200 protein-coding genes (2 of these 200 cut by a window edge) are annotated in these 227,147 nt (G+C 67.4%); 100 read left to right on the top strand and 100 right to left on the bottom strand.

The genetic code is table 11. The features are described 5' to 3' along the window. The 3 genes from KUV62_RS15435 to KUV62_RS15425 all read right to left on the bottom strand — a co-directional run. Positions 1-2,839 carry the start of a beta strand repeat-containing protein gene (locus KUV62_RS15435; protein WP_222604611.1) on the bottom strand. Its footprint begins 27,338 nt before the window's first position, so 2,839 of the gene's 30,177 nt are visible here — the first part of the coding sequence; the start codon lies at positions 2,837-2,839; the stop codon falls past the left edge of the window. Positions 2,840-3,007: 168 nt separating this feature from the next. Further along, entirely contained in the window at positions 3,008-3,580 is a 573-nt protein-coding gene (locus tag KUV62_RS15430) for an AAA family ATPase (RefSeq protein WP_222604610.1), read from the bottom strand. Then, on the bottom strand, positions 3,577-4,572 hold the full coding sequence (locus tag KUV62_RS15425) for a methyltransferase (RefSeq protein ID WP_222604609.1): 996 nt from the start codon (positions 4,570-4,572) through the stop codon (positions 3,577-3,579). Before KUV62_RS15425 ends, KUV62_RS15430 begins: the two co-directional genes overlap by 4 nt. Before the next feature lie 81 nt (positions 4,573-4,653). Here KUV62_RS15425 and KUV62_RS15420 point away from each other — a divergent pair, with 81 nt between their 5' ends. Beyond that, positions 4,654-5,466 carry an efflux RND transporter periplasmic adaptor subunit gene (locus KUV62_RS15420; protein WP_261395688.1) on the top strand — a complete coding sequence of 271 codons (813 nt, stop codon included), beginning with the start codon at positions 4,654-4,656 and terminating at the stop codon, positions 5,464-5,466. Positions 5,467-5,774: 308 nt separating this feature from the next. Here KUV62_RS15420 and KUV62_RS15415 read toward each other — a convergent pair whose 3' ends face one another. From KUV62_RS15415 to KUV62_RS15380, 8 genes are all read right to left on the bottom strand, one after another. Next, positions 5,775-6,548 carry a cyclase family protein gene (locus KUV62_RS15415; RefSeq protein WP_222604608.1) on the bottom strand — a complete coding sequence of 258 codons (774 nt, stop codon included), beginning with the start codon at positions 6,546-6,548 and terminating at the stop codon, positions 5,775-5,777. After that, a complete protein-coding gene (locus KUV62_RS15410; RefSeq protein WP_222604607.1) occupies positions 6,545-7,516 on the bottom strand; it encodes a fumarylacetoacetate hydrolase family protein in 972 nt (323 codons plus the stop codon). Before KUV62_RS15410 ends, KUV62_RS15415 begins: the two co-directional genes overlap by 4 nt. Position 7,517: 1 nt before the next feature. Continuing rightward, positions 7,518-8,699: an alpha/beta hydrolase family protein gene (locus tag KUV62_RS15405; RefSeq protein WP_222604606.1), complete on the bottom strand. Its 1,182-nt coding sequence runs from the start codon at positions 8,697-8,699 to the stop codon at positions 7,518-7,520. 132 nt (positions 8,700-8,831) lie between these two features. Further along, entirely contained in the window at positions 8,832-9,779 is a 948-nt protein-coding gene (locus KUV62_RS15400) for an MBL fold metallo-hydrolase (protein ID WP_222604605.1), read from the bottom strand. 57 nt (positions 9,780-9,836) lie between these two features. Continuing rightward, positions 9,837-11,000 (bottom strand): MFS transporter, encoded by a 1,164-nt coding sequence (locus KUV62_RS15395; protein ID WP_222604604.1) that lies wholly within the window; start codon positions 10,998-11,000, stop codon positions 9,837-9,839. A gap of 71 nt (positions 11,001-11,071) precedes the next feature. Then, positions 11,072-12,202 carry an FAD-dependent oxidoreductase gene (locus KUV62_RS15390; RefSeq protein ID WP_222604603.1) on the bottom strand — a complete coding sequence of 377 codons (1,131 nt, stop codon included), beginning with the start codon at positions 12,200-12,202 and terminating at the stop codon, positions 11,072-11,074. A 2-nt stretch (positions 12,203-12,204) separates the two neighbouring features. Beyond that, positions 12,205-12,582 (bottom strand): Rieske (2Fe-2S) protein, encoded by a 378-nt coding sequence (locus KUV62_RS15385; protein ID WP_222604602.1) that lies wholly within the window; start codon positions 12,580-12,582, stop codon positions 12,205-12,207. Continuing rightward, positions 12,579-13,529, bottom strand: a complete 951-nt coding sequence (locus KUV62_RS15380) for a VOC family protein (protein WP_222604601.1) — start codon at positions 13,527-13,529, stop codon at positions 12,579-12,581. Before KUV62_RS15380 ends, KUV62_RS15385 begins: the two co-directional genes overlap by 4 nt. A 146-nt stretch (positions 13,530-13,675) precedes the next feature. On the opposite strand from KUV62_RS15380, the gene KUV62_RS15375 reads away from it, so the two are divergent. From KUV62_RS15375 to KUV62_RS15315, 13 genes are all read left to right on the top strand, one after another. Continuing rightward, the gene (locus tag KUV62_RS15375; protein WP_222604600.1) at positions 13,676-14,593 is read left to right on the top strand and encodes a LysR family transcriptional regulator; all 918 of its coding nucleotides are present in this window, start codon (positions 13,676-13,678) and stop codon (positions 14,591-14,593) included. A gap of 538 nt (positions 14,594-15,131) precedes the next feature. After that, positions 15,132-16,163, top strand: a complete 1,032-nt coding sequence (locus KUV62_RS15370) for an autotransporter domain-containing protein (protein ID WP_222604599.1) — start codon at positions 15,132-15,134, stop codon at positions 16,161-16,163. A 147-nt stretch (positions 16,164-16,310) separates the two neighbouring features. After that, the gene (locus KUV62_RS15365; RefSeq protein ID WP_222604598.1) at positions 16,311-17,537 is read left to right on the top strand and encodes an FAD-dependent oxidoreductase; all 1,227 of its coding nucleotides are present in this window, start codon (positions 16,311-16,313) and stop codon (positions 17,535-17,537) included. Positions 17,538-18,141: 604 nt separating this feature from the next. Beyond that, positions 18,142-19,245: a phosphotransferase gene (locus KUV62_RS15360; RefSeq protein WP_222604597.1), complete on the top strand. Its 1,104-nt coding sequence runs from the start codon at positions 18,142-18,144 to the stop codon at positions 19,243-19,245. Continuing rightward, a complete protein-coding gene (locus KUV62_RS15355; protein ID WP_222604596.1) occupies positions 19,238-20,551 on the top strand; it encodes an aspartate aminotransferase family protein in 1,314 nt (437 codons plus the stop codon). Before KUV62_RS15360 ends, KUV62_RS15355 begins: the two co-directional genes overlap by 8 nt. A gap of 10 nt (positions 20,552-20,561) precedes the next feature. Next, a complete protein-coding gene (locus KUV62_RS15350) occupies positions 20,562-21,269 on the top strand; it encodes a GntR family transcriptional regulator (protein ID WP_222604595.1) in 708 nt (235 codons plus the stop codon). A 264-nt stretch (positions 21,270-21,533) separates the two neighbouring features. Further along, positions 21,534-22,586, top strand: coding sequence for a TMAO reductase system periplasmic protein TorT (torT, locus tag KUV62_RS15345; protein ID WP_222604594.1), 1,053 nt, complete (start codon positions 21,534-21,536; stop codon positions 22,584-22,586). Between the two features lie 73 nt (positions 22,587-22,659). Next, entirely contained in the window at positions 22,660-24,141 is a 1,482-nt protein-coding gene (locus KUV62_RS15340) for a sugar ABC transporter ATP-binding protein (RefSeq protein ID WP_222604593.1), read from the top strand. Positions 24,142-24,145: 4 nt separating this feature from the next. After that, entirely contained in the window at positions 24,146-25,156 is a 1,011-nt protein-coding gene (locus KUV62_RS15335; RefSeq protein ID WP_222604592.1) for an ABC transporter permease, read from the top strand. After that, positions 25,153-26,112 (top strand): ABC transporter permease, encoded by a 960-nt coding sequence (locus tag KUV62_RS15330; RefSeq protein WP_222604591.1) that lies wholly within the window; start codon positions 25,153-25,155, stop codon positions 26,110-26,112. The genes KUV62_RS15335 and KUV62_RS15330 overlap by 4 nt, the downstream gene beginning before the upstream one ends. Positions 26,113-26,137: 25 nt before the next feature. Further along, a complete protein-coding gene (locus KUV62_RS15325) occupies positions 26,138-28,243 on the top strand; it encodes a hydantoinase/oxoprolinase family protein (protein WP_222604590.1) in 2,106 nt (701 codons plus the stop codon). 15 nt (positions 28,244-28,258) lie between these two features. Beyond that, positions 28,259-30,049 carry a hydantoinase B/oxoprolinase family protein gene (locus tag KUV62_RS15320; protein WP_222604589.1) on the top strand — a complete coding sequence of 597 codons (1,791 nt, stop codon included), beginning with the start codon at positions 28,259-28,261 and terminating at the stop codon, positions 30,047-30,049. A gap of 17 nt (positions 30,050-30,066) precedes the next feature. Next, the gene (locus KUV62_RS15315; RefSeq protein WP_222604588.1) at positions 30,067-31,002 is read left to right on the top strand and encodes an aminotransferase class IV; all 936 of its coding nucleotides are present in this window, start codon (positions 30,067-30,069) and stop codon (positions 31,000-31,002) included. A gap of 537 nt (positions 31,003-31,539) precedes the next feature. Here KUV62_RS15315 and KUV62_RS15310 read toward each other — a convergent pair. The 6 genes from KUV62_RS15310 to KUV62_RS15285 all read right to left on the bottom strand — a co-directional run bounded on the left by KUV62_RS15310 (position 31,540) and on the right by KUV62_RS15285 (position 37,725). Next, the gene (locus tag KUV62_RS15310) at positions 31,540-32,316 is read right to left on the bottom strand and encodes an SDR family NAD(P)-dependent oxidoreductase (protein ID WP_222604587.1); all 777 of its coding nucleotides are present in this window, start codon (positions 32,314-32,316) and stop codon (positions 31,540-31,542) included. After that, the gene (locus KUV62_RS15305) at positions 32,313-33,269 is read right to left on the bottom strand and encodes an NAD-dependent epimerase/dehydratase family protein (RefSeq protein ID WP_222604586.1); all 957 of its coding nucleotides are present in this window, start codon (positions 33,267-33,269) and stop codon (positions 32,313-32,315) included. Before KUV62_RS15305 ends, KUV62_RS15310 begins: the two co-directional genes overlap by 4 nt. Beyond that, complete coding sequence (locus tag KUV62_RS15300) at positions 33,266-34,708, bottom strand: amidohydrolase family protein (RefSeq protein WP_222604585.1); 1,443 nt, start codon at positions 34,706-34,708, stop codon at positions 33,266-33,268. The genes KUV62_RS15305 and KUV62_RS15300 overlap by 4 nt, the downstream gene beginning before the upstream one ends. Before the next feature lie 2 nt (positions 34,709-34,710). Next, complete coding sequence (locus tag KUV62_RS15295; protein ID WP_222604584.1) at positions 34,711-36,012, bottom strand: TRAP transporter large permease; 1,302 nt, start codon at positions 36,010-36,012, stop codon at positions 34,711-34,713. After that, complete coding sequence (locus KUV62_RS15290; protein WP_261395685.1) at positions 36,009-36,599, bottom strand: TRAP transporter small permease subunit; 591 nt, start codon at positions 36,597-36,599, stop codon at positions 36,009-36,011. Before KUV62_RS15290 ends, KUV62_RS15295 begins: the two co-directional genes overlap by 4 nt. A gap of 82 nt (positions 36,600-36,681) precedes the next feature. Next, positions 36,682-37,725 (bottom strand): TRAP transporter substrate-binding protein, encoded by a 1,044-nt coding sequence (locus KUV62_RS15285; RefSeq protein ID WP_222604583.1) that lies wholly within the window; start codon positions 37,723-37,725, stop codon positions 36,682-36,684. Between the two features lie 304 nt (positions 37,726-38,029). Here KUV62_RS15285 and KUV62_RS15280 point away from each other — a divergent pair, with 304 nt between their 5' ends. Next, positions 38,030-38,770 (top strand): aspartate/glutamate racemase family protein, encoded by a 741-nt coding sequence (locus KUV62_RS15280; RefSeq protein ID WP_222604582.1) that lies wholly within the window; start codon positions 38,030-38,032, stop codon positions 38,768-38,770. Between the two features lie 25 nt (positions 38,771-38,795). Beyond that, positions 38,796-39,485, top strand: a complete 690-nt coding sequence (locus KUV62_RS15275; protein WP_222604581.1) for a GntR family transcriptional regulator — start codon at positions 38,796-38,798, stop codon at positions 39,483-39,485. Between the two features lie 194 nt (positions 39,486-39,679). On the opposite strand, the gene KUV62_RS15270 is transcribed toward KUV62_RS15275, so the two are convergent. After that, entirely contained in the window at positions 39,680-40,486 is an 807-nt protein-coding gene (locus tag KUV62_RS15270) for an SDR family NAD(P)-dependent oxidoreductase (protein ID WP_261395684.1), read from the bottom strand. After that, positions 40,483-42,180 (bottom strand): FAD-dependent oxidoreductase, encoded by a 1,698-nt coding sequence (locus KUV62_RS15265; RefSeq protein WP_222604580.1) that lies wholly within the window; start codon positions 42,178-42,180, stop codon positions 40,483-40,485. Before KUV62_RS15265 ends, KUV62_RS15270 begins: the two co-directional genes overlap by 4 nt. Before the next feature lie 177 nt (positions 42,181-42,357). Between KUV62_RS15265 and KUV62_RS15260 the strand changes: the two genes are divergently transcribed. Both KUV62_RS15260 and KUV62_RS15255 read left to right on the top strand, forming a co-directional pair. After that, positions 42,358-43,269 (top strand): helix-turn-helix domain-containing protein, encoded by a 912-nt coding sequence (locus KUV62_RS15260; RefSeq protein ID WP_222604579.1) that lies wholly within the window; start codon positions 42,358-42,360, stop codon positions 43,267-43,269. 95 nt (positions 43,270-43,364) lie between these two features. Beyond that, entirely contained in the window at positions 43,365-43,943 is a 579-nt protein-coding gene (locus KUV62_RS15255; RefSeq protein ID WP_222604578.1) for an NIPSNAP family protein, read from the top strand. A 225-nt stretch (positions 43,944-44,168) separates the two neighbouring features. On the opposite strand, the gene KUV62_RS15250 is transcribed toward KUV62_RS15255, so the two are convergent. The 6 genes from KUV62_RS15250 to KUV62_RS15225 form a co-directional block, all read right to left on the bottom strand. Next, entirely contained in the window at positions 44,169-45,467 is a 1,299-nt protein-coding gene (locus KUV62_RS15250) for a TRAP transporter large permease (RefSeq protein ID WP_222604577.1), read from the bottom strand. A 10-nt stretch (positions 45,468-45,477) separates the two neighbouring features. Continuing rightward, a complete protein-coding gene (locus KUV62_RS15245; RefSeq protein WP_222604576.1) occupies positions 45,478-46,038 on the bottom strand; it encodes a TRAP transporter small permease in 561 nt (186 codons plus the stop codon). A 58-nt stretch (positions 46,039-46,096) separates the two neighbouring features. Further along, entirely contained in the window at positions 46,097-47,170 is a 1,074-nt protein-coding gene (gene dctP / locus KUV62_RS15240; protein ID WP_222604575.1) for a TRAP transporter substrate-binding protein DctP, read from the bottom strand. 828 nt (positions 47,171-47,998) lie between these two features. Continuing rightward, the gene (locus KUV62_RS15235) at positions 47,999-48,952 is read right to left on the bottom strand and encodes an aldo/keto reductase (protein ID WP_222604574.1); all 954 of its coding nucleotides are present in this window, start codon (positions 48,950-48,952) and stop codon (positions 47,999-48,001) included. Positions 48,953-48,979: 27 nt separating this feature from the next. Further along, positions 48,980-49,681 (bottom strand): SDR family oxidoreductase, encoded by a 702-nt coding sequence (locus KUV62_RS15230; protein ID WP_222604573.1) that lies wholly within the window; start codon positions 49,679-49,681, stop codon positions 48,980-48,982. A gap of 1 nt (position 49,682) precedes the next feature. Next, positions 49,683-50,204 carry a VOC family protein gene (locus KUV62_RS15225; protein WP_222604572.1) on the bottom strand — a complete coding sequence of 174 codons (522 nt, stop codon included), beginning with the start codon at positions 50,202-50,204 and terminating at the stop codon, positions 49,683-49,685. A gap of 164 nt (positions 50,205-50,368) precedes the next feature. On the opposite strand from KUV62_RS15225, the gene KUV62_RS15220 reads away from it, so the two are divergent. Next, on the top strand, positions 50,369-51,262 hold the full coding sequence (locus KUV62_RS15220; protein ID WP_222604571.1) for a LysR family transcriptional regulator: 894 nt from the start codon (positions 50,369-50,371) through the stop codon (positions 51,260-51,262). A gap of 12 nt (positions 51,263-51,274) precedes the next feature. On the opposite strand, the gene KUV62_RS15215 is transcribed toward KUV62_RS15220, so the two are convergent. Further along, positions 51,275-52,300, bottom strand: coding sequence for a LacI family DNA-binding transcriptional regulator (locus tag KUV62_RS15215; protein ID WP_222604570.1), 1,026 nt, complete (start codon positions 52,298-52,300; stop codon positions 51,275-51,277). A gap of 404 nt (positions 52,301-52,704) precedes the next feature. Here KUV62_RS15215 and KUV62_RS15210 point away from each other — a divergent pair, with 404 nt between their 5' ends. The 18 genes from KUV62_RS15210 (at position 52,705) to KUV62_RS15125 (ending at position 71,582) form a co-directional block, all read left to right on the top strand. Beyond that, positions 52,705-53,673: a substrate-binding domain-containing protein gene (locus KUV62_RS15210; RefSeq protein WP_222604569.1), complete on the top strand. Its 969-nt coding sequence runs from the start codon at positions 52,705-52,707 to the stop codon at positions 53,671-53,673. 111 nt (positions 53,674-53,784) lie between these two features. After that, positions 53,785-54,840 carry an ABC transporter permease gene (locus KUV62_RS15205; RefSeq protein ID WP_261395683.1) on the top strand — a complete coding sequence of 352 codons (1,056 nt, stop codon included), beginning with the start codon at positions 53,785-53,787 and terminating at the stop codon, positions 54,838-54,840. 3 nt (positions 54,841-54,843) lie between these two features. Beyond that, positions 54,844-55,662 (top strand): ATP-binding cassette domain-containing protein, encoded by an 819-nt coding sequence (locus tag KUV62_RS15200; protein ID WP_222604568.1) that lies wholly within the window; start codon positions 54,844-54,846, stop codon positions 55,660-55,662. Between the two features lie 122 nt (positions 55,663-55,784). Further along, entirely contained in the window at positions 55,785-56,819 is a 1,035-nt protein-coding gene (locus KUV62_RS15195; protein ID WP_222604567.1) for a Gfo/Idh/MocA family protein, read from the top strand. A gap of 56 nt (positions 56,820-56,875) precedes the next feature. Further along, complete coding sequence (locus tag KUV62_RS15190) at positions 56,876-57,781, top strand: sugar phosphate isomerase/epimerase family protein (protein WP_222604566.1); 906 nt, start codon at positions 56,876-56,878, stop codon at positions 57,779-57,781. Then, positions 57,778-58,800 carry a Gfo/Idh/MocA family oxidoreductase gene (locus tag KUV62_RS15185; RefSeq protein WP_222604565.1) on the top strand — a complete coding sequence of 341 codons (1,023 nt, stop codon included), beginning with the start codon at positions 57,778-57,780 and terminating at the stop codon, positions 58,798-58,800. Before KUV62_RS15190 ends, KUV62_RS15185 begins: the two co-directional genes overlap by 4 nt. A 14-nt stretch (positions 58,801-58,814) precedes the next feature. Then, positions 58,815-59,756 carry a sugar phosphate isomerase/epimerase family protein gene (locus KUV62_RS15180; RefSeq protein ID WP_222604564.1) on the top strand — a complete coding sequence of 314 codons (942 nt, stop codon included), beginning with the start codon at positions 58,815-58,817 and terminating at the stop codon, positions 59,754-59,756. 22 nt (positions 59,757-59,778) lie between these two features. Next, on the top strand, positions 59,779-60,063 hold the full coding sequence (locus KUV62_RS15175; RefSeq protein ID WP_222604563.1) for a putative quinol monooxygenase: 285 nt from the start codon (positions 59,779-59,781) through the stop codon (positions 60,061-60,063). A gap of 52 nt (positions 60,064-60,115) precedes the next feature. Continuing rightward, the gene (gene iolC / locus KUV62_RS15170) at positions 60,116-62,029 is read left to right on the top strand and encodes a bifunctional 5-dehydro-2-deoxygluconokinase/5-dehydro-2-deoxyphosphogluconate aldolase (protein WP_222604562.1); all 1,914 of its coding nucleotides are present in this window, start codon (positions 60,116-60,118) and stop codon (positions 62,027-62,029) included. A gap of 102 nt (positions 62,030-62,131) precedes the next feature. Next, a complete protein-coding gene (iolD, locus tag KUV62_RS15165) occupies positions 62,132-63,985 on the top strand; it encodes a 3D-(3,5/4)-trihydroxycyclohexane-1,2-dione acylhydrolase (decyclizing) (protein WP_222604561.1) in 1,854 nt (617 codons plus the stop codon). 29 nt (positions 63,986-64,014) lie between these two features. Continuing rightward, positions 64,015-64,809 carry a 5-deoxy-glucuronate isomerase gene (iolB, locus tag KUV62_RS15160; protein WP_222604560.1) on the top strand — a complete coding sequence of 265 codons (795 nt, stop codon included), beginning with the start codon at positions 64,015-64,017 and terminating at the stop codon, positions 64,807-64,809. A 181-nt stretch (positions 64,810-64,990) separates the two neighbouring features. After that, positions 64,991-66,001, top strand: a complete 1,011-nt coding sequence (locus KUV62_RS15155) for an IS30 family transposase (protein WP_222604559.1) — start codon at positions 64,991-64,993, stop codon at positions 65,999-66,001. 263 nt (positions 66,002-66,264) lie between these two features. Continuing rightward, positions 66,265-67,254, top strand: a complete 990-nt coding sequence (locus tag KUV62_RS15150; protein WP_222604558.1) for a DctP family TRAP transporter solute-binding subunit — start codon at positions 66,265-66,267, stop codon at positions 67,252-67,254. Positions 67,255-67,283: 29 nt separating this feature from the next. Then, complete coding sequence (locus tag KUV62_RS15145; RefSeq protein WP_222604557.1) at positions 67,284-67,610, top strand: cupin domain-containing protein; 327 nt, start codon at positions 67,284-67,286, stop codon at positions 67,608-67,610. 4 nt (positions 67,611-67,614) lie between these two features. Further along, positions 67,615-68,088 (top strand): TRAP transporter small permease, encoded by a 474-nt coding sequence (locus tag KUV62_RS15140; protein WP_222604556.1) that lies wholly within the window; start codon positions 67,615-67,617, stop codon positions 68,086-68,088. Then, on the top strand, positions 68,085-69,368 hold the full coding sequence (locus tag KUV62_RS15135; RefSeq protein WP_222604555.1) for a TRAP transporter large permease: 1,284 nt from the start codon (positions 68,085-68,087) through the stop codon (positions 69,366-69,368). Before KUV62_RS15140 ends, KUV62_RS15135 begins: the two co-directional genes overlap by 4 nt. Before the next feature lie 25 nt (positions 69,369-69,393). Next, on the top strand, positions 69,394-70,638 hold the full coding sequence (locus KUV62_RS15130) for a Zn-dependent hydrolase (RefSeq protein ID WP_222604554.1): 1,245 nt from the start codon (positions 69,394-69,396) through the stop codon (positions 70,636-70,638). Beyond that, positions 70,635-71,582 (top strand): ornithine cyclodeaminase family protein, encoded by a 948-nt coding sequence (locus KUV62_RS15125; RefSeq protein WP_222604553.1) that lies wholly within the window; start codon positions 70,635-70,637, stop codon positions 71,580-71,582. Before KUV62_RS15130 ends, KUV62_RS15125 begins: the two co-directional genes overlap by 4 nt. Here the strand turns inward: KUV62_RS15125 and KUV62_RS15120 are convergent. After that, positions 71,564-72,496, bottom strand: a complete 933-nt coding sequence (locus tag KUV62_RS15120) for a LysR family transcriptional regulator (RefSeq protein WP_222604552.1) — start codon at positions 72,494-72,496, stop codon at positions 71,564-71,566. The two genes, KUV62_RS15125 and KUV62_RS15120, sit on opposite strands and share 19 nt — an antisense overlap. A 167-nt stretch (positions 72,497-72,663) precedes the next feature. Here KUV62_RS15120 and KUV62_RS15115 point away from each other — a divergent pair, with 167 nt between their 5' ends. The 7 genes from KUV62_RS15115 (at position 72,664) to KUV62_RS15085 (ending at position 79,159) form a co-directional block, all read left to right on the top strand. Further along, positions 72,664-73,008: a RidA family protein gene (locus KUV62_RS15115; protein WP_222604551.1), complete on the top strand. Its 345-nt coding sequence runs from the start codon at positions 72,664-72,666 to the stop codon at positions 73,006-73,008. 106 nt (positions 73,009-73,114) lie between these two features. Then, positions 73,115-73,729 (top strand): RraA family protein, encoded by a 615-nt coding sequence (locus tag KUV62_RS15110; protein WP_222604550.1) that lies wholly within the window; start codon positions 73,115-73,117, stop codon positions 73,727-73,729. Positions 73,730-73,781: 52 nt separating this feature from the next. Next, the gene (locus KUV62_RS15105) at positions 73,782-75,311 is read left to right on the top strand and encodes an ABC transporter substrate-binding protein (RefSeq protein WP_222604549.1); all 1,530 of its coding nucleotides are present in this window, start codon (positions 73,782-73,784) and stop codon (positions 75,309-75,311) included. 74 nt (positions 75,312-75,385) lie between these two features. After that, positions 75,386-76,306, top strand: a complete 921-nt coding sequence (locus KUV62_RS15100; protein ID WP_222604548.1) for an ABC transporter permease — start codon at positions 75,386-75,388, stop codon at positions 76,304-76,306. Continuing rightward, positions 76,306-77,178: an ABC transporter permease gene (locus KUV62_RS15095; RefSeq protein WP_222604547.1), complete on the top strand. Its 873-nt coding sequence runs from the start codon at positions 76,306-76,308 to the stop codon at positions 77,176-77,178. Before KUV62_RS15100 ends, KUV62_RS15095 begins: the two co-directional genes overlap by 1 nt. A gap of 5 nt (positions 77,179-77,183) precedes the next feature. After that, entirely contained in the window at positions 77,184-78,158 is a 975-nt protein-coding gene (locus tag KUV62_RS15090) for an ABC transporter ATP-binding protein (RefSeq protein WP_222604546.1), read from the top strand. Then, positions 78,155-79,159, top strand: coding sequence for an ABC transporter ATP-binding protein (locus KUV62_RS15085; protein WP_261395681.1), 1,005 nt, complete (start codon positions 78,155-78,157; stop codon positions 79,157-79,159). The genes KUV62_RS15090 and KUV62_RS15085 overlap by 4 nt, the downstream gene beginning before the upstream one ends. 263 nt (positions 79,160-79,422) lie before the next feature. Here the strand turns inward: KUV62_RS15085 and KUV62_RS15080 are convergent, their stop codons facing one another. Then, positions 79,423-79,938: a ferric reductase-like transmembrane domain-containing protein gene (locus tag KUV62_RS15080; RefSeq protein ID WP_261395705.1), complete on the bottom strand. Its 516-nt coding sequence runs from the start codon at positions 79,936-79,938 to the stop codon at positions 79,423-79,425. 116 nt (positions 79,939-80,054) lie between these two features. Then, positions 80,055-80,543 (bottom strand): twin-arginine translocation pathway signal, encoded by a 489-nt coding sequence (locus tag KUV62_RS15075; protein WP_222604544.1) that lies wholly within the window; start codon positions 80,541-80,543, stop codon positions 80,055-80,057. A gap of 527 nt (positions 80,544-81,070) precedes the next feature. Between KUV62_RS15075 and yghX the strand changes: the two genes are divergently transcribed. Together yghX and KUV62_RS15065 are read left to right on the top strand one after the other, a co-directional pair. Further along, entirely contained in the window at positions 81,071-81,964 is an 894-nt protein-coding gene (gene yghX / locus KUV62_RS15070; RefSeq protein WP_222604543.1) for a YghX family hydrolase, read from the top strand. Positions 81,965-81,984: 20 nt separating this feature from the next. Next, positions 81,985-82,479, top strand: a complete 495-nt coding sequence (locus tag KUV62_RS15065; protein ID WP_222604542.1) for a cytochrome b — start codon at positions 81,985-81,987, stop codon at positions 82,477-82,479. 96 nt (positions 82,480-82,575) lie between these two features. On the opposite strand, the gene KUV62_RS15060 is transcribed toward KUV62_RS15065, so the two are convergent. Beyond that, complete coding sequence (locus tag KUV62_RS15060) at positions 82,576-84,027, bottom strand: aldehyde dehydrogenase family protein (protein WP_222604541.1); 1,452 nt, start codon at positions 84,025-84,027, stop codon at positions 82,576-82,578. Positions 84,028-84,556: 529 nt separating this feature from the next. Between KUV62_RS15060 and KUV62_RS15055 the strand changes: the two genes are divergently transcribed. Further along, positions 84,557-86,338 carry an SLC13 family permease gene (locus tag KUV62_RS15055; protein ID WP_222604540.1) on the top strand — a complete coding sequence of 594 codons (1,782 nt, stop codon included), beginning with the start codon at positions 84,557-84,559 and terminating at the stop codon, positions 86,336-86,338. Positions 86,339-86,548: 210 nt separating this feature from the next. Here KUV62_RS15055 and KUV62_RS15050 read toward each other — a convergent pair whose 3' ends face one another. Both KUV62_RS15050 and KUV62_RS15045 read right to left on the bottom strand, forming a co-directional pair. Next, positions 86,549-87,604, bottom strand: coding sequence for an AI-2E family transporter (locus KUV62_RS15050; RefSeq protein ID WP_222604539.1), 1,056 nt, complete (start codon positions 87,602-87,604; stop codon positions 86,549-86,551). Positions 87,605-87,720: 116 nt separating this feature from the next. Beyond that, complete coding sequence (locus KUV62_RS15045) at positions 87,721-89,262, bottom strand: hypothetical protein (protein ID WP_222604538.1); 1,542 nt, start codon at positions 89,260-89,262, stop codon at positions 87,721-87,723. Positions 89,263-89,814: 552 nt separating this feature from the next. On the opposite strand from KUV62_RS15045, the gene KUV62_RS15040 reads away from it, so the two are divergent. Further along, positions 89,815-91,290: an amidase gene (locus KUV62_RS15040; RefSeq protein ID WP_222604537.1), complete on the top strand. Its 1,476-nt coding sequence runs from the start codon at positions 89,815-89,817 to the stop codon at positions 91,288-91,290. Positions 91,291-91,387: 97 nt separating this feature from the next. Here KUV62_RS15040 and KUV62_RS15035 read toward each other — a convergent pair whose 3' ends face one another. The 18 genes from KUV62_RS15035 to KUV62_RS14950 all read right to left on the bottom strand — a co-directional run bounded on the left by KUV62_RS15035 (position 91,388) and on the right by KUV62_RS14950 (position 113,369). After that, complete coding sequence (locus KUV62_RS15035; RefSeq protein WP_222604536.1) at positions 91,388-92,074, bottom strand: GntR family transcriptional regulator; 687 nt, start codon at positions 92,072-92,074, stop codon at positions 91,388-91,390. Positions 92,075-92,120: 46 nt separating this feature from the next. Continuing rightward, positions 92,121-93,533, bottom strand: a complete 1,413-nt coding sequence (locus KUV62_RS15030; protein WP_222604535.1) for an amidase family protein — start codon at positions 93,531-93,533, stop codon at positions 92,121-92,123. Positions 93,534-93,536: 3 nt separating this feature from the next. Beyond that, complete coding sequence (locus KUV62_RS15025; RefSeq protein ID WP_222604534.1) at positions 93,537-95,168, bottom strand: gamma-glutamyltransferase family protein; 1,632 nt, start codon at positions 95,166-95,168, stop codon at positions 93,537-93,539. Positions 95,169-95,262: 94 nt separating this feature from the next. Then, complete coding sequence (locus tag KUV62_RS15020) at positions 95,263-96,786, bottom strand: M81 family metallopeptidase (RefSeq protein WP_222604533.1); 1,524 nt, start codon at positions 96,784-96,786, stop codon at positions 95,263-95,265. Between the two features lie 31 nt (positions 96,787-96,817). Further along, entirely contained in the window at positions 96,818-98,470 is a 1,653-nt protein-coding gene (locus tag KUV62_RS15015) for a dipeptide ABC transporter ATP-binding protein (protein ID WP_222604532.1), read from the bottom strand. A gap of 17 nt (positions 98,471-98,487) precedes the next feature. Then, the gene (locus KUV62_RS15010) at positions 98,488-99,405 is read right to left on the bottom strand and encodes an ABC transporter permease (protein WP_261395680.1); all 918 of its coding nucleotides are present in this window, start codon (positions 99,403-99,405) and stop codon (positions 98,488-98,490) included. A gap of 91 nt (positions 99,406-99,496) precedes the next feature. Continuing rightward, complete coding sequence (locus KUV62_RS15005) at positions 99,497-100,438, bottom strand: ABC transporter permease (protein ID WP_222604531.1); 942 nt, start codon at positions 100,436-100,438, stop codon at positions 99,497-99,499. A gap of 7 nt (positions 100,439-100,445) precedes the next feature. Continuing rightward, a complete protein-coding gene (locus tag KUV62_RS15000) occupies positions 100,446-102,035 on the bottom strand; it encodes an ABC transporter substrate-binding protein (protein ID WP_222604530.1) in 1,590 nt (529 codons plus the stop codon). 312 nt (positions 102,036-102,347) lie between these two features. Beyond that, positions 102,348-103,631: an ArgE/DapE family deacylase gene (locus KUV62_RS14995; RefSeq protein ID WP_222604529.1), complete on the bottom strand. Its 1,284-nt coding sequence runs from the start codon at positions 103,629-103,631 to the stop codon at positions 102,348-102,350. Between the two features lie 71 nt (positions 103,632-103,702). Continuing rightward, the gene (locus tag KUV62_RS14990) at positions 103,703-105,055 is read right to left on the bottom strand and encodes an aspartate aminotransferase family protein (protein ID WP_261395679.1); all 1,353 of its coding nucleotides are present in this window, start codon (positions 105,053-105,055) and stop codon (positions 103,703-103,705) included. A gap of 33 nt (positions 105,056-105,088) precedes the next feature. Next, on the bottom strand, positions 105,089-106,153 hold the full coding sequence (locus tag KUV62_RS14985; RefSeq protein ID WP_222604528.1) for a phosphotransferase: 1,065 nt from the start codon (positions 106,151-106,153) through the stop codon (positions 105,089-105,091). Positions 106,154-106,198: 45 nt separating this feature from the next. Beyond that, positions 106,199-107,332: a M20/M25/M40 family metallo-hydrolase gene (locus KUV62_RS14980; protein WP_222604527.1), complete on the bottom strand. Its 1,134-nt coding sequence runs from the start codon at positions 107,330-107,332 to the stop codon at positions 106,199-106,201. A gap of 480 nt (positions 107,333-107,812) precedes the next feature. Beyond that, on the bottom strand, positions 107,813-109,111 hold the full coding sequence (locus KUV62_RS14975) for a TRAP transporter large permease (RefSeq protein ID WP_222604526.1): 1,299 nt from the start codon (positions 109,109-109,111) through the stop codon (positions 107,813-107,815). Next, a complete protein-coding gene (locus KUV62_RS14970) occupies positions 109,108-109,605 on the bottom strand; it encodes a TRAP transporter small permease (protein WP_222604525.1) in 498 nt (165 codons plus the stop codon). The genes KUV62_RS14975 and KUV62_RS14970 overlap by 4 nt, the downstream gene beginning before the upstream one ends. Continuing rightward, the gene (locus KUV62_RS14965) at positions 109,605-110,585 is read right to left on the bottom strand and encodes a TRAP transporter substrate-binding protein (protein WP_222604524.1); all 981 of its coding nucleotides are present in this window, start codon (positions 110,583-110,585) and stop codon (positions 109,605-109,607) included. The genes KUV62_RS14970 and KUV62_RS14965 overlap by 1 nt, the downstream gene beginning before the upstream one ends. A gap of 72 nt (positions 110,586-110,657) precedes the next feature. Further along, complete coding sequence (locus tag KUV62_RS14960; RefSeq protein ID WP_222604523.1) at positions 110,658-111,836, bottom strand: NAD(P)/FAD-dependent oxidoreductase; 1,179 nt, start codon at positions 111,834-111,836, stop codon at positions 110,658-110,660. Next, positions 111,833-112,156, bottom strand: a complete 324-nt coding sequence (locus tag KUV62_RS14955; protein WP_222604522.1) for a 2Fe-2S iron-sulfur cluster-binding protein — start codon at positions 112,154-112,156, stop codon at positions 111,833-111,835. Before KUV62_RS14955 ends, KUV62_RS14960 begins: the two co-directional genes overlap by 4 nt. Before the next feature lie 37 nt (positions 112,157-112,193). Then, on the bottom strand, positions 112,194-113,369 hold the full coding sequence (locus KUV62_RS14950) for a cytochrome P450 (protein ID WP_222604521.1): 1,176 nt from the start codon (positions 113,367-113,369) through the stop codon (positions 112,194-112,196). 136 nt (positions 113,370-113,505) lie between these two features. On the opposite strand from KUV62_RS14950, the gene KUV62_RS14945 reads away from it, so the two are divergent. After that, positions 113,506-114,408: a LysR family transcriptional regulator gene (locus KUV62_RS14945; RefSeq protein WP_222604520.1), complete on the top strand. Its 903-nt coding sequence runs from the start codon at positions 113,506-113,508 to the stop codon at positions 114,406-114,408. Positions 114,409-114,599: 191 nt separating this feature from the next. Next, the gene (locus KUV62_RS14940; RefSeq protein WP_222604519.1) at positions 114,600-115,724 is read left to right on the top strand and encodes a glycosyltransferase; all 1,125 of its coding nucleotides are present in this window, start codon (positions 114,600-114,602) and stop codon (positions 115,722-115,724) included. Positions 115,725-115,731: 7 nt separating this feature from the next. Here the strand turns inward: KUV62_RS14940 and KUV62_RS14935 are convergent, their stop codons facing one another. Both KUV62_RS14935 and KUV62_RS14930 read right to left on the bottom strand, forming a co-directional pair. After that, entirely contained in the window at positions 115,732-115,998 is a 267-nt protein-coding gene (locus KUV62_RS14935; protein WP_222604518.1) for a hypothetical protein, read from the bottom strand. A gap of 184 nt (positions 115,999-116,182) precedes the next feature. After that, positions 116,183-117,862 carry a glycoside hydrolase family protein gene (locus KUV62_RS14930; protein ID WP_222604517.1) on the bottom strand — a complete coding sequence of 560 codons (1,680 nt, stop codon included), beginning with the start codon at positions 117,860-117,862 and terminating at the stop codon, positions 116,183-116,185. A gap of 232 nt (positions 117,863-118,094) precedes the next feature. Here KUV62_RS14930 and KUV62_RS14925 point away from each other — a divergent pair, with 232 nt between their 5' ends. The 5 genes from KUV62_RS14925 (at position 118,095) to KUV62_RS14905 (ending at position 123,472) form a co-directional block, all read left to right on the top strand. Continuing rightward, positions 118,095-119,012: a glycosyltransferase family 2 protein gene (locus KUV62_RS14925; RefSeq protein ID WP_222604516.1), complete on the top strand. Its 918-nt coding sequence runs from the start codon at positions 118,095-118,097 to the stop codon at positions 119,010-119,012. A 25-nt stretch (positions 119,013-119,037) separates the two neighbouring features. Next, positions 119,038-119,973 (top strand): sulfotransferase family protein, encoded by a 936-nt coding sequence (locus tag KUV62_RS14920; protein WP_222604515.1) that lies wholly within the window; start codon positions 119,038-119,040, stop codon positions 119,971-119,973. A gap of 212 nt (positions 119,974-120,185) precedes the next feature. Then, complete coding sequence (locus KUV62_RS14915) at positions 120,186-120,446, top strand: hypothetical protein (protein WP_222604514.1); 261 nt, start codon at positions 120,186-120,188, stop codon at positions 120,444-120,446. Continuing rightward, positions 120,446-122,362 (top strand): sialate O-acetylesterase, encoded by a 1,917-nt coding sequence (locus KUV62_RS14910; protein ID WP_222604513.1) that lies wholly within the window; start codon positions 120,446-120,448, stop codon positions 122,360-122,362. The genes KUV62_RS14915 and KUV62_RS14910 overlap by 1 nt, the downstream gene beginning before the upstream one ends. A 462-nt stretch (positions 122,363-122,824) precedes the next feature. Next, entirely contained in the window at positions 122,825-123,472 is a 648-nt protein-coding gene (locus tag KUV62_RS14905; protein ID WP_222604512.1) for a calcium-binding protein, read from the top strand. A 206-nt stretch (positions 123,473-123,678) separates the two neighbouring features. Here KUV62_RS14905 and KUV62_RS14900 read toward each other — a convergent pair whose 3' ends face one another. The 5 genes from KUV62_RS14900 to KUV62_RS14880 all read right to left on the bottom strand — a co-directional run bounded on the left by KUV62_RS14900 (position 123,679) and on the right by KUV62_RS14880 (position 136,675). Next, positions 123,679-130,599 (bottom strand): cadherin domain-containing protein, encoded by a 6,921-nt coding sequence (locus tag KUV62_RS14900; protein ID WP_222604511.1) that lies wholly within the window; start codon positions 130,597-130,599, stop codon positions 123,679-123,681. A 782-nt stretch (positions 130,600-131,381) separates the two neighbouring features. After that, a complete protein-coding gene (locus KUV62_RS14895; protein WP_222604510.1) occupies positions 131,382-132,917 on the bottom strand; it encodes a vWA domain-containing protein in 1,536 nt (511 codons plus the stop codon). Positions 132,918-133,312: 395 nt separating this feature from the next. Then, entirely contained in the window at positions 133,313-134,389 is a 1,077-nt protein-coding gene (locus tag KUV62_RS14890) for a glycosyltransferase family 4 protein (RefSeq protein WP_222604509.1), read from the bottom strand. Positions 134,390-134,391: 2 nt separating this feature from the next. Continuing rightward, positions 134,392-135,246: a hypothetical protein gene (locus KUV62_RS14885; RefSeq protein WP_222604508.1), complete on the bottom strand. Its 855-nt coding sequence runs from the start codon at positions 135,244-135,246 to the stop codon at positions 134,392-134,394. A gap of 25 nt (positions 135,247-135,271) precedes the next feature. Further along, the gene (locus tag KUV62_RS14880; protein ID WP_261395678.1) at positions 135,272-136,675 is read right to left on the bottom strand and encodes an oligosaccharide flippase family protein; all 1,404 of its coding nucleotides are present in this window, start codon (positions 136,673-136,675) and stop codon (positions 135,272-135,274) included. A gap of 202 nt (positions 136,676-136,877) precedes the next feature. Between KUV62_RS14880 and KUV62_RS14875 the strand changes: the two genes are divergently transcribed. Genes KUV62_RS14875 through KUV62_RS14865 form a run of 3 tightly spaced genes read left to right on the top strand, consistent with a single transcriptional unit; the run spans position 136,878 to position 140,184 of the window. Then, on the top strand, positions 136,878-138,320 hold the full coding sequence (locus tag KUV62_RS14875; protein WP_222604506.1) for a hypothetical protein: 1,443 nt from the start codon (positions 136,878-136,880) through the stop codon (positions 138,318-138,320). Next, positions 138,308-139,399, top strand: a complete 1,092-nt coding sequence (locus KUV62_RS14870; RefSeq protein ID WP_222604505.1) for an acyltransferase family protein — start codon at positions 138,308-138,310, stop codon at positions 139,397-139,399. Before KUV62_RS14875 ends, KUV62_RS14870 begins: the two co-directional genes overlap by 13 nt. Next, positions 139,396-140,184: a sulfotransferase family protein gene (locus tag KUV62_RS14865; protein ID WP_222604504.1), complete on the top strand. Its 789-nt coding sequence runs from the start codon at positions 139,396-139,398 to the stop codon at positions 140,182-140,184. Before KUV62_RS14870 ends, KUV62_RS14865 begins: the two co-directional genes overlap by 4 nt. A 163-nt stretch (positions 140,185-140,347) precedes the next feature. Here KUV62_RS14865 and KUV62_RS14860 read toward each other — a convergent pair whose 3' ends face one another. The 3 genes from KUV62_RS14860 to glgX all read right to left on the bottom strand — a co-directional run bounded on the left by KUV62_RS14860 (position 140,348) and on the right by glgX (position 147,615). Then, entirely contained in the window at positions 140,348-143,182 is a 2,835-nt protein-coding gene (locus tag KUV62_RS14860) for a S8 family serine peptidase (RefSeq protein ID WP_222604503.1), read from the bottom strand. Positions 143,183-143,700: 518 nt separating this feature from the next. After that, positions 143,701-145,365: a BCCT family transporter gene (locus KUV62_RS14855; RefSeq protein WP_222604502.1), complete on the bottom strand. Its 1,665-nt coding sequence runs from the start codon at positions 145,363-145,365 to the stop codon at positions 143,701-143,703. 165 nt (positions 145,366-145,530) lie between these two features. Beyond that, on the bottom strand, positions 145,531-147,615 hold the full coding sequence (glgX, locus tag KUV62_RS14850; RefSeq protein ID WP_222604501.1) for a glycogen debranching protein GlgX: 2,085 nt from the start codon (positions 147,613-147,615) through the stop codon (positions 145,531-145,533). 381 nt (positions 147,616-147,996) lie between these two features. Here glgX and KUV62_RS14845 point away from each other — a divergent pair, with 381 nt between their 5' ends. Further along, positions 147,997-148,689, top strand: a complete 693-nt coding sequence (locus tag KUV62_RS14845) for a hypothetical protein (RefSeq protein WP_261395677.1) — start codon at positions 147,997-147,999, stop codon at positions 148,687-148,689. A gap of 120 nt (positions 148,690-148,809) precedes the next feature. Here KUV62_RS14845 and KUV62_RS14840 read toward each other — a convergent pair whose 3' ends face one another. Next, positions 148,810-149,013, bottom strand: a complete 204-nt coding sequence (locus KUV62_RS14840) for a hypothetical protein (RefSeq protein ID WP_007802616.1) — start codon at positions 149,011-149,013, stop codon at positions 148,810-148,812. Positions 149,014-149,190: 177 nt separating this feature from the next. Between KUV62_RS14840 and KUV62_RS14835 the strand changes: the two genes are divergently transcribed. From KUV62_RS14835 to KUV62_RS14825, 3 genes are all read left to right on the top strand, one after another. Further along, positions 149,191-150,774, top strand: a complete 1,584-nt coding sequence (locus tag KUV62_RS14835; protein WP_222604500.1) for a sensor histidine kinase — start codon at positions 149,191-149,193, stop codon at positions 150,772-150,774. Between the two features lie 9 nt (positions 150,775-150,783). Continuing rightward, positions 150,784-151,464, top strand: a complete 681-nt coding sequence (locus KUV62_RS14830) for a response regulator transcription factor (RefSeq protein WP_222604499.1) — start codon at positions 150,784-150,786, stop codon at positions 151,462-151,464. A gap of 75 nt (positions 151,465-151,539) precedes the next feature. Continuing rightward, positions 151,540-152,013 (top strand): acyl-CoA thioesterase, encoded by a 474-nt coding sequence (locus tag KUV62_RS14825; protein ID WP_222604498.1) that lies wholly within the window; start codon positions 151,540-151,542, stop codon positions 152,011-152,013. A 443-nt stretch (positions 152,014-152,456) separates the two neighbouring features. Here the strand turns inward: KUV62_RS14825 and KUV62_RS14820 are convergent, their stop codons facing one another. Continuing rightward, positions 152,457-153,461 (bottom strand): quinoprotein relay system zinc metallohydrolase 2, encoded by a 1,005-nt coding sequence (locus KUV62_RS14820; protein ID WP_222604497.1) that lies wholly within the window; start codon positions 153,459-153,461, stop codon positions 152,457-152,459. Positions 153,462-153,585: 124 nt separating this feature from the next. On the opposite strand from KUV62_RS14820, the gene KUV62_RS14815 reads away from it, so the two are divergent. Next, complete coding sequence (locus tag KUV62_RS14815; protein ID WP_222604496.1) at positions 153,586-154,398, top strand: quinoprotein dehydrogenase-associated SoxYZ-like carrier; 813 nt, start codon at positions 153,586-153,588, stop codon at positions 154,396-154,398. Here KUV62_RS14815 and KUV62_RS14810 read toward each other — a convergent pair. The 19 genes from KUV62_RS14810 to KUV62_RS14720 all read right to left on the bottom strand — a co-directional run bounded on the left by KUV62_RS14810 (position 154,395) and on the right by KUV62_RS14720 (position 172,788). Next, on the bottom strand, positions 154,395-154,910 hold the full coding sequence (locus tag KUV62_RS14810; protein ID WP_222604495.1) for an RES family NAD+ phosphorylase: 516 nt from the start codon (positions 154,908-154,910) through the stop codon (positions 154,395-154,397). The genes KUV62_RS14815 and KUV62_RS14810 overlap by 4 nt on opposite strands. 13 nt (positions 154,911-154,923) lie before the next feature. After that, entirely contained in the window at positions 154,924-155,274 is a 351-nt protein-coding gene (locus tag KUV62_RS14805) for an antitoxin Xre/MbcA/ParS toxin-binding domain-containing protein (RefSeq protein ID WP_222604494.1), read from the bottom strand. Positions 155,275-155,339: 65 nt separating this feature from the next. Next, entirely contained in the window at positions 155,340-155,699 is a 360-nt protein-coding gene (locus KUV62_RS14800) for a hypothetical protein (RefSeq protein ID WP_222604493.1), read from the bottom strand. Continuing rightward, complete coding sequence (locus tag KUV62_RS14795) at positions 155,696-156,364, bottom strand: hypothetical protein (protein ID WP_222604492.1); 669 nt, start codon at positions 156,362-156,364, stop codon at positions 155,696-155,698. The genes KUV62_RS14800 and KUV62_RS14795 overlap by 4 nt, the downstream gene beginning before the upstream one ends. A 174-nt stretch (positions 156,365-156,538) precedes the next feature. Continuing rightward, positions 156,539-158,776 carry a PAS-domain containing protein gene (locus KUV62_RS14790; protein ID WP_222604491.1) on the bottom strand — a complete coding sequence of 746 codons (2,238 nt, stop codon included), beginning with the start codon at positions 158,774-158,776 and terminating at the stop codon, positions 156,539-156,541. After that, positions 158,773-159,930 carry an FIST N-terminal domain-containing protein gene (locus KUV62_RS14785; RefSeq protein ID WP_222604490.1) on the bottom strand — a complete coding sequence of 386 codons (1,158 nt, stop codon included), beginning with the start codon at positions 159,928-159,930 and terminating at the stop codon, positions 158,773-158,775. The genes KUV62_RS14790 and KUV62_RS14785 overlap by 4 nt, the downstream gene beginning before the upstream one ends. Before the next feature lie 3 nt (positions 159,931-159,933). Continuing rightward, positions 159,934-160,659 carry a response regulator gene (locus tag KUV62_RS14780; RefSeq protein WP_222604489.1) on the bottom strand — a complete coding sequence of 242 codons (726 nt, stop codon included), beginning with the start codon at positions 160,657-160,659 and terminating at the stop codon, positions 159,934-159,936. Positions 160,660-160,776: 117 nt separating this feature from the next. Further along, positions 160,777-161,403, bottom strand: a complete 627-nt coding sequence (gfa, locus tag KUV62_RS14775) for an S-(hydroxymethyl)glutathione synthase (RefSeq protein ID WP_222604488.1) — start codon at positions 161,401-161,403, stop codon at positions 160,777-160,779. 247 nt (positions 161,404-161,650) lie between these two features. After that, positions 161,651-162,316: a hypothetical protein gene (locus tag KUV62_RS14770; RefSeq protein ID WP_222604487.1), complete on the bottom strand. Its 666-nt coding sequence runs from the start codon at positions 162,314-162,316 to the stop codon at positions 161,651-161,653. Between the two features lie 505 nt (positions 162,317-162,821). After that, a complete protein-coding gene (repC, locus tag KUV62_RS14765; RefSeq protein ID WP_222604486.1) occupies positions 162,822-163,973 on the bottom strand; it encodes a plasmid replication protein RepC in 1,152 nt (383 codons plus the stop codon). Between the two features lie 181 nt (positions 163,974-164,154). Further along, entirely contained in the window at positions 164,155-165,135 is a 981-nt protein-coding gene (gene repB, locus KUV62_RS14760) for a plasmid partitioning protein RepB (RefSeq protein WP_222604485.1), read from the bottom strand. Continuing rightward, positions 165,135-166,310, bottom strand: a complete 1,176-nt coding sequence (repA, locus tag KUV62_RS14755) for a plasmid partitioning protein RepA (protein WP_222604484.1) — start codon at positions 166,308-166,310, stop codon at positions 165,135-165,137. The genes repB and repA overlap by 1 nt, the downstream gene beginning before the upstream one ends. 388 nt (positions 166,311-166,698) lie before the next feature. Next, a complete protein-coding gene (gene pqqE / locus KUV62_RS14750; RefSeq protein ID WP_222604483.1) occupies positions 166,699-167,808 on the bottom strand; it encodes a pyrroloquinoline quinone biosynthesis protein PqqE in 1,110 nt (369 codons plus the stop codon). A gap of 244 nt (positions 167,809-168,052) precedes the next feature. Continuing rightward, positions 168,053-168,325 (bottom strand): pyrroloquinoline quinone biosynthesis peptide chaperone PqqD, encoded by a 273-nt coding sequence (gene pqqD / locus KUV62_RS14745; protein ID WP_222604482.1) that lies wholly within the window; start codon positions 168,323-168,325, stop codon positions 168,053-168,055. Then, positions 168,325-169,074: a pyrroloquinoline-quinone synthase PqqC gene (gene pqqC / locus KUV62_RS14740; RefSeq protein WP_222604481.1), complete on the bottom strand. Its 750-nt coding sequence runs from the start codon at positions 169,072-169,074 to the stop codon at positions 168,325-168,327. The genes pqqD and pqqC overlap by 1 nt, the downstream gene beginning before the upstream one ends. Then, positions 169,071-169,967, bottom strand: coding sequence for a pyrroloquinoline quinone biosynthesis protein PqqB (gene pqqB / locus KUV62_RS14735; protein ID WP_222604480.1), 897 nt, complete (start codon positions 169,965-169,967; stop codon positions 169,071-169,073). The genes pqqC and pqqB overlap by 4 nt, the downstream gene beginning before the upstream one ends. 23 nt (positions 169,968-169,990) lie before the next feature. Continuing rightward, entirely contained in the window at positions 169,991-170,083 is a 93-nt protein-coding gene (gene pqqA, locus KUV62_RS14730; protein ID WP_007802657.1) for a pyrroloquinoline quinone precursor peptide PqqA, read from the bottom strand. Between the two features lie 396 nt (positions 170,084-170,479). Next, the gene (locus KUV62_RS14725; RefSeq protein WP_222604479.1) at positions 170,480-171,790 is read right to left on the bottom strand and encodes an aspartate aminotransferase family protein; all 1,311 of its coding nucleotides are present in this window, start codon (positions 171,788-171,790) and stop codon (positions 170,480-170,482) included. Further along, a complete protein-coding gene (locus tag KUV62_RS14720; RefSeq protein ID WP_222604478.1) occupies positions 171,787-172,788 on the bottom strand; it encodes a phosphotransferase enzyme family protein in 1,002 nt (333 codons plus the stop codon). The genes KUV62_RS14725 and KUV62_RS14720 overlap by 4 nt, the downstream gene beginning before the upstream one ends. A gap of 190 nt (positions 172,789-172,978) precedes the next feature. On the opposite strand from KUV62_RS14720, the gene fabG reads away from it, so the two are divergent. Further along, positions 172,979-173,758 (top strand): 3-oxoacyl-ACP reductase FabG, encoded by a 780-nt coding sequence (gene fabG, locus KUV62_RS14715; RefSeq protein ID WP_222604477.1) that lies wholly within the window; start codon positions 172,979-172,981, stop codon positions 173,756-173,758. Beyond that, positions 173,758-174,426 (top strand): cysteine hydrolase family protein, encoded by a 669-nt coding sequence (locus KUV62_RS14710; protein ID WP_222604476.1) that lies wholly within the window; start codon positions 173,758-173,760, stop codon positions 174,424-174,426. Before fabG ends, KUV62_RS14710 begins: the two co-directional genes overlap by 1 nt. A 72-nt stretch (positions 174,427-174,498) precedes the next feature. Here the strand turns inward: KUV62_RS14710 and KUV62_RS14705 are convergent, their stop codons facing one another. Then, complete coding sequence (locus KUV62_RS14705) at positions 174,499-175,104, bottom strand: hypothetical protein (RefSeq protein WP_222604475.1); 606 nt, start codon at positions 175,102-175,104, stop codon at positions 174,499-174,501. A 158-nt stretch (positions 175,105-175,262) separates the two neighbouring features. Here KUV62_RS14705 and KUV62_RS14700 point away from each other — a divergent pair, with 158 nt between their 5' ends. The 7 genes from KUV62_RS14700 to KUV62_RS14670 all read left to right on the top strand — a co-directional run bounded on the left by KUV62_RS14700 (position 175,263) and on the right by KUV62_RS14670 (position 181,565). Further along, complete coding sequence (locus KUV62_RS14700) at positions 175,263-176,390, top strand: S-(hydroxymethyl)glutathione dehydrogenase/class III alcohol dehydrogenase (protein ID WP_222604474.1); 1,128 nt, start codon at positions 175,263-175,265, stop codon at positions 176,388-176,390. Further along, complete coding sequence (fghA, locus tag KUV62_RS14695; protein WP_222604473.1) at positions 176,390-177,214, top strand: S-formylglutathione hydrolase; 825 nt, start codon at positions 176,390-176,392, stop codon at positions 177,212-177,214. Before KUV62_RS14700 ends, fghA begins: the two co-directional genes overlap by 1 nt. 28 nt (positions 177,215-177,242) lie before the next feature. Then, the gene (locus KUV62_RS14690) at positions 177,243-177,626 is read left to right on the top strand and encodes a c-type cytochrome (RefSeq protein WP_222604472.1); all 384 of its coding nucleotides are present in this window, start codon (positions 177,243-177,245) and stop codon (positions 177,624-177,626) included. Between the two features lie 156 nt (positions 177,627-177,782). Next, positions 177,783-179,585, top strand: coding sequence for a methanol/ethanol family PQQ-dependent dehydrogenase (locus KUV62_RS14685; RefSeq protein ID WP_222604471.1), 1,803 nt, complete (start codon positions 177,783-177,785; stop codon positions 179,583-179,585). Between the two features lie 78 nt (positions 179,586-179,663). Next, on the top strand, positions 179,664-180,197 hold the full coding sequence (locus tag KUV62_RS14680) for a c-type cytochrome, methanol metabolism-related (protein ID WP_222604470.1): 534 nt from the start codon (positions 179,664-179,666) through the stop codon (positions 180,195-180,197). After that, complete coding sequence (locus KUV62_RS14675; protein WP_222604469.1) at positions 180,178-181,029, top strand: substrate-binding domain-containing protein; 852 nt, start codon at positions 180,178-180,180, stop codon at positions 181,027-181,029. Before KUV62_RS14680 ends, KUV62_RS14675 begins: the two co-directional genes overlap by 20 nt. Further along, entirely contained in the window at positions 181,026-181,565 is a 540-nt protein-coding gene (locus tag KUV62_RS14670; protein ID WP_222604468.1) for a PQQ-dependent catabolism-associated CXXCW motif protein, read from the top strand. The genes KUV62_RS14675 and KUV62_RS14670 overlap by 4 nt, the downstream gene beginning before the upstream one ends. A gap of 257 nt (positions 181,566-181,822) precedes the next feature. Here KUV62_RS14670 and KUV62_RS14665 read toward each other — a convergent pair whose 3' ends face one another. The 4 genes from KUV62_RS14665 to KUV62_RS14650 are packed head-to-tail and all read right to left on the bottom strand — an operon-like array spanning position 181,823 to position 184,593. Beyond that, positions 181,823-182,632, bottom strand: coding sequence for a quinoprotein dehydrogenase-associated SoxYZ-like carrier (locus tag KUV62_RS14665; RefSeq protein WP_222604467.1), 810 nt, complete (start codon positions 182,630-182,632; stop codon positions 181,823-181,825). Continuing rightward, positions 182,629-183,570 (bottom strand): YncE family protein, encoded by a 942-nt coding sequence (locus KUV62_RS14660; RefSeq protein ID WP_222604466.1) that lies wholly within the window; start codon positions 183,568-183,570, stop codon positions 182,629-182,631. Before KUV62_RS14660 ends, KUV62_RS14665 begins: the two co-directional genes overlap by 4 nt. Beyond that, a complete protein-coding gene (locus KUV62_RS14655; RefSeq protein WP_222604465.1) occupies positions 183,554-184,105 on the bottom strand; it encodes an SRPBCC family protein in 552 nt (183 codons plus the stop codon). Before KUV62_RS14655 ends, KUV62_RS14660 begins: the two co-directional genes overlap by 17 nt. Beyond that, on the bottom strand, positions 184,102-184,593 hold the full coding sequence (locus KUV62_RS14650) for a DUF3280 domain-containing protein (RefSeq protein ID WP_222604464.1): 492 nt from the start codon (positions 184,591-184,593) through the stop codon (positions 184,102-184,104). Before KUV62_RS14650 ends, KUV62_RS14655 begins: the two co-directional genes overlap by 4 nt. Before the next feature lie 164 nt (positions 184,594-184,757). Here KUV62_RS14650 and KUV62_RS14645 point away from each other — a divergent pair, with 164 nt between their 5' ends. The 6 genes from KUV62_RS14645 (at position 184,758) to KUV62_RS14620 (ending at position 189,434) form a co-directional block, all read left to right on the top strand. Continuing rightward, positions 184,758-185,945: an ABC transporter substrate-binding protein gene (locus KUV62_RS14645; RefSeq protein ID WP_222604463.1), complete on the top strand. Its 1,188-nt coding sequence runs from the start codon at positions 184,758-184,760 to the stop codon at positions 185,943-185,945. Between the two features lie 8 nt (positions 185,946-185,953). Then, positions 185,954-186,925 (top strand): YVTN family beta-propeller repeat protein, encoded by a 972-nt coding sequence (locus tag KUV62_RS14640; RefSeq protein ID WP_222604462.1) that lies wholly within the window; start codon positions 185,954-185,956, stop codon positions 186,923-186,925. Positions 186,926-187,017: 92 nt separating this feature from the next. After that, positions 187,018-187,287 carry a PepSY domain-containing protein gene (locus KUV62_RS14635; protein WP_222604461.1) on the top strand — a complete coding sequence of 90 codons (270 nt, stop codon included), beginning with the start codon at positions 187,018-187,020 and terminating at the stop codon, positions 187,285-187,287. Positions 187,288-187,357: 70 nt separating this feature from the next. Beyond that, on the top strand, positions 187,358-188,323 hold the full coding sequence (locus KUV62_RS14630; protein WP_222604460.1) for an ABC transporter substrate-binding protein: 966 nt from the start codon (positions 187,358-187,360) through the stop codon (positions 188,321-188,323). 32 nt (positions 188,324-188,355) lie between these two features. Then, positions 188,356-188,991, top strand: coding sequence for an ABC transporter ATP-binding protein (locus KUV62_RS14625; RefSeq protein ID WP_222604459.1), 636 nt, complete (start codon positions 188,356-188,358; stop codon positions 188,989-188,991). Between the two features lie 14 nt (positions 188,992-189,005). Further along, positions 189,006-189,434 carry a hypothetical protein gene (locus tag KUV62_RS14620; protein WP_222604458.1) on the top strand — a complete coding sequence of 143 codons (429 nt, stop codon included), beginning with the start codon at positions 189,006-189,008 and terminating at the stop codon, positions 189,432-189,434. A gap of 42 nt (positions 189,435-189,476) precedes the next feature. Here KUV62_RS14620 and KUV62_RS14615 read toward each other — a convergent pair whose 3' ends face one another. After that, positions 189,477-190,028 (bottom strand): cytochrome b, encoded by a 552-nt coding sequence (locus tag KUV62_RS14615; RefSeq protein ID WP_222604457.1) that lies wholly within the window; start codon positions 190,026-190,028, stop codon positions 189,477-189,479. A gap of 105 nt (positions 190,029-190,133) precedes the next feature. Here KUV62_RS14615 and KUV62_RS14610 point away from each other — a divergent pair, with 105 nt between their 5' ends. Genes KUV62_RS14610 through KUV62_RS14580 form a run of 7 tightly spaced genes read left to right on the top strand, consistent with a single transcriptional unit; the run spans position 190,134 to position 197,833 of the window. Next, complete coding sequence (locus KUV62_RS14610) at positions 190,134-190,859, top strand: CDP-alcohol phosphatidyltransferase family protein (protein WP_222604456.1); 726 nt, start codon at positions 190,134-190,136, stop codon at positions 190,857-190,859. Next, entirely contained in the window at positions 190,814-192,475 is a 1,662-nt protein-coding gene (locus KUV62_RS14605) for a sulfatase-like hydrolase/transferase (protein ID WP_261395672.1), read from the top strand. The genes KUV62_RS14610 and KUV62_RS14605 overlap by 46 nt, the downstream gene beginning before the upstream one ends. Then, positions 192,472-193,395 (top strand): YbhN family protein, encoded by a 924-nt coding sequence (locus KUV62_RS14600; RefSeq protein ID WP_222604455.1) that lies wholly within the window; start codon positions 192,472-192,474, stop codon positions 193,393-193,395. Before KUV62_RS14605 ends, KUV62_RS14600 begins: the two co-directional genes overlap by 4 nt. 34 nt (positions 193,396-193,429) lie before the next feature. Then, positions 193,430-194,419, top strand: a complete 990-nt coding sequence (locus KUV62_RS14595; RefSeq protein WP_222604454.1) for an ABC transporter substrate-binding protein — start codon at positions 193,430-193,432, stop codon at positions 194,417-194,419. Positions 194,420-194,430: 11 nt separating this feature from the next. Then, complete coding sequence (locus KUV62_RS14590; protein WP_222604453.1) at positions 194,431-195,228, top strand: ABC transporter ATP-binding protein; 798 nt, start codon at positions 194,431-194,433, stop codon at positions 195,226-195,228. After that, positions 195,225-196,799, top strand: a complete 1,575-nt coding sequence (locus KUV62_RS14585) for an ABC transporter permease (RefSeq protein ID WP_222604452.1) — start codon at positions 195,225-195,227, stop codon at positions 196,797-196,799. Before KUV62_RS14590 ends, KUV62_RS14585 begins: the two co-directional genes overlap by 4 nt. Next, complete coding sequence (locus KUV62_RS14580; RefSeq protein WP_222604451.1) at positions 196,796-197,833, top strand: glycosyltransferase family 4 protein; 1,038 nt, start codon at positions 196,796-196,798, stop codon at positions 197,831-197,833. The genes KUV62_RS14585 and KUV62_RS14580 overlap by 4 nt, the downstream gene beginning before the upstream one ends. Positions 197,834-197,837: 4 nt before the next feature. On the opposite strand, the gene KUV62_RS14575 is transcribed toward KUV62_RS14580, so the two are convergent. Continuing rightward, positions 197,838-198,203, bottom strand: coding sequence for a YbaN family protein (locus tag KUV62_RS14575; protein ID WP_222604450.1), 366 nt, complete (start codon positions 198,201-198,203; stop codon positions 197,838-197,840). A gap of 264 nt (positions 198,204-198,467) precedes the next feature. On the opposite strand from KUV62_RS14575, the gene KUV62_RS14570 reads away from it, so the two are divergent. The 6 genes from KUV62_RS14570 to KUV62_RS14545 all read left to right on the top strand — a co-directional run bounded on the left by KUV62_RS14570 (position 198,468) and on the right by KUV62_RS14545 (position 204,353). Next, entirely contained in the window at positions 198,468-199,559 is a 1,092-nt protein-coding gene (locus KUV62_RS14570; RefSeq protein WP_222604649.1) for a carboxynorspermidine decarboxylase, read from the top strand. Between the two features lie 51 nt (positions 199,560-199,610). Further along, a complete protein-coding gene (locus KUV62_RS14565; protein ID WP_222604449.1) occupies positions 199,611-200,864 on the top strand; it encodes a saccharopine dehydrogenase family protein in 1,254 nt (417 codons plus the stop codon). 196 nt (positions 200,865-201,060) lie between these two features. Next, the gene (locus KUV62_RS14560) at positions 201,061-201,783 is read left to right on the top strand and encodes an ABC transporter permease (protein ID WP_222604448.1); all 723 of its coding nucleotides are present in this window, start codon (positions 201,061-201,063) and stop codon (positions 201,781-201,783) included. Next, positions 201,776-202,552, top strand: a complete 777-nt coding sequence (locus KUV62_RS14555) for an ATP-binding cassette domain-containing protein (protein ID WP_410000861.1) — start codon at positions 201,776-201,778, stop codon at positions 202,550-202,552. Before KUV62_RS14560 ends, KUV62_RS14555 begins: the two co-directional genes overlap by 8 nt. A gap of 54 nt (positions 202,553-202,606) precedes the next feature. Next, positions 202,607-203,428, top strand: a complete 822-nt coding sequence (locus KUV62_RS14550) for a substrate-binding domain-containing protein (protein WP_222604447.1) — start codon at positions 202,607-202,609, stop codon at positions 203,426-203,428. Between the two features lie 46 nt (positions 203,429-203,474). After that, positions 203,475-204,353 (top strand): helix-turn-helix transcriptional regulator, encoded by an 879-nt coding sequence (locus KUV62_RS14545; protein ID WP_222604446.1) that lies wholly within the window; start codon positions 203,475-203,477, stop codon positions 204,351-204,353. Between the two features lie 4 nt (positions 204,354-204,357). Here KUV62_RS14545 and KUV62_RS14540 read toward each other — a convergent pair whose 3' ends face one another. The 10 genes from KUV62_RS14540 to KUV62_RS14500 form a co-directional block, all read right to left on the bottom strand. Continuing rightward, positions 204,358-205,725, bottom strand: coding sequence for a sigma-54-dependent transcriptional regulator (locus tag KUV62_RS14540; protein WP_222604445.1), 1,368 nt, complete (start codon positions 205,723-205,725; stop codon positions 204,358-204,360). 11 nt (positions 205,726-205,736) lie between these two features. Then, entirely contained in the window at positions 205,737-205,862 is a 126-nt protein-coding gene (locus KUV62_RS22705) for a hypothetical protein (protein WP_261395671.1), read from the bottom strand. Between the two features lie 5 nt (positions 205,863-205,867). Beyond that, the gene (locus KUV62_RS14535) at positions 205,868-207,181 is read right to left on the bottom strand and encodes a c-type cytochrome (protein ID WP_222604444.1); all 1,314 of its coding nucleotides are present in this window, start codon (positions 207,179-207,181) and stop codon (positions 205,868-205,870) included. Positions 207,182-207,186: 5 nt separating this feature from the next. Next, positions 207,187-208,395, bottom strand: a complete 1,209-nt coding sequence (locus KUV62_RS14530) for a formate dehydrogenase subunit gamma (protein WP_222604443.1) — start codon at positions 208,393-208,395, stop codon at positions 207,187-207,189. A 110-nt stretch (positions 208,396-208,505) separates the two neighbouring features. Continuing rightward, positions 208,506-209,099: a formate dehydrogenase FDH3 subunit beta gene (fdh3B, locus tag KUV62_RS14525; protein ID WP_007802716.1), complete on the bottom strand. Its 594-nt coding sequence runs from the start codon at positions 209,097-209,099 to the stop codon at positions 208,506-208,508. Positions 209,100-209,111: 12 nt separating this feature from the next. Beyond that, positions 209,112-212,090 (bottom strand): formate dehydrogenase subunit alpha, encoded by a 2,979-nt coding sequence (locus tag KUV62_RS14520; RefSeq protein WP_222604442.1) that lies wholly within the window; start codon positions 212,088-212,090, stop codon positions 209,112-209,114. 122 nt (positions 212,091-212,212) lie between these two features. After that, a complete protein-coding gene (locus KUV62_RS14515) occupies positions 212,213-212,407 on the bottom strand; it encodes a twin-arginine translocation pathway signal protein (protein ID WP_222604441.1) in 195 nt (64 codons plus the stop codon). 50 nt (positions 212,408-212,457) lie between these two features. Beyond that, positions 212,458-213,087 (bottom strand): molecular chaperone, encoded by a 630-nt coding sequence (locus KUV62_RS14510; protein WP_222604440.1) that lies wholly within the window; start codon positions 213,085-213,087, stop codon positions 212,458-212,460. A 17-nt stretch (positions 213,088-213,104) separates the two neighbouring features. Continuing rightward, the gene (locus KUV62_RS14505) at positions 213,105-213,752 is read right to left on the bottom strand and encodes a DUF3306 domain-containing protein (RefSeq protein ID WP_222604439.1); all 648 of its coding nucleotides are present in this window, start codon (positions 213,750-213,752) and stop codon (positions 213,105-213,107) included. Continuing rightward, entirely contained in the window at positions 213,749-214,282 is a 534-nt protein-coding gene (locus tag KUV62_RS14500; protein WP_222604647.1) for a DUF3305 domain-containing protein, read from the bottom strand. Before KUV62_RS14500 ends, KUV62_RS14505 begins: the two co-directional genes overlap by 4 nt. Before the next feature lie 374 nt (positions 214,283-214,656). On the opposite strand from KUV62_RS14500, the gene KUV62_RS14495 reads away from it, so the two are divergent. The 8 genes from KUV62_RS14495 (at position 214,657) to KUV62_RS14460 (ending at position 224,818) form a co-directional block, all read left to right on the top strand. Next, positions 214,657-216,603, top strand: coding sequence for a 4Fe-4S binding protein (locus KUV62_RS14495; protein WP_222604438.1), 1,947 nt, complete (start codon positions 214,657-214,659; stop codon positions 216,601-216,603). 23 nt (positions 216,604-216,626) lie between these two features. Further along, positions 216,627-216,818, top strand: coding sequence for a DUF6494 family protein (locus KUV62_RS14490; RefSeq protein WP_222604437.1), 192 nt, complete (start codon positions 216,627-216,629; stop codon positions 216,816-216,818). A gap of 3 nt (positions 216,819-216,821) precedes the next feature. Next, the gene (locus KUV62_RS14485) at positions 216,822-217,886 is read left to right on the top strand and encodes an Mrp/NBP35 family ATP-binding protein (protein ID WP_222604436.1); all 1,065 of its coding nucleotides are present in this window, start codon (positions 216,822-216,824) and stop codon (positions 217,884-217,886) included. Continuing rightward, entirely contained in the window at positions 217,883-218,593 is a 711-nt protein-coding gene (locus KUV62_RS14480) for a biotin/lipoate--protein ligase family protein (protein ID WP_222604435.1), read from the top strand. The genes KUV62_RS14485 and KUV62_RS14480 overlap by 4 nt, the downstream gene beginning before the upstream one ends. Beyond that, entirely contained in the window at positions 218,590-219,084 is a 495-nt protein-coding gene (locus KUV62_RS14475; protein ID WP_222604434.1) for a DUF6505 family protein, read from the top strand. Before KUV62_RS14480 ends, KUV62_RS14475 begins: the two co-directional genes overlap by 4 nt. Before the next feature lie 64 nt (positions 219,085-219,148). Next, positions 219,149-221,095, top strand: a complete 1,947-nt coding sequence (locus KUV62_RS14470; RefSeq protein WP_222604433.1) for a cache domain-containing protein — start codon at positions 219,149-219,151, stop codon at positions 221,093-221,095. Between the two features lie 156 nt (positions 221,096-221,251). Continuing rightward, positions 221,252-223,456: an NADP-dependent isocitrate dehydrogenase gene (locus KUV62_RS14465; RefSeq protein ID WP_222604432.1), complete on the top strand. Its 2,205-nt coding sequence runs from the start codon at positions 221,252-221,254 to the stop codon at positions 223,454-223,456. A 171-nt stretch (positions 223,457-223,627) separates the two neighbouring features. Further along, complete coding sequence (locus KUV62_RS14460) at positions 223,628-224,818, top strand: glycosyltransferase family 87 protein (protein WP_222604431.1); 1,191 nt, start codon at positions 223,628-223,630, stop codon at positions 224,816-224,818. 193 nt (positions 224,819-225,011) lie between these two features. Here KUV62_RS14460 and KUV62_RS14455 read toward each other — a convergent pair whose 3' ends face one another. Continuing rightward, positions 225,012-225,614, bottom strand: a complete 603-nt coding sequence (locus tag KUV62_RS14455; RefSeq protein ID WP_222604430.1) for an outer membrane protein — start codon at positions 225,612-225,614, stop codon at positions 225,012-225,014. A 329-nt stretch (positions 225,615-225,943) separates the two neighbouring features. On the opposite strand from KUV62_RS14455, the gene KUV62_RS14450 reads away from it, so the two are divergent. After that, positions 225,944-227,056, top strand: a complete 1,113-nt coding sequence (locus KUV62_RS14450; RefSeq protein ID WP_222604429.1) for an NAD(P)/FAD-dependent oxidoreductase — start codon at positions 225,944-225,946, stop codon at positions 227,054-227,056. Between the two features lie 3 nt (positions 227,057-227,059). On the opposite strand, the gene KUV62_RS14445 is transcribed toward KUV62_RS14450, so the two are convergent. Then, positions 227,060-227,147, bottom strand: the end of a protein-coding gene (locus KUV62_RS14445) for a YihY/virulence factor BrkB family protein (protein WP_222604428.1). Its footprint extends 854 nt past the window's final position; the window shows 88 of its 942 coding nt (coding positions 855-942); the start codon falls outside the window, past its right edge; its stop codon occupies positions 227,060-227,062.

Genomic DNA, 227,147 nt, shown 5'->3' with positions numbered 1-227,147 from the left:
GTGTGCCGCCGGCGGTGATCGCGCCATCGGCGGGCGCGTCGACGATCTCGGCCACCGCATCGGAGGCAATCTTGTTGTTGGCGAGGATCATCGCGAAGCCCATGCCCTTGGCATCGTAGAGCGGGTTCGCGGTGGCGCTGTCGGAGGCCTGCGAGGTGGCCGAGTTGGTCACCGTGGCGTCGATCAGGCTTTCGTTGCGGGCGCTGACGCTGAGCGCGCCGGTCGCCGCCACGTCCGAGGCCGAGATGTAGGCGTGGGCGTTCGAGGGATCCTCGTTGCCGAGATACTGGTTGATGCCGATCAGCGTGTCGATGCCGAGCGCGAAGGCATCGAGCACGTCGATGTCGAAACCGATCAGGTTGAACGAGATGCTGACGCCGACCGCCGAGTTGTTGCCGCTGGTGACCTTGGTCGCGGCCTCGGAGAAGGTATCGAGAATGGCGGCGTTGGTGGCGCCCACGGCGATGGTGTCGCCGGAGACGTCGGCGCCGTTGCGGATCGCCGCGATGGTCTCGCCGCGCATCTCGTTGAAGGCCAGCGTGCCGCCGAAGGCGACGGTCTTGGTGCTGGCCACGAGGCTCGCCTTGGTGGGCGTATTGCGGGTGTCGCGCACGCTCAGCGCCTCGGCATGCGAAACCAGCGTCTGGGCGTTCTCGGCCTCGACGGTGACATTGCCGGTGGCCGTGACCGAGGCGCCGTCGATGGCGGCCTCCACGGTCTTGTCCATCTCCGAGATCGCCGCGGCGACCTTGATGTCGGCATTCGACTGCTCGCCGAGATCGATGGCGGTCAGCTCGTCGAGATAGGCGTCGAAATCCGACGACATCGAGGTCAGGCTGGTGCTGTCGAGAGCCGACACGTCGAGCGCGCCGCTGAGGGTGACCGTGCCGCCCTCGACCAGCGCTTGGGTGCTGCCGCCGATGGTGTTGACCGAGATCTTCGCGGCGACCTCGTAGCTCGACTCGTTGAGCGCGGCGACGGTCAGGCTCGTACCGTCGAAATCGCCGGTGAGCTTCGCCAGCACCGTGTCGGTGCCGTAGAGATAGGTGGCGCCGATCAGCGAGGCCTGCACCTTGTTCTCGAAGGTGCCCGCGTTCTTGGCCTCGATGGTGAAGGCGCCGCCCGAGGTGATCGTGCCGTCGACGATGGCCTGGGTGTCGCGGCTCACCGTCATGATGCCGATCGAGACCTCGAAATCATCCAGCATGGAATTGAGGATGCCGGTGGCGTCGGCGCCCTCGGTGCCCTCCTCGTCGGGCGTCACGTCGAGGATCAGCGAGGAATCGTCACTGGCCCGCACGAGGCCCGAGACGGACTCCCCCTGCAGAAGCGCGCTGCCGACCGTCACCTGGGCGCCCGACTGCACGGTTGCATGGGTCGTGACATCGGCGATCACCGCATTGGCGAAGGAGCCCAGCACCGACTGGCTGCCGTCGATCTCGACATCGAGCAGGGTCGAGGCCTCGAGGCTGAAGGCGGCGGCGGTGATCTCGGAGCTGCCGGCCACGTTGGCGGTGGCGCTGACCGTGGGCATCTGCAGCGGGTTGCCCTCGCTGAAGTTGAAATCCGAGAAATCGCCGGTGGCGTCGAGCACGCGCTCGGCATGGGCCGAAAGCGCGACGGTGCCGGCGGAATGGATGTTGCCCTGCACGTCGAGCGAGGACGAGACCGAGCCGATGCCGGACAGTTCGAGCAGGGTCAGCCCGAAGCCGGAGGCCGAGTTCGACGCCTCGAGCGTGACGTTGCCGATCGGGTTCAGCGCGGTGCCGAGCGAGACGCCGCTGGCAAGGGTGATGGACTCGGTCTGGACGGTGAAATCCATGCCCACGGTCGCGGCGCTGTCCCAGCCGTCGATGCTGAGCGAGACATCGGGGTTGAGCAGGCCGAACTCGCTGACGATCGAAAGGCTGTCGGTCGGGGCGTCGAAGGACAGGCTCTCCATGCCGGGGCCGTCGATGATGAAATCGAACGCACCGGGATCTAGATCGAGTGAGGCGCTTTGCTGCCCCGGCAGAAGCGTCTGCATGTCGATGGTGATCGTGCTGGCGGTGTTGGTCAGGTAGACCGGCTCGAGCCCGGAAAAGCGCAGCTCGGTGCCGTCAATCAGGAAGCTGCCGCTGTTGGGATCTTCCGGCAGGTAGGTGACGCTCTCGCGCTGCCCGTCGATCACCAGCGTATCGAAGCCGCCATCGCCGCCATCGATGCCGCCGGCAAGCGCGCCGTTCACATCGAGGGTGAAGGTGTCGTTGTTGTTGGCAGCGCCGGCCAGGGTCTCGACATTGCTGAAGCTGAGGTTGACGAAGCCGTCGGTCGCGACCCCGGCATCGGGCTGACCAATGGTCCACTCGACGTCATTGGCCGTCTCGAAGGCAAGGCTGTCGAGCCCCCCACCGCCGTCGAAGCTGAACGCGAGTGGCGTCTGGTCGCCGAAGCTGAGCCCGTCGAGGGTAATGACATCGCTGCCCGCGCCGCCGATGATCGAGATGCCCGAAATCTCGGACAGATCGCCGAAGCTCAGGACGGTGCCTCCGCTTCGATCAAGGATCTGCACACGCTGAACCTCGGTGGCGGTATCGCCGTCGGTCTCGATCTCCTCGTGCAGTTGCACCAGCAGGTCGGTGTCGCGGTTGTCCTGATAATAGGCGCTCAGATCGAGCGCGAGAACGTCGCCATTCAGCAGGACCCTCTGCTCCAGCGGGTCGAGCATGAGCTGGCGCGCCGCCCGTTCGAGGGCCGCGAAGCGCCGTTTGTCTTTCCGTTTCAGCCGGCTCTTGATGCGACGGGTGTAGGGAATCCGCGGTAGCTGGCCGGGGCGTTGCTGGGCGAACGGGAAAGACATATCGGTATTCCAGAACTTAATTCCAATTTGCCCAATTCTCGCCACCCTGTCCCGAGGCGCTGCATGTCTTCCGACGTATGCGGATTAGGCAACGCTACTATGCGCATCCAAGGGTTGTGCGGCAATATTTTTCCTATCGAAATTAGGGCAAGTCTGCTGACGTGAATCTCACTCTGCGAGAATTCCGACTGTGGACAGTTTTTCGACAATGAGCGTAAGTGCGTGTTCGGGCTGAACTGTTCCGACGATCTCGCAATCGCAGCATGGGCGGAGCCGCTGGCGCTGTATCACGCAGGCCAGATGGACGAAATCGCGGTAGGCGGAAAGATACCCATTCTGCCACTCAAGGAATTTTGATTCTTGACCGCTCGGAACCGAATCGTTCAGCTGCATCAGCTTCCGCGCGAGCGCCAGATCCAGGGGCAGTTCGATCCAGATTGAAACGGACGGTCGCTGCGCGAGCGCCGGATCGAGCGGGCCCAGCGGGGTGTCGACGACAACCCTCGCACCACCGGCCAGCGCTCGGTCGATGGCGCGCCCGAGGCCCGGTGCCTTCATCTCCTCGTAGGGCGCGCCGCGGGCGATCCAGTCGCGCATCGCCACGGGGCCGTTGCGGGTGAAAGTCTCGAAATCGTCGTAGGACAGAAATGTCGCACCGATCCGGTTCGCAAGCGCCCTTGCGAGGGTCGTCTTGCCGCTGCCCGGCGGGCCGGAGAGGGTGATCAGGGTAGGGCGCCTCACGCAGATTTCTCCGCCGCGATGACGTGGAAGGTCATGTCGAGCTGCGCGTCGACCGGGGGCAGGGGGCGCAGCCCGGCGGCGACCATCCAGTCACGGTAGACCGCCGGCGCGCGGTAAAACGGTCCGAACACCAGGTTGGCCGCCGCCGAGAGCCCGCCCGGCACCGGCTCATCGGCCAGCGCGCCGCGTTCGCAGACGATGACACGACCGCCGGGCGGCAGGTGCGCGGCGGCCTGTCGCAGCAGGGCGCGGGCGTCGTCTGGCGCCCAGTCGTGCAGCACGGACTTGAACAACACCGCATCGGCGGCGGGCCATGCGGTCTCGCGGGCATCGCCGGGCAGGAAGCTCAGGCGCGGCTCGGGCCGGTGCTTCATCCGCGCGCGGCCGAGATGGCAGACCGCCGGGAGATCGAGCACCGTGGCGCTCAGCGCCCGGTGCCGCGCGAGCAGCGCCTCGGCCATGACGCCGGTGTTGCCGCCGATCTCGAGCAGCCGCGCGCAGCCGTCGAGCGGGATCAGCGGCGCCAGCACCGGCGCCTCGCGGCGCGACAGCGCGGTGACATAGGCGACCCACGGCGCGGTGTCCTCGATCTGGGCAGCCCCGGTGCCGCGTGCGCGGTCGTAGCGGAAGAAGCCGAAGGTCTCGGCACGGGACTGGAACGCCCGCACCCCCGACGACAAGGCAGGACCGTGGCGCAGTATGTCGCAGGCGGCCAGCGCGGTGAACTCGACCAGCGCGGCCAGATCGTCCTGCGCCCTCAGCAGCTCGGTCATCGCCGCGCTGGCGCACCAGCCGTCATCGCCGGCCAACAGGGCGCCGCGCTCGGAAAGGATCTGCACCGCCCAGGCCTCCTCCGGGTGCGGGCCGGGCGCAGGCAGACGGTCGAACAGGCGATGATGCAGCGCCGCGCGCAGGGCCGAGAGCGCCGGCAGCTCGCCAAGCAGGGTCGCCTCGAGTTGCCGGGCACCGGCTTGCAGGTCGCGGTTGTTCATCCATCTCTCCGGTTTCGCCGGAGCTTGCGCCAGCCGCAGGCCCCATGCAACATGGCGCCGCGTCTTATCGGAGGAATTGAGATGCCCGCCTGCCCCCGTATCTCGGCGCTTCTTCTTGGCCTGATGCTGGCATCGCCGGCGCTCGCAGAGCCGCATGATTGCCTGATCGAGCCGCAGGCGGTGATTTCGCTGACCTCGACCGAGCAGGGGCGCATCGACGAGGTGCTGGTGCGGCGCGGCGACAGGGTGCGCGCGGGCCAGCCCCTGATCCGGCTCGAGGACACCATCCAGAGCCTGCAGCTCGAGATGGCCAGCGCCAAGGCCGGCACCGACGTGGAGCTGCGCGCCGCGGCGGCGCGGGTCGCATTCCGGCGCGAGTCACTGGAGCGCTCCGAGCGGCTGTTTGCCAAGGAGACCGTGACCGAGGCCTCGGTCGAGGACAAGCGCATCGAGCTGACCCTCAGCGAGATGGCGCTCGAGGAGGCGCTGCTGGCGCGCGACATGGCGCAGATCGAGCGTCGCATGGCCAGCGCCCTGCTCGACCGGCGCACGATCACGAGCCCGGTCGACGGCATCGTGCTTTCGGTCGAGGCGGCGGCGGGCGAATTTGCCTCGGACACCGAGGAAATGCTGGTGTTGGCCGAGATGGACCCGCTGCTGGTCGAGGTCTTCGTGCCGCTCGACTATTTCGACCGCATCGCGGTTGGCGACAGCTACCAGGTCGCGCAGGTGGCGCCGCTCGACGGCCTCTTCGAGGCCACGGTGCGGACCGTGGATCGCGTCTTCGACGCCGCCTCGGGAACATTCGGCGTGCAGCTCGAGATGGCCAATCCGGGCACCGACATCCCGGCCGGCACCCGCTGCACCGTCGATTTCGATCAGGCCTCGAACTGAGCCCGGCGCCCGGCGCGGACACGGCAAAATGCCGGGCGCGCTCGAGTGCCGCACGGAAGGGCGCGGGGCTTTGGGGCGGCTTCGTCAAAGGTGGATTGGTCGTCTCTTGGATCTTTGCGGATCCGTCGCCCGGGGACCGACGCCGGTCGAACTGCGCGTAGCGCAGGCTTTGGTGGCTTTCGGCAGGGCATCGGTGGGGGCGCTGCCCCCGTCCGCGCCGGGGGCGCGGACTCCCCCGGGATATTTTTGGCCAGAAGAAGCCTGGGGGTGGCACCTGGTTCCGCAAGGAGGGGCGGGGCGGCCGCAGGTCAGCCGGGAAGCAGGGCCACGGGGCGACACCAGCCTGCCGAGCCGCGGGCGACCTTGACCGGGAAGCAGATGACCTCGAAGCCGGTGTCCGGCAACTGGTCAAGGTTGGCGAGCTTCTCCATGTGGCAATAGACCGTCTCGGCCCCGGCCTTGTGGCCCTCCCAGAAGAGATCCCACCGCCCCGTCGCCCTGGCCTTCTCGGCCACTGCCTTCAGCGGTGCATCCCAACTCCAGGCATCGGTGCCGCAGACTTTCATGCCGCGCTCGGCAAGCCAGAGCGTGGCCTCGCGGCCGATGCCGCAGCCCGCGGCGACGTAGCCGGGCTGGCCGTAGAGCGCGCCGGCGCGGGTATTCACAAGCACGATGTCGCCCGGTTTCAGGTCGTGGCCGATGCGGGCGAACTCCGCTTCCATCTCGCCGGCGGTGACAACGTGGCCGTCGGGCACGTCGCGGAAATCGAGCTTCACGCCGGGCCCCATGCACCACTCGAGCGGCACCTCGTCGATGGTGATGGCACGCTCGCCCCGGTTCATCGTCGGGTGGTAGTGCCAGGGCGCGTCGAGATGCGTTCCGTTGTGGGTGGTCAGCGTCAGACGCTCGACCGCGGCCCCGGCGCCGTCGAGCTGATGCGCGACGGGGATGCCGAACATCTGCGCGTATTCCAGGGCGCCGGCCGAATGCGCCATGTACTCGATCCGGGGCCCCATGCCCGGCGGGTCGGCGGGCAGCGCGTCGGTCAGCGTGACCGAAAGGTCGATGATCCTGCGGCTCATGTCCGTCCTCCCTTGATGACCATCTGGTCGATGGTGCCGAACAGCGGTGCCCGGTCGCGGCTGCGGCACTCAATGGTGACGCGATCGCCGAAGCGCATGAAGGGCGTGCGCGGCGCCCCCTCGTCGAGCAGCTCGATGGCCCGGCGCTCGGCAAGGCAGGAGGAGCCGACCTCGCGGTAGTCGTCGTTGGAGACGGTGCCCGAGCCGAGCACCGTTCCGGCCACAAGGTCGCGCGACTGCGCGGCGTGGGCGAGCAGTTCGTCGAAGCCGTAGCTCATCGGATAGCCCTCGGCATGGCCGAAGGGGGCGCCGTTGAGCGCGACCGTCAGCGGCAGGTCGACGCGGGCGTCGCGCCAGGCATCGCCCAGCTCGCCGGGCGTCAGCGCGACGGGCGCAACGGAGCAGGCGGGCTTTGCCTGGATCCAGCCGAAGCCGGTCTTCATCTCGATGGGCGCGAGGCGGCGCAGCGACCAGTCGTTGATCTGCACCACCAGCCGGATCCGCGCGGCGGCCTCGGCGGGCGTGCTGCCCATCGGGACGCTGTCGCAGATCACGCCGAACTCGCCCTCGAAGTCGATGCCGTCCTCCTCCGAGGGCAGCGGGATGTCGTCGGTGCCGCCATAGAAGCGGTCGGACATGCCCTGGTACATCAGCGGGCGGCCCCTGGGATTGGGATCGAGGCCGAAGACCTTCTGCATCAGATCGCCGTGGCTGTCATAGGCCGAGCCGTCGAGCCATTGCCAGGCACGGGGCAGGGGCGCGCGCGCCGCGGCGGCATCGAAGGGCGCGCCGCCGCCGGCGTTGAGCGCCGCGTATTGCGCCTCGAGCGCCGGCGCGTGGGCGTCCCAGTCGTCCATCAGGGCCAGCAGCGTCTGCACTCCTTCGGCGGGAATGCAGCGCGTGTTGTCACGGCTGACGAGGTGCAGCCGCCCGTCCGGGCTGCCGTCGGGCAGGGTAGCGAAGCGCATGTCAGCCCTCCGCGCCCGTCGGTGCCGAAAGCCGGCCGCACAGGGTCTGGGCGAACCAGTCGGCGATATAGTTGCGGCCGTAGGTCATGTTGTCGGCACCGACATGTTCGACCCCGCCTTCGCGGTCGGTGAAGATCTTCAGCTCGCGGCGCGGGGCGTTCACCAGCTGGTCATAGCTCTGATGGGCGTAGTCGAGCGCGATCTGCCGGTCGTTGGCGCCGTGGGTGACGAGGAAGGGCACTTTGATCTTCTGCATCTGCCCGTCGAGGCAGAAGCCCGCCGCCTTGGCGAGGAAGCTGTCCATGTCATCGGCGCCGAACACCCACATCACGTGGTTCCAGTAGTGTGGCACCGGGTTCTCGCCCTCGCGCTTGAGGCGCTTCTGCTGCACCTCGGCCCAGTTGTGGTTGGCGCCCCAGACCGCGCCCGAGGCATAGCGCGGTTCGTTGGCGCAGACCCGCGGCGCGTAGTAGCCGCCGAGCGAGATGCCGGTGATGCCGATGCGATCCGCGTCCACGTCCTCGCGTGCAGCCAGCCACTCGTAGATCGGTGTGCCCCATGTTTCACTGTCGTAATGCGCGGGCAGATCCTGCAGGCGCAGGCTCTCGCCGGTGCCGGGCTGGTCGACGCAGAGCGTGGCGATGCCGCGCTTGGCCAGTTCGTGCGGCAGGAACGACCAGTAGAGCAGCTCCTTGCAGCTATCGAGCCCGTTCAGGTAGACCACCGCCGGTGCCGGCCCCTCGACGCCCTGCGCCGGGGTGTAGAGCACCGGGATCACCTTGTCGCCATAGGGCACTTCGAAGCGCTGCACGGCCTCGCCGGACTCCCGCGTGCCCGTCAGGAAGTTTTCCAGCCCCTTCCTGTAGGTGACCATGCGCTCGGGGTCGCCCTGGCCCTGCATGCGTTCGGCAAGGATGTAGTAGAGCGCCGCACGCTTGCGCTTGTCCCCGGCCGAGAAGAGCTTGCCGTCGGATTCCTCTTCGGCGGCGATTGCGGTCAGCTTGTCCGCGACGCGCACCCATTCGACCATGAAATCCTTGGTGCCCGCGTCCTCGCCATTCTTCGCCTTCTCGAGCAGCGGCTGGCACATGTCCATGATCTCGCCGATCTGCCCGCCCGAGGCGAGCGCGATGGAGACCGTGAGGTTCCAGACATAATTGGGGAAATAGTCGAACATCGCCATTGGGAGGCTCCTTGGATCGTCGGAGGGGGCGGGCGCTTCGCCCTTCGGACCGAGAGGTAGACGCGGCCCGCACATTCGGAAAATGGAAAGGTGTGATCCCGGGCATTCACGCGATGAATGCCCGGGTGCGGCTCAGAAGTCCTGCAGGTCCTCGGCGATTGCGATCTCGCCATCGAAGCCGGCGCGGATCAGTTCGGCCCAGCTCTCGGTCTGCTCCGGGGTGATGCGGGCCCCGGCCACCAGGTGCGTGGCGACGACCTTGGACACCCCTGCCGCCGCGGCCATGCGGCCGATCTGCTCGGGGCTGACATGGTGCTCAGACAGGTGCCACTCGATCTCTTCGATCAGATGCTCGGGCGCGGTGCGGCGCACGTTCTCCATCACCGACGGCAGGTCGATCAGTTCGGTGACCAGAAGGTCGGCATCCTTGGCCAGCGCGATCACCGCGTCTGACCAGCCGGTGTCGCCGGTGTAGACGATCGAGCGGTCCGGCGTGTCGAAGCGGAAGGAGAGCGACTCGTACTTGGCCTCGAGGTCGGAGCCGTGGGCGAAGCTGTAGTGCGAGTTCTTCGCCGCGGTCACCGTCACGTCGCCGAGCATGAAGCTGGCGCCGTCACGGATCTCCTGCACCTGCACCAGCTGTTCGGGCGTCATGATCTGGGCATCCTCCATGCCGTAGGCGGCTTCCATGGCCGGGCCCATGCCCGCGACGATGCCGTCGATTAGCGCCGCGGTCCCCGGCGGGCCGTAGATCATCACCGGCTTGTCCGGGTTCGTTTGGAAGCGCTGTCCGAGCACCGCCAGCAGCCCGCCGGCATGGTCGAAATGCAGGTGGCTGAGCAGCACGTCGTCGACAGCCCCCATGCGCACACGTTTCGCGGCCAGACGGATCGACAGGCCATCGCCGGCATCGACGACGATGTTGCGGCCATTGACCTGCAGAAGGTTGGCGGGTTGCGAACGGTCGGGGCGGGCGATCGGGCCACCGCCGCTGCCGAGCACGGTGAAGGTCGTCTCGGCGGCCGCGGGGAGCGTGGCCAGCGCGGCAAGGGCCAGCGCCATTGCGGTTCGTTTGATCATGTTGGGGTCTCCTCCTCGGTCTCGGGTCCGCCGGTCTGGCGGACCCCTTGGTCTTGGTCAGCCCTGCGCGCGGGTGCCGCGGGCAAAGCAGGTGACGGAGAGCGCGGCAACGATCACCGCGGTCACGCCAAGCGCGCCGATCCCGAAGCTTTCCATCAGGATGCCGCCGATGATCGGGCCGAGCGCCGAGCCGGTCATCAGCATCGCCGGGGTCGCGGCCACAGCGCGGCCGCTGCGGTCCATGCGCGCCAGCAGGCCGAAGGCGAAGGTGTGGGTGAAGATCTGCACCGCGACGAAAATCGCCGCGACCGGCGCCCAGACGGCCAGGACCGTGACGAAGGTCAGCACGAGCGCGAGGCTGGCCTGCACCACCGGCCCGGCCAGCACCACGCTGCGCGCCGAAAGGCGGTTTTCCAGCAGCGCGGCGAGCGGCGCGGGGCCGATGAAGTTGACGATGCCGAGCGCGATCAGCGTGCCGACGATGGCCTGCGGCGTGAAGTTACGCGCATTGCCGATAACCTCGACGAAGGAAAACACCATCGCCTGGTTGAAAGTCATCAGGCTGACGCCGGCCACCACCGCGAGCACGCCCGCAGCGAAAGGGGCACGGCTCGGCACGCCCTCGGCCTGCCCGGCCACCGTGGGGAAGGCCAGCAACATCGCCAGCGCCGCCACCGCCATGATCGCGCCGAAGCTGTAGAACAGCACCTGTCCGCCGTGCAGCGCCAGCAGTTGCGGCACCGCGCCCATGTAGATCACCCCGAACAGGCCAAGCCCCGCGCCCGCGAAGGCAAACAGCCGGTGCGGGTTGGCCGCGCGCCCCATGCTGCCATGCACCAGGCTCAGCGCCATGCCGGTCGCGATGCCGCCCAGCAGGTGCAGCGCCGCCAGCGGCGCGAAGCCGCTTTGTCCGGCGGCCAGCACGAAAGCCAGCGCCGAAAGCCCGTAGCCCGCCACCGCCAGCGCCTTGCGCGGCAGGCGGTTGAAGTTGCGCGCGGTCAGCACGCTGGCGATCACCGCGCCGATCAGGAACAGCGTCACCAGCGCCCCGGCCCCGCGCGGGCCGAAGCCGAAGCGCGCGATCAGCGCACCGACCCAGACCGGCAGGGCGACGAGGTCGATCAGCCCCGCGCAATGGCCGACGATCAGCGCCGCGGCCCCCATCTTGCGCAGCTCGCTTGGCGCCGGGACCGCCCCGGCGTGAACTTGTGTTTCCGACATGTGTCGTCCTCCCTGATAAGCCGGCCTCCCGCCGGCCTTCCTCCCCTGAACTCGTCCCGATCGCAGCCCGGTCAGACCGGCGCGCCGAGGGCCATCATCGACCGCCCCATGATCGCGTTGTGTTCCTGCTGGTCGCCGCCGGTGACTTCGATCTCCGACAGCCGCGCGGAATTGTTGACGACCATGCTGCAGCGCTCCCAGCGGCGCGCTTCATGCGCGGCGAAGGCTTCGGCCACGGTATCTGCGCGCAGCAGTTCCTCGGCGATCACCAGCCCGTCCTCCATCCCGATGCAGGCGCCGGCACCGAGATGCGGCGTGGTCGCATGCACCGCGTCGCCGATCAGCATCACCCGGCCAGCGTGCCACGGCTGCGGCAGGAGCATCTTCTCGAGCGGGCGGTAGATCAGCTTGCTGTCGGCGCTCAGCCCCTCCTGGACGCCGGTCAGGATCGGCGACGGAAACCGGTCGAGCAGCGCGGTCATCTGCCGCAGAAGATCGGATGCCTCGACCCAGTCATTGGTCGGGCGGTCCTCGGTGACGAACATGTACGAACGGCCGTGGGAGACCGGGTTGATGCCGACCTTGAGCCCCTCGCCGAGCCACATGTTGAGGGTTTCGATGCCCTCAGGCGTGGCCATCTCGGCCCGCCACACCGCCTGCCCGACATATTCGGGACACGGCGCATCGGGCATCAGCATGGCCCGGGTCCTGGAATAGAGCCCGTCGGCGCCGATCACGGCGTCATAGCGCGCCCCGCTGCCGTCAGTGAAGGTGACATCCACGCCTGCCTCGTCCTGCGCGAGGGTCTCGAAGCTGCAGCCGAGCCTCACCGAGACACCGGCGGCGCGGGTGGCCTCTGCGAGGATCGCCGCCAGCGCCGGGCGCATGATCGCGGCATTGCCGGGCAGGCCGGTGCCGGGCATCGGCGGAGTCGGGATGGTGACGATCACCTCATCGTTGTGCGGCATGCGCACCACCAGGCCGTCCGTCGCCGCGCCGGTGGCCTTGAACGCGTCGAGGATCCCGAGCTCGGCAAAGACCCGCAGCGTCGCGCCGTGCAGGCTGATGCCCGCGCCGTAGCTGCGCCAGCCGGCGTCGATCTCGACGAGGTCGGTCTCGATGCCGCCCCGTGCCAGCATGATCGCCGCGGACATGCCGGAAAAGCCGCCGCCGATCACCAGTACCTTCTTTGCCTCTCCCATAATCAGCCCTCCCGTGCTGCGCGTCCGGCGACCTGCGCCGGGACGCTGATAGACCCGTCCGGTGCCTCGCTCAGGGGCACGCGGGTCAGTTTCCGTCCCAGGCAGGGGCCGGACACGCAGGCCCCCGTCTCGATGTCAAATAGGGCCCCATGGGCGTGACAGGCCAGATGCGTGCCGTCGCCGTTGAGGTAGGCATCCCTGCGCCAGGCCATTGGCGTGCCGCCGCGGTAATGCGGGCAGGAATCAATGTAGCCATGCAGTCTCCCTTCGCGCTTCACCACGATGACGTTGCGCGCGGCGCCGGGCCGGGGCAGGAAGCCACGGGCCGCGCCCTCGGGAACGTCGTCACGGTGGCAAAGCCTCAGTTGCCCGGCGCTCATGGCGTGCCGGAGCCGCCCTCGGGCCCGCCGCCCGGCGCCCATTTCTCGCGCCACTGCAGCAAGAACATCTGGCTCGCCTCGGGGCCGTTCGGCGCCTCGCGCGCCACCCATGTGTCGTCGTGCTTGTCCATGTCGGCGTCGTATTCGAAATGGCAGCCGAGCGGGCTGTTGAAGTACCAGAACCAGTTCGAGCCGAACTTGTGCCGGCCCGGCCCCCAGAAGCTCTGGTAGCCTTTCCGCACGAAGCGATCTCCCGCCACCATCAGCTCGGTCGGCCCGCCCATGTGGAAGGCAAGATGCTCGCAGCCCTGCATGTAGGCAGGGGTGCGGATGAAGAAATGCGTGTGGTGGTCATCGTTTGCCGCCGGGCGCAGGAACGGGCCGGCGCCGGACAGCACGTCGGTGATGACAAAGCCCAGTCGGTCGCAGAAGAAGCTGACCATCTTGTCGATATCGGGCACGAAGAGCACCACGTGGCTCAGCGTGCGGGGCAGGGCGGCCATGTCGTCGGTGACGCCAAGCTCGTTCGCCGCGCGCTGCGCCGGGGCGCCGGGGGCGTTGATCTTCTCGGCGGGCATCGACAGCTCCCGGCGGATGGTCACCTGGAAGCGCAGCTCGAAGCCGAGGTCGTCCCTGAACTCCAGCCCGCCATCCGACAGGCGGGTGACGCGGCGATCCTTCGACATCTCCGCCTCGATCGCATCGAGCGTGGCCGCATCCTCTACACCGTAGACCTGCTGGCGCAGCATATTCTTGGTTTGCAACGGCACGGGCAGCCTGGGATCGTCGCGGTGGCGGATGATCACGCCGGTGCCGTCTAGCGTCTCATAGAGCCAGCCGGTCTCGTCCAGTTGCACAGGTGTCAGGCCGAAATCCTCGAGATAGGTTTTCGATCCCTCCAGATCGTCCACCCCGAACACCAGGTAATCGGGTCCGATGATGCGCATGGTCAGCCTCCTCCGTCTGCCTGCACCCGCCTCGGGTTGGGTGCGAATCCTGCTTGCCAATCGTGTAGCTTTGGCAGAGGTATTTAGAAAATTGCTTTGATGAATGTCTGACATTGATCAGCTGAATTGCTGGGAGGAGGGACCGTATGCGTTTCAACAAGCTCGACATGAACCTGCTGGCAGCGCTGGATATTTTGCTGAAGACCCGCAGCGTCACCCGTGCGGCGGAGGAGATGTTCATCACCCAATCGGCCATGTCCAACGCGCTGGGGCGGCTTCGGACGTTCTTCGATGATCCGCTGCTGGTGCAGGTCGGGCGCGGGATGGAGCTGTCCCCGCTGGCGCAGAGCCTGCAGGAGCCGGTGCGCGAGATCATGGTGCGCGTCGAAAGCGCCACGCGCATCCGCCCGCACTTCGATCCGGCCGAGGACAGCGCGACCTTCAACGTGGTGATTTCGGATTACTCGCTGACCGTGCTGGGGCCGGGGCTGTCGCGCCGGCTGGCCGCCGAAGCACCGAATGTGCGGCTCAACCTGCGCCCGCAGCACGCGCAGCCGAGCCTGCTGCTGGACCGGGGCGAGGCCGATCTTCTAGTCGTGCCGGACTATCTTGGCGGCAGCAGTCAAGAGCACGAAATCCTCTTCGAGGACGAGCTGGTTGTGCTGGTCGCGGCAGAGGGGCCGCACGCGCAGGCCGAGATGACCGTGGAGCGCTTCGCCGAGGCGCCGCACGTGCTGATGGAGCCTTTCACCGGGCAGGACAGCTTCTCCGCGGTGTCGATGCGACAGGCCGGGGTGACGCCCGCCAAGGTGCTCTCGACCTATGTCTTCTCGTCGATCCCCGCGCTGATCCGCGGCACCGACCGGGTGGCGCTGATCCAGCGCAGGCTTGCGGAGCCCGAGGTGGCGCGGGGCGGGCTGGTGATCAAGCCCGCCCCCTTCGACTTCCCGTTGCTGCAGCAGAGCATCCGCTGGCAGTCGCACCGCAACCGCGACCCCGCGCTGGCCTGGATGCGGCAGCTGATCCACGACTCCGTGCCGCCGCGTCCGGGCGGCCCGGAGTGACGCCCCCCTCCCCGACCCATCATGGCGACAAATGCCGACCCATTTATCGCGTGAATAGGTATATGAGATAGAATCAATTTTTCTTTCCCCAGTGCCGACGCATAGGGTCTGTCCTCAAGCGCGACGAAGCGTTGTCGGGGGAGGCAACGCGCGCTGATGGAGGACAGAATGCGACACTCAGGCTCCCCGCGTTAGCGGGGACGATGAGCGGCTGAGCCCGCGCTGAGGCGCCGGCCCGGGCCGCGACACGCACATCATCATGTCGATCGACAACCGCGGCCCGGGCGCGCGGGCAGGCCTCCTGCGGCCTGCACATGTCCGGCCACGGCACCAATACCGCCTGACGCACGCTGCAGCAGGCGCCGGCACGTGGCTGCCCATTGCAGGGCAGGGCGCGGCCGTCCGGGCCGGAGAGGCCAGACAACCAGGGAGGAGCCCAATGCTCAAACTCAAAGCGACCCTCGCTCTGGGCACAGCCATTCTGTGCCTTTCGACACCTGCTATCGCGCAGCAGCAGCCCGCGGCGGGGGCGCAGAACATGCCGCCCATGTCAATCCGGGCGCTCGCCAACATGGGCCGCTCGGGCTTGCTCGGCACGATGGCCTCGAACGAGCGCTACGGCACGGTGCAGTCGCGCGTGGCGCTCGGCCGCGCAATGTCGGCGCTGACCGAGGTGCCGGGCAACCCGGAGGACGGCTACGGCGACGGCATCACCGACGTACTGGCGCCGCTCAGCGCCATCGTGCAGCTGAACAAGGGACCGAGCGAGAGCGCGCATTATCTGCGCTTCTCGTCCAGCAACCGCTGGTCCAACGGCTGGCCGACCCGCAACGGCGTGGCCGAGCTCGAATCCGATAGCCAGGCGCATGGCTTCGGCCTGCAGTATCTCTTTGCCCCGAGCACCGACCTGATGGTGGGCATCGGCGTCGAGATCGACCGCAACGAGGTCGACATCCGCCACGCCGATGGCGAAGCCGAGATCCGCCAGATCGCCCTGCGTGGCGACGTGCTGAAGAAGCTCAACGACAATTGGGGCGTGGCGCTGCGCGCCGGCTGGTTCGAGGAGACCTCGGAGACCGAGATCCCGCTGCCCTTCGGCATGCTCGAGGTCGAGCAGGACGCGTCCCGGCTCTACCTCCAGGCCGACGCGGTGGGCACCTTCACCAAGGCCGACATCCCGGCGCTGCCCGAGGGCTGGATGCTGCGTCCGACCATCGGCACCGCCTGGCAGAAGACCTGGTTCGAGGAAACCACCAATTCCTTCGGCGAGGTCGAGAAGGGGCCGCGCGGCGAGAGCTCGGACGAATACGGGTCGATCTATGCCAATGCCGCGCTGTCCTTCGGCGGTCTCGGCAAGGTGCATCCCTATATCGGGCTCGGGCTCGACCACGAATACGTCAATTCCTACGCCGATTACGTCGACGAGAGCACCTACCTGAACAGCTTCGTCGGCGCGATGGTCAAGCTGTCGCAAAGCGCGCTGCTCAACGTCAATTACGGCCGCTACGACGGCTTCAACGGCAATCGTCAGAAGGAGGCCTTCGTGGTCGCCTTCGGGGTGACCTTCTGAGGCGCGTGGCGCGGCGGCCGGCAGGGTGCCGCTGCGCCACGCATGGAAACTTGCCCGGGTTTCGGCGACCATTCGTCGGGGGCGGGCGTCCGGGCTGTGACCTGCACAAATATGCAAGGCGCAGCCTGTTGCTCTGGGGAGAGAGACATGACTGAGATGGCGTGGCGGCCCGGCCGCCGGGTGGCGATCGCCGGGGCGGGGCCCGGCGGAATTTCCGCGGCGCTCGAGATGCTGCGGCAGGGCTATGACGTGCGGGTTTTCGAAAAGGCCCCCGAGCCGAAACCGCTCGGGGGCGCGGTGCTGCTGTCCTCGCCCGTGCTGGCCGTGCTGCGGCATTACGGCGTCGACGTGGGGCCGAGCTTCGGCTCCAAGACCCTGGTCGAATTCCGCAACAACAAGGGCAAGGTCCGTGCCCGGCTGCCGTTCAACGAGAAGGTCGAGAGCGCGCTGGGGATCGACGGCTGGCACTATGGCGTGCTGCGCGCGACCGCCTTTCGCAAGATGCTCGAATTGCTGCCCGACGGGGTGATCGTGCCGGACCGGGCGGTCAGCGGCTACGAGGATACGAGTGCGGGCATCCGGGTCGTGTTTGAAAACGCGGCGCCGGTGGAGGCCGACCTGCTGATCGGCGCCGACGGCATCCGCTCGAAGGTCTCGGCGCAGGCCTTCGGCGATCCCGGCCTGTTTCACGTCGGGCTGCGGGTCTGGCTGGCCTGGTGCGAGGATTGGGGCGGGCTCGACCGATCGACCGGCGCGATCACCCATGCCCGCGATGTCCAAGCGAGCTATTTCCCGATGCTGCACGAGGGCAAGCCCGGCTGGGAGTGGTGGATCGTCGAGAAGTCCGGCGAGACGGCCGAGGCGCCCGAAGATGTCGAGGCGCACCTGCGCAAGCGCCTGTCGCATTTCGCGGCACCGCTGCCCGCCTTCGCCGAGCGCACGGATTTCTCCACGCAGGTGTTCCGCTGGGAGATCTACAATCGCCCCTCGTTGACCTCCTGGACGACGGGGCGCGTGGCCTGCGTCGGCGATGCCGTGCACCCGGTCTCGCCCTATGCCGCCTATGGCATGGGCATGGCGATCGAGGACGGCTATTTCCTCGGTCGCGCGCTCGGGGGCTGCGATCTGTCGGACCGGGCCGCTGTCAGCAAGGCGTTCGCCCGCTACGAGCGCGAGCGGGTGTCCTACGTCAACCACCACGTGGAATTCGCCCGCAAGCTCGGCCAGCAGTTTCACCATGCCGCCGCGCCAGTCGGCATTCTGCGCGACATGGTCTTCGACAACACCAGGGTGCTCGAGAAGCTCATCACCAAGGATTATCTCGCCGATGCCGAGGTGATGTCGCTGAACCTCAAGGAACTGCACGTCACCTGATCCTGGAGACCCCTGCGCAGGACCGTTCCGGCGCCTTGCAGAAAGGCGCCGGAGCAATGCCTGCTCCTGCCAACTGGTTCTCCGTCCGCTCGCACGGACGCGGTCGCTGGCTCCGCCTTTGGGGTCTGCTCCGGCGGGCGGGCGACGGAGGACCGTCGCCATCATGGCCGGGCGTGAACGCCCGTTCGGCAGAATTGCGGTACAGACCGCTCGCAGGCCTATGGTGTTGCCGGGCGCAAAACCACCCACTCGATCAATGCGGCGACAGGGCGCGTGCCCCGTGAGATTCGTGACCTGCATCGCCGAGCCCCCCCCTCGACCAGAGACCCCGATGACCGCCCAGACCCTGCCCGCTTGCGGCGCCGCGATCACGCCAGCGCCTTCGATGCCAACTCGACGCCTCATGTCCTGACCCGGCTGCAAACCGCAGGCTGCCGCTGCGACCCATCGCCGAGCGCAGGACGGACCGCATCCGTCCCACGGAAAAGCGCCGTCACGACCAGCGCCGTCCATCGCCAGATTTGTGCGACGGTCGCAGACGCGATCACGCTTGCGGGCGCTTATTTTATAAAATATAAGAGAACTGCCCAAACCGGTGAAGATCATGACCTCCAGCGCTCTCCACGCCTACTGGCCCGACTTCAAGGATCCCCTGCTGGCCACCGCCGCGGGCGGCTTTCTTGCGCCGCGCCCCGCCTTTGCCGATGACCGGCTCGCACGGATCCTGTTTGACGGCTGGGAGCTGAAAGGCACGTTGACTGACCTTGGCGGCGAGCGGGACTGCAACACACGCGTCGAGCTTGCCGGCGGCCGCCGTCTCGTCCTGAAGATCTTCAGCCCCGACGACGAAGCCCAGGTCCGGGCGTTTCAGCATCAGGTGATGTTGCATCTCGAGCGCAGCGACATCGGGCTTACCCCGAAGATCTACCCGACCCGCGACGGCGCCCTCGAGGCGGTGGTCACGGACGCCGAGGGCGGCACTTTCCACGCGGTGCTGATCGACCTGATGCCGGGCCGGGCGCCGCAGCCGGACGGGAGTGCCGCGCAACAGCGCATGATCGGGCGCGGCATCGCCGAGCTGCACCATGCGCTCCGCGGGCTCGACTGTCCGGCGGCAAACCGGGTGTTGCTGTGGGACCAGATGAATGCGCCACGCCTGCGGGAAGCGGCGGAGATGGTCGAGAATGCCGCCTTGCGCGCCCGCATCCTCGGCGGCATGGACCATCTCGAACACCGGATGCCGGCCCTCGGCGCCCTGCCGGCGCAGCTGATCCACAACGACCTGAGCCAGAGCAACATGCTGGTGGCGGAAGACAACCCTCTGACACTGAGCGGAATTTTCGATTTCGGCGACATGGTGATCGCACCGCGCATCAACGACATCTCGATCGCCGCCAGCTACTTCACCCTCCCGGACCGCCCGCTCGCGCCGCAGCTCGCCAACCTCGTGGCCGGCTACGAAGAGGTCATCGCGCTTGGCGATGACGAACTCGCGGCGCTGCCCGACGCCATGCTCGCGCGGATGCTCCTGCGGCTGATCATTCCGCTCTGGCGCAGCGCGCTGTTCCCCGCCAACCGCGCCTATCTGCTGCGCCATTTCGATGCCGGGCGCGCGCTGGCCGAGCGGCTTCTCCCCCCGGAGGGAAGCCCGGGCCGGGCCCCCTTTGCCTTCGACAGATCCCACCTGGACACGCCTTGCCATGACTGAGCCCGCTTTCGAGACCACCCTGATGGCGCGCCGCAGCCGCACCCTCGGCCCCGCCTACCGGCATTTCTACGACGCCCCGCTGCACCCGGTGCGCGGGCAGGGGGTCCGGCTCTACGATGCCGAGGGGCGGGCCTATCTCGATGCCTACAACAACGTGCCCTCGGTCGGGCATTGCCACCCGCGCGTGGTCGAGGCGCTGGCCGCGCAGGCGGCCGAGCTCAACACCCACACGCGCTACATCCATCCCAGGATCGTCGAGTATGGCGAGCGCCTGACGGCACTGTTCGATCCGGCCCTGTCGCAGGTGATGTTCACCTGCACCGGCAGCGAGGCCAACGATCTGGCGCTGCGGGTGGTGCGCGCGGTGACCGGTGGCACCGGCATCATCGTGACCTCGAACGCCTATCATGGCGTCACCGCCGATCTGGCCGAGCTCTCGCCCTCGCTGGGCACGGCGAACCCGCTGGGTGCGCATGTGCGCACCGTGGCGCCGCCTTCGGCGGCCGACGCCGGTGCGGGCTTCACCGCCGAAGTACGGGCCGCCATCGCCTCGCTGCAGGCGGCAGGGCTGCGTCCGGCGGCGCTGCTGTTCGACACGGTGTTTGCCAGCGACGGGGTCTATCTCGATCCGCCGGGCTGCATCGCGGGCGCGGTCGACGCGATCCGCGAGGCCGGTGGCCTGTTCATCGCCGATGAGGTGCAGGCGGGGCTGGCCCGGGTCGGCTCGCATATGTGGGCCTATGAACGCCACGGAGTGACGCCCGACATCGTCACGCTGGGCAAGCCGCTGGGCGCGGGACACCCGCTTGCCGCGATGGTGATCCGGCCCGACTTGCTGGCAGAGTTTGGCGCGAAAACCCGCTATTTCAATACATTCGGCGGCAACCCGGTGTCGGCGGCGGTGGGGCTCGCGGTGCTCGACGTGATCCGAGACGAGGGCCTGCAGGACAATGCCGCAAGCGTGGGCCGGTCTCTGCAGCAGGGTCTTGCAACGCTGGCGGAACGTCATCCCGAGGTGGTCGCGGAGGTGCGCGGCACCGGGCTCTACGCGGCGCTCGAACTGCGCGGCGCCCCCGAGACCGCCGGGCAGGGCATCAGCTGGCTGCTCAACGACATGCGCCGGCGCGGCGTGCTTCTGGGCAGCTGCGGCTCACACGGGCAGGCGCTGAAGATCCGCCCGCCACTGCCCTTCGGCGAGGGCGATCTCGCGGAATTGCTCACTGCGCTCGATGAGGGCTTGTCGCAGGACGGGCTTTGCCACATTCTCGGCGCTCGATCCGGGAGGGGCGCTCCGCAGCGAGCGTGAGAGGAGATTCATGCCAGACACTGCCAAGCCGAGCATGTCGCGCACCGGCAACCTGAAGCCCATCGCGTCGGGGAGCCTCTCGGCACGCGCTTACGAAGCGATGCGGCGGGGGCTGATCGAAGGTGAATTTTCACCTGGACAACGGCTGATCCTGCAAGACCTGGCAGATCATTTCGGCACCTCGATCACGCCAGCGCGAGAAGCCGCGATGCGGCTTGCCAGCGAAGGCGGGCTCGAGCTGCGTTCGGGCCGCTTCCTCTTCGTGCCGGAGATGGATCGCGAGCGCTATCTCGAGGTCCGTGCCATGCGGATCGAGCTCGAGGGGCTCGCGGCCCGGATCGCCGCCACGCGCTGTACGCCCGAGGATCTCGAGCCGCTGCGCGAGATCCAGCGCGCCTACGCTGCCTCCGAGGCGCCCGAGCAGGCGGAGCAGGCCGCGCGGCTGAACCGTCAGTTCCATGCCGGGGTCTATCAGCTGTCGGGGATGCCGCTGCTGATCAGCCATATCGAGCAGCTCTGGGTCGCGATGGGGCCGATGCTGACGGTGTTCTACGAGCCGGGCAGCCGGCGCTATTTCGGCGCCGAGGTGCATGACTCGATCCTGGCGGCACTGGCCGCCGGCGACGGCGCCGCGGCGGAGCTGCAGATCCAGTCCGACATCGTCAACGGCACCGCGAGCTTCCTCGCCTATTTCGACCGGCAAGACGCGCAGGGCTGACCGCCACCGGGGGCCTGCTCGCTGCGGACCTGTCCGCAACGACGGCACCGGTGCGCCCGCATAATCCCGAAAGTCCGCAAGGCTCTCCGAAAAGTTGCTTACGCGTTGAGCACCATCATGAATTTCGTGAGCCTCCTCGGCCCGGCCGCTTGACGTCATAATTTATAAATTACACGATATGAATCATCGGCGCCTCGGATACCGACCCGCCGCAACGAGACACGCAGCCGGCGTACCGGCGTTCCAACAGAGGAAGACACTGACATGACTGCCCTGAAGCTGACCTCCGCAGCGCTGGCTCTTGTCGTTGGCGGCACCGCCGCGCAAGCGCAGGACTGGTGGCCGTTCGAGATCAACGCCGCCAAGAACGGCAATCTTGAGACCGTCGAGACCATCGCTTACCAACCGCTCGAAAAGGCCTCGAAACCGTGGAACCTCTGCGTCGTGGTTCCACACATGCAAGACAGCTACTGGGTCGCGATCGATCACGGCCTGGTGGACGCCGCCAAGCGCCAGGGCGTCAAGATGACGGTCTACCAGGCGGGCGGCTATGCCAACCTGCCGCGCCAGGTGGCGCAATATGATGACTGCATGGCTTCGGGGGCGGATGCGATCCTGATCGGAGCCATTTCCGAGGCCGGCATGGCGGCCAAGATCACCGAGGGCATGGACAAGGGCATCGTCAATATCGCCCTCGCCAACCCGGTGCTGGAGACCCCGATCACCGCGCGCATCACGCCGGACTACTACCAGAAGGGCTACCAGGGTGCGCTCTATGCCGGCGAGACGCTGGGCGAGGGGGCAAGCGCCATCGCCTTCCCCGGGCCGCAGGGCAGCGGCTGGGCCGAGACCTACCTGCAGGGCTTCGTCGACGGCGCCGCCGAGGCGGGCATCAGCGTGGCGGGCGAGTATTTCGGCGAGGCCAGCGTGCCGGCACAGCTTCGTCTCGTCGAGGACGCGCTGATGAGCAACCCCGACGTAACCATGCTCTGGGGCGGTGCGCCCGCTGCCGAGGCCGCCGTCGGCGCGCTTGCCGATGCCGGCATGGACGGCGACGTGTCGATCTTTGCCAGCTACGAGAACCAGACCATGCTGAGCATGATCGAGGACGGCAAGGTGCAGCTGGTGGCCACCGAGTACCCGGTGATGATCGGCGAGATCTCGGTCGATCTGGCGATCCGCGCGCTTGAGGGCGAGCCCTACGAGCAGGTGCTGCTGGTGGCGCCGGGCCTCGTGACCGCCGACAACATCGCCGAGTACGACACGACGCAGATCTTTGCCCCCGAAGGCACGCAGCCGGTGTTCTCGGTCGAGTGACGCCGCCGCGCCCGCCCCATCGGGGCGGGCGCCTGATCCCCAGAGCCCCGCGATCGGGGCGAACAGGATATTCATGCTCAACGTATCGGGACTGACCAAGCGCTTCGGCGGCTTCACGGCGCTGGAGGCGGTGGACTTCACCCTCCTGCCGGGCGAGGTGCACGCGCTGCTGGGCGAAAACGGCGCCGGAAAATCGACGCTGATCAACGCGATCTGCGGCACCTTCCCACCGTCCGAGGGCAATGTGCAGCTCGACGGGCGGTCGCTGCTGGACCTCTCGCCGCTGCGGGTGCGCGAGGTCGGCGTGGCGCCGGTCTTCCAGGAATTCTCCCTCGCACCCGCGCTCAGCGTGCTCGACAATCTCTTCCTCGGGCGCGAGGCGACGCGCGGGCCGTTCCTGCGCCGCGGCGAGATGCGCCGCGAGGCCGAGGCGCTGCTGAGCCGGATCGGGTTTTCCCTGCCGCTCGACGAAAAGGTGTCGCGCCTGTCGCGCGCCCAGAAGCAGATGGTCGAGATCGCAAAGGCGCTGCGGCTGTCGCCCAAGATCCTCATCCTGGACGAGCCGACCGCCTCGCTCACCGATGGCGAGGCGGAGAAACTCTTCGAGGCGGTGGCACGGCTCAAGGCGCAGGGCGTCGGGATCCTCTACGTGTCGCACCGAATGGCCGAGATCCGGCGGCTCTCGGACCGTGTCACCGTTCTGCGCGGAGGGCGGCTGATTGCCACCGTGCACACCGCCGACGTGACCGATGCCGAACTGATCGAGATGATGGTCGGCCGCCCCGTCGACGAGCTGTTTCCCGAGATCCACAACAGTCCCGGCGCACCGGCGCTGCGGGTCAGCGATCTCAGTACAGCGACAGGCAGCATCCGCGCCGCCTCGATCGAGGCGCGCAAGGGCGAGGTGATCGGTCTGGCGGGGCTGGTCGGCTGCGGCCGCTCCGAGCTTTGCCGGGCGATCTTCGGACTTGAAGACATCTCCTCCGGGGAGGTCGTGCTGGGCGAGACCCCGGTGGCCAAGCCGCGCCCGGACCGGATGATCGCGGCCGGGATCTGCTATTTCCCCGGCGACCGCGCCGCGGAGGGCCTGGCGCTGAACCGCCCGGCCCGCGAGAACGTGTCGATGGCCGGCTTGCGGCTCCGCAAGCTGAGCCGGGGCGGCCTGCTGCGCGCGGGCGCCGAGCCCGAGGTGGTTGCCGGCCCGCTCGACAAGCTCGGGCTGCGCCCGATGATGCCTGAACGCCGGGCCGGGGCCTTCTCGGGCGGCAACCAGCAGAAGGTTATGCTGGCGCGCGGGCTGGTCGACGATTTCGACGTCTACCTCTTCGACGAGCCCACTGTGGGCATCGATGTTGGCGCCAAGACCGATGTCTATCGCTTCATCAAGCAGCTGGCCGAGAGCGGCGCCTGCGTCATCGTCTCGACCTCCGAGCTTCCGGAGCTGCTGCACCTGTCAGACCGCATCTACGTCATGGCCGGCGGTGCGGTGGTGCAGGAGATCGCCCGGGACGAGGCCTCGGAAACCGCCATCCTATCGCATTATTTCGGGGAGTGAGCGCATGAGCGTGACGACCGACAATCCCGCCCCTGCCGGCCCGTCCCGGCTCGAGGGGTTTCTCGTCAACGGCGGCGTGGTGCTGGTTCTGCTGGTGCTGGTCGTCGCGGTATCGGCGGCGGTGGAGCCGCGTTTCCTCAACAAGCTGAACCTGATGAACATGGGGCGCAACTTCGCCTTCCTCGCGATCCCGGCGCTGGCGCAGATGCTGGTGATGACCACCGGCGGGTTCGACCTGAGCCTCGGCGCGGTCGTGGCGAGCGGCTCGGTGGTCTCGGCGCTGGTGATGCGCAGCATGGGGGCCGACCTGCCGGAGGCGGGGGTCGCGCCGGTGCTTGCCGCACTGGCGGCGGCGCTGGCGCTCGGGCTCGCGATCGGAGCCTTCAACGGCTGGCTGGTCGCGCGCTTTAACATCTCGGCATTCATGGTGACGCTGGCCACCGCCTCCGCGATCGTCGGCGTGGTGCTGTTCCAGACCCAGGGCATCCCGATCTACGGCGTCTCAGAGGGCTTCATCGACCTGATCGGCCGCGGCCGCATCGGCCCGGTGCCCTATGTCGCGCTGATCGCGCTGGCGCTGGTCGCCCTTGGCATCGTGATGCAGCGCGGCACCCGCTTCGGGCGGCATATCTACGCGGTGGGCTCCGACGCGCGCGCCGCGCTGCTCTCGGGTGTGCCGAGGGCGAAGGTGCTGATCGCGACCTATGCTCTGGCCGGAGCGCTGGCGGGGGTTACCGGGTTCCTGATGACCGCCCGGCTTGGATCGGGGCAGGGCACCATCGCCGAAACCCTGGCCATGCAGACCATCGCCGCGGCGGTGATCGGAGGCGTTTCTCTGCGCGGCGGCGTCGCGCGGGCAGAGCTGGTGGCGCTGGCGGCACTGTTCCTGACGGTGATGGCCAACGCGATGAACCTGATGCGCATCGACAGCAAGTTCCAGACACTGGTGCTGGGCCTCGTCCTGCTCGGGGCGCTGGCTCTCGAACGGCTCGTGCTGCGGGAGAAGACAGAATGACCGACGTGATGACACGCCGTTCCGCCCCGGCGCTGGCCGACCGGCTCAAACCCTTCAGCCTGCCTCTCGGCATCGTTGCACTGCTGCTCGTCTTCGCGCTGATCGAGCCGCGGGTGATCTCGGGCGCCAACCTGCGCAACATCGCGCTCCAGACGAGCTTCCTCGCGATCTTCGCCGCCGCGCAATGCGTCGTGCTGCTGACCCGCGGCTTCGACCTGTCGCTGGGCGTCACGGTCTCGCTGGTCAGCGTCGGGGCCGGCATGGCGATGACCTCGGCCGGCGTCGCCGCTGGGCTCGCGGCAGGCTGCGGCATCGCGCTGGCGGTGGGGTTGTTCAACGGCCTGTTGATCGGCGCCATCGGGATCAACGCCTTCGTCGCAACGCTCGGCACCTCCTACGTCGTCATGGCGCTGGCCTCGACCCTGAGCGGCGGCTTCCCGGTTGCCCCGCTGCCGCCCGCGTTCAACGCGATCTTCGCGCAAGGCAGCCTGTTCGGCATCCGCGCGGCGATCTGGGTCGCGCTGATCGTTCTGTTGGCGATCGGCCTGATGCTGCGCTTCACCACGCTTGGCCGGAGGCTCTACCTCGTCGGCGCCAGCGCCCGTGCCGCCACCGCGGCCGGCATCCGCCCCGCCGCGGTGCTGATCGCGGCCTATGCGATCTGCGGACTTCTCGCCGGCATCGGCGCGCTGCTGCTGACCGCCCGGACCGGCTCGGGAGAGCCCAATCTCGGCGGCAACCTGACGCTGGAATCCATCGCGGCGGCGGTTGTCGGAGGCGCCAAGCTCACCGGCGGCGAAGGCGGCATCAGCTCGGCGCTGCTCGGGGCGCTGTTCATCACCGTGCTGTCGAACGGCATGAACCTCGTGCAGGTCGACGGCTACATCCAGCAGGTTTTCCTGGGCGCGATCATCGTGCTCAGCCTCATCCTCGGGCGGGACGGCGCGCGCCGCTGACCGCCCTTCACGAAAGGCATTTCCCATGAGCTACCAGGTCTGCATCGACATCGGCGGCACCTTCACAGACTGCCTCGTCTCCGATCCCGACGGCGGCATCTCGATCTTCAAGTCGCCGACCACGCCGGGCGAATTCGAGAAGGGCTTCATCAACGTGCTGCATGTCGCCGCCGAAGGGCTGGGGCGCAGCCCCGGGCAGTTCTTCTCGGAGATCGAGATGATCGTTCACGGCTCGACCGTCTCGACCAACGCGCTGGTCGAGCGCAAGACCGTCAAGGTCGGGCTGCTGCTGAACGAGGGGCATCGCGATATCCTCGTGCTGCGCGAGGGGCCCCGCAAGGGCGCCTTCCAGTGGAAGATCGATTACCCTGAGCCCTATGTACCGATCCACCTGACCCACACGGTTCCCGGGCGCATCGATGCGCGCGGCCGCGAGCTGACGCCGCTCGACGAGACCGCCGTGCGCGCCGCCGCGGCAAAGCTCGCGGAGAGCAAGGTCGAGGCGGTCGCGGTCGGGCTGCTTTGGTCGGTGGTCAATCCGGTCCACGAGCTGCGGGTGCGCGAGATCCTCGCCGAGGAGATGCCCGGCGTGCCGGTCACCCTCAGCCACGAGATCAACCCCATGCCACGCGAGTACAAGCGCGTCATCGCCGCCGCCATCGACGCCTCGATCAGCCCGATCGTGCGGCGCTACATCGAGGATCTGAAGACCGCGCTGGACGCGCAGGGCTATGGCGGCGAGCTGTTGCTGGCCAATTGCGTCGGGGGCATGATGCCGCTGCCCGAGATGCTGCGCAAACCGATCTACTCGGTGATGTCCGGACCGACGCTGGCGCCGATGGCGGCGCTGGCGCTCTCCGACGCGCCCGACATCATCGTGGGCGACATGGGCGGCACCACCTTCGACGTCTCGGCGCTGCGCGATCACCAGATCATCGTGACGCCGGACAGCATGATCCACGATGACAATCTCGGCATTCCCAAGGTCGATGTGCGCTCGGTCGGGGCTGGGGGCGGCTCGATCGCCTCGGTGGATGCGGGCGGCCTGCTGCATGTGGGGCCGCACTCGGCCGGCGCGCGCCCCGGTCCGGCCTGCTATGGCCATGGTGGCACGGAGCCGACGGTCACCGACGCCAACGTCATCCTCGGCATCGTCGATCCCGACTACTTCCTCGGCGGCAAGATGCAGCTCGACCGCGCCGCGGCCGAGCGCGCCGTCGGAAAGATCGCCACCGCGCTCGGCGTGTCGCTGCAGGAGGCGGCCTATTCGATCTACACCACATCGAACCACAACATGGTCGCCGCCATCGAGGAGATCACCGTGCGCGAGGGCATCAACCCCCGCGACAGCTATTTCGTTTGCGGCGGCGGCGCGACGGCGATCCACATCGCCGAGATGGTCGATATCCTCGGGCTCACCCGCTACATGATCCCGCGCTTCATGGCGGGGCTCTCGGCCTTCGGCGGGCTGATCTCCGACATCCGCCGCGAGGAGGCGGCGGTGGCGCTGACCTCGGATGCGGCGTTCGACTTCGATGCGGTCAACACGACGCTCGACGCCCTGAAAGCGCAGGGCAGCGCCTTCCTCGAAGACGCCGGCGTCCCCGAGGAGGCCCGCGGCTTCGAGATCGCCTTCATGGGCCGCTACGAGTACCAGAGTTTCGAGATCGAAGTGCCGCTCACCATCGACGGCCCGCTGACGCCCGAGCACCTGCCCGAGATGGTCGAGGCCTTCCACCGGATGCACGAGCGCATCTACTCGATCCGCACCGACGGCGACACGGTGGAGTTCACCTCGTGGAAGCTGCGCGCCATCGGGCACCGCCCCGGGCAGGATATGTGGTCGCGCTTCTCGCTGCCGGCGCAGCAGGGCGAGACTCGGGCAAAGGGCCATCGCGGGGTCTATTCCGAGCAGACCAGGCAGATCGAGCAGCTGCCGGTCTACGATCTGTCGGATCTCGGCGCGGGGGCGGCGCTGCCCGGACCCTGCCTTGTCGAGGCCCCGACCTTCACCGCCTATCTCAAGGCCGGGCATGACGGCGTGCTCGATGCGCAGGGCAATCTCTGCGTCACCGTCGATGCCACGCGTGCCGGCGCCATCGCCGTCACCACCGCCCAGATCCCGGCCTGACCCAGGAGAGTTGCCATGAACATGCCCCTGACCTCCGCCCCCGAGGGCGACCGCCGCATCGACCCCTTCATGATCTCGGTGCTGAAGAGCCGCTTCGAGGCGATCGTGCGCGAGATGACCCTCGTGGTCATGCGCGCCTCGCGCTCGGCCGTCATCAAGAACGCCCGCGATTTCTCCTGCGCGATCCTGACCTATGACCACGAGCTGGTGACGGTCGAGGACGCGTTGCCGATCCACGTCATGTCGATGGACATGGCGACGCGGCCCCTCACCGAGCTGTTCGACGACATCTCCGAGGGCGACATCTTCGTCAACAACTGCCCCTATACCGGCGGCACGCATCACGCCGACCTGATCATGGCAATGCCGGTCTTCGTGGAGGGCGTTCCGCTGTTCTGGGTCGTCGCGCTGTCGCACCATGCCGATACCGGTGCACCGGCACCGTCGACCTACCTGCCTTTCGCCAAGAACATCTTCGAGGAGGGCATGCATTTCCCCTGCGTGAGGATCGCCGAGAACTACGAGGAGAAGGCCGACATCCTGCGCATCGGATCGATGCGCAACCGGGTGCCGGACCTCTGGCTCGGCGACGTGCGGGCGCAGATCGGCGCCTGCCGCACCGGCGAGCGCCGCATCCGCGAGCTCTGCGGACGCTACGGGCGCGAGACCGTGCTCGATTTCATCAAGGACTGGTTCGATTACGGCGCACGCGCCGCCAAGGCCGCGATCCAGAAGCTGCCGGCCGGCGACTACACCTACAGCCTGGCCCATGACCCGGTGCCCGGCGTCGCCGATGACGGGATCCCGATCAACGTCACCGTTCGGGTCGATCCCGAGGAAGGCGAGATCGTGGTCGACGTGCGCGACAACATCGACTGCGTCCCCGGCGGTCTGAACCTGTCGGAGAACACCTGCACCGGCTCGTGCCGGATCGGCGTGTTCAACAACCTCGACGAGAGCGTGCCGCACAACGAGGGCGCAAAGTCCCGCGTGCGGGTCGAGATGCGCGAGGGCTCTGCCATCGGCAAACCGAAATACCCGGTCGGCACCTCGGTCGCGACCACCAATGTCAACGACCGCCTGATGATCGCCGGTAACGCGGTGTTCTCGGAGATGGGCGCCCCCTACGGCCACGCCGAAAGCGCATTCCACCTGCCCGCCGGCGTCGGCGTGATCTCTGGCGACGACCCGTTCAAGCAGGGCAAGAGCTACATCAACCAGGTTTTCGTGGGCTACGGCGGCGGCGGCGCCAACAGTGGCCATGACGGCTGGCTGACCTATTGCGGACCGGCCAATGCCGGGTTGATCCAGCTCGACTCCGTCGAGGTCGACGAGAGCATGTACCCGATCCTCATCGAGCGTCGCGGCGTCAAGACCGACAGCCAGGGCTTCGGCGAATACGAGGGCGCGCCGGGCATGGACGGCGTGTTCTATCCGCTCGACCACACGATGACCGTGGCCTACGCCGCCGATGGCAAGGTCAACCCGCCCAAGGGCGTGCTCGGCGGCCAGCCGGGCGGGGCCTCGGACACAGTGCGGATCGAGCCGGACGGGGCCCGCGTCACGCTGGCGGAATTCTCGGAGGAGAATTTTGCCGCTGGGCAAAAATGCGAGTTCACGTCCTGCGGTGGCGGCGGTTACGGTGCTCCCGAAGCGCGCGATCCGGCGCGGGTGGCGGCCAGCGTCAATCGCGGCTGGCTCAGCCTCTCGCTGGCGCGCGAGGTCTACAAGGTCGCCCTGCGCGAGGCCGGCGAGCCCGGGCTCTACGAGGTCGATGCAGACGGCACCGCCGCGTTGCGTGCATGAGTATGGAGGCTGCGGCAATGGCCCATCTCGACCTGACCGCCGCCCCGCCCCGCGACGGGGCGGAGTGGCCGCAGGGCGCCGCCTACATGGACGGCGCCTTCATGCCGGCCTCCGAGGCGCGCCTGCCGGCGAGCGACTGGGGCTACCGGCGCTCGGACGTGACCTATGACGTGGTCGGGGTCTGGGACGGCTGCTTCTTCCGGCTCGACGATCACATTGCCCGGTTCCGGGCGTCGATGGACCGCCTGCGCCTGCGCCCGCGGGAAAGCAACGCCGAGATCCGGGAGATCCTGATCGAATGCGTACGGCGTTCGGGCCTGCGCTCGGCCTATGTGGCGATGGACTGCCTGCGCGGCACGCCGCCGCCGGGCGCGCCCCGGCTGCCGTCCTCGGCCCGTCCCTGGCTGCTGTGCCAGGCGCTGCCCTGGACCTGGGTCGCCAGCCCCGAGCAGCAGCGGCGCGGCGTGACACTGATGATCCCCGAGGTCCGCCGCATCCCGATGTCGAGCTTCGACGCGCGGGTGAAGAACTTCCACTGGGGCGACCTGACCGAGGGGCTGTTCGAGGCCGAGGCGGAGGGGGCCGATTTCCCGATCCTGCTCGACGGCGACGGCCATGTGACGGAAGGGCCGGGTTTCAACGTGTTCAGCGTCTCGGGCGGCGTGGTCTCGAGCCCGCGAAGCGGCGCGCTCGAGGGCATCACCCGGCGCTCGGTGTTCGAGCTCTGCGAGGAGATCGGCGTGCCTTTCCAACAGCGCGACATCTCCGAGGCCGAGTTCGTGGCTGCTGACGAGATTTTCTGCGCCACCACCGCGGGCGGCATCTGGGGTGCTCGCCGGATCGGGGAGAGGGTTCTGGGCAACGACGCACCGGGGCCGCTCACCGAGCAGTTGCGCACGCGCTATTGGCGCAGGCGGGCAGACGGCTGGCACGCGACGCCGGTCACCGTGTGACCGTGCCGCTCCACGCTGCGCTTGGACACATGATCACCCGGTGCAGAGGCAGTGACTGCTTGCTCGCGCCTGCTTGAGATTCTGGGCGTTCTCTGTTTTCAAACAGTCGGCTCTGGAGCGTCGCCGCTCCAGAGGTCAGAAGCCGTGGCCCCGGCTGGACGGGGTAAGACGCGGAGTCTGGATGACGGCGCTTGAAGGCGCGTCGCATTCCCCTGTGATCACGATCCGCGCGCAATGGCCCCTGCATTGAACGTAGCCACAAAGGCTCAGTAGCCGGGGCCCATGTCGGCGGCGGCCTCGCTGCAAACTCTCCACCTACACAGTCTCGAAACTGCCCCGACCGGTCGAGATCGCCCGTGCGCCGAAGGCAACCTGATCCGAGATCACATGCCGTGCGCGCCACTTTTGGAGCGCGCCAAAGATCGCCCGGTCCTGCCTGCGCCGCTGGTGAGACGCGCTCGGCGGCGGCGGTGACCATGTGGCCGCCCCGGGGTGACGAACTCGCAGCCGGGAATCTTCGGCGCCCGTTTGCGTGGATCAGGCGGCCATCCAGCCGCCATCGACGAAGAGATTGTGCCCGGTGAGATAGGTCGCCTCGTCGCTGGCGAGGAAAAGCGCCGCGCGGGCGACGTCGTCTGGGGTGCCGAGGCGGGGCCAGGGGGTGCGCTGGTTGGAATAGTCGAGCCAGCGCGGCTCCACGGCGCGGCCGCCCTTGCCGGTTAGGATCTTGCCCGGCGCGACGGCATTCGAGACGATCTGGTGCGGCCCGTAATCGGCGGCGATCTGACGGGTCATGTAGGCGATGCCCGCCTTGCTGACACCGTAGGCGAAATCCTCGGGCGCCGAGACGTGGCCGTGCTGGGAGGAAATGTGGATCAGGCGGCCGCGCACTTCGTTGCGGATCTCCTGCGTCATCATCTGGCGAACGGCAGCCCGGGCGCAGAGGTAGGCCCCCTTGAGGCTCACGTCCATCACGCGGTCCCAGTCGGCTTCCTCGGTTTCGACCAGCGGCTTGCCGGCGCGCAGCACGGCGTTGTTCACGAGAATGTCGAGGCGACCGCTATGGGCTGCCGCCTGTTCCACCAGCGCCTCGACGTCACTGGCACGCGAGACATCGGTCTTGACGAAGGCGGCGGAGCCACCGTCCTCTGCCACGAGCTCGCAGACCGGACGGCCGCCTTCAACCGCCTCTTCGGTGATGTCGGCGACGAAGACATGCGCCCCTTCGGCCGCGTATTTCCGGACGATGGCACGCCCGATGCCCGAGGATCCCCCGGTTACGATGGCGACACGGCCGGCAAGGCGTTGGGTCATGAGAGGCTCTCCTTCGAGGGATGCGCGATGTGGGCGAGCCAGTCGGCGGCGGCATCGGGCAGGGGGGTGTGCGAGGCAGGCACCAGCGAGCGCAGGCGGTCGATGCAGAGCGCCGGGCGGTCGGTGGCATAGCCGTAGCGGATCGTCGGGGCTGCGGCGTCGATCTGCCATGTCAAAGGCAGATGCGCGGCCAGCGCGGCGCACCATTCAGGCAGGTCGCTCACCTGGCCGGACCCGATATGCACGGTCTCGGGCAGGGGCGCGTCGTGGGTCAGCAGTGCGGCGATGGCGGCGGCGGCATCGCGGGAATAGCACCAGTCGGCCGGCACAGCGCGGGGCAGCACGACCGGGCGGCTCTCCAGCGCGGCCAGCAGGATCTGGTGGTGCGGGCTGGTGACCTTGCGGCTGTCGGAGGCATGCTCGTAAAGGCCGAAGATCGGGCCCAGGCGAAGGACTGTGAACGCGATGTCAGTAGGCGGGGCGAGGCGCCGCAGGCCCAGCTCGGCAGCGCGCTTTCCGATGCCGTAAAGGCTTTGCGGGGCAGGGTGGGTGCGGTCCTCGTGATAGAGACCGTCGGCTTCCGGTGCCGCTTCGCCGTAGACGGCGATGGAGGACAGGTGCAGCAGGCGGGCGATACCGCAGGCTTTCGCGGCTTGCAGCAAACGGACCGTGCCCAGGAGGTTGACGTCGAGGACGAGATCCGGCCTGGCCTCCTCGAAGGCCGCGTCGGGGGTCAGCGCGGCGGCGTGGATGATGTGGGTCAGGCCGCGCCCGCTCAGGGCGGCATCGAGGGACCGCTGATCCCGCAGGTCTGCGGCGACGAACTCCAACCCCGGCCAGCTCTGCCGCGGCGGGCGCAGGTCGAGGCCGAGAACGGGGATGCCGCGCGCGCAGAGGGCGTCGCAGATGGCGGAGCCGACGAAGCCCGCCGCCCCGGTGACGAGGACCTTCATCGCGGGATCTTCCGGCGAATGGCTCCGGCGATCTCTTCTGCCCACGTGGCGGCATCCGGTCCGGCCAGCCGGGCAGCGGCGGCCATGGCAGCAACCTCGGCGGCCGGCGGCGGCGGGTCGCCAGCGCGGTAGCGGATGTCTCCCCCGACCATTGTCAGGATCGTGTCGGCGCCTGTGCAGCGGCCGATGACCAGATCGAGCGGGTCGCAATCGGGGTCGGTGTAGCCGCCGCGGGCGCGGGTCGGGTCGAGGGCCACCAGATCGGCGCGCTGGCCGGCCGCGATCGTGCCGATGTCGGGCTGGAAGATCGCCCGGGCGCCGATCTCGGTGCCCATCGCCAGCGCCAGCCGGTTGGCCCTGACGGGCGCGCCCCGGCCCCTGGCCAGCAGCCCGCCGAGGCGCAGCTCGGACAGGTAATCCTCGCTGTCGTCCAGCGCGCAATTGTCGGTGCCAAGCGCCACCGGCAGACCCGCCGCGCGCCAGTCGGCCAAGGGCGGAGCACCGTTGCAGAGCCGCATGTTGGCGCCGGGGTTCGACACCAGCGTAAGGCCAAGGCGGAGCGCATCCTCCACGTCGCGCGGGCGCGCCTGAGCGAAATGGGCCGCACTGACCTGGCTCTCGAAGACACCGAGGGCTTCGAGATGCCTCAAGACCGCCCCGCCGTAGACCGTGTCGGCGGCGGCGCGCTGCGCCGGGGATTCCAGCAGGTGGAAGTGGATGCCGGCGCCGGTGCGCGCGGCATGGGCGGCGATGGATCTCCAGGCGGCATCCGACACCCATTGCGGCCCGGCCGGGCCATGGGCCAGCGTGATCGTCGGGTGACCGGCGTAGTCGGCCAGCAGCCGATCCATCAGGGCCAGCGTGTCATGCAATGGCAGGTAGGCGGGGAGGGCCGCGGCCAGGAGGGCCCGGGCGTGCGGGGACAGGCCCGCGCGGAAGTCACCCTCATCGACGGGTGGATAGACCAGCCCGCCCTGATCTGCAAAGCCCACGCAAACCGTCGCGCGCAGCCCGGTCTCCTCGTAAGCGCGGATGGCCCCGCGCAGCTCCGCCTCGTAATCGCCGGTGCCGTAGGAATAATTCGCGTGCAGCGTGGCGGTGACGCCATTGCGGAGCATCTCCTGCGCGGCGAGCCGGGTCAGCAGGTAGGCGTCGGGCGCCCCGCGACCGCGCCGCCGGGCGATCCAGGGCTCGAGCTGATCGTCGGGATAGCCCAGCTGCAGCTGGCTGAGGCCGCGTCCATGCTGGTGGGCGTTCACGAAGCCGGGCAACAGGATCGCATCGCCAAGCGCCGTGACCGCCGCGTCGGGAAAGCGGGCGCGCATGTCGTCGGGCGTGCCGAGCGCCGCGATCCGACCCGCGTCCACCGCCACGGCCCCGGGGCACAGCGGGGGCCACTCTGCTCCGGGGATCACGCAATCGGCGGTCAGAAGCTGCATGGTCAGAACAGCAGGTTCGGCAACCAGAGCACCAGCCCCGGCCAGACGATCAGCAGGATTGTGAAGGCCAGCATCAGCAGCACGAAGGGCAGCGAGCCCCAGATCACATCCATGATCGACCCGGTGCCGCGCACGCCCTGCACGATGTAGAGGTTCATGCCGATGGGCGGCGTGATCAGGCCGGTCTCCATCATCAGCACGAGAAAGATGCCGAACCAGACCGGATCGATGCCAAGCTGCACGACCAGCGGGAAGACCACCGGCAGCGTGGCGATCATCATCGACAGCGTCTCCATGAAACAGCCGAGGATGAGGTAGAAGAGGATCAGCAGGAACAGCACCTGGATCGGCCCCGCGCCCAGATCGACCACGAAGCGGGTCAGGGTCTGGGGGATGCCGAGCATCCCGATCACGAAATTCAGGAAATGCGCGCCGACCATGATCAGCAGGATCATCGCCGAGATCCGCACGGTGGAAATCATTGCCTCGTGCAGTAGCGGCAGGCTCATCTTGCGCTTGGCCAGGGCGACCAGGAGCGCGCAGGTCACGCCGATGGCGGCGGATTCCGTGGGCGTGGCCCAGCCGCCGTAGATGACCCCCATGACAATGGCGAAGATCAGCAGCGGTGGCAGGATTTCCAGCAGGGACTTCAGCTTTTCGCGCATCGGACGGTCGGGCAGGCTCGGGCCTGCCACGCCGGGGTGCAGGATCGAGATCACCGCGATCAACGCCATGAAGGCGACGGTCAGAGCGATGCCCGGCAGGATGCCGGCGGCGAAGAGCTGGCCGATGGAAGTGTTGGTCATCGAGCCGTAGATGATGATGTTGATCGACGGCGGGATCAGGATGCCCAACGTGGCACCGGCGGCGATGGTGCCGGCGGTCAGGCGCTCGTCGTACTTGCGTTCCGACAGGATCGGGATGGCGACGTTGCCGATGGTGGCCGCCGTCGCGACGGAAGACCCCGAGACCGCGGCAAAGAAGGCCGAGGCCCCGATGTTGGAATGCAGCAGCCCCCCGGGCAGCTTGCGCAGCCAGTCCGACAGCGCGCGGTAGAGCCCGTCGGCGACCCCGGAGCGCACCAGGATCTCGCCCAGAAAGACGAAGAGCGGGATCGCGGTGAGGATGAAATCGTTCTGACCGCTCCAGATCTGGTTGCCGAAGGTCATCAGGATCGGCCAGCCCATGGTGAGCATCGCGCCGGTGAAGGCAGTGAGGAACATCGCCACGGCCACGGGAAGGCCGATCAACATCAGGCCCAGCATCATCATGAAGCCGAGCGTTGCTTCTCCGATCCCGATCATTGTGCACCTCTTGCCGTCACGCCGGCCTGTTCTTCATGAATGAGATCGTCGAGCGATTTCGGCCCGTAGAAGCGGTTGAGCCGGTCGCGGTCGCGCAGGAACAGCATCGCCGCATGCAGGAACAGCGCACTCGAGACCACGGCAAACACCGCCAGACCGAAGACCCAGAGGCTTTGCGGCATCCATAGCGGCGTCATCAGCGGCGTGCCGGACAGGGACTTGAATTCAATGCTTTCCATCAGCGCGGCCCAGCCCCGCCAAGCCATGAAGAGCGCCATCAGCATGGTGCCCAGCGTCGCCAGCAGGTTCAGCACCGACCCGACCGCGGGATTGACGCGCTCGGTCAGGATCTCGACCCGGGTATGGGCGCGTTCGATCGCGGCCAGCGAAAAGCCGAAGGCGCCGGTGATGGCGAGCGTGTAGCCGCCCAGCTCGTCGCCGCCCTGAAGCGAGACATTGGCGAAGCGCCGCAGCAGGACCTCGGCTGTGATCGTCAGGGTGAGCAGCAGCAGCGCGTAGCCGGCCACCAGCGCAAGAAACCGCGCGACGGGCGTCATCGCCTGCGCGACCCTGTTTTCTTCGGACATTCGGTGTCTCCCGGGCCTGCGTGGATGGGGAAACGGGGGCGCCGGATCGGCGCCCCCGCAAATGGTCTTGCCCTGGACAGGCTCAGTTGATGGTCAGGCCGGCGGCTTCGCCGGCGGTCGCGTTCCAGGTCTCGGTGCAGGAGGGATCGACGTTGTTGCAGGTCTCCTTCCAGATCGGCAGCACGACGGTCTCGGCGATCTCCTTGATCTTCGCGCGATCGTCTTCGTTGATCTCGACCAGCTCCATGTCGAACTTCGTGTGATCCGAGCAGCTGTCGTCACCGGTGTTGCAGGCCACCGCGTCACCATTGGCCGACACGGCGAGCTCCCAGAGCTGATCCTCGAGGGACTTGAATTCTTCCTCCAGCGCCGCCTGTTGCTCGGCCGAGAAGGAATTCCACGTGTCGAGGTTGATGAAATGCCCCTGCACCGAGCCGGAGACCGACAGCGGCAGCTGGTGGGTGGTCACCTCGGGCCAGTTGCCGGTATTGCCGGAGGTCGGCGAGGTCACGCCGCAGGTCACGACGCCGCGCTGCAGGGCGGGATAGACCTCGGAGAACTGCAGGGTCACCGGGGTCGCACCCAGGGATTCCAGCATGGCGGACATCGACGGCGTGAAGCTGCGGACCTTCATGCCCTCCAGGTCGGCCAGCGTCTCGATCGGCTCGTTGCAGTAGAAGACCTGCGGACCGAAGGGCCAGAGGGTCAGCGCCTTGGCGTTGAACTTCTCCTGAAGGCGGGTGTCGAAGGCGTCGCGATAGGCGTCGACCACGGTGTGCAGACTGTCCATGTCGGTGGCGACGCCGATCAGGTCGATGCCCTCGAAGAACGGGTCATCGCGCGATGCCATGCCGATCTGCACCGACATCACGTCGAACGCGCCGCTGCGCAGCAGGCGCAGGGCGTCGGGGGCCTTCACGCCGACCACGTCCATCGGGTTGTAATTGACCTCGAGCGCGACGCCGGCGTTCTCGCTCAGCCCCTCGAAGAAGGCCTGCTCGATCGAGACCTGCTTGGTGTTCTGCGAGAAGTTGCCCGCGATGCGGAGCGTGTTCTGGGCCGAAGCCAGCGCCGGGACGCTGATCAGAGCGGTGGCGGCTAGGACGGTGGTGATTGAATTACGCATTATCGTCTCCCTGAGATTGTATTCATTTTTTGCCTGATCCGAGCGTTTCAGGAACCGACCTCGCCGATCAACGGAAATTGCGACGCGCCGCCAAGCTTTTTACATTTCTTCGGGAAACGGTGCATTTTTAGGCAAAAACAGCCCGATTATGCCAGACATATGCCCGTTTGGTGGATTTTCTTGACACTGGCGTGTTGACGAAATTGCCGGACCGTGGCGCAAGCTGTCAGGACAGAGCCAAGCGCGGAGCTGCAAAAAATGAATGCAATTCATCCGCCACCCTCGCAGTGAATGGAATTTTTGAATGCAGAGAAGCGATTCTTCCGGCCCGACGATCATCGGCATGCTGACCCCGTCATCCAATACGGTGGTCGAACCTTACACCGCGGCGCTGGCGTGGCCGCTGTTTCCGGACGTGTCGGTGCATTTCGGCCGCCTGCGCGTGACGCGGATCGCGCTCGACGAAGGGTCCGACAAGCAGTTCGGGACGGATCCCGTCCTTGCGGCCGCGGATCTGCTGGCCGATGCCAAGATCGATGTCATTGCGTGGAATGGCACCTCGGCCAGCTGGCTGGGCTTTGACAGCGACGATCGGCTCTGCGCGGCGCTGACCGAGCGCACGGGTGCCAAGGCGACCACGGCGATCAAGAGCCTCAACACGCTGCTCGAAGCCTTCGATGTCAGGAAGTTGGGCCTGGTGACACCTTACACACCCGATGTGCAGCAGCAGATCATCGACAACTACGCCGCCATCGGGATCGAAACCGTGGCCGAGCGACACAGCAACCGATCGGACAATTTTTCGTTCTCGGAAGTGTCCGAAGAAGAGATCGCGGCGATGTGCCGCGAGGTGGCCGAGGCCAAGCCCGATGCGATCGCGATCGTCTGCACCAACATGCGCGGCCCCATGGTGGCGGCCGAACTGGAGCGCGAACTTGGCATTCCGGTGCTCGACTCCGTGGCTTTCACCCTCTGGGGCTGTCTTAAGGAAGCAGGGACGGACATGACGCCGCTGTCGGAATTCGGCATGATGTTCTCCAAATGACCCGCAGGCGGCACGAGGAGACGGGATGGGGGACCTGGAGTTGAGGGATGATCTGCTACCGGAGGACGAGGGCGAGGCGTCTCTGCACGAGACCCTTGTCAGCCGGATGCGCCAGCTGATGATCGAGGGCACGCTGGAAAACGGGCAGCGCATTCCCGAGGCCGAGCTTTGCCGCATGTTCGGAGTGTCCCGCACGCCGTTGCGCGAGGCGCTCAAGGTTCTGGCGGTGCAGGGGTTCGTTCAGCTCCGCCCCAACCGCGGGGCAATCGTAGCGCCGATCGATCCGGAGCAGATCCGGCCGATCTTCGAGCTGAAGGGCGCGTTGGAACGGCTGATCGGCCTCACCGCTGCCGAACGGGTCACGCAGGAGGATCTCGACGCCATCGACGCGCTGCACCACGAACTCGGCGCGACGCTCGAGCAGGGGCAGATGGATGATTACACCCGGCTGAACTATGCCTTCCACAAGGGGCTGGCGCAGATCTCGGGCAATGCCCTGCTATGCGAGACCTACGAGGGGCTGCAGCAGCGGATCTGGCGGTATCGCTTCGTCGTGAACGAGGATTTCACACGCGTGGCCGACAGCTTCGCGGAGCACGAGCAGATCATGATCGCCCTTCGCGCAAGGACCCCGCTGGATCTTGCCGCGCGCCTTGAGGCGCACAACATGAGGACCTGCGAGGCGATGCTCAGGGCGATCGCGCAGATCTCCTGAGCGGCCGGCCGGGGTCAGTCGATTGGTCGCACGCCTCCGGGATGGCCCCTCGCGTCTTTCATTTTCCACGCGCCGGAAATCCACGCCAGCGAAGCCTCCCGGCGCCTCGTTTTCGGCAGACGCCGACAGGGCAATGGGGAACGACCGCCCGAGCGCCGCGATCCGGTCGCGCTCATGAGACTTCACGAGCCCCGTCAGCGTCCGGCTGTGTAACCCGGGCGCGGCACATTGCCCATGACGGTCTGCGACAGACCGCCATCGACGACGATCTCCTGCCCCGTCACGTAGCCCGCACGCGGGCTGGCGAGATAGGCCACGGCATTGGCCATGTCCTGCGGCGTCCCGATCCGACCCGCCGGCACATGACGCTCGCGCGCCGCCTTGACCTCGGCATCGGCGTAGAATGCCGCGCTGAGCGGCGTGACGACGAGGCCCGGGCTCACCACGTTGGAGCGGATGCCCTGTGCCGCCATTTCGTAGGCGATCTGGCGCGACAGCATCGCCACCGCCGCCTTGCCGGGGCTGTAGGCGCCGGAAAAGGGCTGCGGGTTGCTGGCCGAGATCGAGGCCACGTGCACCACCGCACCCCCGCCACGTTCCGCCATCTGCGCCGCAAAGACCTGCGTCGCCAGCATCACCCCGTCGAGATTCACCGCCAGCATCGCCCGCCAGTCGTCGAGCGACAGCTGCGCCAGCGGGCCGGGGCGCAGGATGCCGGCATTGTTGACGAGGATGTCGGCCCCGCCGAATTGCACCGCGATCGTCTCGGCGGCGGCGCTCAGGCTCTCGGGCGAGGTCACGTTGCAGTCGATGGCGAGGAAGCGCGCGCCGCCGAAGTCCTGTTGCAGCGAGTCCACCACGGCGGCGCCCAGATCGAGCGAGACCACGGTGCAGCCCGCGTCGAGGAAGGTCTGCAGACAGGCCCGCCCAATGCCGCCGCCGCCGCCGGTGACCACGGCGACCTTGCCGCCAAGCTCGAGCCAGTCCATCGCCGCGCTCATGCCGCACCTGCCAGATGGCGGCCGGTGATGTAGCCGAAGGTCATCGCCGGCCCGAGGGTGATGCCGGCGCCGGGATAGTTGCCGCCCATGATCGAGGCGCGGTCGTTGCCTACCGCGAAGAGGCCGGGGATGGCGCTGCCCTCGCGGTCGAGCACCTGCCCCTCCACGGTGGTCTCGAAGCCGTCGAAGGTGCCGAGATCGCCCATCACGATCTTCACCGCGTAGAACGGACCGGTCTCGAGCGGAGCGACGCAAGGGTTGGGGGTGACCTCCGGGTCGGCGAGGTAACGGTTGAAGGCTGTCGAGCCGCGCCGGAAGGCCGGATCCTCGCCCTGTCGGGCGCCTTCGTTATAGGCGGCGATGTGGCGCTCGAGCCCCTTCGGGTCGATGCCGCAGGCCTCCGCGAGCTCCGCCAGCGTGCGGCCCTTCTTGAGATAGCCGCTGCGGGTGTAAAGCGCGGTCGGAACCGGCGCGGGTTTGGCAAAGCCGAGACCGTATTTCCGCATCGCGGTCTGGTCGGCGATCAGCCAGCAGGCGGTTTCGGTCTCCCCCTCGCAGGCGGCCATCAGCGCCGCGCCGACATCATGGTAGCTCTCGCTTTCGTTGGTGAATCGCGCGCCGGATTTCAGCACCGCGACGATACCCGGCTTGTAGCGGTCGAGCAGGTGCGGAAAAGCGGTGAAGCTGCCGTTGCCGGTCGGCACCTTCGAGACCGGCATCCAGGCGGAGGTGTTCGGGAACTGAACGTCGAACTTGCCGCCCGCGGCCTCTCCGAGATCGATGCCGTCGCCGGTATTGCCCTCGGGCACCGGGGTGAAATGCTCGCCGCCGCGCTTGAGATGGGGATAGGCCTTGCGGATCCGGTCGGTGTCCTGCGCGAAGCCGCCGGCGGCCAGCACCACGCCCTTGCGGGCGGTCACCGTGACGACGCCGTCCGGCGTCCTGATCTCGGCCCCGGTCACGCCGTCCGGCCCCGAGATCAGCTTGGTCGCCGGGCAGTCGGTGTGGATCGGGATGTTCAGGTCAAAGCAGCTCTTGGCCAGCCGCGCCGCCAGCGCATTGCCCGAGGTCACGTTGGCGCCGCGCCCGTAACGCAGCACCTCGGAGAAGTGCAGGGCCAGCCGCTTGCTCACGTAGAGGAAAGATTTCAGCGACTTGGTGGCGTTGAAGAAGTGCTTGATGTCGGCGTTCGAGGAATTGAACATCATCCCCATGAAGGTGATCGTCGAGAGCGGCGGCCGCAGGCGCTTCATGTCCTTGCCGAGCGCCGAGGTGTCGAAGGGCGCCGCCAGCACCGAGCGCCCCACGTCGACCCCGCCCGGAACGTCCGGGTGATAGTCGGGATAGAGGGTCGGCACGAAGGCCACCGAGGTCTCGCGCTCGAACCAGTCGAGCATCTCGGGCCCGGTCTCGAGATAGGCCTCGACGGCTGCGGCATCGTAGAAATTGCCGGTCTCCTCCATCATGTAGCGCCGTGCCTCGTCGCGATTGTCGTTGGCACCGCAATGGCGGTTGCCCGGCACCCAGAGCACGCCGCCGGAAAACGCAGTCGTGCCGCCGAAGACCGGCTCCTTCTCGATCACCACCACGTCGAGCCCGTGCTTGGCGGCGGTCACCGCGGTCGCCAGACCACCGGCGCCCGAGCCGACCACCAGCACGTCGCAGCTCTGCCCGTCTGTCAGGGTCTTCGTCATCTCCATCCTCCCGTAGATCCCGGCCCTCAGGCCCCTTCGGCCCGCGCCTCTCGACGGACAACCTCGCCGGAAGCCGAGTTTCGAGCCATGGACGCAGGCCCTGAAAAATTGTATATTTCGTAGCGGCGGCCGGTGCGAAAGCACGTGGGAGACGGCCGGATCAGGAGGAGACGCGCCATGCTCGATATGAACATTCCCCTATGTTTTCTTTACGGAGAGCCGATCTCCGAGGTGGAGATGGACTTCCTCCACATCGAGCCGATCCGCGAAAGAAGCGGCGCGCATAATTGGATAATTCGCGAGCATTCGCATCCCGATCACGTGCAGATCTTGCTGGTCGAGCGGGGCGGGGGGACCTTTCTCGTGGAAGGAGAGACCCTCCCGGTGCCCACCGACAGCCTGACAATCGTGCCCGCCGGAATGGTGCACGGCTTCGACTTCGCCGCCGATACCGACGGCTACGTGATCAACGCCGCCAGCTCCTATGTGCGGGCCGTTGCGGGGCAGGATTCCCGGCTGATCGAGCCGCTGTCGCGGCCAGCGGTCTACCCGCTCGACGGCGACAGCATGCGCAGCGCCGGCATGGCGGCGGCGTTTCGCGGCTGCTACCGAGAGTATGTCTGGTCGGCGCCGGGGCGGCGCGCCGCGATCCAGGGGCAGGTTCTGCAGATCCTCGTCTCGGTGATGCGCTCGGCGCTCGAGGCAGGGCAGCCGGAATTCGCCGCCGGCGACAAAGACTACGCGCTGGTCTGCCGCTTCCGAGAGATGCTCGAGGAGCGTTTCCGCACGCTGCGCACCATCGCCGATTATGCCAGCGGGCTCGGGGTCACGACCCACCGCCTCAACCAGGCCTGCCGGGCGCGGGCGGGCAAGTCGCCGTCCGAGCTCTTGCACGACCGCACCATCGTCGAGGCAAAGCGCTTCCTGATCTACATGGAGCGCTCGGTGGCCGAAATCGGCTACGACCTCGGTTTCGAGGATCCCGCCTATTTCAGCCGCTACTTCACCAAGCGCGTCGGCAAGACACCGGGCGCCTACCGCAAGGAGATGCTCGAAGGGCGCGGTGAAGAGGCGGCGCAGGCGGGCTAGGCGTCAGATCTGCAAGACAAATCCGCAGGGATGCATTTCCGGGTCGTGGCTCGCGCCGGTAAAACCGGGGCGAGTGACACAAGGAGACCCGGACGATGTTCCACGAGCTGCGCGTCTACGATCTGGTGCCCGGGCGGGCGCCGGACTACCTCGAGATCTTCCGCACCGAAGGCGTGCCGCACGTGACGCGGCACCTGCCGATGGCGGGCTACTGGCTGACCGACACCGGGGCGCTGAACCGGATCTACCACCTGTGGATCTATGCCTCGCTCGAGGAGCGCGCCGAGGCGCGGGTCGGGCTCGGCGGCGACCGGGACTGGACGCAGGGCTTCGTGCCGAAGGGCTTCCCGCTGATCGTCAAGCAGGAGAACATGCTAATGCGCTGCGAAAAGAGCTCGCCGCTGCTCGATGGGGTCGTCGCGGAGCGCCGGACGCAGCACGCGGCGCAAGGCCCGGACATGCCGATGTTCGGCGACCGGCTGCTGTCGCTGACCTTCGGGGCGGGCGCGTCGGGCGAGGGGCTGATCGGGCGCTGGCGGGTGCTCTCGGGTTCCGCGCCGGGGGCGGTGGTCTCGCTCTACGGGCATGACGCAGGGAGCGATCCGTTTGCTTCTGCGGAGGGCGCGGAGCGGCACGAGCTGTTGCGCCCGCTGAGCCTGTCACCCTTGCGGTGAGTGGCGGCAGACTTGTTTGCGAGTGCGGGCCGGAGCCGTTTCTGAACTGAATCCTGACCGGAGCCCTCGCTCCCGAGGGACCAAACCCGCGACGGGATTTTGACCCGCAGCGTGCCCCATGCACGATCCTGACCTGCCTCTCGGCAGGTCTCCCGATGCAAGGCGCCCCCGCAGATCCCTGCGGGGGCGCTCCTCGTGCTGAAAGACCGCGTCAGTTCATCAGGGTCAGTTCATCAGGTTCGGCAGGGCGAGGATCAGGTCCGGGAAGGCCACGATGATGCCGATGATGAACACCTCGCCGACGAGGAAGGGCGTCACGCCTCGGAACACGCTCTGCAGCGGGATGTCTGGGCGGATGCCGTTAACAACGTAGCAGTTGAGCCCCACCGGCGGCGTCACCACGCCGACCTCGATCAGCTTCACCAGCAGGATGCCGAACCAGATCGGATCGTAACCCAGCCCCATCATCGCGGGGAATACCACCGGCAGGGTCAGCATCATCATCCCCATGCCGTCGAGGATCATGCCGAGCAGCAGGTACATCCCGATGATTCCGGCGAGGATCATCCAGCGCGGCACGTCGAGCCCGACGACCCAGTCGGTCACCGCCGCCGGCAGGCCGGTGAAGGCGAGGAAGCGCACGAAGATCATCACGCCCCAGATCACCATGAAGATCATCACCGTGGTGCGCACCGTATCGAGCAGCCCGTTGCCGAAATCGCGCGGGTGGATGCGCTTGAAGAGCGCCATGCACAGGATGATCGCGGTGGCGACACCGGCGGATTCCGTGGGCGTCATCCAGCCGAGATAGATGCCGACGAGGATGACGCCGACCACCGCGAAGACGCCGGCCACCTGCGGCAGCGCCCTGAGCTTCTCGACGAAGGCGACGCTCGGCTCGAGCGGCGCCAGCTCGGGCTTCATCTTCACCACCACGGTGATGACCAGCAGGTAGACGATCAGCGAGATCAACCCGGGCACGAGACCGGCCAGCAGCAGCTTGGCCACCGATTGCTCGACGATGATGCCGTAGATCACCAGGATCGCCGAGGGCGGGATCAGCGCGGCCAGCGTGCCGCCCACAGCCACCACGCCGGCGGCAAGCTTGGGGTCGTAACCGCGCGCCTCCATCTCGGGTAGCGACAGCCGGGTGAAAACCGCCGTCGAGGCGGTCGAGGCGCCCGACACCGCGGCGAAACCGGCGGAGGCGAAGATCGTCGCGGTGGCCAGCCCGCCCGGCGCCCGGCCGACCCATTTGCGGGCGGCGTCATAGGCCGACGTGGTGATGCCCGCATGCATGGCGAGGAACCCGATGGTGATGAAGAGCGGCAGCACGCTCAGCGCGTAATGCCCGGAATTGGCGTGCGGGATGATGCCCGAGAGGCCGATGGCAACGGTGGAATTGCGCAGCAGCATCATGCCGACAATGCCGGTGAAGGCCGAGGCGAAGGCCACCGGCACGCCGACGACCACGAGAACGACAAGCAGTGCGATGCCGATTGCACCGAGGGTGATGGGGTCCATGATCCGGGCCTCACTCGTAGGGGGTGGTTTCGATGGCATCGGCAGGGTGGCCGAAGAGCCGCGAGCCGTCCTTGGGCTGCAGGATCAGCCGCACGGCCTCGGCGCATTGCACCGCGAGGCGCAGCCCCAGCAGCCCCAGCGCCGCCGTCACCAGGAGGATGCCGGGCCAGAGCGGGATGCCGATCTCGGGCGTGTCGCCGCCATTGCCCCAGGCGCGCTGGAAGTTCAGCCAGCTGCCCTTGGCGAGGATCACCACCACGAAGAGCGCAATCGCCAGCGCGAAAAGCTCGCTCAGCCACTTGGCGCGACCGGTGAGCCGGTCCGAGACCAGCGTCATGCGGACATTGCCGAAGTGGCTCTGGCAATAGGCGATGCCGAGGGTGACCAGTGCCACCATCACCTGCTCGATGATGTCGATCGAGCCGCGGACGGGGTGGTTGAAGAGGCCGCGCCCCAGCACCTCGGCGCAGACCAGCGCCATCATGGCGAGGATGAGAAGCCCGGCCAGCAGCGCGGCGGCGCGCTCGACATGGCCGAGAAGGCGGTCGAGAGTTTCGATCAGGCTCCGCATGTCGAGGCTCCTACTCAGGCTCGGGGCCGGCAGCGCGCTGCCGCCGGCCCCCGCGGTCTCACTGGCCCGTCTGGGCATTCGTCGCTTCCGTCATGATCAGGTCGAAAAGCTCCTGCCCGGGCATGCCCTTGGCCGTCACGTCGTCGATCCAGGCCTGCCAGCTCGGCTGCACCGCCGCCTCGAGCGCCTCGGCGATCTCGGGGGTCTTGGGGATGCGGGTGAGGCCCATCTCCTCGAAGAGCGCCTCGTTCTCCGCGTCGATCTCGGCATATTTGGCGATCTGGTGCGCGTAGGCGGCCGGCACGGCCTCGTCGAGCAGCGCCTTGTACTGGTCGGGCAGCGCGTCATAGGCGGGCTGGCTGGCGGCGACGGTGCACTGGATGGTGCCGAGGTTCCAGCCGTCGGTGACCCACTCCGAGAGCTCGTGGAAGCGGTAGGCGACGAAGGCGTAGGTGTAGGGATAGACGATGCCCTCGATCACGCTGCGCTCGAGCGAGTTGTAGAGATCCGGCGCCGGCATGGTCGACGGCACCGCCTCGATCGCCTCCATCAGCGCGGCGTGACCGGCGGAGGCGTTGATGCGCTTGCCCTGCCAGTCGGCCAGCGTCATCGGGGCGTCGCCCTTGCCCATGACCTCGTAGTTCGGCATCAGCGCCGACATGATCGGCGTGGCGCCCCATTTCGCCCATTCCTCCTGCACCGCCGGGTGCTCGAGGAAGGCGCCATAGACCTGCGTCTGGCTCTCGAGCGTCGGCAACGGCAGGTATGCGAGGCTGAGCCCCATGGTCGCCGGAGTCTTCTGCGGGTGGTAATAGGGGCAGATCGTGGCGGCCTCGAAGGCGCCGAGCTGCAGCCCGTCGATGTTCTCCTTCGGGTCCGAGAGCACCGCGCCGTATTGCAGCGACAGCTCGAAATTGCCGTCGGTCTTTTCGGCGAGGTATTCGGCGAGCCCCTCGACCCCCTCGGTAAAGCCGCGGCGGGCGCCCCAGAGCGAGACCAGCCATTTGACCTTGGGCCCCTCGACCTCGGCAGCCTCGGCGCTGCCGGCGGCAAGGCTCGCGACGGAGGCCATGAGGCCTGCGGCGAGGGTGGTGGTGAGACCGAGTGATGCAATGGCGTTCGAGATTGTCATAGTGTCCTCCCTGTGATCGACAAGCGCGGGACGACGGCCAAGGCGAGACCGGTCGCGAGAGCTCACGCCCTCCCTGAAGCGCCCAGTGTCGGAGCGCAGAAACCGAGTTTGCCGAGATGTCCTCCCTCGCGAACACGCCGGTCGGCCAGCGCGTCCTCCTGATCCGACTGTCCCAAAATCCGGTTGTTTCCTGAATGGAGAAAAGGAGGGTAAAAATTGCACATTTAGCGCGCCAGAACAGGCGGTGCAGGATCGCGTCGGAGCCCTCGCAGGATCATGTGAGAACTGGTGTTCCGTGCGACCTTGAATCGCGACAAACGCATCGACCGCACCGCGCCGGGCTTGACGGAAGCGCATTGCGGTTGGTTTCGCGGCGATGTCTTCAGCGGTCAGAGCCGTGTGAGGGCCGGCCTCCGCGTCAGGCCACGCGACAGACCCTATGGGCCTGAGAAGACGACGATTGTTGAACCGATCGATCCGGCGCCGCATCGGATCCTCGACGGCTCGAAGCTCCGCCGAGAGCCGCGGCGATGGGGGACGTCTGCCTGGCAGATGCCACTGCGAGCATCGACCGGGGCGTTGTCCTGGCCGTCGCCTACGCTGCAGAACAGAGGCCCCGATGCCAGCAGCCGCGAGCCGCTCCGTTCAGCAAATGGGTAGCAACTGCGATCCGCGATCGCTGTGATGAACCGGCCATGGCCATCCTGTGTCGCCGGGCATGGACCGCCTGATGGAGCCCATCCAATGCGAGACGTGGATGGGCCGATGCGCTGACGCGCCGCCAAGGATCTCGCGCTCAGGCGTGAATGACGAAGGCGGCGCGCGACGTCAGGCGCCGGCTTCGGTGAGGCGCGACAGGTCTTCGGCCGAGAGGTCGAGCGCCGCGGCCTTGGCGAAGCTCTCGACCTGGCTGACCGAGGTGGCGCTGGCGATCGGGGCGCTCACGCCCTTCTGCGCCATCAGCCAGGCCAGCGAGACCTCGGCGGGCTTGGCGCCGTGGGCCGAGGCGACCTCCTCGAGCGCGTCGAGGATCCGCATGCCGCGCTCGGTCATGTATTTCTCGACCATCCGTGCCCGCTGGCGCCCCTCGAGATCGGAGCCGCTGCGGTACTTGCCGGTCAGGAAGCCCGCGGCGAGCGAGAAATAGGTCACCACGCCGACGGCCTTCTCGATGCAGAGATCCTGCAGCGGCCCTTCAAAGCCCGAGCGGTCGAAGAGATTATACTCCGGCTGGACCACCTGGTAGGCGGGCAGGCCGCTCTTTTCCGCCGCCTCGAGCGCCGAGGTGAGCAGCGCCGCGTCGTAGTTCGACGCCCCGATGGCGCGGATCTTGCCGACCTTGAGCAGTTTGTCATAGGCCCCGAGCGTCTCTTCGTGGCTCACCGAAGGGTCGGGCCAGTGCGAGAAATAGAGGTCGATGGTCTCGACCTGCATCCGCGCAAGCGACTTCTCCACCGCCTTGGTGATCCACGCTTCCGAGAGACCCTTTTCGCCGGGACCGGCCATGTCGGAGCCGACCTTGGTAAAGAGCTTTACCTTGTCGCGCATGCCGGGGCGGGCGGCGAACCATTTGCCGAGCATGGTCTCGGACTCGCCGCCCGTGTGGCCGTCGGCCCAGGCCGAGTAGACATCGGCAGTGTCGATGGTGTCGAAGCCGTGGTCGATGAAGGCATCGAGCACGCGGAAGCTCTCGGCCTCGTCGGTGGTCCAGCCGAGCACGTTGCCGCCGAAGACGATGGGGGCGATGTCGAAGCCGGTGGTTCCAAGCGTGGTGCGTTTCATGTTGCTGTCCTTTCCAATATCGGTTTGTCAGGCGATGGCGCCGCCGCCATCGACGAAGATCGTGCTGCCGGTCATGTAGGGGTTGGCCATCAGGGCGAGCGCCTGCGTCGCGATGTTCTCGGGTGTGCCGACGCGCCCCACGGGCAGGCGCTCGGCGGCGCCGTCGAACATCGCCTTGCGGCCATCGCCGTCGAGCGTGTCGTACATTTCGGTCTCGATCAGACCGGGCGAGATGCAGTTGACCCGGATCGGCGCAAGCTCGAGCGCAAGGCCGCGCGTCAGCCCCTCGATCCCGGCATTGATCGCGCCCTGGATCGCCGCGCCCGCCTTGGGACGGACCGACAGGAAACCCGAGACGAAGGTCAACGATCCGCCGGGGCTGACGCTGGCGGCGCGCGCCACGCGGTAGGCGCCCCAGAATTTCGAGTCGAAGGAGCCGAAGGCGTCTTCGAGCGGCAGCGACCGAACCGCGTCGACCCGGGCGCTCGCCGCCGAGCAGAAGATGTGGTCGAAGCCGTGCCCGGCGAAGAAGCCTTCGAGCATCGCGGCGTCGCCGGTGTCGAGCTCGACGCCCTCGGTCCCGAGCCTGGTGGACGCGTTCGCGACCTTCTCGGCCGAACGCGAGGCGACGGTGACATGCGCGCCAGCCTCCTGCGCCGCCTTGGCGACGCCGAAGCCGATGCCCGAGGTGCCGCCGATGACAAGGACGGATGTGTTCTGCAAGGTCATCTCAGTCCTCCGGGATCCAGCGCGTGGCACTGGCGTCGTTGAAATAGGTCATCGGGGCGGGCAGCTGCTGGATCTCGATCAGCAGGCCCCACGGCGTGCGCCCGAAGATGCCGCGATTGCCCGGCCCGTCCTCGGGCGCGGCAAGATCGTAGGGGCCCTCGAGCAGCGTTCCGCCGCCCCCGGCGAAGGCCGCGATCGAGGCGTCGATGTCGGTCACGTTGACGCTGAAATGGCTGATGCCGAAGTCCGAGATGTTGGTCTCTGGCGTACCGCCGGGCCGGTCGATCTCGAAGATCTCGACGTTCGGGCCATTCCGCAGGCGCAGCACGGTGACCTTCCTCATCGCGGTGCCGGCCCGCAGGCCGTTCTTCGGGCCGATCTCATCGGCGGGGAAGGGGCCGCCATTGGTCTTGGTCTGCGAGAACATCTCCTCGGCGCCGAAAGCCGCCTTGAAGAACGCGATGGCGGCGTCGTGGTCCGGCACGGTGATGCCGATATGCTCGATCCCTCGGATGGCGGTCATGGAATTGCCTTTCGGTTTCAAAGCTTACGACACCGCCTCGCAGACGCGGCTGCGACCGTCGTGGCGCGGGGTGAGCCTTCTGATTGCTGTTGCCATAGAAGTAGCTTTCGCCGAGCGATTGAAATGGCTAGGAATCCGCAGAAACCTTTCGAATGGATCGAATAATGGATGCCATCCGGACCATGCGGCTATTCGGGGCCATCGCGGCGAGCGGCAACCTGTCGGCGGTGGCCAGGGATTGGGGCGTGTCGCCCTCCACCGTGACCTATGGTCTGAAGGCGCTCGAGGAGCAGCTCGGCGTCCAGCTCGTGGTGCGCACCACGCGCAAGCTCTCGCTCACCCCGGAGGGCAAGCGCTTTCTCGAGCGCAGCCAGCGCATTCTGGCGGATGTGGACGAGGTGATGAGCGGCTTCGCCGAGGCCGGGCCGCTGACCGGCAACATCCGCATGACCACCACCAACGATCTCGGCCGGCAGCGCATCGCGCCGCTGGTCGATGCCTTCATGCGCCGGCATCCCGGTCTGACGGTGGAAATGTTCTTTGCCGACACGCTGGTGGATCTGGTCGAGGGCGGCTTTGATCTGGCGATCCGCACCGGGCCGCTGCAGGATTCCGACATGAAGGCGCGGCTGCTGCTGCGCGGGGAAAAGAGCGTCTGCGCCTCACCGGAGTACTGGCGCAGACACGGCAAGCCCGAACATCCGCGCGAGTTGGCCGCTCACACCTGCCTGCTGCTGGCGGCGCCGGGGATGCGGCATGATTTCTGGCTGTTCCGCGAAGCAGGCGACCGCTTCCGCGTCCGGGTGAGCGGCGACCGGCAGGTCAACGACGGCGAGGCGCTGCGGCAATGGGCGATCGCTGGCGCGGGCGTGGTGCAGAAATCGAGCTTCGACATCGCCGAGGATCTGGCGCAGGGGCGTCTGGAGACGGCGCTCGAGGCATTCACAGCCCAACCCACCAATCTCTACGCGGTGACCCCGCCGCGCGATTACGAGTCGCGGCGGGTGCGGGGCTTCATCGACTTCCTGACCACGGAACTGGCCCGGCAGACAGCCTGACAGGCACCCGCTTCAGACATTCTCCGAGGTGTGGATCTCGATCGGGATGTTGACCCGCTGGGCGCCGGCATCGGGCCCGGCCTTCTTGGCCTTGACCATGGTCTCGATGATCTCGCGGGCGAAGTGCTGCAGCGGATAGGACAGGGTCATGGTCAGGGTGCCGTCGATCAGCCCGGCGCGGGTGGCGTCGAAGAGCTCGTAGCCGACGCAGACGAAATCGCGGTCGAGCTTGCGGTCGCGCAGGGCCGCCAGCGCCCCGGTGATGCCGCCGCCAGAGACGAAGAGCCCGCACATGTCGGGATGCTCCTCGAAGAGCTGCTCGGTCATCTCGCGCGCCACGGCGGCGGATTCGAAAGTCGAGAGCGGCTCGAGCGGCACGAAGGGCAGATCCTGCTCGCGGAGATAGGAACGGAAGCCGCTCTCGTTGATCTCCTGGTTGCGGAAGCGGTGGTTGCCCAGCAGCACGCCGATCTTGCCCGGGTTGCGGCAGATGCGGTGGAACGCCCAGCCGGCGGTACGGCCCTTCTTCCAGTTGTCATGGCCGATATAGCCGACATTGCCGCGGGCGGAGAGCGGCCCGATCAATGCCGAGACCGGGGTGCCGCGGTCGAGCACCGAGGTGATCGCGTCCGAGATCATCGGATGCTCTGCCGCAACCAGCCCGAGCGACTCGGTTTGCTCGGCCAATGCCAGGATTCGTTTCGAGATATGGTCGGGCGAGAGATCGTCGAGATATTCCAGCTCGAGTGCAACGTTGGCGCCCTTGAAGTTCTCCGCGGCGCGCCTCAAAGCGCTTCCGAGGTCGCGGTAGAACACCCGGTTGCCCTGTTGCAGCAGGATCGCGAGCCGGTGGGTCTCGCGTGCACGCATGACCGAATTCTCGATGCTGCCGAGCCCGTAAAAGCCAATCCGCTCAGCGGCTTCCATGACGAGCTCGCGGGTGCTCTGCCGCACGGTCTCGGCATTGTTGATCACCCGGTTGACGGTCGAAACCGAGACGCCGGCTTCCTGCGCCAGATCCTTGATCGTGGGCCGCATCTTCCATCCTCCCCGTGTCTCATTTTGTTTCATTTTGGATGAATGATGAGACGTTTTGAAACGAAACAGAATGAGACACAATACGGATATTGATCCATCCTGTGTCAATGGGGCATCTCGTTATGACCGGGATGCATAGCCGCTTCCCGCAAATCGACTAAGTTGGGAGGCTGTGTCGAATGCTCCGAGACCCGGATCAAGACCGCCGCGCCGCCGAGGAGCGGTTGCGCGACAAGGCACCAAGCGCCCCCCGCACCCCGATCACCGCCGGGCGCTAGCGCCCGGCACGCGGCAGCTGCCGCTTCACGACGACGTCCGCAAAGGGCTCTGCACGCGGTGCAGAATTGGAGATGCGGGCTCGACAGCCGCCAGAGGCGGATCACGACCCAAGGGAGGACACCCGAATGAACCTGACCAAGACCCTCAAGGCCACCGTTGCCGCCGCCGCGCTTGCGATGACCGCCCTGCCGGCATCCGCCGCCAACATCGCGGTGATCGCGGGCTCCATCGAAGACGGCTTCTTCAACCTGATCAAGAAGGGCGTCGACGACGCCACGCTGATGGTCGAGGCCAATGGCGGCTCGGTGAACTACCTGCGCACGCCGAACTACGACAACTTCGGCCCCGATCTGGTGAACCTGATCAACCAGGCCGTGGCGCAGGGCGTCGACGGCATCGCGATCCCGGTCTGGGTCCCCGAGGCGCAGGTTCCGGCGCTGCAGGCCGCCGCCGAGAAGGGCATCACCATCATGATGTACAACTCGGGCCAGGACGTGAAGGACGATGTCCAGGGCGTGAACTACTTCGGCTCCGACGAGTTCGTCGCCGGCAAGGCGGGCGGTGCCTACATGGCCGAGCAGGGCGCCAAGAAGATCCTCTGCCACATCCACACCCCCGGCGCGGTCAACCACGAGAGCCGCTGCGCCGGCGTTCAGGAAGGCGGCACCGAGGGCGGCGCCGAGGTGATCATCCTCCGCACCCCGGCCAACCTCGATGGCGACATCACCGGCACCGCCGAGTCGATCAAGTCCGAGCTGGTGGCCGACGAGACCATCGACGCGGTGATCTCGCTGGCCGCATGGTCGGCCGACGCCTCCACCAACGCGGTGGCGCAGATCGGCGCCGGTGACCGCGTGATGGTCGGCTCGTTCGACCTCAGCGAGTCGGCGCTCAGCCGCATCCAGGCCGGCAGCCAGAAGATGGCGATCGACCAGCAGCCCTACCTGCAGGGCTTCCTCGCCACCTCGATGCTCGCCGCGCATCTCGATTTCGGCACCGAACTGGCCACCGACCCGGTCCTGACCGGCCCGGCCATCGTCGATGCCTCGAACATCGAGTCCGCGCTGGCCGGTGTCTCAAAGGGCGCCCGCTAAGCCGCAGCAATCGTGGTCCCGGGCACCAGCGCCCGGGGCCTCCGGCTCCCTGACCGCGCCGTTGAAACGCTGTCGCAGGCCCGGATCCCACATTTGCCGAGAGAGAACAGTATGACCATGGAAAGCACATCACAAACCTCGCAGCCGGCGCGGCCCTCGACCAGCCAGGCGTTCTCGCTCGGAGCCCTGTTCCGGCGTCCCGAAGTCGGTGCCTTCATGGGCATGGTGCTGGTCTTCGTCTTCTTCGCCTATTTCGGCTATGACCGGAACTTCCTGTCGCCCTTCGGCACCTCGTCCTGGGTCAACATGGCCTCGACCATCGGCATCATCGCGATCCCCGTGGGCTTCCTGATGATCGCCGGCGAACTCGACATCTCGATCGGCGCCATGGTGCCGGCGGCCAAGATGTCGATGGCGGTGGCCTGCGGCTACTACGGCCTGCCCTTCGTTGTCGGCCTGCTGATCACCTTCGGCATCGCCTTCGTGGTCGGCTGGATCAACGGCATGCTGGTCACCCGCACCAAGGTGCCCTCGCTGATCGTCACCCTCGCCACGCTGTTTGCGGTCTCCGGCCTGACGCTGTTCCTGTCGCTGCTGCTGACCGACACCACGAGCCAGGCGCTGACCTCGCCGGGCTGGGCCAAGTCGCTCTTCGGCGACTACCATTTCTGGGGCTTCCAGTCCTCGGTGTTCTGGTGGATCGCCATCGCCGCCGTGCTCTACTACGTGCTGCACCTGTCGCCCTGGGGCAACTGGATCCTCGCCCTCGGCGGCGACAAGGAAAGCGCCCGCAACGCCGGCATCCCGATCGACCGCCTGAAGATCTCGCTCTTCATCCTGACCGCGATGGCCGCCGCCCTCTCCGGTGTCTGCGAAACCGTGCTGTCGAACTCGGCCACAACCACCACCAACTTCGCGCTGATCTTCAACTGCATCATCGCCGTGGTCGTGGGCGGGGTGCTGCTGACCGGGGGCTTCGGCACCGTGGCCGGCGTCTTCTTCGGCACCGCCACGCTCGCCATCGTCCAGCAGGGCATCGGCTACACGCCCTTCGACCGCAACCTCAGCTCGCTCATCATCGGCGTGATGCTCCTCATCGCGGTCCTGATGAACGACACCTTCCGCAACATGGCGACCTCGATGTCCGCCTCGAAAAAGGGGAAGTGAGCCATGACCGCACCCGTTCTTGAAATGCGCAATGTCGACAAGAGCTTCGGCCCGATCGACGTCCTCCACGAGATCTCCCTCAAGGTCAACGCAGGCGAAGTACTCTGCCTCTTGGGCGACAACGGCGCCGGCAAGTCCACCCTGATCAAGACCCTCTCGGGCGTTCACAAGCCCACCCGCGGCGAGATGCTGATGGACGGAGAGCCCGTCAGCTTCTCAAACCCCAAGCAGGCGCAGGAGCTCGGCATCGCGACGGTGCACCAGTTCGGCGGCACCTACCCGCTGATGTCGGTCGGCCGGAACTTCTTCGTCGGTGCGGAGCCCACCAAGGGCTTCGGTCCCTTCAAGGTGTTTGATCGCCAAAAGGCCAACGCCATCGCGGTGGAGGCGGTGCAGAACTTCGGCATCACCCGGATCACCGATGGCGACCGGCTTGTCGGCGGCCTCTCCGGCGGTGAGCGCCAGTCCCTCGCGATTGCCCGCGCGGTGCATTTCGGCGCCCGTGTCCTGATCCTCGACGAGCCCACCGCGGCGCTCGGGGTGAAGCAGGCGGCCCACGTTCTGCGCATCGTCAACGAGGCCAAGCGGCGTGGGCTGGCGGTGATCTTCATCACCCACCAGGTGATGCACGCGATGGCCGTGGGCGACCACTTCGCGGTGCTGATCCGCGGTGCCATCGCCGCCGATTTCCGCAAGGGCGAAAAGACCCGCGAAGAGATCGCCGACCTGATGGCGGGCGGGGAATCCATGGCCGATCTCGAGGCCTCGATCGAGGGCTACATGGAAACCCATGACGGCCATCCCCCGGCGCCGGCGCACTGACCATGACCCTTTGAAACGGTGACTGCACTCCCTCCCTGACTGCATCACCTCCTCGGTGGCCCGGCACTGTCTCCTCCCGCCGGGCCACCGCCCCAACACCCAAACCCCCACGGAACGAGATCATGACCCTCAGGATCGGATGCGTCGGCTACGGAACCGGCGGACGCCACTTCCATACCCCGTTCATCGCCGCCGCCGAAGACTGCGCGCTGACCGGGATCGTCGCCCGCGCCGAGGGGACCGTGGCTGCCGCCAAGGCCGACTGGCCCGGCGTGCCGGTGTTCTCGAGCCTGACGGCGATGATCGAGGCCGGCGCCTGCGACGCGGTCACCATCACCACGCCGCCGCAGACCCGCCGCGCGCTGGTGCTCGAGGCCATCGAGGCCGGGCTGCACGTGATCGCCGACAAGCCTTTCGCGCCGTCGGAAGAGGCGGCGCTCGATCTCGACAAGGCCGCGAAGGCCAGGGGGATCACCCTCGGCGTCTACCAGAACCGCCGCTTCGACGCCGACCTCCAGACGCTGGCCAAGGTGCTGCGCGAGGGCGCTCTTGGAGAGATCTGGCGCATTCACAGCCGCATGGATTTCGACGATCCCGCGACGCTCGAGGCCGGCCCCACCGGCGGCCTGCTGCGTGACCTCGGCAGCCACCTCGTCGACCAGATGATCTACCTGCTCGGTCCGGTCGCCGCGGTGGATGCGCAGATGGACCACCTCGATCTGCCCGAGGGCCGCACCGATGCCAGCTTCACGGTGACGCTGCGCCACGCGGGCGGCGCGCATTCCCACATCAACGCCAGCAAGTGCAACTTCCTGCACCTGCGCGAGCTCCGTGCCTACGGCTCGGGCGGCAGCTTCACCTCGCAGGCGATGGACGTGCAGGCGCAGCAGCTCTTTGCCGGGCTGCGCCCCGCCGACGATCCCGCGGCCTGGGGCTATGAGCCCGAGGAAAACTGGCCCGTCCTGCGCACCGCCGAGGGCGAGCGCCGGCTGCCCTCCGAGCAGGGCCGCTACCACGATTACTACACCGCCTTCGCCCGCGCGGTACGCGAAGGCACGCCGCCGCCCGTCACCGCCGAGGCCGCCTCGCGCACCATCGCGGTGCTCGACGCGGCGCGGCTCAGCGCAGACACCGGGCGCTCCGTCGCCCTCATTTGACCACCCCGCGCGCCCTGAGGAGGGGCGCCGACCATCAAGACCTTTGGGAGGACCCTATGAAGATCGCACTCGACCCCTTCATGCACCGCCACCTGAGCCTCGAAGAGCTTCCGTCGAAGGTTGCCGAACTGGGCTACGAGCATATCGAACTGAGCCCGCGCGCGGATTTCCTCGAGTGGTTCAAGGCGCCGCGCGTGTTCCCGGACCGCATCAAGAGCTTCAAGAAGGCGTTGTCGGATTCCGGCGTCGAGATCGCCACGCTGCTGCCGATGTATCGCTGGGCCTCGAATGACGAAGACGAGCGCAAGGCCGCCGTGCGCCACTGGAAGCGCGCCATCGAGATCGCCGTCGAGCTTGGCGTCGACACCATGAACTCGGAATTCGGCCGTGGCCCGCATCCAGACAAGGGCACCTGCTACTGCTGCCACACCGGCTCGATGATCGAGGCCTGCGAGGACGCGTGGTGGCGCTCGATGGAGGAGCTGGTGCCGGTGTTCGAGCGCGAGGGCATCAACCTGCACATCGAGCCGCACCCGGAGGATTGGGTCGAGACCCTGCAGCCGTCGGTCGACCTCATCCGCACCGTCAACAGCCCGCGCGTCAAGTTCCTCTACTGCACGCCGCACACCTTCTATTTCGGTGACGACACCGTCGCGATGCTGCGCGAATGCGCCGACGTGCTCGCGCATGTCCACATCGCCGACACCTTCAACCACAAGGCCAGCTCTGGCCTGCGCTACATCCTCAACCCGCCGGGCACCAACGCCCGGGTGCACCAGCACCTCAACATCGGGCAGGGCGAGGTGCCGTGGGACGATTTCTACCGCACCCTCGCCGAGATCGGCTTCGACGGCATCATGACTGCCTGCGTCTTTGCCTGGGAAGAAAAGGCCGACGAGAGCGGCAAGTTCATGCGCGCCGAGATGCAGCGTCTCGTCGACAAGTACGGAGTTGGAAAATGAGCCTCAGGGTCGGAGTCATCGGGACCGGGATGATCGGTCAGGACCACATTCGCCGGCTGACCAAGGTGTTGTCGGGTGTCACCGTGACCGGGGTCACGGATATCGACCCGGAACGTGCCGCCTCGGCCGCGCCCGAGGGCTGCCAGGTGTTCGAGACGCCGCAGGCGCTGATCACCTCCGAGACCGTCGATGCGGTGGTGATCTGCTCGTGGGGGCCTGCCCACGAGGAACAGCTGCTGGCCTGCATCCACGCCGGCAAGCCGGTGTTCTGCGAGAAGCCGCTGGTCACCTCGGCCGAGTCCGCGCTGCGGGTGATGGATGCCGAGGTCGCCTTCGGCCGCCGCCTCGTGCAGGTGGGGTTCATGCGCCGCTTCGACGCCGATTACCGCCGCCTCAAGGCGGTGATCGACGGTGGCACGCTGGGCCTGCCGCTGATGTACAAGTCGGTGCACCGCAATGCCTCCGTGCCGGTCGGGCTCTACACCTCCGAGATGCCCCTCAACGACACGCTGGTCCATGACGCCGACATCTCGCGCTGGCTGCTCTCCGACGAGATCGCCGGGGTCGAGGTGCGGCTGCCGCGCCGGTCGCGCCAGGGCGGCGATCTGCGCGACCCGCATATCGTGCTGCTGCACATGGCGGGCGGGGCGATCGTCGATGTCGAGATCTCGGTCAACGTCTCCTACGGCTACGACATCCGTGGCGAGGCCTCTTGCGAGAAGGGCATCGCGGCGCTGCCGAACCGCCCCGCCACAGTGATCAGCGATGCCCATGGCATCCGTCAGGCGATCCCCGAGGACTGGCGCGAGCGCTTCATCGAGGCCTACGACCAGGAATTCCGCGAGTGGATCGTGGCCGCGGGGCAGGGCACTGCCACCGGCCCCTCCACCTGGGACGGCTACGCCGCGACGCTGGTCGCCGACGCCGCCCTGCGCGCCGTCGAGAGCGGCCAGCGCGAAGCCATCACCATGCGCGACAAGCCGGCGCTCTACGCGCAGCCCGTGTCGCAGGCCGCCTGAGAAAGGGTCGGAACATGAAACTGTCCATCTGCACCGACGTGATGGGGGATCTCTCCTTCACCGACATGCTCGACAAATGCGTGGCGCTTGGCGTCGAGGGCATCGAGATGACCGGCGGCGGCTGGTCCCCGGCGCCGCATTTCCGCGCAGAGACCCTGCTGGCCGATCGGGGCGAGCTGAAGACGCGCCTGAAGGAGATCGAGGCCCGCGGCCTCGAGATCGCCGCGCTCAACTGCTCGGCCAATCCGCTCGACCCGGGCGCCATGGGCAAGCGGCACATGAAAGAGATGCAGGACACCATCCGCCTTGCCGGCGAGATCGGGGTCAAGAAGATCGTCACCATGTCGGGCCTGCCCGAGGCGGCCCCCGGCGACATGGTGCCGAACTGGCTGGTCTACACCAAGTCCTGGCCTGACGAGATGCCGGAGCGCGACCGCTACCAGTGGCAGAACCGCGCCTTCCCGCTGTGGCACGATCTGGTCAAGCTCGCCACCGAGGTCGGGGTGGAAAAATACGCCCTCGAGAACTTCTCCGCCATGCTGGTCTGGAACCCCGAGACGCTGTTCCGGCTGCGCGACGAGGTCGGCCCTATGGTCGGCATGAATCTCGACCCCAGCCACCTGTTCTGGAAAGGCGCCTGCCCGATCGCGGTGGCGCGCGCGCTCGGGCCGGCGATCCACCACGTGCACGGCAAGGACACCCGCATCGAGCGCGGTCTCTGTGACGTCAACGGCCTGCTCGAGATGAAGGAGGTGACCGATGTCGCCAACCGCGCGTGGAACTACGTCGCCGTCGGCGCGGGCCACGACCTGCAATGGTGGAAGGAGTTCTTCTCCGTGGTCGGAATGATGGGCTACGACGGCTGGGTGAGCCTCGAGATGGAGGATTTCACCATGTCGACCAATGCCGGCATCCAGTCCTCGATCGACGCGCTTCAGGCCACGATCATCCGCTGACGGGCAGGCCGGAAGGGACGACATGTACAAGTTCATCATCACCATCGACTGCCAGCCCGGCACCCGCGAGACCATCCTTTCGCGGGCGCCCGAGGCGCAGCGCGCCACCCGCGCCGAGCCGGGCTGCATCGCCTATGACTTTTACACCTGCACCGACGATCCCGACCGCCTGGTCTTTGTCGAGAGCTGGGCCGACGAGGCGGCCCACGCCTTTCACATGGAGCAGGCCCACACCCGCGACTTCATCGCCTTTCACGAACGATTCCACCGCAGCCTGACCTTCGAGACGATCAACGTCGCGGGCTGAGAGCATTTCCGCCACCCAAGGCCTGGGCGGCACCCGAAGAGAGGGGGAGACCATGAACAAGAGACTGGACGTCATCACCATCGGCCGCGCGGGGGTGGACCTTTACGGCGCGCAGATCGGCGGGCGGCTCGAGGATATGGGCTCGTTCGACAAGTATATCGGTGGCTCGCCCACCAATATGGCCTGCGGCACCGCGCGGCTCGGGATGCGCTCGGCGCTGATCTCCCGCGTGGGCGACGAGCACATGGGGCGCTTCATCCGCGAGGAGCTGGTGCGCCACGGTGTCGAGGTCGCCGGCGTGAAGACCGACCCCGACCGGTTGAGCGCGCTGGTGATCCTCGGCATCCGGGATCAGGAGCAGTTTCCTCTGATCTTCTACCGCGAGAACTGCGCCGACATGGCGCTCTGCGAGGAGGATGTCGACGAAGAGTTCGTGGCCTCGGCCCGCGCGGTGGTCGCCACCGGCACCCATCTCGCCCACGCCACCCCGCGTGCGGCGGTGCTGAAGGCGCTCGAGCTGGCGAAGAAACATGGCGGCCAGACCGCGCTCGACATCGACTACCGCCCCAACCTCTGGGGCGTGGCGGGCCATGGCGACGGCGAGAGCCGCTTCGTCGAGAGCGCGCAGGTGACCGAGAGCCTGCAGGAGGTGCTGCACCATTTCGACCTGATCGTCGGCACCGAGGAAGAGTTCCATATCGCCGGCGGCTCGACGGACACGATCGCGGCGCTGCGCGCGGTGCGCGCCGTCTCGAGCGCGACGCTGGTCTGCAAGCGCGGGCCGATGGGGGCGGTGGCCTTCGAGGGCGCGATCCCCGACAGCCTCGACGACGGCCAGACCGGCCCGGGCTTCCCCATCGAGGTGTTCAACGTGCTGGGCGCCGGCGACGGCTTCATGTCCGGCCTGCTCAAGGGCTGGCTCGACGGCGAAAGCTGGCCGGTGGCGCTGAAATATGCCAATGCCTGCGGCGCCTTCGCGGTCTCGCGCCATGGCTGCACCCCGGCCTATCCGAGCTGGGAGGAGCTGCAGTTCTTCTTCGAGCGCGGCATCGTTCGCCCCGACCTGCGCAACGATGGCGAGCTCGAGCAGGTGCACTGGGCCACCAACCGCCACGGCGACTGGTCGACGGTTCGGACCTTCGCTTTCGACCACCGCATGCAACTCGAGGAGATGGAGGGCTACACGCTCGAGAAAGGCGGCGCGTTCAAGGAGCTCTGCCTGCAGGCGGCGCTCAGGGTGCAGGACGGGCAGGGCGGCTACGGCATCCTCTGCGACAACAGGATCGGACGGTCTGCGCTGCACGCGGCCAGCGGCTCCGGGCTCTGGATCGGGCGGCCCACCGAGCTTCCGGGCTCGCGCCCGATCCGGTTCGAGCCCGAGCTTGGCGAGGATCTCGGCCAGTTCCGCGAATGGGCGCGGGAGAACGTGGTGAAGCTCCTGGTCTTCTGCCACCCCGACGACGACGCGGCGACTCGCGAATTGCAGGAAGAGCGCGTCAAGCGGCTGTTCACCGCGGCGCGGCGCCACGGGCTGGAATTTCTGCTCGAGGTGATCCCGTCGAAGGTCAGCCCGGTGGATGACGACACCACCGCCCTGCTGATCCAGCAGTTCTACGACGCAGGGGTGTACCCCGACTGGTGGAAGCTCGAGCCGTTCCGCAGCGAGGCGGCCTGGCAGAAGGCGGTGGCGGCCATCGAGCGCAACGATCCGCGCACCCGCGGCATCGTGGTGCTGGGCCTCGATGCGCCGGAAGCCGAGCTGGCGGAGAGCTTCACGCTCGCCGCAAAGCAGCCGCTGGTCAAGGGCTTCGCCGTGGGGCGGACGATCTTCGGCGATGCCGCACGGGCCTGGATGCGCGGCGCGATGAGCGACGCCGACGCCGTGGCGGAGATGGCCGCGCGGTTCGAGCGGCTCTGCGGCATCTGGGACGCGGCGCGCGAGGGAGCCCGGCTCAATGCGGCTTGAGACGGGGCAGTGGGGGCGCTGCCCCCGCCCGCGCAAGCGCGGACTCCCCCGGAGTATTTGGAACGTAAAGAAGGGCAGGGCGCCCTTGGGAGGATGTGCGAGATGAGCACGATCAGGCTGACGGCGGCGCAGGCCATGGTGAAATGGCTGAGCGTGCAGATGACCCCTGAGGGGGAGCGCTACATCGACGGCATGTGGGCGATCTTCGGCCATGGCAACGTGGCCGGCATCGGCGAGGCGCTGCACGCTTACCGCGATGTTTTCCCGACATGGCGCGGGCAGAACGAGCAGACCATGGCGCATGCGGCCATCGCCTATGCCAAGGCATCGAGGCGCACCCGCGCCATGGCGGTGACCTCGTCGATCGGGCCGGGCTCGACCAACGTGGTGACGGCGGCGGCGCTGGCGCATGTGAACCGGCTGCCGCTGTTGATCGTTGCCGGCGACGTGTTTGCCACGCGGCGGCCCGACCCGGTGCTGCAGCAGGTCGAGGATTTCGACGACGGCACGGTCTCGGCCAATGACTGCTTCCGCCCGGTGTCGCGCTATTTCGACCGCATCACCCGGCCCGAGCACCTGCTCACCGCGCTGCCGCGCGCGCTGCGCACCATGACCGACCCGGCCAATTGCGGCCCCGCCACGCTGGCCTTCTGCCAGGACGTCCAATGCGAGGCCTATGACTACCCGGAAGAATTCTTCGAGCCGCGCGTCTGGCACACCCGCCGCCCGCGCCCCGATCTCGACGAGCTCGAGAGGGTGGCACAGATGCTGCGCGAAGCGAAGCGCCCGGTGATCATCTCCGGCGGCGGCACGCTCTATTCGCAGGCCGAGGAGGCTCTTGCGCGCTTCGCCAGCACCCACCGCATCCCGGTGGCGGAGACCCAGGCCGGCAAGTCGGGCCTGTCGCAGGATCATCCGATGAACTTCGGCGCTTCCGGCGTCGACGGCTCGGCGGCGGCCAATGCGGCGTCGCAGGCTGCCGACCTGGTGATCGGCGTGGGCACACGCTTCCAGGACTTCACCACCGGTTCGCGCACGCTGTTCGGCGAAGGCGCGAAGCTCGTCTCGATCAACATCCACGGCTACGATGCCGCCAAGCACGGTGCGGAGAGCCTTGTGGGCGACGCCAGGGTGACGCTCGAGGCGCTGTCGGAGCGGCTGGGCGACTACCGGGCCGAGGCTCCCGATGCCGGGGCCCGCGAGGACTGGCTGCGCGCGGTGGACGCCTATTGCGCCCGGCCCGAGGATCAGGCCGCCAAGCCCACCGACGGGCAGGTCATCGGCGCGGTGCAGCGCGCCACCGGCGCCGACGCCGTGGCGATGTGCGCGGCGGGCACCATGCCGGGGGCGCTGAAGCTGCTGTGGAAGCCGAGCCAGGGCGGCTATCACATGGAATACGGCTATTCCTGCATGGGTTACGAGGTTGCCGGCGCCATGGGGCTGAAGCTCGGCGCACCGGAGCGCGACGTGATCTGCTTCGTGGGCGACGGCTCCTACATGCTTGCCAACTCGGAGCTTGCGACGGCGGTGATGCGGCGCATTCCCTTCACCGTGGTGCTGACCGACAACCGCGGCTACGGCTGCATCAATCGGTTGCAAACCATGGGCTGCGGCGGCGAGCCGTTCAACAACATGTATGTCGACTGCAATGTCGAGGTTCAGCCCGAGATCGACTACGCCATGCACGCGGCCTCGATGGGGGCGCATGCCGTGAAGGTCTCGGGCACCGACCATCTTGAGGCGGAACTGAAGGCGGCGCGAAGCCGCGACATCCCCACCGTGCTGGTGATCGAGACCGTCGCCAAGGACTTCCCCGGGACCGGGCTCGAGACCACCGCGGGCGAGCATGGCTTCTTCTGGGACGTGGCCGTGCCGGAAGTGTCGGAGCGCGCGAAGCAGCGCGACCGCTTCGAGGAATATCTCGGCCAGATCGCCAAGGCCCGGCTGGTCAACTGAGCCGGTCAGACAGACGGAAAGGACAGGACATGAGCCACTTGCTTCACCGCCCCTTCGGCACCCATGGCGAGGTGCTGCGGATCACCCCGGAAAGCGCCGGCTGGCGCTATGTGGGCTTTGCGCTGCACCGCCTGCGGGCCGGCGATCGCATCGCCGACGTGACCGGCGCGCGCGAGGTCATCCTCGTGATGGTCGAGGGCAAGGCGAAGATATCCGGCGCGGGGCAGGACTGGGGCGAGCTCGGCGAGCGCATGAATGTCTTCGAGAAGACCCCGCCGCATTGCCTCTACCTGCCTGACGGCAGCGACTGGAGCGCCGAGGCCACCACCGACTGCACGATCGCGGTTTGCTCGGCGCCGGGCAAGGGCGGCCACGCGGCGCGGCGCATCGGCCCGGACGGGATCACGCTCACCCAGCGCGGCGAGGGCAGCAACACGCGCTTCATCAACAACATCGCGATGGAGAACGAGGATTACTGCGACAGCCTGCTTGTCACCGAGGTCTTCACCCCGGCGGGGAACTGGTCGAGCTACCCTTCTCATCGCCATGACGAAGACGATTTCCCGCGCATCACCTATCTCGAGGAGACCTACTATCACCGGCTCAACCCTTCCGACGGGTTCGGCATCCAGCGGGTCTATACCGACGATCTACAGCTCAACGAGACCATGGCGGTGCATGATCATGACGTGGTCTGCGTGCCGCGCGGCCACCATCCCTGCGGCGCGCCGCACGGGTTCGAGATGTACTACCTCAACGTGATGTCCGGCCCGCTGCGCAAATGGCGCTTCGTGGCGGCACCCGAGGTCGCGCACCTGATGTAGAGCGCCTTCGGGGCGCGAAACAACGCGCGGCGCCGGAGCTGGCGGGCACTGGAGGAACAAGGCCGGCAGCCCGCCAGCACTCAACATAACGCCTATTCTGCGTATCCAGTGAGGCGAAGGGTGGATTCACATCCGAAGTGCAAATTCTGTATGAAAACAGAGTATTGCATGGAGGTTTTCAATGGGACGCTGCTATCCTCACCTGAGTTTCCAAGACCGGATCAAGATTGCCAAGTGGCGGGATGGCAAAATGTCAGTCCCGGAAATAGCGGATCGGCTGGGACGCGCTCCGTCCACGATCTATCGCGAGTTGAAGCGGAATTTCTTCTCTGACAAGGAACTGCCAGAGCTGAATGGCTACTACGCGATGAACGCCCAGGGTATGTACGAGAAGCGCAGGGCCATCCATCGCAAGCTGATCATGCATCCCGAGGTGAAGGTTGCCGTCATGGATCGCCTGAAGGCCGGCTGGTCTCCCCCACAGATCGCTGGCCGGATGCGGCTCGAACGGCATCCAATCCGCGTGAGCCATGAGACGATCTACCGTTTCGCCTATTCGAAGGATGGACGCGACGAACAGTTTTATCGGCATCTGCCGGAGCACCGCCGTCGCCGCAGGCCGCGTGGCTATCGCAGGCACAATCGGGCGCATATCTTCGATTCTCAAAGCCTGTCGAACAGGCCCGAGCACATCGCAGAACGGGTTGAGTTCGGGCATTGGGAGTGCGATCTGATGATGTTCCGCAAGGAGCACGGGAAGGTCAATGTGACCTCCCTAGTGGAACGCGTCACGCGCTATACGGTCGTAATGCGCAACGAAGATCGCCAATCCAGGCCGATCATGGAGGCCCTCATTCAGGGGCTGGCTCCCCTGCCCGCAGACGCACGGCAATCGATCACCTTCGACCGCGGGACAGAGTTCTCGGCGTGGAAGCACCTAAAAGCAGGGATCGGCGCGGATGCGTGGTTCTGCGACCCGCAAGCGCCGTACCAAAAAGGCACCGTCGAGAACACGAACAACAGGCTCAGAAAGTACCTGCCCAGATCAACCGAACCGACGGCGCTGACAAATCGATATTTGAGGTCGATTTGCCATCGCCTCAACTCCACCCCCCGCAAATGCTTGGGCTACCATACGCCAGCGGAGGTGTTCGAAACCAAGCTGCTGGAAATCCAGAACCGATTGGAATAAAACGGCATATCTGAATTTGCACTTCAGCATGAGTTCACAAAGCTGTGGCCGCAACCGCCCCCCCTTTTCCGCCTCTCCCCCCAGCGACATATCCGGCACGGCGCCGTTCACAGGCATGCCCTCCAGGGCAAAGGTGCCCCATGCTGGCACATGTCAGCACCACGCATAAGACCAGGCTGTTCCAATCATAGCGCTGCGCTATTTGCGCCGATTTTGGGTTCGGTATTTCTTCGCCTCAAACAAATCCCAACAGGAGAGACGACATGAAATACGCCAGCCATCTGTTCAAGGGCGGCCTGCTTGCAGCCTGCCTGACGGCGTTTGCCCCGGTCACCGCGCTGGCGGATGACGTGTCCATCCGCCTCGGCCACGTCCTGCCCGAGAGCCACAACTGGCACATCGCCACCTCCGGTTTCGCCGACGAAGTGGCCGAGCGCACCGAAGGCCGCGTCTCGATCGAGGTCTTCCCCTCGGGCCAGCTCGGCAACGAGAAGGAGGTCATCGAGGGTCTGCAATTCGGCTCGATCCAGGCCGGTCTGATCGGTTCGGGATCGTTCCAGGGCATCGAGCCGCGCATGGGCATCATCGAGATGCCCTATGCCTGGAGCGCCCGCGAGCAGGCCTTCGCCGCGCTCGACGGCGACCTCGGCACCGCGCTGGCCGAGCTGCTCGACAGCAAGGGCATCAAGGTGCTGGGATGGTGGGAAAACGGCTTCCGCAACATCACCAACAACGTGCGGCCGATCGTAAAGCCCGAAGACCTCGCAGGTCTGAAGATCCGGGTGACGCCCGACAAGGTCCGTCTGGCCACCTTCGAGGGTCTGGGCGCCGAGCCTGCGCCGCTGTCCTTCGGCGAGCTCTATTCCGCGCTGCAGCAAGGCCTGTTCGACGCTCAGGAGAACCCGCTTGCGATCATCTATGCCTCCTCGTTCTTCGAGGTTCAGAAATACGTCTCGCTGTCCGAACACATCTGGGGCGCGGCCACGCTGACCATGTCGAACGCGACATGGGACAAGATCTCGCCCGAAGACCAGGAGATCGTCATGGAGGCCGCCACCTCCTGGGGCCTGAAGCAGCGTGAAATGGTCGCGAACGCCAATGACCAGCTGATCGCCGATCTGGAAGAAAAGGGCATGGCGTTCAACGAGGTCGACAAGGCCGCCTTCGTGGACGCGGTCGCTCCGATCTGGGAGAGCCAGAAGGATGTCTACGGCGATGAGCTTCTGACCATCCTCGACCAATACCGCGAATGATCCCGCGGCCCGAGAAAGGAGTTGCATCGGTGGAGCCGGTGCAACTTCTTGACCTCGACCAGACGGCGCCGTTCGCGCCCGCCCGATGCGGCGAGAACTTTCCCAGACGCGCCGTGACCACGGGCCGGAAAGGCCTTCAAACCACCGCCCCCAGCCATCCCCGCGCCGAGGTGACGCTCACGCTCAGGGGCGAGGCGATGCTGCGGGCCGGCGGCGCGGACAACCATATGACCGGCGGCACAAAGCTGCGCCTGCCGCCCGCTCTGGATCACACCGTCGTTGTGTGGTCCGACGCGCGGGCGGTGGCCCCTGCTGCGATGAACACACCCGGTGCCCGGAACCCGACGGAGGCTTGACGCCATGAACTTTCGCGACGGGTCGCTGCGCGCGGCCAGCTTGATCGACCGCGGCGCGCGCTGGTGCGGCGCCGCATTGGTGGCGGCGTTTGCAGCGATGGTCGTCTATGTCGTCATCTCGCGCTACCTGTTCTCCTCGACGCCCCGCTGGGCCGAGGAGCTGCCCCGGATCGCCCTCGTCTGGCTGACCTTCGTCGGCGCGATCTCGGGCTTCGTGCGCGGCACGCATTTCCGCGCCGGCCTGCTCGACCTGGTGACGCTGCCGGCACTGCTGCGCAAGGTGATCGCCGCGCTCGCATGGCTGGCGAGTGTCGTGTTTCTCGCGGTGCTCATCCGGACCGGCTGGACGCTGAGCGGGATCACCTGGTCGCACCAGACCACGGCCCTGTCGCTGCCCGTGGGCCTGTTTTACATCTCCTTGCCGGTCTGCTGCGGCTTCGCGCTGCTGGGCCTGATCCTGAAAGGGGGCCGGGCATGAGCCTTGCGCTTGCTTTGCTTCTCCTGGCCTTCGTGGTGCTGGTGCTGATGGACGTGCCCATCGCCGTGGCGCTTGGCCTGTCGTCGATGTTCTACCTGTTGATCGCCGATGCCGCGCCGATGATCGTCGTCGCGCAGCGCGCCGTCGCCGGAATCAACAGCTTCACGCTTCTGGCCATCCCGCTGTTTCTGCTGGCCGGTCTTCTGATGGTCCACGGCGGCCTCGCGCCCCGGATCATCGCGCTCTGCTCGGCGCTGATCGGGCGCCGGACCGGCGGCCTCGCGATGGTGATGATCATCGCCTGCATGATGTTCGGCTCGCTCTCGGGCTCCGGCGTGGCCGACGTCGTGGCCATCGGGACGATGATGCTGCCGGCGATGAAGAACCAGGGCTATCACCCCGGCTTCTCGGCCTCGGCCCTGGGCTGTGCCGGCTCCCTCGGGACGGTTATCCCGCCGTCGATCGTGCTGATCGTCTACGGCACCGCCACCAACAGCTCGATCGGGCAGCTCTTCGTCGCCGCGATCCTGCCCGGCATCCTGCTGGGGCTCGGGCTGATGCTGGTGGCGTGGTGGATTTCCCGCCGCAACGGCTGGCAAGGCGGGGAGCCGTTCTCGTGGCGCGAGCTCGGCCGTGCCGCAAAGGGCTCGATCCTGGCAATGCTGGCGCCGATCATCATCGTGGGCGGCATCCGCCTCGGCATCTTCACCCCGACCGAGGCCGCCGGGATCGGCGTGGCCTATGCGCTGTTCATCGGGGTCTTCGTATATCGTGCGCTGTCGCTCTCGACGCTGATGCGCCTGCTGCGCGAAACCACCGAGATGACCGGGGTGATCCTGCTCGTCATCGCCTCGGCCTCGGTCTTCGGCTGGATCCTCGCCGCCGAACAGGTGCCGCAGATGGCCGTCAACGGCATCACGCAGGCCACCGAGAGCGCCACGGTCGCGCTGCTCCTGATGATGACGGTGCTGCTCATCCTCGGCACCTTCATGGAGAGCATCGCCATCATCCTGATCCTTGCGCCGGTGTTCCTGCCGATCCTTGGCCATTATGGCATCGACCCGGTCTATTTCGGCATCCTGCTGACCATCAACCTCGCCATCGGTGCCAATACTCCGCCGCTGGGCATCGACCTGATGGCGGCCTGCCGGGTCGGTGAAATCCCGCTCAGCGCGTCGTTCAAGTACCTGATCCCCTTCCTTGGCGTGATGGTCGGCGTGCTGCTACTCCTCGTCCTGTTCCCCGCCCTGATCACCGATCTCCCCGGCATCCTGTTCTGATCCCGGCCCCGAAAGAAGGTTTCCCATGCCGATTACCCCCGATACCCGCGTCGACCTCGGCCGCTTCTGGTCCACCATTGAAGCCTCCGGAGAGATCGGCAAAGGCCGCCCCGGCGGGCTGTCGCGCCTGACACTCGGCGATGCCGACCGCGAGATGCGCGACCTGTTTCGCGCGTGGTGCGAGGAGGCAGGCCTGAGCGTCGAGGTGGACGCCGCCGGAAACATCTTCGGTCGCCGCGACGGCACCGACAACGATCTGCCGCCGATCCTGATCGGCAGCCATCTCGACACCCAGATCAACGGCGGACGGTTCGACGGGATTGCCGGAGTGCTGGCGGGGCTCGAGGTGATCCGCAGCCTGAACGACGCGGGTCACGTGACCAAGCGCCCCATCGTCGTGGTCGACTGGACCAACGAGGAAGGCGCGCGGTTCTCGCCGCCGATGGTCGCCTCCGGCTGCTTCGTCGGCAAGTATGACATCGACTGGGTGCATGACCTGATCGGCGATGACGGTGCGCGGTTCGGAGATGAGCTCGCGCGGATCGGTTACGACGGCGCGACGCCCTGCAAGGCGGGTGAGATCGACGCCTATTTCGAGCTGCATATCGAGCAGGGGCCGATCCTCGATGCCGAGAAGCGGCAGGTCGGCATCGTCACCGGCGGCTACCCGGTGCGGGGCATGCGGGCGACGTTTTCCGGCCAGACCTCGCATACCGGGCCGACCCCGATGGACCTGCGCAGGAACGCGCTGGCCGCGGGGGCGCGCTGGCTGACCGCGGTGGACGATATCGGCTGGGATTTCGCGGTGCATGACGGCAAGGCGACCGCCGCGCGGCTGACCGCCTGGCCCAACAAGCCCGGCATCCTGTCGGACACGGCCGAGGCGGTCTGCGACGTGCGCCATCCCGATCCGATCACCACGCGGGTGATGGCGGAAAAGATGCGCCGGGCGCTCTACGAATCCGCCGCGCGCTGCGGCTGCGAGGCGCGGATAGAAGATGAATGGGAATGGGGCGGCGACATCTTCGACCACGAGATGATCGACGGCCTCCGCAATGAGGCGATCCGCATGGGCTTCAACTGGCGCGACATCCAGAGCCAGGCGGGCCATGACGCCTATTTCCTCGCCACCCATTGCCCGACGGCGATGATCTTCACGCCCTGCGAGAACGGCATCACCCACAACAACGAGGAAAACTGCGCGCCGGAGGACTTTGTCGCCGGGTTGAACATCCTGCTTCACGCGGTGGTCAAACGGGCCGACCGATGACCGCGCTGATCGGGCATCAGGCCATTGAGACCGCGCTGGACTGGCGCACGCTGATCTCGGAATTGCGCGCCTGGTACAGGGCGGGCAATGTCGAGGCGCCGGAGCGGCAGGTGCTGAGCATGGCGCAGCCCGATGGCAGCGAGGCCTCGCTGCTGATCATGCCGGCCTGGGTCCCGGGGGAAGGCATCGGGGTGAAGGTGGTGACCTTCTTCCCCGGCAATGCCGACAAGGGACGGGCCACGATCAACGCGGGCTTCCTGCTCTTCGATGGCGACACGGGCCAAATGACGGCAGCGCTGGACGGCGACGCGCTGACCGCGCGGCGCACGGCGGCGGCCTCGGCGCTGGCTGCCAGCTATCTCGCCCGCCGCGACGCGAAGCGGCTGCTCGTCATCGGCACCGGACAGCTCGCCGCCGCGACCGCCGAGGCCCATGCCTCGGTGCGGGCCTATGACGAGATCACCGTCTGGGGGCGCACTGCCGACAAGGCGGAAGCGCTGGTCCGGCGCCTCTGCGACAAGGGCCTGCCCGCAAGGTCGAGCGTGGACATCGAAGCGGCCTGCCGCGCGGCGGATGTGGTCACCACGGTGACGGCCTCGACCCGCCCGGTGGTGCAAGGCGCGTGGCTTAAACCGGGCTGCCATCTAGACTTGATCGGCGCCTTCAAGAGCGACATGCGCGAAAGCGATGATCGCGCGGTCATGCAGGCACAGCTCTTTGTCGATAGGCGCGAAGGCGCCAGCCTTGCCGGCGATCTCTCGCAGCCCCTGGCAGAGGGAAAGATCGCCAGCTCCGATTTGCTGGCCGACCTGCAGGAGCTGTGCCAGGGCGCCCATCCGGGACGCCGTGACGACGCGGCCTTCACGGTCTTCAAATCCGTCGGCATGGCGCTCCAGGATCTGGCGGCGGCGAAGCTCGCGGCCTCTCAGACCATATCCGGGTAGAGCGCCAGTAGCTCCTCGATCGTCTGGACGAATTTCCGCTCGGACGTTGTCAGGTTCTCGGCCGCGGCATGGACCAAGTAGACATCCGCCCCGATCGGCTCGTCGGTGATCTTCAGCGGCCAGAGCTCGCCGCGTCGGATGTCGTCTTGCGCCACCGCCAGCGGCAGGATCCCGATGCCCATGCCGGTGACGATCATCCGGCGCACCTCCTCGGTGTTGGTGCTCAGGCCGTTGATCCGGCTGCCGAGCCGCGTGCCCTCCCGCAGGACCGACATCGGCTCGAGCCCCATGCCCTCGGTGGCACAGGCGAAGGAAATGAACGGCTCGTGCCGGAGGTCGCGCACTTCCACGGCGTCCTGTCCGAAGAGCGGGTGCTCGGCACCACAGAACACGCGGAATTCCTCGCGGAACAGACGGATCGACGGCAGGTTGACCAGCGGCTTGGCCAGCAGGCAGAACCCCAGGTTCGCGCGGCCCTGTTGGATCAGGCGGACGATGGCCTGGCTGTTTTGCACCTCGCTTTGAAAGATCACCGACGGGTGGCGGTGGTGGAAGAGCCGCATCGCCTCGTCGATCAGCGGCGACACAAGGTTCGAGATGATCTGGTAGCGGACCTGTCCGCGCTCCTCGGCCTCGGCGTCGCGCACCAGCAGCGAGATCCGCTCGGCGCTGTGGAAGATGTCGCGGCATTCCTGGAAGATCTTGTCGCCGCGCGTCGTCAGCTCGAAATGGCGGCTGTCCCGGAACACCAGCTGGCAGTCGAGTTGGGCCTCGAGCTTCTGCAGCGCATTGCTGACCGAGGGTTGGCTGAGGCCGAGACGTCGTGCCGCCTTGGTGATGCTCTGCTCCTCGGAGATCATGTAGAACACGCGCAGGAGGTTCCAGTTCAGGTCTGTTTGGGGAATGCTGTCCATTCTGGCGGGTCCGGTACCATCGGTGATGCAAGAGACTGTCTGTTTTTGCAGCAGAGCAAAAATAGCAAGGGGCTATTCGAGATATTCGCCGAGACTATGCCCGCCATCTGTGCGTATCGCCTGTGGTTGAATATGGTTGCCAAGAAATTCATCGAAAAGGAAGATCCATGAGCATCACACGCCTCCATCCCGGCCCCCGCATGAGCCAGGCCGTCATCCACAACGGCACCGTCTACCTCGCCGGTCAGGTCGGGACCCCCGGCGCCGATGTGGCCACCCAGACCGGCGATTGCCTCGCCGCGATCGATGCGCTGCTGCAAGAGGCCGGGACGGACAAGTCCAAGCTCCTGCAGGTCATCATCTGGCTTGCGGATATGGCCGATTTCCAAGACATGAACGCGGTCTACGACGCATGGATCGATCCCGCCAACCCGGCGGCGCGCGCCTGTGGCGAAGCCAAGCTGGCGACCCCCGACTACAAGGTGGAATTCATCGTCACGGCGGCGGTCTGATCCGCTTTCTTGCCCGGAGGTTATGCCAGTCATAACCTCCGGCTATTTGCGCCCGGTCCCCTCCTGCGGCTTGCTGGCCCGAAGCCACGCAACGTCAGGACAGCGCATGTCAGCACCACTCGAGCTCTCGGATATCGAAACCGCGACACTGGGGCATTTCCTCGAAACCGGCTTCATGGCGCCGTCCATCCAAGGGCTCACCCTCGAGGCGCGCGTGTACGGCCCGGCGCTGACCGTGCGGATGGCGGGCGATGACGGCGGCCCGCTGGTCGAGGCCCTGTCCGGCGCCGAAGCCGGGCAGGTCATCGTGGTCGACCGCTGCGGTGATCTGCGCCACGCCTGCTGGGGCGCGGTGACCACCGCCGCCGCGCAGGCGCGTGGCATCGTGGGCTCGGTGATCGACGGCTTCGTCACCGACCGCGCCGCCATTCTCGCCGCCGGCTACCCGGTCTGGTGCCGAGGCCGTTCGCCGATCACGACAAAACCGCGCGGACTGGGCGGCGAGGTCAATGTCACCATCAATTGCGGCGGCGTCGCCGTGCGCCCCGGCGACATGGTGCTGGCCGATGAGAGCGGCGTCGTCGTGCTCGATCCCGCCACCGCCGCAGAGCACACGGCGCGCGCCCGCCAGATGCAGACCGACGAGATCGCCATCCTGGCCCGCCTGAAGGCCGGCGAGACGCTGGCCGAGATCGGCGGCAAGACCAAACACCCCGCATAGAACCGGAAAACCGGCTGGGATCATCTTCACCTCCCACACAACAGAGAGACCCATGACAACATTCCCCTCCAAGGTCGCGACCGGCATCGCCGCGCTGGCCACCGGCGCCACGCTGACGCTTGCCACGCCCGCGCTGGCCGACAAGGCATCGAACACGCTCAACGTGGCCTTCGCCGCCGAGCCCGAGCCGCTGGACACCTACAAGATCGCCGGCCGCCAAGGCCTGATCCTCGCGCGGCACATCTATGATGGCCTGCTCTACAAGAACCTCGACACCGGCGAGATCGTCCCGGCGCTGGCGGAATCCTGGGAGTTCACCGGCCCGCTGACGATGGAATTCACCCTTCGTCAGGGCGTGAAATTCCACAACGGCGCCGACTTCACCGCCGATGACGTCGTCGAGACGCTCAACACCGTGATCACCCCGGAATACGGCACCCGCTACTCGATCTCGGTCGACTGGATCGAGAGCGTCGAGAAGCTCGACGATTACAAGGTGCGCATCAACATGTCCAAGCCCTTTGCCGGCGCGGTCGAGATGCTGGCCGATGCGCTGCCGATCTATCCGCACGAGTTCTTTGCCCAGAACGGCTCGACCGGCATGGCGGCCACGCCCATCGGCACCGGACCCTACAAGCTCGTCAGCCAGGAGCCCGGCATCCGCTACGAGCTCGAGAGGTTCGACGATCACTACGCCGGCAGCCCGAAATCCGGTGCGACCCTCGACGCGATCACCGTGCGCACCATCCCCGAGATGAACACCCAATACGCCGAGCTGATGTCCGGCTCGCTCGACTGGATCTGGCGCATTCCCCCCGATCAGGCCGAGCGTCTCGAAGGCCGCGTGCAGATCATCAGCGCACCGATCATGCGCATCGGCTATATCGGCTTTGCCCCCGAGGCGATGGGTGGCGACACGCCGATCGCGACGAAGGAGGTGCGGCAGGCCCTGATCCACGCCACCAATCGCGGCGCGATTGTCGATGCCTTCGCGGGCGGCGCCTCCGAGGTTCTGAACACCGCCTGCAACCCGGCACAGTTCGGCTGCGCGCAGGACGTGACGTCCTATGAGTACGACCCGGAGAAGGCCAAGGCGATGCTGGCCGAGGCGGGCTATGCCGACGGCTTCGAAATGGAGATGGTGTTCGCCGCCATGCCGCGCCCGACAGCCGAGGCAGTGGCGGCCGACCTTGCCAAGGTCGGCGTGACGCTGGAGCTGAACGAGCAGCAATATGCCGCGGGCGTCGGCAAATGGCGCGCCAAGGAGCTTCCGGCGTTCTTCTCGAACTGGGGCAGCTACGGCATCGGCGACGCGGCCTTCATCCTGTCCAACTTCTTCGGCGGCGGCGCGGACGATCTCGTGCAGGACGCGGAACTGACCGAGTGGCTGACCGTGGCCGACACCTCCTCCGATCGCGAGGAGCGGGCCGAGAACTATGCCATGGCGGTGAAAAAGATCGCGGACGAGGCATATTGGATGCCGATGTACAACTTCAACGTCAATTACGGCCTCGCCAACGATCTGGACTTCACCCCGCACCCGGACGAGTTCGCCCGTTGGTGGGCCACCAGCTGGAAATGAGCTGACCCTGCCAACGCAACGGGCCGGACGGTGTGATCCCTTCGCCGTCCGGCCCAGTTTTTCGGAAAAGCACCATGCTCCCCTTTCTTTCCAAACGGCTTTTGGTGGCGCTTCTGGTCTGCGTGACCGTCTCGGCGCTGAGTTTCGGGCTGATGTTCCTGTCGGGCGATCCGGCGATTGCCATTGCCGGGTCGGGCGGTCGGGCCGAAGATGCCGAGGCGATCCGTGTGGCCTATGGCTTCGATCGCCCCCTGATCGTGCAATATCTCGACTGGATCGGCAGCGCGCTGACCGGAGACCTCGGGCAGAGCATCTATTTCAACGTGCCGGTGACCGAGATCATCGGCAACCGGGTCGGCGTCACGCTGACGCTCGGCTTCGTCTCCTTCATCGTCGCGCTGGCCATCGCCGTGCCTCTTGGGGTCGCTGCGGCGCTGCGGCCGAATGGCTGGATCGACCGCATCGCGCTGGTGATCGCCGTCTCCGGTCAGGCAATCCCGAGTTTCTGGCTGGGCCTCATGACCATCGTCGTCTTCGGCGTCTGGTACGGGATGGTGCCGATCTCCGGGGCGGAGAGCTGGCAGGGCTATATCCTGCCGGTGATCGTGCTCAGCTACTACGCCATCCCCGAGCTGATGCGCATCACCCGCTCCGGTATGATCGATGTGCTGGCCACGGATTACGTGCGCGCCGCCCGCGCCAAGGGGCTGCCGATGCATCTGGTGATCACCCGCCACGCCCTGCGCAACGCCATCCTGCCGCTGGTCTCGCTGGCGGCGGTGCAGCTGGGGCAGCTGCTCTCGGGCTCCATCGTGATCGAAAGCGTGTTTGCGCTGAACGGCCTCGGGCGGCTCGCGTGGGAGTCGCTTCTGCGCAGTGACCTGCCCGTGGTGCAGGCGATCATCCTGATCCTGTCGCTGCTCTACGTGGTGCTGACGACGCTGGCCGACGTGCTGAACGCGACGCTCGACCCACGGCTGCGGGGGGCGTCGTGATGTCGGAGATCCCCGTGGAAACCGCGCGCCCCGGTCTCTGGCGCAAGATGCGCGGCAATACCGGCGTGCTCATCGGTGGCACGCTGCTGGCGCTGATCGTGCTGATCGCGATCCTCGCGCCTGTGCTCGCGCCGCATGATCCGATCGCGCAGGACCTGACCCGCCGCCTGCTGCCGCCCTTCTGGCATGACCGCTCGGTGCCCGAGCACCTGCTCGGCACCGACCACCTCGGCCGCGACTACCTGTCCCGCCTGATCTATGGCGCGCGGGTCTCGCTCGGAGTGGGGTTGGGGGTCATCCTTGTCTCAGGTGCCATCGGCATCACGCTGGGCCTGCTCGCGGGTTATTTCGGCGGCAAGGTCGACATGCTGATCAGCTTCGCCATCACCACCCGCCTATCGCTGCCCATCGTGCTGGTCGCGCTGGCCGCAGTGGCGCTTGGCGGGGCGTCGCTGACCACGTTGATCACCGTGCTGGGCCTGTTGCTCTGGGATCGCTTCGCCGTGGTCACCCGCGCGGCGGCCCAGAGCCTCCGGCATCAGGAGTTCATCACCGGCCTGCGCGCCATCGGGGCCAGCCGCGCACGCATCCTGTTTCTCGAGATCCTGCCCAACATGCGCGCCACGATCCTTGTCGTTGTCTCGCTCGAGGTGGCCAACGTGATCCTGCTGGAGGCCGCGTTGTCGTTCCTCGGGCTGGGCGTGCGTCCGCCGACACCGAGCTGGGGGCTGATGATCTCGGAGGGGCGCGACAACATCCTCTTCGACCCCTGGCTGATCGCCCTGCCCGGCTCGGCGCTGTGCCTGCTGGTGCTGGCGGTGAACCTCTTCGGCGACGGCCTGCGCGATATCACGGGGCCCGCACGGAAATGACCGACATGATGCTCGATATCAAGAACCTGCAGGTGTCCATTCCCACGGACCGGGGCACGCTCAACGCCGTGCGCGGCGTCGATCTGTCGATCTCGGCGGGCAAGACCCTCTGCCTCGTGGGCGAGTCCGGTTGCGGCAAGTCGCTGACGGCCACCGCGATCATTGGCCTCTTGCCGCGCTATGCGAAGGTCACCACCGAGCGCTTCGCGATGGCGGGGCAGGACCTGACCGCAAGGACCGAGGCCAGGCTCGCCAAGATGCGCGGCCGCGACGTGGCGATGATCTTTCAGGACCCCACCAGCACCCTGAACCCGACACTGACCATCGGGCGACAGCTGACCGAGGGCGTGATGCGCGCCGAGAGGCTGAGCCGCAAGGAGGCAGACGCCCGCGCCATCGAGATGCTCGACCGGGTCGGCATCGCCAATCCCGCGGCCCGGCTGGTGCAGTATCCGCACGGCTTCTCCGGCGGGCAGCGGCAGCGGATCATGATCGCCTCCGCGCTGATGGGCCGGCCCAAGCTGCTGATCGCGGACGAGCCGACCACCGCGCTCGACGTCACCATCCAGGCGCAGATCCTGGCCCTTCTGGACGAGCTGCAGAGCGATCTCGGGCTGTCGCTGCTGCTGATCACGCATGACCTCGGCGTGGTTGCCTCCATCGCCGACGAGGTGGCGGTGATGTATGCCGGACGGATCGCCGAGCGTGCGCCGGTCAAGGATCTCTTCCGCGCGCCGCAACACCCCTACACACGCGGCCTCCTCGCCGCGATCCCGGTGCCGGGCCAGACCCCGCGCGGCAGCGAGTTGCCGGCCATTCCCGGCCGTGTTCCCGGGCTCGTCGGACCGCTGAAGGGCTGCGCCTTCCGGGATCGCTGCAGCTTTGCCGGGGAGATCTGCGGTCAGGACCCGGTGCCCGGCCACGCCCCCGCCCCCGGCCGCTTCGTCGAATGCCACAAAGCCGCAGAGGTCGCCGCATGACCCGATCCCAGACCCCGCCGATGATCCGCATGACGGGCATTCGCAAGGCCTATCGCCTGCATCGCAAACTCTTTGCCCCGGTCGAGGAGCTGGTGGCCGTGAACGATCTGTCGCTCGAGGTCGCGGCGGGCGAAACTGTGGGCCTCGTCGGCGAGTCAGGTTGCGGCAAGAGCACCGCGGTCAGCATCATGCTGGGGCTCTTGAAACCGGATCGGGGCGAGGTCGAAATTGCCGGTCGGAAGATCGGCGCCCTGTCGGTGGATGAGCGCGTCCGGTTGATCCAGCCGGTCTTTCAGAACCCCAACGCCTCGCTCAACCCGGTCAAACGCATCGCCTCGCTGATCGGCCAGCCGCTGCACCTGCATGGCGGTGAGAACGTGAAAGCCGAGGTCGCCCGGATGCTCGATCTCGTCGGGCTGCCGGCGCGGCTGGCCGACGCCTATCCCGGCGAGCTTTCCGGCGGCCAGCGCCAGCGGGTCGCGATCGCCCGCGCCCTGATCCTGAAGCCGCGCGTGCTGATCTGCGATGAGCCGACCTCGGCGCTCGATGTCTCGGTGCAGGCACAGATCATCAATCTGCTGCTGTCGCTGAAATCGGAATTCGGGCTGACGATGGTCTTCGTCAGCCACAACCTCGCCGTGGTCGAGCACCTCGCCGACCGCGTGGCGGTGATGTATCTCGGCCAGAAGGTCGAGGAGGCGCCCACCGACGCGCTGTTCGACGGTGCGCAGCACCCCTACACCAAGGCGCTTCTGGCGGCGACGCTGTTGCCCGACCCGGAGACCGGCATGCCGGAACAGCTCATCGGTGCCGCGCCGGCGGACCCGTTCGCAACCTATGCCGGCTGCCGCTTCGCACCGCGCTGCCGCGAGGTTCAGGAGAGCTGTCACACCACCGAGCAAACCCTGCGAAGGCTGGGTGCCAGCAGCGTGCGCTGCACCATCGCAGGGCAAAAAGGCCGCGTTGGGGCTGCCGAGCCGAAACCGAGCGGGTGTTCCTGAGTTGCCAATGGCCTGCTCGACCGCGGGGCCGGGAAGAGTCAGGACGCCGCCAGAATAGCGGCGAAATCGGATTCGCCCTTCAGGCCGAGATCTGACACGTCTTCCGCCTCTCCCCGATCTCGCGGCATGGTCTACGCGGTGCGCCAAAGCGCCGCTTCAGCGAGGCGCGTGACGCCGGACATTCGGATCCAGACGCTTTGCAGCGACCTGCAAGACGGGTGCACCGGCCCTTTCCGTCAGCACAAGCAATGCAAACAGGGCGCTCACTGTCTGCGCGGCTGCAATCGTGGCGCGCGGATGCGGTGGCGTGTGACCGCCAGACCGCAAGCCACCACGACAAGGCCGCACAGCAGCGCCTTTGACATCGCGCCCATGGTGCCCTCGATGAGAAGCGCGTGCACGACGCTGCCGGCGACCACGACCACCGCCAGAAAGCGATGACCCAGATGCCAGCGCCGGGTCTTCACCTTGACCCGCGCCATGCCCTGCATGGCAAGAAGCGCCCACATGGCGATCACTCCCCACGCCGAAAACGGCGTCGGGGACCTGAACAGCAGCGCGTCGATGACATCCGGCGGGCTGGTGATCCAGAGCCCCGCGACATGAAGCAGCACAGACAGGACAAGCACCGCTCCGGCGCGCCGGTGCATGCGCCGCCCCCGCGCCCCGTGCAGCCCCGGCAGGCGGCTCGTGGCCAGCAGTGGCTGCAACAGCAAAAACCCCATCGCCATGATGCCGGCAAAGCCCGCGACGATGTAGACCGGCCGCCGCCATGCCAGAAGCGGGCTGCCGGCCGCGACGAGCAGCGGAACGGCGATGGCAAGCGCAAGCCCGGCCCAGACCAGCGCGGCGCGCAGCCGTTCTGCCTGACGCGGGTTCAATCCGGGCCTCCAGCTCAGACCGGGCGCAGCACGAAATGCGCCTCGAGGCTCTTGTCCCTCGCGCTTTTCATCAGGGGGCGGAGAAAGACCGTTTCGAACGCGCCGCTGTCATAGGCGAGATGGCCGTGCGGCTGTCCGAATGCCGGCACGATCTGCGGCATCTCGAGCCGGAACACGCCGTTGGCGTCGGTCAGCGTGGCGCCGTGGCTCTGCGGGTCGCGCTCGTGCCCCTCGGTGGTGTGGGCCCAGATCTGGATCCGCTGCCCGGCGAGAGGCGCCCCGTCTCCAGCACGCCTGACGGTGCCGGTCATCCAGAACCCGCCATTGCCGATGCGCTCGACGATGGGCGCGCCGGGCCGGTAATTGTTGCGCCCGCCGCGCATCGAGGGCGTCGGCGCCAGCCCCTGCGCGCGGGCCGGACCGGGCCGGGCGGCGATGGCGAAGGTGGTGGCCGCAGCGCCCGAGGCGATCAGGCTGCGGCGTGTGAAGAGGGTGGTGGTCATCCGAGCATCTCCCTGTCTTCGCGGTCCGCGCCAGGGCGGCCTCGCGACTGCGTGGGTTTCGGAGAGTGTAGCGCGTTGAGGCCTGGGCACCAAAGCGTCAGCGGTCCGAGCACGATGACCCGTGGTAAAAATCCCTTGATCAAGGGCGTGTCGGGGGCAGTCGCAGGCGGGCGCGACCCTGCTCTTAGCGCCTCGCTTTCTCCTGCGCCGGCCCAACCAGCACACGACTGGCGCCTGCTGCACAGCCGAGAGCGCCTCAATGCCACGAGGCCACCATCCAAGGCGCGGCGGCCCGCCCCCCACAAGACCACCCTGAGCCCTGCCGCCACCCGTCTCGAGACCGGGGCCGAGCGCGCCCTCGCCAGAGGCCAGATGACAGCCGGCACACGCCTTCGCCTTCGTGATCACCCGCTTCACCACCGCCGTGTTCTAATTGCCGGTGGAGGGCATTCGATTCCGCCGTGCCCCCCTGCGGAAATTTCGACGGAACGACCACCGAACCGTGTTCAACAGAGGAGGACCACCAGATGACCCAGACCGCCCGCATGACCGCCAAGGATTTCGCCCCCGAGCTGCTCGAGCTCTACGACTTCTACGCCCATGGCATGATCACCAAGCGCGAGTTTCTCGACCGCGCCGGCAAGTTCGCCGTGGGCGGGCTCACCGCAGCGGCGATCCTCGGGATGATGTCGCCCAACTATGCCATGGCCGAGCAGGTCAGCTTCAACGACCCCGAGATCAAGGCCGAGTGGATCACCTATCCCTCGCCCAACGGCCATGGCGAGATGCGCGCCTATTACGTCCGCCCCACCGGAGTCGAGGGCGCTCCGGGCGTAGTCGTGGTGCACGAGAACCGCGGCCTCAATCCCTATATCCGTGACGTGGCGCGGCGGCTGGCCAAGGCCGGGTTCATCGCAATGGCGCCAGACGGTCTGACACCGATGGGCGGCTATCCCGGCAATGACGAGGAGGGCCGCGAGCTGCAGCGGCAGGTCGATGGCGAAAAGCTGATGAACGATTTCTTCGCCGCGATCGAGTTTCTGATGGCGCAGGAAGAGGTCACCGGCAAGGTCGGCATCACCGGCTTCTGCTACGGCGGCGGCGTCTCCAACGCGGCCGCGGTGGCCTATCCCGAGCTCGGCGCCGCGGTGCCGTTCTACGGCCGCCAGCCCGCCGCCGAGGACGTGCCGAAGATCGTGGCGCCGATCCTGCTGCACTATGGCGAGCTCGACGAGCGGGTGAATGCCGGCTGGCCCGCCTACCAAGAGGCGCTCGAGGCCAACGGCAAGACCTACGAGGCGCATATCTACGAAGCCGCCAACCACGGCTTCCACAACGATTCCACCCCTCGCTACGACGAAGAGGCCGCCGAGCTCGCCTGGTCGCGCACGCTCGACTGGTTCCGAACCCACCTCACCTGACCCCTCGAAGGAGACCACCGATGACCACCCCGCAAGACACCGCGCCAGAGCAGTATTCGCGCAGCCAGAAGCTGCTGCACTGGGCGGTCGTGCTGCTCATCGCGGCGCAATACCTGCTGTTCGACCGCATGGGGCGGGCGTTCCATGCCCTGATCGACGGCACGGACGGCGCCTATACGGTGGTCTCCGTCTCCCACATCGTCGTCGGCGCGCTGATCCTGGCGCTGGCGCTCTGGCGGCTGGTGCTGCGCCAGAAGCGCGGCGTGCCCGCCCTTCCCGCGGGCGAGCCGGGTTGGGCGGCGCTGCTGGCGCGCGTCACCCACGGCATGCTCTACGCACTGCTCATCGCGCTGCCGGTGCTGGGGCTCGCCGCGTGGTTCCTCGGACTGCGCGCGGCCGCGGGGCTGCACGAGACCGCCACAGCGCTGCTGCTCTGGGTCGCCGGGCTCCACGTGGCCGGCGCGCTGGTGCACCAGTTCGTCTGGAAGGACGGGCTGATCCGCCGCATGACCTGAGACAACGGCGCAATCCGGGCACAGCGCTCGGCCCGACCCCGATCCCGTCACCGGGGATCGGGGCACGATTGCCGGTGATCATGGCCGGGGCCTTGGTCAGAGGTCGATCAGGACGGACTTGGTCCGGCGGTTGGCAAGATAGGCCTCGCGGCCGAGATCCTTGCCGAGCCCCGAGGCCTTCCAGCCGCCGGTCGGTAGGATGTGGTCGCGGGTGCGGCCGTAGCGGTTGATCCAGACCGTCCCGGCCTCGAGCCGCCGCGACAGGCGCAGCGCGCGGCTGAGATCGCGGGTGAAGAGCCCGGCGGCAAGCCCGTAGGTCTGGTGCGTGGCCAGCGCCATCGCCTCCTCCTCGCCCTTGAAGGTCTGGAAGGTGGCGACAGGGCCGAAGATCTCCTGCGTCACCGCCGGGCTGTCCTGGGTGACGTTGGCGATCAGCGTGGGCTGGTAGAAGCTACCCTCGCGCTCGAAGGCAGCGCCGCCGCAGAGCAGCTCGGCGCCCTCGCCCACCGCCGCCTGCACGATGCCGTCGATGCGCGACAGCTGGCCGGCGGAGATGATCGGCGAAAAGCCTGCGTCCGGGGCCAGCGTATCCTCCGGGCGATGGCGGGCGAAGCGCGCGATCAGACGCTCGGCCAGCGGCGCGGCGATGCTCTCCTCGACGAGGATGCGCGAGCCGGCGACGCAGAACTGCCCGGCATTGGGGATGATGCCGCGCTCGAGGCACTCGGCGGTGTGGTCGAGATCGGCATCGGCAAACACCACCATCGGGCTCTTGCCACCGAGTTCCAGCGTCATCGGCTTGATGCCGGTGCGGGCGATGTTTGCCATGATCTCGGCGCCGGCGCGGGTCGAGCCGGTGAAGGAGACCTTGTCGATCTGCGGGTGACCGGTGATCGCGGTGCCGGTGACCGGCCCGTCGCCCAGGACGATGTTGATCAGCCCCGCCGGGATGCCGGCGCGCACCGAGAGCTCGGCGATGTAGAGCGTGGTGTAGGGGGTCATCTCGGAAGGCTTGAGCACCACAGCGTTGCCCGCCGCCAGCGCCGGGCCGAGCTTCCAGGCGGCCATCGAGATCGGGAAGTTCCACGGCGTGATCGCCCCGATGACACCGTAAGGCTCGTCGGCGATGTAGCCGAAGGCGCTGTCGGCGGTGGGCACCAGATCGCCGCCTTCCTTGTCGGCGAACTCGGCGAAGAAGCGGATCTGCTCGGCGGTGACCATGACGTCGCCGGTGGTCGCCTGCGCCAGCGGACGCGACGAGCAGATCGCCTCGAGATAGGCCAGACGCTCGGCCTCGGCTTCGATCAGGTCGGCCCAGGCATGCATCGCCCGGACCCGCTCGCGCGGCGCGATGCCGCCCCAGTTCGAGGCCGCGCGGGCGGCGCGGGCCGCCTGCACCGCCTCGTCGACCAGCGCCGCGTCGGCGCGGGGGATGGCGCCGATGCGTTGCCCGGTGGAGGGCGAGATGACGTCGATTTCGGCGGGGGCGGTCACGGTACGACCGGCAATGAAATGCCCCGTCGGCAGCGGGGCGTCGAAGCCTGGCATGGTGTCTCCTGTCATTGGATGCGGGCAGCTTCGGCGAAGGCGCCCGAACACAGCTGCAGAAAGCCGTGTGGCAGCAGGATTCTCTACCGGATGCAAGCGATTGGCGGCTTTTTCGGCGGTCTTCGCACGGCGCTTCGCCGCGCTGCCCAAGCACGCGTCAATCGGCGCCCGATGCGCCTGCGGCGGGGCCCTGCGCCGGACCATCTCAAGGGCTTCGCGGCGACAGACGGAGGCAATGATCCCGGCCATCGGCGGGCCGGCAGAAGCGCCCCGTCAGCGGGCCAGGCCGACCCGCGCCCGCGCCGCGCAGACCACAGACCACAGACCACAGACCACAGACCACAGACCACAGACCACAGACCACAGACCACAGACCACAGACCACAGACCACAGACCACAGACCACAGACCACAGACCACAGACCACAGACCACAGACCACAGACCACAGACCACCCCTGACAATCGCTCCCCCTTGCGCAACCTTCCAAACAGATCGACGTTATGTCCGACGAGCAGGCGGAAGACCGATGACAGACTTTCTCGACCTCATGCAGCGCTATGATGCGCTGATCTCGCTTGCGCTGATCGTGGGCCTGTTTGCCCTCTTCATGCTCGAGCTCTACCCACCGGAAGTGCCGGCCGCAGGGCTTGCGGCGCTGTTCGTGGCGCTTGGCTATGTCGGGCCCGAGGAGCTCCTGTCGGTGTTCTCGAACCCGGCGCCGCTGACCATCGCGGCGATGTTCGTGCTCTCCGGGGCATTGGTGCGGACAGGGGTGCTCGAGGCGATCTCGAACCTGGTGATCGCGCAGGCGCAGGAGCGCCCGGCGCTGGCGCTCTCGGTCATCCTCGGCGTCACACTCGCGGCCTCCGGCTTCGTCAACAACACCCCCGTGGTGCTGGTGCTGATCCCGGTGGTCATCCGCCTCGCCGCCGCGCTCGGCAAATCCGCCACCCGGCTGCTGATCCCTCTGAGCTACGTCGCCATCCTCGGCGGCACCTGCACGCTGATCGGCACCTCGACAAACCTTCTGGTCGATGGCGTGGCGCGCGGTCAGGGGCTGGAGCCGTTCCGCATCTTCGAAATCACCCCGGTGGGCATCCTCGTGGCCATCGCCGGCGGCGTGACCCTCGCCATTCTCGGGCGTTGGCTGCTGCCCGACCGCGAGGCCAGCGACCCAGACCAGATGCTGGGCGAGACCACCTTCCTCTCGGAAGCGGTGCTGACCGATGACAGCCATGCCGGCAAGCCGCTGGCCGAGGTCGCGCCGTTCAACCGCGGCGGCATCAAGGTCACCGGCCTGCGCCGCAAGGGCCAGCCCCTGCCAGGCCCGCTCGCGGAGCAAGTGCTCGAGACCGGCGACACCGTGATCTTCCGCGCACCGACCTCGGAGCTGCTGACCCTGCATGACGACCCCGCGCTCAAGATCGGCCTGCGGCGCGGCGAGCAGACCGACGCCGAGCTGGTCACTGTCGAGGTCATCGTCTCGCCCCGCAAACCGAGCCTCGGGCGCAGCCTGCGCAGCATGTCGCTGGGCCGCCGCTTCGGGGTGCGGGTGCTGGGGGCGCATCGGCACGAGCACATTCCGGGCCCGGATCTCGGCAGCGTCCGCCTGCGCCCGGCCGACAAGCTGCTGCTCGAAGGCCCGGCCAACGCCTTCGAGAGCCTCGAGGACGAGGCCCAGCTGGTCTCGATCAGCCGCCCCACCGGCCGCGCCTTCCGCCGTGGCCGGGCGCCGCTGGTGCTGGCGGCGCTGGCGGCGGTGGTCGGGCTGGCGGCGCTCGGGTGGCTCGACATCGCGACGCTGTCGATCCTCGCCGTGGCGGCCATCCTGATGCTGCGCTGCATTGATGCCGATGAGGCCTGGGGCGCGGTCGACGGCGCAATCCTCGTGCTGATCTTCGCCATGCTGGTGGTCGGGCTTGCGCTGCAGAACACCGGCGCGGTCGACCTTCTGGTCGGCTGGCTGTCACCGCCGATCAGCGGGCTTCCTCCCTATTTCGCGCTGCTGGCGGTCTACCTGCTGGCCTCGCTGCTGACCGAGACAGTGACCAACAACGCCGTCGCCGTGGTCTTCACCCCGATCGCCATCGGACTGGCCGAGAGCACCGGGCTCGATCCCCGGGCGCTGACGATGGCTGTGATGTTCGGCGCCTCGGCGAGCTTCGCGACGCCGATCGGCTACCAGACCAACACGCTGGTCTACGGCGCCGGGAACTACCGCTTCTCGGACTTCCTGAAGATCGGGCTCGCGATGAACCTCGTGGCCGCGCTCACCGCCTGTGGCGGCATCCTCTGGCTCTACGGCTAGGCCCGGCACAGGGCGCGGTCGCGGCGCGCCGTCTCTCGCGAGCCTTTCGGGAAGGCCGAGGAGGTCTTTCGGTCGCGCGTCGCTCCGGCGCGCGCCCGCCGGTCAGACCTAACCGCCGACCAGGAGCATCGGCCCACGGCCCTGCCACGAAACGCGATGCCCGCCGGGGATCTCCCACGCCCCCACCCTGCCCAGCAGGCAGACCACCCGCTAGCGGTGCTGGTCGATCTGGCCGTCGCGCGAGAGCAGGACCGCCAGCCAGCGCAGGCTGGGCATCTCGGATGCGACGACCATGACGATCACCGTCAGCGGCACCGCGAGGAACGCGCCCAGCCCGCCCCAGAGCAGCGACCAGAACACCAGCGACACGGTGATCATGAAGGTGCTCATGTTGAGCGACTTGCCCTGCATCATCGGCGTGACCACATTGCTGATGAGCTGATCCGCGCCACCGTAGAGCACGATCACTCCGACAAAGGGCCACAGGCTGTCGAACTGCGCCAGCGCCACCAGCGAGGGCAGCAGGATGCCGATGAAGGCACCGATATTGGGGATGAAGCCGACGAAGAAGATCAGGATCGCGAGGAAGGCCGCGAAATCCAGCCCGATCAGGCGGAAGACGACATAGGCCACCGTCCCGCTCATCGCGCTGGTGACGGCGTTGACCCACATGTAGTCCTTGATGCCGGTCGCCGCGCGCTTGACGATCACCGCGAAATCCGCGCCCTGCGGATCGGGCGAGGACAGCAACCTGATCTTCTTCTGCCAATCCGAGCGCTCGACCAGCAGGAACAGGAAATAGAGTGTCAGCAGCGAGGCCTGCGCCATGCTGCCGATCAGCCCGCCAGCCAGGAACACCAGCAGCGAGCCGACCTGCAGCTCCGCCACGGCCTGCTGCATCGCCTCGGCGGCGCGCGGCCCAATCAGCGTTTCGATCTGCACCAGCAGTGCCCCGAGGCGCTCCTGGTATCTCGGAAAGGCATCGACGATTTCCTCCGCTGCTGCGGAGGAGATGACGGTGAAGAGCCAGATCGTCGTGATGAAGATGATCAGCGCGAGCGCCTTGGCCTTCCAGCCCGAGATCGCGGTGCCGCCGATCGAGATCCGGCCGATCCGGTCGGTGAAGGCGGTGGCCAGCACGAAGATCAGGAAGGCCACCGCAAGCAGCTTCAGCAGGTCGCGTCCGAAATACAGCAGCGCGATCACCAGTGGCAGGCCGACGATGATCTTGAACCAGTCCGGGGTGACGACCTGTGGTGATGTCATGCTCTGCTTTCGGTTCCTCAGCGCTCCGCACCGGCGGCGCTTCGGCGATGTTAGAGGCGGCGAGGCGCGCGGCCAAGCCAATCTGTGCGCATGGCCACTGCTCGCGCGCCCGTGGTCTAGGGCGCAGGCGGCAGCAGGCCTTCGGTCTGGAACAGGGTCAGAAGCTTGACGACGGTTGCCGGGCTCAGATCGATCGAGCCCTGCATGGCGATGCCCGCGCCGCCCTCGCCGATCTCCTGCGGCGCCCCGTAGGCGAAATGCGGCTGCAAGGTCGCCAGCACCGGACCCAGCGTTGGGCAGAGCGCGCTTTCCTCCAGAACGAGCTCGATGGCCTCGAAGACCAGCGCGCGCGCGGCCGCGAGCCGGCCGCTGCCGGTCTGGATCTGGCCGAGCGCCCCGGGCGGGTCGCGCTCGAGATCGAGCAGACGGAAGACCACGCATTGATCGACCAGCTCGGCCGAGACATGCGCCAGGACGTTGGCCTGCTTGGTCTCCTCGAGTGCGCCGCGCTCCCAGCTGCCCGGGCCGGACCGAATGCACTCGTAGCTCTCCATCTTCAGCGCGCTGCGCGCGAGCACCGTTGTGTCACTGGCCTCGGTTTCAAACGACTCGATCTCGATGCGCCCGCCGCAATTGTCGGTGACGAGCCGGCCTTCGAGCAGCGCCGGCAGGCGGCTCTGGATATCGCGCAGATCGAGCAGGGCGTCGATGCCGATGCGCGTGGACGAGGCCGGCGAAAGCTGCAGCGTGATGCCGTAGTCGATCTCGGTTTCGGCCAGCGTCAGGCTGTCTTCCAGCGACAGACCGACCGCCTTGCCCTCGCGCCCCGTGAACCGCAGCGACGCGTCGCGGCCCGCCGTCTTCTCGCCGGCCCAGGCGAGCGTGTCGAGCAGCGTCTCGGCGCTCATGTCGGCGCTGCCCTTGAGCCCGGCGCCGATGCCGCCGCCGCCGATCTCCTCGATCCCGAGCGCCTCGAACTGCGGCTCGAAGAACGAGACCGGCGCAGGAGGGTCGGGGCAGATCGGGTTGGCCTCGAGCACCCGGGCGGTCTCCTCGAGGAAGGCGGCCCGGACCTTCTCGGTCAGGCCAAACAGAGTCGCCAGCCCGCCAAGCAGGCCGCGCGGCTTCAGATCGAGCCCGGTCAGGCTGAGCCGGATGCAATTGCCGTCAAGCTCGGCACGGGCCTGCGCCGCCGCGTCGATGGTCTGCGAGATCATCCGCCACCCGCGCTGCTCCTCGGCGCTTCCCTTCGCCTTGCAGCGGTAGAGCGACGCCCGGACCGACGCCCCGGCCCGCACCGTATCGCCCTGCGCCTCGCTGCCGATGAAATCGACCGTCAGCCCGAGATTGCACGACGGATCGATGGGGCCCGACAGACGCTCGGGCAAGACCGATTGGATCCCGCGCAGATCGGCGAGCGCGTTGAGGCCGAGCCGCGTCTCCCCGGTCGGGCGCAGCCCGAGGTAGAGGCCGAAGGGCACTTCGCCATCGCGGCCCTCAAGGCTCTGGGAGACACGGAACTGCACGTCGCCGGCATAGGTCTCCGGCGGGACCGGGGCACCGAGATCGACCGCGTCGAAGGCGAAGACCTCCTCCTGCGTCCCGTTACAGGACGCGACCGCCAAGGCGCTGAGCGCGAGCACGGCAAAGCGCCGCATCCGATCCGCGATCCGTTTCCGGAGGGGCGCGCCCTGCTCTGCGCGAGGCCCTCGCGGGCCTGTCGGGGCGCCGCGTCCCGTTGGTCGTTTGTCACCGCAGGAGCCAACCATGTTGCACCGTTCCTTCCTTGCGCGCTGCTCGAGGCCGCCGACAAAGGCCGCCCCTGCAGCCCTCCCAACCTTAGCAAGAAAACTCTCAATGCGATCGCCTTTCATCGCGTCGTCAGCCGAATTGCCTGCGACCTTTCGCTCCGGCGCGTCGGTCACACCCGCACGCCGCGCAGCAGGACCGCCAGCGCGGGTTCGACACCGGCACCTGAGGCCGGGCGATGCACCCACGCAGCGACCCGCAGGTCACCTCCTCGGAGAACGGGACCCGCCGCTCTTGGGGCACCTGCCGAAAGAAGCGGCAGGCGTGCCGCAAGGCCCCGGGACGGCGCGCCCGAGATTGCACATTGCGGCCGAGCCCACCAAGGTGACGCTCGTAAACCACCAGACCGGCGCCGTCTTCGCGGCCAACCGGTCAGCGGCTCGCACGGGAAGGATCGCGCCATGTCACAGGTCATGAGTTGGGAGGAATGGTTCAGCCATGATGGCGTGGCCCTCGCAGAGCGGCTGCGCCGCAAGGAGCTGAGCGCCTCCGAGATCGCCGCGCAGGCGGCAGAGGGCATTGCCGGGGTCAACGGCGCGGTCTGCGGCGTGATCGAGATCTTCGACGATGCGGTGGCCGATCCGGTCGCCAACGGGGCCGCGCCGGACGGGCCTTTCGCCGGCCTGCCCTTCCTGCTCAAGGATCTCGGACCGACGATGGCCGGGCGGCTGCAGGAACAGGGTTCGCTGTTCATGCAGGGCAACCGCCCCGAGGCGGATTCGTTTCTCGTCACCAAGATGAAGGCGGCGGGGCTCAACATCATCGGGCGCAGCACCACGCCGGAATTCGGCTGCTGTTCCTCCGCCGAGAACCCGGCGGTCTATGTCACGCGCAACCCGTGGGACACCGACTTCACCAGCTGCGGCTCCTCCGCCGGCTCGGCGGTGATGGTCGGCGCGGGCGTGCTGCCGCTCGCCCACGGCACCGACGGCGGCGGCTCGATCCGCATTCCCGCCGGCACCTGCGGCGCGATCGGGCTCAAGTCGTCGCGCGGGACGTTTTCCATCGCGCCCTACGGCTCGGATTTCACCTCGGTGGTCTCGACCCAGGGCTGCATCAGCCGCACCGTGCGCGACACCGCCACCTTCGTCGACGCCTGCCGCGGCGGGGCGCCGGGCGAGTTCATGCCCTACTGGATGCCGGACACGCCCTTTACCGAGCAGATCACCCGCGATCCCAGGCCACTTCGCATCGCCGTCTCGCATGAATGGGGCCCCTACCGCGCCACGCCGCATATCGCCGCGGAGCTCGAGAAGGCCGCGAAGCTGCTGGAAGGGCTCGGGCATCATGTCGAGTGGCTGGCGCCGACGGTCGATTTCGCCCGCGCCTACGCGGCGCAAACCACCTGCTACATCACCAATTTTGCCCAGACCGTGGACGCGCTGCTGAAGTCGCGTGGCCTCGAGACCCCGCCGGAGGCGCTGATCGAGCCGATGAACAGGCGGATCTGGGAGCAGGGCATCGACGCCAGCTACAGTGACCGCACCCGGATGCAGCTCGACTTCAACGAGACCGCCCGCGCCTTCGGTGCCTTCCACGAGACCTGGGACATCATCCTGACGCCGGTCACTGCGCGGGAAACCCCGCCCATCGGCACCACCGAGTATCTCACCACCACCGACACCGCCTCGGCGCTCGACTGGTTCGAGAACCTCTGGGGCTTCTTCGCCTACACCCCGCTGAACAATCTCTGCGGCACGCCCGCGATTTCGCTGCCAATGGGGCGCCACGCCAACGGGCTGCCGCTCGGGATCCAGGCGCAGGCGGCGCAGGGCGCCGACGGGCTGCTGCTGCAGCTCGCGGCGCAGGTCGAGCGCGCGGTGGAGGGAAAATGGATGTCGGGCGAGCTGCCAGCCGTGCACGTCACGCGGCTCTGATGGCAAGGGAAAGTTCCTGCAGCGCCGGCGGCGAATAGAACAAGACGCTAGGCCGGCCGCTCGGCTCTCAGCCGCCTCCTGACGGGACAGCGCCGCGCTAGCTGTCGGCGCCGTCTCGGCGCTCGAGCCATTGCATCAGGCGGGCGCCCTCGCTCTGGTCGTGCTCCCACGCAGCACCCGCGGCCGCTTCCGGATCGCGCGCCCGAAGCGCCGCGATCAGTGGCGCGTGCTGTGCGATGATGTCTTCCGGGCCGGAGGCCACGTGCTCGTTGCTGGTGGCGATGAAGAGCCGCACCTGCTGCTCGACGAGCCGGTACTGTGTCGCGAGGCGCTTGTGGCCGGCGCTGTCGACGATGGCACGGTGCAGCGCGAAATCCGCCTCGTTCATCCGACGCCGGTCGCCGCTGGCGCAGGCCGCCTCGAGCGCCGCAAACGCCGCTTCGAGCGCATCGTAAACCTCAGGCTCGGAACGGCCCGCCGCGAGGCGCGACGCCAGGCTCTCGAGGCTGCCGCGCAGGGTCCAGAGCTCCCAGACATCCTCGGCGCTGAGCGAGGCGACCTCCCAGCCGGTATAGGGGATCTGCACCACGATGCCCTCGACCGCGAGCCGTTGCAGCCCCATGCGGACGGTCGAGCGGGCAACGCCAAGCTGTTCGGCAAGCGCATTCTCGGTCAGCCGGCCACCGGGAGCGACATCGCCCGAGAGGATGAAATCGCGAAGATGCTCCGTCACCAGCGCCTCGGTGGATTGTCTTTGCACCGGGCGCAGCTTGTTGATGCTCATCCTCGTCCTCCCCTCGGGGCCGCCGCCGGCCCCGCCCTCACCGCGATCAGTCGAGCGGCGTCGCGATGCTCACCCGCGCCCCGCGGGCCTCGATCGCCTCCGCCGCATCCAGCACCACATCTTCGCGGTAGCGCGCGGAGACCAGCTGGATCCCGAGCGGCGTGCCGTCTTCCGTCGCACCCGTCGCGAGGCAGAGCGACGGCATGCCCCCGACCGGCAAGCCGATCATCGCCATCTGAGATGTCCAGACGCGCTGATAGTCGGCCTCCCCTTTCAGGTCAAGATTGTCGGCAAAGGGCAGGTCCGCCGAGGGCGGCAGCAGCACGACCGGGTAGCGCTCGAGGAATTCCGCCCAGGCGCGGGCGATTCCGATGCGCGAGATCAGCGCGCGCGAGAAGGCCTCCTTGTCGATCTGCTCGGCCAGGCGGCGCTGGCCGCGCAGCGCGGCGATGGCGCCGGGATCGCCCTCGGCTTCGGCGGCGGCGACCTGCGCCTCGTAACCGTCTCCCATCCAGAGCGTGAGCTGCACCGTGACCGCGTCGGCGATCGGCGGCAGGCTGTCGAGCTCGTCGACCTGCCAGCCGGCATCGCGCAGCTTCTCCGCCGCGGCGCGCAGCTCCGCCTCCAGTTCGGGCGCTGTCTCCATGCCATCGGGGCGCAGGCAAAGCGCCGCGCGCCGGGCCACCGCAGGCCCCGTCAGCGGCACCGGAACCGACCACGGATCGCGCGGATCTGGCCCCGCCATCACCTCGAAGCCGAGCCGCAGATCCGCCACCGTCCGCGCCAGCGGCCCGGAGACCGCCATCAGCTGCGCCCCGACCGGACGGTCCGGGCTCGAGGCATTGTAGGCCGGCACCCGCCCGAGGCTCGGGCGCAGGCCGTGAATGCCGCAGGCATAGGCCGGGTAGCGGATCGAGCCGGCGATGTCGGTGCCATGCGCGATGGCGCCGATCCCCGCCGCTGCCGCGGCCCCTGCCCCGCCCGAGGAGCCCCCCGGCGTCAGGGCCCGGTTGCGCGGATTGTAGGTGTGGCCGTGGACGAGATTGTTGGTGAACCACCGGTAGCCGAAACAGGGCATGTTGGTGCGCCCCAGAGGCAGCGCGCCGGCGCGCAGCATGCTGGCCACGAAGGGGCTGTCGGTCTTGGCGATCAGGCCGGCCTGCGAGGTCAGGCCGTTGGTCGTCGCATAGCCCGCCTGATCGGCATTGACCTTGATGGTCACCGGCACCCCGGCCAGGTGCCCCGGATCCTCACCCGCCGCGATCATGGTGTCGATGCGGCTGGCGGCGGCGAGAACCTCGTCCGGGCGATACTCCACCACGGCGTTGATCGCCGGGTTGACCGCCTCGAGGCGCTCGAGCGCGGCGGCGGCGACCTCGGTCGCGCTGACCGCCCCGCTGCGCACAAGCGCCGCGATCTGGGTTGCGGGAAGGCTCCAGAGCGGATCGGTCGGTGTCATGTGTCAGTCTTTCCTGTAAGCGCCGGTTTCGGGGAACAGCGGCTCTCCCTCCGCGACCGCGTCTGCCCAGGGGTGCCAGGGCTCGGCCATGCCCTCGTTGCGCGCGCCGAGGTGCCGCACCGCGCCGAGAGTGGTGAAATGGTTCGGGTGATCCATGCGCTCGGCCAGCACCACCGGGTATTTCGACGCCAGCGTCGCGATGATCTCGTCTCCGAGCCGGGCGTCGGCCACCACGGTCGGCGGCGCGGAGCTGTCGAAGCGCGGGGCCGCGATGGCGTCTTCGAGCGAGAAGCCGTAATCCGCAATGTGGATCAGCGCCTGGTAGACCGCGGGCAGGATCTTGCGCCCGCCCGAGCCACCGAGCGCGACCACGTCCTCGCCGGGGCCGCTCATCATCATCGGCGCGTAATTCGCCAGCGCCTTCTTGCCGGGCGCCAGCGCATTGACCCGGCCGGGGCGCGGGTCGAACCAGTTGACGCCGTTGTTGAGCAGGATCCCGGTCTGCGGCGAGACCACGCCGGAGCCGAAGAGCGACAGCAGCGTCTGGGTCAGCGAGACGGTCATGCCGTCACGGTCGACGACGCTGAAATGCGTCGTGCAGGAGGGCAGCCGGCGCTCTGCGCCGTCCCCCAGAACCGAAAAGCGATGCGACCAAGCGGCGTCGAGCGCATCGCAGGCGGCCAAGACATCCTCCGGGCTCGGTACTTCGGAGACCGGCTTGGCCCGCGCCGCGAGCGTGCGCAGGGCCAGCGCAACGGTTACGCCGCCATTGAGCTCGGGCACCAGGTGCAGGGTGTGATCGCGGTAGGGCTCGGAAGCCGCCTCGGCGTGCACCGCCTCGAACCCGGAGAGATCCTCTCGGGAGAGATAACCGCCAAGCGCCTGGACATCCTCGGCCAGCGCCTCGGCGATCGGCCCCTCATAGAGCGCCGACGGCCCCTGCTCGGCGATGGTCTTGAGCGTCGGGACGAGCGCCGGGTTGGTTATCCGCGCGACCTTGCCGCTCACCGCCGCGGGACTCGCCAGCGGCAGGCCGCCGGGCAGGAAAATCCCGGCGCAGGCCGGGTTGCGCGACAGCCGCGCCATGTCCTGCGCGATCCAGGCGGTGGTCTGCGCGTCGACGATGGGCCCGGCCTCGGCCAGCGCGATGGCGGGCGCCACCAGCTCCGCCCAGGGCAGCCGCCCGAAGCGTTCATGCGCCACCTGAAGCCCGCGCAGCAGCCCCGGGATGCAGATCGACTTCGCACCGATCACATTGCGATCCTTGAGCACGTTGGGCCAGCCGAAGAGATCCGCGTCCTTGCCCTCGACGAGTGGGAAATCCGTCGGATCGAGTGATGCCGGCGAGCGCGCACCCGCGTCGATCGCCGTCACTGCCTCTCCCAGCGGCTTGACCAGCATCGCGCCGACGCCGCCAAGACCGCTCATCCAGGGCTCGAGAACGCCAATGGCGAAGGAGACCGCGATGGCCGCGTCGACCGCGCTGCCGCCACGGGCGAGGATGTCGCTGCCGATCTGCGCCGCCTGCCGGTTCTGCGAGACGACGACACCGCCCTCGCTGCTTGTCGCGGGTTTGGATCGCAAGATCCGCCGCGAGAGGTTCGGGGAGCGGATGTCGGTGATGGTCTGTGTCATGGGTCTTCTCGTGCCAGTGTGTCGCGCGGCGCTCCGGTCCCGGTGCCACGCTGGTATTCGTCGATTGTCGCGGGAATGCCGCGCCTTGGCCCGGTCAGCCCGGTTCCGTCGCGCTTTGCTCTGCGACGGTCGGGCCGTTGGGCATCAGCCGAAGGTCCTCCGGCAGGTTACGCCATGTCCAGTCGGTTGCGCGCATCATCATCTCGCCCGGCGCCAGCGCGGTCAGGATCTCTCCGGCGATTGGCCGGAAATCGGCGCGGAAGTGGATCGCGCTCTTCACCACCACGATGTTCTCGGTTTCGGGCTCTATGCCAAGGAAGCGAAACATCTCGCGGTCCGCAAGCTGCGTGACCTGCGAGCCCACCGCGATGCGCACTCCGCCGATGCGCAGGCAGGCCGAGAGGCCGAGCTCCATGTTGCGCATGCCGTAATATGGGCCCGAGGTCCTGAGCCGGCCGTCGGAGACCGCGTCGACGGTGAACAGCGCCTCGAACGGGCTGTCGCCCTGTGCCGGCGAGCGTCCGCCAAGCGCCAGCCGGATCTCGGCGCCGACGCCCGCCGCGTGGGCGGCCCGCGCGGCCTCCGGATCGTGCAGGATGCCGAGGCAGGCGCCCTGCGCATTCTGCGCCACCAGCGCCCTCAGGAGCCCCGTCGTGTCGGAGCTGCCGCCGGCGCCGGGGTTGTCCTGCGCGTCGGCGATGATCACCGGGTGGATGCCCTCGGCGTTGAGCGACTTGGCCTGCGCCACCGCAGCCTCGGCCTCGTAGAGCGGCCCGCGGAAAGACTCCTCCGCTCCGAGCACCGCCGCGTTCATCGCGTCCGCCGCCGCGGCAGCCTGTTCAGGCGTCTCGCCATAGGCCCAGACCACCGGGCTGCAGCAGGCGATGTCGGCCGCCGGAAAGCCCATCGTGTAGGACACCGAGACCGCGCCTTCCGGCCCCTCGAGCGCCGCGACGCGCTCGTAGAGCCCCTTGGCAGGCGCGTCATCCGTCGATTGCCAGCAGATCGGCTTGAGATAGGGGATCCGGTGCATCGCCTTCTCGAAGGGGCGACCGTGCGCGACCCGGCGCTGGAGCAGCGCGTGCGCCCGGCGTCCGGTCTCGGACATGTCGACATGAGGGTAGGTGCGGAAGGCCAACAGCGCGTCGGACAGCGCGACCATGCGCTCCGAGACGTTGGCATGCAGGTCGAGGCTGACGATCACCGGGATGTCGTCGCCGGCGACCGCGCGCACCCGCTCGAGCAGGGTGCCTTCGCCGTCGGGCGCGTGCTCGGCCACCATCGCGCCGTGCAGGTCGAGAAAGATCGCGTCGGCGGGCAGCGCCGCACGGATGCCCTCGACGATCTCCCCGGCGAGGCGCTCGTAGGTGTCGCGCGTGACGAAGCCCGACGGGCAGGCGGCGGCCCAGAGCAGGGGCACGATCTCGTCGCCCTCGGCAGAGGCGGCCTCGATGAAGCCGGCCGCCGCCATGTTGACGCCGGGGCCCAGCTCGTCGAACAGCGCCTCGCCGCGGCAGAGCGGCGGATAGCCTCCGCCATGCGCAAAGGCGGTATCGTCGGCGCGGCTGGCGGCGAAGGTGTTGGTCTCGTGAAGGAAACCGGCGAGAAGGATCCGCATGGCGGGGCGCTCCTGAGGTTGTGTGCCGTGGTCAGGCCGGGGCCATGCCCGGCATCCCGGCAGCGGGACGGAAGTTCTGGAAATCCCAGTCGGGCGCCGGGGCCGCGTCGATCAACGCGCGGGTGTAATCGTGGCGCGGATTGGCGAGCACATCGCCCGCCGCCCCCTGCTCGACGATCCGGCCCTTCTGCATCACCACCACGGTGTTGCAGATCTGCGCCGCGACCCGCAGGTCATGGGTGATGAACAGGATCGAGACGCCGGTATTGGCGCGGATGTCCTCGAGCAGCCGCAGCACCTGCGCCTGCACCGTCACGTCGAGCGCCGAGACTGCCTCGTCCGCGATCAGCAGGTCGGGCTTCATCACCACGGCGCGCGCGATGGCGATGCGTTGGCGCTGGCCGCCGGAGAATTGGTGCGGGTAACGGTTCATCACCGAGGCCGGCATGTTGACCAGCTCGAGCGTCTCGCCCGCGCGGCGCCGCGCCTCGCCCTCGTCGATGCCGTAGTTGATCAGCCCTTCCATCAGCGATTGCCCGATGGTTCGCCGCGGGTTGAGCGAGCGGTAGGGATCCTGGAAGATGTATTGCACCTGTTTGCGCACGTCGCGCAGGCGGCGCATCGGCACGATGTCCTGCCCGTTCACCACGACCGCGCCCTGAGAGGGATCGGTCAGCCGCATGACGCAGCGCGCCACCGTCGACTTGCCCGAGCCGGATTCACCGATGATGCCGGTGATCTCGCCCTTATGAACGGTGAAGCTCACCTCCTGAGCCGCGAGCACCGAGTGATCGGAGATCAGCCCCTTCTTGCCGTAGCGCTTCACCAGCCCGACCACTTCGAGCACCTTCGGCTGCCCCGTCACCGGGCTGCGGCGCGGGATCAGGCTCGGCACCGACGAGACCAGCATCCGGGTGTAGTCCTGCTTCGGCGCGGTCAGGATCTCGTCGCGGGTTCCGGTCTCGACCAGCTCGCCACGGTTCATCACCACGATGCGGTCGGCGATCTCGGAGACCACCCCGAAATCGTGGGTGACGAAGACGACGGCGGTCTTTTCCTGCTCCTGGAGCTCCTTGATGAGGTGCAGGATCTGCTTCTGCGTGGTCACGTCGAGCGCCGTGGTGGGCTCGTCGGCCAGCAGCAGGCGCGGCCGCAGGATCAGCGCCATGGCGATCACGATGCGCTGGCGCTGGCCGCCGGAAAGCTCGTGCGGGAAGGCCTTGTAGATGCGGGTGACGTCGGGCAGGTGCACCCGCTCCATCATCTCGAGCACCTTCTTGCGGCGCTGAGCGGCGCTGTCCTTGGTGTGCAGCCGGAGCACCTCGTCGATCTGCTCGCCCACGGTCTTCACAGGGTTGAGCGCGGTCATCGGTTCCTGGAACACCATCGCCACGCCGGCCGCGCGCAGGGCGCGCATCCGCGCCGCGCTCACCTGCAGGACATCCTCGCCGTCGAGCAGGATGCGGCCCTTGCTCACCTGGAGGGCATCTTTCGGCAGCAGCCCCATCACCGCCATCGAGGTCACGGACTTGCCCGACCCGGACTCGCCCACCACGCAGACCGTCTCGCCCTCCTTCACGTCGAACGAGATGTCGCGCACGATCGGCTTGCGGCCCGCCGGGCGGGTGTCGATGGTCACGCCCTCGACAGAGAGGACGACGCGGGATTGGTTATCTGTCGTCATTGGCATCGGTCCTTCCGTCAGAGGCGCTTGGCCATGCGCGGGTCGAGCCGATCGCGCAGCACATCTCCCAGCATGTTCACGCTGAGCACGGTCAGCGACACCATCACGCCGGGATAGAGAATGAGTTCGGGCTTCACGAGGAAGTAGACCCGCCCGTCGGCCATCATGTTGCCCCAGGAGGGCGTCTCCGGCGGGACGCCGGCGCCGAGGAAGCTGAGGATCGATTCCGTCATGATCGCCGAGGCGAAGATGTAGGTGCCCTGCACCAGCAGCGGCGCGACGGTGTTGGGCAGCATGTGGCGCCAGACCATCTTGAGCGCGCCGGTGCCGAGCACCGAGGCGGCCTCGACATAGGGCTCGCTGCGCACCCCCATGATGACCGAGCGCACCATGCGGGCGACGCGCGGGATCTCGGGGATCGAGATCGCGATCAGCACGGTGGTCAGCGTCGCGCCCGAGATCGCCACGAGCGCGATCGCCAGCAGGATCCCCGGGATCGCCATGAGCCCGTCCATGAACCGCATGACGATGATGTCGGCCCAGCGGAAATAGCCGGTCAGCACGCCGAAGAAGATCCCGGCGGCCACCGCGATCACCACGGTGCCAGCTCCCACGGCGAGCGAGATGCGGGCGCCGTAGACGACGCGAGAATAGACGTCGCGCCCGTAGCTGTCGGTGCCGAGCCAATGCGCCGCCGAGCTGCCCTGCAGGCGCTGCGACGGATCGAGCTGCACCGGGTCGACCGTCCCGAGGAACGGCGCGAGGATCGCCATCGCCACGATCAGCACGACCACGGCGGCCGAGATGCGGGCCGGCCAGCTCGACAGGATCGCGCGGATCATGGCGGCAACGCCGCTGTCGTTCCGGGCCTCGGCCATGTCGGGCAGATCGAGCTCGGTCTGCGCCGGTTTCGAGGGGGCGGTGTCGGATGTCATGTCGTATCCAAGTCTGGGGGGCGCGCGAGCGCCCGTCGTTCGGGTCTGATCGGCCGGGGCGGAGACCGCCTGCCCGGCCGAGAAAGCCGCCTCAGTAGCGGATGCGCGGATCGAAGAAGCCGTAGAGCAGGTCGACCGCGAGGTTGATGAAGACGTAGATGGTCGAGAACAGCAGGATCACCGCCTGGATCACCGTGTAGTCGCGCGCCAGCACCGCCTCGAGCACCAGCCGCCCGAGTCCGGGGATGTTGAACACCGACTCGGTGACCACGACACCGCTGATCAGCATGGTGATCGACACCCCGATGATCGTGACGATCGGCACCGCGGCGTTGCGCAGCGCGTGGCCCGTCATCACCCCGCGCTCGGTCTGGCCCTTGGCGCGGGCGGTGCGGATGTAATCCTCGCCCATCACCTCGATCACGTTGGTGCGCACGATGCGCGCGATCAGGGCGATGTAGGGGAAGCTCAGCGCCACCGTGGGCAGCACCAGCCGCGACGCGAAGGCGCCGATCCCCTCGGAGAGCGGCTTGTAGCCCTGAACCGGGAACCAGCCGAGATAGCGGGCGAAGATCAGGATCATCACGTAGCCGATGATGAAGACCGGCACCGAGAAGCCCAGCACCGAGCCCGCCATCACCAGCCGGTCGAGCCACCTGCCCTGCTGCCACGCCGCGATCACGCCGAGCGGCAGCGCCACGGCCACCGCGAGCAGGATGGTGGTGAGCGACAGCGCGATGGTCGGCCCGAGCCGGTCGAGCACCAGCTCCGTCACCGCCTTGCCCGAGACCAGTGACACGCCGAAATCGCCGCGCGCGATATCCCCGAGCCAGAGGAAGAGCTGCTCGAGCAGGGGCCGGTTCAGCCCCATGCTCTCGCGCAGATCCTGCAGCTGCTCGGTGGTTGCGTTCGGGCCGGCGATCATCACCGCCGGATCACCCGGCGACAGGCGCAGCACCATGAAGACGATGACCGCCACCATGAACAGCACCGGGATCGCCGAGAGAACCCGTTTTACAACGAAGCCAAGCATCTCTGGCTCACTCTGCCTTCTCGACGTTCCAGAACACCGGGGCCTCGGCCTCGACCAGGCCGCTGAGCGCCGACGAGTAGGCGCTGGTGTTGTAGAACTCGCCCATCGGCACCATGACGCCGTTGTCGATCACCAGCTTGTCGATCTGCTGGGCGAAGCTCTTCTGCTCCTCGGGATCGGCGCTTTCGGCGATCTTCATGCGCAGCTCTTCGATCTCGGGCACGTCGGGCCAGCCGAACCACGCCGAGTCGCCGCCGGCGGCAACGCCGATGAAGCCGATCGGGCTGCCCACGTCCGGCAGCACGTTGGTGGTCGAGAACATGTTCCAGCCGCCCTCGGCGAGCGGCGCCTTGGAGGCGCGGCGGGCGACGACCGAGGCCCAGTCCATCGACATCATTTCGACCTCGAAGCCGGCGTTGCGCAGCTGCTGTGCGATGACCGGACCCTGCGGGTTGAGCATCAGCAGGTCGGTGGCGTGCATCAGCATGATCGGCGTGCCGTCATAGCCCTCGGCCTCGAGGATGGCCTTGGCCTCCTCCGGATGCGCCTCGATGATATCTTCGGCGCGGTAATCGTCGGCATAGATGCTGCCGCAGCCGAACACCGCCGCGCAGGCCGAGCCATTCGGCGAGCCCGCACCGACCTGGGCGTCGAGCAGCGGCTGCTGGCCGAGCGCCAGGAGCACCGCTTCGCGCATCTTCGGATTGTCGAAGGGCGGCAGGGTGTGGTTCATCCGCGCCAGGTTCTGGCTGCCCTGCTTCCGGACCACGCTGGTCTCGATGTCGGGGTTGCCCTCGATCACCGGCAGCAGGTCCGGCGGCACCTGCTCGACGAAATCGATCTCGCCGGACATCAGCGCGTTCATCGCGGTCATCGGGTCGGGCATGGTGGTCCAGACCACCTCGTCGACCTTGACCACCTTGCCGCCGGCCATGCCGTCGGAGGCCTCGTCGCGCGGCACGTAATCTTCGAACTTGGCGAAAGTCGCGCTCACGCCCGGGCGATAGGCGTCTTCCACGAACATGAACGGGCCGGAGCCGATGGTCGAGGTGATCGGCTCGCTGATCGGGGTCTCGGCGGCGGCCTTGGGCAGGATGAACGGCGCCAGGCCCGAAGGCTTCGACAGCGCGATCAGCGCGATGCCGGTCGGCTCGGCGAAGCTCAGCGTGAAGGTCTTGTCATCGACGACCGCCATCTCCGAGAGCAGCGAGGCCATCACCTGGCCGGTCTTGTCGACCTGGCTCCAGCGCGACAGGCTGGCAACGGCGTCTTCCGCGGTCACCGGGCTGCCATCGTGGAAGGTCAGGCCATCGCGCAGGGTGAAGGTGTAGATCTTGCCGTCATCGGAGACGTCCCAGCTTGCCATCTGCGGCTGCGGCGTGCCTTCGGAATCGCGCGCCAGAAGCGTGTCGTAGACCATGTAGCCGTAGTTGCGCAGGATGTAGGCGGTGCTGATCACCGGGTCCACCGCACGCAGCGGCGCATGCATGACGGCGGTGACGGTCTGGGCCTGGGCAGCGGTGCCGGAGACCCCGCCAAGCGCGAGAGCGAGCGCGATGGCGCTCACGAAGCCGGAGCGGCCATTTCGGGTGAACATTCGGAAACTCCCTGTTGTGATTTTTTGTTGCCGATGGACGATTGTCGACAATCGCCAAGACAAGCATAGGGAGAGATTTTTTCACCTGGCAATCTCAAATCCATCTAAGCGCCAGCTTTCTCCGGCAAAAAGCCGGAACACGCTTAAAAAGTAGAATTGCTATACTTTTCAGTCACTAACAGGCCAAATACAGCCCATAATATGTGCAAACACGATCTGCGGAGGGGCCGAGTTCCTCGCCCCACCCCTTTCGCTCCCGTTCTACCTCATTGAAGCGACCACCTGCACGCATGAAGCGAGAGGTCGCGCCGCTCAGATCGGCTCCACGCCGCACCATTCCGCGATGAAGAGCGCCATCGACTGCGTCGTGACCCGCAGCGACTCGAGGCTCACCGCCTCGTCGAACCCGTGGATGTTGCGCGCCGTGGGCCCGTAGCAGAGTGTCGGGATCTTGTTGTAGAGCGCGTAGACGCGGGCATCGAGATAGGCCGGGGTGACGGTGCCCTGCAGCTCGGAGCCGAAGGCGCCCCGGTGCGCCGACGCGAGGGTCGCCTCGGCATCGGAGCCCGGCGCGAGGACGTAGCCCTCGGCGTTGAAGCCGTTCTGGGTGAAGGCCGGCGGGTTCCGCGACAGGAACGGATCGGCGTCGGCGAAGCGCCTGGCGTGGTCCACGATCTCGGCGAGCTTGTCCTGTGCCGTTTCGCCCGGATAGATCGACACCCGGACCTGGAACCGGCACCAGGCCGGAACCGACGAGCCCCAGTCGCCCCCCTCGATGCGTCCGATGTTGAGATTGATCGGATGCTCCATACCGGCAAATTCGGGATGGTCGTCGCGGGCGTCGTTCCAGCGTTGCTCGACCTCGCGCAACGCCGCGATCAGCCGGTAGGCGGAATCGATAGCGTTGTTGCCGCTTCCCATCTCGCTGACATGGGTCGGGTGGCCGCGCACCAGCACCTCGAACCACAGCACCCCGACATTCGCCCGCGCGAGCCGCTCGCCTTCCGGCTCGGGGATCAGCGCAGCATCGGCGGTGTAGCCGCGCAGGAAGGTCTGCAGCGCCCCGTTGCCGGTGGATTCCTCCTCGACCACCGATTGCAGATAGACCGGCGCGGCCGGCTGCAGCCCAACCCGCCGCAGCGCCTCGAGCGCGAAGACATTGGCCGACGCGCCCGCCTTCATGTCGCCGGCGCCACGGCCATACATCCAGCCATCCTCGATCTCGCCGGCATAGGGATCCCGCGTCCACATCTCGCGCGGGCCAACCGGCACCACGTCGAGATGATGCTGAAGGATCAGCGACCGCCCGGTCTGGACCCGGGGATGGTGGATGCCGACGACGATCGGCGCCCGCGAATGGGCGTCGGAAAACGGCGCCCCGCCCTCGTGGGCGGTCAGCGCGGCCTCGTCCATCTCGAAACGATCCATCTTGAGACCGCGCCCCGCGAAATCCTCGTGGATGAAATCCTGGATCGCGAACTCCTCCCCGCGCTGCGAGCGGAACCCGACCAGCGTCTTGAGATAAGCGGTCTGCTCGGAGAAGGCCTCCGTCACGGAGCGCATCAGGTCTTCGCGTAGTGTGTCGTCCAGTGCCATCTTGGATCCTCGTCGGTTGCTGTCGGTCGAGGGCGCCGCGATAGGGGCCCTGCCCCGCGCGGCGGCCCGGGTCAGGCGCAGATCTCGGTCAGCACCTCTTCGGTGGCCGCAATCAGCCAGGCGACATCCGCCTCGGTAAAGACCAGCGGCGGACGGATCTTGAGGATGTTGCCATCGGGGCCGGTGGCCGAGATCAGCACGCGGCGGGCGCGCAGCGCATTGACGATGGCGCTTGCGGTGGCCGCGTCGGGTGTCTTTGCCGCACGATCCGAGACCAGCTCGACCCCGACATAGAGCCCCGCGCCACGCACGTCGCCGATGACGTCGAAACGCTCGGCCAGCTTGCGCATGCCATCCTGGATCTGCGCGCCGCGCAGCTTGGAATTCGCCTGCAGCTCTTCCTCGCGGATCACGTCGAACACTGCCTGCGCCGCCGCCATCGCCACGCCATTGCCGCCGAAAGTATTGAAATAGCGGGTATCCTTACCGAAACGCTCGACGATTTCCGGCACCAGCGCGATGCCGGCCACCGGGTAGCCGTTGCCCATCGGCTTGCCCATGCTGACGATATCGGGATCGACCCCGTGGCGCTGGTAGCCCCAGAACGCATCGCCCGAGCGCCCGAAGCCGCTCTGCACCTCGTCGGCGACGAACAGCCCGCCCGCCGCGCGGACCGCGTCCGCCACCGGGCCGAGCACGTCGGGCGTCGCGTAGATGCCATCGGAGGAGAACAGCGAGTCCGCGATGAAGGCCGCGAGCCCGTTGCCGTTGCGCTTGAGATGCCAGGCCTGCTCGGTCACCGCCTCGGCCATGCTCTGGCCCAGCGTGGCGGGATCCGCGCGGTAGCTGTCGGGCGCGGGAACGGTGCGCACCCAGGTGCCCAGCGGAGACGCCTCTCCCAGCGACGCCGAGAACCCGGCGGTGAGCTCGGAATTGCCGTGGTAGGCCTCGCGGGTGATGATGATGCCGTCATGCCCGGTGTAATGCTTGGCGATGCGCATCGCGAGGTCGTTGGCCTCGGAGCCGGTGCAGGTGAACATCATGTGCCCTTCTGCGGCGATGCGCCCGCCGAAGGTGGGCAGCATGGCCTCTGCGTAGTCGAGGATGCCTTCCTGGATGTAGCGGGTATGGGTGCAGAGGGTCTGCATCTGGCGGTGCACCGCCTCGATCACCCGAGGGTGGCAATGGCCGACCGAGACGACATTGTTGTAGGCGTCGAGATATTCCTGCCCCTGACTGTCGAAGAGCCGCGTGCCCGCGCCTTCGCGCAGCTCGACAGGATCCTGGTAGAACAGGCGGTAGGCCGGGCCGAGCAGCCGGGTGCGGCGCTCGATGGCCTCGCGCCGGAGCGGGTCGAGTGCGGCGAGGCTGTCGGGGTTGAAGGCGTTTACCATCTTGCCGCGGGCGGGAATTGAGGAAGACATGCGGATCCTTTCGGAAGGGGAGGCTGGACGCCGTCAGAGAAGAAGGTTGGAAAGCTGGTCGGGACTGCGCGCGAGGAACCAGTCGAGCTGGGCCCAGCCCTGCTCGGTGTTGCGCAGGATGTATGTCCGGTTCTCGGGGAAGCTGCGGGCCCGCCAGAGCGAGATCAGCGCCCGTGCGATGATCCGCCCGAGGATGAGATGCGGCAGAAGCGAGAGCTCCTCCTCGGTGAGATCGGCGATTTCGAGATAGCCCGCCAGAAGCTCCTTCGGCGCGGCCAGCAGGTCCTCGACCGGGTTCTGAGCGGCATCGCGCGGCAGTTGGTTGAGCATCGCGGTCGAGAGGTCCACCGCGATCGCGGTCTCGACGGTATCGCCGAAATCAATGACACCGGCGACCTTCGGCACGGGGCCGCGCTCGAGCAGCAGGTTGGAACTGCTGAAATCATTGTGCAGCACCTGGCAGCGCAGCGCGCGGATGCGCGGCATCTGCTCGAGGTAGCGCGCGAAGGCCAGCTCGAGCTGCGCTTTCCGGCGCGGGTCCTCGATATCGTCGAGCAGCATGGCAAGCTCGGGCAGATGACGCACGTCCCAGGGCGAGACCCGGCGCGCGGCCGGGTGCTCGAAGCCTTCCAGCGCCCGCCGCAACCGCGCCCCGACGCGCCCGACCTCGCGCAGCTCCGCGGTGTCGGGCCGGAAGCTGTCGAGCAGCACGCCGTCGAGATAGCTCATCAGGCGCACCCGGCGGGTCGCGCCCGAGCCATCGGTGATCTCGGGCAGCAGCGCGCCGGCGCTTGTGGCGAAGACGCGCGGCACCGGCAATCTCGGGTCGGCCGTCTCGAGATGGCGCAGGACGGCCACCTGCAAGTCGATCTCCTCCAAGCTCTCGCCCGGGTTGGCGATCTTGAGCACGTATTGCGCGCCCTCCGCCGAGGTCAGCCGGAAGGTATCGTCCTTCTCGGTCGCAAAGCGCCTCAGCTCGCCCTCGAGACCGTAGAGGTCGCGCGCCACGGCTGCGCCCTCCTCGGCTGACATCGAGTGGAACGGGGTCGACAGGGCGCCGATTTCGATGGCGCAGCTCGCGCGGTTCTGAACGGTCATCTATCCTCTTGGCGGTGAGACGGATGAAAAGGGCGGATCACGCGGTCAGCCCTCGAGGGTCATGAACAGCCCGGCCAGAAGGCGGGTCCGCGGCACGATGCTGTCGATGTCGATATACTCCTCGAGCGTGTGCAGCCCGGCCCCCGCGACGCCGAGCGAACAGAGGGAGGGGATGCGCAGCGCGCCGGAGAAATTCGCGTCGGAGCCGCCGCCCGAGGAGACGTAGGGCAGATCCATTCCGATCTCAGCGGCGAGCCCCTTGGCAATTTCATAGAGCGCCATCGTCTCGGGCTGCTCGTTTTCCCAGACCGGACGCAGGACCGTGGTTTCGACGGTGAAGGCGACACCGTTGCGCTCGCCGGCGAGCGCCAGCATCTTTGCGACACCGGCATCGAGATCGGCCTGCTTCTTGGCCATTGACAGGACCTGCGCCCGCGCGAAGCTCGGCACGCAGTTGACCCATTGCCCGGAGGTGACGTCATTGACCGAGAAGGTGCAGTCTTCGGTGGTCATCTCTTCGATCTCGAGGATCCGGCGCGCCAGTTCGCGCACCGCCGACACCCCGCCCTTCACATCCGCACCCGCATGGCTCGGCTTGCCCGAGCAGGTGATCTCGTAGCGCGCGATGGCATAGCGCCCGGTGGTGACGGCATTGCCCGCATGGGCCGGCTCGGGGCACAGGAAGTAGCGGTTTGCCCGCGCCTCAGCCTCGATCAGCTCGCGCGTCGCGGGCGAGCCGATCTCCTCGTCCGGGGTGAAGAGGAAGGTCACCGGAAGCGGCGTCCGCAGGCCGCTGGCAGCGATCTTGCGCATCGCTTCGAGGGCAATGTAATTGCCCGATTTCATGTCCATGATGCCGGGCCCGAAGGCACGCCCGCCTTCGATGCGAAACGGGTTCTTGGCCAGCGTGCCCACCGGGTGCACCGTGTCCATGTGCCCCGACACGAGAATTCCGGGCTGGCCCTGATCCGGGTGCGGCATCCGGGCCCGCACCGAGGGGCCGCACCCCATGCGCCCCGGGATGATCTCGATCGAAGCACCGATCGCGGCACACTCATAGGCCACGAGATCCATCATCTGCGCCAGCGCCGCCGCATCATAGCTCGGGCTCTCGCATTCGATCCAGGGCTTGAGCCCGGCGACGATCGCATCGGCGTTGAAATCGAGTTCGGGGAGCATCAGGACGGTCCTTTCTGACGGTGCCGCGGTTCGGCCCGGTAAGTCTGCATCACCGGCCGCAGATCAGCTGCCGGCGGTCGCGCTCCCCTCCCCGGCGCCGGCACAGCCGGACGCAGCTCCTCGGACGCGGCCTGCCCCTTAAAGATGACAAATGCCGATTGTCGTCAATCCTGACTCGCGGTCTTTTCCCTCCCCTGTCGCGAGAAAGCGCCGCTGCGCCGAATGGAGTGGCACAGGGAATCCTTACATGGCGGGGAGCGGCGGTAAGGAGGGGGCAGAAGAAGATCAGCAGGATCATGGGCGCGCGGCGGCACCTTCGAGCGCGGTATCGTCTGCCTGCCCGTGGCGGGCCTTTGCTTTGCTTCTGCGTTTGGCCCCAGCCAAACGCCTTTGCCGGTCTGCCCGAAGACGCGCAGGGCAATCATACGCAGCGGACACGCCGCGGCACCGGCGTGGCACCGCGGCGTCCGGGAAAATCCTCTACATCAGGCTCGGCAGCCAGAGCGAGAGCTGCGGCAGCGCCACCAACAGGCCGAGCGTCGCCAGCATGGCGAACCAGAACGGGATCACGCCCCAGAAGATCTCGCTCAGCGGCACGTTGCGCGCCACCGACTTGACGATGAACACGTTGATCCCGACCGGCGGCGAGATCAGCCCCATCTCGAGCGTCAGCACCACCAGCACCCCGAACCAGATCGGATCGATGCCGAGCGACAGGATCACCGGCATGAAGATCGGCAGGGTCAGCACCAGCATCGCGAGCCCCTCGAGGAAGCATCCGAGCACGAGGTAGATCGCGAGGATCAGGATCAGCGTGCCATAGGTGCCGAGATCGAAGGCGACGAGCATCCGGCTGACCTCGGCCGGCAGGTGGCTCAGCGCGATGAACGGGTTGATCAGATGCGCCGCCATCAGGATCAGCATTACCGAGGCGGTGGTGGTGACGCTGCTGCGCGCCGCCTGCCAGAAGCTGCGCAGATCGAGTGTCCGGCTGAACGCGCCGATGGCGATGACCAGTGCCGCGCCGACGCCCGCGGCTTCGGTGGGGGAGAACACGCCGGTATAGATGCCGCCGATGGTCAGCAGGATCACCACGAGGATCGGGATCGCCCCGAGAAACGCCCGGCCCTTCTCCGACAGCGTGGTGGACGGGCCTTTCGGTCCCAGCGCCGGCTTGAGGGCGCAAAGCAGCAGCACGGTCAGCAGGAACAGCGTCAGCAGCAGGATGCCGGGAATGACCCCCGCCATGAACAGCCGGCCGATGCTCTGCTCGGTCAGGATGGCGTAGATCACGAAGCCGGTGGAGGGCGGAATCAGGATGCCCAGCGTGCCGCCCGCCGCCACCACGCCGGTGGAGAGGCGCGGGCTGTAGTTGAAGCGGTCCATCTCGGCCAGCGCGGTGCGGCCCATGGTCAGCGCCGAGGCAACCGAGGAGCCCGAGAGCGCCGCGAAGCCGCCGCAGCCGATCACCGTCGCCGCCGCGAGCCCGCCGCGCACCTGCCCGATGGTGGCATAGGCGGCTTCGTAGAGCCGCCGGCTCATGCCGGTGACGCTCGCCACGTTGCCCATCAGGATGAACAGCGGCACCACGATGAGCTCGGAATTGGAGGCCAGCGCGAAGGTTTCGGAAGCCAAGAGGCCGGTGGCGGCCTGAAGCCCGTTTAGGATCCAGATGCCGACGAAGCCTACGGTGAACATGGCGAAGGCCACCGGGATGCGCAGCAGCAGCAGGGCAAGCAGCAGCACGAAGCCGGCGCTGCCGATCAGAACCGGGCTCATGATGCCTCTTGCTCCGGATGGGGGCGGCGCGGGCTGATCAGCGCGCGCAGGATCAGCGCAAGCGCGGCGACCAGCGACAGCGCGCAGAGCGCGTATTGGAACCACGCGGTCGGCAGCCGCAGCAGGTTGGTCGAGAGGTTCAGCATCTGGCTCAGCTGGGCGCTCTTGAAGACGGTATAGGCGATCACCACGAAGATCGTCGCGCCAAGCAGGCCCGCGGCCAGATCGATGGCGCGGTTGAGGCGCGGCGAAAAGCGCGGCTCGAGGATGTCGACAACGATGTGCCCGTCCTCGCGGCCACAGAGCGCCATGCCACCGAACACCACGACAACCATCGTCATCATCACCAGATCCTGCGCACCGTAGAGCGGCATGCCGAAATTGCGCCCGATCACATCAATGACGATCACCGCCACTACGAAGAGCAGCCCCAGCGTGCCGATGATCGCGGAGAGGCTGATCAGCCCCTCCGCAAACCTGTGCAGGGCGCGCATCACTGGCCCTGGATCGCGGCCAGCGCCGCTTCGCCGCCGACCTCGGCAACATAGGCGTCGGTCACCTCGGCGAGCGCGTCGTCGAAGGCCTTGCTCGCGGCTTCGTCGAGATCGTTGACGGTGATCGCGTCCGAGCTGCGGGCCTCCTCGAGCGCCTTGTCGGCGGTGGCGACCCAGGCCTCCTCGGTCATCTTCGAGATCGGCTCGCCCTTGACCGCGTCGAGCGCCGCGCGTGCCTCGTCGGAGAGCCCGTCATAGACGCCCTTGTTCATCACCGTGAAGAAGGTCAGCCGGCCAAGGTTGGGCCCGGTGGTGACGGAGCTGACGACCTCGTTGAGCTTGAAGTCCGACAAAACCGAGGCGCCGCTGACCAGCCCGTCGATCAGGCCGGTCTGCAGGCCGTTATAGACCTGCGTCATCGGTAGCTGCACCGGCGTCGCGCCGAGCGCTTCCATCGCCTCGGCGGCGATCGAGCCGGCAACGCGGATCTTCAGGCCGCTGAGATCCTCGGGGCTCAGCACCTCGCGCTCCTTCATCATCAGCACGTTGGGCTCGGCGCCCCAGAGCGCGATCGCCTCGGTCATCGGGAACTCGCCCTTTAGCTCGCCCTCGAAGGCGCGCCAGAGCGCGGCGTAGCCCGGCTCCTCGAGAGGCAGCGCGCCCGGCAGCTCGACGATCAGCGTCTTGGGGAATTGCGACGAGGTGTAGCCCGGCAGGCCCCAGCCCATGTCGGCGGTGCCCTGCACGATGCGCACATACTGGTCCGCGGGCCCTGCACCGAGCTCGCCGCCGTGGAAGGCGCGCAGGCTCGCGCCCTCTGCCGTGCCCTCGGCCAGCGCGCTGGCGAGCGGCTCGATCTGCGCCTCGGTGATGGTGTGGAACGGCGGCGCCCAGTTGGCGTATTTCAGCTCCTGCGCCTGCGCCGAGACCGCAAGGCTCGCGGCCAGCGCCGCGCCCAGGGTGAGTGACGTGATCTTCATGGTTCTCCTCCCGTTTGAACCCTCTTCAAAAGCCTGTGCCGCCCGGCGGGGCGGCGCAAGCCAAACTCCTCGTCAGGCGGCAATCGCCTCCTTGAGCGCGGCGAAATCGGCCGATCCGCCCGGCCCCAGCAGCTTGCGCGCCTTCATGTGGACCCGTGCATTATTGACCGTTTCGACCGCGGCGAGCCCAGCCGCATCGAACCGCGCAACGAGCCCCTCCGAGACAACCTCCTCCGTCGCCCCCGGCCCGGCGAAGCCCGCGATCTGCAGTTTCTGGTCGCCCTGATCGGACCAGAACCACGGCAGCGCCTGGTAATCCGGGCACGCCCCCTTGGCGATGCGCGTGGCGATCAGCCTGGCGTGGTCGGTGGCGGCCTGAACGCTTTCCAGCCGCACCATCGCGCCGCTGCGCGGATCGGGGAAGCAAGCGCAATCGCCGAGCGCCGAGATCGCCGGGTCCGAGCTTTGCAGCTGCGCATCGACCGAGATGCCGTTGCCGGTCTCGAGCCCGGCGGCCTCGGCGAGCTCGGTATTGGGTCGCACCCCGGCGGCGAGCAGCACGAAATCGGCATCGACCCGCGCGCCGTCATCAAGGCTGACGCCGGTCGCGTCGACCCCGATGGCGGCGCGTCCGAGATGCAAAGCGACGCCTCGCGCGCGGTGCCAGTCTTCGAAATGCCGCGATATGGCCGGAGACACCGCCCGCGCCATCAGGCGCGGCGCCGCCTCGATGACGCTGACCTCGTGGCCGAGCTTGCGCGCCACCGCGGCGAACTCGAGCCCGATGAAGCCGCCCCCGATCACCGCGATGCGGCGCGGGCCGGCCAGCGCCTCACGCAGCCGGGCGGCATCGTCGAGCGTGCGCAGGTCGCAGGCGAGCTCCAGCCCGTCGATGGGCGGGCGCAGGTTGCGGGTGCCGGTGGCGAGGATGAGATGATCGTAGCCCAGTCGCCGGTCGGCCCCGGCCCCATCGAGCCGGACCTCGCCCGCGGCGCGGTCGATCTCAAGCACGCTGCTGCCGGGCAGGTACTCAACCTGCTTGCTCTCAAAGAAGCTCGCAGGCCGCAGCACCAGCGCCTCGGCCTTGCCGTCCTGCAGGTAGGCTTTGGAGAGCGGCGGGCGCTGGTAGGGCAGCCCGGGCTCGGCCCCGATCAGGGTGATCGCGCCGTCGAAACCGTTCTGGCGCAGGCTGATCGCGGCCTGAAGTCCGCCCTGCCCCGCTCCGACGATGACGACGCGCTCGGGGCTCACAATTGCTCCTCCGGCAGGTGCACCACCAACCCGTCGAGCGACGGGTCGAGCTTGATCTGGCAGGACAGGCGCGAGCGCTCGGTAACCTCGGAGGCGGCGCCCTCGAGCATCTCGTCCTCGTCGTCCGAGCGCGCGCCGGTCTTCGCCTCCCATGCCTCGTCGACATAGCAGTGACAGGTGGCGCACATCATCGAGCCGCCGCATTCCCCGACGATGCCCTCGACATCGTTCGACACCGCGGCCTGCATCACGCTGGTGCCCTCCTCGGCCTCGATCACCGTCTCGGTCCCGTCATGGGCGACATAGGTCACCTTGATCATCGTGCTCTCCTCCTCGAATGTCGTGGCGCTGCCGGGCTCAGTTGAGCACCACCGGCAGGTTGATCGGCCCGCGGAAGCCGAAGCCCTTCCAAACGACCTCGTCCGGGTTCGGCAGGGTCATGTCGGGGAAGCGGTCGAACAGCATCGGCAGGATGATCTTGCCGACCGTGCGCCGCGCCACATGCGCGCCCGCGCAATGGTGCGGGCCGTTGCCGAAGGCCTGATGCGGGTTCTTGTCGCGGAACACGAAGAACGACTCGCCGTCCTCGTAGAGTTCCTCGTCGCGGTTGGCCGAGGCCTGGATCGTCATCACCGTGTCGCCCTTGGGGATCTCGAAGCCGCCAAGCTCGGTATCCTCGGTGACCAACCGCGAGCTCGCCTGGATCGGCGCCACCCAGCGGATGCCCTCCTCGAAGGCCTTGTCCCAGGCATCCTGCGCGCGGACCTCGGCAAGCTGATCGGGATTGGTCAGAAGCCCGTAGAGGATCGTCGCCAGCGCATCGCGCGGCTCGTTGATGCCGCCGCCGATGGCGATCTTGATATTGGCGTGGATCTGGCTCATCGGGATCGGATCCTCGGCGGTCAGCATCAGCGCATAGGCGGAGCCATCGGGCTCGGCACGGCGGATCGGCTCGAGTTCGGCGAAGAGCGCGTCCATCTCGTCATTGGCAGCGTCGGAGGCCGCGAAGGGCTCCGGCTTCCAGCCGAAATTGCCCGCGCCGTCGATCAGCAGCTGCGACCAGCGCATCATCTGCTCGTCGCTGGCCTCGGGGATGCCGAGGATATGCGCGAGGATGCGCGCCGCCAGCGGGCCGCAGAGATCGGTGAAGAGATCCACCGTCTCGCCACGCGGCAACCGGGCGATGTACTCCTCGGAGAGCTGCGCGTAGAGCGGCCCCCAGTCGGCCTTGATCCGCTTGGGCGTCAGCGCCTTGGAGATCGCCTTGCGCTCGACGAAATGCTCCTTGCCATCCTTGCGCATCAGCGTGTGCGCCCGGAAGGCCGGCTTCATCGGGGTCTTCGGATCATCGCTGCTGAACAGCTCGGGATTGTCCTTGACCGCCTTGGTCAGCGCCGCCTTCGTCAGCAGCGTGCGACCCGTGGAGGCGACGCGGAGCACAGGGCTCTCGGCGCGCAGACGGCGGTAGATCGGATAGGGATCCGAACTCAGTTGATCGAGCGTGATCGCCTCGTCAAGCGGTGCCAGTGCCATGAACTCCTCCCAAAGCTCTCCTCTGCGGGCACTCTATGAAACAGCGGCCTTGCCAAGCAATGCGATGGAATGATTACCTGCCATCGAAAAATTCGATGAATACCCAGCCGATCCCCAGCCAACGCGAGGTCATCACATGGCGCAACCCAACGCCGATCCGTCCAGCATCGACTTCGCCGCGCTGAACCTCCTCCGCGTGGTGCACGAACTGGGCTCGTTCACCGCCGCTGCCGAGAAGCTCAACATCAACCAGTCCGCCGTCAGCTACACCATCGCCAAGCTGCGGGCCTGCTTCCACGACCCGCTCTTCGTACGCGAGGGCGGGCGGCAGGTCTCGACCGATCGCTGCGAGGAGATCCTCGCGCGCTCACTGCAGATGCTCGGGATGCTCGACGAGATGCTGCAACCCGATGCCTTCGATCCCGGCAGTGCGACGCAGAACGTCACCATCGCCTGCAACTACTACGAGCGCGTGCTGCTGATCCCGGCGCTGGTCAGCGCGATCCGGCGCGAGGCGCCGGGGATGACCGTCAAGGTCATCAACGCACTCGGCGACGGGCACCTGCGGCTGCTCAATCGCGAGGCCGATGTTCTGGTGGGGCCGTTCGCGCGCTCCGAATCCGGTTTTCACTCGCGCCGGCTCTATGCAGAGGAATATGCCTGCCTGATGGATGCTGCCCACCCGCTGGCCGATACCGCGCTCGACATCGACAGCTACCTCGGGCTCAATCACGTGCTGATCGATTACGGCGGCGGCTGGCAATCCGCCTATCTGCGCGAGCTCGAGGCAGCGGGGCACCGGATCGCGCCGGTGGTAATCGCGCCGAGCCCCGCCGGGCTCGCGACGCTGATCGTCGAGTCCGATCTGGTGGCGACGGTGCCGCGACGGCTCGGCGAGTGGAATTCCGACCGGCTCAAGATCGCAGACTGCCCGTTCCCGGGGCGCTTCGACGTGTCGCTGGTCTGGGCTGCGCACACCAATGCCTCGGCGATGCACCGCTGGCTCCGTGAACTGATCTGGCGCATCTCGCGCCCCTAGGGGCGCGGACGGGGCGGCGCCATCGGCACGGAACCGACGCGCGCAAGGGCCGCCGCGCTCTGTGCCGGGCGCTTTCTGCCCGGCAACTCGGCGCAGGCCGATGCAGAGCCGCAGCGCAGCAAGAATGCAGTTGCACCCGTGGGTTCAGCTGGGTCATGGTCCGATCATTGGGCAAGGCGAGCAGCATTCAGATGACCGAAGAGAGTTTTCAAAACGGGCGACGTGTCGCCATTATCCACTATTGGCTGGTCGGCATGCGCGGCGGCGAGAAGGTCATCGAGGCGCTGTGCCGGATGTTCCCGGAGGCCGATATCTTCACCCATGTCGCCGATCCCTCGAACCTCTCTGACACGCTCAACCGGCACCGCATCATCCAGACGCGCATCGGACGGCTGCCGATGGCCAAGCGCATGTACCAGCGCTACCTGCCGCTGATGCCGCGCGCGCTCGAGGAGATCGACCTGACGGGCTACGATCTCGTCATCTCCTCCGAGTCCGGCCCCGCGAAAGGGGTCATCGCGCCGCCGGACGCGCCGCACCTGTGCTATTGCCACTCGCCGATGCGTTACCTCTGGGATCAGTATCACGTCTACCGCAACGGCGCCGGGCGCCTGACCCAGCTGATGATGCCGCCGCTGGCCCATTCGCTGCGGCAATGGGACGTCACCAGCGCGGCGCGGGTCGACGGCTTCGCCGCCAACTCGAACTTCGTCGCCGCGCGCATCAACAAATACTGGCGCCGCGAGGCCGACGTGGTGGCGCCGCCGGTGGCTGTCGAGGATTTCGCGCCGGCCACTCCGTCCGATCTCGGCGATTTCTACCTCTGGGCCGGAGAGCTTGCGCCCTACAAGCGCCCCGACCTTGCGGTCGAGGCCTTCCGCAAGCTCGACCTGCCGCTGGTGGTGATCGGCGGGCCTGACAAGGCGGTGGAGCAGCTCAAGTCTCAGGCCGGCCCGAAGACACGGTTTCTCGGCAAGGCGCCGTTCCCGGTGCTCAAGGAGCACATGGCGCGCTGCAAGGCGCTGATCTTCCCCGGCGAGGAGGATTTCGGCATCGTTCCGGTCGAGGTCATGGCCTCGGGCCGCCCGGTGATCGCCTATGGGCGCGGCGGCATTCTCGATACGGTGATCGACGGCGAGACCGGACTGTTCTTCAAGGATCAGAGCCTCGAGGCCCTGATCGACGCGGTCGAGCGTTTCGAGGCATCGGGCCTGGCAAAGGCGGGGCCGGAGGCATGCGTGGCGCGGGCGCAGGATTTCAGCGAGGCGAAATTCCGGGCCGGGATCGCCGCGAGCCTGGCCAGGATCGGAGCCTGACGGCGCGCTAGTCGAAGGCGCGGAGACGCGGCGGCCGCAGGCAGGCGAAAAGCAGCAGCAGCGCGCCGCCGAAGGCGGAGTAGAGCGGCAGCGCCCACAGGCCGGCCCAGTTGAATGTGACGATGACCCATGCGGTCAGGATCGCCGATCCGCCCATGGCGATCAGCATCGAGCCCACCGGCATCCCTGCCTCGACGGCCCAGCCCTCCTCGCCATGCGCCGTTGCACACCTGCTCTCGGCGGTCGCGCCGAGCCTCCTCCGATCAAACCCCATCGCACCTACGAACCCTGATTTCTCCTCCAAGGAAAGTCTACGTCACGATTCGCGCTCGGAACAGGAATTTGTTTCCGGAATCTTCACAATCCTCGCATTTTGCGAAAATCATCTCCGATAACTTCTAGACGATGTTCAAACGCTAGGCAGCGGCGGCGCGGAAGACCCGCGCCCCGCCCTCCCGCTAGTCGGCGCTCTTGCTGACGGTAAACCGGTAGCTCGTCACATCGCCCTTCGGGCTGCCGTTCGGGCCGACAGCCAGCTCGATGGCCTCCCCCGCGGCAAGCTCGAGCCCGGCCAGTTCCAGCTCGACCGGGTCGGTGCCGCTGGCCTCGTAGAGCACCTCCTCCCCGCGCGTGACACGCAGGCTGACCCCGTCTTCGCTGCGCCGGTTCACCGAAAGCGATCCGGTCAGGTCGACCCGTCCGGCCTCGGCGGCGACGTAGCGATGCACGATCTCGATCGGCTCGCCGCCGCGCATCCCGGGCACGAGGGTCTCGGCCGTGAGCCGCACCAGCGGAATATTTTCGACGCCGCGATAGGGGAACCACGGCGTGCTCGGGGCCTGCTGACCGGGGAGCGTCACCAGGGGCAGCGCGCGCGTGCCTCGGCGGGCGAAGCGTTCGAACCCATCCCCCTCGGCGCGCGGCTCGTCGGCCTCGGGATAGGCAAACTGGTGGAAGCTGTCGGCCACGAGGCGGGTCTCGCCCAGCGTCACCTTGGAGGCGATGTCGGGCGCCACCAAGACCAGCGGTTCGGCCTCCGACAGCGCCGTGCCCGCATCGACTTCCGCGCCCTCGGCGTCGAACACCGCGACGTCCGGTCCGAGCTGCACCTCGCGCGGTGCGCCCCAGAGCACCAGCACATCCTCCCCGAACTGGCATCCGTAGCCGAAGGTATCCGGGGCGGCATCGCTGACCGGGCGCCCCTCCATCCGCGCGGCGATCTGCCGAAAGGCGCGGCCGGCGGGGGTGATGCGCCCCTCCTTGGTGAACAGCGGCACCATGTCATCGTTGCGGACATTGAGCGGATACCAGGCCGCACGGGTGACGCCACCAAGGGCGAACTGGCAGTAGTTGCGCAGGAAATGCGAGGCCGCGCGGCCGGGATCCGGCTCCCCGAACTCGGTGACCTCGATCGGCAGATCGGTCGCATCCGGGTGCCGCCTGAGCACCGCCGCCTGCCGGACGAACTGCTCCGCCGGCGTCGTGTAGGGGTGGATCGCAAGGCTGTCGAGCCACTCGGCACCGCCGGCATCGAGGACCTCCCAGAGGTAGCCGGCGGCCATCGAATGCGTGGCGCCACCCGAGATCCGGACATCGGGGCGCACCGCCCGCGCCGCCTCGGCGACCGAGGCGAGGATCGGGACATAGGCCCGGGCGCGCTCTCCGGGCGTCATGTCCCGCAGCGGACCCTTCACGAAATTGACGCCGTTGAACTCGTTGCCGACCTCGATGCTCTCGATGCCCGGGTAGGTTTCGAGCACCTGCGCCGCGAAGGCGCCCATCGCCGCAATGCCCTCAGGCGTATGCGGGGTGTTGCCGTTGTCGTAGAGCGGGTTGCCCCAGTTCAGCACCACGGTGACCTCGGCGCCCTTTGCGCCGATCGCCTCGGGAAAGCTCAGCCGCGGGCCGTCGAACCCGTAGACCGCCGGGGATTTCTCGGCGCGCGACCAGTTCATGCCGTCCCTGAAATCCTCGACGCCGAGCGACACCGCCAGATCGATCACGCCCGGCTGCCGGCCCTGCGAGAAGTTCGACGCGGCCGAGAGGCGCGGGCCGACCGGCTCGGCAAGGCCCGCCCCGGCAAGGCAGGTGATGCACGCGGCCAGGCTGGCGGCAGAGAGCGCATGAGGAAATCGCATCGGGTTTCTCCGGTGAAAACAGATCGGTACGTTCGTTACTGTGACACGTCGCCCGGGTATTTCCAGCGCGCGCAACCACAACTTGTCGTCAGTGCCGCCAAAAGCGGAATCTGACGGCGACATCGCTGCATCGCGGCAGGAATTTTCTGCACCGCACTCACATTCGGCGTTGACGGCCCGGGCGCAGACGCAATGATCGGGTGCATTGAGACTTTGTATTGGTGGAACGATCTTGGCACAGGCCCCTGACGCGACCCGCGCACCCCGCATCGCGGTGATCATCTGCTCCGTTGGACGCGCCGACTGCGTCCGTGAGCTGGTGCCACATCTTCAGACCCAGTCCCGCCCGGCCGACCGGGTGCTCTTCGTCGTCACGAAGCCGGAAGACGTCGGCTTCGACCCGGCGCCGATGTTTGCCGCGCCGACCGTGGCGGAGACCGTGATCTCGCCGAAGGGGCTTCCCCGGCAGCGAAATGCCGGGCTCGACAAGATCGCGGGCGATTGCGACATCGTGGTGTTCTACGACGATGACTTCGTGCCCTCGCGCGATGCGCTGGCAGGCATCGAGGCGGCATTTGCGCGCTGGCCCGAGGTCAACGGCATGACCGGTCACCTCATCGCCGACGGGATCAACGAACCCGGCTACACCGACGCCGAGGCGGCCAGCCTCGTGGCGAGCTACGACGCCGCCGAGCACGGCACTCCGAAGATCCTGCGCGAAGGTCTGGCCGGGCTCTACGGCTGCAACATGGCCTATCGCATGGCCGGGATCGGAGACGCCCGGTTCGACGAGTCGCTGCCGCTCTATGCCTGGCAGGAAGACATCGATTTCGCCGCCCGCATTCCCGGCGGCCGGATCAAGACCGACGCGTTCGCCGGGGTCCACCGCGGCGCCAAGTCCGGCCGCGAGACCTCTGGGCGCAAGCTCGGCTACAGCCAGCTGGCCAATCCCTGGTATCTCTGGCGCAAGGGCACGATGCGCGCCGGCTTCGCCGCGAAGCTCGCCTTCCGCAACCTCGCCGCCAACCACGTCAAAATGTTCCGCCCCGAACCCTGGATCGACCGCGGTGCCCGCGCCAGCGGCAACTGGCTGGCGCTGGCGCATATCCTGACCGCGCGCGCCCGCCCCGACCGCATTCTCGATCTCTGAATTTCCCTCCTGCGAGTACCCCCAGATGACCATGACCGACAAGATTGCCGCCGCCATCGAGACACCGCCGCAAGATCCGGCGTCGCGCGCCCTGATGCCCAATCTCTTCGTCATCGGCGCCTCGAAATCCGGCTCCAGCGCCCTGCACGCCTATCTCAAGCCGCATCCCGGGATCTGCATGAGCCGCGAGAAGGAGCCCTGCTTCTTCGTCGACCAGTCGGAGCTCGAAGAGGCCTGGCCGATCATGGCCCGTCAGCCCTGCTCGCATGAGTGGCCGGACTATCTCGCGCTCTGGCAGGGCGGCGAGAGCGCAGCCTATCGCGGCGAGGGCTCGGTCTATTATTCCCAGACCCCGCATCGCTCCGGCGTGCCGGCGCGGGTTGCCGCGGCCTGCCCCGACGCGCGCATCATCTACACGGTGCGCGAGCCGGTGTCGCGGGCGGTGGCGCATTACTGGCAGCGCTTCAAGGAATTCCAGGAGCCCCTGCCCCTCGACCGGGCGGTCCGCGAGAACGCGCTCTACCGCGACAGCTCCGATTACGCGCTGCAACTCGGCGCCTGGCTCGAGCATTTCGACCGCTCCCAGATCCACGTGATCGTGGCCGAGGACCTGCGCAGCCGCCGCCGCGAGGTGCTGGCCGAGACCATCGCCTGGCTCGGCCTCGAGTCCTATGACTACGACGAGAGCGAGATCACCGACGTCCACAAGTCCCCGCCGACCTCGCGCAAGGAACGCTTCCCGATGGTCGCGGCGGTGCGCAACTCCGGCGCCTGGGCGGCGGTGCGCCGGCACCTTCCGAAGAGCATGGTCGACCGGCTGCGCAAGTCGGCCACCGTGGAGTTCGACAAGAAGGATGTCGACGAGACCGCGGCCCGTGCCTGGCTCTCCGAGTATCTCGCCCCGAAGATCCCCGCCTTCGAGGAGATGCTCGGCCGCGAGATCCCGGCCTGGCGCAAGTAAGCGCGCCGGCAGTGTCCCGAAGCCTCAGCCCTGCGCCGCGAAGAGCGCCCGCAGTGCGAGATCACGCGAGCGGGCGTTGGCATGACGTGCAATCAGCTCGCTGCGCAACGAACGCACGGTTAACCAAAACTCCGCCTCCTGCCGGGATCTTCCCGGGATCGTAACGCAGTCGCGATGACGCGCTGCCCCTACCGATCGAAAGGAGCCCCGCAATGAGTGACCGCTTCGGAGACCACAGCAGCGGACTGACCGCCCCCGCAACCGATGTGCTCGCCATCACCCCGGACGACGGCACCGATCTCGCGTCGATCCCGCGCGCGCTGAACGTCGCGACCGGCGGCATCGTGCGGGTGACCACCCTCGATGGCACCGTGGCCTCCGTGCATGTCTCGGCGGGCATCGCATTCCCGCTGCGCTGCCGCCGGGTCTGGGCGACCGGCACCAGCGCCACCGGCATCGCGGGACTGATCTGATGCAGACGGCGCTTGGCCTCGTGACGTCGGTGGCAGGGCAGGACGCCCCTGCCACCCCAATCGCCGACGCGGTCCTGCTGTCGATCGCCGGGCAATCGAACGCCCGCAAGGCCGGAAACAGCGGCGGCTCTCCGGCGGCGAAGTATGCCGCGCTCGGCGCGAGCTGGATCTGGGACGGCGCGGCCGGCGACTGGGCGGCCTATGTCTGCGGCAGCAATTCCGGCCATCGCGGCGAGGCGGATTCCGGGGCCTGGGGCTCCGAAGCAGAATTCCTCTACCGGATGCGCCAGTCTGGCGACGACCGCCCGGTCTATATCGTCAAGGAGTGCGTCAATGGCCAGTCGCTGGCCCAGTCCGGCGGCGGCGACTGGTCTCCGCAGAGCGCCGGCGAACGCTTCGACGGCTACGTGGCGCAATCCCTCGCCGCGCGCGCCTCGCTCGCGGCGCTCGGGATCGGCGCCGAGGACGTGCTGCTTTGGAACCAGGGCGAAGCGGATTCCAACAGCCAGGCCGCGGCCGACCTCTACCTGTCCAATTTCGAGGCGCTGCTGCAGGCTCTCTCCGACAGCGGCGCCTTCCCGGGCGACGGTACGGTCATTGTCGAGCGGATCCGCCCGTGCAGCGCCGATCTCGCGACCAGCACCTATACCGGACAGTTCACCGTTCGCGAAGCCCAGGAGCGCGCGGCGGAGCAGAGCGCGCGGGTCCGCATCGTGTCGCTCGATTTTGATGCCGGAAACTTTGCCAGCCTGCACCCGGCCGAGCCCTGGACGGAAGGCTGCGGGGCGCGCTGTCACGCCGCCTGGATCGGGACCTACGCGGCAACCTACGGGGCGGTGTCGGACAAGGTGGCGACCAATCTCGGCTTCAGCGACAGCCCCAACGTGGCTCCGGGCGCCACGATTCTCTCGGAGCCGCTTCCGCTCGCCGGCATCGGCGGGCATGCCGAGGTGTCGATCGCCGGTGGCGAGTATCGTGTCAGCAATCCGGACGGCACGCTCTGGCAGGACTGGAGCTCGGCGACCGGCACCATCCATCCCTATCAGAGCCTCCAGCTGCGCCAAGTCGCGGCGGCGGCGGGGCTGTCGAGCGCCACGCAATGCACGGTGACGGTCGGGGGCACATCGGAGACATGGACCGTCACCACCCACGCCTCGGCGCCGAGCCTCGAGCCCGAGACGGAGGCCTTCATCGCCCAGGTCAGTGCCAATGGCGGTGCGACGATCACCGGCAGCGACGCGGACGCCATCGACGCGCTCTACGGCGCCGCCAAGGGCGCGCCCTGGTGGTCCGACATGTTGCGGCTCTATCTTAGCCTCGGAGACGAGACCGCGTCGCGGCTGGACTTGGTCGACCGGGTGACCTCGATGGCCGATGTCGCCCCCCTGACCTCGAACGCCTGGGCCTGGAGCCAAGGCTTAGGCTGGCAGGGGCTTGGCACCTCGAATGGCGGCCTGAGCCTGCAGGTCGCCCCCGCGACGGATCTCCCGCAGGACAATTGCAGCATTCTGGTCTGGTATGGCGCGCTCGCCAGCACCAACCGCTCGGAGATCAACGATGACGGCCCCGGGCAAAGCTATCTTCGGGTGCTCGACAACGGCGCCGCGCGCTATCTGCTGAACTCCTCGGGCAACGCCAATGTCAGCGGCCTGACGACCGCGACGGGGATGCGCGCGGTCGTCAGGGACGGCCCGGCCTCGCTGCGCCTGCACGGGCACGACGGGCTGTTGCTGGACCAGAGCAGCGTCGCCTCCGTCGCCCCGGTGGCGGATGATCTCCTGATCGGAAACCCGGGAGGCACCTACTCCGACGCCCGGATCCTCGGCGTCGGGGTGGCGCAGCGCGCCCTGAGCGCGCCCGAGCTGCAGGCCATTGCACAGCATGTAGGCACGCTGCTCGCCTACTTTGCCGTGTGACGGTCAGATCGCGTCAGAAAAGTGACAGCGCCATGGATGGAGATTTTCATTTCATCGCGCTGTTTCGCCCCGCGATCGACACATTTGAGCCACAATCAAAGGTGGCGAAAATCAACCATAACAATGCAAATTGGAAACAATACACACGCTAGGGGTGCTGGCAACTATCCGCTTTGGAAACAAAGCCCCTAGAACACAGTCATTGACAAAGTATTAAGAACATCAACTTATCGTCGAGCGCGTCCCAGCTTCTGCGGCCGAAGTGAATAAAATCAAGGGAGAAGACGAAACAATTTTTTCTCGATCTCGCTATCCGAATCACTGGGGCAATGATAATGTCAGCAATGTGGCCGCGAGGAGGCACGCCGATGGCGTACGTCTTGAGCGGTTAATTGCACAAGGGACGTGCAGATATTTTGAGCAAGAAGCCCGGCCTTCGAGCCGGCATATTGGAGAATGATTATGGTCACCCCAGTAATCGAACCGACCGAAGGCCCCGATACCATTGATGTGACGGGCTTCCCGGGCGACAACCTGATCAACGGTCTTGGCGGCGACGACACCATCACCGGTGCCGGTCAGAAAGACACCATCAACGGCGGCGCGGGCGACGACTCGATCAAGGGCGCAGCCAACCGTGACACCATCAATGGTGGTGAGGGCGACGACTACATCGAGGGCAACAGCTCGAATGACCGTCTGCGCGGCGACGAGGGTAACGACACCCTTCTCGGCGGTCAGGGCAACGACAAGCTCTACGGCGGCGAAGGCAACGACGTGCTCGATGGCGGCACCGAGAATGACCGCGTCTACGGCGGCGCCGGCGACGACACCATCATCGGTGGCGACGGCAACGACGTCCTCTACGGCGACGATCCCGATGGCGACGACAACGAAGGCGGCGTGGACACCTTCGTGTTCGACGCGGACGACGGCAACGACAAAGTGTTCGACTTCGAGTCCGGCACCGACGTGATCGCGCTCACCGATGGTGGCTCTTACACGCTCGACTATGACCTGCCGAGCGGCAACACCTTCATGACCTACGGCGCCACCACCGTCGTGTTCTATGACGAGATCGTTCAGGATTCGGACATCATCTTCGTCTAAGAGACGCAAGGCACGCAAACATAAAGGCCCCGGCATCCCTGCCGGGGCCTTTTTTTCGTCATACTGCACCGCCTGACCAGCGCGCATGCGCGCCCTCCTTTTCCAAGCCCCCCATCCCCTCATCGAAAACGCAAACGGGCGAGGCCGCGGCCCCGCCCGTCTCTTTTTTGCGCCGGGACCGGATTGCCCGGTCCCGGCCGCTGGCCTCAGGCGATGCTGAAGTCGTCGAAGGCGATATCGCCAAGACCGACCCCGTCGAGCCGGGCGATCTGCTGCGCGGCCCCGGCGCCGTTGCCATCGGCGTCGAAGTAGAGCTTGGTCGAGGCGACGTCGTAGATCAGGTAGTCATCCGCATCCAGGGCGGCGCTGCCGATGATGAACTCGCCTGCATCGACGCTGGCCCCGAGAACCGCGAAGGCGGCAGCGTCGAGCTCCAGCACATCGCCCTCCGTCGCGTCGAAGTCCTTGATCCGGTCGTAGGTCGTGGCATCCACCGGGAGGGCGGCGAAGACGAAGGTGTCGGCGCCTGTCCCGCCGGTGAGCACGTTGCGTCCGGCGTCGCCCTGCAGCGTATCGTCACCGCCTTGCCCGAGCAGCACGTCGACATCGTCGCCGCCGATCAGCAGGTCATTGCCATCGCCGCCATAGAGCTTGTCGCGACCATCGAGCCCCGACAGCGTGTTGGCGCCGTCATTGCCCTCGATCCGGTTGTCGAGCGCGTTGCCGGTGCCGTCGAGATCCGCGCTGCCGGTCAGCTCGAGATACTCGACATTGTCGAACAGCGAGGCGATCGAGACCGAGCTGAAGACGGTGTCGCGGGTGCCGTTGCCAGGATCCTCGTTGACCGTGTCGCCGAGCGAGTCGACGATGTAGTCGTCATTGTCGGCGCCCCCGTTCATCTCGTCGTTGCCTTCGCCGCCCTCAAGGCGATCTTTTCCGTCGCCGCCATTGAGAATGTCATCGCCTTCGAGACCGTAGAGCCGGTCGTCATCCTCGAAGCCGTTGATCACGTCGCGATCGGCGGTTCCGGTCAGATCGTCCCGCCCCGGCGTGCCGTCGATGACGTTGAAGACCGCGCCCACCGAGATGTTGAAATCGGCCTGCGCCACCGAGCCATCCGCCGATTGCGCCTGCACGGTGATCAACCGTGTTGCCGGTCCGGCCGGGTCGAAGCCCGCGCCCACCGTGACGCGCCCGTCGCTGTCGATTTCGAACTCGCCTCCCCCGACCAGCAGCGAATAGCTGACGGCGTTGGTCGTCGCGTCGGCATCGGAGGCCGTGACATCGACCCCGGTGTAATCGCCCACCGTCGGCGTGGCGCTGACCGTATTGTCGGCCGCGTCCTCGTCGACCGGCGCCGTCACACCGAACTCGTTCTGGTCGGCCACGTCGATGGTGAAGGTCTCTTCCGCGAAGGATCCGTCATCCGAGGTCGCCCGCACGGTGATCTGCCGTGTCGCCGCGTCCTCGCGATCGATACCGCCGGCCACGAGAACCTCGCCGGTCGTCGCCGAGATCAGGAACCGGCCGCCATCGTCATCGGTCAGCGAGTAGGTGATGCCGTTGGTGGTGGCATCCTGATCCTGCGAGGTCACGGTGATCCCGACACCCGAGCCGATGGCGGCATTCTCGAGCACGCTGCCGCCGGTCGGCGCGACGCTGTCGACCGGGGTCGTCGCATCGAACTCGTCGACGTCGCCCACCGCGATCGCGAAGGTCTCGGTCTCGAAGCTGCCGTCGGTCGAGGTCGCCCGCACGGTGATGCTGAGTGCCGCGTCGGACTCGCGGTCGATCAGGCTGCCGTCGAGAACGCTGACCACGCCGGTGGTCGCATCGATGGTGAACGCCCCTCCGGCGTCATCGTCGAGCGAATAGGAGACGTCATCGCCGACATCCGGATCCACGGAGGAGGCGGTGATGCCGACGGTGGTCGCCGCCGCAGCCCCTTCCAGAACCGTGTTGGCGGCCGCATCCGCGTCGACCGGCACCGAGGCGCCATTGTCGCCGACATCGCCGATCGCAATGGTAAAGCTCTGGGTCGATCTGGTGCCATCCGTCGAGGTGGCGGTCACTTCGATGGTCCGGGTCGGCCCGTCCGGGCCCTCGCGGTCCAGCACCTGCGCGGTGCTCACCGCGCCGGTGGTGCCATCGATGGTGAAGGCCCCGTTGGCGTCGTCGGAGAGCGAGTAGGTGACGCTGTCATTGCTGTCGGGATCGATCGCCTGCGCGGTGATCCCCGCATAGGTGCCGGCGGCAAGCCCTTCGTCGACCGCATCCGCGGTGGCGCTGTCCTGGTCGGTGATCGCCCCGACATCGTCGGCCACGCCGTTCACCGTCACGGTTGCGGTCGCGATGTCGCTCGCGCTGGCCCCGTCGGAGAGGAGGTAGAGGATCTCGACGGTGGCCGACTGGCCGGCGTTGAGCCCCTGGTAGCCGCTGGTCAGATCATACGCGACCGAGAGCCCGTCGGCCGCCGGGGCCGCGCTTCCCTCGGCACCGCCCTGGACCGTCGCCCCGATCACCGTGCCAACGCCGCTGTCATTGGCCAGCACGTCGAGCGTGCGGACCGCCCCGGCATCGACGGTGAAGCTGTCATCCACCGCGTCGAGCGGATCCGCCGGCTGGAAGCCGAGGCTTTCGATGCTCTCGGCCTCGGTCGAGGCGCCGTCCGCGATCCGGGTGATCTGGTAGTGATCGATGCCCAGCAGCGCGATGTCGTAATCCGCAGCGGTGCCGGAGAGCACGAGCGTGTCGCGCCCGGCGCCGCCGTTGACGTAATCCTGCCCGGCACTGAAGAAGATCGTGTCACGGTTGCCGCCGGCATTGATGCTGTCATTGCCATCGCCGCCGTCGATGAAGTCGGCGCCGCCGCCCCCGAGGATGGTGTCGTTGCCGTCACCGCCCGCGATCTCGTCGCTGCCGCCATCGCCCTCGATGTCGTCATTGCCCTCGCCACCGTCGAGCGTGTCGTCGCCGTCGCCGCCGACCAGGGTGTCATCCCCGCCCATGCCACGGACGAGATCGTCGCCGCCGTAGTCAATTCCGGTTTCCGCCGGCATGTTGAGCATGTCGCGGCCCTCGGTGCCGATATGGGTGTCTGCGGCATCGGTGCCGCGGGCGAAGAGATCCAGCACCGCGCCGGGAGTGAGGTTGGTCAGCGTCAGCCCGGAGAGATCCAGCGTTGCGGCTGCCGGCGCGCCCGGGAAGTTGCCCGGATAGCCCCCGGCCCCGGGCGCATCCGTGCCCGGCGAGCCGATCGGATCGATGAAGGCGAGATAGCCCCAGCCCGCGATGCCGGTGATCGCGCTATTGCTGATGCTCAGTCCTGACAGGTCGGTGTAGCCCTGGATGGCGAGATGGGTCTTGTCGTAATCGCCGGTCACCGTGACATCGTTGATGACCACGCTGCCGATCGGACCCTGCACATCATAGGTGGCCTGGTCGAAACCGGCGATCTGGATGGCGTTATCGGCCCGCGGCGTGGTGCCCGAGGCCGCGCCGTCGATGGTCAGACCGCTGAGCTCGACATCGCCGTTATACTGGAAGAGGACGATGTCGCCGGTGCCGTTGGAGCCGCCAAGCGCGTTCTGCGCGAAGGCCGAGTCTCGGATGGTGATCGCGCCGACCCCCTCGGCGTCATTCGCCGAGACGCCGCTGCCGCTGGCGCCCGAGATGCTCATCTGCTCCAGAAGCACCTCCGACAGCATCGCCGCGCTGTCGACTCTGACGCCGCCGCTGCCGCCATCGCTGGCCATGCCGCTCAGCGCCACGGTCTCGCCGGCATCGTCGGCGGTGATGCTGATCGCGATTCCCGATCCGGTCCCGATCTCGACCAGCGGACCGCTGGCGTCGGTCGCACCCTCGATGGTCAGCGCCTTGTCGATAACGAGGTTCTCGGCATAGGTGCCGGCCGCCACCTTGATGGTGTCGCCGCTCGAGGCCGCGTCGATCGCATCCTGGATCGACATCCCCTCGACGACGTAAAAATAGCCCCCCGGCTGCCCGTCGGTGGAGATGAACAGCGTCTCGCCGGAGATGGTGCCGGCATCGGCCGCCGCCTCGGCCTCGGCCTCGGTGTCGAAATGGCCGACGATGGTGTTGCCGTCGACGGCACGCACCGGGCGGGTGTCGAGGGTCGAGAGCGCCAGGTTGTCGACCGCGATGCCCCCGGCGACGTCGACATTGGTGAACCAGCCATAGCGGTTGCCGCCGTAGACCGTGTCGAAATCATTGGCCGGATCGGTCCGGATCTCGGTGAAGACCCAGTTGCCGGCATCGTCATAGACGTTCATCGCGACCTCGAGATCGCCCTCGGCGCTCTCGTAGAACTTGTGCTCAAACGTGTACCAGCCCGACTGGCCGATGACCGCGTGATTGCCGGTCTCGAGATTTTCGATCGGATCGAAATTGGTGTTGTTGCTGCCGCCGACGAGCAGCTCGCCGCTGCTGCTGTCCATCGTCACGTGGAAGATGAAATCCTGCAGGTGATCGCCGGACTGGGTGTTGGCCGCCACCGAGTAATCGAAGCCTTCGCCCGCGGCCATGCCGGTGTCGAGGTAGACATCGACCGATGCGACGAAGCCCTGCGTGTCGCCGGTCCGGTAGCCGTCGAACCGGGTGAAGGCGCCGCCGGACTCGGCTTCCGAAAGCCGCGCGTGGGCGCTGCCGGATTTCGACACCACGCCGTTGCTGCCAGACGCCTCCTGCGTCACCGTGGAGCCGTATGCGATCAGTCCGTCCGCATCCGCCTCAAAGCCCGCCGAGAAGCGCTCGAGCGCGCCTGAATAGTCGGGGCTGTTGACGTCGAGCTCATAGGTTATGCCATCGTCGAACTGCACGCCCTCGACGCCGATCAGCCGGTCGCTCTCGCCGCTGCCCGTATCGGTGACGGTGTAGCTGCCATCGCCGTTCTTGACGATCTCGCCGCCCCTGCGCGCCCCCTCGGCGATCACCAGGTCGGTGCCGTCGCCGCCATCGAGCGTGTCGTCACCGTCACCGCCGGAGAGGGTATCGTCGCCCGCCAGACCCGACAGAACGTTGGCACCGCTGTTGCCGGTTATGCTGTTGTCGAGCGCGTTGCCGGTGCCATCGGGGCCATCGGCGTTGTAGGTCGCGTAGCTGATATCGTCGAAGTAGAAGCCCTCGTTGACGCCCCCGACGCCATCGGTCGCCGCACCGGCCGAGCTGGTGCGGAACATCAGGCGGCTGACCTGCGTCTCCTCGGCATGATCGGCGTGGGAAGTGCCCGGATCGACCACGTCCCAATAGTTCTCGAAGCTGGTCGACTCCCCGATATAGTTGCCGTCGAGGTAATACTTGACCACGTCATTGTCCTGGCCGTCGACGAATGTCACCACCATCGTCAACTCGTGCGCCACGGTCGGATCGACACCCTCGATCAGCGTGGTGTTGCCGGTGAACGCGTCGAAGACATTCTGCGTGTCGCCCGTGGTCCAGTTGCCATCGAGCTGCGGATCGGAGACGGCGATGCGGATGCCGGCGCCGGTGTTCTCGATGCGCATGAAGCTGTTGCGGTCATCCGACGCGTCCTTGCCGAAATCGACCTCGAGCGTCGCATTGTCCGCGGGATCCGGGTCCACCGCCTTGAAGGTGAACGAGATCTTCATCGTGTCGTTGGGCGCGGTGGTCTGCGGCTCACCGGCGGCTTCGTCGAGCGCCGGGGTGAAGGGCCCGGCAAAATCACCGGAATGCGGATCGCTGGAAATCTTGAAGACCTGGTTCGAGCCGTCGTCGGGATCGGTCACGACCTCCTGGTCCTTGGTTCCGCCGCCGACGCTCCAGCCATTCTCGCCATCGGCAATCGCGCCGAGGGCGAAATCCTCGAAATCCTCGGTATTGCTGGCGGAATCGCGCAGGATCAGGTTCTCGACATTGTCGGAGAGGGTGAAATCCTCCTTGCTCTCGACCGTGTCGATGCCTTCGTCCGCCGCTTCGGTCACCGTGTCGCCGGCCCCGGCGATATAGAGATCGTCGCCGTCGCCACCGGACATATCGTCAGCGCCCTCCCCGCCGTCGAGCAGATCGTCGCCCTCGCCACCATCGAGCGTGTCGTCGCCGGCAGCGCCGAGCAGCGTATCGTCGCCGCCGAGCCCGCTCAGCACATCGTTGCCGCCGAGGTCGGTCTCGCCTTCGGCCGGCGCGTTGAGCAGGTCATCGGCGTTGGTGCCGGTCTGTTCGTCGCTGGCATCGGTGCCGCGGGCAAAGACATCGAACGGCGCATCCGGCGATTGGTTGGTCACAGTCAGCCCCGACAGGTCGAGCGCACTCGTCACCACGCCGCCGGGGAAATTGCCGGGATAGCCCGGCGCGCCCGGTGCGTCGTCGCCCGACGAGCCGACCGGGTCGATGAAGACCAGATAGCCCCAGCCCGCTGCGCCGGTCAGCGCGCTGTTGCTGACGCTGAGCCCGGAAAGATCGGTGTAGCCCTGGATCGCGAGATGCGGCTTGTCGTAATCGCCGGTCACCGTGACCCCGTCGAGCACGACCGTGCCGAGCGGGCCCTGCACGTCATAGGTCGCCTGGTCGAAGCCGGCGATCTGGATCGCGTTGTCGGCGCGCGGAGTGGTGCCGGAGGCCGCGCCGGTGATGCTGACATCGGTCAGTTCGACATCGCCGTTGTACTGGAAGATCGTGATATCGCCGGTGCCATTGCTGCCGCCGAGCGCGTTCTGGTCGAAGCTCGAGTTGCGGATCGCGATGGCGTCGACGGTCTCGGTGTCGTTGGCCACGAAGCCGCTGCCGCTGGCGCCGGAGATGCTCATGTTGTCGAGCACCAGCTCGGCGAGCACCGCGGCGGCGGAGAGCTCGACGCCGCTGGTGCCGCCGACGGTCACCATGTCGCTGAGCGTGACGGTCCCCGCGGGAGCGTTCGCGGTCACCAGGATCGCATCCCCCGACCCGGTGCCGACCTGCACCGGCCCGCCCGTGGTGCCGACGATGCTGACGGCCTTGTCGACCGTCAGGTTCTCGGCGTAGGTGCCGGTCGCGACGCTGATCGTATCGCCATCCGCAGACGCGGCGAGCGCCGCTGCGATCGTGGTAAAAGGTGCAGAGCTGGAGCCGTCCGGTGTTCCTGCAAACGCAGCATCGACAAAGATCGTGGCCATTGATTTTCCCCTTCAATCAAATCCCGGGGGATTGCGCTTTCCCTGTGCAATTCCACCCGGTCAAAAAATTTCATTTGCGCGGAATCGCTTCCGCGCATCGCCCCCATAGGCAGAACCGACATGCCAAATGGTCGGGCCGCAGCAAAAGCGGTCCAGGCATGCGAGAAAATTTCAGATACTCCCCTGCACGTTCAATGACTTACATGAACGTGTTTTGTTTCCCTTCTGTAAAAACAGCCCCCAAACGCATAAAAAGCACTATGGCCCGACCGTAGAGGAGCGAAACTTCGCCTGTCAATGAATAAGGCAAAATAAGGGCATACGGCTAATTTTTCACCTTAGGTTGAGTGGCTTTGGTTATCACCAACATCAGTAATAAGTCTGACTTTATCATTTTGATAACTTAATAAATATTTCAATTACTTACGCCGGACAATTCGGATCGAGCTTTGCGCCAGCACGAACGCTGATAGCGCCTGACAAAGCCGGAATCCCAACCGGCTTTCGTAAGAAATTACCCCACGTCACGAATGAGAATCAGCCTGTCGCGGCGTCGATCGCGGGCCGTCGCACGGCAGGATCCCGCCGCCTCTGTAAACCTAATCGTCCGGTTCGAGCCGATCTTCTGGCCGCCATTTGCGACGACGCCGAATCCTGCTCCCACCCGATCCATGCAGCGGCGCGAAACAAAAAGCGCGCGGCGATCGAAATCGCCGCGCGCCTTTTTTGGCCCACCCCATCCCGGCGCATCTCGCCAGGCGGGGAAAGGGGAAGCGCAAGCCTCAGAAGATCGAGTCAGCCTCGAAATCGATCGTCAGCGTGGTGTCGTCGGGATCGTCGAAGGACACGATGGCGGTGATGTCATTCTCGTCGCCGGCGCCGAAGTTGAGGCCATTGATGGTTTCCGTCGGCAGGCTGTAGCCGAACGGGGTGACCACCAGGTCGGTCTCGTCGACGCTGGTATCCACGACACCGTTCACCATCAGCACGAAATCATCGACCGTGGCACCGGAGATCGGCGAGCCGACCACCGCCGTGCTCAGATCGTCGATCGAGCCCAGGATGGTGGCCCCGCCGGTGTTGTCGATCTGGTCGAGCTGGGCGGTGCTGGCGCCGGGGATGCCGAAGGCGAGGATCTGCGCGTTGAGCCCGCTCGGGTCGGTCAGCGTGGCCACCTCGTCGAGGAAGGATCCGCCGCCGACACCGTCCGACAAGAAGTAGACAAGGTTGGTCTCACCGGGATCGGCAACGCTGTTGAGGAAGTCGATGGCGCCCTGAAGCGCGCCCTCGAAATTGGTGCCGCCAGAGTAGTTGCGGGTGACCATCGCGTTCACCAGGTCCGGGTTGACCGCCGTCAGGTCGGCGGCATCCGCCGGATCGAACACGCCGTCGACCACCGCGCCGTTGGAGAACGGGATCACGCCGATATCGACCTGCTCGTTGGTGAAGCCTCCATCGATGATCGCTTGCGTCAGACCAACGAGCGCGCCGGTCTCGAACGCGTGCTCGGAGGAGTTGATCGAGCCAGATTCATCAATGACATAAGCGATGTTTACGCCGCTGCCGCTGACCCCGCTCAGGCCAACCGTGGCCGAGATGTCGAGCGTGCCGTCATCGGTGCTGTCGAAGGTGTTGATGGTGAAATCCACCGATTGACCCGACACCGGAACCGTTGCGCTCGTCGAGTAGCTTACCGGCTGCGGCTCAAGCGGGGGCGGCGGCGGGGTGTCGCCGGTCGGCTTCGAGGGATCGTTGAACGAGATGAAATCGAGGTAGTTCGACTCGTTCATGAACTCCACGTTCTCGAGCACCACGGTGGTGTTGCCATAGTTCAGGATCACGTCGTTGTTGGAGCCGCGGAACTCCGCGGTCAGCGTGGCCGAGCCGTTGAAATTCAGCCGGTCGGAGGCGTCCATGTAGAAGACCCGGTCGAACCCGTCATCATCATCGAAATCGAAGACGTCATAGGAATTGTCGCGGCCTTCGCCCGGCGTTCCGCCGTAGAGCACGTCGTTGCCGTCGCCGCCCTGCAGGAAATCGAGGCCGGAGCCGCCGTAGAGACGATCATCGCCGTCACCGCCGAAGAGGCAATCATCGCCATCGCCGCCGATCAGCTTGTCGTCCCCATCCTCGCCGTAAAGCTCGTCATTGCCGGCTTCGCCGCGAACGTAATCGTCGCCGGCGCCGGCATAGGCCGTGTCATTGCCCGGACCAAGGATCAGGCGATCGTCAAAACTGGTCCCGAGCAGGGAGTCATCGGCGCCATCGGCCACGATCATTTCACCATCGCCGAGGGCTTTCGAAAATACTACAGACATAACTTCCTCCACCAGAAAACGTCGGCCACGCTCCGGCAAAACTAATGAATTGAACCAATGGTCCGACGAATGTAATTGCGGCAAAAAAACGGCGCCGCTGCCCAAAGCTTCTCTGATTCCGTTAAAAAGTCAATCGAACGATCACCCGAAAAGTGTGTGATCGGTAATTTCACCTATCTCTCGAAAATTCAGCGAAACCGGGGTGTCATGGTGAAATCAAAGCCGCAAATTCTATTTCAGCTTGCGCCAACGCAACCTGAGGCGACACCAGCCCCGGCGCTGAACTCGAGTTTCATCACGCCCGGGGCGGCCAACGGTCCGCGCCCCCGGTGCGATATCGCCCAAACGATCGTGACCGGCCCTCCCGAGCCGGTCACGTGCAGTGCCGTGTCCGATCAAATCACCTTCGACACCGTCTCCCAGAGACGATCGCCGGCGGCGCGCCAGCTGAGCTGGGCGGCCCGCTCGGAGCCCTTGAGGCGCAGAGCGTCGGAGCGGGCGGGATCGCCCAGCACCGAGATTAGCGCGTCGCGCCATGCCGCGGTGTCTTCGGGATCGACGAGCAGCGCACCCTCGGCGCAGACCTCCGGCATCGCGCCAGCCCGCGCCGCGACCACCGGCGTGCCGCAATGCATCGCCTCGATCGGCGGCAGTCCGAAGCCTTCGGTGCGGGATGGAAACGCGAACACCGCCGCGCCCTCGTAGAGCGCCCGCAGCGCGCCGTCGGACACGAATCCGGTGAAGACGGTGCCCTCCGGCGGCTGCCAGCCCTTCGCGAGATAGGCGTCGCGCCCTGCCCCGCCGGCCACCACCAGCTTCTGCCCGCCGGGCAGCGGCGTGCGCATCGCCTCGAAGACCCGGGCGATATTCTTGTAGCCCTTGGCGGAGCCCACGACCATGACGTAGCCGCCAGCCTCCAGCCCGTGCTGGGCGAGGATTTCCGGCTCCGGGGGGATGTCACGGATGTGGTCGGTGCCGTTATGCACCACGTCGATCTTGTCGAGCCGGCCGACATGGTGATCGGCCAGCGAGTGCCGCGAGAAATCCGAGACCGTCAGGATCCGCAGCGCGCGGCGCCCGATCAGCGGCAGCAGCGCCCGGTAGGCCGTGGCCTGCCGGCCGGAATAATCCGCCGGGTAGAGATAGGTCTGCGCGTCGTGGATCATCACCATCGAGCGCGGATGCAGCAGCGGCGCGAGGTTGCAGAAGTTGACCAGCAGCGCGCCGCGCGCCAGCCGTGGCAAGGTCAGCATTTCCCAGCCCTGCCCGGCGCCGAAGCGGCCCGGATGCACCTCCGGGCGCAGCAGCGGGAACTCGGGATCGGGGGCGACCTCGCGCGGCGACAGAAGCCGCACCTCGTGGCCGGCGGCACGGCCACGCTCGATCAGCAGCGAGGCATAATGCGCCGCCGTCCGGTGGACGCCGTTGAGGCCGGCGCCGAGGAACTTTCCGTTGATGTCGATGCGGGCCATGGTCAGGCAGCCGTCCCGGCAAGCTGTGCGGTCGCGGCGGCTTGCGCCTCGGCATGCAGGGCAGCATCGGCCGCATAGTATTGTGCGATGAAGGCTTCGGTGTCGTCGCCCAGCGAGACGTCGCGGTAGCCCTGCGCCGCATTGGCGAAAACCCCGCTCGACATCCAGAGCGGGTGCAGCGCCCGCTTCACCGTCCGCGGCATCAGCTTGCGGCCGGCAAACCGTGCCACCGGCTGGATGCGCTTGGCCCAGGCCTTCGGCTGGCGGCGAGCGTGATCGTGGCCGACCTCGAGGCGGAAGCCGCAGGCCTGCTCGGTCCAGGCCGCCACTGCGCCCATCGCGTTCATCGGGAAGACCGCATTCACCATCCGGGTGCCGTCAAGATCGACGAAATCCTGCTGCCGGATGAAATGCACATATTCGAGGTCCGCGTGGCGCGGGCGCTGGTCGAGCCAGCCGCAGACCCGCGCCGCCTCTTCCGCCACCATCGGGTCATCGGCCCGGATCTGTCCGGCGCCGCGGAATTCCTTCAGACGCTGCATCAGCGCCGAGAAGAACCGGTCCCGCGGATCACGGGTCAGCGCCAGGCTGTGGCTCGACTGGAAGGTCTGCCAGCTCTGCGGAAAATACGCAGCCATCACCCAGAGCGGCAGGTGCGCCGGGTGGATCATGCCGAGCTCGGGGTGCTCGATGCCGGACTCGGCCGCCTCGGCGGCCTGCTCCGGCGGGATGCCGAGATCCTCGGCCAGCGGCGCGAAGGACAGCGTGCCGGCCTTGACCATGGCGTTGCGCACGCTCTGGCCGCCATTCTTGGGAATGTGCACGAAGAAAAGGTCGTGTGTCGGGAGATACCGCATTAAGTTGCCTGTCTTTTCTTAAAATTCATCCTGAAAACGCGCCGAGCGTGAAGACCTTGAGCTTCCACGCTAGCACGAGGGCGACGCAGCCGAGAAGCGTTGCCACCCCAAGCCCGAGGCAGAGCGCCAGCACGTCGCTTTCGATCGCCGCCTGAAGCAGCAGCCAGAGCTCGTTGAGCGCCGCCGCGTAGAGAACGACCAGCCCGAGGCTGACCCCGAGGGCGCGCACCGCGCGACCGACGCGGATGCCCTCGCGGCGCAGCAGCCAGAAGGCCGAGACCGTGGTCATCCCCATCACCGCGGCCTGGCTCCAGGCCAGCGCCGCCAGTCCGAAGCTCGAGAACACGAAAACCGCGAGGATCGTCAGGACCGTCCAGACGAGGTTGAACATCATCACCCGGCCGGTCCGGTCCTTTGCCGCCAGCGCCGGCTCGAGCAGCAGGTTGCCGATGCTGAGCACCGAGCGCAGCGCCATCGCGTAGGTCACGCCGATCGCCGCGAGATAGGCCGGGTTGAAGAAATCCGCGACCACCGCCGGTGCGAACACCACCACCACGGAGGCCACGCCCCCGGTCAGCACCACGATGGTGCCGGTGAAGCGCTCGAGCGGATGCGCAAGGTCCTTGCCCTTGCGCCCGGCGGCGCCGAACTGGGTCAGCGCGAAGCTGCGCATCGGCTGCAGGATGACGTCGACCGCGCCGCCGGCCACCCGGTTGCCGAACCGGTAGAGACCGGCCTCCGCGGTGCTGAACATCAGGCCGAGCAGCAGATCGCCGGCATAGCGCGACAGGAAATTGAGGAAGCGCGCCCCGTAGAGCCCGCCGGAAAAGCCCGTCGCCTTGCGGGCCATCTCGCGATCGAAGATCCGGCTCGGGCGGTCGCGGGCCAGGACGAGATAGAGCACCGCGCCGGTGAGCACCCGCAGATAGCGAAACGCCACCAGCGCGTAGAGCGATTGCCACAGGCCGAGCAGCACCGCGCCGCCGACCAGCGCCGCCAGGTTCTGCACGAACATGATGGTGAAGTGCAGGTTCACCGCGCCGCGGCGCAGCAGCGCCGCCGAGAACCACGCCCCCGCCCCGGCCACCGGCTGCACCGCCGCAAGCAGCAGAAGCACCGGCCCGAGATCCGGCGCGTCGAAGGCCCAGGCGATCGGCCAGGCGGCGAGCGCCAGGGCCCCCGCCGCAATCGTCGCAAGCCCGGTGATCATCCAGAAGCTCGTCGACAGAACGACGTCGTCCTCCTGCTTCGAGGTGACGACGAAATGGTAGAATCCGGTGTAGGTCAGGGTCTGGATCAGCGTGATGAACACGATGGCGAGGCTGTAGACCCCGTATTCCGCCGGCAGCAGAAATCGTGCGGCCAGCAGGGTAATGACGAAGGTGGCAATCTGTTGCAGCGATCGCGCCACGAAGGCGAAGATCGCCATGCCTCCTCGGCGCGCTCGTCCGTTTCCGAGCTTGCGCGACTTTTCAGGCAAATCTTGGTTCATGAAAGAAACTTTACGAGTGAAGTTAAGTCGACACTATGAAATGCGACAACGGAAAGATAGGATCAACTCGCGACAGTAGGGCTTTGCTGGTTGGTGTCGTGGAATTGTTTCAATCAACGCTTCTCGGTTCAGCACTTTCATGCAGGTTGTCCCAAGTACCTTCATCGCGCTCCTTCTGATGGTCTGGATGATGCGTCGCGGCGCCTATCACGGGCTGGCGATCTTCTGTGTCGCGATCCCGTTCGGCATGATGGCGGCGTTCAATCTCCCGGCGATCGGCAACACGACGATCCTGGCCACCGACATGGTGCTGCTGGCGATGGCGATGATGCTGCTGCTGCACCGCAATTTCGTGACCGATTTCGGGCGCTTGCTCACCCCGGGCCAGCCCGGGCTGCCGCTGCTCGGCTTCCTGCTCTACGCGATCCTCGCAACCGCGTTCTTTCCGCGCCTGTTCGCCGGTCAGACCGAGGTGTTCAGCATCGGCCGGGTGGCCAACCAGATCGGCATCATCATGTCGCCGCTGTCGCCCGGCGGCGGCAACCTCTCGCAGCTGCTGCGCATGATCCTCAGCCTGCTGGCCTTCGCCGCCACCGCGATGATCGTCATGCGCCGGCCCGACCACCGGCTGGTGCTGCGCGCGGTACTTGCCATCACGCTGGCCCATGCTGCCCTCGGCATCACCGACGTGCTGACCCAGATGACCCATACCAGCTGGGTCATGGCCCCGATCCGGACCGCCAACTACTCGCTGACGCTGGGCCAGGAGATGGCCGGGCTCAACCGGATGATCGGCGGGTTCCCCGAGGCCTCGTCCTACGGCTACCTGTCGCTCGGCATCTTCGGCTTCTGGCTCGGCTACTGGTTCCACGACCGCAGCAAGAGCCCGATGCCGCTGGCGATGATGCTGCTGACGCTCTTCCTGGTGATCCGCGGCACCTCCTCCTCGGCCTATGTCGGGGCGGCACTGCTGATCGCGATCTTCGCGGCATTGCGCATGCGCGACATGTCGAAGGGCCGCAGCGGCCTGCTCGACACCCGCGTCGCCGGCGCGCTGGTGGTGGCAGTGGCGGGCGTGCCGCTGCTCATCATGACGGCCTATCTGCTCTACGCGATGGTCCCCGCCTTCTCGGATTTCGTCGACCGCTCCCTGCTGACCAAGCTTTCGAGCGATTCCGGCGTCGAGCGCATGAGCTGGAACATCCAGGCCCTGCGCAATTTCTGGGACACTCTGACACTCGGCGCGGGCCTCGGCTCGGTGCGCGCCTCCAACTGGATTGCCGCGGTGCTCGGAACCACCGGGCTCATCGGCCTCGGCCTTCTTCTCACTTTCCTCTGGCGCCTGTTTCGAACGCCGATTGCGCATTTTGATCCCGCAACCATGCAAGTCGCCATGGCCCTGAAAATGGGTCTTGCCGGCTGCATGGCCCGCGCACTCGTCGTCAAGGCGACCCCCAACCTCGACTTCATATTCTTTGTCATGGCCGGAATGCTTTTCGGCCTGTCACTGGGCCTTCCCGCGCTCCGTAAGTCGCGACGGCGAAGGCTTCTTATGAAGGAGCGAGTGGAATGGGTAACCTAGACTTCGGCACGGATCGATTTGCAACCTCCAGGACGCTGGACCAGATACAATACCTAAGGGGCATCGCGGCGATGATGGTCGTCCTGCACCACGCGGTACAGCGTCGTCCGGGCTTCTACTCACCGCTGGAGGAGTCCCATTTCGGGCGCCCCGGCGTGCTGATCTTCTTCGTCATCAGCGGTTTCGTTATGATGTATGCCTGCCGCAAGGAGCGGCCTGCGACCTTTGCAAAGCGCCGGATCATCCGGGTCGTCCCGATCTATTGGGTCATGACGCTGGTGTTCTTCCTGCTCCTGTTCCGGAACGATGTCGCGGCCGGAGAGCCGACGCGGCGACTTTTCGAGCTGCTGCAATCGCTGCTCTTCATCCCGCATTATCATTCGGCGATCGAGACGGAGATCTGGCCGATCCTGGTTCCAGGATGGACGTTGAACTACGAGATGTTCTTCTTTCTCGTTTTCTTCATCGGGATCCTCGCCGGCAAGCCCGGCCCCGTCGCCATCGCGATCCTGCTGGCGCTTGTCGGTCTCGGCCTCGTGGTCGACAGCACCGATGCCCTCTTCGTCACCTGGACCAATCCGTTCCTCCTGCTCTTCGTGGCGGGAATCCTCCTCGCGATGCTCTGGCGGAGAACCGATTTCTCGCGCTTCGTGCTGCTGCTTCCGCTTGGGCTCGGAATCGCGGTCATCGCGGCGGTCAACGGCCTGCCCGAGAGCTGGATCCAACCTGCGTTCTTCGCGGCCGGCATCCTGACCGTCGCCGGCACCCTCGCCCTGCAGGACCTGCGACCGTCACTCGTTATTCCCGGCCTCGGCGCGATCGGTGACGCGAGTTATTCCATCTACCTGTCGCATACGATCCTGATGATCCCGCTATACAAGGCGTTCGCCAAACTTCCCCTCAGCGGCTGGCCCCAGTTTCTCATCACCCTCACGCTGACGCTCCTCCTCTGCGCCCTGGCCGGCATCGCCATTCACCGACGGGTCGAAAAACCGATGATCCATTGGTTGCGCCAGCGCTTCGACCGGCCCGCAGGCCCCTCCTCTACAGACACTCCCGAACCAAGGATGACCACATGAGCAATGCGCTCCGCACCGCGACCAAATCCGCACTTGGCGCGACCGTTGCAACCGCCCTGCCGCAATGCGGCTACGACCGGTGCATCTTCATACTCGCCCACATGCGGTGCGGCTCGACGGCCCTGTCCAACATCCTGTGCACCCGTCCCGACGTGAGCGGTTATGGCGAGGCCCATGTCCGCTACGATGGCAAGGGCGCGCTCGGGCGTCTGGTCGTCAACCAGGCGCTGCGCAAGTCGTGGAAGCCGGGCGCGACGCATCTGTTCGACAAGATCCTGCACAACCGGCATGACGAAGCCGCGCCGGAGGCGTTCTTCCGATCCTTCGGGATCTTCGTGGCCCGCCGTCCGGCCGCCTCGATCCGGTCGATCTGCAAGCTCTACCGGGATCTCGGGCGGGATGGCGAGTATCCCGACCACGAGGCTGCGGCGATCTACTATCTCGAGCGGCTCCACGCGATGCATCTCCTGTGGGACCGGTTCGCACCCGAGCGCCGCTTCGGCATCACCCATGCCGCGCTGCTCGCCGATCCGGAAGCGGCGTTGGCGGCACTGGGAACGCAACTCGCTCTCTCGCCGCCGCTGGAGAACCGCTACGAGAGCCATGCCGCGTCGCGCAAGGGTGGCGGCGGAGATCCCTTCGCCAGCGGGAAGTACACCCGGATCGAAGCGCGGGCCGATGCGCCCGAGGCGGATGCGGCGCTCGAGCTCGACATCTCTCCGGATCTGCGCGCCAAGGTCGAAGCGGCCTATGCGCGGTTCGAAGCGCAGGTCGCGGGCGCGTAGCGCCTGCCCTTCGATGCGTCGGCGCCGCTGCCGAGGCATCCTCCCTGCAGCGCCCGGATCCAGCGCCGGGAAAACCGGCTGACCTCAAACGCGAAACTGGCGGCGCTCTTCGGCGCCGCCAGTCGAACTCTTGCGATCCTCCCTGCCGTTGCAGGGCCGCTGATCAGGTGAACATGACCGTTCCGGCCTGCTCGACGGTCTGAAGCTCTTCGACACCCTGACCGTAGATCTCGGCGAGGACGCTCTCGACGCCATCGTAATCCGCGATCAGATAGGTGGCGCGGCCGTCATGCATGAACTCGAAGGTCACGCTGCTCTGAGCTGCCGCCTCGCCGTATTTCAGCACCAGGTGATCGCCCTCTGCAGCATCGAAATCGGTGATGATGCTCACGGCACCCTCGTCGGCCAGGTTGAAGACGAAGGCGTCCGCGCCGTCGCCACCCTGAAGGCGGTTCAGGCCAGCGCCACCGTAGAGGACATCGTCCCCCTCGTCGCCGCGAAGGATGTCGTCTCCTTCGTTGCCCTCGAGGTAATCGTTGCCTTCCTCGCCCATCAGCGTGTCATTGCCAGCGCCGCCGTAGATCGAGTCCATGCCCGAGCCGGCGCGCACCTTGTCATGGCCGACACCGCCGAGAATGAAGTCGTCGCCGCCGTTGCCGACGAGATAGTCGTCGCCTTCGTTGCCTTCGATCCATTCGGCCTCATCGCCGCCGCGCAGGCGATCCTCGCCCTCGGCGCCGCTCAGCACGATCTCGAACTCAGGCTCCTCAGCCACCGGTTCTTCCGCGACGGGCTCTTCCGCCACGGGCTCCTCGGCAACAGGCTCTTCAGCGACAGGCTCTTCTGCCACCGGCTCCTCGACCGCGGGCTCTTCAGCGACGGGCGCTTCCGGCTCGGCGGGCTGCTCGACGGGAGCCTCGGGCTCCTCGGGTGCCGGCGCTTCGACGGCCGGAGCCTCGGGCTCCTCGACAGCGATGTCGCCATCGTTGCTCAGGACGGCCATGACCTCGTCGTGGGAATAGGTGACGTCGCCGAAGGTGTAGAACTCGATATTGCTGATCAGCGAGACCGCTTCTTCGAAGAGGCCGAGCATGAAGTTGCCCGCATCGGTGATCCAGCCGGAGACCGCGCCGATCACCGTGTCGAGCACCAGCGTGTCGATGCCTCTGCCACCGTCGATGGTGTCGGCGCCGGCACTGAAGTTGATCGTGTCGTTGCCGCGGCCACCGCGGATGTCGTTGTCGGCGGCGCTGCCGGTGAGCAGGTCGTCGCCATCGCCGGCGAAGACGTTCTCGATCGTGTTGGCGGCGATGTCGACGGCGATACCGGCGATCTTGCTGGCGCTCTCGGCGCTGAGATCGATGACGCTGTCGCTGGTCACCGCGGCGATGTTCAGCGTGTCGATGCCGCCATCGCTGTCATCGATGATCTGGCGCGACTTGAGATCGCTGCCCTCGTAGAGCAGGCCGAACTCGTCGGTGTAGACATAGACATCATCCTCGAGGCTCTCGGCATTGCCATGCACCTTGAGCGTGACCTCGCGCAGCGAGCCGGTCATCGGCTCGCCGGAGCCGGCCTGAGCGTCGGGGTTGGTGTTCTCGATCACCAGCTTCCAGGTCCCGGCTGACATTTCGCCCATCGTGGCCACCGAGGAGAACTCGAAATTCTTGACCACGCCGACCCGGTCGGTGTCGGGCAGATCGTACATCAGCTTGACGGCGGTGCCATCCGGCGAGACCAGCCAGACGTCGAGATCGCCGGTATACGCCCAGCTCAGGTTCATCGAGAGCTGAACGTGCTCGACCTCGATATCCTCGGTGACGTTGATATCGACCTCGATGCGATCGTTCTTGCCGGCGATCAGCATGTCGTCGGTCTTGACCGAGGTCTCGAGGGTTTCACGGTTCTCGAGGGTTTCCTGCGTCGTCCAGATTTCGGCGAGCCGCACTGCATCATGCGCGTTGAGCATGCCGTAGCCGAAGCTGTCGGAGAAATGCATGCCGCCGCCATTGACGTTCTCGGCGCCGTTGGTGACCCAACCCTCGCCATGCGCCACGCCGTCGCCGAGCCCCGCCTTGCGGGCCGAGATGGCGAGGATCTGCTGGATGTCGCGATAGCCGAGCTCGGGGTTGGCCTCGAGCATCAGCGCGATCACGGCGGTAACCGCCGGGGCCGCGAAGGAGGTGCCGTCGGCGCCATCCTTGTAGCTGTTGTTCGGCAGGGTGGTGAAGACATCGGTGCCGGCCGCCGACAGCAGCACGTTGGCGCCGATGCTGGTGAAGCCCGCGGCATCGCCGTTGGCCTTCACGCCGCCCACCGCGATGGTGTAGGGCGAGTTCTGGAAGTTGTGATAGTTCGAGATGCCGTCGCTGCCCGAGTTGCCGGCGGCGAACACCATCGAGGTGCCCAGCCCGTCGCGGCCTTCGCCGGCGGTGTAGGCCAGCGCCGCTTCCATCTCGGCGCCCGCCGATCCCTTCGAGAAGTTGTCCGCGAAGTTGGCGGTGAAGCTCCAGCTGTTGTTCAGCACGTCGAGCTCCGCGCCGGCACGGATGCCGTTCAGCGCCTGCTCGACGACGTTCGCGCTGCTGTAGTTCATCGCGAGGCCGACCAGCGTCGCGTCATAGGCGATGCCGACGGAGCCTTCGCCGTTGCCGGCTTCCGCCGCGATCACACCGGCAACCATGGTGCCGTGCGAGCTCGCCAGCTTGGTCGGCCGGATGTCGATATCGCCCGTGTTCTGATCGAAATCGTAATCCAGGGTCTGATCGTAGGCCGATTTGAGATCGGCATGCTTGTAGTCGATCTGGGAGTCGAGAACGCCGACCTTGATGCCCTCGCCGGTATAATCTTCCCACACGGATTCAACATCGATTTTGATGTCGGATCGGTTGGAGGCTTCAAAGAACCAGCTGCGCGTGAAGCTCGGGTCCGAGGAAGGTCCGACATCGATCCCGGCCTGCGCGAGATCAAGATTTGCCCTAAGGGTAGTACCAGTCATTAGTCGCCCTTTTGTTCAACTGGAGGTGGATCCTCCGCCTTTGTCTGCTCTTGTTAGACAAAGCAAAGACGACCGAAATGGGACGTTCAACCGGCAAGAATCAGGGGATTCGATCAAAACCGGGCAGCACCCTCGCGCTGTGGTGGAAACGCCACAGTCGCGACCCGGATCGTAACCTTAGCGAAATATTACACGTCATTACGGGTGCCTAGCGAGCACTCAATCTGCTTTAGATTGTTTTGCAAAGCTTGAAATTGCAATTCGCTAAGCTGACCGCTTACAACCTTTACGGTAGAAGCCCTCAGTTTGCCGTGTTTCGCCTGTGGAGACCGTGGACTCGGTCAATTTCAGAAATCGCGATCCTTGGAATCGCGCGCGACCGTGACAGCCGAAATCGCCCATCCAGCGTCACAAAGCGCGGCGCCGCCGGCCCTGCCCCGCCGCCGCAAGCACAAACGCCCCCGCGAAATCCCGCGGGGGCGCTCCTCATGGCACATCTATATATAGTGTCCCGTCGATTACTCCGCCGGCTTCATCCGACCGGAGGGCGTGTCCTCCCGCGTGCGGTCGCGCTCGACATACTCGTCGTGGATATCGCCGGGCATGTTGTGCTCGGCCTCGCGGTCGCTGCGGTAGCGCTGGCGGTGGCGGTGCATCATCAGGTCATCCCAGCGCAGCGCCCGCACCAGCGACCAGGCGATCAGGCAGAGCACCACCGCGAAGGGGAAGCCCGCGACCACCGCCGCCGCCTGCAGCGCCTCGAGCCCGCCGGCGAGCAGCAGCACCGAGGCCACCGCACCTTCGGTCACCGCCCAGAAGATGCGCTGGACCTTCGGCGGGTTGGGATCGCCGCCGGCGGTCAGCATGTCGATCACGAAGCTGCCCGAGTCCGACGAGGTCACGAACCACATCACGATCAGCACCGTAGCAAACACCGCCGTGACGCTCGACAGCGGGAAATACTCCAGCAGCACGAACATGGTATTGGCATAGTTTTCCTGCGTGGCCTCGACCAGCGCCTGATCGCCGCCGAGCGAGATCGAGATCGCGGTGCCGCCGAAGGCGGTGAACCAGAAGAACATGATCGTGCAGGGCAGCAGCATCACGCCGAGGATGAACTCGCGCACCGTGCGGCCACGGCTGATGCGGGCGATGAAGACGCCCACGAAGGGCGCCCAGCTGACCCACCAGGCCCAGTAGAAGATCGTCCAGCTGTCCTGCCAGCTGCCGCCATCGTTGCCACCGACCCAGCCTTCGCTCCAGGTACCGAGCTGGATCAGCCGGCTGAGATAGTAGCCGTAATTGTCGATGAAGCTGTCGAAGATGAACAGCGTCGGGCCGACGATCACCATGAAGGCGAGCAGCACCATGGTCAGGATGATGTTGACGTTCGACAGCCGCTTGATGCCGCCGTCGAGCCCCGCCACCACCGAAAGCGTCGCCATCAGCGTGATCGCGGCGATGATGAGGATCTGCACCAGGGCGTTGTTGGGCAGGCCGAAGACCTGCTCGAGCCCGGCATTGACCTGCGTCGCACCGAGGCCGAGCGAGGTGACGATGCCGAACATGGTGCCGAACACCGCGACGATATCGACCACGTCGCCCCAGAAGCCGTAGACCCGATCGCCGATCAGCGGGTAGAGCGTCGAGCGGATCGAGAGCGGCAGGCCCTTGCGGAAATGGTAATAGGCCAAGGCCAGCCCGACCACGGCGTAGATCGCCCAGGCGTGGAAGCCCCAGTGCATGAAGCTGATCGCCATCGCCTCCTGCGCCGCGGCGACGCTCTGCGCCTCCTCCATCGGCGGGGCGAGGAAATGATACATCGGCTCGGCCACGCCCCAGTAGATCAGCCCGATGCCGATGCCGGCGCTGAACAGCATCGCCGTCCAGGAGAAGATCGAGTATTCCGGATCTTCCTCCATCTTGCCGAGCCGCACATCGCCGAACGGCCCGATCGCCATCACCAGGGTGAAGAGCAGGAGCGCATTGACCAGCAGGATCATCGCCCAGCCGAGATAGCGCGCCAAGAGGGTCTGCAGCCCGGTGAAGATGGTGTTGGCGAGATCGTTGAACAGCACCCCGAAGAGGATGAAGCCGACGATCAGCCCCGCCGAGACGATGAAGACGGGCCGGTGAACCTTTGGAAAGATCCAGAAGGAGTCCTGCGGTGGCATTTGCTTCATCTCGGTGTCCCTTTCGCTGTTCTCTTTCGCGAGGCAACGCATCAGGGGCGCAGAAAGTTCACAACCGGGTGAGCTTTTCCGGGGAAACGGGAACCGGCGGCGGCCCGCCGACGCGAGGCGAGGCCGCGCCCGGATGCCGCCGATGGGCCCGGGCGCGGCGCAGGCTCAGCCAGCGGCCGAGAGATCCCGGAGAACCGCCACCGACTGGGTCTCGACGGTCAGCCGGTCCGCGATCGGCTCGGCGCAGCTCACCGGATCGCGCGCGGTATCGAGGATGAGTTCCCAATCGCCCTCTTCCGGCAGCGTGAAGGTGCAGGCGTCGCCGCCATTGACCAGCACGATCAGGTCGGCGCAGTCTTCCTGGTGGTGGCGCATCCCCACCGCGAAAAGCCCGCCATCCTGCCAGTCATCGCCCGACATCTCGCGGCCCTCGGGGTGGATCCAGGTGGTCTCGGTGGCCTCGGGGCGCGGCCAGAAGCCGTAGGGCGCCAGGTGCCCGCGCCACTCGCGGCGCAGTGCGGTCAGCGCCGACACCGCCTCGACCAGCCCCGGCCGCGCGCCCTCCCAGTCGATCCAGGTGATCTCATTGTCCTGGCAATAAGCGTTGTTGTTGCCGCCCTGGCTCTGGCCCAGCTCGTCGCCCGCCAGCAGCATCGGCACCCCGTGTGACAGCAGCAGCGTTGCCAGCATTCCCTTCACCCGCGCCTCGCGGGCGGCGTTGATGCCGGCATCGTCGGTAGCGCCCTCATCGCCCATGTTGTCCGAGAGGTTGTGTCCGTGGCCGTCGCGGTTGCCCTCGCCATTGGCCTCGTTGTGCTTGTCGTTGTACGAGACCGTGTCCCACATGGTGAAGCCATCATGGGCGGCAACGAAATTCACCGAGGAGGTGGCGGGCCGCAGCGAATGATCGAACTGCACCGGGCTGCCCATCAGCCGCTCCGACAGGCCGGGCAAGAGCCCCGGATCGCGGCGCCAGAAGGCGCGCACGTCATCGCGGAACTTGTCGTTCCACTCGCGGAAGGGCCAGGGAAAACCGCCGACCTGGTAGCCGCCCTCGCCGACATCCCATGGCTCGGCGATGAGCTTGACCTGGCTCAGCACCGGATCCTGCCGGATGGCGTTGAAGAAGGCGCCCTCGCGCTCGAACCCGTCGGGCTCGCGCGCCAGCGTCGAGGCGAGGTCGAAGCGGAAGCCGTCGACGTGGAAGGCCTCGACCCAGTAGCGCAAAGAGTCCATCACCAGCCGCAGCACCATCGGATGCGAGACGTTGAGCGTATTGCCGGTGCCGGTGGTGTCGAAGCCGTGGCGGCGATCCTCGGGCGAGAGCAGGTAATAGCTGGCGTTGTCGATGCCCTTGAACGACAGCATCGGCCCGAGCTCGTTGCCCTCCGCGGTGTGGTTGTAGACCACGTCGAGGATGACCTCGATGCCCGCCGCGTGGAAGCGCTTCACCGCGGCGCGCACCTCGCGCACGTCCTCGCCCGCGAGGTAATTGCGGTTCGGCGCGAAGAAGCCCAGCGTGTTGTAGCCCCAGTAATTGCGCAAGCCCTGCTCGACGAGATGGCGGTCCTGCACCATCGCATGGATCGGCAGCAGCTCGATGGTGCTGACGCCGATCTTCTGCAGATGTTCGATCACCGGCTCCGAGGCGAGGCCGCGAAAGGTGCCGCGATCGGCTTGGACAACGCCCGGATGGCGCATGGTCAGCCCCTTCACATGCGCCTCGTAGATCACCGTGTCCTGCCAGCGCACGCGCGGTTGCTGATCGGCCTCCCAGTCGAAGACCGGATCGGCGACCACGGCCTTGGGCATGAAGGCGGCGCTGTCGCGCGTGTCGAGCTCGAGATCGGAGCCGCCCACCGGGTAGCCGTAGAGCGCATCATCCCAGGTCAGCGTGCCGCGCATCGCCATGGCGTAGGGATCGAGGAGGAGTTTGTGCGGATTGAAGCGGTGGCCCTCCTTGGGCTTGTGCGGTCCGTGCACCCGGTAGCCATAGGCCTGCCCCGGCAGCACGCCCGGGCAATAGCCGAAGAAAATGCCGCCCTCGGCGCGCGGCAGCTCGACCCGCGCCAGCTCCTCCTCGCCGGCGGCGTCGAAGAGGCAGAGCTCGACCGCGTCGGCATGCTGCGAGAACAGCGCGAAATTGGTGCCTTCGCCGTCGAAACGGGCGCCGAGCTGATCGGGGCGGGAGCGGGCGGGATCGACGCTGACGTCGCGCGGATCGATTGTCTCGTTATGCGAGTGAAGCATGACAGTGTCCGGGATCAGAGGGAGGGGAGAGACGGGCCGAAAGACGACCGGGAGGCGGGCATGGCGTGCGAAAAGCGGTCTGGCATTCGCGTGGGCATCCTCTCACGGTCGCTCGGGTGTCAAAGGGGTCTGCGCTGGGTCTTGTCCGGCACCTGCGACCGAAGGACGGGGAGACTCGCAGGCCGCACGTCTGCCGACCACGACCCCAACACGACATGGCCGCAATCGGTTCCCGAAAATTATCGCGCCGCCCGTCGAATTCCGCCCCGCGGATGTGTTGCCGGCCGGGCCAGCGGCCGCATCGGTCGAAATCCGCCAGCGGCTGTCGCGTCACCGAAAGCCCCGCTTGCACCCGTCGCGGGCTATGCCTAATTGCCGCGCATGGCTTCGAAAATCTTCGTCATGGACATGCGCGACGACGGCACCTGCCGTCTCTCCCTGAGCTTCCGGGGAGACCGCGGCACCGGCATCAGCCGCCTCTCCTGCGATCTCTCGCGGGACGATCTCCTGCAGCTCGCGGTGTTCGCCGAGGCCGGCGGCCTGCGCGACGCGCTCGGCGAGTCCGAGCCCTCCGAGCTCGAGCTCGACGGGCTGACGGTCACCGATGACCCGAAGCGCGGTGATCTGACGATGCTGCGCCAGCAGGGCTATTCCGAGCAGAGCGCCAAGGTCGGCCGGGCGGTGTTTCAGGCCGAGATGGCCGGCGTGGTCGAGGTCTGCCTGACCCGCGCCGAGGAGTCGAAGCATGGCGAGACCCTTCGCGAGCTGCTCTCCGAGATCACCCCGCCCGAGCCGCTGCTCGCCGGTCTCAGCCCGGACGTGGCGGAGATGACGCTCTACCGCCTGCGCGAGATCGCCCTGATGCTGCTGGCGGCCAAGGCGGCGGAGCGCGGCTCGTCGCTCGGGCGGCTCTTGCGGGCCAAGAAGAGCCGCGAGCGCGCCGAGGCCGAGATCGGCGCCTATCTCTCGGCGCTGGCCGGCAACCTGCTGCCACGGCAAGTCCGCCGCGCCCGCGAAGCGCGGCTCGGTCTCAGGGTCATCGACAACCCGGGCAAGATCTCGGAACGGAGCTAGGACCAGCGGCGCGGAACTTCCTGCCGTGGTCCCCGGAGGCCGGAATGCGCTGTCCCGCGAGGGACGGCACGGAGCGGGAGGTCACGCGGCCGGCCCTCCCCACAGGGCCGCGTGACGGGCTCAGACCTCTTTTTCGTTCGGGTTGACCATCTGGCATTTCCAACCGGTCACCCGAAAGGCCGGGTGGGTCTCGGTCCATTTCGCAAGCTCGGGCTGGGCGCCCATCATGCAGGTCATCGGGGAGATGTCGGTGAACAGCAGGCTGCGTTCCTGGCACTGATCTGGCGCTGTGGACAGACAGGCCACAAAAAGAAGCTCAATCATGTTTGCCTCGTGGGTTGGGACGTGATGCAGTGTCAGAGTCACGTAGGCAGGATGAAAAATGGCTCAAACCATTTGTGTCAGCCATGCTGCACTGCAGCATGTGGCTAAATTTTCAGCGGATAATGCCCCAATATGACACATTTTGGGCGTTAAATAAAGGTAAACAAAGCTGACCAAATGGTAACGCGTGTCCTGCCGCCCCTGTCGCTCAAAGCCCGGCTCGGCCTCGCCGCGGGGCTTCTGACGCTGACCACGCTGCTCACCGCAGCGATGGTGGTGCTGGGCATGGCGCAGGTTTCCGACCGGCTCGACAGCGCGCTGGCCGCCGAGCGGCGGCTCGAGGAATACGCCGCGCTCTCGACCCAGGTCTCGACCTTCATCGTCGTGGCCGCCGAGGTCATCCAGCGCGGCCAGCCGCCCGAGATCCGCGCCGAGCGCACCGACACCATCGCCCGGACCCTGCGCCAGACCTTCGCCCGGCTGCGCGCCGGGCTCGATGCCGAGGTCGCCAGCGCCGAGAGCCTCGGGCTCGACGCCCAGACCCGCCGCGCCACGCTCTCGCTCTCCATCGCCCGCATGGAGGCGCGTTTCGCGCAGGCCCATGACGGTCTGGTCTCCGAGACCTCCGACCGCGACCGCCTGCGCGCCTATCTCGATACCTTCGCCTCCGGCTTCGAGCCCCTGCTCGCCGAGGCGGTGAACGAGGAGAAGCGCCTCCGCCGCGAGATCCTCACCGGCATCGATAGGCTGCGCCAGCGCCTGACCACGGCGGCGCTGATCATGGGGCTGGCGGCGCTGCTGCTCTGCGCCGGGGTCTATTTCGGCCTCGTCGGCCCGCAGTTCCGCCGACTCGACGCGCTGCGCGCGGCGGCGCAGCGCATCCGCGGCGAGGATTTCGCCATCCGCCTGCCCGACGACCGCCGCGACGAGATCGGCCAGCTCTACGCCGAGACCAACCGCATGGCCGAGGCCCTTGCGACCCGCGCCGAGACCGTGGCGCAGGATCGCGCCCGGCTGAACCAGATCATCGAGGAGCGCACCGAGGCGCTGCGCGCCGCCAACACAAGGCTCGAGCGCACCGACGAGGACCGCCGCCGCTTCTTCGCCGACATCTCCCACGAGCTGCGCACGCCGCTGACGGTGATCCTGATGGAAGCGCAACTCGGCCGTCAGGGTGCGCCCGACCCGCAATCCGCCTTCGCCACCATCGAGACCCGCGCCACCCGGCTCAACCGGCGCATCGACGACCTACTGCGCATCGCCCGCTCCGAGACCGGCCAGCTCGGGCTCGACACCGCGCCGGTCGACCTCGGCGCGCTCTTGCAGGATGCCATCGCCGAGACCGCCGCCGAGCTGTCGAACGCCGGCATGACGCTCGACGCGCCCGAAAGCCCCGAGGTCACCGTGCTGGGCGACCGCAACTGGCTGCGGCAGGTGATCGTCGGGCTGATCCGCAACGCCATCCGCCATGCCCGCAGCGGCGCCGCGCTGCGGCTCGAGATCGCCCCTGATGGCACTCTCGACGTGATCGACAACGGCCCCGGCATCGCGCCGCAGGATCAGGCGCGCATCTTCGACCGCTTCGCACAAGGCGCGGGCGGCACCGCGCAGGGCTTCGGGCTCGGCCTCGCGCTGGCGCGTTGGGTGGTCGAGCAGCAGGGCGGCACGATCGCGGTGACAAGCCCCCTGCCCCGCGAGACGGCCCTCGGCGATGCACCCGGGACAAAAATCTCGGTTCGCCTTCCGCCCGCCAGCGCGTAGTCTCCCGCCATGACCGGATCCGCGCCCCTTCTGGTGGTCGATGACGACCCCGAGATCTGCTCCGCGCTGGCGCGCGGGCTGGGGTTGCACGGCTACGCCGTCGAGACCCGCAACCGCGCCGACACCGCCCTGCCCGAGCTGACCGGACAGCGCTACGTCGCTGCCGTGGTCGATGTCATGCTCGGCGCCGACAGCGGCATCGAGCTTGTTCGCGCGGCCCGCGCGAGCGGGGCGCAGCTGCCCATCGTCATGCTCTCGGCGCTGTCGGAGGTCGAGCACCGCGCCGCCGGGCTCGAGGCCGGGGCGGATGACTACGTGGTCAAGCCGTTCTCCTTCGACGAACTGGTCGCGCGGCTCAAGGTGCAGGAGCGCCGCGTCGCGGCGCTGCGGCCCTCCCCCGCCCGGCTGCGCGCGCAGGACCAGAGCCTCGCCACCGAGACCCGCTCCGAACATCTGACCGAACGCGAGTTCGCGCTGCTGGCGCTGCTGGCCGAGCATGCCGGCACCCCCCTGCCCCGCGGCCAGATCTTCGATGCGCTCTGGGCCGGGGAGTCGAGTTCGGAGAACGTCGTCGACGTCTATATCGGCTACCTGCGCAAGAAGCTCAAACCTGCCTCCGATTTCGGCTTCGAGATCACCACCGTGCGCAATCGCGGCTTCTGTCTCGAGGGTGTCGCCCCCACGCGCTGACCCTGCGGCAGTTAGGTCTTGCGCGCTCGCGCGTGTTTGGCGCAAACACCGGGGATGCAAGGACAGGAGCGCGTGATGGACCCGAGGCAGCTTGAGATGACCGTTCTGATGACGCCGGACATGGCGAATTTCAGCGGCAAGGTGCATGGTGGCGCGCTGCTGAACCTGCTCGACCGGGTGGCGTTTTCCTGCGCCTCGCGCTTCTCGGGGCGCTACGCGGTCACGCTCTCGGTCGATCAGGTGACCTTCAAGCAGCCGATCAACGTGGGCGAGCTGGTGACCTTCCGCGCCGCGGTGAACCATGTCGGGCGCACCTCGATGGAGGTGGGCATCAGGGTCGAGGCCGAGGACATCCGCAAGGGCACGCGGCGCCACACCAACTCGTGTTATTTCACCATGGTGGCGGTGGATGACGACGGCAAGCCGGCCGAGGTGCCGGAGCTGAAGATCCTCACCGAGACCGAGGAAAAGCGCAACCGCGCCGCCGAGGTCCGCCGCCAGCTGCGCCGGCAGTTCTCGAAGGAGCTGCAAAAGGCATCGGAGGGCTGAGGGGAACGGGCTTCGGGAGAGGCCTGCCTTATCGCTGACGATCGGTGCCGCTGGCGTTAGCCCGGCATGAGCATTCAGCCGCGCGGCCGATCTCTCCGCAGAGGCTCGAAATCGCCGATCTCAAGACCAGCCTAGGCAAGATCCCTGCTGAGCTAGGCTCATACGCAAGGCCCTCGACGGCGCGCAGCGCCATCGCCGGCCCGCGGGGTGGCGATCCAGCGCTACGAACCTCTCGATTTATCCCTGCCAAGTCCGAAGGACCTCACAACTAAGCGCCCAGCCCGACCAAATCGCCAGCCCGGGAGGCGGGCCGGCGATGGCGCGGCGCCCTTCGGGCTTGATTCCGCGCTTGGGCTCCGTTCAAGCCTTCGGAAGGCAGGCCTCGCACGCTCGGTACCGTCCACCCTGCAGCCTAATCGGTTGAACGACGTTCGCGCCCGCCCCTACTCCCACTCCAGCTCCGTATAGGCCACCGTCGCGTTGCGCGCGTTGAACGCCTCGAAGAGCGCCCACGCCCCGGCCTCGCTCGCCCCGATCTCCCGCACCGCCTCCCCCAGCCGCAACCCCGCGTCGATCGCCGCCCGCGCATCCCGCGCCAGCACGTCGAGATAGCCCAGCACCGGCGCCCCGCCCTCGGGCCAGTCGAGCACCGGCCCGCCATGCCCCGGCACCAGCCGCGCGACCTCGAGCCCGTGCATCTCCGACAACACCGCCTGCCAGCCCCGCAGGCTGCCATCGAGCGCCGGCACGTGCCGATCGAAGACCAGATCGCCGGCAAAGAGCGTCCCCGTTTCGCGGTCAAAAACCGTCAGATCGCTGCTGCTATGCGCCGTCTGCCAGGCCCTCAGCTCCAGCACCCGCCCGCCAAGATCGATCAGCGTCGCGTCCACGACCCCGCGCGTCACCTCCGGCGCCTCGGTGCCGAGAAACAGCGGCAGGCCGATCTCGCGTGCGAAGCTTTCGAGATAGTTGCCCTGCCGCTCCGCCAGCGCCCGCGCCAGCCCGGCATGGCCCACCACCTCGGCGCCCGCGAAAACGCCAGCCCCCAACACGTGGTCGGGATGCACATGGGTGAGGATCACGTGCCTGACCGGCAAATCCGTGCGCGCCCGGATCGCCCGCCACAGCGCCTCGCCGATCCACGCCGCCGAACCGCTGTCGATCACCGCCACCGCCGCGTCGCCGATGACGAAGCCGAGGTTCGACACGTCGCCGCCATTGCCCGCGTCCGGCTCCTCGATCCTGCCCTCGTGCACGAAGACTCCCGGCGCCACCTCTTCGACCGCCAGCGCCCCGCCTGCCGCCCGGCACAGCGCGCCCTCCACCGCGCGCGCCGCCAGCGCCGCCTCGCAGCCCTCCAGCGTTTCCGCCTCGAAGCCCGGCACCAGCGCCGCGCGGCAGGGCTCCCCCGCCAGCGCCGCGCAGATCATCACAACCGCCTCGAACATCGCGCCCCTCCTCGCCGCAGCCTCGCGCCACACGCCGCCGTGAACCATACCGACGATGCGCTCGGTATCGCTGCGCGCCGATCTGTGGCATGATCGGAGCCTATCCCATGCGAGGAGGAGAAGCATGGACCGCATCACCATCCCCGCCGCCCTTCTGGCGGCCGCCCTGGCGTTTCCGGCGCTCGCCGCCGACACCCAGAACCCGCTGACCGACAGCCCCACTTGGGAGAGCCTGCGCGGCGATGTCGCCGGCGAGGCCGAGATCGCCCCCGCCGACGGGCTGTTCACCGTCGAGGCGCCCTACCGCGCCGAGGACGCCGCCACGGTGCCGATCCACATCGTCCAGACCGACCCCTCGGCCCGCATCGAGACCGCCACCGTGGTGATCGACGAGAACCCGGCCCCGGTCGCCGGGGAGTTCACCTTCTCGCCCGCCATGGCGCCGCTCGATTTCGAGATGCGGGTGCGGGTCAACCAATATTCCAACGTCCGCGTCATCGCCGGCACCCCCGAAGGGCTGCGCATGGACGGGCGCTTCGTGAAAGCTTCGGGGGGCTGCTCGGCCCCGGCCACAAAGGATCCCGAGGTGGCGCTCGCCAACATGGGCCAGATGAAGCTGCGGCTCTTCGGTGCCGCCGAGGCGCCGGCGATCTCGGTGCCCCGGCGCGAGGCGCAGATCCAGATCCGGCACCCGAACTATTCCGGCCTGCAGCGCGACCAGATCACCCAGCTCTTCATCCCGGCGCATTTCATCGACCATCTCGAGGTCTGGCAGGGCGAGGAGATGCTGTTTGCGATGGATGGCGGCATCTCGATCAGCGAGAACCCGGTGTTCCGCTTTGCTTATGACGACAATGGCGCGCCCGCGCTCACCGTCCGGGCCAGCGACACCGACGGCAACGCCTTCGAGACCGAGTTGCCGAAGCTGGAGGGCTAGAGCGGCGGCGCCGGCGGATGACGCAGGCGGTTCTGATCGTCCATCAGCCGCAGACGGTGCGGCAGCGCATCGCCCCAGCGCCAGAGCACGGTGTTGCGCGCCTGCGGCTTCGCGCCGGGCGCGAAGCTCGGCACCACCATGCCGCAGAACCCGGCCTCGATCAGCCGTTCGGCCAGCGCCTGCGTCGGCGCCCGCCCCTCGTCCGCCTGCCGCGTGGCCCAGTCACGGATCGCCAGATCCGCCGGCCCGACGCCGAACTTCTCCAGTGCCGCCGCATCGCAGCCGTCGAACAGCGGCTCCAGATCCGCCTCCACCGCGACCAGCGTCACCGGCGAAAACATTCCCGCCTGCTGCACCTCGTTGAGCGCCGTCTCCACGCTGTCCGCGAGATAGAGCGCCGCCCGGCCGGGCCGGTTGAAGCGCCCGCCAAACTGCTTCGCCCCGTCACCCGACAAGGGCCGGTAGGCCCAGTAGGGCGAAAGCGCGCGATAGAGCGTGCCGGAATACCGCATCAGGTGAAGAGCATCAGGCGAAGACGCCCGCGTCCAGCCTGTCGAGATAGAGATGCACCCGCTCCGCATGGCCATCGCGCACCAGTTGCATCGCGGTGGCCTCGCCGAAGCCCGCAAGCGGGGTCGAGCGATACCAGGCATAGGCCAGGAGGTCGGAGCCGAAGCGCGGCGCCACGCGGTTGAGGATCTCGACCATCTCGCGCAGCCGCTTCTGGGTGCGCGGCGTGCCCACCCGGTTGGCGCGGGTCAGCGCGTCCCGGCCCAGACCGGCGGTCTGGGCGATCTCGTCCACGGTGGTGCGCAGGCTCTGCGCCATCAGCCGCGGCGCGAAGAGGCCGTGATCGGAAACACCCTGAAGATCCATGTCATGCCACCCATTCTGACGCACTTCCCGTCAATATGGGTGGCTTTCCACCAAATCACAAGGGCTCAGAAGAAACACACCACCTCCGCCTCGGCCTGCGCCCGGCGCAGATCGACGACCAGCGTGTTGGCGGCGACGGCGCTGTTGAACACCGCCATGCGCTCGCCCCCGGTGAGCCGCATCGACAGCACGGTCTCCGCCTCGACGTATTTCTCATAGGGCAGGATTGCCGCGATCTCGTCGATCGAGCAGGCGCATTGCCGCAGAACCTGCCGGCTCTGGCCATTCGCGGCCATGCAGCCGAAGACGTAATCCGCCCGGGCCTCGGTCGGGTAGTCGTTGAGCCGCTCGGCCACGCCCTGCGCCGCGGCCCAGCCCGGCGCCACCAGCGCCAGCCCGAGACCGAGCACCACCGCGCGGATCATTGTCCGCTCACCTGCTCGAAGCGCAGCGCCGAGAGATAGCCCTCCCCGGCCCCCTGCGCCCCCGGCGCCTCGGCCACCAGGCTGAGATACCAGCCCGGCACCTCGTCCGACATCGTCACCCGCAGCTCGAGATCGCCGAAGCCCATCATCCGGTCGCGGTTGGGATCGTCGAGGAAGGGCCGCAGCGTGACGGTCTGGGTCGCCACGGTCTCGCCCCCGAACTCCGCCTGGCCGGTCTCGATCTCCGCCGGCTTCACCAGCGCCTCCTTGACCCGGTTGCGGATGTAGAACGGCGAGCCGCCGGCGGTTTCCGCCATGTCGCGGATCACGCTCTCGTAGAACACCATGATCATCGGGTTGCCGACGCTGGCCGGGAAGCTGCCGAGATTGCGGTGCTTGCCGTCCTGGCGGAATTCCAGCGTCGCCAGCACCGCCTCGCCCTCGTCGAAGGACAGCGCGATGGCGCCGGTGTCGCGCTCCGCCGCCTCGGGCTTGGCGGCGTTGTGCACCTCGCGGGTATAGGTCAGCTCCGCGTCGCGGCTCACCGCGTCGAGCGTGCCGCCCTTGAACAGCAGATCATAGGTCTGCTCCGCCTCCGTCGTCGCCGCCCCGCCAGGGACCGCGAAACAGCTCAGTGCCGCCACGAGGGCCAGTGTCTTGCGCATGATGTGTATCCTCCCGCGCCCCATGCTATTCGCCCTGCCCCCCCTGTCATTGCCGACTTTTGTCGGTGCCGCGCCCCGGCGCCCCCCGCGCCGCGCCCTGCCCTTCTTCTGGCCGGAAATATCCCGGGGGTCCGGGGGGCTGGCCCCCCGGCGCGGCGCCGGAAACCCGGTACCTCACTCCGCGGCCTCCTCCGGCGCCTGCCAGCGCACCTTCCACTCGATCAGCGGGCGCAGCCGCGACAGCTGCACCGGCTTGGTGAGCAGCGAGAAGCCCTCCCGCGCACCGCGCTTCAGCAGTTCGTTGCTGCGGTCTGCGGTGATCATGATCGCCGGCACCTGCAGGCCGCATTCCGCCCGCACCGCGGCAATCGCGCGGTCGCCGGTCTCGCCATCGTCGAGCTGGTAATCGGCCAGGATGATGTCCGGTGCCATGCCCATGTCACGCACATGGGTGAGCGCCTCCGCCGCCGAGCGCGCGGCGAAGACGCTCGCGCCCCATTGCTCGAGCTTGTGGGTGAAGGCGTAGAGCACGTCCGGGTCGTTCTCGATCACCAGGATGAGGTAATCCATCTCGGCCTCGGCCACCGCCGGCGTCTGGTCGCAGCCCTCCTGCGGCGCCGCCGGGCGGCCCGCCGCCGCCTCCATCTCGATCGAGAACACCGAGCCGATGCCCGGCTTCGAGCGCACCCGCACCTTGTGACCGAGATGGCGGCAGGTGCGGTCGACGATCGACAGGCCGAGCCCCACCCCGGAGCCCAGCGGTACGTTGTCGGCGCGGGCAAATTCCTCGAAGATCCGCTTCTGGTCCTTGCGGCTGATGCCGATGCCGGTGTCCCAGACCTGCAGCTCCACCGCAGCGCCCTTGCGCCGGCAGCCCACCAGCACCCGCCCGCCCGCCGGCGTGTATTGCAGCGCGTTGACCACGAGGTTCTGGATCGAGCGCAGCAGGTAGACCGGGTCAGAGCGCACGAAGACCATGCTGGGCACCACGTCGAGCTGCACGCCCCTGCGCTGCGCCACCGGGGTCTGGTCCTCCCAGACGCTGCGCATCAGCGTGCCGAGGCACACGTCCGACGGCGTCAGCGAGCGGTCCGCCGATTCCAGCCGCGAGATGTCGAGCAGCGAATGCAGCAGCTGCTCGATCGAGGAAAACGCGCCGTCGAGCCTCTCGACCATCGGGGCAAAGCGGCTCTCCGAGGCGCTTTCCTTCAGCGTCGCGATCAGCAGCTTGGCGGCGTTGATCGGCTGCAGCAGGTCGTGGCTGGCGGCGGCGAGGAAGCGGGTCTTCGACGACACCGCCGCCTCGGCGCGCTCCTTGGCGACGCGCAGCTCCTCCTCGACCCGCGCCATCTCGGCGAATTGCTGGCGCAGCTGGACATTGGCGCGGGTCAGCTCCTCGGTGCGCTCTGCCACCCGGTTCTCGAGCATCACCGTGGCGCGGGTTTCGAGCGTGACATCCTTGAGCTCGAGCAGCACACCGCCATCCGGCAGCCGGTGGGCGTGCAGGTCGAGCATCCGCCCCGTGGCGTGGCGCACCCTGCGGCGCAGCCGCCCCTGGCGCTCGAGCCGGTCGAGCCAGTAGCCGATATCGAATTCCTCGGCCTCGGTGATCAGCGCGTGCTGGGCGACGAAGTCGAGCAGCCGGTGCAGGTCGGAGCCCTGCTGCAGCATGGTGTAGGGCAGCCCCAGCAGCTGGCGGAACTGCTGGTTGTACATCATCACCTCGCCCTCGGGCGAGAAGGTGCAGACCCCGGAGGTCATGTTCTCGAACACCGCCTGCAGGTAGTCGGCCTGGCGGTCGATCAGGCTTTCCTTCTCCGAGCGGTTGCGGCGCACGATCGAGGTGATCTCGGTGAGCAACAGCACGATGTTCTCGGCGCTCGTGCGCTGCAGGTTGATCTGGTACCAGCGGTCGCCCACCAGCTCGATCACCAGAGACACCACCGAGGCCCCCACCCTGCCCCGCCGTGCCTGCGCCAGGGCGGTGTCGAAATTGCCTTCCACCGTGACCAGGTGCAGGCTGTCGGACATGGCGGCGAAGCAGGCGTCGATCGACAGCCCCGGCTGCAGCCGGTCGGAGATGTCGGGCAGCAGCGCCTGGAAGATCTCGTTGCAGACCTCGAGCCGCCCGGCGGTGAACAGCGCCACGCCCCCCTCCATCGCCGCCAGCGCGTCGGCGAGGTTCTTGCGCATGCGCAGGGTGTCGTCGCGGGCGTGGCGCAGCTCGTCGGTGGTGCGCTCGAGATCGCGGGTCTTGGCCCAGATCTGCCCCTGCAGCGCGATCGCCGACTGAAAGGCGCCATAGGCCGAGCCGCCGACCTCGTGCTGACGGTTGGCACGGCGCATCAGCGCGTCGATGATCTTGGCCTGCCGGGCGAGCTGGATGTCGAGCGGTTCGTCGGGGTCGATCATGCGAAGGCGCGCCTCCCCGGCTCGAAGAAAGCGACGCCCACGAAGGTCTGGTTCACATGCACCCCGCAGTGCTGCTCGCCATAAGTGTTGAAGCCCAGCACCCGGCGGCGGCGGAAGATCTCGCTAACCGGCGCGGTGAGCTGCTTCTGCTCGATCTCCAGCTTGCGCAGCACGCAGTCGAAGCCGAGCACGAAATCCGGCGCCGCCTCGCGCGGGCCCTTCACGTCGAGCTCGGCCTCCAGCGTCTCGAGGATCTCCTTGCCGCGGCCCAGCGTCAGGATCAGACCGTCATCAATGGCGCCGAGAAACGACAGCGCGTGGGCGCCCGGCGCGTCATGCACCGCGCGCACGTGATAGTTCATGTTTTGCCGCACCAGCATCGGATTCTCGGCAAAGACCTCCGGGGAGAGCTGCTCCACCGGACAGCCGACGATGCGGGCATATTCCAGCGCCGCCGGGGCGCCGTTGATCTCGAGCACCAGCCGCTCCTCGGGCAGCGCATCGGTCACCACCATCTGCTCCTCGGTGGGCAGGAAGTGATCGAAGCCCAGCCCCTGAAAGGCGAGGTCGGTCTCGAGCAGCAGCAGCAGCGCGGCGTTGGTGTGGAACCGCCCCTCGTGCAGCACGAAGGTTTCCTTGAAGGCTAGGTTGTCTCCGGCCGAGCCGCCGAACACCGGCACCTCGCCAAGCGCCGCCTCGAGCGTGGCGACCAGAAGGTCCTCCTGCTTCGAGAGGCCATCGGCGAAGATCAGCGCCAGCCGGTTCCAGCCGGCGGTGCGGCGGAAGCGGGCGGCGTGGGTACGCAGCTCGCTGGCGATGGATTTCATCGACATCGGCTTCAGTGGAGCGATCAGCATCGAGGCGCAGCGGAAATGCGCCCGCGGGAAGGCCAGCAGCAACAGCGCTTCGGTCTCGTAGCCCTCGGTGGTGATCGTGCCAGCCGTCGTGCAACCGAAGACCGGCACCCCCCCTGCCCCGGACTCGAGCGCGCCCGCCACCGCCTCGAGCGAAAGCCCGTCGGGCACGAAGGCCAGCACGAAGCAGGTCTCGGGAAGGTCGATGCCCGCCAGCACCTCGCGCACCGCCGCCTCGGCGCTGGTGGCGCGCGACACGGCAACCTGCACGAAGCGCGGCGGCGTCTGGTCGTCGCGCATGCGCTAGCGGCTCAGGAAGGCCTGCGCGTCGGCCTCGCCGGCGCCGATGGCCGTGGCGGGCGACGAGTTCTCGACCAGCACCGCCGCCTGGGTGCGGTTCTGCACGCCGAGCCGGCGCAGGAGCGCGGTGATGTGGGCCTTGACCGTGGCCTCGGCCAGCGACAGCTCGTAGGCGATCTGCTTGTTGGGCTTGCCGGCGCAGATAAGCTTCATGATGCGCTGCTGCTGCGGCGTCAGCTCGGCGAGCTTCGGGTGCAGCGCCTCGAAGGGCACATCGCCGCCGACGGATGACGCGCTGCTCTGGTAGCCGGGATGCACGTAGGGCGCACCGCTGGCAATCTCGCGCAGCGCCTGGCGCAGCATCGGCGCCGGGGCGTCTTTCGGCAGGAAGCCCGCCGCGCCCTCCTCCATCAGCGCCTGAACCACCTGCGCCGAGGTCAGCGACGAGATCACCAGCACCGGCACGTCAGGCAGCGCCTCGCGCAGCTTCTGGAAGCCGGAGATGCCGCACACGTCCGGCAGCTTGAGATCGAACATCACCAGGTCGGGCGAGACGCCCGCCTCGATCAGCGCCAGCGCCGCGCCGAGGGTCTGGGCCTTCTCGACCCGGCAGTCGGGAAACACCAGCTGGATGGCCGCCGCCAGCGCATCGCTGTAGAGCGGATGATCGTCGACGATCACGACGGATCGCACGGCGTCCGGCAACCGGGCCTCGGTAATGTCTTTCATTGAAACGTCCTCCCGCTAGGGACGTTAGCGCAGGGTTTTTCGTTCGCGCAATGGTGTTGTGGGCGTCCGGCCGAACTGGCGGCTTCCCGCAGGGCCGGACGCGGTTGCCGGCCGTCGCTATTTCAGCGCGCCGCTCTGCTTCGCGACATGGGTGGCGATGGCATCCATCAGCGGCGGCGACAGGCAATCATAGGGCTCGAGCCCAAGCTCGCGCAGCCGGCCACGGATCTCGTCCATGCGGTCCGGGTCGACACCCGACTCGATGATCGACGACACGAAGGCGGCGAATTCCGCCGGCGCCCAGCCCGATTGCGGCGACAGCTCGGTATGAACGAAATCAAGCCCGTAGAACGGATGCCCGGTATTCTCGATACGGCCATACATGTGGACGCCGCAGCCCTTGCAGGCATGGCGCTGGATCGCGGCCGACGCATCGACGATCTCGAGCTTCTCTTCATGCGCGGTGACCTTGAGCTTGTCGCGCCCGACCACGGCGACCTGGCTGAAGATCGCGCCCGCCGGCTTCCAGCACTTGGTGCAGCCGCAGACGTGGTTATGCGCGGTTTGTGCCTCCACCGTCACCACCACCTGATCGCTGGGACATTTGCATTTCAGCGTCCCGCCGGAAAAGCCGGGGGTCGCAGGCTTCACACCGTCATCGACCGCGGGGTGGATTTTCACATGCGTATATTTCGGTGCGGCGCTGTCGCTCTCGCCGCCAAAGATCTTGTCGAGAATTCCCATTTGCTGATGTCTCCTCCCTGTGGGCGCCGCCTCCATACGGCCCCCTGCCGGGAGGGTGCGCCCGGCGAGGGATTCGGACAATGCAACCATTCGTATCGGCCCAAAGGCGGAAATGCGGGATTTCCACTGCCGAACTGCGCTTTTCTGGCAGGAAAGCGGCGTTTGCCCGGGCGCATCGCGTGGTGTTTCGGGAAAATGTCGGTCGAATCGGAAAGTTATGCCGTCAGAGGCCGCAACTTTTGTCCCATCAGCCCGGCAGTGACCAGTCCGAGCGCAGGATCCGCGCGATCGCGTCTGGCGGCAGGCAGGCATCGAGCGAAATGGCGCTCGCTCCGGGCAGCTCCGGCGCCGCCTGTTCGTCCTGCATCTCGCCGGTGAAAGAGAGGTCGGTGATCTGGACCAGCCGCAAGGCGTGGGTCTGGCTCAGCATTCCCAGCCGCCGCAGCAGCGCCGCGCCCGGCGTCTCGAAGCCGGAGGCGATGACCAGCTCGCCATCGGTTGTCAGCCGGTCGAGCGACACGAGGCAACGGTCGAGCGGCGGATCGTCGAGCCGCCCGGCCATCGCATGCGCCGCGGCCATGTCATGCGCCCGCACCAGCCCCGAGATAACCTCCTGCATGGCCCCTGCCCCGGATTGCGGCGGCACCAGCACCGGGGCGCCGGAGCCGATCGCCAGCAGCCCTACCTGCCCGCCCGCCTCGATCACCCGCCAGCCGATCAGCACCAACGCCTCGGCGGCGGCCACGGAGCGAAACGCCCGGATCAACCCGCGCAGCATGGAGGGACGAAAATCGGCGACCAGCATGGTCTCGTTCGCGCCCCATCCGGGGCAGCCCGCCAGCGCGGTGTCGCGCAGCGCCTCGAGGTCGCGACAGCGCAGTGTCGCACCGGGGACATCGAGCGCGGCCGTCATACCGGGCGGCTCACGAACTGGGCATCGGGCGTCGAAGTCGGGCTCATCATCGCTCTCGGGTCTCTGCGGGCTCGGCCTTGGGGATCCAGTCTAGCCAAGAGCACCACGGCCCGGAACACAGCCAAGGGTCGCAACGGATTGTCAGCCGGTTTTTGGTGGCTTGTCAGGGGTACAAAAGCCTAACGAATTGAAAATACGCAGTTTTATAGATTGTCAGCTGACAATTTCAGGCTTGTGGGCCATTTCCCCGCCGTTTTCGCGTGATTTGCCCCGAAAACCCGGCTTTCGCGCCTCGGTCGGCCGGAGTCATTTGCATCGTCACAGGGTCGCGTTGCCGATGACCCATCCTAAGCATCTTCACGGGGACCCTCGCAAGCCCCAGCTCACGAGGCGACGCATCGCGTGGGGTCACTGGTCAAGCGATGGACACAAGACGCACCCCCCGGACAGGGATCTACCGCATGGTCAGAGAACCAAGGAAACCCACGCTTGAGGGAGCTGCGCCCTAGGCAAAGGCCGGCATCGCCGCACGCCGTCCAGCCGCCGCCAGCATGGCGCTGACCGAGAAGCTGCCCTTGCGCGCAACCTGTGTCAGCCGTCGCAGGTAGGCCCCGGGCTTGCGGATCTCGCTGGCTCGTTCGAGCAGGCAAAGCACGGTTGCCGCGGCGCGCTCCGCGCCCATGATGCGCTGCGCCTCATGCAGCACCGGTGGATCGATCCCGAGCATCGGTGCGAGCCTGTGCGACATCGCGATGAGATCGTGCCAGCCTCGTGGCTGATCGGGGAAGAAGGCCTGATACTCCCGGCAAGCCTCGGTGATCATCGGCACGGTAATCGCAGCGACCTTCTCTGCAGATCCGACGCTTTCCGCAGGTAGAGCCTCGGAGGTCATCGCGGACTCAGAGTCAGAAATAGAATTATCTGTTTCTTGTATGTGCCGCTCATTCCGGGCGGCGCTGGCGCTCATTTTGGTTGTTTCGGCCACGGGCCCGGGCTTGGGCTCGACGGTCTCCGGGGCAGGGAGCGCGGCCTCGAGGCGGCTCACCAGCTCGGTGAGATCCTGCTCGGAGGCGCGACGGCGCAGCATCAGCCGGGCGGCGTCGATCAGCACATCGGCTGCGCCATCCTCGGTCAGGCGATGGCGCAGCATCCCGAGCCGGGCTCGCAGCACCGCGATGCGCTCGCGTTGCGCGGTGACGCTCTCGGCAGCGGAAGCCAGCGCGGAGGCGTGGCGGGCGAGGGGGGAGAGATCGAAGCCGAAGGCGATGCCGATGCTGCCCGACTGGCCGCGCGCGTAGCGTTTGCAGTTCGGGCTGTCATGACGGCTGACAATGCCGGTCTCGACCAGCTTTGCCAGGTGCCGGCGCAGGGTGCTCTCGGGCATACCCGAAAGCCGCTCTGCGAGCACGCGGTTGGAGGGGAAGACGATGGCGCTCTCGGGAGCGTCGGGCAATTCGCGCTCCGGCCAGAAGGTCAGCAGCGCCTTCAGCACCGACAGCGTGCGGTGGCCCAGCCCGAACGCCTCGGCGCCGGTGGTCAGGTCGCGCAACAGGGCCCATTTGTCGGGCATAGGGGGAGTGTGCCGTTGCGAGGCTTCCGATGACGGCAGACAAGCCGAGACCGGTCGCCCGAACGGGGGTCGGGACGTGTTTTCCATGTGACATTTCACGAAAGACAACAAATCTCCGCCCCTGCACCGCGATGCATGGTTGACAGAGTCCGGGTCTGGCGGCTAACTCAAATTGCTACGTTCGAGAAGGGCCTTCCGGGATCAATCCTGGGGGGCTTTTCTTTTGTCGCCTGTCCTCTCGTGCCTCCTTGTTGGTTTTCTACTGCTCTCAGTCCTCCGACCGGGTGCTTTGCCAGCGGTCGTGAAGTTCTTTCATGATGTCCTCCGCCTGCCCGTCGAGCCAGCGGTCGAAGCCGTTGGCCGTCTTGGCGGGGATGGTCAAGGTCAGCCCGCGCGCGGTGCTGCGGATCTCGGCCAGCGGCGCGCCGTCGACGCTGCGCAGAGTGCGCGGACGCGGGGCAGGGGGCTTGGCCGGGGTCGCCGTCTTGCGCTGCGCGGCGCCGAACACCTCCTCGAAGCGGGCGTCCGAATCGAGCCCCTCGAAGCCGGGAAGCCCCATCGCCGTCTCGACACGGTCGCGCGCGGCGTCGTCCTCGAGCAGCTTGGCGAGGCTCATCCAGCGATCGCGCCCGATGCCCGGGGCCGAGCCGATGCGGCGCAGGAAGGGCAGCGAAAACGCGGTGCCCACCTTGAGCATCCGGCTGACCATCGGCAGGTCGATCGACAGCGCCGCGGCGATTGTCTGCCGGTCATAACCGCCATCCTGCAACTGCGCCGCGAAGCTCGCCTTTTCGACGAAGCTCAGATCCTGCCGCGAGGTGTTTTCCTGGCCCTGGGCCATCACCAGCGCGTGGTCGTCGAGCTGGCGCACCATCGCCTTGACCTTGAGCCCGAGGTCGCGCAACGCCCGCAGGCGGCGGCGGCCGTAGACGATCTCGAACCGTCCGGCGCTCTTGGGGTGGGGGCGCAGAAGCACCGGAACCTGCTGACCATAGGTCTGCAGGCTCTCTTTCAGCTGGTTTTGAGCCTCATCGTTGATCCCGAGCCGATCTTCGTAGCCGGCATCGTCGATCAGCGCAGGCTCGACCTCCTGCACCGCGTTTTCCTGCAGCTTGGTGAGCGAGGATTGCAGCGCACCGACCGCGCCCCGGGGCATCATTCGAGCCTCTGCCGCCGTTTTTCGGTCTGTCGGTGTAGATCCGCCGCCCAGCGGCGTGATGCGTGGTTCGAGAATTCCCTTGCGTGCCATCAGCGTCCCCATGCTTTCTGAATGAGAGACTCAATCTCGTCATTGACCTGATTCAGTGAATCCACCGCACGGTCATAGGTGTTGCGGTGAAACTGGCTGCGGTCGACCTCGTAGACGGTCTGCTGGGTGAGACCCGCATCGGAGATCGCCGTGGACTTCAGCATAGCGTTGACCATGACCTCCTCGCCGAAGAGCTGGCGCAGGAAGGCCACAACCTGCTGCTGCGGGCCGTCATTGGGCTCGTAGCGGTTGATCATGAAGCGCAGGAAATCGAATTCCATGCTGGCGCCGGCATTCGACACCACGTCGAGCAAATCGGCACTCATCTGCAGGAATTGCGACATCGAGGCGATGTCGAGCATGTTGGGCACGATGGTGATCAGCACGCCGGTCGAGGCGCAGAGCGCCGACATGGTGAGATAGCCGAGCTGGGGCGGGCAATCGAAGATGATCACGTCGTAATTCGCCTCGACCTCCTGCAGCGCCGCGGCCATGCGGGCGAAGAAGGCGGGCTGGACGTTGGTCATCAGCGCCTGCGGGGTCTCGTGCTCGAATTCCTGCAGGATCAGCCCGCCGGGGGCCAGGTCGATGCCGGTGAAGAAGGTCGGCTGGATGATCTGGCTCAGCGGCAGCGGATCGTCATAGCGGATCGCGTCGTAGATCGTGCCCGACTCGAGGAAATCATACTCCGGGCGGTAACCGAACAGCGTCGTCAGCGAGGCCTGCGGGTCGATATCGACGCAGAGGACGCGATAGCCCTTGAGCGCCAGGCGCTGCGCGGTGTGGATCGACGAGGTGGTCTTGCCGGAGCCGCCCTTGAAGTTGAGGAAGGACAGCACCTGCACCTTGTCGCCCTCGCGGCGGCCGCGCAGGTAGGTGCCCTTGGTCTTCGCGGTGCTGTCGAGCACCTTGCGGATTTCCAGCACATCCGCGGCGGAATAGTGCCGTCTTCCGCCCGGCGTGGTATGGACCTCGGGGATGCGGTTGTCGAAATGCAGCTTGCGCAGGAAGCTGGCGGAAATGCCGAGCAGCTCGGCCGCTTCCCCGGCGGAGAAGCGCCTCAGTTCCTTGCGCGCGTCGGGGGCGAAGACCTTCAGCATGTGGTCTTCCAGCGCCTGAGTCAGTGCCTCGGCGTTCTCCCGTACGCGGGCGTTGATATGTATGGTATCCGCCACGTCTGCCCTCATTTTCGGTAACGCTGTTTTTCGTCAGCGCTTTTATTACCGTTTCTTTAAGCAAGAGAGGGGCAGGTTGTCCACAGTTTCCTGCAGTTGCGTGGCAGGGCAGGGGGCCCCGCGATCCCGAGGCGGTTCAGGTGGCCTCTGCACTACTGTGGATAAATCTCTGAAAAATATCAAATTTTTTGAACTTCGCACTGCAAGTGACGGAAAAGGCGGAGTTTTTCCAAGTTGCGTGCGAACAACGCTGTCAGCGCCGGATTTCCCGGCAGCGCGAGTCACTTGGCCGAGGCGCGCACGGGGCAGAGGGGCGCGATTCTGGCCGCGAACAGTGCCTGTTTCGGCTCTGGTGACGCCCGATTCATCGCGAGTGTCGAGGATGCCGCTATTCGGCGGGTTCGGGCGCCTTGCCGGGCGCAGTGCGGTAGACCAGCGCTGCATTTTCCGCCGCCGCATGGGCGTCGGCGCGGGCCTGCAGGTCGACATGATGGGGCGACTTGATGCAGACTGGGTCGGTGGCGGCGGGATCGCCGGCCAGCGCCATCGCCTGACAGCGGCAGCCGCCAAAATCCACGGTCTTGCGCTCGCAGGAGGCGCAAGGTTCCGGCATCCAGTCGGTGCCGCGATAGGCGTTGAAGGCGCTGCCCTCGTACCAGATTTCCGAGAGCGGCCGCTCGCGCACGCTGTCGAAGCTGAGATGCGGAATCGTCTGCGCCGCGTGGCAGGGCAGCACCTGCCCGTCGGGCGCGACGTTGAGCCCGGTCGAACCCCAACCGCCCATGCAGCGCTTGGGATAGTCGGAATGGTAATCCGCCGGCACGTAATCGATCACCAGCGTCCCCTTGAGCCGCAGCCGTGCCTCCTGCACGATCCGCGTCGCCTCGGCGGCCTGCTCGCGGGTGGGCATCAGCGCGTCGCGGTTCTTCAGCGCCCAGCCGTGGAACTGCACCGTGGCGACCTCGATGCGCCGTGCCCCCATCTCGACCGCCATCTCCAGCGCGCGCGGCAGCTGGTGCAGGTTGCGCCGGTGCAGCACCGCGTTGAGCGTCAGCGGGAAGCCGATCGCGCCGATCCATTCTGCAACCTGCATCTTGCGCTTGAAGCCGCCGTTGTAGCCGCCGATCTCGTCGGCCATCTCGGGGGTCGTCCCCTGCAGCGAGAGCTGGACGTGGTCGAGCCCGGCGGCGTCGAGCGCCTTGAGGCGGCGTTCCGTGAGGCCGATGCCGGAGGTGATGAGGTTGGTATAGAGCCCGGCCTCGCGCGCCGCCTGCACCAGCTCCTCGAGATCGCGCCTTGTGGCCGGCTCGCCGCCCGAGAGGTGGAGCTGCAGCACGCCGAGATCGGCGGCTTGTCGAAAGACGGTTTTCCACTCGTCGGTGGAGAGCTCGCTGTCCTGCCGCGCCATCTCGATGGGGTTCGAGCAATAGGGGCAGGAGAGCGGGCAGCGGTGGGTGAGTTCCGCCAGCATGGCGATGGGGGGGCGGGCTTTGGTCATGGCTGGGCCTCCGGGTGCCGGAGAAAGGCGCGATGGTCGTGCCGTTGCAGGGCGGCTGCAGGACGGGCCACGCCCGCCCATCCAGCGGGGCGGGCTTGGGGATGACGCTGCGCGATGGTCTGAGGCTGGGGCGAGATGGTGGGTCGGCGCGGATCGGAGGGCGTAAACGCCTTCGAAAGGGTGGGCGTGGCCCGTCCTGCCTGCCGCGGCCGGGTGCTGCTGTTCACGCGGAGCAGCGGCGGCATCACGCCACCTCCAGGAACCGCCGCTCCCTCAGCGCGCCGAGGAATCCGGCGCTGTCCTTGGCGATCTGTTCCTGCGGGGCGCTGTATTTCGCCGCCAGCCCGGCGGTGATCTCGCCGAAGCTGCGGCTCCCGTCGACCTCGGACAGGATTGCGTGGCCGACCTGATCGAGCGTGATGGCGCGCTCGGGGGCCAAGAGGACCCATGTCTCGCGCACCCGGTCCCAGTGCAGGCGGACGCCGCGCGGCAGGGAGGGGATCTCTGCGGGCTGCATCAGGCCGCCTCGGCGCTCGCCAGCCCCTCGCCCGGGCGCCACGCGCCGGGTGGGATGCGGGCCGGATCGACATAGGCGCCCCAGAGCGCATCGAGCTGCGACCAGAGCACATCCGTCTTGAAGATCAGCGCCTTGGCGGCGGCGTCCTGCTTTTCCTGCGTGTCGGCGTGGTCGAGCACCCATTGCAGCCCGAAGGCCACGTCCTTGGGGGCTTCCTTCAGCCGGTTGCGGAAGTAGGAGAGCGAGGAGTCGTCGGCGAAATCGTAGTTTTTCAGAAGTCCCTCGATGCGGTTGGCGTGGATCGCGGGCGCAAACAGCTCGGTCAGCGAGGCCGCGACCGCCTCGAGCAGGGTCTTGTCGCGCACGAAGCGGACATAGGCGTCGACGGCAAATCTCGTCGCCGGCAGAACGCCCTCGCAGGAGGCGACGTAATCGCGATCGAGCCCCACCGCCTCGGCCAGCCGCAGCCAGCGGCGGATGCCGCCCTCGTTGGTCTCGGTGCCGTCGTGATCCTCGATGCGGCTCCGCCAGGCGCGGCGCAGGTCCGGGTCTTCGACGCGCGACATGAAGGCGGCGTCCTTCATCGGGATCGAGTGCTGGTAGTAGTAGCGGTTGATCACCCAGGCGCGCACCTGGTCGGGGGTGCAATCGCCGCCATGCAGCTTGTGATGGAACGGGTGCAGGTCGTGGTAGCGCTCGGCGCCGATCTGGCGCAGCCGCGCCTCGAATTCCGCCTGTGTCTGGGTCATGCCGTCACCTCCATTCCGTCCTGACCGATGATCCACCCCGCGTCCTGCGCCGCCCGGCACTCCTCCGAGCCGGGCCGCAATACGGGGTTGGTGTTGTTCATGTGCACGAAGACCTTGCGGCCGATCTCGAGCCCCGCGAAGGCGGCGATGGAGCCGTCCTCGCCGCTCATCGACATATGGCCCATGCGCTTGCCGGTCTTCTGCCCGAGGCCTGCGCGCACCATCTCGTCATCGCGCCAGAGCGTGCCGTCGAAGAAGACCAGCGCCGCACCGTGCAGGCGCTGGCGCAGCGCATCGTTCAGCAGGGCGCAGCCGGGGATGTAGAACACCGTCTCGGTCGCGGTCTTGAGCCCGACGCCCACGGTCTGCTCTCCGACGAGCTCGGTCTCGACGGTCTCGCCCTCCATGTAGAGCGGCACCTTGCCGGGCACGGCGAAGAGCGTGGCGGTGAGGCCCGGAACGATCTCGGCCGGCGCCTCGAGCGCCACGTTGGCGCGGGTCACGACCGAAGGATTCAGGGCGGAAAAGATCGGGTTCTCGGCCAGCACCTCGTGGATGCCGGCGGTGGCGAAGAGCGTGAAGGGCTGCATTTCGCGCAATGTCAGAAGGCCGGCCACATGGTCGATATCGCCATTGGTCAGCAGTACCGAGCGCAGCGGCATCTCGCGCAGGCCGGTCGGGTGCAGCTCGGGCGTGGCGGCCAGCTGCGCGCGGATATCGGGCGAGGCGTTGAGGATCGCCCAGTTCTCACCGTCAGCCGAGACGGCGAGGGAGCTCTGGGTCTGCGAGGGAATTTCTCCGGCCCGTGCAAGCCGGCAGTTCTCGCATCCGCAATTCCACTGGGGCAGTCCGCCCCCGGCTGCGGCTCCGAGAATGCGCGCGCGGAATTGCATCACGTCCTCCCGCGCGCGGCTGATCAGAACAGGACGCCGTCGTCGTGTTCCGGGCCGTACATGTTGATCTCCATGCCGCACTCGATTTCGCGGATGACAGGCTTGTTCCAGGCCATGACTCTCTCCTCCTCTTGAGATTCCGGTGACTCGGTTGAACAGGGTCAGCTTGGCAAAGAGGAGGACAGGCTGGCTATTCTTATCTTCTAAGAAGCGTTGAGACTTTGGTCGGTAACGGGAGGGAAATTTGCGACGAATTGGTTGGTTTCCGAGGGTGGGCGCCGCTCCTCAGGGGAGACGCCGCGCAGCGTCGGTCCGCGGGGCGGCGATCTGCTGTCCGAGCCTCTCGATTTATAGCTGCCAGATCCGAAGGACCTCGACATTTCGCGCGTACGGCACCAAATCGCCGGCCCGGGGGGCGGACCGGCGATGCGCGGCGGCCTGCGGCCTTGTCCCGCGCACGGAGCTTCGCGCTCCGGCGGTTCTGCGCTGGTGCGGCCAATGCCAGGAGCAGATCAGCCCTTCACGGCCCCCGCGAAGGCCTCGATGAAGCGATCCGCCTCGGCCATGTTCAGGCAGAGCGGCGGGCGGACCTTCAGCGTCGCGCCATAGCGCCCCGCGGCGCCGATCAGCACACCCGCGGCGCGCATCCGGTCGATGACCTGCACCGTGTAGCCCGCATCCGGCGCGCCGGAGCCGTCTGCCGCCCCGAGATCGACGCCGAGGAAGAGCCCCGCGCCGCGCACGTCCGTGACGCGCTCCGAGCCAGCGGCGATCTCCGAAAGCCCCGCCTTGAGATGTGCGCCGACGCGCAGCGCGTTGTCCTGCAACCCCTCCTCGTCGATCACCCTGAGCACCGCAAGCCCGGCGGCGGCGGCCACCGGGTTGCCGCCGAAGGTGTTGAAATAGCCCACATCCTCGCAGAAGGCCGCGAGATGCTCGGGCCGCGCTGCCATGCCCGCCATCGGGAAGCCATTGCCCATCGGTTTGCCCATGGTGACGATGTCGGGCGCGATGCCGTGGCGCTCGTAGCCCCAGAACGCGTCGCCGGTGCGGCCGAAGCCCGGCTGCACCTCGTCGGCGATGTAGAGGCCGCCCGCCTCCTGCACTGCCTGAACCGCCGGCAGCAGGAAGCCCGCCGGGTCGGCGAAGATGCCGTCGGAGGAAAAGATCGAGTCCGCGAGGAAGGCGGCGGTGCCGTGGCCGCGCGCCTCGAGCGTTTCCATCGCCGCGACCACAGACGCGTGGAAGCCGTGGGCGATATCCTCGCCATAGGCGGCGGAGCCGGGCGCGGGCACGGTGACCACGTGATCGGGCAGGGGGCTGCGCTTCAAAGCCGAGGGCGAGGCCTCGGTCACCAGCGCGGTGTTGCCGTGATAGGCGGTCTCGGTGACGATGATGCCGTGCTTGCCGCTGACCGCGCGGGCGACGCGCAGCGCGAGATCGTTGGCCTCGCTGCCCGAGCAGGTCATCACCACGTTGGACAGCTCGATATGCAGCTTGGCCTTCAGCGCCTCGAGATAGTCGTCGACGATCCCGACGAGGTAGCGCGTGTTGGTGTTGAGCGTGGCGATCTGCGCGCTCACCGCGGCGACGACCGCCGGGTGGGAATGCCCGACCGAGGGGACGTTGTTGTAGAAATCGAGATAGCGCGTACCGTCGCGGGCCTCCATCCACGCGCCTTTCGCGGCGACCATCTCGATCGGCTGGCGGTAGAACAGCACCGAGGCCGCGCCGAGATTGTCGAGCCGGCGCGCCACTGGTCCCTCGCCGCCCAGCGAGGCGTCGAAGGCGTTCATGTCGAGGATCTGGCGAACCTGGCTCATGCGCCGTGCTCCGCGAGATAGGCCTCGGCGAGCGCCACGGTGCCCAGCGTATAGGCGGCGTGGCCGGCCTCGGCAGCGGTCTCGGTCTCAGCGTGGCTGGCGATCCACGCGGTGAGCAGCAGGCGGCGGAACAGGATGAAGGTGGGGATCATCGCAACGTGTTCGTCATCCAGCGGCGCGACGCTGCGGTAGCCCTTGACCCACGCCTCCTGCAGCGCCGGGATATAGGGCTCGGTCTCGAGGAAGGAGATCGCGGCGGCGAAATCGTAGATGAACCAGGACAGCCCGCAATCGTCGAAATCGATCACGCCGAGCCGGTCGCCATCCTCAAGCAGGTTGGCGAGCCTCAGATCGGCATGGACGAGCCCGAAGCGGTCGGGCGTCTCGCCATAGGCGGCGAGCTTCTCTTCGAGCACCGCGCAGAGCCGATCCAGCACCGCTTTCTGCTCCGGCGTCAGCCCGAGCGCGGCGCGCCAGTCGCCCCAGAGCGGCTCGGGGCCGAAGGCGCTCTGGAAATTCCAGGTCTTGCGGGTGAAGCCCGCAGGCTTGTCCCATGTCCGGCTGTGCTGGTGCAGACGCGCCGAGATCGCGCCGAGGATCTCGAAACCAGAGGCCAGGCTCTCACCGGCATCGGGCTCCTTGCCGGACATGAAGGAGAAGGCGACGACATGGCGGGTCTCGGCGCCATCCTCGAAGGAGGCGATATGGGTGCCGTTTGCGGCGAGCAGGGGCTCAGGTGTGTCGACGGCACCGCTGTCGCGCAGGGCGTTGATCCAGGCGAGCTCGGATTCGATCTCGGGCTTCGTGTGATAGGCCGGGCGGTGGACCCGCAGGATGATCGGCGCATCAAGGGCGGGGTCGGTGGCGAGGAAGGTGGCGTTTTCCGAAAGGGTCAGCAGGCGGATGTCGCAGGCCTCGCTGAGCCCCCATTGCGCGCGCAGCGACAGCGCGCCCTGGCGCAGGCGCTCGACAAATCCATCCTCGTAAAGTCCGGCCATCGCCTTGCCCTTTTCTTTTGCAGTCACCCCGTGGCTAGGGAGATAATCTGTGTCTTGCAACATTTTTGCTTGTGCAGACGCAGAAATCGCAGGTTCACTCGAGACAGATGCACAAAAAGCGGCACCATGGCGCAGGGCCTGTCAGGGCGCCTTCGCGCAACGTGGTGAACCATAGCAGGGAGAGACAGGAATGCTCACATCCATTGCCGGAAAATCGGTGATCGTTACTGGTGGATCGAAGGGGATCGGCAAGGGCATCGCCAAGGTGTTTGCCGCCAAGGGCGCCAAGGTGATGATCGCGGCGCGCGGCGAAGAGGCGGCAAAGCTCGCGGTGGCCGAGATCGAGGCCGCGGGCGGCACCGCCGCCTATCACCTGACCGACGTGGCCGACTGGACCTCGGTGCAGGAGATGGTCGCCGCCACGGTGGGCGCCTTCGGCGGGGTCGACATCCTCTGTGCCAACGCGGGCATCTTCCCGCAGATGAAGATGGTCGACATGTCGCCCGACGACTGGGACCACGTCATGTCGGTCAATCTCAAGTCGAGCTTTCTCTGCGTGAAGGCCTGCATCCCGATCTTCGAGGCGGCAGGCAAGGGGCGCGTGGTGCTGACCTCGTCGATCACCGGGCCGGTGACGGGCTTTCCGGGCTGGTCGCATTACGGCGCGTCGAAATCCGGCCAGCTCGGCTTCCTCAAGACCGCGGCGATGGAGCTGTCGCGCTACAACACCACGATCAACGCGGTGATGCCGGGCAACATCTTCACCGAAGGGCTGCAGGATCTGGGCGAGGACTATCTCAAGACCATGGCAGCCTCGATCCCGCTGAAGCGGCTTGGCGCGGTCGAGGATATCGGCAACGCGGCGCTGTTCTTCGCCTCCGACGAGGCGGGCTACATCACCGGCCAGCAGATCGTGGTGGACGGCGGGCAGATCCTGCCGGAGAGTCTCGAGGCAATCGAGGAAATCTGATGAGCTGGAAGACCGCCTGGCGCTCGTTCTACTACGAGACCGCCGAAGAGCCCGAGGATATCGTGCTGGAGGCGCCGAAGACGGCGCTTCTGGTGATCGACATCCAGAACACCTATCTCGAGCTGCCCGACGATCCCGCCGAGGCGCGTCGCTGGGCGCCGTTCTTCGAACGCATGCGCGAGACGGTGATCCCCAACACCGCCGCTCTTCAGGGCTGGGCGCGCGACAATGGCATCGAGGTGATCCATGCCCGCATCGCCTGCCTCAAGGAAGACGGTCGCGACCGGTCGCTGAGCCAGAAGAAGCCGGGCTTCAACTACCTGCTGCTGCCGAAAGACCGAGAGGACAGCCAGATCGTCGATGCGGTCGGCCCGGTGGGCGACGAGATCGTGGTGACCAAGACCACCGACTCGGCGCTGACGGGGACCAACCTGCGCATGGTGCTCTCCAACATGGGCATCACCGACGTGATCGTCGCCGGGATCTTCACCGATCAGTGCATCTCGTCCTCGGTGCGGTCGCTGGCGGATGAGAGCTTTGGCGTCGTGGTGGTCGAGGATTGCTGCGCCGCCGCCACGATGGAACTGCACGAGGCCGAGCTGCGGATCATCAACATGATCTATTGCCACGTGGTGAGCAGCGACGAGGTGAAGGGCTTCCTGAGCTGAGATCGGCCGGACGCCGTATCCCGCGCGGGACCACGACAGGAGACCGAGACCGGGGCAGGGGGGTCAGCCGCTCTACCCTGCCTCCTGCAGCATCTGCGAGATCGCGTAGAGGCGCTTTTCCAGCAGGGTCGGCGTCTCGCAGAGATAGGTGATGGTCTTCTGCCGGTCGGTGAAGATGCGCTGATCCCAGTCGACCTGTTCCTCGAGCGCATCGACGCGGTCGTAATCGGGCTCGGCCTGCGCCATCTGGCTGTCCATCTCGGCGCGGGCGCCGTCGATCTTTTCCGACAGCGCGATCTGCCCGAGCGAGAATTCCCCGATGCCGTTGATGATGCGGGTCCGGCGGCCCGAGAGCCGGTCGAAGACGCGCTCGAACACCGCCCCCATCAGCGCCATGTCGCGGCCCTGATCCTCGGCAAAATCCGCGACCGCCCCGCGGGCCTCCTCGAGATCGACCCGGCGCAGCGCCAGCGTCTCGGCGAGCTCGTCGACCGCGGCCTTGGTGGCGGGAGAAAGCGCCTCTTCCGAGAGCGGCGCGGGCCACATCAGCCCGATCGACAGCCGCTCGACCTTGCGCTGGATGCAGGGCCATGTCGGATCCGAGAAATCCGCCGCATTCCCGGCAGTTGCACAGCATATGACCAGTGCAAATACCGCATAGCATTTATGAGTGTACATCAGCTTTCCTCCCGCAACCGACTATGAAACAGGGTGGCGGCGAGGTCCATTCCGGGGAATACCCACCATTGGGTGTATTGTTCGGTATGCGATAGCGCACCCATACTCTGGGCAATCGCCTCAGAGCGTATTGAATTTGAAGTCAGGAGGGAGTCTGCATGCGCACCCGTGCAGCCGTGGCCTTGGAGGCCGGCAAACCGTTGGAAATCATGGAAGTGAACCTCGAAGGCCCGAAGGCCGGCGAAGTTCTCGTCGAGATCAAGGCCACTGGCCTCTGCCACACCGATGAATTCACCCGCTCGGGTGCCGACCCCGAGGGCCTGTTCCCCTCGATCCTCGGCCACGAGGGTGCGGGCGTGGTTCTGGAAGTGGGCGAGGGCGTCACCACGCTGAAGCCCGGCGATCACGTGATTCCGCTTTATACCCCGGAGTGCCGCGAGTGCCCGTCCTGCCTGTCGGGCAAGACCAACCTCTGCACCGCGATCCGCAACACCCAAGGCCAGGGCCTGATGCCCGACGGCACCACGCGCTTCTCGATGCTCGATGGCACCCCGATCTACCACTACATGGGCTGCTCGACCTTCGCCAACCACACGGTGATGCCCGAGATTGCGCTCGCCAAGGTTCGCGATGACGCGCCGTTCGACAAGATCTGCTACATCGGCTGCGGCGTCACCACCGGCATCGGCGCGGTGATCAACACCGCCGGCGTCGAGATCGGCTCGACCGCCGCGGTGTTCGGCCTCGGCGGCATCGGCCTCAACGTGATCCAGGGCCTGCGCATGGCAGGTGCCGACATGATCATCGGCGTCGACCTGAACGACGACAAGGCCGAGATGGCCAAGAAGTTCGGCATGACCCACTTCGTCAACCCGTCGAAGGTCGACAACACCGTGCAGGCCATCGTCGACCTGACCAAGCGTGGCGCCGACCAGATCGGCGGCGTGGATTACAGCTTCGACGCCACCGGCAACGTCAAGGTGATGCGCGACGCGCTCGAGTGCTCGCACCGCGGCTGGGGCGTCTCGGTGATCATCGGCGTGGCACCTGCGGGCGCTGAAATCAGCACCCGTCCGTTCCAGCTGGTCACCGGCCGCGTCTGGAAGGGCACCGCCTTCGGCGGCGCCAAGGGCCGCACCGACGTGCCGAAATTCGTCGACTGGTATATGGACGGCAAGATCGAGATCGATCCGATGATCACCCACAAGATCACGCTCGACGAGATCAACCACGGCTTCGACCTGATGCACGAGGGCAAGTCGATCCGCGCGGTGGTCGAATACTGATGGAAACCGTTGCGGAAAACCGAAGCTTCGGCGGAACGCAGACCGTGTACAAGCACGCCTCCGAGGCCTGCGGCTGTGACATGACCTTCGCGGTCTACATGCCGCCGCAGGCCAAGGACGGGCCGGTGCCGGTGCTGTGGTATCTCTCGGGTCTCACCTGCACCCACGAGAACGCCATGACGAAGGGCGGCTTTCAGGAACACGCGGCGAAACACGGCCTTGCGGTCGTGTTTCCCGACACCTCGCCGCGGGGCGAGGGCGTGGCCGACGATGACGCCTACGATCTCGGACAGGGCGCCGGGTTCTACGTCAATGCCAAGCGCGACCCGTGGAAGCCGCATTTCCAGATGTATGACTACATCACCAAGGATCTGCGCGGCATCGTCGAGGGGCTCGACGGCATCGGCGACAAGCACGGCATCACCGGCCACTCGATGGGCGGACACGGGGCGCTGACCATCGCGATGCGCAACCCGTCGATGTTCGACAGCCTGTCGGCCTTCGCGCCGATCGCGCATCCGACCCAGTCGGACTGGGGGCGCAAGCAGCTCTCGGCCTATCTCGGCGACGACGAGGGCTGCTGGGCGGAGCACGATTCCACGCTGCTGCTCGAGGAGCACGGCTGGAAGGGTGATCTGCTGGTGGACCAGGGGGCGAGCGACCAGTTCCTCGATCTGCTGAAGCCCGAGGCGCTGGCCGCGGCCATCGCCAAGGGCCGCCAGCCCGCCACCTTCCGGATGCAGGAAGGCTATGACCATTCGTATTTCTTCGTGAACACGTTCGCGGGAGATCACGTCGCCTGGCATGCCGCGCGACTGAAGTAACTGACCCTGGAAAGGGAGGAGGACCAACATGATCCAGAAACTGCTCGCCACGGCGTGCCTGCTGAGCCTTACGGCCGGGATTGCCTCGGCCGAAGGCGACGCTGAGAAAGGCGAAAAGGTCTTTCGCAAGTGCCGCGCCTGCCATGCAGTGGGAGAGGGGGCCGAGAACAAGGTCGGCCCCGAGCTGAACGGCATCGTCGGACGCGACATCGCGTCGGTCGAGGGCTTCGGCTACTCCGACGCGCTGACCGAGCTTGCCGCCGAGAAGGGCGCCTGGACCGAAGAGGAGCTCGCGGCCTTCCTGGAGAAGCCGCGCGATTACGCCAAGGGCACCAAGATGTCGTTTGCCGGCCTGCGCAAGGAAGACGAGCGCGCCGACGTCATCGCCTATTTGGCGACGTTCACCGAGTAAGGGAGACACTCGACACCAGACACAGGAGATTCCGGTGAAGGCGGGAGGAAGAGGAGCCCGATCCGGAGGATGACCCGAGCCGGTCGCCCGCGAAGGCGGTGACAGTCCGACCCGGGACAACAGGCGGAAACGCCGACACACCCAAGGGAGAAGGAAATGAAGACACTGACGTTGCTGACGTCGGGCGTGGCTCTTTTTGCCGCATCGATGGCTTCCGCCAACGAAGACCTGATGACCCAGATGGACAACGCCTCGCAATGGGCGATCCAGACCGGCGATTACGCCAACCAGCGCTACTCCGAACTCGACTCGATCAACAAGGACAACGTGGGCGACCTGCAGGTGGCCTGGACCTTCTCGACCGGCGTTCTGCGCGGCCATGAAGGCTCGCCGCTCGTGGTCGGCGATACGATGTTCGTGCACACGCCGTTCCCCAACATCGTCTATGCGCTCGACCTCAACGAGGACGGCAAGATCAAGTGGCGCTACGAGCCGAAGCAGGATCCCAACGTGATCCCGGTGATGTGCTGCGACACGGTGAACCGTGGCGTCGCCTATGCCGACGGCAAGATCTTCCTGCACCAGGCCGACACCAAGGTGGTGGCGCTCTCGGCCGAGACCGGCGAAGTGCTCTGGGAGGCGGTCAACGGCGACCCGTCCAAGGGCGAGACCAACACCGCCACCGTTCTGCCGGTGAAGGACAAGGTCATCGTCGGCATCTCGGGCGGCGAATTCGGCGTCCGCGGCTCGGTCACCGCCTACAACATGGAGACCGGCGAGCAGGAATGGCGCGCCTATTCCATGGGCCCGGACGAGGACATCCTCGCGGACCCGGAAACCACCACCCATCTCGGCGAGCCGGTGGGCGCGGACTCGGGCACCAACACCTGGGAAGGCGATCAGTGGATGATCGGCGGCGGCACCACCTGGGGCTGGTATTCCTATGACCCCGAGGCCGACCTGATCTACTACGGCACCGGCAACCCCTCGACCTGGAACCCGGCGCAGCGCCCGGGCGACAACCGCTGGTCGATGACCATCATGGCGCGTGACCCCGATGACGGCATGGCCAAGTGGTTCTACCAGATGACGCCGCATGACGAGTGGGATTACGACGGCATCAACGAGATGATCCTCACGGATCAGGAGATGGATGGCGAGATGCGCCAGCTTCTCACCCATTTCGACCGTAACGGCCTCGCCTACACCATGGACCGCGTCACGGGCGAGCTCCTCGTCGCCGAGAAGTTCGATCCGGTGGTCAACTGGACCACGGGTGTCGACATGGACCCGGCCTCGGAAAACTACGGCCGTCCGGCGGTGGTGGCCGAGTACTCCACCGAGCAGAACGGCGAGGACGTGAACTCGACCGGCATCTGCCCGGCCGCGCTTGGCACCAAGGACCAGCAGCCGGCGTCCTACTCGCCCAAGACCGAGCTGTTCTACGTGCCGACCAACCACGTCTGCATGGATTACGAGCCGTTCCGCGTGAGCTACACCGCCGGTCAGCCCTATGTGGGCGCGACGCTGGCGATGTACCCGGCGCCGGACAGCCATGGTGGCATGGGCAACTTCATCGCCTGGGACAACATCAACGGCGAGATCAAGTGGTCGATCCCCGAGCAGTTCTCGGTCTGGTCGGGCGCTCTGGCCACCGCGGGTGACGTGGTGTTCTACGGTACCCTCGAGGGCTACCTCAAGGCCGTGGACTCCGAGACCGGTGACGAGCTCTACCGCTTCAAGACCCCCTCGGGCATCATCGGCAACGTGATGACCTACGAGCATGGCGGCAAGCAGTATGTCGGCATCCTCTCGGGCGTCGGCGGCTGGGCCGGCATCGGCCTCGCGGCCGGTCTCACCAATCCCAATGACGGTCTTGGCGCCGTGGGCGGCTACGCCGCGCTCAGCGACTACACCGCGCTTGGTGGCCAGCTGACGGTCTTCGCCCTTCCCGACTGATCCGCAGCCATCGCAGGGCCGGCGGGGAGCTCCTCCCCGCCGGTCCAGACTTCCCAGTGATCCCAGGACCGATAGCTTATGACCCGACCCATTCCCCTTCTTCTTGCCGCGGCCGCCTGCGCCCTCACGGCAAGCGCGCTGTCCGCCGCGGACGCCGTCTCGATGGATGACCCGAACATCGCGGTCGACTACGAGGAAGGCGGGCGCTACTTCACCGAGGACGGCATCCCGACATTCAACGTCTCCGAGGACGGCGCGGTGGACTGGCCGACCTTCTCGGGCTTCCGTCGCTACCATGCCGAGTGCCACGTCTGCCACGGCCCGGACGGCGAGGGATCGACCTATGCCCCGGCGCTGAAGAACTCGGCGCTCGAGATGGATTACTACGATTTCGTCGACGTGGTGGTGAACGGCCGCCAAAAGGTCGGAGCGGCCGAGAACTCGGTGATGCCCGCCTTCGGCACCAACCCCAACGTGATGTGCTATCTCGACGACATCTACACCTACCTCAAGGCGCATGGCTCCGGCGCCATCGGGCGCGGACGCCCGGCCAAGAAGGAAGCCAAGAGCGAAACCTTCAGCGAGATGGAAGATGCCTGCATGGGTTCGTAACCGGCGCGGCCTCCTGGCGGTCGCGCTGTCGGTCCTGATGGCCTCCCATGCAGGGCCGGGGGAGGCGCAAACCTCGGATCTTGTCTCCCGGACGGCATTCAGGGTTTGCGCCGATCCCGCCAACGACCCGATGTCGATGGAAGACGGGTCGGGCTACGAGAACGCGCTGGCGGCGTTGATCGCCTCGAAGCTGGAGCTGCCGGTGCGCTACGAGTGGTACCCGATGGCCACCGGCTTCATCCGCAACACGCTGAAGGCGGGCAAGTGCGACGTGGTGATGGGGTATGCCCAGGGCCACGAGCTGGTGCTCAATACCAACCACTACATGGTCTCGACCTACGTTCTGGTGGTGCCCGAGGAGAGCGAGCTCGCGGAGGGGACGCAGCTCTCGGATCCGCGCCTGAAGGGCCGGGTGATGGGCGTTGTGGCGGGATCGCCGCCCGCGAACCACATGGCGCGCTACGGGCTGATCGGCAAGGCGAAGCCCTACCAGCTGGTGGTCGACCGGCGCTATGACGGTCCGGCGGTCAACATGCTCAACGATCTGGCCGCGGGCAAGATCGAGGCGGCGGTGATCTGGGGCCCGATCGGCGGCCCGCTGGTGAAGCGCGACCATCCCGGGCTGAAGGTGATCCCGTTGCTCAACGAGGCGGAGTTCCCGAAGCTGTTCTACCGCATCACCATGGGGGTGCGGCAGGGCGAGAAGGTCTGGCAGCGCAAGCTCAACTCGCTGATCCGCCGCCACCAGGGCGAGATCGACGCGATCCTTGCCGAGGCCGGCGTGCCGCTGGTCACCGACATGGGTGACGGGCTGCGCGAGGTCGGGCAGTGATCCGGGCGCTGGCGGCAGTGGTTGGGCTGCTGCCGGCGCTCGCGATTGCCCAGGTGGCCGAGCCCGAGGGCTACCGGATGGACGGCTATCGCGGCCCTGTGCCGGCGACGCTTGCCGGCGCCATGGTGGTGGATTCCGAGCAGGCGCACGGGCTCTGGGAGAGCGGCGAGGTCGCCTTCGTCGACGTGCTGCCGCAGGCACCGAAGCCCGCCAACCTGCCCGAGGGCACGATCTGGCGCGACAAGCCGCGCGACAGCATCCCCGGCGCGGTCTGGCTGCCCAACGTGGGCTACGGCGCCATCGCCGAGGCCACGGATCGCTACTTCCGCGAGGGTCTCGCCGCCGCCACGGGCAACGATCCCGCGCATCCGGTGCTGCTTTTCTGCCTCGCGGAGTGCTGGATGAGCTGGAACGCCGCCAAGCGCGCGCTGGAATACGGCTACGAGACGGTCTACTGGCTGCCCGAAGGCACGGATGGCTGGGCATTCTTCGACTTTCCGCTCGAACGCGTCACCCCGCATCCCGGCCACCCCTGACCGCTCCTCCGCCCTTGCGGGCGTCCTCGCCATCAGCCTGCGCCCTTGCCCGGCATCCGCGCGGCGGCCCGGTCCGGCCTGCCTCCGGCGGGAGTATTTTTGACGAAGAGAAGTCAGGGGCGCTCTCCTCGTGCCTTCTCTGGTTCCAAAATACCTCGGGGGTGAATTGGCCGCAGGCCAAGAGGGGGCGGCGCCCCCTGTCTTCCGTCTTGAAGCCGCGCCCTGCGTCGGCCGACGCGCTTGCGCGGCGAAACCCCTCAGAACCCCGCGAGTTCGGTTTCCGCCGTGGTGACCGTGCCGCTGGTGTCGGTCATCGTCACCCCCACGCGGCGGGTCTCGCCCGGCACCGAGAGGCTGATCTGCGGGTTCTCAGAGAGCGAGATGCTGCCAGTCATGTCGACATAGCCGCCGCTCTCGGTCTCGATCTCGAGCGTCTCGACATAGCGCATGGGGATGAAGAGCAGGGTGATCTGGTCCATCTGCATGCCCGAATGCGACGGGTGCGAGATGTCGACATCGAGCCGGCGCAGGCGCTCGGAGAGCGCCGCGAGCCGGTCGACGGCGGGGCCGTCGCCCACCGAGAGCACCATGTCGCCGAGCGTGGCGAGTGCCGCCTCGGGATCGGTGCCGGGCGGGGCGGCGCAGGCGCCCTGGCCGGAGGTCTTGACGAAGGCCTCCGCCACGAAGAGCCGGCCGTCGGTCATCTCGGCCACCACGTGCAGCGGCGTCGGACCGTTGATGCGCAGCGTGGTGTCGAAGAAGAAGCGCGGCTGCGGCTGGCGCAGCTCGAAGACCGCCGAGACCGGCATCGGGTTCTCATCCAGCACCACCGCGACCTTGCCGATCTGCCCGCCTTCGGGGGCCGCCACCTGCGCGGCGATGCGGGTGCGGGCGTCGTTGTCGGTGCGGTAGGGCGCGTCGAGCGCGATCACCCCGTCGCCCGGCAGCATGGGGCGGTCGCCGTAGAGCTGCGCGCGGATGCCGTCCCAGGCTTCGCCCGCCTGCAGCGGCAGCGCCGCGAGGCTCAGCGCGGCGGCGAGCAGGAGGCGGGGCAGGGGGGCTGTCATGGCAGGTCTCCGTCGTAGAGGAAGGCGCCGAAGGCGCGCGGGCCGTCGGCGGTGTCGAGCAACGCCACGGTCTCGAGGCTCTCCGCGTCGATGACGCTCAGCGTGTTGTCGAACCAGTTGGCCACCGCGATGCGGCCATCGGCGGTGGCGGCGATGCCCTCGGGGTATTCGCCGGTGTCGAGCGTGGCGACGGGCGAGAGATCCGCGAGCGCGATCACCGAGAGCGTGTTCTCGTACTGGTTGGTGACGAAGGCGCGGCCGGCGGCGAAGGCCACGCCGTAGGGGCGCTCGCCCACCGCGACAGTGGCCAGCACCTCGCCTGCCTGCGGATCGATCACGCTCAGGTCGTTGCTGCCGACATTGCCGACGAAGAGCCGGCCATCGGGCGCGAAGCCGAGGCCGAAGGGGCGGGTGCCGACCGGTACGCTGCGCAGCAGCGCCAGCGTCGCAGTGTCGTAGAGGCTGATGCGGTCGGCATCGCGTTCGGCGCTCGCGAGCAGCCTTCCATCCGGCGAAAGCGCCAGCCCGGCCGGGGCGGCGCCGGCGGGGAGCTCGGCCTCGAGCTCCAGCGTGGTGCCGTCGAGGGTCCAGAGCCGCGCGTTGTACCAGTCGGAGACGAAGAGGCGATTGTTGCGGGCATCATAGGCGGTGCCGATCGGGCCGCCGTCGAGCACCACCGATGCGGTGACCTCGCCATTCAGCGCATAGCGCCGCACCGTCTTGCTGTCGGGCGACACCGTGAAGACGGCGCCCCCGCCCACCGCCACACCGGCCGGTTTGCCGGGCACGTCCCAGCGGGCGCGCTCTTCGCCGCTGTCGAGGTCGAGCACGCTCACCGCGTCGCCGGTCTGGCAGGTGACGAAGGCGATCTCCCCCGCCGCGGGCAGCGCGGCGAGGGTCAGGCTCAGCCCGAGGGCGAGATCACGAAGACGGCTCACCGAACCGCTCGACCAGCGCCTGCAGCCCGGCTTCGTAAACGCCGGTCACCGCCGCGATGGCGGCCTCGTCGTTGAGTTCGGGGGGCGGATCGTTGTTGGGGTAGCCCCGGTAGAAGGCGCCGCGCCATTCCACCACCGAGCCGCCGCCGTCGCGCGGCATCACGGTGAGATGCGACGAGTAGTTGGTCACCGGCAGCACCTCGACCGCCACTTCGGTGATGCGGTAGCTGTAGGACATCTTCTCGTCGGAATACTTGTAGAGCACCTCATCGATCCGCGGCCCCTCGGCGCCCTGATCGGAAAGGTAGAGCGCGCGGGTGGCGTCGATCTCGTTGCCGCCCTCGCCGCTCTGCGAGACCACCGCCGGGTGCCATGTCAGGTCCTGGAAATCGCCGATCGCGGCCCAGACTTCGGCAGGCTCGGCGGCGACCTCGGTCGTCACCGTGACCTTCTGGCGGGTCGGCCCGTGGGCCATCGCTGCGGCGGGGATCATGGCAAGCGCCACGCCCGCTGCAAGCAGGGTTCGTCTGTTCATCCTTCCTCCTCCTTGAAGAATGCGGTTTTCAGTATGTAGTTCATGCCCCGCCGCCAGCTGTCATCGGTGTTCGACCGGATGTCGACCACGCGGCCCTTCACCGTCTCGCCCGTGGATGCATCGCGCATCTGCAGGTTCATCGACAGGATCAGGTTCGAGACCTTCTGGACCTCGCCGACCAGCGCATAGTCGGCGCCCAGTTTTTCCGCCATGCGCGTGTCGCAGCCATAGCACTTGGCCGGGTTGACGATCCGGTCGCGCTCGTCTGCCACCGGCTCGAGATCCAGCAACTCGTAACCTCCTTGCGCAAAGCGCTCCGCCACCAGCTCCTCCAGCATGGTGATGCGCGAAAGCTCCGCCGGGTCCTGGCCCAGTTCGGCGGTCTGCAGCGAGGAATCCAGAAAGGTGATGCCGAAGAACGCGACCTTCTCGCCGGCCAGAGCAGGGCCGGAGAGCGCCAGAAGCAGCAGGAACGCGGGTCTAAGCATCGGATCCTTCTTGGAAACCTCTTAGAAATTAAGAGTCGTATCTCATCGTGCCGTCGCTACCCTCGTTACCGCAACCGAACCAAAAGTATCGGTTTCGGGAAAAGCCTTTGACCGGCAGGGTTTGAGGCACGCCCGGCAGGAGGAGCCGGGCAAGGGAGGAGACAGTGCTGACATCGCTCGCCCCGCTCATCGCAGCGGTTTTCCTGTTCGCATCCGGCGGCATCGCGCAGGCGCTCGACATCCGCGCCGCGGTGCTGCGCGTCGATTACCCAGAGTTGCTGCCGATCTCGCGCTATGACCTGCGCCCCGACGACCTCGCCTTCGCCGGCGCGGCGCTGGCCGACGAGGACAACGCCACCACCGGGCGCTTCCTCGGCCATACTTATGAGACGGTGAGTGTGGCCGCCGCGCCGGAGGAGGCGGAGGAGGCGCTTGCAGAGCTGCTCGCGGACGGCATCCGCTACGTGGTCATCGATGCCAAGGCGCCGGAGCTGCTGGCGCTGAGCGACCGTGCAGCGGAGGCCGAGGCGCTGGTCTTCAATGCCCGCGCGCCGGAGGTGGCGCTGCGCGGCGAGGAGTGCCGCGCGAACCTGCTGCACATCGCGCCGTCGGTGGCGATGCAGGCCGACGCGGTGGCGCAGTTCGCGATCTGGAAGCAGTGGAAGCGCTGGCTGCTGGTCTCCGGCTCGAACCCGGAAGACCGGGCGCTCGCCGAGGCCTATCGCCGGGCGGCGCGCAAGTTCGGCGCCACCATCGTCGAGGAACGCGAGTTCGAGGATACCGGCGGCACGCGGCGCACCGATAGCGGCCATGTTCTGGTGCAGCGCCAGCTGCCGACCTTCATGCAGCGCACCGAGCCGCATGACGTGGTGATTGCCGCCGATGCCAGCGACTATTTCGCCGCCTACCTGCCCTATCACCTCTGGACGCCGCGCCCTGTCATGGGCAGCGCCGGGCTGCGCCCGGTGGCGATCCACGCCGCCCACGAGGCCTGGGGCGCGACGCAGTTCCAGAACCGCTTCGAGGAACTGACGCAGCGCCACATCCAGGAGGAGGATTACAACGCCTGGCTGGCGCTGCGGGTGCTGGGCGAGGCGGTGACGCGGACCTCCTCGGACGATCCGCAGACCCTCGAGGACTACATCCTGTCGGACGCCTTCGAGCTCGCCGCCTTCAAGGGTCAGAAGGTCACCTTCCGGGCCTGGAACGGCCAGCTGCGCCAGCCGATCCTGCTCTACGATGACCGCATCACCGTCAGCGTCAGCCCGCAGGAGGGCTTCCTGCACCAGCGCTCGCCGCTCGACACGCTGGGGCTCGACGAACCCGAATCCGCTTGCACCGCATTCCAGTGAGGACACCGATGAAACACCTGATGCTCTCCGCCGCGCTCTGCATGGCCGCCACCGGGGCGTTTGCCGGCAAGGCCTTCGTCTCGAACGAGCGCGGCAACACCATCACCGTGGTCGATACCGAGACCTGGGAGGTGATCGAGGAGTTCTCGGGCGGCAACCGCCCGCGCGGCATCACCCTCTCGCCCGACGGAGCGCTGCTCTATGTCTGCGCCTCCGATGACGATACGGTGCGGGTCTTCGACACCGAGACTTACGAGGAGCTCTACACCCTGCCCTCGGGGCCGGACCCGGAGCTCTTCGTGATCCACCCGAGCGGCAGCCCGCTCTACATCGCCAACGAGGATGACAACCTCGTCACCGTGACCGACACCGAGGCGCACACGATCCTTGCGGAAGTGCCCGTTGGCGTCGAGCCCGAGGGCATGGCGATCTCGCCGGACAGCAAGTGGGTGGTCAACACCTCCGAGACCACCAACATGGCGCATTTCATCGACACCAGCGATTACCAGATCAAGCACAACATCCTCGTCGACCAGCGCCCGCGCTACGCGGAGTATCTCTCCGATGGCTCGCGGCTCTTCGTCAGCTCCGAGATCGGCGGCACGGTGAGCGTCATCGACGTGGCCGAGGACGGCACCCCGACCCTCAAGCAGAAGATCGGTTTCGAGGTGCCCGGCGTACTGCCGGAATGGCTGCAGCCGGTGGGGGTCAAGGCCAAGAGCGATGGCAGCCGGATCTTCGTGGCGCTGGGGCCGGCCAACCGCGTGGCGGTGATCGACGGCGAGAGCCTCGAGGTGGTCGATTACATCATGGTCGGCCAGCGGGTCTGGCAGATGGCCTTCACGCCGGGCGAGGAGTACCTCGTCACCACCAACGGCAATTCCAACGACATCACGGTGATCGACGTCGCCGCTGAGAAGGCGATCAAGTCGATCCAGGTGGGGCAGCAGCCCTGGGGCGTGGCGATCACGCCCGACTGAGGCGCGTGGCCTTGGCCTTTGGTCGTGTGGACAGGGGGCCTTCGCGCGCAGAGAGTTCAACGAGGGCCACGGCCCTGCACGGGAGGAAGATCATGACGACGACATTCGGAAAACTCGGCGCGCTGGCGCTTGGGCTTTGCCTCGCCGCACCGGCGCTTGCCGATGACCACGCGGTTCCGGAGGAGGCCAAGGAGCAGATCGCGGCGAAGCTTGCCGACCTGCGCTGCGAGGTCGATCCCGACGATATCGAGATGACCGACGAGGGCGGCTACGATCTCGACGACGTGATCTGCGAAGGCACCGGCCAGTTCGACATCGTTCTCGACGCCGAGTTCAACGAGGTGAGCCGCCGCGCAGAATAGACAGACGCGCGCCCGTCGCGAGAGACATCGCCCAGTCCCGCGCGCGGGGCCGGGCCTCAGGGAGGAGCACATGAAGACATTTTTGACCGCGCTAGCGCTGGGATGCGTCACCGCTTTTGGCGCCATGGCGCAGGAGCTGCCGGTGGTGCGCGCGGCGGTGCTCAAGATCGGCACCGTCAACTGGGAGCTGGCGACCATCGCCGAGCAGGGGCTCGACGAGAAGCACGGCTTCAAGCTCGAGGTCATGCCCTATGCCGACAACGGCGCGACCCGCATCGCGGTCGAGGGTGGCGAGGCCGACATGGCGGTGGCCGACTGGATCTGGGTGGCGCGGCAGCGCGCCGAGGGCAAGGATTACGTAGTCGTGCCCTATTCCCGCGCCGTCGGCGGGGTGGTGGTGCCCGAGGGCTCGGAGGCCGAGACGCTGCAGGATCTCGCGGGCGGCAAGATCGGCATCGCCGGCGGGCCGCTCGACAAGAGCTGGCTGATCCTGCGCGCCTATGCCCAGCAGGAATACGGGATGGATCTGAAGGCCGAGACCGAGCAGGTCTTCGGCGCGCCGCCGCTGATCTTCAAGTCGGGCCTTGGCGGCGATTATGCCGGGGCGATCAACTTCTGGCATTTCCTCGCCAAGATGAAGGCCGCCGGGATGCGCGAGCTGATCTCGGTCGAGACCGCCGCCAGCGCGCTCGGGCTCGACCCGGACGTGCCGCTCCTGGGCTATTACTTCAAGGGCGACTACCTCGCGCAGAATGACGGGCTGGCGCAGGCCTTCTACGAGGCCAGCCGCGAGGCCAAGGCGCTGCTGGCCGAGGACATGGCCGCGTGGGAGGCGATCCGCCCGCGGATGAACGCAAAGAGCGACGCCCAGTTCGAGCAGCTGCGCAGCGATTGGCTGGCCGGCGTGCCGGCGCGCGGCCCTGTGGATGGCGACGCGGCGGGCAAGCTGCTGTCGCTGATGGCCGAGCTTGGCGGCGCCGAGCTGGTGGGCAAGGCCGAGAGCCTGCCCGAGGGCCTGTTCGCGGAGGTCGAATGACGCCGGACCTGCACAACGGGGCGGGCCGGCACATGTCCCCGCCGAAGGCCATCCCGGCGGAGGCCGCGATCCGGGTCGACATCGTCTCGAAACGCTTCGGTCCGACCGAGGTCTTGCGGGGCGTGCATTTCTCGGTGGCGCGCGGCGAGACCGTGGCGCTGGTCGGCCCCTCGGGCATCGGCAAGTCGACGGTGCTGCGCATCGTCGCCGGGCTCGACCGCGCCTTCGACGGCGAGGTGCAGCGCCCCGAGGCGGTGGCGATGGTGTTCCAGGAGCCGACGCTGCTGCCGTGGCGCACGGCGCTTCAGAACCTTACGCTTGTTCACCCCGACCTGGGCGATGCCCGCGCCCGCGCCATGCTGGCGCGCGTCGGGCTCAAGGGGCGCGAGCAGGCGTTTCCACGCAGTCTCTCGCTCGGCCAGCAGCGCCGGCTGGCGCTGGCCCGCGCCTTCGCCGGCGCGCCCGAGATGCTGATCATGGACGAGCCCTTCGTCTCGCTCGACCCAGAGCTGGCCGAGGCGATGCTCGGCCTCACCGAAGAGCTGATCGCCGAGCATCGCCCGGCGACGATATTCGTCACCCATGCCAGAGACGAGGCCGACCGCCTCGCCAGCCGGGTGCTCGAGCTGCGCGGCGCACCGGCCACGCTTTCCCCGCATCTGATCTGAAGGAGATCTCCCGCATGAAATTCCCGCTGCTCGCCGCCGCGTTCTCGCTCTTTGCCCTGCCTGCAATGGCGCATGATTTCGGCTTTGCCGGGGTGCTGTCCAACACCAACAAGGGCGAGATGCCCGGCATCCTGCTCTCGGTCGGCCAGCCGCTCACCGACGGGCCGATCGCGCTCAAGTCGGGGATGCTCTACGAGCTCGAGATCGAGGCCGACGGCTCTGGCGAGCTGGCGCTGGAGGGCTCGGGCTTCTTCCGCGCGATCTGGGTCAACGAGGTTGTGGTGAACGGGCTTGAGATCCGGCCCTTCGGGCTCGAGAGCGTCGAGTTCGACGAGGCCGGCACGATGGAGATCGAGTTTCTCGCCATCAAGCCCGGGCGCTACTTCCTGCGCATCCCCGGCAGCACCGGCGAGAGCCAGCGCGTCGAGATCACCATCCAGTAAGGCACACGGCCTCCGGCGCGCCGACCGGCGGGCCGGGGGCGCTCAGACCGGCGGCCACATCCGGCTGAAGATGCCGTCGCGCTTGATCAGCCCGTGCATGGCTGCGGCGCCGATATGGGCGGCAAGCAGCGCGATGATGACGTAGCGGCTGAAATGGTGGATCGCCTTGGCGGTATTGGCCAGCGCCTCGTTCTTGGCGACCATGCCGCCGATCAGCGGATCCCAGAACTCCATCGGGAAGCCGCCGGCCTGCACTCGAACGATGCCCGAGATCGCCATTACGATCAGCGTGAGGTAGAGCAGCCCGTGCACCGCCTCGGCGGCGGCGGCCTGCGCCCGCGGCAGGTGGGCCGGCATCGGCGGCGCCTTCTTCACGAGGCGGACCAGGATGCGCAGCGCCACGAGGATCAGGATCACCGGACCGATATTCTTGTGATACAGAAACAGGCTGTTCTGCAGCGGGCGCGAGATTCCCTCCTGCACCATGATCAGCCCGGCGGGAATGGTGCTCAGCACCAGCAGCGCGGTCAGCCAGTGCAGCAGGCGCGACAGGCTGGGGTAGCGCTGCGGGGGGAGCTCGGTCGGGCTGGCCATCGGGTTCTCCTCCTGGGTCGATCTTTCTCACGATAATATGAACCTTCCTCCCCGGTAAACAGCACTCAGCTTGACAGGACCCCAAGCTGTGACACTTCATTTCAAATGCACTCGCCCGATGCACATTCCCCGATCCGCGCCCCGGGCCCGGTCGCCGCGCTGCTTCTCCTGACCGGAGCGCTGGCCGTCGGCCTGTTCCTGCTGGCGGATGCGCTGGCCGGGGCGCCGATGCTGAGCCCGGTGCTGGGCTTTGCCCTCGGCGCCGGGGTGGTTGCGCTCTGCCTGCAGCGCCACTGGCGCGCGCCGCGGCTGGGCTATGCCAACGCGCTGACGCTTGCGCGGCTGGCGCTGGCGGCGCTGATGCTGGTGCCGCTGCTGCGCCCCGGGCTGACGGAAGGCGCGACCGGGTGGGCGATCTTTGTGCTGGCATTGGTGACGCTGGCGCTCGACGGGCTCGACGGGCCGCTGGCGCGGCGCGCCGGCCTCGCGGGGCCGTGGGGGGCGCGGTTCGACATGGAGGTCGACGCGGTCTTCGCGCTGCTGCTCTCGGCGGTGGTCTGGCAGAGTGGCGCGGCGGGGGTTTGGGTGCTGCTCCTGGGCGGGATGCGCTATCTCTTCGTGCTGGCGTCCTATGCCCTGCCGTGGCTCGCCGCGCCGCTGCCGCAGCGCTTCCGGCGCAAGCTGGTCTGCGTGCTCCAGATCGGCGCTCTGGTCATCCTGCTCGCCCCGGTTGTGACGCCGCCCCTGAGCGTGGCGATTGCGCTTGCCGCGCTGGCGCTGCTGACATGGTCCTTCGCGGTCGACGCGCTCTGGCTGGCGAGGCACCGGTGAGCGGCGGCGCGCGGCTGGCGGTCGGGCTCATCGCCTCGGCGCTGCTGATCGATCTCGTCCTGATCCAGCCCAACCACCCGAGCGCGCTGAGCTGGCGCGCCCTGCGGCTCGTGCCGCTCGAGTTGCCGGTGCTGCTCCTGGGGCTCCTGGCGTTGGGGCGGCGGGCGGTCTGGCTGGCGGGGATCGCGGCGCTGGCGCTGCTGTTCATGGTGCTCGTGAAACTCGCGGATTTCGGCGTCTACACGGCGTTTTCGCGCGGCTTCGACCCGCTGGCCGACATGCACCTGCTGCCCGCCGGGCTGCATCTCCTGTCCGGCAGTATCGGCGTGGCCGGCACGCTGATCGTCGGGCTCCTGCTGGCGCTGGCACTCGCTGCCGTCGCCTGGCTGCTCTACCGCGCGCTTGCGCTCTGGGCCCGCACGGGCAGCCGTCTGCCGGTCTCATTGCGCGCCGTTGCGGGGGCCCTGGCGCTGGTCTTTGCCGGGCTCTCGGCGGTCGAGATCCGTACTGCGCTCAACGGCTGGCAGGGCTGGAACCCGCCGGGCGCCGCCTTCACCGCGCGGCTCGGCGCCGAGCACCTGCGCGATTTCAACCGTTCGCGCGATGCGCTGGCCGAATTCCGCACCGCCGCCGAAACCGACCCCTGGGCCAGCCGTGAGGGGCTTTTGGCGCAGCTCGGCGGGCGCGACGTGGTGATCGTCTTCATCGAGAGCTATGGCCGCGCGGCTTATGACAATCCGCTCTACGCCGAGCGCCACGCGGCCACGCTGGAGGCGGGCGAAGACGCGCTTGCGAAGGCGGGGCTCGAGGCGCGCTCGGGCTGGCTGGCCTCGCCGGTGATGGGCGGGCAGAGCTGGCTGGCCCACGGGGCGCTGGCTTCGGGGCTCGATGTCAGCGACCAGACCCGTTACCGGGCGCTGCTGGCCAGCCCGCGCAAGACGCTGTTCACGCTGGCGCAAGAGGCGGGTTACGAGAGCGTCGCCGTGGCGCCGGCCATCGTCATGCCCTGGCCTGAGGGGCCGCAGCTTGGCTTCGGCACGGTGCTGGCCGCCGCTGATCTTGGCTATCAAGGGCAGCCCTTCAACTGGGTGACGATGCCCGATCAGTACACGCTCTCCGCCTATGAGCGACTGGCGCCGAACGGCACGCCGCTCCTGACCGAGATCGCGCTGATCTCGAGCCACGCGCCCTGGACGCCGGTGGCAGAGATGGTGCCTTGGGCGCAGGTCGGCGATGGGCGGGTCTTCGATGCGCAGGCGTCGCAGGGGCCGAGCCCGGGCGAGGTCTGGGCCAATCGCGACACCATCCGAGATCACTATGGTCGCGCGCTCGACTATTCCATCGAGACGGTGCTGAACTGGGCCGCGCTGCCGCGCGAGACGCCGCCGCTGCTGATCGTGCTGGGCGATCATCAGGCGGCGGGCTTCGTCTCGCAGCGCGGCGGGATGGACGTGCCGGTGCACATGATCGGGCCGCCCGAGGCGGTGGCGCTGTTCGAGAGCTGGGATTGGAGCCGCGGCCTGACCCCCGATCCGGCGCTCGAGAGCTGGCCGATGAGCGCCTTCCGCGACCGGTTTCTGGCGGCGACGAGCCTCGAGCCGGAGGGCGGCCTGTGAGATGGCTGCGCATCCTGCTGCCGCTGGCGCTGATTGCGCTCTGCCTGTGGCTCGCCGACGGGCGCGCGGTGCTGGCGCGGCTCTCGGGGCTGTCGCTCGGCTGGTTTGTCGCGGCGATGGTGGCTCTGCACGCGGTGACGCTGCTCTCGGCGCTGCGCTGGACGCTGACGGCGCGGGCGCTGTCACTGCCGCTCGGCGGCGGGGAGGCGGTCCGGGAGTACTACCTCGCGCAGTTCGTCAACCAGACGCTGCCCGGGGGCGTGCTGGGCGATGCGGCGCGGGCGATGCGCAGCCGCAAGGGCGGGCCGATGCGCCGCGCCGCGCAGGCAGTGGTGCTCGAGCGCGCCTCGGGGCAGGCCGGCATGGCGCTGGTGGCGGTGCTTGGCCTCGTGCTGATGGCGGCGGCGCCGCGGGCGGTATTGCCGGCGAACCTGCCCTCCATTGCGTGGCTGCCGCTGGGCCTGCTCATAACGCTTCTGCTGGCGCTGGTGCCGCTCGGACTCAGCCGCGCCGGCGGCCGCGAGGATGGCTGGCGGCGCGCCGTGAAGACCGCGCTGCTAAATCGCTGGGCCATACAGGCCGGGCTGTCGCTCTCCGTCGCGCTGCTGACCGTCGCGGGCTTCGGCCTTGCCGCCCGCGCCACCGGCAGTGCGCTTGCCCCTGCCACCGCGCTGCTGATCGTGCCGCTGATCCTGACCGCCATGCTGCTGCCCGCGTCGGTCGCAGGCTGGGGCTGGCGCGAGGGCGCGGCGGCTAGCCTCTTCGCGATGGCGGGGCTCGGGGCTGAGGCCGGCATAGCCGCCAGCATCGCCTTCGGCCTCGCCATGCTGCTCGCTGCCCTGCCGGGGGCATTCTTCCTGCAACGCCCGCGCCCTGAGGCCCCGCAGGAGGCCGCAAAGATTGCTTCGCCAAGCGAATAACCTACTCTTCTGAAAAACCGGGAGGACTTTTGCCATGACGTTCCGCACCCCCAGCCGCCGCCTCTTTCTTGGCGGCGCCCTCACCACCGCCACCGCCGGGCTGATCCTGCCGCGCCGCGCGCTGGCGCAGGAGGCGGTCAACTTCCAGCTCTCCTGGCTGCACTCGGTGCAGTTCGGCGGCAGCTACATCGCGCAAAACAAGGGCTACTGGAGCGATGCCGGTCTCGAGGTGGCGCTGCAGCCCGGCGGCCCCAACGCGCCGGTCGAGCCGCCGGTGGTGGCGGGCACCGCGCTCGTCGGCATCTCGGCGGCGGATTACACCGCCGCGGCGGTCAACCAGGGCGCGCCGTTCAAGATCATCGGTGTCGCCATGCAGAAGAACCCCTTCGCCATCGCCTCGCTGGCGGAAAACCCGGTGAACAGCCCCGCGGATCTCGTCGGCAAGAAGATCGGCATGGCGCTGGCCAACATGCCGGTGCTTGAGGCGCTGTGTTCAATCAACGATGTCGACATCGCCGAAATCGAGGTTGTGCCGACGCAATATGACCCTGCGCCGCTCGTGCAAGGGCAGGTCGACTGCCTGCTCTGCTGGGCCACCGATCTGCCGGTCGCGATGGAGATCCAGGGCGTCGAGAGCGTCACCATGCTGCTTGCCGATCACGGCTACGCGGTGCACTCGCAGACCTATATCGCCACCGAGGACAGCCTTGCGAACCGCCGCGATCAGCTCGTGGCGTTGATGAAGGGCGAGGTGATGGGCTGGCAGGACTACCACGCCGACCCCGCCGCTGCCGCGGCGCTCACCGTCGAGATGTTCCCGGATTCCGGGCTCGATCTCGCGACGCAGGAGCTGCAGGCCGAGCGTCAGGTGCCGCTGATGTTCTCGGATCTGACCGAGGCCGAGGGCTTCGGCTGGTTCACCGACGAGACCGTAGCCGCCAATGTCGAGACGCTGGCGCTGCTCGACAAGCCTGTGAGCGCCGATCTCTGGGATCGCTCGATCCTGGAAGAGGTGCATGGCTGAGAGGCACGGGGATGCCTGATGAACCACGGCCCGACATCCGCCTGACCGGCGTCTCGAAGAGCTTCGGCGCGCCGGGGCGCGAGGTCCCGGCGGTGGCGCCGCTCGACCTTCGGCTCGCCGGGGGCAGCATGACCGCGCTGGTCGGGCCCTCGGGCTGTGGCAAGTCGACGTTGCTGCGCCTGATCGCGGGGCTCGAGCGCCCGTCCTCGGGCGAGATCCGCATCGGCGACGAGAGCCCCGACGATTTGCGCAAGCGCGCGGCGCTGTCGGTGGCGTTTCAGGACGCGGCGCTCTTGCCCTGGCGCACGGTGGCCGGCAACGTGGCGCTCGGTCGCTCGCTGGCGCGCCGTCCTCGCGATGCCGGCGCGGTTTCCGAGCTGATCGAGCTGGTGGGGCTCTCGGGCTTCGAGGCGCAGCGCCCGGCGGAGCTTTCCGGTGGCATGCGGCAGCGCGCCGCGATTGCCCGGGCGATGGCGAGCGCGCCGGAGCTCTTGCTGCTCGACGAGCCCTTCGGCGCGCTCGACGAGCTGACCCGCGACCGGCTCAACGCCGAGCTGCCGCCACTCTGGGAGGCGCATGGCGCGACCTCGGTGCTGGTGACGCACTCGGTGGCCGAGGCGGTGCGGCTCTCGGACCGCATCCTCGTCCTGACCCCGCGCCCGGCGCGCATTGCAGCCGATATCGCCGTGGATCTGCCGCGCCCGCGCGATGCGGTGGTGCTGGGCTCGGAGGCCTTCCGCGAGACCTGCGGGCAGGTCTCGGCGGCGCTGCGCGAGGGGCAGGCGCCGGGCCGGCTCGCGGCGCAATGAGCGGGGCGCTGGCGCTGCGGGGCGCGCGCCTGCCGGGGGGCGGGCTGATCGGCTCGGTGCTGGCGGTCGCGGTCTGGGAGATCGTGGCGCGGCTGACGGCGCAGAGCTTCTTCATCGCCGCCCCGAGCGCCATTTTGTTGCACATGACGGAGCATGCCGGGCTGCTCTGGCGGGCGCTTGGGGTGACGCTCTGGGCTGCTTTCAGGGGCTTTGTCTGGGGCAATCTCGCCGGTGTGCTGATGGCGCTGCTGGTGGTGCTCCTGCCGCGGGGCGAGCGGCTGATTTCGACCCTGGCGCTCTTGGTGTTCTGCCTGCCGCTGGTGGCGACCGGGCCGATCCTGCGGGTGCTCTATGGCCCCGGGGACGGGCCGCAGGTCACGCTGGCGGCGCTGGCGGTCTATTACACCACCTTCCTGCCGGTGCTGGTGGGGCTGCGCGCCGCGCCGCAGGGCTGGTTCGATCTGGTGCGCAGCTACGGGCGCGGACGCATGGTGGCGCTGCGCGAGGTGCGGCTGCCGGCGGCGCTGCCCTATCTCGTGGCGGGGCTGCAGATCGCCGCTCCGGCGGCGTTTCTCGGGGCGATGGTGGGCGAGTTTACCGGGGCGGAGCGGGGGCTGGGCGTGCTGACGGTGCGGGCGCTGCGGGCGCTAGACCTGCCGGCGACGTGGAGCATCGCGGTCATCACCTCCGCGGTCTCGGTGCTGGCCTTCGCCGCCGTGGGCTGGGCCGGGCGCAGGCTCGATCTCGCGCCGCCGCAGGTGCTTTTGGCCGCGCCGGGACAGGCGCGGCGGAGCGCGTGGCAGGGGCCGGGCGAGGCGCTGCTGGCGCTCGGAGTGACGCTGGCGCTCTGGAAGGGCACGATGGAGCTTTTCGCGCTGCCGCGCTTCTTTGCCAAGCGGCCGGAGGATGTCTGGGCCTACATGGTGAGCGGGCCGGGGGCGGAGGCGCACCGGGCCAAGCTCTTCGCTGCCATGGGCGAGACTTTGGCCTTTGCGGCGCCGGGCTACCTCGCCGGGCTGGCGCTCGGGGCGGGGCTCGCGGTGGCGCTGACGCTGGCACCGCGCGCTGCGGCGTTCACCATGCCGGTGGCGATCGCGCTGCGCTCGATCCCCATCGTCGCCACCGCGCCGCTGATCGTCTGGGCGCTGGGGCGGGGGGCGGCGGGCACCATCGCAGTAGTCGCGGTGATGATCTTCTTCCCGACGCTGGTCGCCTGCCTGCATGGGCTGGCGCGCACGCCGCGCGCGGTGCTCGACCTCTTCGAGGTCTACGCGGCGGGGCGCTGGCGGCGGATGCTCGGGGCGCAGCTCCCGGCGATGCTGCCGGCCTTCTTCGCCTCGGCGCGGATGGCGATCCCTGCGGCGATCCTCGCGGTGACCACCGCCGAGTGGCTCGCCACCGGGCGCGGCGTGGGCGCGCTGATGGCGACCGTGGCCTCGACCTCGGATTACGGCATGCTGTGGAGCGCCATCGCGCTGATCGGGCTGGCGGCGGTCTTGGCGCATGGGGCTGTCGTCGCGCTTGAGCGGGTCGTGCTGGCGCGCACCAATGCCGAGCAGCTGGCGCGATGAGAGCCTGCGCCTTTGCGATCCCGGGCGATCACCGCCAGAAGACCGGCGGGTTCATCTACCAGCGCCGGCTGCTGGAGGAGTTGCAGGCCTCGGGGCGCGCCGTCACCCATGTATCGCTTCCCGCCGAGGGGGCGGCAGGAGAGCAAAGCGCGGCGCTGCGGGCCGAGGTGGCGCGGGTGCTGGAGGCGCTGCCGGAGGATCAGCCGCTGATCCTCGACGGGCTGGTCTTCGCGGCGATGAAGACCGAGGGGCTGGCGCGGTTGCGCTGCCCGGTGGTGGCGATGCTGCATCACCCGATGGGCATGGAGCAGGGCCTTGCGCCCGCGCTCTCGCGGCACCTGCTGGCGCAGGAGATCGCCAATATCAGGCGCGCCCGTGCGGTGGTGGTGACGAGCCCGCACACCAAGCGGACCTATACCGAGCTCGGCGCCGATCCGGGCAAGATCACCGTGGCGCTGCCGGGCTATGATGGCCCGCGCGATCTGCCGCGGATCGAGGCCGGGCCGCGCATCCTCTCGGTCGGGCTCTTGGCGCGGCGCAAGGGCCATGACGTGCTGATCCGGGCGCTGGACCGCGTCTCGGATCTCGACTGGGACGCGCAAATCGTCGGCAAGAGCTTTGATCCGGCGGTGGAGGCGGAGCTGCGCGCGTTGATCGCCGAGACCGGGCTGGCCGGGCGGATCGCTCTCGCCGGCGAGCTATCGGACCAAGCGCTGGCGCAGGCCTATCGCGAGGCGCGGGTCTTCGCGCTGGCGACGCGCTACGAGGGCTACGGCATGGCGCTGGCCGAGGCGCTCTGCCACGGGCTGCCCATCGTCACCTGCGCGAGCGGTGCGGTGCCCGACACGGTGGGGGAAGGCGCGCTGCTGGCCCCACCGGATGACCCGGAGGCGTTCGCCGCCCATCTGCGCCACCTGCTGAGCGATGACAGCGCCCGCGAGTCGCTGGCCCGCAAGGCCTGGGCCGAGGGCCGGGAGCTGCCGCGCTGGTCGGAGACGGCGGCGATCATGGGAGACGTGCTCGACAGGCTCTGAGCGTTCAGCGGTCGCGCACCGGCAGCGGCCGGGTCAGCACGTAGGTGGCGGCGCCGCCCATGGCGAGGCCCTGAAACAGCAGTGCCGGCCAGGGTAGGCGCATCCAGAGGCTGACGGCAAAGACCAAGAGCATCATGCTGGCGGCGGTGATCTTGGCGCGTCGCGAGATCGCACCCTCGGCCTGCCAGTCGGCGATCATCGGGCCGAAGAGCCGGCTCTCGACCAGCATCCGGTGCATCCGGTCCGAGCCGCGCGCGTAGGAAAACGCGGCGAGCAGCACGAAGGGCGTCGTCGGCAGCACCGGCAGCACGATGCCGAGCAGCCCCAGCCCGAGGGCCAGCGTTCCGAGCGTGATCCAGACAAAGCGCATGCGGGTTCCGCCTCTTGCGTCCTGCGCAATCTAGGCCGGGCGGGGGCGAATTGCCATGCGACCTCTGCGCTTTTGTGCCAACCTGCGCCCGGGCCCATCGGTTCCCGGCGCTCGGCTCTTCACCGTCACAGGCCGAGAAACAGGCGGAAAAAGCGGCTCACACCCCGCTGGAAGCTTGCGACGTGGGGTCAGTCGGACTATGTGGCCCCCACACAGCCCCGCCCGATGCATCACGCCTCCCTCGCAGCCAAGGTCCTGACGCGCATGCAGACGCCCTACTACCTCATCGACAAATCCCGCCTCCTGCCCAACATGGAGAAGATCGCCCATCTCCGCGAGCAGTCGGGCGCCAAGGCGCTTCTGGCGCTGAAATGCTTCGCCACGTGGTCGGTCTTCGACATGATGTCGGAGTACATGGACGGGACCACCTCCTCGTCGCTCTTCGAGGTCAAGCTCGGGCGCGAGAAATTCCCCGGCGAGACCCATGCCTATTCCGTGGCCTGGGCACCGGACGAGATCGACGAGGTGCTGGCCTCGTCGGACAAGGTGATCTTCAACACCGCGCAGCAGCTCATGCGCTTCGAGGAGAAGAGCCGCGATCACACCCGCGGGCTGCGGGTCAATCCCGGCGTTTCGACTTCGGGCTTCGACCTCGCCGATCCGGCGCGGCCGTTCTCGCGTCTCGGCGAGCACGCGCCCGAGGATATCGAGCCGGTGGCCGAGCTGATCTCGGGCTTCATGTTCCACAACAATTGCGAGAACGCGAGCTTCGAGCGCTTCGACGAGATGCTGGGCCAGATCGAGGCCCGCTTCGGCGCGCTCATCAGGCGGATGAACTGGATCTCGCTCGGCGGCGGCATCCATTTCACCGGCGAGAGCTACCCGCTCGACAAGCTGGCCGAGCGGCTCAAGCGCTTCGCCGGCGAGAACGAGGTGCAGGTCTATCTCGAGCCCGGCGAGGCGGCGATCACCAAATCGACCACGCTCGAGGTGACGGTGCTCGACACGCTGTTCAACGGCAAGAACCTCGCCATCGTCGACAGCTCGATCGAGGCGCATATGCTGGATCTGCTGATCTATCGCGAGAGCGCCAAGATGCAGGAAAGCGGCGATCAGGAGTGGATGATCTGCGGCAAGTCCTGCCTCGCGGGGGACATCTTCGGTGAGTTCCGCTTCCCCAAGCCGCTGCAGGCCGGCGACCGGCTGAGCATCCAGGATGCCGCCGGTTACACGATGGTCAAGAAGAACTGGTTCAACGGCGTGCAGATGCCGTCGATCGCCATCCGTGAGCTTGACGGCACCGAGCGCCTCGTGCGCAGCTTCGGATACGAGGATTTCGCGGCGGCCCTGTCGTGACACGACCGCGCCTCGCGGCGCACCCACTTAAAGTTCAAGGAGGGTAAAGTCTTGAAGAAGACCGTTCTCATCATCGGCGCCGGCGGCGTCGCCCAGGTGGTGGCGCATAAATGCGCCCAGAACAACGACGTGCTGGGTGACCTGCATATCGCCAGCCGGACCAAGGCCAAATGCGACGCGATCATCGAGAGCGTGCATGCCAAGGGCGCGATGAAGGTCGACGGTGCCTTCGAGGCCCACGCGGTCGACGCGACGCAATCGGCCGAGGTGGCCGCGCTGATCCGCAAGACCGGGGCGGAGATCGTGATCAACGTGGGCACCGCCTTCGTCAACATGCACGTGCTCGACGCCTGCATCGAGACCGGCGCCGCCTATATCGACACCGCGATTCACGAAGAGCCCGACAAGATCTGCGAGACCCCGCCGTGGTATGCCAACTACGAGTGGAAGCGCCGCGACAGCTGCGCCGAGAAGGGCGTGACCGCGATCCTCGGTGCGGGCTTCGATCCGGGCGTTGTCAACGCCTATGCCCGCTTTGTCATCGACCAGATGGACGAGGTCAAGAGCATCGATATCGTCGATATCAACGCCGGCTCGCACGGCAAGTATTTCGCCACCAATTTCGACCCGGAGATCAACTTCCGCGAATTCACCGGCGTGGTCTATTACTGGGAAGACAAGCAGTGGAAGGAAACCACCATGTTCGCCTCCGGGCGCGAGTGGGATCTTCCGGTGGTCGGCCCGTCCAAGGCCTACCAGTCGGGCCATGACGAGGTGCATTCGCTGGCGACCAACTATCCAGACGCCGACGTGCGCTTCTGGATGGGCTTCGGCGATCACTACATCAACGTCTTCACCGTGCTGAAAAACATCGGCCTGCTGTCGGAGCAGCCGGTGACCCTCGCCGAGGGCCAGGAGGTGGTGCCGCTGAAGGTGGTCAAGGCCTGCCTGCCCGATCCCGCCTCGCTGGCGCCGGACTACACCGGCAAGACCTGCATCGGCGATCTGGTCAAGGGCGTGAAGGACGGCGAAGAGGTCGAGTATTTTGTCTACAACGTGGCCGATCACAAGGAAGCCTACGAGGAAGTGGGCTCGCAGGGCATCTCCTATACCGCCGGCGTGCCGCCGGTTGCCGCGGCGATGCTGATCGCCACCGGCGAGTGGGACGCAAAGACCATGAAAAACGTAGAGGAGATGGACCCGAAGCCGTTCTTCACCATCCTCGACCGCATCGGCCTGCCGACCCGCGTCCAGAAGGGTGGCCTCGGCGGCGAGGACATGGCCTGGAACGAGCTCAACGGCTGATCCGCCGCTCTCACCCGAGATCAACGCGAACGCCTCCGCAGATCCTGCGGGGGCGTTTTGCGTTCGGGGGGCGGCGCAGGAAACGGTGGACCTCACAAGCGCGCCATCTGCCCGCGTTCCCGGCCGAGATGCCTTGCATCGCCGCATATTGCAGCTATGGTCGAAAGACTGCAAAATTTCCGAAGGGAGGTAGATTTTGCAAGATATCGGGGAGGCTTTCCGGCTGGCGCTGTCGCTGGTGCTGTCCGGCGACGCCGATCTCTTCGAGATCGTCGGCCTGTCGCTTCAGGTGAGCCTGAGCGCGACCCTGATCGCCTGCGCGATCGGCCTGCCGGTGGGCGCGCTGGTCGCCGTCAGCCGCTTTCGCGGCCGGGGCGCCGTTCTGGTGCTGATCAACGCCCTGATGGGGCTGCCGCCGGTGGTCGTTGGCCTGCTTGTCTATCTCTATCTCTCGCGCTCGGGGCCGCTCGGGTTTCTCGGGCTGCTCTATACGCCGGGCGCCATGATCGTGGCGCAGACCATCCTGATCGTGCCGATCGTCGCGGCGCTGTCGCGGCAGGTGCTTGAGGATTTGCACGGCGAATATGCCGAACAGTTCCGCTCGCTTTGCCTGACCCGCTGGCAAAGCATCACCACGCTGCTCTGGGATGGCCGCTACGCGCTGATGACCGTGGGGCTCGCGGGCTTCGGGCGTGCCGCCGCCGAGGTTGGCGCGGTGATCATCGTGGGCGGCAATATCGATCACCTGACCCGCGTCATGACCACCGCCATCGCCCTCGAGACCTCGAAGGGCGACCTGCCGCTGGCGCTGGCGCTGGGGATCATCCTGCTGGTGATCGCGCTCGGGGTGAACGCCGGCGTCCAGATGCTGCGCATGAGCGCCGCCAGACAAGCAAGCTTAGGGGCCGCCCATGTCTGACCTCTCCGACCTGCGGATGACCGACGCCGTCCGCATCCCCCGCCGCCGCGCGGCCTATGCGCCGAGCTTGCCGCTGCTGCCGCTGCGGGTTTCGGGGCTGCGGCTCGACATCGCGCAGGGCGCGCTGCTCGATGGCGTCGAGCTGACTCTGCCGCGCCACGGCTGCACCGTCATCATGGGGCCGAATGGCGCCGGCAAGAGCATCCTGCTGAAGCTGCTGCACGGACTGCTCGCCCCGAGCGCCGGCTCGGTGAGCTGGAACGGCCTGCCCGCGACCGAGGCCACCGCGCGGCAGGCGTTGGTGTTTCAGAAGCCGGTGCTGCTGCGCCGCTCGGTGGCGGCCAATCTCGATTTCGTCCTGAAGGCGCGCGGCGGTGACCGCGCCCGCCGCGACGCGCTGCTCGCGGATGTGGGCCTTGCGCACAAGGCGCGCCAGCCCGCCCGCTCGCTCTCGGGCGGCGAGGCGCAGCGTCTGGCGCTGGCCCGGGCGCTGGCCACCGATCCCGAGGTGCTGTTCCTTGACGAGCCCACCGCAAGCCTCGACCCGGCTTCGGTGCAGGTGATCGAGCGCATCGTCGGAGAGGCCTGCGCGCGGGGCACCCGCATCGTCTTTGTCACCCACGATATCGGGCAGGCGCGGCGCATCGCCGATGACGTCGTCTTCCTGCATCGTGGCCGCGTCGCCGAGCACAGCGCGGCGGCGGAGTTCTTCCCCGAGCCGCAGTCGCAGGCGGCGCGCGACTATCTCGCCGGTCGGATCGTGCTCTGATCCCGCCGGACCCTCCCAGACCCACAGACCACAGAAGACAAAAAGGGATTTCCCATGACTTTCGCCAGACTGATCGCCGCCACGGCGGCCTCGCTCACGCTTGCGGGGGCCGTGGCCGCGCAGGACACGTCGATCATCGTGCAATCGACCACCTCGACCGCCAATTCCGGGCTCTACGACTACCTGCTGCCGATCTACACCGGCGAGAGCGGCATCACCGTCAACGTGGTGGCCGTCGGCACCGGTCAGGCGATCAAGAACGCCGAGAATTGCGACGGAGACCTGCTCTTGGTGCACGCCAAGCCCTCGGAGGAGAAATTCGTCGCGGCGGGCTACGGCACCCAGCGCACCGACCTGATGTACAATGACTTCGTCATCGTCGGCCCGGAGAGCGATCCGGCGGGCGTTGCTGGCATGAGCGATGTCGAGGCGGCGCTGACCAAGATTTCGGAGGCGGGTGCGCTCTTCGCCTCGCGCGGCGACGACAGCGGAACCCACAAGAAGGAAGTGGCGCTGTGGAAGGCGGCCGGCGTCGATCCGACGGCGGCGTCGGGCGCGTGGTATCGCGAGACCGGTTCGGGCATGGGCGCGACGCTCAACGCCGGCATCGGCATGGGCGCTTACGTGATGACCGACCGCGCCACCTGGATCAGCTTCCAGAACAAGCAGGATTACAGCGTCGAGGTCGAGGGCGACGAGGCTCTCTTCAACCAATACGGCGTGATCCCGGTGAACCCGGAGCATTGCCCCTCGGTCAAGATCGAGGCAGCACAGGACTTTGCCGACTGGCTGGTTTCCGAGGCGGGGCAGGCGGCGATTGCCGCCTACGAGGTCGACGGGCAGCAGCTGTTCTTCCCCAACGCTGCAGGAAGCTGATAGGGTCGCGGGGGCGGCAAGGGTGCCGCCCCCATTTCGCGAGCCCATGACAGACCTGCAGACCCAGACCCACGAATATCTCACCGTCCGCGAACTGGCCGATCTGCTGCGCCTGAAGGAGCGCAAGGTCTACGATCTTGCCGCCTCGGGCGAGGTGCCCTGTTCGCGCGCCACCGGAAAGCTGCTGTTTCCCGCCGCCGAAGTGCGGGCGTGGATCGCGGGGGCGCAAAGCGGCGCGGCCTCGACGCCCCGTCCGGGCGTCTTTCTCGGCAGCCACGACCCGCTGCTCGACTGGGCGATCCGCCAGTCGCGCTGCGGGTTTGCCACCTTCTTCGACGGCTCGCTCGACGGGCTCGCGCGCTACGCGGCGGGCGAGGGCGTGGCCACCGGGCTTCACGTGCGCGACGCGGACGGCTCGTGGAACCTGCGCGCCGCCCGCGAGGTGGGCGAGGGGCAGAACGCGGTGCTGTTGCGCTTCGCCGCCCGCCGCCGCGGGCTGGTCTTGCGGGAGGACGGACCGCAGCCGACGGGGCTGGCCGATCTCGGCGGGCTGCGGCTGGCGCCGCGTCAGGAAAGCTCGGGCACCGCTGGGCTGCTGCGCGATCTGGCGGCGGAGGCGGGGCTGGATCTCGCCACCGTGACCGAGACCGCGATGGAGCGCAGCGAGGACGAGGCGGTGCAGAGCGTGCGCCGGGGCGAGGCCGATGTCACCTTCGGGCTCGAATCCGTGGCCCGCGCCTACGGGCTGGGCTTCGTGCCGGTGATCGAGGAGCGCTTCGACCTGCTGATCGACCGACGCGCCTATTTCGAGCCTCCGATGCAGGGGCTAATCGCATTCTGCCGCTCCGACACCTTCCGCCAGCGCGCCAAGAGCCTCGGCGGCTACGATATCTCGCGGATTGGCGAGGTTGTCTGGAACGCCTGAGCGGTCACTCCGAGGGCGAAAGAGCGTCCTGGTCCCACTGCGCGATCTTGCGGTCGATGGTCTTGCGCGAGACCCCGAGCCGCCGTGCCGCCTCGGCCCGGTTGCCATCGCAGAGATCGAGCATGTGCAGGATGTGGCGCTGCACCACGAGGTCGAGATCCTCGATCGCCTGCGCCCCGGTGACCGAGCCGCCGCCGGAGAATTCCTCCGGGAAGCCGCCGAGGATCACCGAGCGTTCGGCGAGGTTGCGCAGCTCGCGCACATTGCCCGGCCAGTCGTAGCGCCGCAGCTTCAGCAGGGTCTGCTCGTCGAGCTCGAGCCCCGGCATCCCGAGAGATTGCGAGAATTGCGTGGTGAAGAGCGCCGCCAGCTCGAGGATGTCGTCGGAGCGGTCACTCAGCGGCGGCATCTCGACGGTGAGGACGTTGATGCGGTGATAGAGATCGGCCCGGAACTTGCCCTGCGCCACCAGCGCCTGAAGGTCGGCATTGGTGGCGAAGAGGAAGCGCAGGTTTAGCGGCAGCTCGCGCTCGGCCCCCACCGGGCGGATGCGCTGATCCTCGAGCACCCGCAGGAGCGCCGCCTGCAGCGCCTCGGGCATCTGCGCCACCTCGTCGAGAAACAACGTGCCGCCATCGGCGAGCAGCAACAGGCCGGGGCTCAGGCGCTCGCCGCCCTCGATGCTGCCGAACAGCTCTTGGACCATGCGCTCAGTCGAGATCGCGGCGCAGTTGACCGCCACGAAGGGCTTGTCGGCGCGGTCGGAAAGCTGGTGCAGGTGGCGCGCCGCGAGCTCCTTGCCGGTGCCGCTGGCGCCGGTGAAGAGGACCGGGGTGGGTAGCGGCGCGAGCTTGGCCAGCATGGCGCGGACAGCGACCATGACCTCGGACTTGCCCAGCAGCTTGCCCTGGAACAGCCCGGTGCGCAGCTCGCGCCGGAGTAGGGTGTTGTCGCGGCGCAGGTTCTTGCGGTCGAGCGTGCGCGCCACCGCGCCGAGGATCTGGTTGGCGCGGAACGGCTTGAGGACGAAATCGCTGACCCCGGCGCGCAGCGCGGCGATGGCGGTCTCGAGATCGGCATAGGCGGTGATCAGGATGGTGTCGCCGAAGAAGCCGCGGCGCTGCTGCTCGGCCAGCCACTCGAGCCCGCTGGTCTTGGGCATGACGTTGTCGAGGATCACCAGGTCGAAATGCGCCGCGTCGAGCTTTTCCGTGGCCTCGAGCGGCGAGGCGGCCTGCTCGACGCGCTGCACCCGGGGCGACAGCGTCTTGACGAGGAAGTTGCGCATGCCGGGCTCGTCATCGACCACGAGGATCGAGGCACCGGCCAGCGCGGGGCCGTACTCGTCACGGGAGAGATCCTTGGGCGTCACGGGGCCTGCGCTCAGTCAAGCCGGACGTTGGGGCCGGAATAGACCTCCGCGGACGAGAAGCCGATCTCGTGCAGCCCGTAATAGGCCGCGACGCCGATGACGATGATGGCAACGAAGCCGGTAAGCATGGCTTTCATGTGGGTCACTCTCCTGTGGTGGCCGGCGCGGTGCTGGCCTGTTTGAGATAGTCGATCAGGTCGTCGCGGTCACCCCCGCCGGAGATCACCTGCATGGGCATCTTGGAACCGGGAATGTAGTGGTCCGGACCCTGATCGAAAAGCGCGTCGATGGTGGTTTCGCTCCAGACGATGTCGGAGCCGTCGAGCGTGTCTGAATAGCTGTAGCCCGGCACGGTGCCGGCGCGGCGGCCGAAGATGCCGTGCAGGGTCGGCCCGGCCTTGCGCGAGGGGCCGGGGGTCAGGGCGTGGCAGATCGAGCATTTGCGCATGAACTGCCGCTCGCCATTGGGCATGGTCTCGGCCTCGCGCAGGAAGGAGCGCGCGCCGCTGATGCCGGGCGCGAACTGGTCGAGCATGGCGACCGGCCAGGCATAGGCGACATCGTCGAGCCCGCCGGCATGGATCACCGCCCCGTCGGGCGAGAAGGCCAGCGCCCAGACCGGCCCCTTTCGGGTGGCGCGGAAATCGCGGGCGATGCGCCACTCCTGCGTGTCGACGATCATGATGAAGCCTTCGCCGTCGCCCACCGCCAACTGGTGGCTGGCCGCGTGATGCGCCAGCGCCAGGATCGGGCGGCGGTCGAGCGTCAGGTCGGCGATCTGCTCGCCGGTGGAAAGGTCGAGCACGCGGGTGCCGCCATCGACCGCGCCATAGGCGATCCAGCCGTCGCCGAGCGCTAGCCGGTTGATGCCGAAGCCGTGCTGCACCAGCGGCACCGGGGAGCCGCCTGCGAGATCGTAGCGCAGCAGCACGCCGCTCATGGTGGCGGCGTAGAGCGCGCCCTCGGGCCCGAAGGCCACGGCGTTGACGCCCGCGCCGGGGGCGGGCAGGGCGCGTGGCTCGCCGTCCGAGAGCGGCCAGAGCATGATCGAGCCGTCCCAGCTGCCGCTGGCGACGGTCGCGCCATCGGCAGAGACCGCGAGCGCCGTCACCTTGCCCTGATGCTGGCCAAGCGTGCGGGGCTCCTCGCCCCAGAGCCGCACGGTGAAATCGTCGCCGCCGGAGACCAGCGTGCCCCCGGGCCCGAAGGTCAGCGCCGTGACCGCCGCCGCGTGGCCTTCGAGCCAGCGCGGCGTGACCTCGTCCCAGAGCCCGACGGAATTGTCGAAGCTGCCCGTCGCCACTTGCCCCGAGGGGGCCACGGCAATGGCCATGACCGGCCCGCCATGGCCATTGAGGGTGTGGAACTCCGGCTCCGATGCGTCCTGCGCCGCCTCCTGTGCCAGGACGGGCGCGGCGCAGAACATCAGGCCGAGCGCCAAGGCCAGCCGGCCCATGGCGCTCACTCCGCCGGGGTGGCCGACTTGCTGGCCGCCTCCGCCTCGCGCGCCTTCACCTTGTCGTACCAGATCGAGTGGTGCTGGTGCGCCCAGTTCTCGTCGACCTGGCCGGAGCCCATGGCGTCATAGGCGCCCTCCATGCCGACCGAGCCGATATAGATGTGGGCGATGATCACCGCCATCATCAGGAAGGCGACGATGGCATGCCAGAGCTGGGCGAACTGCATCTCTTCCTGTGGCGCCAGTGCCACCGGGAAGCTCTCCCAGCCGAACCAGCCCGGAACGCCCCAGTCGTTGAGGATCGCGAAGGTCTTGGCGAAAAGCGGCAGGTCGAAGGGGAAGAGCAGCGACAGGCCCGAGACCGACACCGAGGCGCCGAGCACGATCACCGACCAGAAGATGATCTTCTGACCCGCGTTGAACTTCTTCGCCGGCGGGTGCTTGTCGCCGATGATGCCGCCGGCCTGCGCGAACCAGGTGATGTCGGTGCGGTCGGGCAGGTTGTGCCAGACCCACATCACGAAGACCATGACCAGAGCGATCATGAAGGCCCAGCTGACGTTGTTATGGATGAATTTCGAGCCCGTCAGCAGCACCGAGTTGAGCTCGTGGCCGAAGGCCGGAATCAGGTACTTGCGGCCGAAGAGCGTCAGCAGCCCGGTCAGGCCGAGCAGCACGAAGGAGCCGGCCAGCGTCCAGTGGGCGAAGCGCTCGATCCACTTGAAGCGCAGCACGGTCTTGCCGGTCTTGCCGCCGTCGATCTCGATGCGGCCGCGCAGCAGGAAGAACACCGCGAGAAGCGCGATGGTGCCGAGCAGCAGCCAGCCGCCATAGGTGCGCAGCGGGCCCTCGCGGAACTCGAGCCACCACATGCCGCCGTCCTGCACCAGCACCTTGCCGTTGGGGTTGAGGGTGGTGACGGTCGGGTCGATCTCGTTGTAGCGCAGGGCGCGCCACAGGTCGGGGTCGGAGGCGCCGCCGAGGGTGCCGAGCTCGGGCGCCTCGGGGGGCTCGCCGCCGATGTTCTCGCGGCGGAACTCGTCATCGACGTTGATGCCGGCTTGGCGGCGCAGAATGTCTTCGAGCGTCTGCGCGCCGCCGGTGGCGGAGCGGTCGGGCTCGGGGGGCACAAGGGTTCCCTGCGCCGCGACGCCCATGGGGGCGGCGGTCATCAGGACCAGTGCGATGAGGGCCAACAGATGGCGCAGCATGGTCATCTCCAATGTCGGTCACGGAAGATCCGCGCGGAACGGCGGCATACGCCGCCCCGCGCGTCTCGTTCAGGCGCTGGCGGGCCCGGGGGCCCGCCGGTCGTCCGGCCTCAGTTGGCCTTCTCGTCGTAGGCGGTGCCCCAGCCCCAGGCGCCGGAGCCGAAGCCCCGCGCGACCACGCGCTCGCGGTAGATCGACGACACTTCGTCGCCGTCACCGGCCAGCAGGGCCTTGGTCGAGCACATCTCGGCGCAGATCGGCAGCTTGCCTTCCGCGATCCGGTTGCGCCCGTACTTCTGGAACTCGGCGGCGGAGGTGTTCTCTTCCGGGCCACCGGCGCAGAAGGTGCACTTGTCCATTTTGCCGCGTGAGCCGAAGTTGCCCGCCTGCGGATACTGCGGCGCGCCGAAGGGGCAGGCATAGAAGCAGTAGCCGCAGCCGATGCACAGGTCCTTGGAGTGCAGCACCACACCGTCTTCGGTCTGGTAGAAGCAATCGACCGGACAGACGGCCATGCAGGGCGCGTCCGAGCAGTGCATGCAGGCGACCGAGATCGAGCGTTCGCCCGGCTGGCCGTCCTGGATGGTCACCACCCGTCGGCGGTTGATGCCCCACGGCACCTCGTGCTCGTTCTTGCACGCGGTGACGCAGGCGTTGCACTCGATGCAGCGTTCGGCATCGCAGAGGAATTTAGCTCGTGCCATGTCTCGCTCTCCTTACGCCGGCATGATCTTGCAGAGGGTGGCTTTGGTCTCCTGCATCTGGGTGACAGAGTCGTAGCCATAGGTCTGCGCGGTGTTGGTGGATTCACCCAGAACGATGGGATCCGCCCCGTCGGGATATTTCGAGCGCAGATCCTCGCCCTCGAAATGGCCGCCGAAGTGGAAGGGCATGAAGGCCACGCCCTCGCCCACCCGCGGGGTGACCATGGCCATCACCTTGACCTTGCCGCCCTCGGGGCCCTCGACCCAGACATCCGCCCCGTCGCGTACGCCGAGATTGTTGGCGTCGCGCGGGTTGATCTCCACGAACATGTTCTGCTGGAGCTCGGCGAGCCACGGGTTGGACCGGGTCTCGTCGCCGCCACCCTCGTACTCGACCAGTCGGCCGGAGGTGAGGATGATCGGGTAGTCCTTCGAGAAGTCGTTCTTCTGGATCGAGGCGTACATGGTCGGCACGCGCCAGAAGGTCTTGTCCTCGTAGGTCGGGTAGTCTTCCACCAGATCGCGCCGGTTGGTGTAGAGCGGCTCGCGGTGCACCGGGACCGGGTCCGGGAAGGTCCAGACCACGCAGCGGGCCTTGGCGTTGCCGTAAGGGGCACAGCCATGGGCGATCGCCACGCGCTGGATGCCGCCCGAGAGGTCGGTCTTCCAGTTCACGCCGCCGATCTGCTCGGCGAAGTCCGACGGGTAGGGCCCGGTCTGCGACTGCTCGCCGAGATCCGTGTCGGTCTCCGGACGCTGATCGATATAGCCCGCGACATACTCGATCATGCGCCGCTCGTAGGGCGTCAGGTCGCTGTCCCAGCCGAGATCGATCAGCATCTGCATGGTGAACTCGGGATAGCCATCCTCGATCTCGGAGCCCACGGTGTAGGAGCCCTCGGCGAGCAGGTTCTCGCCATTGCGCTCGACGCCGTAGCGGGCGCGGAACGGCAGGCCGCCCTTCGCCACCGGAAGCGAGGTGTCATAGAGGTTGGCCGAGCCCGGGTGGTTCATCTCGGGCGTGCCCCAGCAGGGCCACGGCATGCCGTAGTAATCGCCATCCGCGGGGCCACCATTGGCGCGCAGCGTGGTGCGGTCGAAGGTGTGCTGGTTCTCCATGTGCATCTTGAGCCGTTCCGGCGACTGGCCGGTATAGCCCACGGTCCACATGCCGCGGTTGAACTCGCGGGTGAGATCCTCGATCAGCGGCTCCTCGCCATTCACCTCGATGTTGCGGAACAGGCGATCCGCAAAGCCGAACTTGGTGGCGAACTTGTGCATGATGATGTGGTCGGGAAGCGACTCGAAGAGCGGCTCCACCACCTTGTCACGCCACTGGATCGAGCGGTTCGACGCGGTCACCGAGCCATAGGTCTCGAACTGGGTCGAGGCCGGCAGCAGGTAGGTGTTGTCGGTCCGGTCGTGCAGGATCGCAGACACGGTGGGATAGGGATCGACCACGACCAGCAGGTCGAGCTTCTCCATCGCCGTCTTCATTTCCTTGAGGCGGGTCTGCGAGTTCGGGGCGTGGCCCCAGAACACCATGGCGCGGGTGTTGTCGGGCTGTTCGAGGTTTTCCTTGGCCTCGAGCACGCCGTCGATCCAGCGGCTGACCGGGATGCCGGTCAGGTTCATCATGGCCTTGTCCTTGCCATCCTTGCCCTGCATCGTGGCAAAGCGGCCCTTCAGCCAGTCGAGATCCTCTTCCCAGACCCGGGCCCAGTGCGCCCAGCTGCCCGCGGTCAGGCCGTAATAGCCCGGCAGCGTGTCGGCCAGAACGCCGAGGTCGGTCGCGCCCTGCACGTTGTCGTGGCCGCGGAAGATATTGGTGCCGCCACCGGCGGTGCCCATGTTGCCGAGTGCCAGCTGCAGGATGCAGTAGGCACGGGTGTTGTTGTTGCCGTTGGTGTGCTGGGTGCCGCCCATGCACCAGATCACGGTGCCCGGACGGTTGTTGGCCAGCGTCCGCGCCACGCGCTCGAGCTGACTGCCCGGCACGCCGGTGACGCGCTCGACCTCGTCGGGCGTCCAGTTGGCGACCTCGGTGCGGATCTCGTCCATGCCCCAAACGCGGCTGCGGATGAAATCACGGTCTTCCCAGCCGTTCTCGAAGATGTGCCAGAGCAGGCCCCAGACCAGCGCCACGTCCGAGCCCGGACGAAAGCGGACATATTCGTCCGCGTGGGCGGCGGTGCGGGTGAAGCGCGGGTCGCAGACGATCAGCGGCGCGTTGTTCTGCTCTTTCGCCTTCAGCACGTGCTGCAGCGACACCGGGTGCGCCTCGGCGGGGTTGCCGCCGATGATGAAGATCGCGCGCGACTTGTGGATGTCGTTGTAGCTGTTGGTCATGGCGCCGTAGCCCCATGTGTTGGCAACACCGGCCACGGTGGTCGAGTGGCAGATCCGGGCCTGGTGATCCACGTTGTTCGTGCCCCAGTAGGCGGCGAACTTGCGGAACAGGTAGGCCTGCTCATTCGAGTGCTTGGCGGAGCCCAGCCAGTAGACCGAATCCGGGCCCGAGCTGTCGCGGATCGACATCATCTGGTCGCCGATCTCGTTGATTGCCTGCTCCCAGGAGATGCGCTGCCATTCGCCGCCCACCTTCTTCATCGGATACTTGAGGCGCCGCTCGCCATGCGCGTGCTCGCGCACCGAGGCACCCTTGGCGCAGTGGGCGCCGAGGTTGAACGGGCTGTCCCAGCCGGGCTCCTGCCCGATCCAGACGCCGCCCTGGACCTCTGCTTCGACGGTGCAGCCGACCGAGCAGTGGGTGCAGACGGATTTGACCCGCTTCACGTCGCCGGTGGCCGCGGTCGCGGCGGTGGCCTGGGTCACGGTGCCGCCGGTGGCGGCCACTGCCGCAAGCCCGCCGATCGCCAGACCCGAGCCGCGCAGGAAGGCGCGGCGGTCAACCGAGGCGTTGGCCACCTCGGAAAGGATACTTGTCCGCTGGGGGCGTCGCGCAACCCCGTTGGTCTTTTTCCTCAACATGTTTCTCACTCCCCTTGCGTGCTCGGCCCCCGCATGGTGCCTCGCTTGCTTGGTATTACAGGTGCCTCGGACAGTCGGGCGTCACGCAACCAGTCGTCCTTGGCGGGAAATCCAGCGTCCGGTCAGAACCGGGCGGCGGCGTAGTAGGCGCGGGTGTGCGCGGTGTCCTGGATCTTGGACGATGCCAGGTCGGGCTCTGCGGCCTCGGCCTCGGTGCCGCCGGTGGTGGCGACGGCAACCGCCGCGAGCGGTGCGCCGGTCGAAGCCAGTTTCAGGAAGTCGCGGCGGCTCTTGGCCGTCTCGTCTTTCCTCGTCATGGAGAGACCTCCTCTCTCAGGGTTTTGGCGGTTGCCCGCCGGGATGCGGATCACTCCGCGCTCATCCGGAACGCCTCGGCCTCGATCTCCATGAAAGCCCGGCCGAGACGTCCGACCGGGGCATAGAAGACCGAGTTCTTGGCGCCCTCGAGATCCGAAAAGAAATGCGCGGCCCAGGGGCCGATATGCCTGTTGAAGAAGCTCTTCTGCTGGCCCAGCGTCGCCGGCACCCCGAAGCGGCCGACGATCATCGCGCCCATCATCTCCATCAGCGAGGCGATGTTGTCCTCGGGCTCGAACACGTTCTCGGCGCGGGCGAGGCCGCGCGCCGTCATGTCCTGGCGGAGCTGCGCCAGCGGCTTCTCGTTGAGGAAGCCCGTCAGGTAATAGGAGGCGTAGGGCAGCAGCTCGCCGCGGCCAAGGCCGATGAACAGGCGGTTATACTCGCTCTCGACCGCGGCGGGGCGGGAGATCTTGGCGACCTTGGCGAGCGTGGTCACCGCTTCGCCCACCGGGCTCGCGTCGCCGCTGAGCCCGGCGCATTGGTCGATCAGGCCTTGATCGGCGGGGCGGGCAAGGATCAGGCCGAGGAAGTTGTAGAGATCGGCGCGCAGGCGATCCTCTTCCGCGATCTTCGGCGCGGGCTTCGCTTCGGTCGTCAGGTCGGGAGCTGCACTCATGGGGGATTTGTCCGTCATCAGCTGGCCTCGAAGCGGAAGCGCATGCGGCGGCTGCTCGCCGGCAGCAGGCTGTCTTCCTCTTCGGGGTGTGTCTCGGTTTGGGCGATCTCGGGCGCCGGTTCGGGCGTGGGCGCCTCGAGCGGCGGGATCTCGGGCTGCGCCTCGATGGTCGGGCCCAGCGTCTCGGGGGCGCGCAGCGAGGTGGTCTCGGCCTGCGCGGCGATGGCGGCGGGGGCCTCCTCCGACGCGGGCTGCGCCGCATCGTCCTCGGCCGCGCCCTGGGCGACGTAGTCGAGATGCGCGAGCAGGCCCTTGCCGACCTGGTAGGTCGTCTTGAAGTCCGCCGCCGGGGTCACGAAGGTGAAGTCGGTGTCATAGTCGTTGAGCCCGTCGAGGCAGGCCAGCACCGGATTGGAGCGCCAGAGCGTCCGGAGCGCGCGGTTTTTCAGGCGGCGGGGCAGCTGCGACTTGAGGAACTTCTGCACCATCTCGCCGTCGGTGATCTCTTCGGGCAGTGGCAGGCCGGCCTCGGCCAGCAGCTCCTCGTCGCTGCGCTCGGCCAGCTTCGCCTCGTCCTCGGCGCGCTGCGCCTCGATCTGCGCCTCGGTCTCGGCCTTCTGCTCGGCCTCGACGGCGGCCTTCCGGCGCGACCAGAAATCCTTCATTGCAGACGCCCCCGCTTGAGGGTGGGCGAGGCGTAGATGTCGGCCGGCTTGACGATGCGCGGATCGCCGATGCCATCCTGCTGGCCGTCCACCTTGGCGTTCTTGCGGCGGCGCTTGACGAATTCCTCGTCCTCGTGGTGGCGCTCGACGAAATCGCCGACCCAGGCCAAGAGGCCCTGCGGCATCGGCACCTTCTCGACCACGTCCTCGCCGCTGTCGCAGTAATCCTGCGCCTCGTAGGGTGAGGCGGTCACCAGGGCGACCTCGAACGGGTGCTCGCCGACGATCTTGCGCATCACCACGTAGACGCTGGGCTCGCGGGCGGTGATGCCGTGCAGATAGGCCTCGGTCTCGGCGCGGTAGAGCTCGAGCGGCAGGGTGGCGGCGTGATACTCGACCGTCTCGCCCTCGCGGCGCAGCTCGCGCCAGTCGGCGGGGCCGGCGCCCGGCAGCACGGCGACCGCCCGCCAGGCATACTTGGCCCAACGGGTGGCGCCGGGCGTGCGGCGCAGCACGACACCCACGGGCATGTATTGATCGTTGCTCGGATACGCTGTCACGATGAACCTTCTTCTCCTCCGCCCTGATTGAAACACGTAGCGGGGACCAGGAAAGGGGCAATCGGTACACGGCAGTATTCTTTGTTCGTTCCGGGACAATTTGGGCATCCGCCGCGAGGGCTCGGATTGCGCAGGGACAGACTGTCCAATCCGAGTATTTTGATTGGGAAAAGTGCCGCACTGCGGCATGCGAATCACCTCGGACCGTCGGGCGCCAACGTGGCCGGCGACGGTGGAATTCCGCGCGGGGATTTGAGTTGAGAAGCGCCGCGAATCAAGGGTAGCTATCGGGCGAACCGCGCGATGAGGGGCCGGGAAGTGCCGCGCCCGTCAGGAAGGACACCATGACCAAGACCTTGATAACATGCGATTGCATGGGCACCCAGTCGATCGACGCCAAGGCGTTGTCCGAGGCGACGGGATTCGAGGTGACCCCCCCTTGCAAGGCGCTCTGCACCTCTCAGATCGAGCTTGCCGCAAAAGGGTTGACGCGAGGTAATGCAGTGCTGTGCTGCACTCAGGAGGCGCGCACCTTCGAGGCCCTCGCCGAGGAGCTCGACCTCGAGCCCGCGCCGCTCCTCGACCTGCGCGACCGGGCCGGGTGGAGCGCCGACGAAGCCTCCAAACTACCCAAAATGTCCGCATTGGCGGCGGAGGCCATGCTGCCCGCCGCGCCTGAGAAATCGCTCGACGTGATCTCGGAGGGGCTGTGCCTGATCCTCGGCGCGCCCGAGGTGGCGCTCGAGGCCGCCGAACAGCTGGCACCGCATCTCGGCGTCACCGTGCTGCTCGAGCGCGGCGAAGAGCTGCCCGACAGCCGCGCCTATGACGTGATCACCGGGCAGCTGCGCAAGGCGCAGGGGGCGCTCGGCCAGTTCCGGGTGACCATCGACGCGCTGCGCATGATCGAGCCCGGCGGGCGCGGCAGCTTTACCCTGACCGAGCCGCGCGACGGCGGCGTCTCGGACTGCGACGTGATCCTCGACCTTCGCCGCGACGTGCCGCTGTTCCCGGCGCATGAGAAGCGCGAGGGCTACCTGCGCGCCGATCCGGGCCGCCCGCAGGCCGTTGCCGCGGCGGTGATGGCGGCGTCGCATCTCGTCGGCACCTTCGAAAAGCCGCTCTACGTCCGCACCGAGCCGCTGCTCTGCGCCCATAGCCGCGCCGGTCAGGTCGGCTGCACCTCCTGCCTCGACCTCTGCCCGACCGGGGCGATCTCGCCCGATGGCGAGCATGTCACGGTCGATCCGATGATCTGCGCCGGCTGCGGCGCCTGTTCCTCGGCCTGCCCCTCGGGGGCGATCAGCTACGACGCGCCGCCGGTGGACCTGACATTCCGCCGGGTGCAGACGCTGGCCAAGGCCTACCTCGACGCAGGAGGCCACGCGCCGCGCCTGCTGGTCCACGATGCCCACGGCGCCGAGATGATCCGGCTCTCGGCACGCCATGGCGATGGCCTGCCGGCGGATGTCATCCCGCTCGAGATCCGCGCCATCGGCGCCTTCGGCCATGCCGAGACCGTGGCCGCGCTCGCCGCCGGCTTCGCCTCGGTGACGCTGCTGCCGGGGCCCGGGGCCGACCTTCCGGCGCTCGAGACGCAGGTTTCGCTCTCGAACGCCATCTCGGGCGGCGGCAAGGTCGCGCTGCTCGACACCCCCGATACCGACGCCATGTCGGCGGCGCTCTACGCCGAGGAGGCGCCCGCCCCGGTCGCCACGCCGGTGCGCCCGCTGGGCACCCGGCGGCAGATCACACGTCAGGCGGCGCGGGCGCTGCATCCCGAGGCCGAGAGCCTGGCGCTGCCCGAGGGCGCTCCCTATGGCGCGGTGCTGGTCGACCAGGACGCCTGCACGCTCTGTCTCTCCTGCGTCTCGCTCTGCCCTTCGGGCGCGCTTGGCGACAACCCCGACCTGCCGCAGCTGCGCTTCCAGGAAGACGCCTGCCTGCAATGCGGGCTCTGCGCCAATGTCTGCCCCGAGGACGCCATCGCCTACGAGCCGCGGCTCTTGCTGACCGAGGAGGCCTTCGACCAGCGAGTGCTGAACGAGGAAGAGCCGTTCCCTTGCGTCGAATGCGGTACGCTCTTCGGGGTGAAATCGACCATTGACCGGATCACCGAAAAGCTTCAGGCCCATCCGATGTTCGACGGCGACAAGCTGCGGATGATCCAGATGTGTGACGACTGCCGCGTCAACGCGCAGTATCATTCCGACAACAACCCCTTCGCGGTGGGCGAGCCGAGGCGGCCGCGCACCACCGACGATTATCTCAGCAAGCGGCGCGACCACTGAGCGCGCCAGACAGGGAGGCCACGATGAGCGACGATTTCAACATGTCCATGCGCAAGTTCCTCAAGCAGGTGGGCGTCACCTCGCAGCAGGCCATCGAGGAGGCCATGCGCGGCGCCGACACCGCCGGCAAGACCTTCAAGGTCAAGGCGGTGGTGACCATTGAAGAGCTTGGTCTGACCCATGAGGTCGACGGCGAGATCAAGGGACAGGAGTAAACCTTGCCAGCCAGCAGAGAGGCGGTTCAGGCCGTCCTGAAGAGCATCGCCGACCCGGTCGCGGGCGGCGATATCCTTTCGAGCGGCGTGGTCCGCGCGCTCAACGTCGACGAGGCGGGCGCGGTGCGTTTCGTCATGGAGATCCCGCCGAGCGCCAGCACCGCCTACACCAAGGTGAAGGACGAGGCCGAGGCGGCGCTGAAGGCCGCCGAGGGCGTCGCGTCGGTGTCGATCGTGATGACCGGCCACACCGAGAAAGCGCCGCCCGAGCTGCGCGCCCGCAAGGCCGAGCCTCAGGGGCCGCAGAAGATCCCCGGCGTCAACCACATCATCGCCATTGCCAGCGGCAAGGGCGGGGTGGGCAAGTCGACCGTGTCGTCGAACCTCGCCTGCGCGCTGGCGCAGCAGGGCCGGCGCGTCGGTCTGCTCGATGCCGATGTCTACGGGCCGAGCCAGCCGCGGATGCTTGGCGTCTCGGGCCGCCCGGCGAGCCCGGATGGCAAGACCATCCTGCCGCTGCGCAACCACGGCGTCACCATGATGTCAATCGGCCTGATGACCAACGATGATCAGGCGGTGGTCTGGCGCGGGCCGATGCTGATGGGCGCGCTGCAGCAGATGATGATGCAGGTGCAATGGGGCGCGCTCGACGTGCTGCTGGTCGATCTTCCGCCCGGCACCGGCGACGTGCAGATGACGCTGAGCCAGAAGGCGCAGGTCGACGGCGCCATCGTGGTCTCGACGCCGCAGGACGTGGCGCTTCTGGATGCGCGCAAGGGCATCGACATGTTCAAGCAGCTCAACGTGCCGTTGCTTGGCATGATCGAGAACATGTCGACGCATATCTGCTCGGCCTGCGGCCACGAGGAGCATGTCTTCGGCCATGGCGGTGTCGCCTCCGAGGCGGCCAAGCTCGGCGTGCCGCTGCTGGCCGAGATCCCGCTCGACCTGCAGATCCGGCTGGCCTCCGACGGCGGCGCGCCCATCGTGGTAAGCCAGCCCGACAGCGGGCAGGCCAAGGCGTTTCACGACGTCGCCGCGGCGCTGGTGGCGAAGGGGGTGGCATGAGCGAGGCCGAGGCACTGGCGTTTCCGCCGCTGCTCTGGGGCGAGGAGGTCTCGACCGACGCCTTCGACCATGCCTGCCAGCGCGCGCTGCTGGGCTGCGACGCGGGGCTGGTGGCCTATCGCGTCAACGCCAGCGTGGCGCAGGCGGCGCTGGTCTTTGCCCCCGAGGTGCCGCTCGCGCAGGCGATGGCGATGCTGCCGCTCTGCGGCGTGGGCTTCCAGAACGCGCTTGGCGTGATGGCGCCGCCCGAGGTCGCGGTACATCTCGACTGGGATGGCGGCATCCGGGTCAACGGTGCCGCCTGCGGGCGCTTCCGCGCCATGGCCTCGGTCACCGATCCCGACGCCGTTCCCGACTGGCTGGTCATTGGCTTCACCTTGCCGCTGATCCCCGCCAGCGACCGCCCCGGCGACACGCCCGACCAGACCTCGCTCTATGCCGAGGGCTGCGCAGAGGTCTCGCCGCCGGCGCTGATCGAGGCCTGGGCACGGCACAGCCTCAACTGGATCAACCGCTGGGACGAGGAAGGCAACCGCGCCCTGCATTCCGAGTGGCGCGGTCTGGCGCAGGACATCGGGGAGGAGATCTCCCGCGACGGCCTCACCGGCACCTTCCTCGGCGTCGACGAGGCCTTCGGCATGCTGCTGCGCGATGGCGAGACCACCCATCTCATCCCGCTGACAACCGTTCTGGAGCCCGCCCCATGAAGCTCGCCCGCGCCATCCATTTCGACGAGAGCGACATGCGCGTCTATGCCTCGCCGGCCCGCACCGGCGAGTGGTGCATCTCGGGCGGGTTCGAGTTCTCCAACTGGACCGAGGGCGACCTGACCGGCAAGCCGCGTCAGGCTTTCTCCAACGGCTGGCTCGGGCTCGAGACATTCGGCCGGGTGACCTTTGTCGCCGTGACCGCGCTGGAGCCCGCCGAGCTCGAGGCGCTGACCGACCGGCTGGCCGAGCATTTCGTGACCTATTACGGCGCGCCCTCCACCGAGGCCGCACGGCCGGTGGCGCAGGAAGAGCTGGCCCAGATGGTCGCGCTCTGCGACGACCACGCGCCCAACACGCTGCTGACCGTGGCGCGGGAGCTCAGCGAGTCCGGCGTGCGCGAGGCCTACCGGGTCATCGAGTCCAGCGACGCGGGGCTCGACCAGTTCGCCATTCACGGCTCGCTCGACGACGAGCCGCATCATCACTGATCCGCGCTGACCACGCGCCGGGGCCGTGCTACGCTCGGCCCCGATGAGCTTCGGGACCCGCCCCATGACCACCGTTCGCCTGCGCCTGCTGATCCTTGCGCTGGCGCCGCTGGTTCTGTTGATGCCGTTGCTGCTCTTGCTCGGCATGACCCGTTGGACCGGCGATTACGACAAGGTTCTGGCGGCCAACGTGCAGAGCGACCTGCGCATCGCCGAGCAATATCTCTCGCAGCTGATGACCCGCACTGGCGAGGAACTGACCGGGGTGGCGGAGTCGCTGGCCTTCGACACCGCCTTCGGTGGCAACGGCCCCGATCCGCGCTTTCTTGACGCCAAGCGCACCGAGCTGGGTCTGGATTTCCTCTATTACCTGCCATCGGCTCCGAGCGACGGCATCGGCAGCCGCTGGCCGGTGATCGACGCCGCCCGCCGGGGGCGCGCCGAGACCGCCATCGACATCTTCCCGCCCGAGGTCTTGGCGGCGCTGCCGGGCAATCTCGAGACCCGCGCCCGCATCGACCTGATCGAGACCACCGCCGCGGTGCCCACCGACCGGCGGGTCGAGGATCGCGGCATGGTCGTGCACGCGGCGAGCCCGGTGCGCCTGCCGGGCCATGAGGGCGTGCTGGTGGGGGGCATCCTGCTCAACGGCAATCTCGGCTTCATCGACGCGATCAACGCGCTGGTCTATCTCAACCCGGTCACCGGCGGCACACGGCAGGGCACCGCGACGCTGTTTCTCGACGACGTGCGCATCTCGACCAACGTGCGGCTCTTCGAGGATGTGCGGGCGCTCGGCACGCGGGTCTCAGCCTCGGTGCGGCAGGCGGTGCTCGACGAGGGCCAGACATGGCTCGACCGCGCCTTCGTGGTCAACGACTGGTACATCTCGGGCTATCTGCCGCTCTCCGACAGCTTCGGGCAGCGGGTCGGGATGCTCTATGTGGGGATGCTCGAGGCGCCCTTCGCGCAGGCCAAGCGCGATGCCTACCTGTGGATGATGGCGGCCTTCGCGGGCGTGCTGCTGCTTTCCGCGCCAGTGTTTCTTTGGCTGGCCAAGGGCATCTTCGCGCCGCTCGAGCGCATGACCCAGACCATGCGCCGGGTCGGGCGCGGCAATCTCGCGGCGCGCATCGGCCCGGTCGGCGCGCGCGACGAGATCGGACAGGTCGCGGGCCATCTCGATGACCTGCTCGACCAGGTGCAGGACCGCGACCTCAAGCTGCGCGCCTGGGCCGAGGAGCTGGAAGACCGGGTCGACACCCGTACCGCCGAGCTGCGCGAGGCCAATGCCAAGCTGGAGCAGACCTTCCGCCAGCTGGTGATGAGCGAGAAGCTCGCCGCCATCGGCGAGATCACCGCCGGCGTGGCGCATGAGATCAACAACCCGATGGCCGTCATTCAGGGCAATGTCGATGTCATCCGCATGGAGCTTGGCGAGGAGGCCGCCCGGGTCGAGACCGAGCTTTCTCTGATCGATCGGCAGGTGATGCGGATGGAGGCGATCGTCGGCAAGCTGCTGAAATTCGCGCAACCTTCCGAGTATTCCGACTGCGCCGAGACTGTGGCGCTGGCGCCGGTGGTCGAGGATGCGCTGATGCTGGTAGACCATGCGCTGAGCAAGGGCGCCATCGAGGTGGAGACAGAGCTGCCGGAGCTGCCGCCGGTGGCGATCGATGCGGGCGAGATGCAGCAGGTGGCGATCAACCTGATCCTCAACGCGGCGCAGGCGATGGGCGGGCGTGGCCATCTCTGGCTGAGCCTCGCGGAAGAGACGCGCGAGGGCATCGTGGGCGTGGCGCTCACCGTGCGTGACAGCGGACCGGGAATTGCCGAGGAGGCGCTGGCCTCGCTGTTCGACCCGTTCTTCACCACGCGGCGCGGCGAGGGCACCGGGCTGGGCCTGTCGATCTCGCAGAGCATCGTGCAGGGCGCGGGCGGGATCATCTCGGCCGCCAACTCGCCCGAGGGCGGCGCGGTGTTCACGGTCTGGCTGCCATTCGCGGCCTGAACGGCCCCCGCTTCGGCACTGTCCGGCGCAAACAGCGCCCCCAAGCCCCCGATAGGCGCTTTAAGACCGGGGCTCGGGATGCTAATGCCTTGCGCGTAATCCGCCGCCGGGATCCTTGCCGGCGTTTTCCCATGACCTTGGAGGGGCTCTGAAAACATGGCTGACCAAAACACTCCCGACATTGTGTATACAAAGGTAGACGAAGCGCCCGAGCTGGCCTCGGCCTCGCTGCTTCCGATCATCCAGAGCTTCGCTTCGGCGGCGGGAATCACCGTCGGCACCAAGGACATTTCGCTCGCCGGCCGCATCCTCTCGACCTTCCCCGAGGCGCTGACCGAGGAGCAGAAGCAGTCGGACGATCTCGCATGGCTCGGCGAATGGGTGAAGAAGCCCGAAGCCAACGTCATCAAGCTGCCCAACATCTCGGCCTCCGAGCCGCAGCTCGTCGCCGCGGTCAAGGAGCTGCAGGAGCAGGGCTACGCGCTGCCCGACTACCCCTATGCCCCGTCGAGCGACGAGGAAAAGGCCGTCCGCGCCAAGTATGACACCATCAAGGGCTCGGCGGTGAACCCGGTCCTGCGCGAGGGCAACTCCGACCGCCGCGCCGCGGCTGCGGTGAAGAACTACGCCCAGTCCAACCCGCACCGCATGGGCGAGTGGACCTCCGACAGCAAGACCCGCGTGGCCTCGATGTCGGGTGGCGACTTCTTCTCGAACGAAGTGTCGGCCACCCTGCCGAAAGCCGCCACCGCCAAGATCGTGCTCGAGACCGCCGAGGGCGAGACTGTCCTGAAAGAGGGCGTCTCCTATCCCGAGGGCACCGTGGTCGACGCGACCTACATGTCGGCCAAGGCGCTCGATGCCTTCCTCGCGGACGAGATCGAGAAGACCAAGGCAGAGGGCACGCTGTTCTCGCTGCACATGAAGGCCACGATGATGAAGGTCTCCGACCCGATCATCTTCGGCCACGCGGTGAAGGCATGGCTGGCGCCGGTGTTCGACAAGTACGGCGCAAAGATGGAAGAGCTCGGCGTGAACCCGAATGGCGGCCTCGGCGCGCTTCTCGAGCGCGTCAAGGACGAGCCCGAGATCCTCGCCGCCATCGAAGAGGTGCGCGAGACGCGCCCGCCGATGTACATGGTGAACTCCGACAAGGGCATCACCAACCTGCACGTGCCGTCGGACGTCATCATCGACGCCTCGATGCCTGCGCTGATCCGCGCCGGTGGCAAGGGCTGGGGCCCGGATGGGAACGAGGCCGACACCAACTGCGTCATCCCCGACAATTCCTACGCGCCGGTCTATGACGCGACCATCGAGTTCTTCAAGGCCAACGGCAAGCTGAACCCGGCCACCGCCGGCACCGTGCAGAACCTCGGCCTGATGGCGCAGAAGGCGGAAGAGTACGGCTCGCACCCGACCACCTTCGAGATCCCTGCCGCCGGCACCGTGAAGATGATCCTCGACGACGGCACCGTGCTGCACTCGCACGCGGTCGAGGCCGGTGACATCTGGCGCTCGGCCTCGGCCCGCAAGGCGCCGATCGAGGACTGGGTGAACCTGGCCATCGAGCGTCAGAAGGCGACAGGCTACCGCGCCATCTTCTGGCTCGACGCCAACCGCGCCCACGATGCCGAGCTGATCGCCTATGTGAAGCCGATCCTCGAAGCCAAGGGCGTGGCCGACAAGTTCGAGATCATGGCACCGCGCGAGGCCACCATTGCCTCGCTCGAGACCATCACCAAGGGTGAGAACACCATCGCCATCACCGGCAACGTGCTGCGCGACTACCTCACCGACCTGTTCCCGATCCTCGAGCTCGCGACCTCGGCCAAGATGCTGTCGATCGTCAAGCTGATGAACGGCGGCGGCCTGTTCGAGACCGGCGCCGGCGGCTCGGCTCCGAAGCATGTGCAGCAGCTGATGGAAGAGAACCACCTGCGCTGGGACAGCCTCGGCGAGTTCTGCGCGCTTGGTGAGAGCTTCAAGTTCTTCGCCGACCAGTCGGGCAACGAGAAGGCCCGGGTGCTGGGCAACGCGGTCGATATCGCGACGCAGGGCATCCTCGACGAGAACCGTTCGCCGTCGCGCAAGGTCGGTGAGCCCGACAACCGCGACAGCCACTATTGGTTCGCGCGCTACTGGGCCAAGGCGCTGGCCGAGCAGTCGGACGATGCCGAGCTGAAGGTGCATTTCGAGCCCATCGCCACGGCGCTCGAAGCCGGCGAAGCCGCCATCGTGGGCGAGCTCTCGGCAGCGCAGGGCAAGGCGGTCGATCTCGGCGGCTACTACCATGGTGACGCGGCCAAGACCGCTGCCGTGATGCGCCCCTCGGGCACGCTGAACGGCATCATCGGCTGATCCTTCGCTGATCTACCCCCGTCCTCGCGTGCGAGGGCGGGGGGCTCAGGCCCGGTCGAGGGCAAAAACGCGACACCTTCCCGGCCACGTCCGCGCCGCGCTCCTGCAGCGGTTGCGATGCACCCGACCCTTCGACAGGTTTCCCCGGAAGTTCTTTGTCAGGGGGCCGTCGTGCCGTCAGGAAATCCGCTTTCCCTTGCCTACGCCGCAACGCTGCTGCTGACGCTGGTCTCGAGCGGCGCGCTCTACCTATTCTATCTCTCGGGCCTTCAGGCGAGCGGATACGACGCCGCCGGGCTGCTGCTCGGGCGGGATTTTCTCAACCTGCATTTCGCCGGAACGCTGCTGGGGCAGGGGGAGATGCCGACGCTTTTCGACCAGGCAGCCTATGTCGAGGCAATGCAGGCGCATCTCGGGCGCGACTACACGGTCCACAACTGGTCCTACCCGCCGCACATGTTTCCGTTGGCGCAGCTCGCGGCGTGGCTGCCGTATTTCGTCGCGCTGGGGCTCTGGACCCTCGGCGGGCTGGCACTGACCTGCCTCGGCGCGCGGCTCGCCGGGGTGCCGCTTGTCTGGCTCGCGCCGGTGGTACTGTCTCCTGCGGTGACCGTGAACCTGCTGGCCGGGCAGAACGGCACCTATACCGCCGGGCTGCTGCTGCTGGCGCTGGTGCTGGCCGAGCGCCGCCGCTGGCTCGGGGCCGGGCTGTGCTGGGCGCTCCTCACGGTGAAGCCGCATCTGGGGCTTCTGGCGCTGCCGATGGTGCTGCTGCGCCGGCAATGGCGCATCGTGGCGGCGGGAGCGGTCTGCCTGTCGGTGATCGTCGCCCTGACGCTGGCGCTCTACGGAGCCGAGCCGTGGCAGCTCTTCTTCACCGAGACCACCGCGCAGCAGCGGGTTGTGGTCGAGCAATGGCGCGGGCTGTTGCTGAAGCTGATGCCGACCACCTTCATCGCCGGGCGGCTCGCCGGGCTCGAGACCGGCACGGCCTACCTGCTGCACGGGGGCGTTGCGGTGCTGACGCTGCTGCTGCTCTGGCGCAGCTGGCCGGGGCAGGGAGGAACGCTGCGCGACTGGATCACCTGGTTCAGCCTCGGGACCTTCCTGCTGCTGCCCTACAGCTTCTACTACGACCTCGTGATCCTTCAGGTCATGCTGGTGCTCTGGGTGGGAGAGCCGAGGGCGCTGTTCCCGACGCGCTCGCAGGCAGTGGCGCAGATCGCTTGGTACGCGGCGTGGTTCCTGCCCTATCTCTGCTATCTCGCCGCCTTCGCCTGGAGCCTGCAACCGGCGCCGGTGCTTCTGCTGCTGATGCTGAGCGGCCGTGTCATGGCGCGCTCCCGGACCGCCCCGGTTTGACGGGTAGGGTTTTCCTGCGGCGTTTCTCGGAGCGAATTGGAGAATAATATTCGTGAAGGCTTGGTTTGGGTGGGTAATTAATTACAACGGCGCTATATTTACTAAATCAGATTCCGTTTTGGTTTTCCAACTTAGCAATTAAAGGCGCCCATCCCGATATTCGGAATGGGCACCTCAATTCGCCTCTGGGGGATCAGAAGCGATAGTTGAGCGAGACGTTCAGCGTGGTCGCGTCCAGTCCCAGTTTCTTGGCGTTGAAATCCTCGAAGCGGTTGTAGACAACCTCTGTGCCGAGGGTCCAGTTGTCGGTGACGAAGGTCTCCGCGCCGACGCCGAGGTAGTAGCCATCGGAGTCCTTGGCGTTCAGGCTGCCGCCGCTGGTATAGGCCTTCGCATAGCCTGCGGTGCCGTAGAAGAAGGTGTCGCGCGGGGCGACACCGGCACGGCCGCCGATGCGCAGCAGGCCGTCGACGGTCCCGGCCGAGCCGAGGTCCGCATCGGTCCAGTCATACTGGATGCCCACGCCACCGACCCAGTTGCCGAAGTCGCGGTCATAGCCCGCCTTGATGCCGTAAAGACCTTTGTCCTTCGAGGTGTTGGCTGCGCCGTCGGTGTCGAACCCACCGTAGCCGATCTGTCCGCCGAGCGAGAAGCCGGTCCAGTCGCGGCCGGCCGACTGGCTCGACACGGGCAGGACATAGGGATCGGCCGCGACGGGCTCGAGGTTGCCTGCAAAGGCCGGTGCGGCAATGGCGCCGGCGAGCAGGGCAGGGAGGGCAACATTCTTGAGTGCCATTGTTCAGCTCCATTTCTTGTTTTGTCAGTCTCTTTGGGCTGGCCACGGCTATATAGGGTTGAAGTTTTCCGGGCGAAATATTGATCGGGAAATACATGATTTGGATTTTGATCATAATAATAACGCGAAAAATCAGTCAGTTCTAAGTAATTTGAACGGTGTTTACGTTAGCATTGTTATTTTGTGCCGTGGATTGCACAAAGAGTTGAATGGGGCTTGAAAAGCGGAGGCGAATGCCACGCGCGGGCGCGCAATAAAGAAACAAGCGTCGGGCCGGCGACTCGCCGTTGCCGCTTGCCCGGCGCGGGGCGCGATGGCATGACCGACGCATGGACAAGGTCGACTGCATCATCGCCGGCGCCGGGGTTGTCGGGCTCGCCATTGCGCGGACGCTCGCACAGCGCGGCGACGAGGTTCTGATCCTCGAGCCGGAGGAGGCTTTTGGCACCGGCACCTCTTCGCGTAACTCGGAGGTGATCCATGCCGGGATCTACTATCCGACCGGCAGCCTGAAGGCTCAGCTCTGCGTCGAGGGCAAGGCGCGGCTCTACGACTATGCCGAGGCCTTCGGCGTACCGCATCGGCGCTGCGGCAAGCTGATCGTGGCAACGTCCGACGATCAGGTGGCGGCGCTCGAGGGCATCCGCGCCAAGGCCGAGGCGGCGGGGGTGCATGATCTGCGGCTGATTCCGGCGGAGGAGGCGCAGGCGATGGAACCCGAGCTGGCCTGCAAGGCGGCGCTGATTTCGCCCTCGACCGGCATCGTCGACAGCCACGCGCTGATGCTGTCGCTGCTGGGGCAGGCCGAGCAAGCCGACGCGCTCCTGAGCGTGGGCACACGGGTGATCGGGGTGCGCGCAACCGGCCCGGGCTTCGAGGTCACCAGCGAGGATGTCGCGAGCGGTGAGCGGTTTACCATGGGCTGCGGGCGGTTCGTCAATGCCGCCGGGCTGCACGCCTCCGAGCTTGCGGCGGGCATCGAGGGGTTGAGCGCGGCGCATGTGCCGCAGACGCGCTACGCCCGCGGCAACTATTTCGCGCTGCCCGGTCGCGCGGCCTTCTCACGGCTGATCTATCCGGTGCCCGAGCCCGGCGGGCTGGGCGTGCATCTGACGCTCGATCTCGGCGGTGGCATGCGCTTCGGCCCGGACGTCGAGTGGATCGACGATGTCGATTACCGCGTCAACGGCGCGCGCGCGGGGCATTTCCAGAGCGAAATCCGCAAGTACTGGCCCGGGCTGCCCGAGGGCGCGCTCGCGCCGACCTATTGCGGCATCCGGCCGAAGCTCTCCGGGCCGGATGCGCCGGCGGCGGATTTCCGCATCGACGGGCCCGAGCGGCACGGGGTGGCGGGGCTGGTCAACCTCTTCGGCATCGAGAGCCCCGGGCTCACCGCGTCTCTGGCGATTGCCGAGCGGGTCGCCGGGCTGCGCGTGCGCTGAGGCTCAGTCCTCGGGCAGGCTGTCGGCGACCACCGCGCCGCGCTCGCCCATCGGGCGGCGGGGGCCGCGCGTGGTGTCGGCGCAGGTCCCA

The sequence above is a fragment of the Salipiger bermudensis genome, from assembly GCF_019801965.1.
GTDB lineage: Bacteria > Pseudomonadota > Alphaproteobacteria > Rhodobacterales > Rhodobacteraceae > Salipiger > Salipiger bermudensis_A.
This window is presented reverse-complemented; position numbering and strand designations above follow the sequence as displayed.

Excerpts from the sequence above, each read along its gene's own strand:
- KUV62_RS15425 (WP_222604609.1), bottom strand. The coding sequence starts at position 4,572 with ATGAACAACCGCGACCTGCAAGCCGGTGCCCGGCAACTCGAGGCGACC.
- KUV62_RS15420 (WP_261395688.1), top strand. The coding sequence starts at position 4,654 with ATGCCCGCCTGCCCCCGTATCTCGGCGCTTCTTCTTGGCCTGATGCTG.
- KUV62_RS15415 (WP_222604608.1), bottom strand. The coding sequence starts at position 6,548 with ATGAGCCGCAGGATCATCGACCTTTCGGTCACGCTGACCGACGCGCTG.
- KUV62_RS15410 (WP_222604607.1), bottom strand. The coding sequence starts at position 7,516 with ATGCGCTTCGCTACCCTGCCCGACGGCAGCCCGGACGGGCGGCTGCAC.
- KUV62_RS15405 (WP_222604606.1), bottom strand. The coding sequence starts at position 8,699 with ATGGCGATGTTCGACTATTTCCCCAATTATGTCTGGAACCTCACGGTC.
- KUV62_RS15400 (WP_222604605.1), bottom strand. The coding sequence starts at position 9,779 with ATGATCAAACGAACCGCAATGGCGCTGGCCCTTGCCGCGCTGGCCACG.
- KUV62_RS15395 (WP_222604604.1), bottom strand. The coding sequence starts at position 11,000 with ATGTCGGAAACACAAGTTCACGCCGGGGCGGTCCCGGCGCCAAGCGAG.
- KUV62_RS15390 (WP_222604603.1), bottom strand. The coding sequence starts at position 12,202 with ATGGGAGAGGCAAAGAAGGTACTGGTGATCGGCGGCGGCTTTTCCGGC.
- KUV62_RS15385 (WP_222604602.1), bottom strand. The coding sequence starts at position 12,582 with ATGAGCGCCGGGCAACTGAGGCTTTGCCACCGTGACGACGTTCCCGAG.
- KUV62_RS15380 (WP_222604601.1), bottom strand. The coding sequence starts at position 13,529 with ATGCGCATCATCGGACCCGATTACCTGGTGTTCGGGGTGGACGATCTG.
- KUV62_RS15375 (WP_222604600.1), top strand. The coding sequence starts at position 13,676 with ATGCGTTTCAACAAGCTCGACATGAACCTGCTGGCAGCGCTGGATATT.
- KUV62_RS15370 (WP_222604599.1), top strand. The coding sequence starts at position 15,132 with ATGCCGCCCATGTCAATCCGGGCGCTCGCCAACATGGGCCGCTCGGGC.
- KUV62_RS15365 (WP_222604598.1), top strand. The coding sequence starts at position 16,311 with ATGACTGAGATGGCGTGGCGGCCCGGCCGCCGGGTGGCGATCGCCGGG.
- KUV62_RS15360 (WP_222604597.1), top strand. The coding sequence starts at position 18,142 with ATGACCTCCAGCGCTCTCCACGCCTACTGGCCCGACTTCAAGGATCCC.
- KUV62_RS15355 (WP_222604596.1), top strand. The coding sequence starts at position 19,238 with ATGACTGAGCCCGCTTTCGAGACCACCCTGATGGCGCGCCGCAGCCGC.
- KUV62_RS15350 (WP_222604595.1), top strand. The coding sequence starts at position 20,562 with ATGCCAGACACTGCCAAGCCGAGCATGTCGCGCACCGGCAACCTGAAG.
- torT (WP_222604594.1), top strand. The coding sequence starts at position 21,534 with ATGACTGCCCTGAAGCTGACCTCCGCAGCGCTGGCTCTTGTCGTTGGC.
- KUV62_RS15340 (WP_222604593.1), top strand. The coding sequence starts at position 22,660 with ATGCTCAACGTATCGGGACTGACCAAGCGCTTCGGCGGCTTCACGGCG.
- KUV62_RS15335 (WP_222604592.1), top strand. The coding sequence starts at position 24,146 with ATGAGCGTGACGACCGACAATCCCGCCCCTGCCGGCCCGTCCCGGCTC.
- KUV62_RS15330 (WP_222604591.1), top strand. The coding sequence starts at position 25,153 with ATGACCGACGTGATGACACGCCGTTCCGCCCCGGCGCTGGCCGACCGG.
- KUV62_RS15325 (WP_222604590.1), top strand. The coding sequence starts at position 26,138 with ATGAGCTACCAGGTCTGCATCGACATCGGCGGCACCTTCACAGACTGC.
- KUV62_RS15320 (WP_222604589.1), top strand. The coding sequence starts at position 28,259 with ATGAACATGCCCCTGACCTCCGCCCCCGAGGGCGACCGCCGCATCGAC.
- KUV62_RS15315 (WP_222604588.1), top strand. The coding sequence starts at position 30,067 with ATGGCCCATCTCGACCTGACCGCCGCCCCGCCCCGCGACGGGGCGGAG.
- KUV62_RS15310 (WP_222604587.1), bottom strand. The coding sequence starts at position 32,316 with ATGACCCAACGCCTTGCCGGCCGTGTCGCCATCGTAACCGGGGGATCC.
- KUV62_RS15305 (WP_222604586.1), bottom strand. The coding sequence starts at position 33,269 with ATGAAGGTCCTCGTCACCGGGGCGGCGGGCTTCGTCGGCTCCGCCATC.
- KUV62_RS15300 (WP_222604585.1), bottom strand. The coding sequence starts at position 34,708 with ATGCAGCTTCTGACCGCCGATTGCGTGATCCCCGGAGCAGAGTGGCCC.
- KUV62_RS15295 (WP_222604584.1), bottom strand. The coding sequence starts at position 36,012 with ATGATCGGGATCGGAGAAGCAACGCTCGGCTTCATGATGATGCTGGGC.
- KUV62_RS15290 (WP_261395685.1), bottom strand. The coding sequence starts at position 36,599 with ATGTCCGAAGAAAACAGGGTCGCGCAGGCGATGACGCCCGTCGCGCGG.
- KUV62_RS15285 (WP_222604583.1), bottom strand. The coding sequence starts at position 37,725 with ATGCGTAATTCAATCACCACCGTCCTAGCCGCCACCGCTCTGATCAGC.
- KUV62_RS15280 (WP_222604582.1), top strand. The coding sequence starts at position 38,030 with ATGCAGAGAAGCGATTCTTCCGGCCCGACGATCATCGGCATGCTGACC.
- KUV62_RS15275 (WP_222604581.1), top strand. The coding sequence starts at position 38,796 with ATGGGGGACCTGGAGTTGAGGGATGATCTGCTACCGGAGGACGAGGGC.
- KUV62_RS15270 (WP_261395684.1), bottom strand. The coding sequence starts at position 40,486 with ATGAGCGCGGCGATGGACTGGCTCGAGCTTGGCGGCAAGGTCGCCGTG.
- KUV62_RS15265 (WP_222604580.1), bottom strand. The coding sequence starts at position 42,180 with ATGACGAAGACCCTGACAGACGGGCAGAGCTGCGACGTGCTGGTGGTC.
- KUV62_RS15260 (WP_222604579.1), top strand. The coding sequence starts at position 42,358 with ATGCTCGATATGAACATTCCCCTATGTTTTCTTTACGGAGAGCCGATC.
- KUV62_RS15255 (WP_222604578.1), top strand. The coding sequence starts at position 43,365 with ATGTTCCACGAGCTGCGCGTCTACGATCTGGTGCCCGGGCGGGCGCCG.
- KUV62_RS15250 (WP_222604577.1), bottom strand. The coding sequence starts at position 45,467 with ATGGACCCCATCACCCTCGGTGCAATCGGCATCGCACTGCTTGTCGTT.
- KUV62_RS15245 (WP_222604576.1), bottom strand. The coding sequence starts at position 46,038 with ATGCGGAGCCTGATCGAAACTCTCGACCGCCTTCTCGGCCATGTCGAG.
- dctP (WP_222604575.1), bottom strand. The coding sequence starts at position 47,170 with ATGACAATCTCGAACGCCATTGCATCACTCGGTCTCACCACCACCCTC.
- KUV62_RS15235 (WP_222604574.1), bottom strand. The coding sequence starts at position 48,952 with ATGAAACGCACCACGCTTGGAACCACCGGCTTCGACATCGCCCCCATC.
- KUV62_RS15230 (WP_222604573.1), bottom strand. The coding sequence starts at position 49,681 with ATGACCTTGCAGAACACATCCGTCCTTGTCATCGGCGGCACCTCGGGC.
- KUV62_RS15225 (WP_222604572.1), bottom strand. The coding sequence starts at position 50,204 with ATGACCGCCATCCGAGGGATCGAGCATATCGGCATCACCGTGCCGGAC.
- KUV62_RS15220 (WP_222604571.1), top strand. The coding sequence starts at position 50,369 with ATGGATGCCATCCGGACCATGCGGCTATTCGGGGCCATCGCGGCGAGC.
- KUV62_RS15215 (WP_222604570.1), bottom strand. The coding sequence starts at position 52,300 with ATGCGGCCCACGATCAAGGATCTGGCGCAGGAAGCCGGCGTCTCGGTT.
- KUV62_RS15210 (WP_222604569.1), top strand. The coding sequence starts at position 52,705 with ATGAACCTGACCAAGACCCTCAAGGCCACCGTTGCCGCCGCCGCGCTT.
- KUV62_RS15205 (WP_261395683.1), top strand. The coding sequence starts at position 53,785 with ATGACCATGGAAAGCACATCACAAACCTCGCAGCCGGCGCGGCCCTCG.
- KUV62_RS15200 (WP_222604568.1), top strand. The coding sequence starts at position 54,844 with ATGACCGCACCCGTTCTTGAAATGCGCAATGTCGACAAGAGCTTCGGC.
- KUV62_RS15195 (WP_222604567.1), top strand. The coding sequence starts at position 55,785 with ATGACCCTCAGGATCGGATGCGTCGGCTACGGAACCGGCGGACGCCAC.
- KUV62_RS15190 (WP_222604566.1), top strand. The coding sequence starts at position 56,876 with ATGAAGATCGCACTCGACCCCTTCATGCACCGCCACCTGAGCCTCGAA.
- KUV62_RS15185 (WP_222604565.1), top strand. The coding sequence starts at position 57,778 with ATGAGCCTCAGGGTCGGAGTCATCGGGACCGGGATGATCGGTCAGGAC.
- KUV62_RS15180 (WP_222604564.1), top strand. The coding sequence starts at position 58,815 with ATGAAACTGTCCATCTGCACCGACGTGATGGGGGATCTCTCCTTCACC.
- KUV62_RS15175 (WP_222604563.1), top strand. The coding sequence starts at position 59,779 with ATGTACAAGTTCATCATCACCATCGACTGCCAGCCCGGCACCCGCGAG.
- iolC (WP_222604562.1), top strand. The coding sequence starts at position 60,116 with ATGAACAAGAGACTGGACGTCATCACCATCGGCCGCGCGGGGGTGGAC.
- iolD (WP_222604561.1), top strand. The coding sequence starts at position 62,132 with ATGAGCACGATCAGGCTGACGGCGGCGCAGGCCATGGTGAAATGGCTG.
- iolB (WP_222604560.1), top strand. The coding sequence starts at position 64,015 with ATGAGCCACTTGCTTCACCGCCCCTTCGGCACCCATGGCGAGGTGCTG.
- KUV62_RS15155 (WP_222604559.1), top strand. The coding sequence starts at position 64,991 with ATGGGACGCTGCTATCCTCACCTGAGTTTCCAAGACCGGATCAAGATT.
- KUV62_RS15150 (WP_222604558.1), top strand. The coding sequence starts at position 66,265 with ATGAAATACGCCAGCCATCTGTTCAAGGGCGGCCTGCTTGCAGCCTGC.
- KUV62_RS15140 (WP_222604556.1), top strand. The coding sequence starts at position 67,615 with ATGAACTTTCGCGACGGGTCGCTGCGCGCGGCCAGCTTGATCGACCGC.
- KUV62_RS15135 (WP_222604555.1), top strand. The coding sequence starts at position 68,085 with ATGAGCCTTGCGCTTGCTTTGCTTCTCCTGGCCTTCGTGGTGCTGGTG.
- KUV62_RS15130 (WP_222604554.1), top strand. The coding sequence starts at position 69,394 with ATGCCGATTACCCCCGATACCCGCGTCGACCTCGGCCGCTTCTGGTCC.
- KUV62_RS15125 (WP_222604553.1), top strand. The coding sequence starts at position 70,635 with ATGACCGCGCTGATCGGGCATCAGGCCATTGAGACCGCGCTGGACTGG.
- KUV62_RS15120 (WP_222604552.1), bottom strand. The coding sequence starts at position 72,496 with ATGGACAGCATTCCCCAAACAGACCTGAACTGGAACCTCCTGCGCGTG.
- KUV62_RS15115 (WP_222604551.1), top strand. The coding sequence starts at position 72,664 with ATGAGCATCACACGCCTCCATCCCGGCCCCCGCATGAGCCAGGCCGTC.
- KUV62_RS15110 (WP_222604550.1), top strand. The coding sequence starts at position 73,115 with ATGTCAGCACCACTCGAGCTCTCGGATATCGAAACCGCGACACTGGGG.
- KUV62_RS15105 (WP_222604549.1), top strand. The coding sequence starts at position 73,782 with ATGACAACATTCCCCTCCAAGGTCGCGACCGGCATCGCCGCGCTGGCC.
- KUV62_RS15100 (WP_222604548.1), top strand. The coding sequence starts at position 75,386 with ATGCTCCCCTTTCTTTCCAAACGGCTTTTGGTGGCGCTTCTGGTCTGC.
- KUV62_RS15095 (WP_222604547.1), top strand. The coding sequence starts at position 76,306 with ATGTCGGAGATCCCCGTGGAAACCGCGCGCCCCGGTCTCTGGCGCAAG.
- KUV62_RS15090 (WP_222604546.1), top strand. The coding sequence starts at position 77,184 with ATGATGCTCGATATCAAGAACCTGCAGGTGTCCATTCCCACGGACCGG.
- KUV62_RS15085 (WP_261395681.1), top strand. The coding sequence starts at position 78,155 with ATGACCCGATCCCAGACCCCGCCGATGATCCGCATGACGGGCATTCGC.
- KUV62_RS15075 (WP_222604544.1), bottom strand. The coding sequence starts at position 80,543 with ATGACCACCACCCTCTTCACACGCCGCAGCCTGATCGCCTCGGGCGCT.
- yghX (WP_222604543.1), top strand. The coding sequence starts at position 81,071 with ATGACCCAGACCGCCCGCATGACCGCCAAGGATTTCGCCCCCGAGCTG.
- KUV62_RS15065 (WP_222604542.1), top strand. The coding sequence starts at position 81,985 with ATGACCACCCCGCAAGACACCGCGCCAGAGCAGTATTCGCGCAGCCAG.
- KUV62_RS15060 (WP_222604541.1), bottom strand. The coding sequence starts at position 84,027 with ATGCCAGGCTTCGACGCCCCGCTGCCGACGGGGCATTTCATTGCCGGT.
- KUV62_RS15055 (WP_222604540.1), top strand. The coding sequence starts at position 84,557 with ATGACAGACTTTCTCGACCTCATGCAGCGCTATGATGCGCTGATCTCG.
- KUV62_RS15050 (WP_222604539.1), bottom strand. The coding sequence starts at position 87,604 with ATGACATCACCACAGGTCGTCACCCCGGACTGGTTCAAGATCATCGTC.
- KUV62_RS15045 (WP_222604538.1), bottom strand. The coding sequence starts at position 89,262 with ATGCGGCGCTTTGCCGTGCTCGCGCTCAGCGCCTTGGCGGTCGCGTCC.
- KUV62_RS15040 (WP_222604537.1), top strand. The coding sequence starts at position 89,815 with ATGTCACAGGTCATGAGTTGGGAGGAATGGTTCAGCCATGATGGCGTG.
- KUV62_RS15035 (WP_222604536.1), bottom strand. The coding sequence starts at position 92,074 with ATGAGCATCAACAAGCTGCGCCCGGTGCAAAGACAATCCACCGAGGCG.
- KUV62_RS15030 (WP_222604535.1), bottom strand. The coding sequence starts at position 93,533 with ATGACACCGACCGATCCGCTCTGGAGCCTTCCCGCAACCCAGATCGCG.
- KUV62_RS15025 (WP_222604534.1), bottom strand. The coding sequence starts at position 95,168 with ATGACACAGACCATCACCGACATCCGCTCCCCGAACCTCTCGCGGCGG.
- KUV62_RS15020 (WP_222604533.1), bottom strand. The coding sequence starts at position 96,786 with ATGCGGATCCTTCTCGCCGGTTTCCTTCACGAGACCAACACCTTCGCC.
- KUV62_RS15015 (WP_222604532.1), bottom strand. The coding sequence starts at position 98,470 with ATGACGACAGATAACCAATCCCGCGTCGTCCTCTCTGTCGAGGGCGTG.
- KUV62_RS15010 (WP_261395680.1), bottom strand. The coding sequence starts at position 99,405 with ATGACATCCGACACCGCCCCCTCGAAACCGGCGCAGACCGAGCTCGAT.
- KUV62_RS15005 (WP_222604531.1), bottom strand. The coding sequence starts at position 100,438 with ATGCTTGGCTTCGTTGTAAAACGGGTTCTCTCGGCGATCCCGGTGCTG.
- KUV62_RS15000 (WP_222604530.1), bottom strand. The coding sequence starts at position 102,035 with ATGTTCACCCGAAATGGCCGCTCCGGCTTCGTGAGCGCCATCGCGCTC.
- KUV62_RS14995 (WP_222604529.1), bottom strand. The coding sequence starts at position 103,631 with ATGGCACTGGACGACACACTACGCGAAGACCTGATGCGCTCCGTGACG.
- KUV62_RS14990 (WP_261395679.1), bottom strand. The coding sequence starts at position 105,055 with ATGTCTTCCTCAATTCCCGCCCGCGGCAAGATGGTAAACGCCTTCAAC.
- KUV62_RS14985 (WP_222604528.1), bottom strand. The coding sequence starts at position 106,153 with ATGACCGTTCAGAACCGCGCGAGCTGCGCCATCGAAATCGGCGCCCTG.
- KUV62_RS14980 (WP_222604527.1), bottom strand. The coding sequence starts at position 107,332 with ATGCTCCCCGAACTCGATTTCAACGCCGATGCGATCGTCGCCGGGCTC.
- KUV62_RS14975 (WP_222604526.1), bottom strand. The coding sequence starts at position 109,111 with ATGAGCCCGGTTCTGATCGGCAGCGCCGGCTTCGTGCTGCTGCTTGCC.
- KUV62_RS14970 (WP_222604525.1), bottom strand. The coding sequence starts at position 109,605 with ATGCGCGCCCTGCACAGGTTTGCGGAGGGGCTGATCAGCCTCTCCGCG.
- KUV62_RS14965 (WP_222604524.1), bottom strand. The coding sequence starts at position 110,585 with ATGAAGATCACGTCACTCACCCTGGGCGCGGCGCTGGCCGCGAGCCTT.
- KUV62_RS14955 (WP_222604522.1), bottom strand. The coding sequence starts at position 112,156 with ATGATCAAGGTGACCTATGTCGCCCATGACGGGACCGAGACGGTGATC.
- KUV62_RS14950 (WP_222604521.1), bottom strand. The coding sequence starts at position 113,369 with ATGGCACTGGCACCGCTTGACGAGGCGATCACGCTCGATCAACTGAGT.
- KUV62_RS14945 (WP_222604520.1), top strand. The coding sequence starts at position 113,506 with ATGGCGCAACCCAACGCCGATCCGTCCAGCATCGACTTCGCCGCGCTG.
- KUV62_RS14940 (WP_222604519.1), top strand. The coding sequence starts at position 114,600 with ATGACCGAAGAGAGTTTTCAAAACGGGCGACGTGTCGCCATTATCCAC.
- KUV62_RS14935 (WP_222604518.1), bottom strand. The coding sequence starts at position 115,998 with ATGGGGTTTGATCGGAGGAGGCTCGGCGCGACCGCCGAGAGCAGGTGT.
- KUV62_RS14930 (WP_222604517.1), bottom strand. The coding sequence starts at position 117,862 with ATGCGATTTCCTCATGCGCTCTCTGCCGCCAGCCTGGCCGCGTGCATC.
- KUV62_RS14920 (WP_222604515.1), top strand. The coding sequence starts at position 119,038 with ATGACCATGACCGACAAGATTGCCGCCGCCATCGAGACACCGCCGCAA.
- KUV62_RS14915 (WP_222604514.1), top strand. The coding sequence starts at position 120,186 with ATGAGTGACCGCTTCGGAGACCACAGCAGCGGACTGACCGCCCCCGCA.
- KUV62_RS14910 (WP_222604513.1), top strand. The coding sequence starts at position 120,446 with ATGCAGACGGCGCTTGGCCTCGTGACGTCGGTGGCAGGGCAGGACGCC.
- KUV62_RS14905 (WP_222604512.1), top strand. The coding sequence starts at position 122,825 with ATGGTCACCCCAGTAATCGAACCGACCGAAGGCCCCGATACCATTGAT.
- KUV62_RS14900 (WP_222604511.1), bottom strand. The coding sequence starts at position 130,599 with ATGGCCACGATCTTTGTCGATGCTGCGTTTGCAGGAACACCGGACGGC.
- KUV62_RS14895 (WP_222604510.1), bottom strand. The coding sequence starts at position 132,917 with ATGTCTGTAGTATTTTCGAAAGCCCTCGGCGATGGTGAAATGATCGTG.
- KUV62_RS14890 (WP_222604509.1), bottom strand. The coding sequence starts at position 134,389 with ATGGCCCGCATCGACATCAACGGAAAGTTCCTCGGCGCCGGCCTCAAC.
- KUV62_RS14885 (WP_222604508.1), bottom strand. The coding sequence starts at position 135,246 with ATGCGGTATCTCCCGACACACGACCTTTTCTTCGTGCACATTCCCAAG.
- KUV62_RS14880 (WP_261395678.1), bottom strand. The coding sequence starts at position 136,675 with ATGGCGATCTTCGCCTTCGTGGCGCGATCGCTGCAACAGATTGCCACC.
- KUV62_RS14875 (WP_222604506.1), top strand. The coding sequence starts at position 136,878 with ATGCAGGTTGTCCCAAGTACCTTCATCGCGCTCCTTCTGATGGTCTGG.
- KUV62_RS14870 (WP_222604505.1), top strand. The coding sequence starts at position 138,308 with ATGGGTAACCTAGACTTCGGCACGGATCGATTTGCAACCTCCAGGACG.
- KUV62_RS14865 (WP_222604504.1), top strand. The coding sequence starts at position 139,396 with ATGAGCAATGCGCTCCGCACCGCGACCAAATCCGCACTTGGCGCGACC.
- KUV62_RS14860 (WP_222604503.1), bottom strand. The coding sequence starts at position 143,182 with ATGACTGGTACTACCCTTAGGGCAAATCTTGATCTCGCGCAGGCCGGG.
- KUV62_RS14855 (WP_222604502.1), bottom strand. The coding sequence starts at position 145,365 with ATGAAGCAAATGCCACCGCAGGACTCCTTCTGGATCTTTCCAAAGGTT.
- glgX (WP_222604501.1), bottom strand. The coding sequence starts at position 147,615 with ATGCTTCACTCGCATAACGAGACAATCGATCCGCGCGACGTCAGCGTC.
- KUV62_RS14845 (WP_261395677.1), top strand. The coding sequence starts at position 147,997 with ATGGCTTCGAAAATCTTCGTCATGGACATGCGCGACGACGGCACCTGC.
- KUV62_RS14840 (WP_007802616.1), bottom strand. The coding sequence starts at position 149,013 with ATGATTGAGCTTCTTTTTGTGGCCTGTCTGTCCACAGCGCCAGATCAG.
- KUV62_RS14835 (WP_222604500.1), top strand. The coding sequence starts at position 149,191 with ATGGTAACGCGTGTCCTGCCGCCCCTGTCGCTCAAAGCCCGGCTCGGC.
- KUV62_RS14830 (WP_222604499.1), top strand. The coding sequence starts at position 150,784 with ATGACCGGATCCGCGCCCCTTCTGGTGGTCGATGACGACCCCGAGATC.
- KUV62_RS14825 (WP_222604498.1), top strand. The coding sequence starts at position 151,540 with ATGGACCCGAGGCAGCTTGAGATGACCGTTCTGATGACGCCGGACATG.
- KUV62_RS14820 (WP_222604497.1), bottom strand. The coding sequence starts at position 153,461 with ATGTTCGAGGCGGTTGTGATGATCTGCGCGGCGCTGGCGGGGGAGCCC.
- KUV62_RS14815 (WP_222604496.1), top strand. The coding sequence starts at position 153,586 with ATGGACCGCATCACCATCCCCGCCGCCCTTCTGGCGGCCGCCCTGGCG.
- KUV62_RS14810 (WP_222604495.1), bottom strand. The coding sequence starts at position 154,910 with ATGCGGTATTCCGGCACGCTCTATCGCGCGCTTTCGCCCTACTGGGCC.
- KUV62_RS14805 (WP_222604494.1), bottom strand. The coding sequence starts at position 155,274 with ATGGATCTTCAGGGTGTTTCCGATCACGGCCTCTTCGCGCCGCGGCTG.
- KUV62_RS14800 (WP_222604493.1), bottom strand. The coding sequence starts at position 155,699 with ATGATCCGCGCGGTGGTGCTCGGTCTCGGGCTGGCGCTGGTGGCGCCG.
- KUV62_RS14795 (WP_222604492.1), bottom strand. The coding sequence starts at position 156,364 with ATGCGCAAGACACTGGCCCTCGTGGCGGCACTGAGCTGTTTCGCGGTC.
- KUV62_RS14790 (WP_222604491.1), bottom strand. The coding sequence starts at position 158,776 with ATGATCGACCCCGACGAACCGCTCGACATCCAGCTCGCCCGGCAGGCC.
- KUV62_RS14785 (WP_222604490.1), bottom strand. The coding sequence starts at position 159,930 with ATGCGCGACGACCAGACGCCGCCGCGCTTCGTGCAGGTTGCCGTGTCG.
- KUV62_RS14780 (WP_222604489.1), bottom strand. The coding sequence starts at position 160,659 with ATGAAAGACATTACCGAGGCCCGGTTGCCGGACGCCGTGCGATCCGTC.
- gfa (WP_222604488.1), bottom strand. The coding sequence starts at position 161,403 with ATGGGAATTCTCGACAAGATCTTTGGCGGCGAGAGCGACAGCGCCGCA.
- KUV62_RS14770 (WP_222604487.1), bottom strand. The coding sequence starts at position 162,316 with ATGACGGCCGCGCTCGATGTCCCCGGTGCGACACTGCGCTGTCGCGAC.
- repC (WP_222604486.1), bottom strand. The coding sequence starts at position 163,973 with ATGGAAAACACGTCCCGACCCCCGTTCGGGCGACCGGTCTCGGCTTGT.
- repB (WP_222604485.1), bottom strand. The coding sequence starts at position 165,135 with ATGGCACGCAAGGGAATTCTCGAACCACGCATCACGCCGCTGGGCGGC.
- pqqE (WP_222604483.1), bottom strand. The coding sequence starts at position 167,808 with ATGACCAAAGCCCGCCCCCCCATCGCCATGCTGGCGGAACTCACCCAC.
- pqqD (WP_222604482.1), bottom strand. The coding sequence starts at position 168,325 with ATGCAGCCCGCAGAGATCCCCTCCCTGCCGCGCGGCGTCCGCCTGCAC.
- pqqC (WP_222604481.1), bottom strand. The coding sequence starts at position 169,074 with ATGACCCAGACACAGGCGGAATTCGAGGCGCGGCTGCGCCAGATCGGC.
- pqqB (WP_222604480.1), bottom strand. The coding sequence starts at position 169,967 with ATGCAATTCCGCGCGCGCATTCTCGGAGCCGCAGCCGGGGGCGGACTG.
- pqqA (WP_007802657.1), bottom strand. The coding sequence starts at position 170,083 with ATGGCCTGGAACAAGCCTGTCATCCGCGAAATCGAGTGCGGCATGGAG.
- KUV62_RS14725 (WP_222604479.1), bottom strand. The coding sequence starts at position 171,790 with ATGAGCCAGGTTCGCCAGATCCTCGACATGAACGCCTTCGACGCCTCG.
- KUV62_RS14720 (WP_222604478.1), bottom strand. The coding sequence starts at position 172,788 with ATGGCCGGACTTTACGAGGATGGATTTGTCGAGCGCCTGCGCCAGGGC.
- fabG (WP_222604477.1), top strand. The coding sequence starts at position 172,979 with ATGCTCACATCCATTGCCGGAAAATCGGTGATCGTTACTGGTGGATCG.
- KUV62_RS14710 (WP_222604476.1), top strand. The coding sequence starts at position 173,758 with ATGAGCTGGAAGACCGCCTGGCGCTCGTTCTACTACGAGACCGCCGAA.
- KUV62_RS14705 (WP_222604475.1), bottom strand. The coding sequence starts at position 175,104 with ATGTACACTCATAAATGCTATGCGGTATTTGCACTGGTCATATGCTGT.
- KUV62_RS14700 (WP_222604474.1), top strand. The coding sequence starts at position 175,263 with ATGCGCACCCGTGCAGCCGTGGCCTTGGAGGCCGGCAAACCGTTGGAA.
- fghA (WP_222604473.1), top strand. The coding sequence starts at position 176,390 with ATGGAAACCGTTGCGGAAAACCGAAGCTTCGGCGGAACGCAGACCGTG.
- KUV62_RS14690 (WP_222604472.1), top strand. The coding sequence starts at position 177,243 with ATGATCCAGAAACTGCTCGCCACGGCGTGCCTGCTGAGCCTTACGGCC.
- KUV62_RS14685 (WP_222604471.1), top strand. The coding sequence starts at position 177,783 with ATGAAGACACTGACGTTGCTGACGTCGGGCGTGGCTCTTTTTGCCGCA.
- KUV62_RS14680 (WP_222604470.1), top strand. The coding sequence starts at position 179,664 with ATGACCCGACCCATTCCCCTTCTTCTTGCCGCGGCCGCCTGCGCCCTC.
- KUV62_RS14675 (WP_222604469.1), top strand. The coding sequence starts at position 180,178 with ATGCCTGCATGGGTTCGTAACCGGCGCGGCCTCCTGGCGGTCGCGCTG.
- KUV62_RS14665 (WP_222604467.1), bottom strand. The coding sequence starts at position 182,632 with ATGACAGCCCCCCTGCCCCGCCTCCTGCTCGCCGCCGCGCTGAGCCTC.
- KUV62_RS14655 (WP_222604465.1), bottom strand. The coding sequence starts at position 184,105 with ATGAACAGACGAACCCTGCTTGCAGCGGGCGTGGCGCTTGCCATGATC.
- KUV62_RS14650 (WP_222604464.1), bottom strand. The coding sequence starts at position 184,593 with ATGCTTAGACCCGCGTTCCTGCTGCTTCTGGCGCTCTCCGGCCCTGCT.
- KUV62_RS14640 (WP_222604462.1), top strand. The coding sequence starts at position 185,954 with ATGAAACACCTGATGCTCTCCGCCGCGCTCTGCATGGCCGCCACCGGG.
- KUV62_RS14635 (WP_222604461.1), top strand. The coding sequence starts at position 187,018 with ATGACGACGACATTCGGAAAACTCGGCGCGCTGGCGCTTGGGCTTTGC.
- KUV62_RS14630 (WP_222604460.1), top strand. The coding sequence starts at position 187,358 with ATGAAGACATTTTTGACCGCGCTAGCGCTGGGATGCGTCACCGCTTTT.
- KUV62_RS14625 (WP_222604459.1), top strand. The coding sequence starts at position 188,356 with ATGTCCCCGCCGAAGGCCATCCCGGCGGAGGCCGCGATCCGGGTCGAC.
- KUV62_RS14620 (WP_222604458.1), top strand. The coding sequence starts at position 189,006 with ATGAAATTCCCGCTGCTCGCCGCCGCGTTCTCGCTCTTTGCCCTGCCT.
- KUV62_RS14615 (WP_222604457.1), bottom strand. The coding sequence starts at position 190,028 with ATGGCCAGCCCGACCGAGCTCCCCCCGCAGCGCTACCCCAGCCTGTCG.
- KUV62_RS14610 (WP_222604456.1), top strand. The coding sequence starts at position 190,134 with ATGCACTCGCCCGATGCACATTCCCCGATCCGCGCCCCGGGCCCGGTC.
- KUV62_RS14605 (WP_261395672.1), top strand. The coding sequence starts at position 190,814 with ATGGTCCTTCGCGGTCGACGCGCTCTGGCTGGCGAGGCACCGGTGAGC.
- KUV62_RS14595 (WP_222604454.1), top strand. The coding sequence starts at position 193,430 with ATGACGTTCCGCACCCCCAGCCGCCGCCTCTTTCTTGGCGGCGCCCTC.
- KUV62_RS14590 (WP_222604453.1), top strand. The coding sequence starts at position 194,431 with ATGCCTGATGAACCACGGCCCGACATCCGCCTGACCGGCGTCTCGAAG.
- KUV62_RS14585 (WP_222604452.1), top strand. The coding sequence starts at position 195,225 with ATGAGCGGGGCGCTGGCGCTGCGGGGCGCGCGCCTGCCGGGGGGCGGG.
- KUV62_RS14580 (WP_222604451.1), top strand. The coding sequence starts at position 196,796 with ATGAGAGCCTGCGCCTTTGCGATCCCGGGCGATCACCGCCAGAAGACC.
- KUV62_RS14575 (WP_222604450.1), bottom strand. The coding sequence starts at position 198,203 with ATGCGCTTTGTCTGGATCACGCTCGGAACGCTGGCCCTCGGGCTGGGG.
- KUV62_RS14570 (WP_222604649.1), top strand. The coding sequence starts at position 198,468 with ATGCAGACGCCCTACTACCTCATCGACAAATCCCGCCTCCTGCCCAAC.
- KUV62_RS14555 (WP_410000861.1), top strand. The coding sequence starts at position 201,776 with ATGTCTGACCTCTCCGACCTGCGGATGACCGACGCCGTCCGCATCCCC.
- KUV62_RS14550 (WP_222604447.1), top strand. The coding sequence starts at position 202,607 with ATGACTTTCGCCAGACTGATCGCCGCCACGGCGGCCTCGCTCACGCTT.
- KUV62_RS14545 (WP_222604446.1), top strand. The coding sequence starts at position 203,475 with ATGACAGACCTGCAGACCCAGACCCACGAATATCTCACCGTCCGCGAA.
- KUV62_RS22705 (WP_261395671.1), bottom strand. The coding sequence starts at position 205,862 with ATGAAAGCCATGCTTACCGGCTTCGTTGCCATCATCGTCATCGGCGTC.
- KUV62_RS14535 (WP_222604444.1), bottom strand. The coding sequence starts at position 207,181 with ATGGGCCGGCTGGCCTTGGCGCTCGGCCTGATGTTCTGCGCCGCGCCC.
- KUV62_RS14530 (WP_222604443.1), bottom strand. The coding sequence starts at position 208,395 with ATGCTGCGCCATCTGTTGGCCCTCATCGCACTGGTCCTGATGACCGCC.
- fdh3B (WP_007802716.1), bottom strand. The coding sequence starts at position 209,099 with ATGGCACGAGCTAAATTCCTCTGCGATGCCGAACGCTGCATCGAGTGC.
- KUV62_RS14520 (WP_222604442.1), bottom strand. The coding sequence starts at position 212,090 with ATGTTGAGGAAAAAGACCAACGGGGTTGCGCGACGCCCCCAGCGGACA.
- KUV62_RS14515 (WP_222604441.1), bottom strand. The coding sequence starts at position 212,407 with ATGACGAGGAAAGACGAGACGGCCAAGAGCCGCCGCGACTTCCTGAAA.
- KUV62_RS14510 (WP_222604440.1), bottom strand. The coding sequence starts at position 213,087 with ATGAGTGCAGCTCCCGACCTGACGACCGAAGCGAAGCCCGCGCCGAAG.
- KUV62_RS14505 (WP_222604439.1), bottom strand. The coding sequence starts at position 213,752 with ATGAAGGATTTCTGGTCGCGCCGGAAGGCCGCCGTCGAGGCCGAGCAG.
- KUV62_RS14500 (WP_222604647.1), bottom strand. The coding sequence starts at position 214,282 with ATGCCCGTGGGTGTCGTGCTGCGCCGCACGCCCGGCGCCACCCGTTGG.
- KUV62_RS14495 (WP_222604438.1), top strand. The coding sequence starts at position 214,657 with ATGACCAAGACCTTGATAACATGCGATTGCATGGGCACCCAGTCGATC.
- KUV62_RS14490 (WP_222604437.1), top strand. The coding sequence starts at position 216,627 with ATGAGCGACGATTTCAACATGTCCATGCGCAAGTTCCTCAAGCAGGTG.
- KUV62_RS14480 (WP_222604435.1), top strand. The coding sequence starts at position 217,883 with ATGAGCGAGGCCGAGGCACTGGCGTTTCCGCCGCTGCTCTGGGGCGAG.
- KUV62_RS14475 (WP_222604434.1), top strand. The coding sequence starts at position 218,590 with ATGAAGCTCGCCCGCGCCATCCATTTCGACGAGAGCGACATGCGCGTC.
- KUV62_RS14470 (WP_222604433.1), top strand. The coding sequence starts at position 219,149 with ATGACCACCGTTCGCCTGCGCCTGCTGATCCTTGCGCTGGCGCCGCTG.
- KUV62_RS14465 (WP_222604432.1), top strand. The coding sequence starts at position 221,252 with ATGGCTGACCAAAACACTCCCGACATTGTGTATACAAAGGTAGACGAA.
- KUV62_RS14455 (WP_222604430.1), bottom strand. The coding sequence starts at position 225,614 with ATGGCACTCAAGAATGTTGCCCTCCCTGCCCTGCTCGCCGGCGCCATT.
- KUV62_RS14450 (WP_222604429.1), top strand. The coding sequence starts at position 225,944 with ATGGACAAGGTCGACTGCATCATCGCCGGCGCCGGGGTTGTCGGGCTC.